At 34.8% G+C, this 165,302-nt stretch carries 115 protein-coding genes (1 of these 115 only partly in view); 45 read left to right on the forward strand and 70 right to left on the reverse strand.

The genetic code is table 11. The features are described 5' to 3' along the window. Window positions 1-412 carry the 3' portion of an acyltransferase family protein gene (locus tag ABID42_RS14895; RefSeq protein ID WP_367284335.1) on the forward strand. The gene continues 737 nt to the left of window position 1, outside the view, so the window shows 412 of its 1,149 coding nt (coding positions 738-1,149); its start codon lies beyond the left edge, outside the window; it ends in the stop codon at window positions 410-412. 69 nt (window positions 413-481) lie between these two features. Here ABID42_RS14895 and ABID42_RS14900 read toward each other — a convergent pair whose 3' ends face one another. From ABID42_RS14900 to ABID42_RS14910, 3 genes are all read right to left on the reverse strand, one after another. Then, window positions 482-814: a helix-turn-helix domain-containing protein gene (locus tag ABID42_RS14900; RefSeq protein WP_323255127.1), complete on the reverse strand. Its 333-nt coding sequence runs from the start codon at window positions 812-814 to the stop codon at window positions 482-484. Between the two features lie 684 nt (window positions 815-1,498). Next, complete coding sequence (locus ABID42_RS14905) at window positions 1,499-2,686, reverse strand: nucleoside permease (protein WP_367284336.1); 1,188 nt, start codon at window positions 2,684-2,686, stop codon at window positions 1,499-1,501. A gap of 356 nt (window positions 2,687-3,042) precedes the next feature. After that, window positions 3,043-6,429: a PAS domain S-box protein gene (locus tag ABID42_RS14910; protein ID WP_367284337.1), complete on the reverse strand. Its 3,387-nt coding sequence runs from the start codon at window positions 6,427-6,429 to the stop codon at window positions 3,043-3,045. Window positions 6,430-6,574: 145 nt separating this feature from the next. On the opposite strand from ABID42_RS14910, the gene rsmA reads away from it, so the two are divergent. The 5 genes from rsmA to ABID42_RS14935 all read left to right on the forward strand — a co-directional run bounded on the left by rsmA (window position 6,575) and on the right by ABID42_RS14935 (window position 10,010). Beyond that, window positions 6,575-7,357 carry a 16S rRNA (adenine(1518)-N(6)/adenine(1519)-N(6))-dimethyltransferase RsmA gene (gene rsmA, locus ABID42_RS14915; RefSeq protein WP_367284338.1) on the forward strand — a complete coding sequence of 261 codons (783 nt, stop codon included), beginning with the start codon at window positions 6,575-6,577 and terminating at the stop codon, window positions 7,355-7,357. A 54-nt stretch (window positions 7,358-7,411) separates the two neighbouring features. Beyond that, window positions 7,412-8,794 (forward strand): magnesium transporter, encoded by a 1,383-nt coding sequence (gene mgtE / locus ABID42_RS14920; protein WP_367284339.1) that lies wholly within the window; start codon window positions 7,412-7,414, stop codon window positions 8,792-8,794. A 109-nt stretch (window positions 8,795-8,903) separates the two neighbouring features. Beyond that, window positions 8,904-9,356, forward strand: coding sequence for a D-aminoacyl-tRNA deacylase (gene dtd / locus ABID42_RS14925; RefSeq protein WP_367284340.1), 453 nt, complete (start codon window positions 8,904-8,906; stop codon window positions 9,354-9,356). Between the two features lie 10 nt (window positions 9,357-9,366). Then, window positions 9,367-9,687 carry a hypothetical protein gene (locus ABID42_RS14930; protein ID WP_367284341.1) on the forward strand — a complete coding sequence of 107 codons (321 nt, stop codon included), beginning with the start codon at window positions 9,367-9,369 and terminating at the stop codon, window positions 9,685-9,687. Further along, window positions 9,684-10,010 carry a nucleotide pyrophosphohydrolase gene (locus ABID42_RS14935; RefSeq protein ID WP_184132504.1) on the forward strand — a complete coding sequence of 109 codons (327 nt, stop codon included), beginning with the start codon at window positions 9,684-9,686 and terminating at the stop codon, window positions 10,008-10,010. The genes ABID42_RS14930 and ABID42_RS14935 overlap by 4 nt, the downstream gene beginning before the upstream one ends. 147 nt (window positions 10,011-10,157) lie before the next feature. Here ABID42_RS14935 and ABID42_RS14940 read toward each other — a convergent pair whose 3' ends face one another. From ABID42_RS14940 to ABID42_RS14970, 7 genes are all read right to left on the reverse strand, one after another. Continuing rightward, the gene (locus ABID42_RS14940; RefSeq protein ID WP_367284342.1) at window positions 10,158-10,958 is read right to left on the reverse strand and encodes a hypothetical protein; all 801 of its coding nucleotides are present in this window, start codon (window positions 10,956-10,958) and stop codon (window positions 10,158-10,160) included. 90 nt (window positions 10,959-11,048) lie between these two features. Further along, window positions 11,049-12,449 carry a dihydrolipoyl dehydrogenase gene (gene lpdA / locus ABID42_RS14945; RefSeq protein ID WP_367284343.1) on the reverse strand — a complete coding sequence of 467 codons (1,401 nt, stop codon included), beginning with the start codon at window positions 12,447-12,449 and terminating at the stop codon, window positions 11,049-11,051. A 90-nt stretch (window positions 12,450-12,539) separates the two neighbouring features. Beyond that, a complete protein-coding gene (locus ABID42_RS14950; RefSeq protein WP_367284344.1) occupies window positions 12,540-12,752 on the reverse strand; it encodes a DUF4177 domain-containing protein in 213 nt (70 codons plus the stop codon). A 72-nt stretch (window positions 12,753-12,824) separates the two neighbouring features. Then, complete coding sequence (odhB, locus tag ABID42_RS14955; protein ID WP_367284345.1) at window positions 12,825-14,366, reverse strand: 2-oxoglutarate dehydrogenase complex dihydrolipoyllysine-residue succinyltransferase; 1,542 nt, start codon at window positions 14,364-14,366, stop codon at window positions 12,825-12,827. A 143-nt stretch (window positions 14,367-14,509) separates the two neighbouring features. Beyond that, window positions 14,510-17,257 (reverse strand): 2-oxoglutarate dehydrogenase E1 component, encoded by a 2,748-nt coding sequence (locus ABID42_RS14960; protein ID WP_367284346.1) that lies wholly within the window; start codon window positions 17,255-17,257, stop codon window positions 14,510-14,512. A 307-nt stretch (window positions 17,258-17,564) separates the two neighbouring features. After that, the gene (locus ABID42_RS14965) at window positions 17,565-18,506 is read right to left on the reverse strand and encodes a PorP/SprF family type IX secretion system membrane protein (RefSeq protein WP_367284347.1); all 942 of its coding nucleotides are present in this window, start codon (window positions 18,504-18,506) and stop codon (window positions 17,565-17,567) included. Window positions 18,507-19,443: 937 nt separating this feature from the next. Next, window positions 19,444-20,085 carry a Pr6Pr family membrane protein gene (locus tag ABID42_RS14970; protein ID WP_367284348.1) on the reverse strand — a complete coding sequence of 214 codons (642 nt, stop codon included), beginning with the start codon at window positions 20,083-20,085 and terminating at the stop codon, window positions 19,444-19,446. Between the two features lie 184 nt (window positions 20,086-20,269). Between ABID42_RS14970 and ABID42_RS14975 the strand changes: the two genes are divergently transcribed. Beyond that, window positions 20,270-20,536, forward strand: coding sequence for a hypothetical protein (locus tag ABID42_RS14975; protein ID WP_367284349.1), 267 nt, complete (start codon window positions 20,270-20,272; stop codon window positions 20,534-20,536). Here ABID42_RS14975 and ABID42_RS14980 read toward each other — a convergent pair. The 5 genes from ABID42_RS14980 to ABID42_RS15000 form a co-directional block, all read right to left on the reverse strand. Next, the gene (locus ABID42_RS14980; RefSeq protein WP_367284350.1) at window positions 20,533-21,246 is read right to left on the reverse strand and encodes an NRDE family protein; all 714 of its coding nucleotides are present in this window, start codon (window positions 21,244-21,246) and stop codon (window positions 20,533-20,535) included. The genes ABID42_RS14975 and ABID42_RS14980 overlap by 4 nt on opposite strands. Before the next feature lie 211 nt (window positions 21,247-21,457). Beyond that, on the reverse strand, window positions 21,458-21,958 hold the full coding sequence (locus ABID42_RS14985; RefSeq protein ID WP_367284351.1) for a hypothetical protein: 501 nt from the start codon (window positions 21,956-21,958) through the stop codon (window positions 21,458-21,460). A gap of 76 nt (window positions 21,959-22,034) precedes the next feature. Beyond that, on the reverse strand, window positions 22,035-22,568 hold the full coding sequence (locus ABID42_RS14990) for a YceI family protein (protein WP_367284352.1): 534 nt from the start codon (window positions 22,566-22,568) through the stop codon (window positions 22,035-22,037). 5 nt (window positions 22,569-22,573) lie between these two features. Beyond that, the gene (locus ABID42_RS14995; protein ID WP_367284353.1) at window positions 22,574-23,305 is read right to left on the reverse strand and encodes a hypothetical protein; all 732 of its coding nucleotides are present in this window, start codon (window positions 23,303-23,305) and stop codon (window positions 22,574-22,576) included. Window positions 23,306-23,338: 33 nt separating this feature from the next. After that, the gene (locus tag ABID42_RS15000; RefSeq protein WP_367284354.1) at window positions 23,339-23,767 is read right to left on the reverse strand and encodes a DM13 domain-containing protein; all 429 of its coding nucleotides are present in this window, start codon (window positions 23,765-23,767) and stop codon (window positions 23,339-23,341) included. Between the two features lie 328 nt (window positions 23,768-24,095). Between ABID42_RS15000 and ABID42_RS15005 the strand changes: the two genes are divergently transcribed. The 4 genes from ABID42_RS15005 to ABID42_RS15020 all read left to right on the forward strand — a co-directional run bounded on the left by ABID42_RS15005 (window position 24,096) and on the right by ABID42_RS15020 (window position 28,123). Then, window positions 24,096-25,259: a sigma-54-dependent transcriptional regulator gene (locus ABID42_RS15005; protein ID WP_323255081.1), complete on the forward strand. Its 1,164-nt coding sequence runs from the start codon at window positions 24,096-24,098 to the stop codon at window positions 25,257-25,259. A 257-nt stretch (window positions 25,260-25,516) separates the two neighbouring features. After that, window positions 25,517-26,278, forward strand: coding sequence for a hypothetical protein (locus tag ABID42_RS15010; protein WP_367284355.1), 762 nt, complete (start codon window positions 25,517-25,519; stop codon window positions 26,276-26,278). A gap of 66 nt (window positions 26,279-26,344) precedes the next feature. Further along, entirely contained in the window at window positions 26,345-27,550 is a 1,206-nt protein-coding gene (locus tag ABID42_RS15015; protein WP_367284356.1) for a DUF6563 family protein, read from the forward strand. 147 nt (window positions 27,551-27,697) lie between these two features. Beyond that, the gene (locus tag ABID42_RS15020; RefSeq protein WP_367284357.1) at window positions 27,698-28,123 is read left to right on the forward strand and encodes a hypothetical protein; all 426 of its coding nucleotides are present in this window, start codon (window positions 27,698-27,700) and stop codon (window positions 28,121-28,123) included. A gap of 60 nt (window positions 28,124-28,183) precedes the next feature. Here the strand turns inward: ABID42_RS15020 and ABID42_RS15025 are convergent, their stop codons facing one another. After that, window positions 28,184-28,690, reverse strand: a complete 507-nt coding sequence (locus tag ABID42_RS15025) for a hypothetical protein (protein WP_367284358.1) — start codon at window positions 28,688-28,690, stop codon at window positions 28,184-28,186. A 211-nt stretch (window positions 28,691-28,901) separates the two neighbouring features. On the opposite strand from ABID42_RS15025, the gene ABID42_RS15030 reads away from it, so the two are divergent. From ABID42_RS15030 to ABID42_RS15050, 5 genes are all read left to right on the forward strand, one after another. Continuing rightward, window positions 28,902-30,260: a M24 family metallopeptidase gene (locus tag ABID42_RS15030; RefSeq protein ID WP_367284359.1), complete on the forward strand. Its 1,359-nt coding sequence runs from the start codon at window positions 28,902-28,904 to the stop codon at window positions 30,258-30,260. Window positions 30,261-30,509: 249 nt separating this feature from the next. Beyond that, the gene (locus ABID42_RS15035) at window positions 30,510-31,535 is read left to right on the forward strand and encodes an ATP-grasp domain-containing protein (RefSeq protein ID WP_367284360.1); all 1,026 of its coding nucleotides are present in this window, start codon (window positions 30,510-30,512) and stop codon (window positions 31,533-31,535) included. Between the two features lie 380 nt (window positions 31,536-31,915). Continuing rightward, on the forward strand, window positions 31,916-33,238 hold the full coding sequence (locus ABID42_RS15040) for a DEAD/DEAH box helicase (protein WP_367284361.1): 1,323 nt from the start codon (window positions 31,916-31,918) through the stop codon (window positions 33,236-33,238). A gap of 122 nt (window positions 33,239-33,360) precedes the next feature. Beyond that, a complete protein-coding gene (locus ABID42_RS15045) occupies window positions 33,361-35,562 on the forward strand; it encodes a B12-binding domain-containing radical SAM protein (protein WP_367284362.1) in 2,202 nt (733 codons plus the stop codon). 56 nt (window positions 35,563-35,618) lie between these two features. Then, window positions 35,619-36,473 carry a UbiA family prenyltransferase gene (locus tag ABID42_RS15050; RefSeq protein WP_367284363.1) on the forward strand — a complete coding sequence of 285 codons (855 nt, stop codon included), beginning with the start codon at window positions 35,619-35,621 and terminating at the stop codon, window positions 36,471-36,473. Between the two features lie 94 nt (window positions 36,474-36,567). Here the strand turns inward: ABID42_RS15050 and ABID42_RS15055 are convergent, their stop codons facing one another. The 11 genes from ABID42_RS15055 to ABID42_RS15105 form a co-directional block, all read right to left on the reverse strand. Then, on the reverse strand, window positions 36,568-40,404 hold the full coding sequence (locus ABID42_RS15055) for an Ig-like domain-containing protein (protein ID WP_367284364.1): 3,837 nt from the start codon (window positions 40,402-40,404) through the stop codon (window positions 36,568-36,570). A gap of 122 nt (window positions 40,405-40,526) precedes the next feature. Beyond that, the gene (locus tag ABID42_RS15060; RefSeq protein WP_367284365.1) at window positions 40,527-41,927 is read right to left on the reverse strand and encodes a vanadium-dependent haloperoxidase; all 1,401 of its coding nucleotides are present in this window, start codon (window positions 41,925-41,927) and stop codon (window positions 40,527-40,529) included. Window positions 41,928-42,293: 366 nt separating this feature from the next. Next, complete coding sequence (locus tag ABID42_RS15065) at window positions 42,294-44,102, reverse strand: RagB/SusD family nutrient uptake outer membrane protein (protein WP_323255055.1); 1,809 nt, start codon at window positions 44,100-44,102, stop codon at window positions 42,294-42,296. A 78-nt stretch (window positions 44,103-44,180) separates the two neighbouring features. Continuing rightward, complete coding sequence (locus ABID42_RS15070; RefSeq protein WP_367284366.1) at window positions 44,181-47,543, reverse strand: TonB-dependent receptor; 3,363 nt, start codon at window positions 47,541-47,543, stop codon at window positions 44,181-44,183. 295 nt (window positions 47,544-47,838) lie between these two features. After that, window positions 47,839-48,954: a FecR family protein gene (locus tag ABID42_RS15075; protein WP_367284367.1), complete on the reverse strand. Its 1,116-nt coding sequence runs from the start codon at window positions 48,952-48,954 to the stop codon at window positions 47,839-47,841. Window positions 48,955-49,063: 109 nt separating this feature from the next. Next, complete coding sequence (locus ABID42_RS15080; RefSeq protein ID WP_323255049.1) at window positions 49,064-49,666, reverse strand: RNA polymerase sigma factor; 603 nt, start codon at window positions 49,664-49,666, stop codon at window positions 49,064-49,066. 379 nt (window positions 49,667-50,045) lie between these two features. Further along, a complete protein-coding gene (locus ABID42_RS15085; RefSeq protein WP_367284368.1) occupies window positions 50,046-50,774 on the reverse strand; it encodes a sulfite exporter TauE/SafE family protein in 729 nt (242 codons plus the stop codon). A 104-nt stretch (window positions 50,775-50,878) separates the two neighbouring features. Beyond that, on the reverse strand, window positions 50,879-53,140 hold the full coding sequence (locus ABID42_RS15090) for an OmpA family protein (RefSeq protein WP_367284369.1): 2,262 nt from the start codon (window positions 53,138-53,140) through the stop codon (window positions 50,879-50,881). A gap of 177 nt (window positions 53,141-53,317) precedes the next feature. After that, entirely contained in the window at window positions 53,318-53,746 is a 429-nt protein-coding gene (locus ABID42_RS15095) for a nuclear transport factor 2 family protein (protein WP_367284370.1), read from the reverse strand. A gap of 42 nt (window positions 53,747-53,788) precedes the next feature. Further along, on the reverse strand, window positions 53,789-55,738 hold the full coding sequence (locus tag ABID42_RS15100; protein ID WP_367284371.1) for a glycoside hydrolase family 88 protein: 1,950 nt from the start codon (window positions 55,736-55,738) through the stop codon (window positions 53,789-53,791). 327 nt (window positions 55,739-56,065) lie between these two features. After that, a complete protein-coding gene (locus ABID42_RS15105; RefSeq protein WP_323255028.1) occupies window positions 56,066-57,346 on the reverse strand; it encodes an MFS transporter in 1,281 nt (426 codons plus the stop codon). 486 nt (window positions 57,347-57,832) lie between these two features. Here ABID42_RS15105 and ABID42_RS15110 point away from each other — a divergent pair, with 486 nt between their 5' ends. Next, window positions 57,833-58,864: a LacI family DNA-binding transcriptional regulator gene (locus ABID42_RS15110; protein ID WP_367284372.1), complete on the forward strand. Its 1,032-nt coding sequence runs from the start codon at window positions 57,833-57,835 to the stop codon at window positions 58,862-58,864. Window positions 58,865-58,966: 102 nt separating this feature from the next. Further along, window positions 58,967-59,182 carry a hypothetical protein gene (locus ABID42_RS15115; RefSeq protein ID WP_367284373.1) on the forward strand — a complete coding sequence of 72 codons (216 nt, stop codon included), beginning with the start codon at window positions 58,967-58,969 and terminating at the stop codon, window positions 59,180-59,182. A 64-nt stretch (window positions 59,183-59,246) separates the two neighbouring features. Here the strand turns inward: ABID42_RS15115 and ABID42_RS15120 are convergent, their stop codons facing one another. From ABID42_RS15120 to ABID42_RS15140, 5 genes are all read right to left on the reverse strand, one after another. Continuing rightward, complete coding sequence (locus ABID42_RS15120; protein WP_367284374.1) at window positions 59,247-61,697, reverse strand: glycoside hydrolase family 95 protein; 2,451 nt, start codon at window positions 61,695-61,697, stop codon at window positions 59,247-59,249. An 81-nt stretch (window positions 61,698-61,778) separates the two neighbouring features. After that, window positions 61,779-63,917, reverse strand: a complete 2,139-nt coding sequence (locus tag ABID42_RS15125; RefSeq protein ID WP_367284375.1) for a hypothetical protein — start codon at window positions 63,915-63,917, stop codon at window positions 61,779-61,781. Between the two features lie 180 nt (window positions 63,918-64,097). After that, the gene (gene rhaM, locus ABID42_RS15130; RefSeq protein WP_323698177.1) at window positions 64,098-64,412 is read right to left on the reverse strand and encodes an L-rhamnose mutarotase; all 315 of its coding nucleotides are present in this window, start codon (window positions 64,410-64,412) and stop codon (window positions 64,098-64,100) included. Between the two features lie 132 nt (window positions 64,413-64,544). Then, the gene (locus ABID42_RS15135) at window positions 64,545-65,321 is read right to left on the reverse strand and encodes an NIPSNAP family protein (RefSeq protein WP_367284376.1); all 777 of its coding nucleotides are present in this window, start codon (window positions 65,319-65,321) and stop codon (window positions 64,545-64,547) included. A 77-nt stretch (window positions 65,322-65,398) separates the two neighbouring features. Then, window positions 65,399-68,236: a glycosyl hydrolase gene (locus tag ABID42_RS15140; protein WP_367284377.1), complete on the reverse strand. Its 2,838-nt coding sequence runs from the start codon at window positions 68,234-68,236 to the stop codon at window positions 65,399-65,401. An 827-nt stretch (window positions 68,237-69,063) separates the two neighbouring features. On the opposite strand from ABID42_RS15140, the gene ABID42_RS15145 reads away from it, so the two are divergent. Continuing rightward, complete coding sequence (locus ABID42_RS15145; protein WP_367284378.1) at window positions 69,064-71,952, forward strand: exo-beta-1,4-galactosidase; 2,889 nt, start codon at window positions 69,064-69,066, stop codon at window positions 71,950-71,952. A gap of 414 nt (window positions 71,953-72,366) precedes the next feature. Here the strand turns inward: ABID42_RS15145 and ABID42_RS15150 are convergent, their stop codons facing one another. Beyond that, the gene (locus ABID42_RS15150; protein ID WP_367284379.1) at window positions 72,367-73,245 is read right to left on the reverse strand and encodes a helix-turn-helix domain-containing protein; all 879 of its coding nucleotides are present in this window, start codon (window positions 73,243-73,245) and stop codon (window positions 72,367-72,369) included. 142 nt (window positions 73,246-73,387) lie between these two features. On the opposite strand from ABID42_RS15150, the gene ABID42_RS15155 reads away from it, so the two are divergent. From ABID42_RS15155 to ABID42_RS15165, 3 genes are all read left to right on the forward strand, one after another. Beyond that, the gene (locus ABID42_RS15155; protein ID WP_323255008.1) at window positions 73,388-73,798 is read left to right on the forward strand and encodes a hypothetical protein; all 411 of its coding nucleotides are present in this window, start codon (window positions 73,388-73,390) and stop codon (window positions 73,796-73,798) included. Window positions 73,799-73,830: 32 nt separating this feature from the next. Beyond that, window positions 73,831-74,445, forward strand: a complete 615-nt coding sequence (locus ABID42_RS15160; RefSeq protein WP_367284380.1) for a YceI family protein — start codon at window positions 73,831-73,833, stop codon at window positions 74,443-74,445. A gap of 236 nt (window positions 74,446-74,681) precedes the next feature. Further along, complete coding sequence (locus ABID42_RS15165) at window positions 74,682-75,332, forward strand: YceI family protein (RefSeq protein ID WP_367284381.1); 651 nt, start codon at window positions 74,682-74,684, stop codon at window positions 75,330-75,332. A 138-nt stretch (window positions 75,333-75,470) separates the two neighbouring features. Here the strand turns inward: ABID42_RS15165 and ABID42_RS15170 are convergent, their stop codons facing one another. The 3 genes from ABID42_RS15170 to ABID42_RS15180 form a co-directional block, all read right to left on the reverse strand. Then, window positions 75,471-76,133 carry an SH3 domain-containing protein gene (locus ABID42_RS15170; protein ID WP_323255002.1) on the reverse strand — a complete coding sequence of 221 codons (663 nt, stop codon included), beginning with the start codon at window positions 76,131-76,133 and terminating at the stop codon, window positions 75,471-75,473. Window positions 76,134-76,244: 111 nt separating this feature from the next. Next, on the reverse strand, window positions 76,245-76,799 hold the full coding sequence (locus tag ABID42_RS15175) for a hypothetical protein (protein WP_323254999.1): 555 nt from the start codon (window positions 76,797-76,799) through the stop codon (window positions 76,245-76,247). A 9-nt stretch (window positions 76,800-76,808) separates the two neighbouring features. Further along, window positions 76,809-78,842 (reverse strand): hypothetical protein, encoded by a 2,034-nt coding sequence (locus ABID42_RS15180; RefSeq protein ID WP_367284382.1) that lies wholly within the window; start codon window positions 78,840-78,842, stop codon window positions 76,809-76,811. A gap of 254 nt (window positions 78,843-79,096) precedes the next feature. Between ABID42_RS15180 and ABID42_RS15185 the strand changes: the two genes are divergently transcribed. Continuing rightward, a complete protein-coding gene (locus ABID42_RS15185; RefSeq protein WP_367284429.1) occupies window positions 79,097-79,312 on the forward strand; it encodes a helix-turn-helix transcriptional regulator in 216 nt (71 codons plus the stop codon). A gap of 340 nt (window positions 79,313-79,652) precedes the next feature. Here the strand turns inward: ABID42_RS15185 and ABID42_RS15190 are convergent, their stop codons facing one another. After that, window positions 79,653-80,036 carry a hypothetical protein gene (locus ABID42_RS15190; RefSeq protein ID WP_367284383.1) on the reverse strand — a complete coding sequence of 128 codons (384 nt, stop codon included), beginning with the start codon at window positions 80,034-80,036 and terminating at the stop codon, window positions 79,653-79,655. Between the two features lie 169 nt (window positions 80,037-80,205). Between ABID42_RS15190 and ABID42_RS15195 the strand changes: the two genes are divergently transcribed. Together ABID42_RS15195 and ABID42_RS15200 are read left to right on the forward strand one after the other, a co-directional pair. Continuing rightward, on the forward strand, window positions 80,206-80,682 hold the full coding sequence (locus tag ABID42_RS15195; RefSeq protein ID WP_367284384.1) for a DUF1905 domain-containing protein: 477 nt from the start codon (window positions 80,206-80,208) through the stop codon (window positions 80,680-80,682). A 77-nt stretch (window positions 80,683-80,759) separates the two neighbouring features. Beyond that, entirely contained in the window at window positions 80,760-81,314 is a 555-nt protein-coding gene (locus ABID42_RS15200; RefSeq protein WP_367284385.1) for an NADPH-dependent FMN reductase, read from the forward strand. 50 nt (window positions 81,315-81,364) lie between these two features. Here the strand turns inward: ABID42_RS15200 and ABID42_RS15205 are convergent, their stop codons facing one another. The 21 genes from ABID42_RS15205 to ABID42_RS15305 all read right to left on the reverse strand — a co-directional run bounded on the left by ABID42_RS15205 (window position 81,365) and on the right by ABID42_RS15305 (window position 112,594). Further along, window positions 81,365-81,619, reverse strand: a complete 255-nt coding sequence (locus tag ABID42_RS15205; RefSeq protein ID WP_323254989.1) for a SemiSWEET transporter — start codon at window positions 81,617-81,619, stop codon at window positions 81,365-81,367. A gap of 393 nt (window positions 81,620-82,012) precedes the next feature. Next, a complete protein-coding gene (locus ABID42_RS15210) occupies window positions 82,013-82,960 on the reverse strand; it encodes a phosphatase PAP2 family protein (RefSeq protein ID WP_367284386.1) in 948 nt (315 codons plus the stop codon). Further along, window positions 82,941-83,477 carry a DUF4833 domain-containing protein gene (locus tag ABID42_RS15215; protein ID WP_367284387.1) on the reverse strand — a complete coding sequence of 179 codons (537 nt, stop codon included), beginning with the start codon at window positions 83,475-83,477 and terminating at the stop codon, window positions 82,941-82,943. The genes ABID42_RS15210 and ABID42_RS15215 overlap by 20 nt, the downstream gene beginning before the upstream one ends. Continuing rightward, window positions 83,467-84,171, reverse strand: a complete 705-nt coding sequence (locus ABID42_RS15220; RefSeq protein WP_367284388.1) for a CDP-alcohol phosphatidyltransferase family protein — start codon at window positions 84,169-84,171, stop codon at window positions 83,467-83,469. Before ABID42_RS15220 ends, ABID42_RS15215 begins: the two co-directional genes overlap by 11 nt. Before the next feature lie 27 nt (window positions 84,172-84,198). Then, window positions 84,199-86,811, reverse strand: coding sequence for a DUF5686 and carboxypeptidase-like regulatory domain-containing protein (locus tag ABID42_RS15225; RefSeq protein WP_367284389.1), 2,613 nt, complete (start codon window positions 86,809-86,811; stop codon window positions 84,199-84,201). Beyond that, entirely contained in the window at window positions 86,792-87,205 is a 414-nt protein-coding gene (locus tag ABID42_RS15230) for a GtrA family protein (protein WP_367284390.1), read from the reverse strand. Before ABID42_RS15230 ends, ABID42_RS15225 begins: the two co-directional genes overlap by 20 nt. A gap of 3 nt (window positions 87,206-87,208) precedes the next feature. Next, entirely contained in the window at window positions 87,209-87,670 is a 462-nt protein-coding gene (locus ABID42_RS15235) for a phosphatidylglycerophosphatase A family protein (RefSeq protein WP_367284391.1), read from the reverse strand. Window positions 87,671-87,729: 59 nt separating this feature from the next. After that, window positions 87,730-89,064 (reverse strand): inositol-3-phosphate synthase, encoded by a 1,335-nt coding sequence (locus ABID42_RS15240; protein WP_367284392.1) that lies wholly within the window; start codon window positions 89,062-89,064, stop codon window positions 87,730-87,732. Window positions 89,065-89,564: 500 nt separating this feature from the next. Further along, window positions 89,565-92,708, reverse strand: coding sequence for an efflux RND transporter permease subunit (locus ABID42_RS15245; RefSeq protein WP_367284393.1), 3,144 nt, complete (start codon window positions 92,706-92,708; stop codon window positions 89,565-89,567). A gap of 15 nt (window positions 92,709-92,723) precedes the next feature. Beyond that, window positions 92,724-93,773, reverse strand: coding sequence for an efflux RND transporter periplasmic adaptor subunit (locus ABID42_RS15250; RefSeq protein ID WP_367284394.1), 1,050 nt, complete (start codon window positions 93,771-93,773; stop codon window positions 92,724-92,726). Window positions 93,774-93,805: 32 nt separating this feature from the next. Further along, on the reverse strand, window positions 93,806-95,128 hold the full coding sequence (locus ABID42_RS15255; RefSeq protein WP_367284395.1) for a TolC family protein: 1,323 nt from the start codon (window positions 95,126-95,128) through the stop codon (window positions 93,806-93,808). Between the two features lie 80 nt (window positions 95,129-95,208). Then, window positions 95,209-95,826 (reverse strand): TetR/AcrR family transcriptional regulator, encoded by a 618-nt coding sequence (locus ABID42_RS15260; protein ID WP_367284396.1) that lies wholly within the window; start codon window positions 95,824-95,826, stop codon window positions 95,209-95,211. A 138-nt stretch (window positions 95,827-95,964) separates the two neighbouring features. Further along, window positions 95,965-98,133, reverse strand: coding sequence for a fibronectin type III domain-containing protein (locus ABID42_RS15265; protein WP_367284397.1), 2,169 nt, complete (start codon window positions 98,131-98,133; stop codon window positions 95,965-95,967). Between the two features lie 110 nt (window positions 98,134-98,243). Continuing rightward, the gene (locus ABID42_RS15270; protein ID WP_367284398.1) at window positions 98,244-104,432 is read right to left on the reverse strand and encodes a hypothetical protein; all 6,189 of its coding nucleotides are present in this window, start codon (window positions 104,430-104,432) and stop codon (window positions 98,244-98,246) included. 70 nt (window positions 104,433-104,502) lie between these two features. Then, window positions 104,503-106,194: a hypothetical protein gene (locus ABID42_RS15275; RefSeq protein WP_367284399.1), complete on the reverse strand. Its 1,692-nt coding sequence runs from the start codon at window positions 106,192-106,194 to the stop codon at window positions 104,503-104,505. A gap of 126 nt (window positions 106,195-106,320) precedes the next feature. Continuing rightward, window positions 106,321-106,953 carry a response regulator transcription factor gene (locus tag ABID42_RS15280; protein ID WP_323254958.1) on the reverse strand — a complete coding sequence of 211 codons (633 nt, stop codon included), beginning with the start codon at window positions 106,951-106,953 and terminating at the stop codon, window positions 106,321-106,323. Between the two features lie 132 nt (window positions 106,954-107,085). Beyond that, window positions 107,086-110,010, reverse strand: coding sequence for a sensor histidine kinase (locus ABID42_RS15285; RefSeq protein ID WP_367284400.1), 2,925 nt, complete (start codon window positions 110,008-110,010; stop codon window positions 107,086-107,088). A 79-nt stretch (window positions 110,011-110,089) separates the two neighbouring features. Beyond that, window positions 110,090-110,992: a carbon-nitrogen hydrolase family protein gene (locus ABID42_RS15290; protein ID WP_367284401.1), complete on the reverse strand. Its 903-nt coding sequence runs from the start codon at window positions 110,990-110,992 to the stop codon at window positions 110,090-110,092. Between the two features lie 9 nt (window positions 110,993-111,001). Continuing rightward, the gene (locus ABID42_RS15295; RefSeq protein WP_367284402.1) at window positions 111,002-111,595 is read right to left on the reverse strand and encodes a GNAT family N-acetyltransferase; all 594 of its coding nucleotides are present in this window, start codon (window positions 111,593-111,595) and stop codon (window positions 111,002-111,004) included. Between the two features lie 11 nt (window positions 111,596-111,606). Further along, complete coding sequence (locus tag ABID42_RS15300) at window positions 111,607-112,008, reverse strand: nuclear transport factor 2 family protein (protein ID WP_367284403.1); 402 nt, start codon at window positions 112,006-112,008, stop codon at window positions 111,607-111,609. A 79-nt stretch (window positions 112,009-112,087) separates the two neighbouring features. Continuing rightward, window positions 112,088-112,594 carry a rhodanese-like domain-containing protein gene (locus ABID42_RS15305; RefSeq protein WP_367284404.1) on the reverse strand — a complete coding sequence of 169 codons (507 nt, stop codon included), beginning with the start codon at window positions 112,592-112,594 and terminating at the stop codon, window positions 112,088-112,090. Window positions 112,595-112,773: 179 nt separating this feature from the next. On the opposite strand from ABID42_RS15305, the gene ABID42_RS15310 reads away from it, so the two are divergent. The 4 genes from ABID42_RS15310 to ABID42_RS15325 all read left to right on the forward strand — a co-directional run bounded on the left by ABID42_RS15310 (window position 112,774) and on the right by ABID42_RS15325 (window position 118,055). Beyond that, entirely contained in the window at window positions 112,774-113,838 is a 1,065-nt protein-coding gene (locus ABID42_RS15310; RefSeq protein WP_367284405.1) for a phosphatidylinositol-specific phospholipase C1-like protein, read from the forward strand. A 399-nt stretch (window positions 113,839-114,237) separates the two neighbouring features. Further along, entirely contained in the window at window positions 114,238-116,046 is a 1,809-nt protein-coding gene (locus ABID42_RS15315; RefSeq protein WP_367284406.1) for a PAS domain-containing sensor histidine kinase, read from the forward strand. A 406-nt stretch (window positions 116,047-116,452) separates the two neighbouring features. After that, the gene (locus ABID42_RS15320) at window positions 116,453-116,869 is read left to right on the forward strand and encodes a response regulator (protein WP_367284407.1); all 417 of its coding nucleotides are present in this window, start codon (window positions 116,453-116,455) and stop codon (window positions 116,867-116,869) included. A 91-nt stretch (window positions 116,870-116,960) separates the two neighbouring features. Beyond that, window positions 116,961-118,055, forward strand: coding sequence for an ATP-binding response regulator (locus tag ABID42_RS15325; RefSeq protein WP_367284408.1), 1,095 nt, complete (start codon window positions 116,961-116,963; stop codon window positions 118,053-118,055). A 69-nt stretch (window positions 118,056-118,124) separates the two neighbouring features. Here the strand turns inward: ABID42_RS15325 and ABID42_RS15330 are convergent, their stop codons facing one another. The 3 genes from ABID42_RS15330 to ABID42_RS15340 all read right to left on the reverse strand — a co-directional run bounded on the left by ABID42_RS15330 (window position 118,125) and on the right by ABID42_RS15340 (window position 130,188). Further along, a complete protein-coding gene (locus ABID42_RS15330) occupies window positions 118,125-120,539 on the reverse strand; it encodes an OmpA family protein (RefSeq protein ID WP_367284409.1) in 2,415 nt (804 codons plus the stop codon). A gap of 84 nt (window positions 120,540-120,623) precedes the next feature. Continuing rightward, window positions 120,624-121,610 (reverse strand): PorP/SprF family type IX secretion system membrane protein, encoded by a 987-nt coding sequence (locus tag ABID42_RS15335; RefSeq protein WP_323254937.1) that lies wholly within the window; start codon window positions 121,608-121,610, stop codon window positions 120,624-120,626. A gap of 112 nt (window positions 121,611-121,722) precedes the next feature. Next, entirely contained in the window at window positions 121,723-130,188 is an 8,466-nt protein-coding gene (locus ABID42_RS15340) for an Ig-like domain-containing protein (RefSeq protein WP_367284410.1), read from the reverse strand. Between the two features lie 643 nt (window positions 130,189-130,831). Between ABID42_RS15340 and ABID42_RS15345 the strand changes: the two genes are divergently transcribed. From ABID42_RS15345 to htpG, 5 genes are all read left to right on the forward strand, one after another. Beyond that, complete coding sequence (locus tag ABID42_RS15345) at window positions 130,832-131,368, forward strand: RNA polymerase sigma factor (RefSeq protein ID WP_323254933.1); 537 nt, start codon at window positions 130,832-130,834, stop codon at window positions 131,366-131,368. A gap of 116 nt (window positions 131,369-131,484) precedes the next feature. Beyond that, a complete protein-coding gene (locus ABID42_RS15350) occupies window positions 131,485-132,690 on the forward strand; it encodes a hypothetical protein (protein ID WP_367284411.1) in 1,206 nt (401 codons plus the stop codon). Between the two features lie 115 nt (window positions 132,691-132,805). After that, on the forward strand, window positions 132,806-133,468 hold the full coding sequence (locus ABID42_RS15355; RefSeq protein ID WP_367284412.1) for an outer membrane beta-barrel protein: 663 nt from the start codon (window positions 132,806-132,808) through the stop codon (window positions 133,466-133,468). Window positions 133,469-133,634: 166 nt separating this feature from the next. Further along, a complete protein-coding gene (locus ABID42_RS15360) occupies window positions 133,635-133,880 on the forward strand; it encodes an acyl carrier protein (protein WP_323254927.1) in 246 nt (81 codons plus the stop codon). 455 nt (window positions 133,881-134,335) lie between these two features. Beyond that, window positions 134,336-136,153: a molecular chaperone HtpG gene (htpG, locus tag ABID42_RS15365; protein ID WP_367284430.1), complete on the forward strand. Its 1,818-nt coding sequence runs from the start codon at window positions 134,336-134,338 to the stop codon at window positions 136,151-136,153. 73 nt (window positions 136,154-136,226) lie between these two features. Here the strand turns inward: htpG and ABID42_RS15370 are convergent, their stop codons facing one another. Next, on the reverse strand, window positions 136,227-138,635 hold the full coding sequence (locus tag ABID42_RS15370; protein ID WP_367284413.1) for a heavy metal translocating P-type ATPase: 2,409 nt from the start codon (window positions 138,633-138,635) through the stop codon (window positions 136,227-136,229). A 189-nt stretch (window positions 138,636-138,824) separates the two neighbouring features. On the opposite strand from ABID42_RS15370, the gene ABID42_RS15375 reads away from it, so the two are divergent. The 3 genes from ABID42_RS15375 to ABID42_RS15385 all read left to right on the forward strand — a co-directional run bounded on the left by ABID42_RS15375 (window position 138,825) and on the right by ABID42_RS15385 (window position 140,962). Continuing rightward, window positions 138,825-139,520 (forward strand): Crp/Fnr family transcriptional regulator, encoded by a 696-nt coding sequence (locus ABID42_RS15375; protein ID WP_323254923.1) that lies wholly within the window; start codon window positions 138,825-138,827, stop codon window positions 139,518-139,520. Between the two features lie 140 nt (window positions 139,521-139,660). Further along, window positions 139,661-140,026, forward strand: a complete 366-nt coding sequence (locus ABID42_RS15380) for a Crp/Fnr family transcriptional regulator (RefSeq protein WP_323254921.1) — start codon at window positions 139,661-139,663, stop codon at window positions 140,024-140,026. A 99-nt stretch (window positions 140,027-140,125) separates the two neighbouring features. After that, complete coding sequence (locus ABID42_RS15385) at window positions 140,126-140,962, forward strand: universal stress protein (protein WP_367284414.1); 837 nt, start codon at window positions 140,126-140,128, stop codon at window positions 140,960-140,962. Window positions 140,963-141,021: 59 nt separating this feature from the next. On the opposite strand, the gene ABID42_RS15390 is transcribed toward ABID42_RS15385, so the two are convergent. Both ABID42_RS15390 and ABID42_RS15395 read right to left on the reverse strand, forming a co-directional pair. Beyond that, entirely contained in the window at window positions 141,022-145,152 is a 4,131-nt protein-coding gene (locus ABID42_RS15390) for a hybrid sensor histidine kinase/response regulator (RefSeq protein ID WP_367284415.1), read from the reverse strand. A gap of 420 nt (window positions 145,153-145,572) precedes the next feature. Then, complete coding sequence (locus ABID42_RS15395; protein ID WP_367284416.1) at window positions 145,573-147,459, reverse strand: beta-N-acetylhexosaminidase; 1,887 nt, start codon at window positions 147,457-147,459, stop codon at window positions 145,573-145,575. Between the two features lie 213 nt (window positions 147,460-147,672). On the opposite strand from ABID42_RS15395, the gene ABID42_RS15400 reads away from it, so the two are divergent. Beyond that, the gene (locus ABID42_RS15400; protein WP_367284417.1) at window positions 147,673-150,102 is read left to right on the forward strand and encodes an alpha-L-rhamnosidase-related protein; all 2,430 of its coding nucleotides are present in this window, start codon (window positions 147,673-147,675) and stop codon (window positions 150,100-150,102) included. 52 nt (window positions 150,103-150,154) lie between these two features. On the opposite strand, the gene ABID42_RS15405 is transcribed toward ABID42_RS15400, so the two are convergent. After that, the gene (locus tag ABID42_RS15405; protein ID WP_367284418.1) at window positions 150,155-150,793 is read right to left on the reverse strand and encodes a nitroreductase family protein; all 639 of its coding nucleotides are present in this window, start codon (window positions 150,791-150,793) and stop codon (window positions 150,155-150,157) included. A 134-nt stretch (window positions 150,794-150,927) separates the two neighbouring features. Beyond that, window positions 150,928-151,623 (reverse strand): XRE family transcriptional regulator, encoded by a 696-nt coding sequence (locus tag ABID42_RS15410; RefSeq protein ID WP_323254909.1) that lies wholly within the window; start codon window positions 151,621-151,623, stop codon window positions 150,928-150,930. A gap of 264 nt (window positions 151,624-151,887) precedes the next feature. Here ABID42_RS15410 and ABID42_RS15415 point away from each other — a divergent pair, with 264 nt between their 5' ends. Continuing rightward, window positions 151,888-152,061 carry a hypothetical protein gene (locus ABID42_RS15415; protein WP_184132796.1) on the forward strand — a complete coding sequence of 58 codons (174 nt, stop codon included), beginning with the start codon at window positions 151,888-151,890 and terminating at the stop codon, window positions 152,059-152,061. Window positions 152,062-152,173: 112 nt separating this feature from the next. Next, complete coding sequence (locus ABID42_RS15420; protein WP_367284419.1) at window positions 152,174-153,061, forward strand: glycerophosphodiester phosphodiesterase family protein; 888 nt, start codon at window positions 152,174-152,176, stop codon at window positions 153,059-153,061. A 72-nt stretch (window positions 153,062-153,133) separates the two neighbouring features. On the opposite strand, the gene ABID42_RS15425 is transcribed toward ABID42_RS15420, so the two are convergent. Further along, window positions 153,134-153,640 carry a hypothetical protein gene (locus tag ABID42_RS15425; RefSeq protein WP_367284420.1) on the reverse strand — a complete coding sequence of 169 codons (507 nt, stop codon included), beginning with the start codon at window positions 153,638-153,640 and terminating at the stop codon, window positions 153,134-153,136. Window positions 153,641-153,763: 123 nt separating this feature from the next. Between ABID42_RS15425 and ABID42_RS15430 the strand changes: the two genes are divergently transcribed. The 4 genes from ABID42_RS15430 to bioA all read left to right on the forward strand — a co-directional run bounded on the left by ABID42_RS15430 (window position 153,764) and on the right by bioA (window position 159,607). Then, window positions 153,764-156,109: a M1 family metallopeptidase gene (locus ABID42_RS15430; RefSeq protein WP_367284421.1), complete on the forward strand. Its 2,346-nt coding sequence runs from the start codon at window positions 153,764-153,766 to the stop codon at window positions 156,107-156,109. 346 nt (window positions 156,110-156,455) lie between these two features. Then, complete coding sequence (locus ABID42_RS15435) at window positions 156,456-157,637, forward strand: aminotransferase class I/II-fold pyridoxal phosphate-dependent enzyme (RefSeq protein WP_367284422.1); 1,182 nt, start codon at window positions 156,456-156,458, stop codon at window positions 157,635-157,637. A gap of 16 nt (window positions 157,638-157,653) precedes the next feature. Then, window positions 157,654-158,277, forward strand: coding sequence for a dethiobiotin synthase (gene bioD, locus ABID42_RS15440; protein ID WP_367284423.1), 624 nt, complete (start codon window positions 157,654-157,656; stop codon window positions 158,275-158,277). Beyond that, on the forward strand, window positions 158,243-159,607 hold the full coding sequence (gene bioA, locus ABID42_RS15445; RefSeq protein ID WP_367284424.1) for an adenosylmethionine--8-amino-7-oxononanoate transaminase: 1,365 nt from the start codon (window positions 158,243-158,245) through the stop codon (window positions 159,605-159,607). Before bioD ends, bioA begins: the two co-directional genes overlap by 35 nt. A gap of 27 nt (window positions 159,608-159,634) precedes the next feature. Here bioA and ABID42_RS15450 read toward each other — a convergent pair whose 3' ends face one another. After that, window positions 159,635-160,453, reverse strand: a complete 819-nt coding sequence (locus tag ABID42_RS15450; RefSeq protein ID WP_367284425.1) for an RpnC/YadD family protein — start codon at window positions 160,451-160,453, stop codon at window positions 159,635-159,637. Between the two features lie 171 nt (window positions 160,454-160,624). Between ABID42_RS15450 and ABID42_RS15455 the strand changes: the two genes are divergently transcribed. Further along, a complete protein-coding gene (locus ABID42_RS15455; protein WP_367284426.1) occupies window positions 160,625-162,379 on the forward strand; it encodes a family 43 glycosylhydrolase in 1,755 nt (584 codons plus the stop codon). 76 nt (window positions 162,380-162,455) lie between these two features. Here ABID42_RS15455 and ABID42_RS15460 read toward each other — a convergent pair whose 3' ends face one another. Both ABID42_RS15460 and ABID42_RS15465 read right to left on the reverse strand, forming a co-directional pair. Next, on the reverse strand, window positions 162,456-163,199 hold the full coding sequence (locus tag ABID42_RS15460; protein ID WP_367284427.1) for a hypothetical protein: 744 nt from the start codon (window positions 163,197-163,199) through the stop codon (window positions 162,456-162,458). Between the two features lie 507 nt (window positions 163,200-163,706). Beyond that, the gene (locus tag ABID42_RS15465) at window positions 163,707-164,879 is read right to left on the reverse strand and encodes a DUF4062 domain-containing protein (protein WP_367284428.1); all 1,173 of its coding nucleotides are present in this window, start codon (window positions 164,877-164,879) and stop codon (window positions 163,707-163,709) included. Window positions 164,880-165,302: the final 423 nt, after the last annotated feature.

A 165,302-nucleotide genomic window follows, 5' to 3' on the forward strand; every position in this document is an offset into this window, starting at 1 on the left:
AATTTTATCGTTTCTTTTTAAGAAAAGTACTCAGGCTATCGTTTACACAATTACACTTTTGATAATAGGCTCAGATGTTTACATTCCTGGCTTCAACCTTGAATTTCATGGTATTTTCTTTTGCTACTTCATTATCAATGTAGCAGCAAACCCAAATACAATTTTAAACCTTGAAAAACCGATTATTCATTATTTAGGGAAGATTTCATACGGGATTTATATATATCACTCAGCAGTGATAGTTTTTTGTATTAATGCAATACATTACTTTATTGGAGATAAACTTAGTCTTCCTGTTTTTAACGTCCTCCTATACACGTTGGTTATTGGTTTAACGGTGTTAGTTTGTGAGTTCTCATTCCGTTTTATAGAATCTCCACTCTTACGTTTGAAAGACAAGTTTAATAGATAAGTAATTAATAATCAGAATATTAATCACAATATCCTGATTATTAATTTCAGTAAGGCATTCGCTTTACAGTTAATCCTTTGGAGTATTAATTGTAAGCAATTTGCTTTGTAGTTCTATAATTTGTTTTTGCATAGCGATTACATCATCAGCTTTTAGGGCAACATAGCCAGCTTCAGATTCATGAACTACAGACATTGAAGGCAAGTCTGTTTCTCCAGTCAGATAAGCAACCTTAACATTCAAAGTTTGCGCCATTCTCATTAGTTGAGAATACTTTGCATCATTTCTATTCAAAATCGCATGTAAAGTAGCCTCTGTGATTTTTGATTGGGTTGCCAATTGTAGCAATGTCATTCCTCTTTCTACAATCAGTACTCTTACTCTGTCTTCAATTCTTTTCATTTCTCTGGGGGTAAATAATCTAATGCTCAAAAAGTATTAGTATTTATCTTTAAGTTGACTTATTTTAGGATATTTTACTTGTGTTAAATACTGAGTTATACTCTTATAGTTTTAGTTTTTCACATTTCTATTATAAAACTATATCTATCGATTCAATGATTAACAAATTATGTCTAACAAAATTTGTAGGGTACAAATATAAATGCTTTGAAAATATATGCTACTAAATGCTCTAAAAAAAACATCCGAATTACTTAAAAGCAGGATAAAAGCTTGCAAAGGGTATTTATCAAATAATTGGAAGTAAATAATTACCACTTTAGTCCCGAATTATTACTTCCAAAAAGGAAGTAAACTGATAGATAATACTCATAAACTTCCTTCTTTTGAATTATAGTTTAGCGAGCTTATCCAAAAAACATTAAAATACTCATCAAAAAAGAGCAAAAAAATCCTGAAACATGAAATCTATGTTAATTTCGACAACAGCAAAATCGGCATTTTATTTCTTATAAATATATTGTAAAACGCTTATTTAAAGAATTTGTTTATCAAATTACCTATTCTTTACTGTTCAAATATTCACAAAAGAATAGAATATTTTTTAATGAAGAATATCAATGACAAAGTTCTTAAAATAAGCGCTTTACAAATAATTATCTAACAAAAATTTGAGCTTATTTACTAGTTTGTCTGTTTTTTATCGTGGAAGAAAATAACAAATAATACCAGTACTACAGCTGCAATACCTGCTGGAACCATCCATACGGAAGTCCAATCATGTACTTCTCCATTTGTATAATTCGACAATACTTTTCCAGAAAGAATAGAGCCAATCCCCATTCCAATACCATAAGTAGCTAAAGTAATTAAACCTTGTGCTGAATTCTTAATCTTCTCCCCTGCTTTATTATCAGTATAAATTTGACCCGTAACAAAGAAAAAGTCATAACAAACACCGTGAAGGACAATCGCTAAATACAACATCCATTCTGATGAAATTCCATCGCCATAACCAAAGCACACAAATCTAATAATCCAAGCTACCAAACCAACAATCAGCATTTTCTTAATTCCAAATTTTTGCAAAGCAAAAGGAATCAAAAGCATAAATAATACTTCTGAAACTTGCCCTAATGACATCTTGTTTTCAACATTTGTCATGTGTGATTCCGTCAACGATAAATTAGCATGAGCATAATAAAAAGCCAAAGGAATACATACCAATACAGAAGAAACAAAGAAAATTGAGAAAGAACGGTCTTTAAAAAGTACAAAAGAGTCTGTCCCTAAAATCTGAGAAACAGAAGCTGTTCCAGTAGCTTTCGGTGGCGTATTTGGCAAAGTGAAAGCATAAATTCCCCAAGCAATCGAAGTGAACATTGCGATTTGGAAAATCGTTACTTTATCGCCAAATCCGTAAGCTCCAATAATATTGGTTACTACAATCCAGGCAACAGTTCCTAACACACGAATTGGAGGAAATTCAGTACCTGGGTCTTTCATTTGATTCATGGCGATTGAACTTGACAATGCCAAATTCGGAGCGAAAGTCAAAGTATAAGCCAAAATGTACCAAAAGAAAGTATCAGGGTCTTTTGTTTGAATCAGAAAATATAAAATTACCGCACCTAATAAATTCAAAACACCCATTACTTTCTGAGCTGAAAAGTAGCGGTCTGCGATTAATCCTACAAAAAAAGGAGCAAAAATAGAGGCAATTGAAAAAGTAGCATAGGCGCTTCCTATTTGGTCGCCATTTGCGTGTAAAGCAGTAAAAAGATATTTACCCATTTGACCGTACCAAGCTCCCCATGTGCTAAACATTAGGAACATCATGAACATCAGCTGAATTCTAGTAGTAATACGCATAATTTATTGTATTGAATAAAGTAAAGATTGATAGTTTTTAATATTCAGAAACGCTTAATTTAATGCTTATCTCTATAAATTCTATCATGGTTAATGGCAAAAAACACATTTATTTTATTAAATAATTAAAAGACAAGCTTTTAGAGCTCCAAAGTTTTTTTGATATTTTAAAAAATTTAAAAATATCAAAAAATAATTTATTTTTGCATACTTTTTTGAATTACCACTAAGTCGTTCATTCGATCTAATCATCAATCAAACAATTAGCAACTTTAAAATCTTAATATTTTTAAGGTTTTATTATTTTAAAAAACTAAAAAAAAGGGTACATTGCTTGAGGCATTGTACCCTTTTTTTTACAGCTTTTTATAGGCAATTTTAAACGCTTCAAATTCTTCCTGTAAAATCACAATTTCTTTTTCAAAGAAAGTAAAATCGCAATGCTTGGCTTTTTCTTCAATAATTCTTGTGATTTCGTGCAAACGGGCAGCTCCTAAAGTTCCAGAATTTCCTTTCAAGGTATGTAATTCACTTTGTACTTGTTTACAATTACTTGCATGGAAACCTTCGATAGCCAATTGAATTTGTTCGGTGGCTTCTTCTTCAAATCCTTCAAGAATTGAACTTACAAAACTCATATCACCACCAACACTACTTGCCAATTGTTTAATGGTTTCATGATCAAGCACAGGAAACGCATCTAAAGAAATAAGCGTTGGAGTATTCACTTTTTCCTTCGGTTTTTCAACAATTACAGGCGTACTTTCAGCTTTAGAGACTTCTGTTTTGGCAATTGTTTTTGCTACATTCTTTTTATGAGTACTTCCTCTTTCAATCCATTCTCGTACTTTTCTAACCAAAATTTCGGCTCTGATTGGTTTTGGAACATAATCGTTCATGCCATTTGCCATAAAACGGTCACGGTCTTCACGCATGGCATAAGCAGTCATGGCGATGATTGGCGGTAAATTATCAGAAATTGCTCTTAAATTATGAGTCGTTTCTACGCCATCCATTTCTGGCATTTGAATATCCATGAAGATTACATCAAATGGTTTTTCAAGCAAGGAAGTTTCAACCAAAGCAATTGCTTTTTTACCAGAATCGGCTGTAATTACTTCGCAACCTGCTTTTCTCATGATTTCACTCGCTACTTTTCGGTTGGTCGCATTATCATCAACCAACAAAATGTATGGCGTAATATCACTAAAATGACCAAGTACTTGGAATGCTACTTCATCCTTTTTAGCCATCATTGGGCTAATATCCGTTTGCTTGATTTCGATGATAAACCAAAAAGTAGAGCCTTTGCCCCAATCAGAATGCACACCAATTTCGCCTTTCATTAAGCGACAAAGCTCTTTTGAAATTGCTAAACCTAAACCTGTTCCTCCGAATGATTTCTTTGTTGAATTATCTACTTGCTGGAAAGCATTGAAGAGCATTTTTAAATTTTCTTCGGTAATTCCGATGCCAGAATCCTTAATTTCAACTTTAATTCTATTGAATTTCCCTCTTTTCTCTACCAAATTTACATTAATTTCTACCGTTCCATTCTCAGTAAATTTCAAAGCATTTGAAGTAAGATTTGAAAGAATTTGTAGCAAACGAGTTTCGTCAGCAATGACAAATTCAGGTAAATTCTCGCCAAATTCACAAATAATTCTATTGCCTTTGTTCGCCGCAATTTGTGAGAAAAGTGCTTGTAATCTATCAAAAACATCTTTGAAAACAAGTGGGGCTTCATGTAAAGCCATTTTTCCCGCTTCGATTTTCGCTAAATCTAAAATATCGTTCAGAATGTGCAGAAGTGTTTCCGATGATTTCTTAATGGTTTGAACATAATCTTTTTGCTCAATATCCAAAACGGTATCGTTCAATAAATCAATCATCCCGATTACTCCGTTCATCGGTGTTCTGATTTCGTGACTCATATTCGCCAAAAATCTTTCTTTTACTTTCAACGAACGTTCTGCTTCATCTTTGGCTTTTACAATATCTTGCTGATACTTCTTTAAATCTGTAATATCACGACCAATGCCAGATACTTCTTCAATCATTCCATTGTTTAGAAATATCGGGTTCAGATAAATTTCTATCCAATTCGGATTGCCATCGTCCGAATCTAATTTTACTTCAAAATGCTGTTGCTCCCCTCTGAAAGCAGATTTATACTTTTCTTCAAGTACTCTCCTATCAGCCGACGAAACCATTCTAAAACCTACTTTTTCAGTACTTAACATCAATTGTGGTTTCACTGCTAATTGTCTTTCAATTAATTGAGAATACTCTTTATTGAAAGAAGTCAATAACATTTTTCGATTTACCGACCACATTAAGTGCGAACTACCTTCGATGATGGCATTTAAACGAGCCGTTTCTCTGGCCAATACATCTTCAGCTTGCTTTCTAGCAATTGCTAAGGCTACTTGTCCAGAAATAAAGTCCAATAATTCTAAATCTCGTTGCTCATACTTATTCTGGCGTTCATACGATTTTAAACCGATGATTCCCGTTACTTTATTGCCAATACGCAAAGGCACGCAAATCATTACTTTGGGTACTACCCCATAGAGATAAATCGTTTTGTCTTCCGCCAATTTAAAAATATCTTCATCTCGCAAAATCAATGGCCTGTTGGCTGCAATGGCGTATTCTGTCAGTCCATTTCCTAATTTTCTTTTGGTAAAATGTACTCTATTATCAAAATACTCATCAACATAATATGGGAAGTACAGGAAAGATTTTGCTGAGTCGTACTGAGCAATAAAGAAGTTTTTAACATCAATTACTTCGCCCAATTCTTTATGAATGTTTACATATAAATCATCCAAATTGGTAGAACGAATCGTTGCTTGAGCAATACTTGAATATAATTTAGAAGCACGTTCAGCTCTTACTTTTGCAGTTGAGTTATGAAAAATACAACGAAAAGCTGTTGGAACATCTTTTTCAAATCGACAGTTTACAGAGCCTGCCAAGTAAAGTCGGCGACCGTCTTTTCTTCTAAAAACGACCTCAAAATCGGGCATATTCGCTCCGCTTTTTACTTTCTCAAATTTTTGAAGGGCATCATTGGCAAAATCTGGATGAAGAATATCTTTCAAACGCAAAGAAGCTAATTCGTTCGACTCATAACCCATAGTTTCTAACCATGATTTATTGACGTACAAAAACCTTCCAGAAATACTTGTGATTTGAATTAAGTCGGTTGTATTGGTAATTAAATCCTGCAATTGCGCATTTGAACGTGCCAATGCTTCTGCTACTTTTCTGCGCTCAGTTACGTCTTCACCAATGATGGTTAAATATCGAATATCTTCGCCAGCATCATTGAAAATCGTAGAATTTAATTCAACATATTTTAATTGTCCAGATTTGGCAAGCATTGTTCTTTCCTTTTGGTCGAACAAGCCTCCTTTTTCCATAGCGTCTTGAAAAGAAGTAATTCGTTGTACTTTTTCTTCACTTGGTACTAAAACGTCAAAAAAGTTTTTCCCAATCAATTCATCCAATTGGTAGCCCAACATTCTGATTGAAAAAGGATTACAATACACAATCGTCCCATTATCCTCCAACACCATTCCCACCAAATTAAGGTTTTCTACCGCTTTTTCAAGTTCAGATGCCATTGAAGGTTGCATTTCGCCTGCTCGTTCATTGACTTCTAATACTCTTAATTCTTTTTTGAGGTGACGAATTTCTATGATTAATTCTTCTTTTGTTTTATGAGACCAACGCATAGCTTTTTGTTCTTGGTTATTTTCCTTTTCGATTTTAACGAAATTTTATCTTAAAAGTACAAAAAACGGCGTAATTTTAAGGAATAAAAGCAATTCATTAGTCTTTTTAACATTATTTATCATCCAAAAACCAACGACAGAATCATTGAAAGACGTAAGAGCTAAAAAAAGTCTAGGGCAACATTTTCTAAGAGATTTAGAGGCAGCACAGAAAATTGTAGAGTTGATGTCGCTTCATGGCGGTTATGACCAAGTACTGGAAATTGGTCCGGGAATGGGCGTACTTACTCAATATTTATTACAACATACCGAATACCAAACTTCCGTTGTTGAATTAGACAGAGAATCTGTAGAATACCTCAATATACATTATCCACAATTACAAGGCAGAATCCATTCAGCCGATTTTTTGCATTTAGATTTATCTACTTTTTTCGGCGGTAAAAAATTCGGAATCGTTGGAAATTTTCCCTATAATATTTCTTCTCAGATTTTATTCAAAGTACTTGATTACAAAGACTTTGTTCCAGAAATAGCAGGAATGTTTCAAAAAGAAGTAGCGGTAAGAATTGCCTCAAAACCGGGCAATAAAGATTACGGTATTTTGAGCGTATTACTGCAAGCTTTCTATGATATTGAATATTGTTTTTCATTAGGACCAGAAGTATTTTCGCCACCACCAAAAGTAAATTCTGGTGTAATTCGTCTGAAAAGAAATAATGTATCTGATTTAGGAGTATCAGAAAGTAAATTTAAAGCCATTGTAAAAATGGGCTTTAATCAACGCCGAAAAACACTCCGAAATGCTTTGAGAGCTTTACAATTACCTGAAAATCCATTTTTGAATAAACGTGCAGAACAATTATCTGTGGCTGATTTTCTGGAATTGACTAGATTAGCAGAAGCAAACAATCCGATTATTGAATAGCAGCCTCTAAATTATATAGTCAAGTCAAATAGTATTATTTGTGACGACAAAATCATGGAACCAACTAATCAACAACCTTTTGAACTTACTCCTTTTGAACTCACAAAGGAATATTTAGAGAAAATACAAACGGCCATCAATCAGCAAGAAAATGAGTTAATCATTGCTGAAATGGGCGAATTGTATCCTGCCGATATTACCAATATTTTGTATGAATTGGAAGGCGAAGAAGCTCATTATTTGGTAAGATTATTGGATAAAAAGCTTGGTGCTGAAATCATCACAAATCTTGACGCTGATGACCGTAAAAAATTCCTCAAGAATTTTACGGCAATGGAAATTGCAGAATACGTTGATGTGTTGGATTCGGATGATGCCGTTGATATTCTGAATGAACAACCCAAAGATATTTCGGAGGACATTATTGGTTTGTTGAAAGACAGAGAACAAGCTCGTTTTGTCAACGATTTGATGCACTATGATGAAGATTCTGCGGGTGGTTTGATGCAAAAAGAGTTAATCAAAATTAACATTAAGCAATCAATTACAGAATGTATCGAAGAAATTAGAAGACAAGCCGAAGATGTTGAAAACGTATCTTCTGTTTATGTGGTGGATGATGAAAGTATTTTATTAGGAAGAGTTTCTTTAAAGAAAATTATTCTTGCCAAAAGAGGTGCAAGAGTCGCTGATATTTATGATGAAAATATTGTTTCTGTAAAAACAACTGCCAAAGGTGAAGAAGTAGCCGATGTCATGCAGAAATACGATTTAGAAGCAGTACCAGTTGTGAATATTCAAGGGCGATTATTGGGTAGAATTACGATTGATGACGTGGTCGATTTTATCACAGAATCGGCTCAAGAAGACGTACAAGCAATGACGGGTATTTCGGAAGATGTTGAGGAAGATGACAGCGTTTGGCGTTTGGTACGTTCTCGTTTGCCATGGCTCATTGTTGGTATGTTCGGTAGTTTTTTAGCGGCAAAATTAATTGCAAGTCTTGGAAACATCATTCAAATCACAGCTACCGTTTCAGCCTTTATTCCACTGATTGGTTCAACAGGTGGAAATGTTGGGATTCAATCATCTTCACTCATTGTTCAAAGTTTGGCTGATAAATCTGGTATTGATATTCCACTGAGCGAACGTCTTTGGAAAGTATTAAAAGTAGCACTTTTGAATGCAGTACTTGCAGGAGTGGTAGCATTTTTCGGTTCACTTGCCGTTGATGGTGCAGACGTCGATTTATCACTTACAGTCTCTCTTTCTCTTTTTTCTGTGGTCCTTCTAGCTTCGTTCATGGGTACGCTTACACCATTGGCTTTGAACAGATTTAATATTAATCCAGCTATCGCTTCAGGTCCATTTATTACCACTACAAACGATTTATTGGGCTATGGCGTGTATTTATTGATTGTTTATTTATTGATGTAATTAAGTTGTAAATTTTGAAAAGATTCAAATTCCCATAACAAAAAATTGAATATCAACACTTTAAGCAACAAACCACACAACTTGGCATTCACAATTCACAACTCTTAAAATGATTGCAGTAATACAAAGAGTTTCGGAAGCTTCTGTAAAAATTGAAGATAAAATAAAGGGCAGTATTCAAAAAGGTTTTTTAATCTTGTTAGGCATTACTCATGAAGATACCCTAGAAGATGTAGAATGGCTTTCAAAGAAAATTGTTGGCATGAGGATTTTTTCGGACGAAGAAGGAAAAATGAATCTTGACCTAAAATCTGTAAATGGTGATATTTTATTAATCAGTCAGTTTACTTTGCATGCAAGTACCAAGAAAGGAAATCGACCAAGTTTTATTGAAGCCGCAAGACCAGAAATTGCCATTCCTTTATACGAACAAATGATTAAGCAATTATCCAAAGACTTGGGAAAGGATATACAAACTGGCGAATTTGGTGCTGATATGAAAGTATCGCTCGTTAACGATGGACCAGTTACCATTATTATTGATTCAAAAAACAAGAATTAAGTCGTTTAAAATGATACGAAATACCATCTTTACGCTAATTGCTACCATCATCATTATTGTGGTAAATCTAAATGCTGATGTGGTACATTGGCCACTTTTTGTCATATTACTTTCTGCTTTATTATTGGGCTATTTACAACCACAAAAAGGCTGGATTTCTGCCATACAATTGACGGCTGGAATTTTTGCAGGTTTCTTTATTGCACAATTATTGGGTGTATCAGCCAAGTTTCCTAATATCAATCAATTCTCTACTTATATTTCACCATTACCTTGTTTGTTTGGTGGATTTATGGGTAGTTTTTTCAATAAAACCATTCATCAAAAATGACAATAGAAGAAGCACAAAGTACTGTTGATAATTGGATAAAAACCATTGGCGTTCGTTACTTTAATGAACTAACTAATATGGCAATGCTTACAGAAGAAGTTGGAGAAGTAGCCAGAATTATCGCTCGTAGATATGGTGAACAATCCGAAAAAGAATCTGACAAAGCCAAAGATTTAGGTGATGAAATGGCAGATGTTTTATTTGTGCTGATTTGTTTGGCTAACCAAACAGGAATTAATCTCACCGAAGCTTTACAAAAAAACCTCGACAAGAAAACAAAGCGTGATGCTACTCGGCATTTGGAGAATGAAAAACTTAAATAGCTGTCAGCTTTGAGTTTGTTTAAATAAAAGAATAAAAATCACACATAAAAACGATTCCTTCAAATTTTTCTATTAGGGTGCGACTTAAGTCACACCCTAATAGAAATTATATCTTAAAGGCTCATAGCCACTTCTCAAAGCTAAAATCTACTTTTTCACCTGCTTTGCCTCTACTTCTTTCACCATTTTTTGCCCTAAATCTTTACTGATTTCTGGCTTGATAAAAACTGAAACTTGATCGACCAAAGGGTTTAATTTTTTAATAGAAGCGTGCAAAACATCAAATTCTAACTGTCCTGAAATCGCCGTAAATTCTGCATCTGTTAATCCACCGTTATTATCAGAAAAATCATTGAAACGAAGATTAATATTTTTATTGGCTAACTTTCCTCCTTCCCAACTCACAACACTTCCGCCTAAATCCCATCCAAAACCAGTAATGGTAAATGTTTTTCCATTCAACTGAACAATCTCAGACAATGGCATACCAAGATGAATTCCATCTTTTGAAGACCAAGGCGAGCTTAAATCAGTTTTTTCATCTTTGGTAAAACGCACTCTTACTATTACATCCTGAATTTGCTGATACTCTTTGCCATCTTTCCAATAGATTTCTACTTCTTTTTCTGTATCAGGAAAAAGCTTCGTTACTTTAAACTGTCCTTCGCCAGTTTCTATCATTACTTCTTTTTTTACATTTGCTTCGCCATATTTTTTGACTAATCCATCAAAACTTACACAAGCTAGAATATCTTCCAAAAACATTCCTACACTTTTTTCAGTACTGTTTCTGGTAATAATTTCTTTCTTAGTTTTGGTAATAATAACTGAAGAATCTACTTTACTTTCTTGATTTGGCTTGGTTGAACAAGCATTAAAAAATAAGGTTACTATAAAAAGAAACGTGTATTTATAAAAGGAAATGAAATTTAAAGATGATGTTTTCATGATTGTTTTTGGTTAATTTCCCCAAAGCTAACAAAAAAGGCTTGGAGGGACAACCCTCCAAGCCTTTGATTTTTATCATTTTTTCTTGAATTACGAATGAATTGCACGGTTTTCAGTAGCTGCTAAACAAGCTTCTTTCATCGCTTCCGTATAAGTTGGGTGCGAGTGAGACATTCTTGCGACATCTTCAGCACTTGCACGATATTCCATCGCAACTACTGCTTCTGCAATCATATCGGCTGCTCTTGCACCGATAATATGTACGCCCAAGATTTCGTCTGTCGTTTTATCAGCTAATACTTTTACTAAACCATCGGTATCGCCAGAAGCCGTAGCACGACCTAAAGCTTTGAATGGAAATGAACCTACTTTATAAGCTTTTCCAGCAGTTTTCAATTCTTCTTCGGTTTTACCTACAGAAGCTACTTCTGGCCAAGTATAAACAACACCCGGAATCAAATTATAATTGATATGTGGTTTTTGTCCTGCGATAGTCTCTGCTACAAAAACGCCTTCTTCTTCAGCTTTGTGTGCCAACATTGCTCCACGAATCACATCACCAATCGCATAGATTCCCGGTACTTTTGTTTGCAAAGTATGTTCATCTACTTCAATCTTGCCACGCTCAGTTGTTAAACCTGCAGCTTCAAGATTTAAACCATCTGTATATGGACGACGACCGATACAAACCAATACATAATCACCTGTGATTTGTACTTCTTCATCTTTTGAGTTTCTTGCTGTTACTGTTACATCATCTCCATTGTTTACAACACCTGTAACTTTATGAGAGAAGTAATAATCAGCCCCTAATTTCTTAACAGCTTTTTGTAATTCTTTACCCATCGTTTTATCCATCGTAGGAATCATCGAATCAGCAAATTCTACAAAACTTACTTTAGCACCCAAACGAGCATAAACCGAACCTAACTCCGCTCCGATTACTCCTGCACCAATTACCACTAAGTGTTTTGGAACTTCTTTCAAGTTCAAAGCTTCTGTTGAAGTAATGATTCTTGTTTTATCAACTGGAATAAAAGGTAAAACTGTTGGTTTTGAACCCGTAGCAATGATGATATTTTTACCAGTAATTTGTTCAGAAGTACCATCCGCTTTAGCAACATTCACAGTACTTTTATCAACGAATGACCCAAGACCATTGTAAACAGTAATCTTGTTTTTCTTCATCAAAAAATTGATACCATCGTTCATTTTCTTCACCACACCCGACTTACGATTAATCATTTGCTCGATGTTAATTTTCGGAGCAGAGATTTCTATACCGTGGTCTGCAAAAGTGTGAGCAGCATTATGAAAATGCTCTGAAGAATCTAAAAGTGCTTTTGAAGGAATACAACCTACATTCAGGCAAGTACCTCCCAAAACTGAATATTTCTCAATGATGGCAGTTTTGTTGCCTAATTGTGCGGCACGGATTGCAGCTACATAGCCACCCGGACCAGAACCGATTACTATTACGTCGTATTGCATATTATGAGCTTTGGGTATTCAGCGATTTACTGATAACCAACAAGTTTAATTACTTAAATTGATTTTGATATAAAAAGGGAAATGAATCTACTAAAACACTGTTCTTTTATAAGTTATCACTACCTGAACAGTAGTTCCTTTTACTACAACAGGAATAATACTAACAAGTTCCCATCCACTTCTAGCTGCTTTATTGAGCGTCTCAGCAAGAAACTTTTCGTCAATTTCCTCATAGTCTTCCCATTCTTCTGGCTCATCTGCATTGATAGAAATACTGAAGGTTGAATATTCGTAGTTAGACATTGAGTAGAAAAAGATTATATATTATTAAATCAATTGAGACACTTTGGGGTGTCTCAATTGATTTATAAAATGCTATACATCTAACAATAAACGTGTTGGATCTTCAAGGAGTTGTTTTACTCTTACCAAGAATGAAACTGATTCTCTACCATCAATAATTCTATGGTCATAAGAAAGAGCAAGATACATAATCGGACGAACTACTACTTGTCCACCAATTACTACAGCACGTTCTACGATATTGTGCATCCCTAAAATTGCTGATTGTGGAGCGTTAATAATTGGCGTTGATAACATTGAACCAAATACACCACCGTTAGTAATTGTGAATGTACCTCCAGTCATTTCTGGTAAAGTCAATTTATTATCTCTTGCTTTTAAAGCTAAACGAATTACTTCTGATTCAATTCCTGCTAAAGATAATTGTTCTGCATTTCTGATTACTGGAACAACTAATCCTTTTGGAGCAGAAACGGCAATTGAAATATCACAATAATCATGGAAGATAATTGAATCGCCATCGATTGAAGCATTTACTGCTGGGAATTCTTTTAAAGCAACACAAACAGCTTTTGTAAAGAACGACATAAAGCCTAAACCAACACCATGTTTCTCTTTGAATTTATCTTTGTATTTTCCACGAAGATCCATGATTGGCTTCATATCTACTTCGTTGAAAGTAGTTAACATCGCTGTTTCGTTTTTCACTTGAACTAAACGACGAGCTACTGTTTTACGCAAAGAAGTCATTTTCTCAGCTCTATCAACTCTGTTACCTGAAGCAGAAGCTACTGGTGCTGGCTCTGCTGCTTTAGCAGGTGCAGCCACTGGAGCTGGTGCTGGTTTTTGAGCTGATTGTGCATCTTCTTTCGTAATTCTTCCACCTACGCCTGAACCTTGAACAGTTGCAGGGTCGATTCCTTTTTCAGCTAATGCCTTCGCTGCTGCTGGTGAAGCATGACCTGCCGCATAGCTTGAAGATGATTCTACAGAAGCTGATGCTACTGGAGCTGGGGCAGATGTTACTGGCGCTGCTGCTGCAACTGCCGAACCTGCACCCACTGTAATAGTTGCTACTAAGCCACCGATTGGCAATGTTGTACCAGCTTCGGCTACAATATGTAATGTTCCTGATGCTTCAGCAGGAAGTTCGAATGTTGCTTTATCAGATTCTAATTCACATAGTACTTCGTCCATGTTTACTGAATCTCCTTCTTTTTTGTTCCAAGAAGAAACTGTTACTTCTGTGATTGATTCACCAACAGCTGGAACTTTGATTTCAATCGTTTTTGCAGGTTCTGCACTTGCTACTGGTGCAGCCGCAGGAGCAGCTACTGCTTCAACAACTGGAGCTGAAGGTGCAACAGCAGTTTGTCCACCAACTGTTTCAATAATACAGATAACAGCACCGATAGGCAAAGTGTCACCTTCTTTTGCAACGATTTTCAAGACGCCTTCTGCTTCGGCAGGGAGTTCAAAGGTGGCTTTGTCTGATTCTAATTCACACAAAACTTCATCCATTTTAACAACATCTCCGTCTTTTTTATTCCAAGCGGCGATAGTTACCTCTGTTATTGACTCGCCTACTGGCGGTACTTTCATTTCAATTGCCATATTCTGATTTTATAATTTAGAATTTAGATTTTAGAATGCTGATACCTCTAAAAACCAAAACTATATGATTAAAATACTTAGATAATAATATAAAAAGAATGTAGATTACTCATCCTAGAATCAGTAATCTACATCGGTTAAATTTATGAGAATGCTCTTTCTACTAAAGCTGCTTGTTCTTCATTATGAATTTTCAAGAAACCTGTAGCAGGTGAAGCTGATTTTTTACGAGCTACTAATCCTTCAAATGGTTTCCAACCAAATTCACGAATGACGAACGACCAATATCCCATGTTTTCTGGTTCTTCTTGTACCCAGAACACTTTTGCTTTTGGATATTTGTCTAATTCAGCCTGAACTTTTTTAGCAGGGAAAGGTTGTAATTGTTCTAAACGAACGATGGCTACATCTGTACGATTATCTTTTGCTTGTTTATCTAACAAATCAAAATATACTTTACCTGAACAAAGTAATACTTTCTTCACTTTCTTAGCATCTACAAAAGTATCTCCGTAAACTTCTTCGAATTTTCCATCTGTAAAATCGCTGATTGGAGAAACTACTTTTGGATGACGGAATAAAGATTTTGGAGACATCATCACCAATGGCTTACGGAATTCCCAAGCTAATTGACGACGCAAAGCATGGAAAAGATTGACTGGTGTTGTAAGGTTAGTTACAATGATGTTTTCTTCTGCAGCTAATTGTAAATATCTTTCTGGACGAGCATTTGAATGTTCTGGGCCTTGTCCTTCATAACCATGTGGCAATTGCATTACCAAACCATTCATTGTTCCCCATTTAGATTCACAAGAAGCAATAAATTGGTCAATCATAGTTTGTGCTCCGTTTGAGAAATCACCAAACTGAGCTTCCCAAATTACCAAAGCATTCGGGTTGGCTAAAGCATAACCAAACTCAAAACCTAATACTGCATACTCTGAAAGTAATGAGTTATAGATTTGTAATTGCTCTTGTCCTTCTTCAATATAATTCAGTGAAGTATATGATTCATTCGTATTAGCATCATGTAAAACAGCATGACGGTGAGAGAAAGTACCTCTCTGTACATCTTGTCCTGATACTCTTACAGCATTTCCTTCTAAAAGAATAGAACCATAAGCCAAAGCTTCAGCAGTTGCCCAGTTCAATACGCCATTATCAAAGAAACCTTTTCTGTCAGCTAATACTTTTTCAATTTGCTTCAAGGCACTAAAACCAGCAGGCAATTTTGAAAGCGCCACCGCAATTTTATCAATTGTTTCTTTGGCAATTCCTGTATTTGGCGAATTATCAAAATCAGCTAATCCAGCATAACGTAATTCAGCCCAACGATTATCCAATTTTAATGGATGATATTCTGGACGAATCTTTTGTTTTACTAAATCCAAACGAGCTTGTAATTCACTTTTGAATTCTGAATCCATTTCAGAAGCCAACTTCGCTTCAATATCACCACGAGCAATTAATTTCTGAGTATATAATTCTCTTGGATTTAAGTGATTCGTAATGTTTGCGTAAAGTGTTGGCTGCGTAAAACGAGGTTCGTCAGATTCGTTGTGTCCATTTCTACGGTAACAAACCATATCAATAAACACATCACGGTTGAATTGCTGACGGAACTCTGCTGCCATTTTCGATACAAAAACTACAGCTTCTGGATCGTCCCCATTTACGTGGAATACTGGCGCATCAATGATTTTAGCAACGTCTGTACAATAGATTGACGAACGTGCATCTTCAAAATCAGTCGTGAAACCTACTTGGTTATTAATCACAAAGTGGATAGTTCCACCTACTTCATAACCTTTTAGTTTTGCCATTTGTGTTACTTCATAAACGATACCTTGTCCAGCAACGGCAGCATCTCCATGAATCAAAATTGGCAATATTTTATCATAATCTCCATCGTAATGAGCATCAGCTCTTGCACGACAGAAACCTTCTACTAATGGATTTACAGCCTCTAAGTGTGAAGGGTTAGGTGCTAATTTCAATGAAATTTCAACACCTGATGGAGAAATATGTTTTGATGAATATCCTAAGTGATACTTTACGTCACCATCGCCATGAATTTGGTCTGGAAGATTTCCTTCAAAACCATCAAAAATAGCATCGTAAGATTTGTGCATGATGTTAGCCAACACATTCAAACGACCACGGTGTGCCATACCAATCATGGCTTCTTTTACGCCTAATTCAGCAGAACGATTGATGATAGCATCTAAAGCAGGAATAGTACTTTCGCCACCTTCCAAACCAAAACGTTTTTGACCTAAATACTTGGTTCCCAAGAAGTTCTCAAAAACTACCGCTTCATTCAGTTTCGTTAAGATTTGTTTCTTTTCATCCAAAGAAGGATTAAACGCTAAAGCCTCTCTTTCGATTTTAGCACGTAACCATTCTTTTACTTCTGGCTCACGGATATAAGCATATTCAAAACCTACTGAACCCGCATAAATCGTGTTCAATGACTCAATGATTTTGCGCAATGAAACTGCACCAATACCCAAGAAATTTCCAGCTTGAAAATTTGTATCTAAATCCGCTTCTGAAAGAGCATAATCTTTCAAATCCAAACGTGGCTGACGGTTTTTACGATTACGGATTGGATTGGTTTTTGCGAGAAGGTGTCCACGTGAACGAAAGGCTTTAATTAAGCTAATTACAGCCATTTCTTTCTGAACCGTTGAACTATCTGGCGAAGAAGTGCCTCCACTTTTTATTCCGTTGGATGCGCCTTCTGCGTTATTCCAACTTGCGTGAAAATCAAAACCTTTGAAAAAGTTTTGCCAACTTGTATCTACCGAATTAGGGTCTTTTAAATATGACTCATAAAGGTCAGAAATCGCTGCCGTATCAGCATTGGCAATGTATGAAAATTGATCCATTATAATGTGACGTAACCAAAATTGGGACTATCGTTATTTGTTTTCTTTTTTGTACTTATTTTATTCCAAGGCAAAGTTAAGCTATGCTTTCAAATTAAAACATAAAATTTATTTGTTTTTTATTGAAAGAATGCCAAATTTATATAGCACAGCTTTTAATGATTCCAAAAGGGTATATTTCTTTACAAAGTACAATAATAACTTCAAAAGTTAATTATTTTACACTATTCGTTCAGCTTTTTTGAGATTCCTGTACTTTCCTGAAATTTCTTGCTTCATTATTACAAATGAACTCCTACTTTCTGACTTAGAAATACCTAAATACGCCCGACTTCCCATTACCTGAATCAAATTCATAACGTAACATAATTTGATGAAAGCCTTCCTTCGCTCCGACCGCTCCGTTTGGATTACCTTTAAAGTCATAAGCATATCCTAATTGAATTTTACTGAATTGAATCTGCAAAGAACCTAAAAAAGCTTTCTCCGAAAATTCCGAACCTGTGTTCTGATACCAAAGCCCTAAACCAAATCGGTTATTAAACCATGCCGTTGCGTTAAAGTCAACATCAGTTTGAGTACTATACGCATTTGAAAGTCGTCTGACTAACACACCTGTTTTTAATTGTACTTGGTCGTCGAAATGAAAAACATAACCTGCGGTTAGAAAAGTAGGCTGACTAAATTGGGTTTTATCAGCATTCAAATTCATCATGGAAAGTCCCGCATAATAATCATCATTATGATAATACACACCCAAACCAATACTTGCATTAAAATTAGTACTACCAACGCCTCCTCCAGTTGAAGAAATATAAGCAGGTACTTGGGTTACGCCTGCTTGCACGCCCAAGGCTAATTTGCCATCATTAGGTAAAACAAAACGATAGGCAAAGTCTCCATACAATCCTAAATTCCCGATAATTCCTCCTGTATTTGTACCAATCAATTGTTCGGCATTGTATGCTTGAAAACCAATTGCCATTTTATCTTGAGCAATGGGCATATCGAAATTAAAATATTGCTGATTGGTTGAAGCCGCTCCAACGGTACTAAAAAGCGGACGACGACGATATAAAGCAGCCACACTCACTACTTCACGACTACCCGCATAAGCTGGATTGACGTTCAGGGGCATCATTGGATAAGTAATATACTGTTGGTCTTGTTGAGCAAAACTTGCAAAAGATGTAATCAATGTAGCAACCACAACAAAACTAACAAATAGACGAAGGCTTAATTTTTTCATAGATGGTATAAGTAAGAGTTATTAATTGGGAATTGTGCGTTTTGGATGACAGATATTTATGTACTCAGTTATTTAACCTACATAACAACCTTGTTTATTTTATCGAGCTTAATATTTATTTGCCCGAAGTTACAAAAAAGCCTTATTGACTTATTATTTTTATGCTTTTAAAGGAGAAATATTAAGGGAAAAGTACTCTTGCTGTATTGAGGTATGAGGAAGAAATAATGCAACGACCTATCTCAATTCCCAAAGATAGGACAAGCTTTCCAGGAGATAGAACAACCTATTAAAAAGATAAGAAAAACAATCTCAGAGATAGGACGACCTATCAAAAACATAGAAAAACCCATCTCAGAAATAGGACAAGCTATCAAAAAGATGGGAAAACCTATCTCAGAGATAGGACAACTTATCAAAAAGATGGAAAATCCTATCTCGGAGATAGGTTTCGTTTGGTTTTTCATTCAACAATGAACTATAAACCAAATAATATTCTAAATTTAGCTTTGACAACTTTTTACGATGATTTCCCTAAATCCGAAGGGATGTCAGGATTATAGCAATGTTTGAAAGGTTGTTTACAGAACCCTGAAACATGAGTCATCCCGAATTTTAAAATCATAAAAAAGCGGTCAAAAAGCTAATTTTGAGCGCTTTTTTATGATTGATGAGTAACGAATTCCTACTGTTTGAGCGAAGCGAGTTTAGGAATTCTTGATTTTTTTGCGGCCGCCGCTGCGGTTACTTTTTGCATCAAGGCAAAAAGTAAGGACGAGAATAAATCCAAAAAAATGAAATCTTTTCAAATGTGCTTTTTAAAGAGAAAATTCGGGATGACTCATGTTTCAGGGTTTTAGTCTTTGAGGATTTCCTTGGCTATAATCCTTACATCCCTTCGGGATTAAAAAACACTTACAATAAACTAGCCTATTCATTATTGTCTCTTATTTGTTTTCATTTTGGCAATGCCAATATAAATTAGGGAGACAAACATAAAAGCAAGCGTAATAAAAAAAGCATTGATGAATACTTGCTGATAGCCAAGTTTAGTTACATTCATAAATGGATAAGGATAAAAGCCCGATAATTCCCCACGAAGCAAAATAAAAGTCACATATATCAAAGGAAAAATTAACCACGCCTGAAAATCTTTCCATTGCAGTTGGCTTTTATTCACATACACAAACCAAAAAATAACATAGAGTATCGGTATAATTAAATGTAGTAATTCATCTACTACTTTTTGTAAACCTTCAGGTTGCCAAATAGAGCGAAGTACTGCATTATAGATAATACATACAATCAAGATATACACTGCAATAGCCGTTAATGTTTGGGGCTTTGATAAAAAACTAGTCAATGAAATTGTAGGATTCAACAGTAAAACTGTCGCTGAAATGGTGACCAACAAATTAGAAAGGATGGTAAAATAGCTAAAATATCTAATGGTTAATTCGATGGTACTGGCATGAGAACTACCAAGTTGAATATATAATTGAGCAATAAGAGCAAACCAACCAATCAAAACTAAAGTAAGTAAAAGTGACTGCTGGGCTGTAGTTTTAGGTGTATTCATTTTTATCGGTATTTTTTTGTTTTAGTTTTAAGCGGAAAAATAATTAAATTCATTTGTTTTCAATCATTATCCAAGAAGGTTAACAAATTTCCATCCTAAATGTTTATTATTATATGGTTCAGCTTATTAGATATGATAACTTTTGGAAAGTTGACATATCTAATAAGCACAATCTTTAAGCATTATGATACAACAATCTCCCGCTTTCACATTCAACATTTTTCCACATCAGGAAAAACTTAGATTAGTTGTTTTTAATAACGACGAAGAATATGTCTGTAGAATTGAAAGCAAGAAAAAATTGAATCAATTTCTGGAAGAAAATGATGCAAGGCTATTCAAAGGAAGACTTCAATTAATTAAAAATCAGGATGATATTTCTATTCAAGTAAAGGGGCGAATATTAGGAGAATTAAGCATTGAAGCTTTTAGAGAATTATTGAAAAACTAGAGTACTCTATAGCTCAATGCTTGTTCAGAAAGTAAATCATGAAAGGAAAATGACAAATAATGATTTTGTTTAACTACCTGAAAAACGCATTGTGTCACCAATTCATTATTTCGGTTTACTCGCATATCATTATGATTGTCGCCAGTACCACCATTTAAATGGAAATTAAGTACATCTTCTGCGCTACAAGCTGGAAATTGTTCCTGAAAAGTAGTAAACCATTGTTCTCTTTGATGCCTAATTTCATCACTATACAAAGTAGCCGACGACCAAATATGTGGCAAAAGACTATCTTTTTCGGCACGATGTAATCTTTTTCCATCCCAACGAAACTCGTAAATATTTACTGTATCATCAATATTTTGAATGATAATCAGCGTAAAGTTTTCAATTCTTTCAAAATTGTATTCTCCTAAAAAAGTATCGACGGAATCGTATTGAAAGAAATCAAGGATGATTTGTCCTCTGCTTTGTCGATATGGAGGCTTAGATTGATGTTTTTCAAAAGCACCGTTTAATAGACACAATGTAAAATCATCAGAAGTAGCCAACCAAGTTCCTCCCGCCTGTGTGTCTTTCGGAAAGTACACTTGTTTTCCATTAATTATATATTTCTTGGGTGGAATGGCTTTCGGGCGAGCAAGGGTTTCATCTCGATTATTCGTCAAAAAGAAACCATTTTGCTTGGGTAAATAAGTAAGTACGCACATTTTAAGTAAGAGTGATGAATTGTGAATGATGAATTTTGAGTAAGCCGACAAGCTATTTAAAGTATTAAAATACAGTCATTCATTTAGTCAAACCTATAAGGATTCATATAATTATCTAACAATAAGAGCTTTAACATCAAATCCTTATAGGTTTTTGCAATTTACTTATTCCTAATACTTATTTGATATTCAAAGGATTTTAAAATTATTTTCAAGCATTCTGCATGTTGCGGTGCTTGATGGTGGAATGAGCCACGCCAAAATCTGGAGCAATTTGAATCTCAGGATATACTTCATTCAAACCAATTTTGATAATTGCCAAATGGTGAATGGTATGTTCTATCAAATAAGTAAGTTCACGGAAAAAACTACTAGGAATGTTTATCGCTTCCTCTAAACCAAAAGCTGTTTGTAATATTAGTTGTTTATCGTTTTGGTAAAAGTTTAAGTGATTTGTTACATTTTCCAATACTTCTAACGTAAAATCTTTATCTACTTCTATGCGTAAATCTCTTTGGCGAGCATCATAATTTACTTCGCCTGTTTCGTAACCTTTTAAAAGACAGAGATAAAATTCTGTAACATGCCTAACATGTTGCCCAACTGAATGATAGTGTAAAGGGGCTAAACTTTCTTTGTACACTACATTATCTAAATCTTCCAGCAAATCGCTTAGCTGTTCGATAATATCAATGTTTATTTTCTGAAGCATATTTTTATATTTTCTGAATTGAAAAGCAATGTGTAACCTTGACTGTATTATTATCTTACTCCTGAATTATTTCAACTTATTGAGCAATGGCATTTACTAAAATGGTAAAAGTCACCTCGTTACTCAATCCTAACGTTCCTCCTCCTACTTCCCAATCTCTTCTATTGATGGTGGTACTTCCTGAAAAAGTAGCGTTGTTACCATCTTGTTTAAAAGTAAAAGGTACTTTAATATTTTTAGTGGTTTCTTTCATCGTCAAATCAAAATAGCCAATATAAGTATCTCCTACTTTTTCTATTTTGGTTGATTTCATTTTGATGGCTGGATATTTACTTACATTGAAAAAATCTTCTTTTTCTTTCAAATGCCTATTTCTTAAATTGTTTTCGGTATCTAAAGTATTGACATCTACGGAAGCGACTAAACTTGCATTGTTTAAATCTTTGGTATCGAATTTTATGACGCCCATAAAGCCTTTGAATTTACCATCGACGGTAGAACCTAGCATTTTTATCTTAAAAGAAACCCCAGCAGTTACTGGTCGCCATTGTTGCGCAAAACTGTTCGTGATGATATTTACGAAGAGTAAACAAATTAAGATTTTTTTCATAATGTCTAGAATTTATAGCTAACTGCCAACATTGGCAAAAGGCTTTTATAACGCCATCGGTCGTTTTGTTGATTGGCTACAGCTACTTTTTTGTCGGAAGTATATTCAGCAAACAAGAAACTTAAACCTCCACGAATACCGATTTTGTCATTCAGCCAATATCGAAGAAATACTTCTGAATTTAAACTTCCAAAATCAGAATCACTTACTAATAACAAATTAAAGTTTGTTGGCTTTGCTTCCGAAACGGTACTCCCATCAACAAATGTACGTTTGGATGCTTTAGCGATTAAATTTCCGGATTGTTTGCCTCCGAAAGTGAAACCAATGGCATCAATATTAATTCCTGCTTCAAATGTTGAACTAAATGCGTATTGTAAATTAATAGACAGGTTTAAGGCATTTACTTGTACTTTTTTCAAAGAAAAAGTATCAATATTGGCTATAATATCTTCCGAAACGAGTGCCGCAAAACTAGCTTTACCTGATGTTAAACTTGCGGGAGCTGTTCTTGTTTGAATATCGTTAGCCCAAAAAGAACTTAGCCGAACGCCATATCCAATTTTGAAACGATAAGATTTGCCGACACCAAACATTTGAGTAAAGGACATTGCCGAAGAAAATCCTTTGCCAGCAGCTAAAGCTAAATCAGTTGTTTTATAAGAGGTTTCATAGCCTTGCGAAAAACCTTTGATGCTAACAAGACTCAACAATAAACATACAAATATTTTTTTCATTATGCTTAAATTTAATTATTTCATTGAAAAATTTCACTGAGAAAGTTTTGCACTGCCAAAAAGCACCCCAAATCGTTTGCACCAAACCAATACATATTGTTGTTTATCGAGCCTAGCTTCTTGGGGAATTTCCAACACGAATGTGCCTGTTTTATCTAATTTTATCACCGTCGTGAAATTACTTGAACGAGTATCTTCTGCCAGATAGATGTATAAATCTGGACCTTCGTCAGTTTTAAAATTCTCAAAAGAAAGGTATTTTTTATCAGGCATTTTGCTATCGCTGATTACCTTCACCGTTCCAGAAACCGCATGAACTCCATTTATAAACATTCCTGTAGCTTCTTCTTTGCCTTCTTGTATTACAGGACTAAGAATATTATTGACAGGAAGAAGTTCTATGTTTTTCACGCAAGAACTCAGTAAAATAATGTTTAGACAAAAGATGAATAGTTGTTTCATTGTTTAGTTCTTTAGATTACTTTACAAAGTTGAAAATCTCAGAACCATCACATTGTCGGCTAGGTGACTCAAAACAAAAAACAATGAATTTTTAAGGAAAGAAATCCTTAATCGTGTGGAATTGAATTTAACTGACGCATAAAATTGCAAGAAAAGGAAGCACCAAATTTAATTCTTGATGCAAATTCTGCAATTTTATTAATAAATTTGAAGTAAATAGCGAAGTAAAAAAGGCATTTTTAACTATTTGTAAGAATTTCCTTCTTAAATTCACAACAAAATAACCCTTACAAATTAAGACTGCTCAAAATATCCCCCATTCCAATTCATGGCGAAATTATTAATTATTGATGATGAAAAAGCAATTCGAGGTGCGCTACGAGACATTCTGGAATATGAAGGCTATAACATCGACGAAGCAAGTGACGGTGAACAAGGATTAGAGATGTTCAAACAGAACGACTACGATGTGGTACTTTGTGATATTCGTATGCCTAAAGTGGATGGACTAGAATTATTGCAAAGAGCAACCGAAATGGGTCGTTCTACGCAATTTATCATGATTTCAGCTTTTGGAAATGTAGAGACAGCCGTTGAAGCTACCAAGCGTGGTGCCTTTGATTTTATTTCGAAACCACCCGATTTGAATCGCCTTTTGGTAACAGTAAAGAATGCCATTGAACGTGGGAAAATGATTGTTGAAACGAAAGTTTTGAAGAAAAAGGTTTACCGCTTGAATGAAATTGTAGGGGAATCAATCGCTATTCAAAAAGTAAAAGATATTACAGACAAAGTTGGTCCTACAGAAGCAAGAGTATTAATTACTGGACCCAACGGAGCTGGAAAGGAAATGGTTGCGAAACGTTTGCACGAAAAAAGTAACCGTGCTACCATGCCTTTAATTGAAGTAAACTGTGCGGCAATTCCTTCTGAACTGATAGAATCTGAATTGTTTGGACATGAAAAAGGTTCGTTTACTTCTGCCGTTAAACAAAGAATTGGAAAATTTGAACAGGCTGATGGCGGAACGCTTTTCTTGGATGAAATCGGAGACATGTCGCTTTCGGCACAATCAAAAGTATTGAGAGCTTTACAAGAAAGTAAAATTACCAGAGTGGGTGGTGATAAAGAAATCAAAGTAAATGTGAGAGTTTTTGCAGCGACCAATAAAAACTTACACGTTGAAATTGCAGAAGGACGTTTCCGTGAAGATTTATACCATCGTTTAAGTGTCATTCCGATTTATGTCCCACCGCTTAAACAACGCCCAGACGATATTCCATTATTGGTTGATAAATTCCTAGACGATGTGGCTAATGAGTACGGGCAGTCGAGTAAGCAAATAGAAAAAGAAGCAATGGAGTATTTGCAAACTTTACCTTGGACGGGGAATGTTCGTGAACTTAGAAACGTAGTGGAAAGATTAGTGATTATGTGTAATGATTTAATTACACTAGAAGATGTAAGAATATTTGCCACACCAGTGATTTAGAAGGCATTTAGTCCACAGATTTCAGTCATTATAAAAAGGGAATTCATTTCGATGGATTTCCTTTTTTCGTTTTTAATACTTCATAACAAAAACTTATTAAAATCTTCATCAATACTCCTTTGTAGTATTTCTGATTCACTTATCTTTGCCAGTGCTTCATTTAAATATTCTAAGAATAAAAGCTAGTTCTTACAATTCTAATATAAAGAAAAGCAACAAACAGTTTAGACAGACATACACTTAAAAACTACGGTACCATGCTCAGATACAACTTATTCCTATCTACAGCTCTATTTTTAGCCTCTTCGTGTCAACAAAAGCAACAAGAAACTCAAAACCATTCAAAAGCAGACAGCATTAAAGTTGATTCTCTTGCTATTTTAACTGACCCTACCAATACCTTAAACATTCAAGGAATGAATGTCATGGAAATTGATAGTTCTGGGATTATGATGCTTCCACTTTCACTAGGAAGCGACGAAAGCAATTCCAATAGTTCTTCGTATTTATCAAGGGATAATAGTCGTTTCTGGAATATTATTTTTTTAAATAGTAAGACAAACGAACATCATTTATTGACTGACAAGAAAATGTTAATCAATATTGAAAAACCTAATTATAACATCAATTACAGCTCTGATGGACAAATGTTTTTTAAACAACAATCAAAGCGATACTTATTCTATACTGTCATTTCGGATGATTATAATAAGGACAAAAGTTTAAGCCAAACAGACCCACAATATCTATTTGTTTCAGATAAAGCAGGAAAGTATTTCAGGCAGATTTCTCCTGCAAATTATGACCTTCAACATTGGCAATTTATCAATGCAACCAATAAAGTTTTATTGACCCTTAAAAAAGATAGTGATAAGAATAATTTATTTGACAGCAAGGATGAGTTAGTTCTATTTGAAGTTGAAATAGAAAAAGGCACAGAGGCGAAAGAAGTACTTTCTAATGACTTTAAGAAAAAGTTGAAAATATTGTATGGAAGCAATTGGAAACAGGAAAAATAACTGATTATATATTCAAGCAATTTTAATTAAAAAAATACATCCAAATAAAACAAATCATTCATTACTATGAAAAAATTCTCTCTTCTGCTTCTTTGCTCTATTATTTTTCATTTTACCTACAGTCAAGACAAACATATCATTAAATTAAGAACTTCACAAAGAGACTTAATTAGCATTCCCAATCGCCCCTTTTTTATCTCAAATGTTATTGATAGCAGAAAAGACACTAGCAATGTAGGTATTGTTCAAAAAGGAATGGCAAATAGGAAAGTGCAAGCAGTTTTAGAAGGCGGAACGATAACGTACTTCTCTAACTTATTTGAAGCAAGCCTTTTAAACATCAATATGGATGAAAAATTAATACCTATAGTAGTTGAAATTAAAGACCTTACCGTATCAGAATGGACAACCTTTTCAAGTGAGAAGGGACGGCTTGAAATGACCATCATATTCTATAAATTAAATGCTAATAATGAGTTAGAACCTACTTTTTCTTCAGAGATTATTGAAGAAAGTGGAGGTATGGATGTAACCGCTGCCCATACTTATAGAATTAGAGATGGAGTAAAAAAATCACTCGAAAAACTAAATGATTTCTTGGTAAATCCAGAAGGCAAAATCGCTTATTATAGCGATGTGGATTTACAAAAAGAAAAATTCATGAAAGAAGATGGTTTAACAATTACTAATTATGAATTGAGTACAACCGAAGAGGATAATATATTTACTTGTTCTCATCCTAGAAAGGGAATTTTTAGAACCTTCGATGAGTTAAAAGCTAATCGCCCTTCAATTACTAATGACGTTCGTGAAGATTTTTATAAAGACTCTACTAGATTAAAATTACGTTCTTTGGTGAGTGGAAAGCTTATTAAAGGCTCATTTTTTGCTTATTCTGATGGGAAAAATATTTTCATCTTTGCCCAGAACTACCAACCTGCAAGATATTATTCTAAAGTTTTCGAGAAAGGGACATTTATTGCGTGGAAAGATAATTTTTATGATAGTGGAGAGGTAGCTACAAGAACTGCGGTGCAGGCGGCTTTTGGTCTTGCAGGTACACTGATTTATAGTGCTTCAAAAGATGTTGATTGCGTTGTTCTGGATAGTAGAACAGGGTTAATTCAACAAGTAAGCCCTAAAATGATTAATCAAATCTTAATAGATGACCCTGATCTACTAACAGAATATAATTCTGAAACAGGAAAACGAAACACAGATAGACAACTTTATATCATTAAAAAGTATAATGAAAGACATCCTGTAAAGTAATACCAAATAGAATCTATTATTTCTTAAACTTATCTTAAAAAATTATATTCTAAATATAACAATACCGTTTCCCAAATAGACCAAGAATAAACGGACTCTGTTTATTCTCCTCATTAGTTTTACGTAAACAATTAAAATAACATACACATGAAACAATTAACTTTATTACTCTTAGTAGTTCTATTTACAATATCTGGCTGTAAAAAAGATGATGAACCTACGCCAGATTACACAAGTACTTTCGTTGGCACTTGGAAAGCTACCGCTGTCGTTCAAGACGGACAAACCGTTAGTTTAATTGGCGACCCTGAATTTGCTTTATATTTAAAATTCAAAGCAACTGGTGTTAATAAAGTTAGCGCTATATTAAAAACAGTAATCGTTACTGATACACTTGATTCGGAAAGTGCTGAACTTAATATTACGAAATCGGGAGATACTTTTAATCTTATTGAAGTAGGTACAACAAGTAGCCCGCAAAATGGATATTTGAGATATACCAGTAGCAATGGAGAATTGAAATTTGGAAGTATTGAGAATGGTAAAACGTCTGAATTTACTTTTAAGAAATAAAAAATGCCATTGTTGGTGCTAAAAACATCAACAATGGCAAAAGTATTTTTTTTAGAAATCTTAGTTAAAAATCCAGCCAAATGAAATTGATCCCCATACTGGCACTACCAACTCTGTGCTCCCTTTACTACTTACCTGAATTGGCACTATCATACTGAATCTCCAAAAGTTTTGTTGATTACTCGTCAAAACTTGATAGCCTATTTGGGGCATTAACATTTCAAGTGGAATATCATTATCAGCCTTTACTCCTCCACTTTTAAAATGGTCTTCATCAAACTTAATTCGACTATAGCCTGCACCAACAAACCATCTGTTAGTATTTCCAAAAGTGGTATTTACTTCGCCATTTACGGCGCTACTATATCCTGGAAAATATGGGGTAACACCAAACTTTAACCCTAAATAATGTTTCTGTATGGGAATGTTGTGTTGATAATAAAGACTATAGAGAATATTATTCCCGGCAAGCTCTACTCCTATTTGATTTTTGTTTAATGATTGCCCATTGGCGAAAAATGTTAGGAAGAGACAAATACATAAAGTAGGTATAAAAGTCAATTTCATAGAAATGTGTTTATGTTTGATAGATATAGCTACAAAGATAAAGGGTAGCTGACATTATTTTGATAGGTATGCTTTATCTTTTGCATAATACGAGTTGGAAATTTGTGTTACAGTTTAAATACTAAATAAAGAAAAATCAGCTCATGATAAGTCTTCTCTGATGAAATTCTCTTATTTTTATAAGAATCTAATTTCATTAACATCCTTCATCATGAACAAATACGCTTTTACCTTTATTGCCTTACTTTTTGCTATTCATTCTCTTCTTGCTCAGGATATTCCTAAAATTTTAGCGTTAAAAGACAGAGCTGTTCTGCAAGACCAATTGCTAGATGAACGCTTTAAATCACTTTTGCCTTCTTTGATGCGAAAGCAAGGTATTGATATGTGGCTAATTATTGCCCGTGAATACAACGAAGATCCTATCATCAAAACAATGCTTCCTTCTACTTGGCTGAATGCTCGCCGAAGAACGATTCTATTGATTTACGATAAAGGTGAAAAAGAAGGCTTGGAATGTTTGGCGGTAGCTCGCTACAATGTAGGTACGATTTTCAAATCTGCTTGGAAACCCGAAGAAGAACCCAACCAATGGAAGCGTCTTTCTGCCTTAATTGAAGAAAGAAATCCTAAGAAAATTGCGATTGATGTTTCTGAACAATATGCGCATTCTGATGGACTTTCGCATTCTGAACATGAGGCTTTGATAGAAAACTTATCACAGAAAAGTAAAGAGAAAATTGTTTCTAGCGAAAAACTAGCTGTTGGCTGGTTGGAAAGTAGAACGCCAAGAGAAATAGCCCTTTACGAAACCCTAGACCGTATTACGCATCAAATTATTGCAGAAGCTTTTTCTGAGAAAGTAGTCGTTCCGGGTGTAACCACAACCGAAGATGTAGTTTGGTATTTGCGTGAAAGAGTAGCGGAACTGAAATTAGATACTTGGTTTCATCCAACGGTTGATGTGCAACGTCCAGATCCAGATAAAACGAACTGGCCTTATGACCGTCGCCCAGCGGAAGATGTCATTCTTCCCGGCGATTTACTTCATTGCGATTTTGGCATTACTTATCTTCGCTTAAATACAGATGTGCAAGAATTAGCCTATGTACTTCGTCCCGAAGAAAAGGAATTACCCGAATATTTACGAAAAGCCTTAGCAGCTGGCAACAAAGTTCAAGATATTATGACGGGATTCTTTAAAGTGGGCATGACGGGTAATCAAATTTTAGCACTATCGCTTCGTAAAGCAGAGCAAGATGGTTTGGTAGCACAAATCTATTCGCATCCAGTGGGTTATCACGGCCATGCTGCTGGACCAGCGATTGGTATGTGGGATATGCAAGGTGGCGTTCCGGGCAATGGCGAATATCCTTTGAATGAAAATACTGCTTATGCCATTGAACTGAATGCGAAGGTAAAAATTGCTGAATGGGGAAATAAAGAAGTACGAATTATGCTTGAAGAACAAGGACTTTTTATCAATGGGAAAGTACATTATATCGACGGGCGACAAAAACAGATTTTAACCATTCCTAGAAGAAGTAATATTCAACATTTGGGGCAGTGATTTATTGAAAGAATGAGTGATTTGTGAATTAGTGATTAGAAATCTGCTTTTAAAATGGCACTTCGTAGCAACAACTCTTGCTTTACCGTTTCAGGAAAAATCAGCGAATTAGTAGTTAGTAATTATTGATTAACAGAAGACTGAAAGCCGAAGACCTAAAATCCGAAATCCAACATCACAAATCTCAAATCAAAAAAACTGTCCGATAACCGACATCCATCATTTCCTCATTATCCGTAAGTTTGCAACATGAACAAATTACAATTACCGCTCTGGCTTATCAAACTTACGCATTTTGAATATTGGACGTGGTGGATGTTTTACATTCCGCTTCTCCCCTATTGGTTGTATCAAGCCGCTCGTACTCGCTCGCTTACTTTTTTCACCAATGCAGACCCTTGTATTGATTATGGCGGTTTCTTTGGTGAAAGTAAAATTGATATTCTAAAACAGATTCCTGACGACTTTTTACCGACTTATTTCTTTGTAAAAAAAGAAACTTCTTTAGCCATAATTCTTGAAAAGCTAAAAGAAAACAAGCTTGAATTCCCGATTATTTGTAAACCCAATGTGGGTGAAAGAGGCTCGCAAGTTGAAAAGATTATCGACCAATTTGCGCTTGAAAAATACTTACAAAATCTTCAAGAAGATTTTATTATTCAAGAGTTTATCACTTTTGAGATTGAATTGGGCATACTCTATTATCGCTATCCAAATCAACAGAAAGGACAAGTAAGTTCTATTACTAGAAAAGAGTTTTTGTCGGTAACAGGCGATGGAAAATCTAGTATTGAAGCATTAATGCAAGCCAATACTCGTGCAAGATTTCAGCTTGAAACAATGCGTTTACGTTTAGGAGAAAAGATTCATGAAGTAATTCCAGCAGGAGAAAAACGATTATTAGAACCGATAGGAAATCATTGTAGAGGCACTAAATTCTTAGATAATAATTTCTTAATCAATGAAAAACTGAATCAAGTATTTGATAAAATTGCGCTCCCAATTGAAGGTTTTCATTATGGAAGATTCGATATGAAAGTAAAGTCAATCGAAGATTTATATGAAGGAAAAAATATCCGAATCATGGAATTGAACGGAGTAAGTTCTGAACCGGGACATATCTATGACCCTAAAAACACCGTTTGGAATGCCTACAGAGATTTGGCTCGTCATTGGAAAATCATTGCAGATATTTCCATTCAGCAACAACAAAAAGGCATTATGCCGATTGAAACCAAAATCATTTGGCAAGTAGCCCGTGAACATTTTGCTTAGAGATATTTTATCTCTTGCATCAGATAAAACAACACTCTGAAGACATAAAATATCTCGTCGATGACACAAAACATCTCATCCGAGACATATTTTATCTCTCGCATCAGATAAAACAATACTCCGAAGACTTCAAATATGTCTTCGATGACACAAAATATCTCATCCGAGACATATTTTATCTATCGCATCAGATAAAACAAGACTCCGAAAACATAAAACATCTCTTCGATGACACAAAACATCTCGTCCGAGACATATTTTATCTCTCGCATCAGATAAAATATGTCTCGGAAATGTCTTTTACAGACAAGTCTTTTTACCCAGTTCTTCAAAAATCCATTAAGCCCAATTAAACAGATATTTTGTTTTACCTTTGTGCTATGGAAACCAATCAAACAACAGCACAAATCCTTCAAAACTTAGGGATTGAAACTTTAAATCCGATGCAAGAGGCGGCTTTAAAAGCCATTTCAGAAGACAGCAACGTACTTTTAATTTCTCCTACAGGTTCAGGAAAAACCATTGGTTTTTTATTGCCTATTTTACAATTATTAAAACCCGATGTACCTTTTGTACAGTGTTTAATCCTTACGCCTTCTCGTGAATTGGCTTCACAAATCGAACAGGTTTGGAAGAAAATGTCAACAGGTTATAAAGTAAATGTGTGCTATGGCGGACATGATGTTTCCACAGAAATCAAAAATTTAAGCAATCCGCCAGCAGTACTTATCGGTACGCCCGGACGAATTGCCGACCATATTACTCGTAGGTCATTTAATTTAGATGGTATCAAAACTTTGGTATTGGATGAATTTGATAAATCGCTCGACCTTGGTTTTCATGACCAAATGTCGTTTATCATTGGTGGTTTACGCAAACTCAACAAAAGAGTATTGGTTTCAGCAACCAAAGGCATTAAAATTCCAGAATTCACAGGCGTTTCTTCTCCGACTTTATTGAATTTTATTCCAGAAGATAAAGTAGCAGAAGGCTTGGTGATGAAAGTAGTGATTTCAGAACAAAAAGATAAAATTGATGCTTTGTTTAATCTACTTTGTTCATTGAATTCTGAATCTGCTATCATTTTCTTAAATCATAGAGATGCCGCAGAACGTACTTGTGAACTATTGCAAGACATGGGTATTTATGCAATTTTTTATCATGGAGGAATGGACCAAGACGACCGAGAAAGAGCTTTGATTCAATTCAGAAATGGAAGTGTTCGCTACTTAGTTACGACAGATTTGGCGGCTCGTGGTTTAGATATTCCAGAAATGAAGCACGTTATACATTATCATTTGCCATTGCAAGCCCATGAATTTATTCATAGAAATGGAAGAACGGCACGTATGAATGCAGAAGGAACATCGTACTTGATTTTCCAACGCAACGAACATCGTCCAGCTTATGTAGATGATAATTTGGAAGAATTGGAATTATCAGAAAATAATCCTTTGCCAAAAGCTCCAGATTTTTTAACGATTTACATCAGCGGAGGCAAGAAAAACAAATTGAATAAAGTAGATATTGTTGGCTTTTTCTCACAAAAAGGCAAACTCGAAAAAGGCGATTTAGGACTGATAGAAGTAAAAGATTTCACTTCATTCGCTGCCGTAAGAAAAGAGAAAGTAAAAGAATTACTACAAACCATTCGTGATGAAAAAATGAAAGGGAAAAAGTATAAAATTGAAGTGGCGAGATAGGTTTGAGTGGATTTGTGGACTTTAGGACTAAAAGACTTTAAGAAAGCTTCGTTCTTTTTCCATAATTCCTTCAGTCTTAAAGTCCAACATCTTTTAGTCATTCTCAAAAAATTAACCAACCATTGAACACTCAAAAAGTCTTTCTAATAACCCCTCCTTTTACGCAACTGAATACGCCGTATCCAGCAACGGCTTATATCAAGGGGTTTTTGAATACTAAAAATATACTTTCCTATCAGGCTGATTTGGGAATTGAAGTAATTTTGAGCCTTTTTTCTAAAGAAGGTTTGTTGAATCTGTTTGCTCAAATTGAAAATCAGGAATTAGAATTATCAGATAACGCTCAAAGAATAATAGCGCTCAAAGAACATTATATTCATACCATTGATGCAGTGATGCTTTTCTTGCAAGGCAAAAATCCTACTTTATCGCATCTGATTTGTCAAGAAGATTTTTTGCCAGAAGCCAGTCGTTTTACTCAATTAGAGGAATTGGATTGGGCTTTTGGAACGATGGGAACACAAGATAAAGCCAAGCACTTTGCTACCCTTTATCTTGAAGATATTTCTGACATTATTGTTGAGTGCGTCGATTCACATTTTGGTTTTAGTCGCTATGCCGAGCGTTTGGGTCGTTCTGCCAATAGTTTTGATGAACTCTACGAAGCTTTATCACAAGCATATACTTTTATAGATGAATTACTCATCAAGATTTTGGCGGCTAAAATGCAGGAAATAAATCCTACTTTAGTGGCGATTACCGTTCCTTTTCCCGGAAATTTATACAGTGCTTTTCGTTGTGGACAATGGATTAAAAAGCATTTCCCAAAGGTAAAAATAGCAATGGGCGGAGGTTTCCCGAATACTGAATTACGTTCGCTTTCGGATGAAAGAGTATTTGAGTTTTTTGATTTTATTACTTTGGATGATGGCGAAGCTCCTCTGGATAATTTGATTGAACATCTGGAAGGCAAGCGAAAACTGGAAGAACTAAAACGCACTTTTACTTTAGTCGATAACCAAGTAAAGTACATCAATAATAGCCAAACGCATGATTATAAGCAATCAGCAGTAGGCACGCCCGATTATTCAGATTTGCCTTTAGAACAATATATTTCTGTGATTGAAATCGTGAATCCAATGCACAGAATGTGGAGTGACGGTCGTTGGAATAAACTCACGATGGCACATGGCTGTTATTGGGGAAAATGCACTTTCTGTGATATTTCTTTAGATTATATCAAACTTTACGAGCCGATTTCTGCCAAAATTCTTTGCGATAGAATGGAAGAAATGATGGCTCAGACGGGCCAAAATGGTTTTCATTTTGTGGATGAAGCCGCTCCGCCTGCTTTGATGCGTTCGTTGGCTTTGGAGATTCTTAGAAGAAAATTGACTGTTACTTGGTGGACAAATATTCGTTTTGAAAAAAGTTTCACCGCAGATTTATGTTTGTTACTGAAAGCATCGGGCTGTATTGCAGTTTCTGGCGGTTTAGAAGTAGCTTCTGACAGACTTTTGGAATTGATTCAAAAAGGTGTAACCGTTGCTCAAGTAGCAAGAGTTACTCGCAATTTTACCGAAGCAGGCATTATGGTGCATTCGTATTTGATGTACGGATTTCCGACACAGACGGCTCAGGAAACAATTGATTCTTTGGAAATGGTAAGACAAATGTTTGAACTGGGCATTTTACAATCAGGCTTTTGGCACCAATTTGCGATGACGGCTCATAGTCCCGTTGGGATGTATCCAGAGCAATTTAAAGTACAAAAAGAAAGTGCAAAAATTGGCACTTTTGCCAATAACGATATTTTTCACCTCGACCCAACGGGAACTGACCATACTTTGTTTAGTGATGGTTTGAAGAAATCACTTTTTAATTTCATGCACGGAATTGGCTTTGAGATGAACCTGAATCAATGGTTTGAATTTAAAGTGCCGAAGACCAAAGTGCCGAAAAATTATATCGAACAAGCCATTAATCAAGAAGAAGATTATACTTTAAAACCAAGTAGTAAAATTGTTTGGCTGGGAACAAAACCAACGGTGAAGCATCTTACAAAAAACCAAAAAGGTAGAGTATTGAATCTGACCAATTTAGGTTTTCATGATAAAAAAGAAAGTTTTAATATTTCAGTAGAGCAAAAACAAGGAGAATGGTTAGTTGAGATTTTGAAAGAAATTTCAGTTTCAAACAACAAAGTTTATACTTTTCAAGAAGTAAAAACACATTATGAAAAAGCTGGATTGGAAGACTTTGAATTGTTCTGGTTCAATAAACCTTTGAATAATTTGCAGGATTTTGGCTTGTTAACATTATAAATAGCTATGAGCTTTGAGCCTTCAGCTATCAGATTTTATTTCGATACTTTCAGACATTGAGAATTTTCAATTTCTTAATCAATACCAATATTTACATTTCGTTAGCAGCAGTGGCGTTAACGGTGGAAACACAATTGCAATTGGGTATGCCTCCGCAATGGCATCCTTATTTGTTCATCATCTTTTTTGCTACTTTGTTCGACTATAATTTACATCGACTTGTTACGGTTTTAACGAATAAAGAAGCACTGAATAGTGATAAACATAAATGGTTAAAAGAATATTTGAGCCTGTTTTATGCTTTGGTAGCTTTTTCAGTAATTGGCTTTATCATTGCAGTTTTTTTAGCCAAGAAAGAAGTACTCATTACACTTTCTCCTTTTGCGTTAATTACGCTTTTTTATTCTTTACCCATCTTTAAAAATCAAAAATATTTATTCCGATTAAGAGAAATCCCTTTCTTGAAAATCTTTTTAATTTCCATTGTTTGGTCGGCAACAACGATTATTTTACCAATTGTTCAATCTGGAAAAAGCTTTGATTTCCTTCATGTAGCGTTGATGTTATTGGAAAGATTTTTATTCGTTCTTGCCATTACGATTCCATTTGATATTCGAGATATGAGAGGCGATGAACAATCTGGACTCAAGACGATTCCATTGGTAATTGGTGTTAAAAAATCTATGGTTTTAGCTAATGCTTTTACAGTATTATTTCTAATTGTTAGTCTTCTGCATTATTACAATTCTGCTTACTTCATTTTATTTGCTTTTGTACTTTCTGCAATCAGTACATTGTTCTTTTTAAACAGTAAAATCCTTCAAAAATGGTCATTTTATCATTATGGCATTTTAGATGGAACAATGCTTTTACAGGGGATTTTGGTATGGATTTGTTACTTTTTGAATTGAGATTTGAACAGCGAAACGACTTTTAGTAATGTCCAATATTGAGTATTCTCAGATATTAGGTAGAGTATTCTGAATAGATAAAACTAGCGTAAAATTATTCTACTGTTAATCCACTAAATGGACCAACATCAGTTGGAAATGTTCTAGTAACTCCGTCAATATCATCTGTTACTTGGTCTATAATTGCAGAAATCATTCCTTTTCCTACAGAATTACTACTTAATGAACCAGATATATTAAAACTTATTTCTGCTTTATTAGCTGATGGAATAAATAACGTATTTTGTCCTTTTGTAAGTTGGTAGTTAGCTAAATTTGAACTATTAACTCTAAAATTGGTACTTCCATCCACAAAACCAAAATCTATATAATTTCCACTAGTATGTTCGACAATAAGATTATTGTCTTCCATCGCAGGTGCATCCTTTGCCGCAGATAGGTAGCCAGTTAAACCATCTAAAAATACACTTCCTTTAACTTTTCTAAAATTTGAGCACAGGTAAATATCCGAAAATTTAATCTGACTATGAACAATCTCAATGCCATCAACATCGCTCATATAGCTACTTTTTTGGCTATTAGCTGGCATGTAACAATTGGTAAGACTAATATTTTTATTATGCTGAAAATACATGAATAAACCACGGACGTTTTTAAACTTAATATCTCCAGACTGTTCTATAATTCCTAAATCAAATAGTATATCATCGTTCATAGAACTAATATTCTCAACGACCCAATTATTATTATACTTTAATACAAAAGAGGGAGAGTATCCATGGCTTGTTCCAATAATACTCCCTCCTTGTCCAGTGGGGTGATCAAACTTGATGTTCTTTAAACTAATATTTCCATCACTCAAGTCGTTTTCACCATTAATGCGGAAAGACCCAGCAGTTACATTTCTGACGATAAATCCATCTATTTCTAAATTAGAAACACCAGTCGTAGCTCTCATTACACAAAAGCCAAAGTTTACTATTATGTCTAAGAACTTCATGTTAGTTCTACTATCCGCACGGATAATTGCACCGCCAAAATCATCAATGTTGGCGTTTCTTAGTTCTATATTTTTAAGTGTGGTATAATCTCGTTCACATCTCCAAACAGATGCTGATTTTTTCTGGGCATCAAAAATAGGTCTTACTCCAGTAGCCCCTTGAAAAGTAACTCTATTTGTTCCATTTGTGTATTTTGGCGCAAATGTGTCCTCTAGCAAATAAGTATCCGAGGTATTAAATTGAACAATAATATCTTCTGTTATTGAATTGGTTGTAAGCCAATCCTCTGCTTCTTTCAAATCATTCGTATTTAAAAGCACCTTATCTCCAGTTGTATTCTTTATTGTAATCTTGCTACTTGGGGAAGGAGTAGTTGTAGGTGGAGTAGTTCCTGAATTTGAGCTAGTTGTACGAATTAAGTCTTTTTTAGGAGCTGTTTTGGTTTTAATGATAGTATAAGGGACACATCTAGCCACTCCACAATCACAAACTACTTTTTGAATAGTAACAGTATGGTCAGTAAAACAATCATTGGCATTAAATACACGTACTGTATATTGTTGTATTACAGCAGTTGGGTTAGGAACATCGGTTCTAAGCACTCCACCTGTTGGTATTACCGTTGAAGTTGCATACAATTTTCCGCCAGTATAAGTAGCTCCTGCACTAATATCATATCTTAAATTTGAACCAAAACCTGCAAGTTTTATTGTTCCATCATTTTTAACCAAATCTTGGTCGCAAGTAGAATTTGTAGCAGTAGCAGTTATTCCTAATGGTCTGTCAAAAACAACAACATTAATCAATGTACTAGCAGAACATAAACCATTACTTACTTCTACAGTGTAAATTCCACCTTGAGCTGCTTGAATATTATTAAGCGGTATATTTTGTAATGACGATGTAAAGCCATTTGGTCCTGTCCAAGCATAAGTAGCAGTAGCAGGAGTAACTGAAAGCGTAACATTCGTACCAGCACAAACTGGTAAAGTAGAAGTTGTAATTACTGGATTGAGAACTGTACTAAAAGTAGCAGTCGCAGAAGTTCTGCTTCCCGCAGGCGATTCACAACCACTAAGTAAGTCTTTACACGCAACAAAATATGTTTTGGTTTCGGTTACTGGTACATTGAATGGGCTTCCAGTATGTAAAATAGTAGTTGATACTTGTGAATTATACCAAACCGGAGTAAAACCCGCAGCACATGTTGCTCTTAAGCCAAGACTACCAGCGCCACAGACTATACCGCCAGCCACCGTTGATTGAGAAGGAGCAGTTGGAGTTGTATTAACTGAAATTGATACAGCTGTACGATTTACAGAAAATACTCCACAATTATTTTCTATTGGCTTACAACCTACAAAAAACGTAATATTAGAAGTGGCATTGAATGAAAAACTATTTCCAGAGCCTATTACTGTATTATCTGTTGATGAATTATACCATTGAGGAACTCCAACCGCACAAGTAGCAGTTAAAGCAGCAATTCCTGGTCCACAAAGTACAGCACCCGTTGAACTTGACACCTTAGAACTAAAGGCAGGAGTTGTAAAAGTGAAATCATTAAAGCATACATCTGAACCACTCCAAATACGAATTGTATATTTAGTGGCAGGCTTTAAACCTGTAAATGTTAACGTTGTTGCTCCTGGAGCTAATGTTAGATTTGCTCCAGCTCCAAAAATAGGACTTGTTCCAAATGTTTCTCCTTCTTTAATACTAGCTTCAATTGCTTTGGTAGCATTGTAAACAAGATTTGAGATTGTTGCTGTGCCATTATTATTTGGTACAAAGTTAGTACAAGTACCAAGGGTAGTTGTAACATCATTAGTACTTATAGCAGGAGCATTACAGTCATTACATTTTAAATTACCACAAACAAATGCAATAGATTTACCTTGTACACCAGCGTGATAAGGAATGAAAGTACTGAAGGCACTCGTTGCTAAATCAAACTTGGTAACACAGTCGCCTTTATAACTTGTAATATATAAATCTCCATCAGGTCCAAAAGCCAAATCAAAAGCATCAACAGCACCACTGGTGATACCTGCATTTAAAGTAGGTCTTGGGAAATTAAAAGAACCAATAATAGCACCTGTTAAACTATTGTAATGAACTAAGCGATCTGCTACATTTAAGTCATCACTGGCTAAAATAGCCCATAGACTGCCATCATCTCCAAAGTTTATTCCTCTATAATTAAACCCAGCCGGTGCAGTTGCTAATAATGTAGCAGCACCTGTAAGTGAAGGATCTACGTATTCAATTGTACTTGTTTCGCCTGTTATATTCCAGTTTTTACTTACATATACTTTTCCTGTAGTCGGATGAATTGCAATTCCCCATAATCCAGCAATTTTATTATTGAAACTTGGCGAGGGATAATACTCTACAACAGTATTAGTAACAGTACTTACTTTCGATATTCCGTTATAGCTTGTAACATACAAAAAGCTTTTATCAGGAGACATGGCAAGGTCTAACAAATCTTCTCCAGGTATTGGTATTGGTGCTAAAAAAACTCCTTTTGAAAAATCATAAATTACAATCTCTGACTGATTACAACATGTTGCCATGTAAGCAATATTTTTATCAGGATCTACAACAATACCTTCTGCTCCACCACCTTGGATTGAACATGCAATTGCGCCAGCATTTGGATTACTTGTATTACCATTTCCAAATTCAAATACTTCTGAACGAGTTAAAGCTTTATCTCCTGAAATTGGGACAACCCCAACAATCATATAGGTTTTATCGCATCCAACTGGAGAATTCTGAGCTTTCAGGTGTAGTGAAGAAAAACTCAAACACAGCAACATAAAAAAACTAAAGATATTTCTAAATGCAGGTATTCTTTCTGATGAAAGTAAAGGCATTATCATCACTTGATTATTTATGTTTTGTCGGAAAAATATGCCAATCATTTTTATTGATAGGCAAAGGTCAAACAAAGTCTTGAATACTTTTATTAACCATGAGTTAAGATTTTTCATCATTTTACGATTGTATTTGTTCCCCCAATATATTTTATTAATACAGTTAAAGCCTATTTTTTGATTATATTCCAAGGTAATGAATTGATATTTTTACCTATTTTCTTACCTTCTACTAAACCCATTTCATTGTCTTGACGAGTATGAATTCCTCCATACAAACGTGACATTGCAGATTCTTCAGCAGCAGCCCAAAATGAGTTAAAGCTTCTCGCTTTGTATTCTACTGACCTTTCTACATCTTTGGGTCTGCCAACGTGTGAGTCATCTATAAATTTAAAACTTGTTCCATACAACTCTGTCAATACTGTTGCTGTAGCGGCACTTTGTACTGCATGACCCGAATAATAAGCGGGGAATGGTGGCTCTGGCCAATATAAATCCCAATTTCTATCAATATTATAATAAATAAAAGAATATGGTCTTTCTGCGTTGTAAATAAACTTTATTTTCCAGCAATTGATAAAAGCATCAGCTACTGCCATTCCTACTTTAGCATACGTTTCGGCTGCTTTGAACAAATCTGGTTTAGCCGTTTTTACTGCTAAATTAGCTAAGTTATACGAGTGCCCCGGAGGTGAAAATGTTTGAGAAGGATCGTCTCCCCACCAATTGGCAATTTCTTTTTCCTCTTGAGTCAATGTTTTGCGTTTTGTATATACTTCATACATATAAGCATAATATTTAGAATCAGGCTTGAAGTCATACTTTATCATTTCAGGAATCGGCAGTACACTATTCGTTGGTGAAAAAGTTCTGTTTTTTCCCCAATAAGGATGTAATGGCATCGCCACAGCCGACTGTCCTCTAGTTGGAGCTTTCCACAGACCTTTACCAACAGGTACTTTGTAAGTGCTATCAAAATTTCTTTTATAGCCTTCATGTCCTCCATCCGTTTTTGACCATTCAAAAATAGCCTCCGCAATTGCCTGACCAAATAATTTTGAACGTTCAGCTACTTTTCCATCTGTTGTTTTAAGCTCGTTTTGATATATCGCTTCTTCCAGAGAATCTATTCTAGTAATATTTTTTGGTGCAGATTGCTTGTACAGTTTTTTCAAAAGGAAGGCTTGCCCTGAATTTAGTGAAAGTGCCCAATTATAAACTTGTCCTTTTTCTGGCTTAGGCAATTCGGCTAAGCCTTTTAATGTACCTACTAAAGATTTTTTCTTTGCTTCTCCTGCTACTACACATTCATACATTGTTAAACCCAAATATCCCAATGAACGAGAACCATAAGTTGGCGAACCTCCGGGTGTATTTTTCATTGTTTTCAAAGACATTTCTCCCCATTTCAAAGCTACTTCAGATGATACAAACTCATTTTTGGGAATATACTTTGGGACATTAAGACTAAAATATCTTATTTCACTAAACGATGCTTCACTTCTTTTAATTGATAAAAAATACAATGACAAAATAATAATGCTCGTAAAAACGCTAGTTCTGAGCATATTTTTTTCAAAAAAGACATCCAACAAGCCTTTGTTGAATACAATATTTTTTTTTATCAAACTGAAAAATACCATAAAATTGTTTTAAATAGAGATTGTAAATACTATTAAATAGGATTCTTTATGTTTTGGATACATTCGCCATCGTAATGTATTAGTACGAAACTAATGTATTAATCTTTAAAAACTAGCTAAAACCATGCCAAATTACTTTAAAATATACTTACTGTTTCAATCTAATTCTTGTTTTAGTTTTTTTTCGTAGGAATGAGGCATTCTGTTGATAGATGATAAAATACTGTATCTTTTTTGTAAAATTTGTATCAAAAAAAATCCCCTTGCCTATCAAGCAAAGGGATTTTAAATTTAGTATAATGGATTTTGAATGAGATTCTTATTTTTATTCATTTCATCTAGCTTGATGGGCAGAAAGTAAGCTCTATCTTTCCAGTTTCTATCCTGAACATCAATGACTTTGAAAGTTGGCGTATTTGATGTTGTTTTATCTGGATTCAGTGGATAACGAATTTCAATTCCTTTAGCATTATCAAAAGTACTTGGAGCAGTCATCCAACGACGTACATCAAAGAAACGATGATCTTCAAAAGCTAATTCTACTCTTCTTTCATTTCTGTAACGTTCTACTAATGCTTGTCCACTTTCGGTAATTTCAGGCATTCCTGCTCTTTTACGAATCATGTTAATATACTGACGAGCTTCTGCATCTTGCCCAAGACCAATACAAGCTTCGGCATAATTTAGCACAACTTCTGTATATCTAATAAAACGCCAAGGCAAATCTTGTTTTACATATTGTGCATCAATCGTTTGGTCGATAAATTTACGTAGATAATATCCAGAATAAGTACCGTTCCAGTCTTCAATTGGACCTTTACGAGTATCAAGACCAGCGATTACATCTACAGAATTGGTTGAAGCATTCCACTTTTCCCAAAAACCTACTTGTATTACTCCTTTAGGGTCAGAAGCGGCTACATCCGATGGGCGTTTTCTCCACTGAACTCCTTCATAAAGTATCGTTGCATAAAAACGTGGGTCACGATTTTTGTATGGATTTTTAGCGTGTTCGGTATTCGTCCAGCTAAATTTCGAACCGTCTTTCATTTCATAAGCATCTACTAACTGTTGTAATGGCGTATTACTTCCCCAGCCATGATAGCCATTCGGGTTGTTGAACAAGCCTGGATTATAACCGTCCCAGCTATCTTCTGTTTTAGGCAAAAAGAATCTCACGAAAATATCTTCTGTGTTTTCTTTCATTAAAAACATTTCACCATAATTTTTGGCTGTTGAATCACCAGTGGCTGGAGTAGCTTTATAAATACTGTAAGCACCTAAATCCATTACTGCTTTAGCTGCATTTTTTGCCGCTAACCAACGTGCATTACGGTCACCACCTACATAACCTATTAATTCAGGATGAGCAAAACCACCTGCCCAAGTAGGAGTTTTGTTGTATAAATCACTTGCTGCGTGCAATAATACTCTTGCCTTCAATGCCAAAGCTGCTCCTTTCGTTGCTCTTCCTTTATCAGCACCAGTATTTACCAGTAATAAATTTTGTGCTGCTTTATCACAATCTTCAGCAATAAATTTGATACAGTTTTCATAAGTATCTCTAGCAGGCGTAAAATCATCCGATAATTTGTAGGCTTGCTTGATAATTGGCACACCACCATATACAGACACTAGGTTATTGTACAGATAGGCTCTCAAGAAATATACTTCGCCAATTAAACGCTTTTTAGTATCGGGATTATCAAACGGAGTACTTTCTATTTTTTCAAGGAAAAGATTACAAGCACGAATGTATTTGTAAACATTTTGCCAAATCATTCCTTTGTAACGATTTCCAGACCAGAAATCCCAAACGGAATAATCACTGGCTGTTACTAAACATTTGGTAACGTTGCTACTTCCAAAATCGGCATTATACATAGATTCATCACTTAATGATGCCATCATCATATTGCTAAAACCATGTGGAATGCCCAAGTAAATATTGTTCACAAAAGTCGTTACCAAAGCTGGGTCTTTCCATACTGCATCTTCTGCAAACTGATCTAAAGGTTGAATGTCGAGGTCATTTTTACACGAAATGGTGTTAAAAAGTACAAGGACACTTGTCAATAATATATATATTGTTTTTTTCATCTGATTAAATGTTTATGTATTGCTTTCAGTGAATAAAGTGTTCAACTGAAGAATAATTCGCTTTTCAAGAATCGAAATTTAGAATGTAAATGAAAGCCCAGTGTTAAACACTTTTTGAAGTGGATAACCTTGTCCGCTTCCGCTTCCCATCTCTGGGTCAAAGTCTTGATAATCTGGGCTAAATGTCCATAAATTCAGACCACTTACATAAATTCTTGCACCTTCTAAACCTAATTTTTGACTTAGCTTTTTAGGCAAAGAATAACCAAATTGAATATTTTTCAAACGGATATAATCAGTACTTTTCAAGAAATAAGTATTTCTGTTACTTACCCAATATTCATTGCTACGGTTGAAAGTTCTAGGACCTGAAGCATTAGGATTTTCTGAAGTCCAACGTTGGTCGTAGAAGCTTTTTAAGAAGTTACCGATTTCACCAGATTCTGTAGAAATATAATTGGTTGCCCCGAAAGCTCCTTGAAATAAGATACTTAGGTCAAATTGTTTATAACGAAGATTGGTTGAAAAACCAGCAGTAAAGCGAGGAATATTACTTTTTCTACTTCTCACACGGTCGTTTCCATCAATTTTTCCATCTTTGTTTACATCTTCAAAAATCACATCACCTGGTCTTGCATTATCCCAGTGCGGATACGAATCAACCGAAGCTTGGTCTTTGAAAATACCAATAGCATTGTAATATAAATCAGCATTAGGGTTTCTTGGGTCAGTCGGAATTGGGTAACCCGTAGTTTTTTGATAATCTGGAGAACCCGGTGCTTCATCCCAGAATACAATTTCATTTTTAGAATAACCTCCGTTCGCACCGATTTGGTAAGTTAATTCACCCGCTTTGTTATGATAATTAATATCAAATTCAAAACCAGAGTTAGCTACTTTTCCTATGTTTTCGCTTGGTAAAGTCAAACCTGTTGATGTTGGAACAGAAGCATTTCTTGGCCATAAAATTTGTGAACGAGTATTGTAAAAATAATCTGCCGAGAACGAAAGCTTATCTTTCAACAACTGCATATCAAAACCAATATTTGCTTGGTTGGCTACTTCCCAAGTCACATTCAAATTAGGAATACGTGTTTCGTAAAGGGTTTTGTTCTCTTGGTCTATTCCTAAAATAAGGGGCTGAGGAACGCCTCCGCTATTGGCAAAGAAACCATAAGATGAAAGGTATTGCCATTCTGCAATGCGGTCGTTACCAGTTTGTCCCCACGAAGCACGCAACTTCATGTTTTCGATAAATGATACTTTATCTTTCCAGAATTCTTCTTCAGAAAGTCTCCATCCCAAAGAAACCCCCGGAAAGAAACCATATCTTTTATCAGCAGGGAAGATGTACGAACCATCATAACGCCAAACAAATTCAGCTAAATACTTTTCTTTGAAATTATAATTTACACGACCAAAGTAATTTCTACGAGCATTCTGAGAAGCAGAACCATTATTATCTTTTTGTAAATCTCCCCCAGCAAAAAGTTGATCTAATGCCGTTGAAACAAAGTATCTACGATAAGCCGAGAATTTATCCATTTGTCCAGAACGAGATTCCGTACCAACCATGAATTTTAAATAATGATGTTGCCCGATTGTTTTCTCATAATTCAACAAAGCATTCATCAAAATGGTATGATTATCCTCCATTTGTTCAGTTAAACGGGCATCATCAAAACCTTTTTTCCCTTTAATTAATACTGGTTTACCGCTGGCATCAACCGTTTGTCCATCCCAAGAATATAAGTACCAAGGCGTTTCAAATTTCTTGTCAAAGCGTAAACCTTTATCAATACTGGCAGTTGTTAATAAAGACAGACCTTTCACCCAAGGAATCTGAATATTCAATTTCATATTACTGTTTAAGTAATACCATTTGTCTTTATCATAACCCGTAGCATCGGTACTCACCACAGCTGGGTTATCACCGTATTCAATATCTGGTCCTGGTGTTCCATCTGGCCAATAAGCAGGCAAATTAGGTTTTCCACGCATTACCATTCTGAAAATACTTCCAGCAGAACGAGTTGGATAATTTCTATCTTCCATTCTACCCGAAACATCAAAACCAAAGCTGATATACTTGTTAATATTGGCATCAATGTTACTTCTAAAATCATATTGATTATATTTCGTTCCGCTGTTTTTGTAATAACCGTCTTGACTTTTGGCACCAAAAGAAACAAAATATTTGAAGTTTTCGCTACCGCCAGAAATACCAATATTAGCATAATTTTGTAAAGACCAAGGCTTTAAAACTGCCCCAAACCAATCTGTATTCGGGTAACGCCAAGGGTCTGAACCATCGCTAAATTTCTGGATTTCTTGAGGAGTAAATCTTCCTGTTCTACTAGCATAAGTATCTATTTCATTCAACATCGTAGCATATTCAGCTGCACTTGCCATTGCAGGCAAACGAGTTGGCTGTCCGTAGCCTTGATTTAGATTGAAAGTAATGGTTGGTTTTCCGCTTTTTCCACGTTTTGTCGTTACTAAAATAACACCATTGGCAGCTTGCGCACCATAAATGGCAGCAGAAGCATCTTTCAAAATGGTTACGCTTTCAATTGTACTTGGGTCAATTCTTTCTAATGAACGACCAGGAACACCGTCAACAACCACTAAAGGATTATTATCGCCCAAAGTATTCACCCCTCTAATTCTCAATGTTGAGCCATCATTACCCGGCTCGCCACTTGAAGTAACAGCCACTAAACCAGGCAAACGCCCAACTAAACTATTACTTACGTTGATAGAAGGCGATTGCACAACATCTGAACCTTTTACTGATACTACAGAACCTGTAACAGTTACTTTTTTCTCAGTTCCGTAACCCACCACCACAACTTCATCAAGTGACTGTGTGTCGTTTGCCAAAGTGATGTTTAAAACTGATTTGCCACCAACAGTTACTTCTCTTTTTTGGAAACCAATTGAACTGAAAATTAATACAGTATTATTGTCTGGTACTGAAATTCTATACTGTCCTTTTGCATCAGTAATAGCACCTCTTTGTGTGCCTTTGATAAGAATATTTACACCCGGCAATGCCTGACCTGCTTCGTCTGTTACCGTACCTGTTACTGTTTGTTCAGCAATTTCGATGCTTAATACTTCATTGTTTTCTTGAAGATTACTGGCAGAATTGGCATTTCCAGCTGAACGATTGATAATAACCATTTTACCTGATACCTCATACGTAAGGTGCAAAGGTTTAAAAAGATTATCAAAAATTTTTGATAATTGAGCGTTCTGGAAATCAACTGTAATTTTGCGATTGGATTGAATAAGCTTTGAACTAAATACAAACTTAATGTCCGTTTGCTTTTCAATTTGTGTTAGTACACTTCTCATGCCTAACTCCTGAGCTTGCAACGTTACTCGTTGATTGAGAACGTTTTGGGCATTAGTATTACTCGCAAAAGTTGAGCTCATGAGCCAGATTGCAAGAAAAACTTGAGTGAGTGTAATTTTCATAGCCGTAAGTAGTAACTTATGGATTTGTAATGTTTTTTTCATACATTTGGAGATGTTTTGTTTAGGTTGAATTTGAGCAAAACAATTCCCGCACTTTACCTTGTAAAGTGTTCATTGGCTGGAACCAAAAGGGGAACTTTAAGGTCGGTAATGCTGGAACATTGCCGACTTTTTTTGTGAGGACGGGTTTTAGTTTTTCATTGAGTTAAATAGTATTGGTTTAATTTATAATTGATTTAGTTTAAGGTCTCTTTTACTTACAGCCTTTGCTGTAAATTACAATTTGCCCGTCTAATATTTCGTAACGAGCTTCTACTCCTTTGCAAATAATATCAAGCTTATCAAATAATTGTAAGTCGGTTAATGATGCTGTTAATGGGCAATTGGATAATAGTTCTTCATCAAAAACAATATTGATACTGTAAGCTTTTTCTAAGGTTTGTAGCACTTCGCTTACAGGTGTATCTTCAAATTCAAACTGCGGTTTGATATTCTTTTTGGTGGTAATCGTTGGTAATTCTACCAACAATTTATCCATTCTTACTTCTTCACGAGCATAGACTATTTTTTGATTAGGAGTCAGTACTACTCCTTTTAATTCTCTACTTGTAGCTTTTTCCTCAACTCTCGCATCCGACTGTGCAAAAACTGACACTTTCCCTGTTTTTACTTCTACTGTTACTTCTTTTTCTTTATCATAAGCACGAATGGTAAAACTTGTACCCAATACTTTGGTTACCAATCCATTAGCATATACTAAAAATGGTTTTTCTGGATTTTTCGTTACTTCAAAAAAAGCTTCTCCAGAAAGATATATTTCACGAGTATTACCAACAAAATCCTTTGAATAACTAATTCTACTTCCTTTTTTGAGCAGTACCAAACTTCCATCTATTAATTGAATCGGTAAAGTAACTTCGTTTTCATTCTTTACTTCTATCAATTGATTGGTACTGGCTGCAACGTATTTTTCGTAAACACCTTTAGGTTGAATAGACTGATGTAAAATTTGTTGATAACTAATACTCACGCCAATAATCAAAATGACTAGCGCTGCTATCTTAAGCCATTGGTTTTGTTTGGTGTAGAACAATTTAATTTTTTTAGTTGTGCTGTTTGCGTTCTCGTCTATTTTGGCAATGGTTTGGCTCACTAATTCATCTACTTCTTCATTTTCAAAAGCGACATTTTTAATCACTAAAGCTTGAATAATTGATTTAGCTTTATCTACCTGATCTGTTTTATCAGGATTTTCTTCTAACCATTTTTCCCAAAAGGCATTCACTTCTCTGTTTGGACTTAATACCCAAATGCGGAAATTAATATCCCAAACAAAGTCCTCTGTATCGAAGTCACGATAGTTTTTCATATAGCTTAATAATACCTTTCTATATAGCGTTAGACATCAATGGTATTCAGATACCATGAATTATTAAAAAAAATATCAAAAAAATTAAATTATTCTATTTTGAGCCTTTTTATTGGAACAAAAAGGGGAACAACAAGGCAATGAACTCGGTAGTCCAGTATTTTTTGAGTTGCTTAATTGCCATTTGAAGAAGATTGGAAGCAGTCTGCGGAGCGATGTCCATAATTTGAGCGATTTGTTCACGCTCTAATTCTTGGAAAAATTTAAGATAAATAACTTCTTTTTGTCGTTTAGGTAAAGTTTCTATGACTTGTTTAATGCGCTGAGTCAATACCAAACTTGTTTCATCTTGAATAAATTTTTCTTCGATAGAAAACTCAATATCAAAAATATCATTTGCCTCGGTATAAGGATCCGAATAGCGTAATTGCAAAGAAGCTCTGTGAATACGCCTTCTCAATGAAGCCATTAAATAAGGTTTAACAGCAATATCATCAGATAGATGTTCACGCCTTTCCCACAATTGTAAAAATAAATCTTGGATACAATCTTTGATAAATTCTTTATCCTTCGAAAACTTCGTTCCGTAGTGAAATAAAGACGAAAAATTAGCTTTCATCAAGGCTTCAAATGCCAATTTATCCCCTTCAAGAAACCGCAACCACATCAATTGGTCTGTATAGTTTTCTGGATTAAGATTTGATAATTTCATAGACAAGAGGACAAAGACAATTATGTTGACTGTTAACAACAAATGATAACTGTGGAAATTTACAAATAAATATTGAAATGTTCACAAAAGTATAAAAGTAAAAACTTCGTTCTGTCCTGATATAAGACTTACTTTAAAGTTCTATCCAATGCTATATCAACACAACATTTTGCCATTTGGCGAAAGTATTTTTTAGGAAAAAGTATAATTATTACCCCTTTTTTCGCCTCTTGTTTGCTTATAATAAGCTAAAGGAGATTTTGTATGATTCAATACTCAATACTTGTTTTTATCATTGAAAATGATTCAACAAACTATTGTTTTGAAGTAAAAGAAATTGGCTGATGAAGAGAAAAAGACTTTTGTTGTTTTTTGTACTTTAAGAATAAATATACTTTACTGTTTGTACAATTGAAGTAATGATAATAACAATTAAAACGATGTATCTGAAAACTGTTTGAGGAATTTTATTGATAATTTTTTTCCCAAGCCAAGTACCTACAATGCTAATCATTAACAAAAAAGGAATAGTAAATAAAAATTCTGTAGCCATATAACCATTCAAAAAATAGACCACTGCTCTACTTGAATCAACACCTAAATCTATTAATGCAGAAGTAGCGATAAATATGTTTTTCTCAAGATTAAAAGCCATTAGTGTAAGTCCACGAATTGCGCCACCAGTACCAATCAAACCTGCTAAAAAGCCAGAAATGCCTCCTCCTAAAAAAAGACTTTGGTTAGTCTGTGCTAAGGTTTTTTCTGAATAAATAAGTAGAAAAACAGATAAACCTATCAGTAGAATACTCATCAATAATTCGATTTCTCTCTGACTGATGTATTTATTTAAAATAGCTCCGATAATGACAAAAATTACTGCAGGAATACCCAATTTGAAGGCAATATTTTTATCAATCCCTTGTCTGAAAAGTACGATTTTGGAAATATTACTAAAGACATGAAACAAAGCTGTGATACCAAGTACAACTTTAAAATCAAAAAAAAGTGAAGCAATTGGTACAAACAAAATTGAAGAACCAAATCCACTAACAGTTCCGATTACTTCGCTTATTAATGCTAGTAGATAAAAAAGGTAATATTTTTCCATACTCAATTCGCTAAATGTTCACTAAGATAGCGAATCGCAGCATGAATGCCTGTAAATCTTGGATTTATATTATCAGCAGTTAATCAGGCTATTTCACAATAACATTATTTTACTGATAAAATCTTAAACTCTGTCCTTCTGTTTTCTTGATGCTGTTCTTCACTACAAGAAACGCCATCTACACATTCGTTTATTGGCTCAGTTTCGCCATAACCTCTAGCCATTAATCTACTTGTATCTATACCATTTTCAACTAAAAAATCAACTACAGCCTTAGCTCTTTTTTGGGATAATTCTAAGTTGTAACTCGCACTTGAACGTGAATCCGTGTGCGAACGGATCTCAACTTTCATGCTTGGATATTTTTGTAGAATTGGTAAAATTGTTTTTTCTAATTCAAGAGCTGCATCTGTACGAATAAAGAATTTATCTCTATCATAGTAAATATTTTTCAGCCTAATCACATCTCCTTTGGCATACATTTTCTGTACATTTTGAAGCGGAGAGGCATTGTTTTCAGTACTTTTAATTACTTCATTATTGGTAGCGTAATTGTCTTTTTCAGCGATTAATTTATTTTCAGTATCAGGTTTTACTTCAAATTCATAGCCACCATCTTCTCCAGTAATTACGGTTTGTTTGGTTTTATCTTTCTGATTTTCTAAAGTTACTTGTACGCCTGCAATCGGCTTTTGATTTACTTCAGATTTTACAATTCCTTTTAAAACAGAAGTATTCGATTTTTCAAGATAAATGGCTAAAGTTGTATTTTGAGCCGTATTACTTCTAGTAGAAAAAGTAATAGCATTCATCAAATAGCCTTCTTTAATGGCTTTGAATTCATATTCAGAAAGCGATTGTAAACAGATTGACATCAATCCAACCGAATTGGTTATTTTCAATTCCTGATTCTCTCCATTTATCACACTTCTAATGTCCACATCAGCCAAAGGCAATTTGGTCAAAGCATCATAAACAACGATATTGAGTGGATGGCATTCTTTTTTGAAACTATAAATATTATCATCATGTATTCCCTTTTTTCGGTTGGAAGAAAAGTAACCTGAGTTTCTGCCACCATCAGTAATCAGTCCGAAATCATCTTTTTCAGAGTTTAGCGGTGCGCCAACATTCACGACAGTTTCACTGAATTTCCCATCTTTGTATTCTGCGAAAAAAATATCCAAACCTCCCAAACCTTCATGACCATCTGAGGCAAAGTATAAGTTATTATTTTCATCCACGAATGGAAACATTTCATTGCCTTCAGTATTAATTTCTCTACCTGCATTTATTGGTTTTCCCCATTTGCCATCGTTATATTCAACTATATAAATGTCGGTTCCACCAAAACCTCCAGGCATATCTGAAACGAAGTACAATTTTGTATTATCTGCATTCAAAGCTGGATGTCCGCACGAAAACTCATCATTATTAAAAGGCAATTCTTTTACATTACTCCAACTTTCTTTATTCAAATTGGCTGAGTATAATTTCAAGCGATTTGTTCCATCTTTTGATTCTCTGGCTCTGCCTTTGTTATAATTATTCCGGGTAAAAATAACTTTCTTACCATCTTTAAAAAAACTTACTGGTCCTTCGTGATACTTCGTGTTTAGAATTCTACTAAAATCTTCAATCTTGGATAAAGGCGATTCCTGTACAAGTGTTTCATTATTACTCGCAGACATTCCACCCACTGCTGAAGCTGATTGCAAACCCATTTTTGAAGACAAAAGAGCAGTATCAGCTACGAAATAGAGATTCAAAAAAGGTGTTTGATTCCAACCAAAAACACGTTTGATAATTCCTGCTTCGTCACGAGCAGAGGAAAAAACCAAACCACCATTATAATACATCGGGCTAAAATCTGCTTGGCGAGAATTAATAGACAGGTATTCTACTTTGTAAGAAGATGAATCACGATAAAAGTGGCTCATATCCATGTACGAAATCGTAAATCGCTTGCCTCTTAAATCGGCTTTTTGTTTTTCACCATACAAAGAGTAATATTTCTGCGACTCACGATATTTTTGATTGGAAGCCAATGCCTGAGCATAATACAAATATTGCTCGCTTTCAACATCTGGAAAATCTTTGATTAAATTAGAAAATACTCTTTCTGCATTACGAGTATCCTGTATTTTACGATAGGAAAAAGCTAGTTTTTTTAAAATTTCTAATTTGACTTTAGGGTCTTTATTTTCTTTTAGAAAGTCCTCATATTGTCGAATTGCTTCAAGATAACTCAGCTTTTCAAACTGATAATTAGCCTCTTTAAGTTTAGTTTGAGCATACAAATTCCCAAATGTGCAGATAAAAAACACAAATAAAAGCAAACGTATTTTAAGGATTTTGTTGTTCATTAATCAATTAAAGATTTATTGAATAGATTAGGCGTTTAAGTCTGATACAATATTCATTGCAAAAATGACAAATAACGTGCCAAAACTAACATAAGATTTGGAGCTTTCCAGCTTAAAGTCAATAAAAAAGGTTTGGATTAACTCCAAACCTTTTTGTAATTACGCTTTAATGAATGATTAAATTTTCACCGCTTGACGAGCAATTAATTTCCAATCATTTTTTGTTTTTTGAAACACCAATAAAATACCCAATTTCACGGTTCCAGCTACACCACGATTGTTGGTTTCAGCATATAACTTATGACGAACAACAGCAGTTTTTCCGAATATTTTAATGGTTTGTTCGGTCAAATCCATTGTTTTGAAATCTGAATCGCCATTCATCAAAGTTTCGATTAAATGAGCTTTGCCTTCTAAACTTCCACCAGAGTGCCCATAAGTTAATCCTTCATCAAGAATTTTCTCTAAAGTAGCTTTATCAGCATCAACTACTGCTTTTCTGAAAGTTTCAACAGCCGCTCCTACTTTAGCTTCTTCGTCAGATTGTGCTTGGCTAAGCCCAACTGTTCCCAATAAAATGGTACCCAACATCAATAATGTTTTCATTAGTTCAAGGTTTTTGTGCTTTTGCACATTATGTATTGTTAATTACTTTTTAGCATTGCTTTTTAATAACCAAACGGCCAAGTTTTTTGCTGCTTTGAAGTTTTCAAACTCCATTGGCAAACGTTTTCCGTTTAAGTATTCATTGTAAATCCAAGGGTCGCCAATCGCAAAAACCGTTCCTTTGCCAACTTTAGCTACCGCCATAATATTATCATTTCCTTCAGTGACAACTGCTTTCGCAGGTGCTTTTACGGATAAAACTGATAGCTCTTTTACAAATACTTTGCTCACATCTTTAAAAATACTGTGGTTAGCAGGAATCGTTACTTTCCCTTGTTCATACACATTATTTTTTACCATGTTGATACTCTTTCCAGTAAACTGAATACCAAATCTAGCCGCTAATTTATTGAAATGAGGTAATTCTACATTAGCAGAATCGTTTGCCATTAATACTAAATTTCCACCTGCTTTTACCCAATTTTCAATCGCTGCAATGTCTTGTGCATCTACATAGTTAGGGTTTGGTGTTTCTTTTTTAGTATCTGGGTCAACGATGATATACACATCTAAATCTTTCAAAGTATTGGCTCTTGGTGCGCTTGAAACCGTTTTTAATTCAGCACCGTAGTTTTCAAAAATACTTCCTAATAAGGTAAAACCAGAGTCTTTTCCATCATACCAAGTATAGTGATAAGGTTCAGTAATGCCTTCACGAGTAGTACGCATTTCGTGGTTGAAGTAATTATCTAAACCTACTTTTTTACCTTTACCAACAGCCAAATCTTCTGCGATTTCCATTTCAACACTTGCCATGATAAATGGTGCCATTCCTTTTAAATCATCACGACGGATTGGTTCTTTCAAGTAATATTCATAGCTACCATCACGATATGGATTTCCACCTAAACCACTTACAAGTACTACTTTTTCTAAGTGATTGATGCCGTTACTTTCTGTAGAAATAAAGTTTCTTAAAATTCCATCATACCCTTTTTTAGCATTCAAAGAATATGATTTATCGAGATAACCCATTCTAACGCCTTTTGCCAAACCATAAACCATCATTGAAGAACCCGAAGCTTCTAAATAATTGCCTTTACCGTTTAATTTATCCACAACTTGGTACCAGCAGCCTTCTTTAGGGTCTTGGTATTTCACAATTGCAGCAGCCAATCTTTGGTAAATAGCAATCAATTCATTGCGTTTAGGATGTTCTTTCGGGAAAGTATCCAACACATCGGCTAAAGCCATGATGTACCAACCGATTGATCTTCCCCAGAAATTTGGCGAACGTCCAGTAGTTTTATCTGCCCATTTTTGTTCACGACTTTCGTCATAACCATGATACAATAAACCAGTTTTAGTATCACGAGCATTTTTTTCCATCCAAATAAATTGGTTGGCAATGTCATCAAAATTCTGTGGTTGATTAAACGCTTTGCTGTATTCTGCATAGAAAGGTTCTACCATGTACAAACCATCCAACCACATTTGATTTGGATAAATTTGTTTATGCCAGAAACCACCCTCTTTAGTACGTGGATGTTCAGAAAGCTGTTTTCTTAATAAATCAGCTGCCAATTTAAACTTCTCTTTGCCAGATTCACGATAAAGCATTACTAAAGAACGACCACCTGTGATATTATCAGAATTGAAATTATCGTATTTATAAGTCTTGATTTCACCTTTATCGTTCACATAAGAATCCATGTTGTTTAAAATGAAACGATAATATTTAGCATCACCAGTACGATACCATACTCTTTCAATAGCTTTTAAAAGAATGGCTTGTTCATAATCCCAACGAGCACGTTTTCCTTCTTCTTTGTAAGTAATAGAGTCTTTATGAACGTCTAGCATAATATCTGCCATTCTTTCAGACCACTTCATTTGTGCCAAAGAAGTATTCGAAAAGAAAAGACAAATCCCAGCAAGAATCACAAAGTACTTGCTAAAAGTTGGAAGGGTAAAAAAGGGTTTTCTTTGCATTTTTTGATTAAATAATTATGTTTGAGGAACGCTAATGAATTTTGAGTTAATACTGTACGAAGGATTAAATATATGTTCAAAATGTTTTTTAACTAATAATTTGCGGTAGCGGCAACCCTTGCGGTTGCCGTTTCATTCGAGGCAACTGCAAGAGTTGCCACTACATTTTATTTGAGATAAACAACAAAACATTTTGGGCTATTAAAACAGTTTTGTTCAGTAATCAGTCAAACGACAAAATTAAAATGAGTAATTCATTGATTTATAAATTATTAACCGCTAAACTACTCATTCACTAAATCACCATTCATTCAATTCCTCAATTACTTAAATTTCTACTTGTTCGTTCTTTGGAGCGAAAAAGTGCATAATAGCCCAAGCTAAAATATAAGCACTTCCACAGAGTAAAAAGATAATATTGTAACCTGAATTAATATCGCCAGCGGCTTTGTAAGAATCCAATAATGAACCTACAATAACTGGGAAAATCATCCCTCCTACTGAACCCGCCATTCCGCCAATACCAATTACAGAGCTAATTGCTTTTTTAGGAAACATATCCGAAGCCACCGTGTAAATATTGGCACTCCAAGCCTGATGCGCTGCTGCCGCAATACTGATTAATGCCACAGCTTCCCAAATATTTGTTGCAAAACGAGCCGCCATAATTGGCACCACGCAAATTGCAAAAATGAACATTGATACTTTTCTAGCTTTCGGAATTGCCCAACCTTTTTTGATAAAGTAACCTGATAAATAACCGCCACCAATACTTCCAATCGTTGTTGCTGTATAGACCAAAATCAATGGCAAACTTGGTTTTTTCAAATCCAAGTTAAAGGTTGTTGAAAAATACGAAGGCAACCAGAATAAGAAAAACCACCAAATTGGGTCAGTCAACATTTTTCCGAACACAAAAGCATACGTTTGTCTGATTCCAAAAAGTTTCAACCAAGCTACAGGCTTTTCATTGGCATTTACTTGTTCGGCATCACTATGAATATACTCATATTCAGCCTTTTCTAATTTCTTATGTCTTGATGGAATTTCGTAATAAATAATCCAGAAAATCAACCAAACAAAACCAATTCCTCCAGTAATGATAAAAGCCATTTCCCAACCATAAGCCCCCAAAATCCAAGGCACCATGATGGGTGCAACAACTGCACCGATGTTGGCTCCTGAATTAAAAATTCCAGTAGCTAAAGCTCTTTCTTTTTTAGGAAACCATTCAGCCGTTGCTTTAATTGCCGCAGGAAAATTCCCTGCTTCGCCTAAACCCAAAGCTGCTCTTGCTAAACCAAAACCAAAAGTACTTTTGGCAAAAGCGTGCGCAATGGCGGCAAAACTCCACATGATTACCGAAATAGTATAGCCTAATTTCGTGCCAATCTTATCAATAATTCCACCAAAAGCCATCAAACTAAGCGCATAAGCAGCCTGAAAGGCAATCACTATTCTGCTATAATCTGTTTCTGTCCAACTAAATTGTTTTTCTAAAGTTGGTTTCAAAAGACCTATCACTTGTCGGTCCAAATAATTTATGGTAGTAGCAAAAAAGAGTAAAGCAACTATTTGCCAACGGTACTTACCAATCGTCTTGTTCATTTTTTTGGGATTAGACTGTAAAATCATTTGATTAACATACAATGTTTCATCTGAAAAACGACATTAATCATGCTTTTCATTAAAGAGAAAAACACTTTACTTTTACTTGATTTCGAAAAAATGATTCTCAACGTATAAGTAATTTTAGTTTATTTTTCCCTTATAGTATCAAATAGATTTTTGAAAAAATTATCCTCAAAAAAACAAATTCAAGAAAACACATTACTAGATTATTTCAAGAATTAGCGTTTTGTGCTATTTCTTGCTAAGTATAAAGGCTTAGTTAAACATATCTCTTAAAGTAGAAGGATACAAACATTTTATTGAATATTTTTCCCAAATCTTTTCGGGAACGTTGCCATTAATGTAAATTTATATTTCGTTGAGAGAAGCCAAAGCTATTTAACGGCAAGATTTAAATCAAAATAGAAAAATGCCAGCAGGAAAAGGGAAGAAAAAATTTGTACAATTCAAAGAAACAGCATTTTGGAACATATAACAATTAAAGATATCGCCAAAGCTTTAAATCTCTCGACTTCAACCGTTTCGAGAGCATTGAGAGGAAGCCATGAAATTAACCCAGACACCAAACGTTCGGTGATGGAATATGCCGAAAAATTCAATTATCAACCCAACCCGATTGCATTAAGTTTAAAGGAAAATAAAAGTAGGTCTATTGGTGTAATCGTTCCAGAAATTGATAATCCATTTTTCTCTCAAGCCATTAATGGCATTGAAGATATTGCTTACAACAAAGGTTATCAAGTAGTTATCTTCCAAAGTCATGAATCTTATGAACGAGAAGTAATTAATACACAGCATATTACTTCAAGACGTGTGGATGGTTTATTGATTTCACTTTCGGGACAAACAACCAATGTTGACCACCTAAAAAACTTGCATGACAAAGGATTACCAATTGTATTATTCGACCGTATTTCTGATGAAATTGATACGCATAAAGTGATTTCGGATAATTTTGAAGGTTCTTTTAATGGTACAGAACATCTTATCAAAACAGGTAGAAAAAGGATTGCGCACATTGCAGCTTCGCCACATTTATCAATTTCCAAAGAAAGAGTAAAAGGTTATTTGGCAGCTTTGGCAAAACATAATATTCCTGTAGATGAATCTTTATTGAAGTATTGTAATTATGGTTTGCAAGATATTGAAGTAGTGATAGACCAACTTTTCTCCAACGAAACACCACCCGATGCTATTTTCACCGCAAGCGATAGATTGGCTTTAGGTTGTTTAAGTACTTTGAAAAAAAGAAATATCAAAGTACCAGAAGATATTGCTTTGATAGGTTTTACTAATTTAAAAGTAGCGGCACTTTTAGCGCCATCGCTTAGTACCATTGTACAACCCGCTTTGGATATGGGAAAACGTTCAGCAGAATTGTTATTTGATTTAATAGAAAACACTTCTAAACTGCCTAAAAGCTATCGAACTTTTAAATTATATACAGAATTAATTGTTCGAAATTCTTCTGTGATGAAGAGTAATGAGGAATAAAAAATAGGCAGTATCAAATATAAAGCTCTGTCTCATCCTAATGCTTCTCTTTCCCTTATTCCTGATAATTTGAGTCTGTTCATCAAACAAGATGCTCGTTCAATGAAACAAGATGACAATTGCATTAAACAAGATGCTCATTCAATGAAACAAGATGACCATTACATCAAACAAGATACTCATTCAATGAAACAAGATGACTATTACATCGAACAAGATGCTCATTCAATGAAACAAGATGACCATTACATCGAACAAGATGCTCATTCAATGAAACAAGATGGCAATTTCATCGAAAACTTTGAGAGAAGAATCTAGGGAAAGGCTTTAAAATAATATGGCAGGCATGATTTAGTTTCATGCCTGCCATATTAAAGATTACTTACAAACTTTTTAACACATACACTCCGCCTTTAACAGTTTGGAAGTCGTAAGCATCAAATGATTTAGCTTTTTTCAAGCTTTGGTCTCCTACTAACTTTAAGGTATTTGGTGTTTTGATAATACAATTCCCTCCTATCGACGAACGAATTACCAATTGCGTTACTTGCTTATTTTTCCAAGTAATGTCTATTTCAAAACCTCCACGGGCTTTCATTCCTTTGATTTCACCATCCTGCCAATCGTCTGGAATAGCTGGCAAAATATTAATCAAACCATCATGACTTTGAAGTATCATTTCTGAAATACCAGAAGTACCACCGAAATTACCATCTATTTGGAATGGCGGATGCGCACAGAATAAATTTGGATAAGTACCACCACCTTTTGTGTAATTTGTACCTTCCATCCCTGTAAGTTTTAACAACTCACGGACTAATTTATAAGCATGATTTCCGTCGTGTAATCTTGCCCAGAAGTTTATCTTCCAAGATTTACTCCAACCTGTTCCATCGTCTCCTCTAATTTCTAAAGTTTTCTTTGCTGCATTTGAGAACTCAGGTGTACGCAATGGCGAAATCTGGCGACTTGGATGTAAAGCAAACAAATGCGAAACGTGTCTGTGTTGAGGTTCTACATCTTCCCAATCTTTATACCATTCTTGTAAGTTTCCTTTTTTACCAATGTGCAAAGGATAGAGTTTCGCTCTTTTTGCAATCAATTCTTTTCTGAAGGCTTCGTCGACACCTAATTTTTCAGAAGCTTCGATAGTATTCGTAAACAAATCCCAAATGATAGCCATGTCCATCGTAGTTGCCACAGAAACCGAACCTTTTTCGCCTTTATCAGTAATAAAAACGTTTTCTGGAGAAGTAGAAGGTGCTGTTACTAAATAGCCATCTTTATCTTCAACGAGCCAATCTTCACAGAAAATAGCGGCTTCTTTCATCAATGGATAAGCTTTGTTTTTCAGATAATTTTTATCTCCTGTAAAAGCATAATGTTCCCAAAGATGCTGACTTAGCCATGCGCCACCCATTGCCCAGTTTGCCCACACAGGCGAACCTTTTCCTTTGTCTCCTACTGGATTTGACAATCCCCAAATGTCTGAATTATGATGAACTGTCCAGCCACGAGCATTGTAAAAATTCTTAGTGGTTTCTTTACCAGTTTTAGCCATGTAGCCAATCCATTTCAATAATGGCGTATGCAATTCTGAAAGATTACTCATTTCTACCAGCCAATAATTCATTTGCGTATTGATATTGGTGGTAAAATTACTACTCCAAGGCGGGCGAACTGAATTATTCCAAATACCTTGCAAATTGGCTGGAATACCATCTGGACGAGAACAAGAAATCAATAAATAACGACCAAATTGAAAGTAAAGACTTTCTAAAGAGGGGTCTTTTGCACCACCTGCATATTGTAATAATCGTTCGTCTGTTGGTAAATCTACGGTTGGATTTCCATTTAAAGTAAAGCTTACACGATTGAAATAACGTTGATAATCAGCTATGTGATTCTTCTTCATCACATCCACATTTTGATTTAAAGCAGCTTGTAAATACTTTTCAGCAATGGCTTTTTCATCTTTTCCTTCTGAATCAGGACATTTATCAAAACCATTAAAACTACTTCCAACAGAAATAATCAACACTGCTTCACTAGCATCAGAAATAGAAATTCCAGAAGTATCAGTACTTACTTTTCCGTCGGTAGATTTCACTTTAATTCGCCAATCAAAACGAACGCCTCCACAACCTGTAGAATCTTTGTAAATAACAGGCTGAGCATTATAACCCACATAACTTGGGTCGGCATGAACAGGTGTTTTACCACGAACTACTAATTGGTTTGTACCAAAAACTGCTTTTTGAATAGGATGTTGCGCAGCAGTTGAAGCCTTAAAGTTTAATGCTCCTTTGGTACTTGCCTTCAAACGAATAATCATTACTTGTGCGGGCGCAGATACAAAAAACTCACGGGTAAATTCTGTATCTCCTACTTTGAAACGAGTACTTGCAGTGGCATTAGCGATGTTTAAATCTCTATAATAATTACTTACTTCGCCTTTCAAATTTTGTTCTAAACGTAAATCACCAAGTGGTTGATACGCTTCTGAATAAAGTCCTTGAAGTTTGTGGGTAAGTTGTTCTGCCTTTTTATAATCTTCCTTAAAAAGTGCTTCTCTTACTTCTTTCAAATACTTTGGAGCCTCTGGATTGGGATTTGTATTGACTGGTTTTCCTGACCAAAGGGTTTGCTCATTCAACTGAATTAATTCATTGGTAGGTCGTCCAAAAATCATTGCTCCGATGCGTCCATTACCAATTGGCAAAGCTTCATTCCAGTTTCTGGCTGGTTGTTTGTACCAAAGTGTCAGGTTCTTTTGGGCAAAAGAACATAATGTTTGGCTAAGTAATAAAATAGCTAAAAAGGTTTTTTTCATATAATTGTTATTTGTGAGTTGTGAATGAGCGATTTAGTGAATGAGTGATTATAAAAAATTCACTAAATCACTCATTCACAATTAATACATTTTTTTAAACCCTTCCCAGCGCACTTTCCATTTTCCATTTTTAGGAATCCCTGGATTAATCGTTTTGCATCCATCGTAGCCTCCGCACATCATCGCTACTGCTGCTAATAATCCCCCATTTCCGGGTAAATACAAACGCAAACGAGCATCTTGAAAATTATGTCCGTTAGGTAAATACGTATTGGTTCTAATATCCATCATCAAAGCGTCAATCGCTTTTTCTGGTTGGTTTAATCGAGTGGCTGTCATGGCAACCATCGGGAAATCCCAACCCCAAGTATCGTCCCAATGCCAAACTTTCCAGATTTTATCGAAAGTATCTTGCATGATTTTTTTATCAAGCATTTTACTTTCTGGCAACATTCCAAAAGTACCAAGCACGCTTGGATGATCTGTTAAAAACACTGGATTCGTATAAGAATCTGTCGCATTTTCTGTAGCCAAATAAACGCCATCTTGTACAGGCAAAGGCGATAGTTTTTTCAAAACATCATCCCATTTTTCATTTCTTTTTAAACCTGAACGTTCACGCCAAATTTGCGCAGTTGATAAAGCCCATTGCCAATAAGCCAATTCATAAGTCGGGTTAAAAGTATCTTCAGGTTTAAAACGCTCTTGAGCAGGAATTACGCCTTTACCCAAAATATATCGACCTTTTTCTGGATCGAAGTAAGCGTAAGAAGCCATAAATTCGGCTGTTTTAAACACAAGTTCTTTATACTTTTCTAAAGTTGCTTTGTTTTGATGTTTACGATAAGCCAACTCAGCGAAAGTAATAAAATGTGGCTGTTGCCAAAGTAAATATGCACCCACCGACGAAGGTGCTTCTTTCCCATCTGGGTCGGTCATTTTTTGCCAACGAACACCTTCAAAACCTTGTCTTTCTGCAATGATTCTCGCTTCTGGTGATACTTTTTTGTACCAACTCATACTTTTTTCAAGTAAATCAGTACGATTCCACAAAGCAAAATGAACGCCATGCCACCAGTGCATTTCTAAATGTGGTTTTCCGAACCAAGAATTATAAGTTAAACCTGTTTCTTGTGGTGGCTCGTTATTCGCACATTGTATTTTGGTAAGATATTGCGATAAAATAATTCTTCGCTCCAACTCTTTTGCACGTGGATCGGTACTTCCAGCAAAGTCAACCGCAGCACCATTACTCCAAAAAGTTTTCCAAGCCGTTTTTGTACTCAATAAAGTGTTAGTAAAATTTGGAATACTTTCTTTTGAGATTTTTTCAGAGAACATAACGCTGAATTCCAAAGTGCTTTCTTTCGTATCTGGACTCAGCACAAAATAGTGCGCTTCGCTTTGTAAAACCTTTGAATCTTGATTACTCTCGATTTTTACAAAATATTCCGTATCGTTTAACTGATGCTTAAAAACAAAAGATTTTTCGCTAGCAATTACGACCGATGATTGGTGTTTATCGGCATTTTTCCAATTATTTCCTTCATCTGTAAACTGATTTGTTGGATACGGAAAACGTAAACGATACTTCAACTGACCAGTTTTCAATAATTCAGATTGTACTTTTACCGAAATCAAATCTTTCTGTTGGTGCGCCACTGTAATTACTTTTACAGGAACGCCTTCTACCAAAAATTGACTGGTAATTTCACCTGTGTAAGCATTTAAAGTTTGGTGAATATTAGTTAAATCTTGTGGGTTTACTTTGGAACCATCTTTTTTGAACAATTCAAAACCAAGATTTCCTAATTGTAAACGATGTGGATTTTGACGAAGGAAATTATTAGCGGCTTTCGCTCTTTCACTGTTTGAAGCTTGAACGGCATAAGGTACTTTTCTGCCATGCGAATTGATTTCTTTTAACGTTTCTTCAACCTTATAATTTTCAGTATTTGGATAACGATGCCAACCCCAAACCGACTGTGTACCTAAAGAAATTCCTTTGGCATAAAAATCAGGAAAAGTCTGTAAACCAGTAACGTCAGTCGTAAAAGCGAAACCGCCATTACCAACTGACAATGAAGCCAAAGTATCAATTTTATTAACCACAACCGTGTGGCGTTCTACCAAAACTTTTCGGTTGATTTTACTTTGTGCAAAAGTGTCTTGCACAAAAAAAGAGGCGAGTGAAAAGAGTAATAATCTAATGTTTTTCATACAATGAATAGTTGAGAGTGATGGATGAATTATCAATTTAAAATAATATTTTTCCGCTAGTTTTAAGGTTTTCTATCTTTTAATATCAATCGAATTTAAGCATCAAAAAAGCACAGATTAAGTCATCAATCTTGACATTGACCATCCTTAAATCTGTGCTTTTCTTGTTAAATCTAGCGATTAAGCCATTCTATACACGCAAGATAAATCTTTTACTACTGGAGAATTATCTGGATTCGTATCCATAATATCGCCCATAAATGCCCACCATTTTTTCATAATTTCAGTTTGTGGTAATTCGTCAAGCGTATGGTTATCTACTCTTTTCTGAACAGCAAACAAAATTCCAGAAGCTTCATCCAAATAAATTGCGTATTCAGTGATTCCAGATTTTACTAATAGTTCAGACAATTCTGGCCAAATTTCATCATGGCGTTTTTTGTATTCTTGCTCAAATCCTTTTTTGAGCTTCATCGTAAAAGCGATTTCCTGCATTTTTTGAGTTTAATGTTTATGAGTTTAGCGTTTATGAGTCCATGAGTTCAATGTTTATGAGATTATTCTTCTTACACTTTATCTACGATTTATACTCATAGACTTTAAACTCATAGACTTATAAACTCAACTTTAAATTTGTGAAAAATCTGTTGGTGTCAAGAAATGGATTTCGGCTTTGGTCATCGCATGATCGTATTCTGGAAGTACTTTAATACGGTTCCATTCTGAATCTGCTCCGAATGCTTTCCAATGTTCATCTCTCGACGCTTTGTTATCAAAAGTAGTCATATACACCAAATTTGGCTGTTTTCCACCAATGATAGTTTGCGCATAAAACACTGGATTAAAACCCAATCTTACAAAAATATTAATTTCGCCACCTTCGTTGAACATGTGAATTTTACTCAATCCTTTTACTTCACTATGACTTTCGTACAAACGATATTCATATACTCTTTCAGATTTTGGAGCTGAAGTTGTGGGCACTTTCAATTTTGTCCAATCTTTAAAAGCAACTGAAAGCGAGCTTTCGTAACGTTCATAAGCTGGCGTAGCGAAGTTAGCATCTAAATAGGCTTTTGCCGCTTGTTGATAAACAGCATCAGAAGCCAGTTTACTGCCAATTTTACTGAATTGCTCTAAAGATTTGTAGGGAATCAAAACATATAATTTTATTCCATCTTTTTGGTCAGCTTCGTTGAATACACCTACTGAATTGATTCCCAATCGGTTAAAAGCAGGAATAGCAGCGTCTTTAAAATAATCTTCAACTACTTTTTTCTGCTCTAGCGTTTTGAAACTGTATACTCTAGTTTCGTAGTATTCTGGCTGTGATTTGGCAAAAGTAATGTTCGCAAAAGTGGCGATAAACAAATAAATGGCGAAAATGGAAAGACGTTTTAACATGATTGTTTTGTTATTTAAGTATGAATAAAATGGTTGAAAATTCCCTATTCATTCAACGTCTCTCCATTTTCTAGCTCCTATTTCAAAACCTCTACAGGTGTTAAAGTTACTTTTTCTAATAAACCAGATTCTTTCGGAGTCCAGTTTTTAGTTGTAAAATAGCCTTCTTTGCCTACATTTTGTTTCAATCTTGCCGAGACGTTGATATTATAAAATTTCTGCCAAACAGTGCCTTCTTTTTCTAAAGCAATTACTCTGTTTGCCATTGAGTTAGAGATTTTTATCGCTAAATCATTTTCTGCTTTCAACAAAGTATTGGGTACAAAAACTTTGAACGTTGGTCCTAATAAAGTAGCCAAATATTTTCCATTCAATGTCACCGATGCACTTTCCGCAACTTTGCCTAAATCTAACCAATAGCCTTGTGCATTAGTTTTAGGTTTTGCAAAATTCAATTGATACAATGCCGTTCCAGAAAAATCTTGATAAGCATTTCCTGCATTTGTCCACGAACCTAAATCTTTGATTTCAAGTGCTTTTGGTAAAGTTGGTCCACCGTCAATAAAAGAGATTTTCCAAGTACCTTTTAATTCTTCAGCTTCTTTGCTTGCTTTCCAATAAGGATAAGCTGCACCTTTTTCTACTGTTTTAAACGTTTCAATAATGCACGATTCCCCTACAGACAATTGCAGATATACTTCATTGTTTTTCACTTTTGCCATTCCCAAAACTTCTGTCATTGGATTGTACAAAGCCGCAGATTTCGCCTCTACTTCCAATTTCACCCAGCCTTCAAATGCCTTATCAGATTTATTATTGATAAAGTAATAATTACCTTTTGCAGAGGTTTTTCTAACAAATTGTAAACCTTTATCCGTCATTGTTTCACGATAGATTTTAGCGTAAATCATCATTTCTTCCAAATCTTCTCCTAACAAGAAAGAACCTTCTCCAACTTTCGCCTGATTTACTTTAGCATTTGCTTTTACAAAATTCAATTGAGCCAAAAGTGCCTTAAATTTTGCTCTTCGTTCATCCAAATTTCCTAAGCCCGGCACATCAGCAGGTAATTTATGATGCACAATAATCGTTGCACCTGATTTTGCTAATTGTACTAATTTCTCTAAAGTCTCTAAAGGTACTTGCTCGCTTTCCGCAAGCAATACTGTTTTGTAGGCAACACCACCCGTAATAATTTGCTGATGTTGTGTTTTGAGATTCGCAATTTGTTTATCTGAAATAAAATCAAAACCATAACCACGGTCAATCATTTTTTGCGCAACTTCTTTAAAATCAGTTCCGTTAAATTCTGGCGTTACTCCATCAAAATGTTCTAATAAACCTTTGTGAGAAGGTTCTGTGAGTCGGTCAGTAATTGGGAAGTACAACAAAACATCGTTATTCGGTTTACTGTCTTGCAAAAAGGTTTGCGTACGAGCCACGTAATTATTCAAGGTAGAAAAGTTTTTCCAGAATGGATTATGTGGCGTAAAATGTACCGCCGCATAGAATAACCAACCCGGAAAAGCCTCATTTTTAGGAGAGTAATTTATTCCGTGATAAAAAATATGGTTTACGCCACCGACCAAAAATAAATCTAGCGCTTTTTTAACATCACTTAATGAAGAAAGGAAATGTTCGTTTTCCCAAGTAGCTGATTCCGAAGAAGTTAATTTTTTGCCCAAAACATTGGAAGCCGAAGAAGCAAATTTGATTCTCAATAAATCTGTTCCTTCAATTTCTGGAATATCCACCAATCCGTATAAATCTAAAGTATTCGCTGGCGAACCGTGCGCTTGGTTTCTTACAATTTTACCACGACCATGCGCCCATTTTGCCCATTCGCCTGTATATTTTTCTAGAATCAAATCACCAATCGTAGTTCTATAATCGAATAATACTCTGTGGTTTAAATCTGTATTTTCTTTACTGAAAAGATTTGGCAAGTAATTCCTTAAATCATAACCTCTTCTTTGCTGAAATTCTTTGAATAAATCATCTGTCCAGTCCGACTGCCCACGAGCATCATCTACTTCGTAAGAATCATTAAAGAAAGCACGCATGCTTGAAACATCCGTTTTTGCAAAAGCTTTATCAAATTCTTTTAAGTAATTCTGAATCGCTTTTTCTGAAAAATGGTCGATTACATCACCTTCTCCACCGGGCCCAGCACGTTCTACCATTTTGCCATGCCAACCTTGGAAGATGGCATATAATGTCCAATTACCTTTGGGAGCTTCCCAATTTAATTGTCCCATCGTACTTACTTTGCCCGTCAAATTCATTACTTCTCCTTTGTCAGAATACGCCATGAGCGTTTGTAAAGGCAAAGGTTTTTCATATTTAATTTGGTCGATTGCCAATTCTTGAAGATTCTCATTCTTCGAAACTGGATATTTCAAGGCTGAAATTTCAGCCTTTTTTGGCAAAACATATCTTAACAATGGACTTTGCTGAAATGAAATTACATCTGAAAGTTTTTCTCCTTCTTTCAACTGGTAAGTTTTGAAATTCACGTTCTTACAAGCGTCTTCTGGTGTTACCCAGCGTCCGCCAAAAGGCCAGCCCGAAGCATTGGCAAGGTCGATACCCAAGCCCAAACGAGTACCTTCATTCAAAGTATGCTTGAACATTTCTACCCATTTCGGCGAAAGAAAATCTATAAAATTCGCTTCTTGACCTTTCACACCATAGATTGGCGTAATTTCTAAACCTCCCAAACCTGCTTTTTGGTAGGTTTCCATATTGTAAGTTAAATCTTTGGGATTTACTGAGTTACCTTCCCACCACCAACGTGACCACGGTTTGGATTGCTGTGTAATAGGCTTCCATTTTGCTTGTCCGAAACTCAAAGAACAAGAAATTGATAAAAGTAAAAGCGTCTGAAAAGCTTTCGTTGATTTATGCTGTTTCATCAAATATGGTTTGTTATTTATTGCAAAGAAAAATTAAGTACTTACCTGAGGCGTCCTGTGATGTCATGCGTTTGGTAGTATTTTTTGAAATTATATAACTTTTTAAAAAGTGCTTTTCTGAATGAAAAAATTGTTTTTACCAGTTTTTCGAGAATTGACTGAAAAATTATTGAAATTATTTTTCAAGCTGTTGAAGAAAACCACTTTATGAATGATACCGGTAAAATACAGCTAGGCATTTCTCTTCTTTAAAAAGCATAGCACTTCCTCTTAAGAGAATTTTCATGGAAATACAATATTTGATTTTTTATGGCAACGTTCCCGATAACGATGACATAAAAAATCCTTGCACTTTTCTAATACAAAATTTTCGAAAAAGTAAATCAAAAAAACAATTTTCATTTCTTTGATTTATTAGAAAAATACAATTATAAAAACACCAAAAAAATCAACATAAAACACCAGCAATATAGCTTAAAGGCTATAACAGGAAGGCACAGGACAGTATAATTTCTTTGATAATCAATATTTGTTATCAAATTTATACAGTTTATATTTGCAAAAGAAAATAAATATTTTTTCAGAAAATTATTTTAGAATTATAAGAATATTCACAAATTGTCACTCTCAAAATTTTCTTTATAAGAGAAAATACTCATTCATAAACTTAAAAGTTCCGATACCTTGTTTGCATTGGAATAATTAATATCAACATTATAAAAATAGATTTTTTGGTGTAAAGACTAAGCCCTGCTGAGGATAAGTTCGGCAGGGTTTCTTAATCCGAAAAGAGTAAAGTCTTACTGCCCAAAAACGTTTAAAAGCTTATGATTAAAAATTACTTATTTATTTTATGCTTGTTGTTTGGCAATACAATCAATGCTCAAAAAATCTCTTTAGCAGGAAATTGGCAATTCAAAATTGATTCAGCAGACGTTGGCGTAAAAGATAAATGGTTTAATAGTAAACTTTCTGAAACCATCAAATTACCGGGTTCGATGCTAGAAAATGGCAAAGGAAGTCCTGTAACGATTCATACACAGTGGACTGGCAGTATTTACGATAGTTCTTGGTACTTCAATCCGCATTTAGCAAAGTATCGTACTCCTGAAAATTTAAAATTCCCTTTTTGGTTAACACCCGCAAAATATTATGTAGGCGCTGCTTGGTACCAGAAAGCAATAGATGTTCCTAAAAACTGGTCAAACAAACGCATTGTTCTTACTTTAGAAAGACCGCATACTGAAACAAGAGTATGGATTGATAATGAAGAAATTGGTTTAGAAAACTCAATGTGCGTTGCACAAACCTTTGATTTAACGGATAAATTATCCACAGGAAAGCATACCATTTCAATTCGTGTTGATAATCGCATCAAGGCTATCAATGTTGGGAAAGATTCCCATAGTTTAACCGACCACACACAAGGAAACTGGAACGGGATTGTTGGCAAAATAGAACTAGAAGCCGAAAGTAAAATCTGGTTTGATGATATTCAGATTTATCCAGATTTGGTAAATCATTTAGCGAAAGTAAAAATCGTATTAAAAAATTATTTGCAAAAGCCTGTTGAAGGACAAATTAAGCTTTCTGCAAAAAGTTTTAACAGCATTAAAGCTCACTCTCCAAAATTAATTTTATCTGATTTCCAGATAGATGGACAAGAAAAAAGTATCACCATTGATTATCCGATGGGCGATGACTTCCAAACTTGGGATGAATTTTCCCCTGCCTTGTACCATCTATCTGCCGAAATCATTGTTAAAAAACAAGTACAATCTGCTAGGAAAGTACAGTTTGGAATGCGAGATTTTGCCATAAAAGGCACTCGTTTTGAAATTAATGGTCGCCCTATATTTTTAAGAGGAACAGTTGAAAACTGCCAATTTCCATTAACTGGTTACGCTCCGATGGACGTAGCGTCTTGGGAAAAGGTTTTTAGAAAAGCGAAAGCTTATGGTTTAAACCATTTCCGTTTTCATTCGTATTGTCCGCCAGAGGCAGCTTTTATCGCAGCAGATTTAGTGGGAATATATCTACAACCAGAAGGCCCAAGTTGGGCGAATCATGGTTCATCTTTAGGCGATGGGCATCCTATCGACCAGTTTATTATGGATGAAACTAACCGTATGGCAAAAGCTTACGGTAATTATGCTTCTTTTTGCATGTTGGCTTATGGAAATGAACCAAGAGGAGGCAAACAAGTAGATTACCTAACCAAATTCATAAACTATTGGAAGACTAAAGACCCTCGTCGTAAATATACTGGCGCATCAGTAGCAATGAGTTGGCCTTTAGTCCCATCCAATGAATACATGATTAAATCTGGCCCAAGAGGTTTGCCTTGGAATAAACTTCCAAGCAGTACTGAGGACTTTGCCGATAAAGTAAAAGATTTTAAAGTACCGTATCTAACCCACGAATTAGGTCAATGGTGTGTTTTTCCAAATTTCAAGGAAATCAGTAAATATACTGGCGTTTACAAAGCCAAGAATTATGAACTTTTCCAAGAAGATTTGAAAGATAAAGACATGGGAGAATTGGGTGAAAAATTCTTTCTAGCTACTGGGAAATTACAGGCTTTGAGTTATAAAACTGAAATTGAAATGGCATTTCGCACGCCCATTTCAGCAGGAATTCAAATGCTTGGTTTGAACGATTACTCTGGTCAGGGAACAGCTTTGGTTGGCATTCTGGATTCTTTCTGGGAAGAAAAAGGATATATTTCACAAGCTGAATTTGCTCAATTCTGTAACACTACTGTTCCTCTGGCACGTATTCCAAAATTTGTATATAAAAACTCAGAGAGCTTCGAAGCAAATGTTGAAATGTATCATTTTGGCAAAGATGTGTTGAATAATGCCTTGGCTTCATGGCAAATTCTGGATGAAAACAAACAAGTATTGGCGAAAGGTAAATTTGATAAAACCAATATTCCAATCGGTAATAATTTTAATATCGGAAAAGTATCTTTTGCTTTAAATGCTATTCAAAAAGCACAGAAACTTGTTTTTGAAGTACGTATTGATAATACTACTTTTATGAATAATTGGGAGTTTTGGGTATATCCAGAAAAACTTCCGACAATTAATACTGATGAAATTTACTTCTGTAAAGAATTGGATGCCAAAGCAGAAGAAGTTTTGCAGAATGGTGGTAAAGTATTCTTAGAAGCTGCGGGTAAAATCGAAAAAGGGAAAGAAGTTGTGAATTATTTCCAACCTGTTTTCTGGAATACTTCTTGGTTCAAAATGCGTCCTCCGCATACTTTGGGTTTTCTTTGCGAGCCTACTCATCCTGCTTTCCAAAACTTCCCGACAGAATACCACAGTAATTTACAATGGTGGGAAATTACAAACCGCTCACAAGTAATGTTGTTGGATAGTTTCCCTGCGGGCTTCCGTCCTATTGTTCAGCCTATTGATACTTGGTTCTTGAATCGTAAATTGGGTTTAATCTTAGAAGCGAAAGTTGGAAAAGGCAAACTGATTATTTCTAGCGCTGACCTCAGTTCAGAACCTGACAAACGTTTTGTAGCTCGTCAGTTATTGTATAGTCTAAAAACTTATATGAATTCTCCGCAATTCAATCCTGCTAGTTCAGTTGACATCAAAGAAATCAAAGCCCTTTTTGATAAAAACTACAAATCACAATTTAAGACTTATACCAAAGATGCTCCCGATGAATTGAAGGTTAAAAAGCCTACGGCTAATTAATCAATTATTAATGAATATTATTGAGGCTTATACTGAATAACACATCAAAGACATTAATTGGAATTATCAGTAAGCATCAAACTTACGTTTTTCTAAATTCGCCTAGAGTATTTCTAACACATTATAATAAGACAACGGTGACCTTTATGGTTGCCGTTTATTGTTTGTGGCAATTGTTAAGTGTTGTTTCTACACTAGCTTCCTCAATCAGTATTTTTCTATTAGCTGGCGAATTAATTCGCCAGCTAATAGAAAAAAAGGTTTAACAAATTCTATTACATTCAAAAAACAACAAAACAAGTAGCGATAAATCCTTGCGGTTAGCGTATTTCATGATATAACCAACAAAAAACGGCAACCCTAAAGGTTGCCGATACATCATGATGTTCTTTATAAAAATTCATTTCTTTATTCTCACTCCTCCTCCTTCAAAACCTCCAATTTATAGCCTTTTCCATGCTGATTGGTAATTTTCACCAATTCATCCTTTTGGAGTTTCTTTCTTAGTTTTGAAACCAATACGTCCAGATTTCTGCTGATTACAAAAACGCCTTCATCTTCCCAAACTTCCTTCAAAAGTCTTTCTCTTTCAATTAATTGATTTAGGTTTACCGCAAAAATGCTAAGTAATTTTGCTTCTCGTTCAGACAATTCTATGTTTTCAGTTCCATACTTCAAGCTATTCTTTTCAGGATAAAAAGCATATTGACCGATTGCGATATAATCTCTTTCTGCTGGTACAACATCATTTTCTGCTACTTTTTTATCTTTTATAAAATTACTTTTCAGTATAAAACCTATTAGTCCTAAAGGAATCAGTAAGAGTAAATAATTACTGAATGCCAACGTTTCTGCTCTTAAAAACTCAATTTGAATTAAGTAACAGCCTACATCTTGTTGTCTTCCCAAACATGGTAAAATACTATCGGTCTTTTTACTTACTTCATAAGCAAAAATCAATTCTTTATTCCCACAATCAATCACATTAACGATATATTCAGTAGGCAAATTGGTCGATTTCAAACGCCTATGCACCAATGCTATCAAAGTATCTGACACAAAGGTAAATTTACTTTGAAAAGCGATTTCAAAAGTATTCTCATTAATTTGTTTGATGGGCAAAACTCTAGAACTAGAGTCTTTTGCATGAAGTAATAACTGATGTCCTATGTCTCTTAGCACCACTGTCAGATGCTTTTCTGCATAATCATCTCCTTTTTTCCGATTCGTTGCAATGAAGAACAAACAGCCTATCATCAGCAACAATGGCAATATGTATAATCTTGATTTCATAAACATGAGCAATTTAAACGATAAATAGCTATTAGTAACGGTTTTTACATAGCTTTTACACTTTTTTACATTTCATTTACTACCAATGCTTTTCAATTTGATATGTTTGTCTTAGTTAATTAAAACATAAACAATTATCAACATGAGAAAAACACTCATCCTTTCGCTTGTGCTATTTTCTTACTCTTTAATGGCACAAATTCCATCTAGCAATTATTCAGCTGTACTGTTTAACAGTAAAACAATGATTGAAAAATTTAACAAAAAGAAATGTTGTAAACCATCATCAAAAAACAAAGGAGTTGTAAAAACCACTGGTGTTAAATCAACAAAAAAAGAAACGAAAGATCCCCTTTGTTTAGTTATGCCTTACCGTATTGCTATCAAAGACCAACCTTCAGAACAAAAGTTGCTTTCGTTTAATGAAATCTTTCCTAAAATTGATATTAATAATGTACCCGTTACCTGTAAAAAGAAAGACACCTCTGTTTTATTAACGAGTTCAAATCTATATACTTTACCTCAAAATGAAAATCTGCTGAATATACAATAACCAAACAATTCCTTCTCTAAACCTTATTTATCATGAAAAAGCTTATTACTTTATCATTACTATTGAGTTATTTATCTGGATTTACGCAACAGAAATTTGATTTATCAGTTTCCGAAAGTCAGGTTTTTTGGAAAGGAACACCTGCATTTGAATACGGTGGACATGAAGGTACTTTAAAATTTGCTTCGGGCAACATCACACTTGTGAAAGATGGTAAAATACAAGGAGGTAGCTTTGTGATAGATATGAAAACAATTAAAAGTAATGAGCATGAGCGAAATCCAAAGGAGAAAGGAGACAACAATTTAGAATCGCATTTAAAAGGAGATGATTTCTTTGCTGTTCAAAAATACCCTCAGGCTACTTTTATCATTACCAAAATCAATAAAACGGCTGAACCTAATAAATATGCAGTGCAAGGTAATTTGAATATAAGGGGAATTACTAATCAAATTGCTTTTACAGCTTTTATTGATAACAATAAAGAGAGCATTACAGCTAAAGCAAGTTTATTTTTCTTACGTTCTAGCTTTGGAATCACCTATAAAGCCCCAAGTCTGTTTGCCTCTAATATTTTTTCAAGTGCGAAAGACCATCTAATCGCTGATGAAATCCCGATTAAATTAGACATGGTTTTTAAAAAATAAGTCTTTTGTATAAACCTCCCTTGCCATTGTTTGTGTCTTCTTGCCATTGTTTGTGTCTCCACAAACAATTCGACGACTTGCGTTTCTCTAATATATTTTTCATTAATTCATTGTCACTTTTTTGTTCGTGAGACACGAACAATGACAGAGTAAGTCTTTGGTATAAACCTATAAGGATTTAAGTTTAAAATCTTATAGTTGGAGGGTAAAATTATTAATCAATATTATTTCTGTTTATGAACAACAAACTATCAATCACTTACTTAATTTTAATTATTGCTCCTTTATTCATCGGCTGTGGAAATGAAAAAGAAGGAAATAAAAATAATGCCTCGGCGAGTTCCTTATCCTTACATGTTGGAAATGAAAAATATTTTATGATAGATACAAAGGAAAGTGTTGTGACATGGAAAGGTTCTTCGCTAAATGGTTTAAACAGTCAAACAGGGTACATCTATATATCAAAAGGAGAATTGATGATTGAAAACGGTCAACTTATGGGTGGTATAATTGAGGTTGACATGAATACCATTGAAGATAAAAACCATGGGACTGATAATAACCTTGTTAATCACTTAAAAGACCCTGATTTTTTTGAAGTTATAAAATTTCCCTTTTCTACAATTGCAATAACCAAAGTTGCATCAATAAATGATGAGAATAAAAATGTTACAGGGAACCTAACGATTAAAGGTATCACACACTCAGTTACTTTTCCAGCTCAAATAGAGGTTAAGGATGGGATTGTCAAAGCGAATGCCAAGTTGGTTATTGATAGAACAAAATGGGATGTCCGATACAAATCAGCAAAATTCTATGATAATTTAGCCAATCAAACGATGTCGGACTCCATTGAATACCATATAAAAATTGTAGCACAAAAATAAACAGTTAAATTCCTCTTGCCATTGTTTATGTCTTCACAAACAATTTGACGGCATTCCTTTGAGTTGTTCGTGAGACACGAACAATGGCAGAGAATAATGTTTTTTTGAAAGATGTTCCAAAAAGTTGGTTCAGCACTTTTATTTTGTAAGCTGTTCAGCTTTAACCCAACCTTCTAATAATGCTTTTCCCCAATAGCGAACTTTCACCCACTCTTTCCATCGAAATAACACCTCTAACTCCTCATTCTTTTTTATCGAATTAAATGAAGGCACATTAGGTGTAATACTCAAATTGACATTATCCTCTTTACAAAAAAGATACTCTGCTTTATCTCGTTCCAATAAAAAAATTGTTTGGTCAATTCCAACCTTCAAATATTTTTGTGTTAACAAAAGCTGAAGAGAAAGGTAAGGCAAGGGTAGTCTTGGTGAACGAAATTGATAAATCCCCATCCAAGGCTGAGGATACACTCCTGATTTTTGCAAAGCAATAGAATCTTTTTTATCCAAATTACACACAAAGCATTTATCGCCATTACTTTCCAATGTAGCTAGGTTGAGGTTAAGGTTTTCATACATTCCCATAAAGTTTCCATAAACTCTAGTTCCTTGTATATGAATTTTATGTCCTTTTTCAGGATAAGTTTTTGCTAACTCCTCTTCTGTAAAATCTGGATTAATTGCCATCTTAAAAACCCAATGTCCTTGAAATTGTCTGAGGGTATCTAGCTGAGTATTCTGCCCAAATACAGTATATGTAGTTAGTAAAATTAGAATTAGAACTTTTTTAATTCCCATCATATTGCCATTGTTTGTGTCTTCACAAACAATTCTACGATTTGTGTTTCTATTAGTTGTTCGTTAGACACGAACAACGGCAGAAACTTCCCATAAATTCTACTTAACAAGACATCAATGTTCGTATTTTATTTTTCTATCTTCAGTTAAGTATAAAAAATTACCTATGGTATATACACCCTCAATCATATCTCCTTTCTTATTGGAGTCTCTTGTATCTTTTCTTTTTAAAATATCGGATAATTGCTTTAAGCTTTTAGAGGAGAATTGGAACAAGTCTCCTCTAAAGCCTGCGATTCTTGCAGTTTTTCTTTTAAATAAAACAGGTATATCATCAATAAATGTATAGCCAATAACATCAGCTTTGTCTCTCTCAAAAGATTGAGAATGATATGCACCCGAAGGTGCTATTCCATAAGTTGCATAAGCCAATGTGATTAAACTATTTTTAGGATGAAACTCCCAAGGGCTTAAATCAATCTCTATATAATAATACTCTTTCCAATACTTATCCTCTTTTTTGAAATACTTGATTGAGCTTTTGATGAAGGCAATCATAGTAGTATCTTTTACAACCAACTGGGGTAAATCTGGCAATGAATCTGTTTGTGCTTTGCTTTTCGTAATACAAAACACGAGTAGTAAGAATATAATAAGGTATTTTTTCATAAATTATGTTTATTTAATATTCCAGCAAGTTTGAGAAGGAGTACCCCATTGTTTATTACTGATACTTCCATTAATATCTGTTTCTCCAACTACACCACATCCCATTACATAATGTTTGATCGGAGGACTAAATTGTAAAAAAGTCTGAAAAACACTAACATCATCATTAGATAGCCCAGATACACCATCTGAATGGTCATTTATGCATTCATTATGAGTATGAATAGTTGCTACAATTTGCACAAAACTATCTACCCCATTGAAATAAGTCCCTGCAGTTTCACCATTATAAGAAGCTGGTGGTACAACAGCTGATATGTTTGTACTTGTATTATATGGCAAAGTTACCAAAGTACCATCGGAGAGTAAAAATGCCAAAACTTCTTTATTATTTGAAACTGCGTTGTTCCAAATATCTTGAATACCTTCACACTTTTTTTCTGATGAATAATAATTTGCACGTGTTTCAGGATTATAATACGTCCTTGTCCCATACTGTACAGGTGGTAAGGAAGGCGGCGTTACCGGAGGAAGTGTACCAGTTGGTGGTATTGGCTCATAATCAAAAATACAACTACCCCAACCATCATCATAATAACCATAAGGGCATCCAGTTGAAGGTGTAATACAACTTTGTGTAGCTTCATCCCACACTTTCCCTTGAATTAAACAATTTTGTCCACCTACTACTATATCTTCATCAATAACACATGTATTCATTAAATCATCCCAAATTAGTCCAGAAGGGCATTGATTTACACCTACTTCGACATCAATAATACATTCTTTTACATCATCATCCCAAATTAGTCCAGAAGAGCATAGACAATTTGGTTCTTGCCAAGAACCTCCTCCATTTACACAGTCCAAAGAAGGATTGTTACAAGCATTATTTTCCCATTCTCCGCCACTATCTTCACACTCGGAAATAGGACACCCATCTCCTACCCCAGCTTGATAGGTTTCTCCACTTGGACATGATTCATTAGCATAAGGGTCGTTAAAATCACAGGCTCCAGTTGATGAATTATATGAAAAATCATCTCCAAAATTCGCTTTACAAAAAACGTCAGGATTAAAAACACATTTTGTACCATCCCATACTTGCCCCTCTAATGCTTTACAATCCGATTCTTTAGCAGTAGTAGTAGCACTACTGTAAACAGGTTTTTGCTTTGGCTTTACATTTGTTACATCAAATGTTTGTGGAGATAAAGTGCTTGTAAAATCTAAAAAACTACTTGAACCCTTTACTTCTTTATTAGTCTTCTGTAGTACTACAATTTTCTCATCAACAACACTTTCAATTAATTTGCCAGGATATCGACTAACTCTTTTTAGTTTGTAAGGTGCAATTTCCTCTATTGGAGTTTCTTCTATTACAGATTTAGTAATAATATTAGTTGCATTGCCCCAAAAATAAACTTTTCTATCGGAATAATTTTCTAAACTTATTTCAATTTTACCTAAACGAATGGAAGAATCAATACTTAAATCCAGTAGTTCAGCACCTTCTTTTGCTTTACTTGTTAATGGTTTTTCCCAAACATTAAGGATATTGCCATCACTGCTTTTATGGACAACTTTAAGATTTAGTTTTGGTATTTTTCTTGGTCTATTTTTCCATAGACTAGGTAATAGTCCCAACGAAATACTTGGTAGAAGTACGTTCTGATTATTTTGTGTAAGTAAAGGAACTGTTGGCTCTTTGTATAGGTTCGTTTTATTCAATTGTGATTGTAATACTAGCGTTCCTGAAAAAAGAGCAAGGTTTTTCCAGAACTTCTTTGAGTTAGGTTTCTGATAGTCAATATAAACCTGTGTTCTTAAACTAGATAATGGTTTATTGGTAGCTATAGAAAAAGTATCTAAAATAACTTTTTGTTTTGTCAGTAGTTTAACTGAGTTATTTGCTTGTGAAAAGGTCAGACATATACTTCCAATCCAACAAAGAGAAAACAATATAATTCTCTTTACTAATGGTGTAAATATTTCAGAACAAGGCTTAAAAAAAAATTGTTTAGTAAATGTAGTTTTTTCCATATTTAAATGATTTCTGTTTAGACGTATTAAATTTACGTGTCGAAACTACACAATATAATTATATCTTTTACGGAAATACTCTTATAAATCACTTGCAAAAAGTGCAAGTGATTTATAATAAAAAGCTTTTTTTTCTACGTAAATACTACTAATTTAACGCTCAACTTATTTAACTCTATGGTATTTTCTTCTATGAAATATACTTGCATAAAAACTGTTTGCAAAGTCTATCTATGTTACCTATGAATATTAAAATGTACAACCTCAGTGTAGAAAATGACACACTAACAACATTTCCAGCTCTAAACGGAACTCTTATCAAAGAACTAAGAATAAAAAAAGGATGGAAACAAGCTTATCTCGCATACATAGTCGGGATTTCATCTTATAAATTGTCAAGAATTGAAAATGGCAAAACCCGTATATCACACCAATTAGCAATTTTGATTTTAGAAAAGTTAAAACTTTAGTATTCGTTGATATAAATATCAAGTCATTTTACTGATTCAAATTCATAATTTATTCTTTTCTAATTCCAGCTTCAAAAGAAATTATTCTATTTAAGTTAAGCTTACAACGTGTTTAAAACTTGAACTGATATGGTTTAATTTCTTGTTACATTACTTTAGTTTTCTGGCTTAATTGAGGCATTTGGCTATATATTAACCTTATCTTTTTCCCAATTACTTTAACACCAATCAACCTATAGCTAAATCTATTTTTATTAGCTATTTTCTCAATTCTTTTAGGTCCTATTTTATAAGCATCTGAGCTTTTTACAAAAATATTTGAGTGCTTTACAAAACTCTTTCATGTCTTTGCTCTATCATTAGCGTGTTTCACAAAATATTTTCCCATGATTTCAAAAATATTTGAGTGCTTTACAAAATATTTTCCCGTCTTTGCTTCATCATTAGCAAGCCTCACAAGATTCTCTCTTGCCTTTGCTTCATCATTAGCAGGTTTCACAAGATTCTCTTTTGCCTTTGCTTCATCATTAGCGAGCTTCACATGATTCTCTTTTGCCTTTGCTTCATCATTAGCGGGCTTCACAAGATTATTTCCCACTCTTGCTTCATCATTATCGGGCTTCACAAGATTATTTCCCGCTCTTGCTTCATCATTAGCGGGCTTTGCAAGATTATTTCCCGCTCTTGCTTTATCATTAGCGGGCTTCACAAGATTATTTCTCACCCTTGCTTCATCATTAGCGGGCTTTGCAAGATTATTTCCCGCTCTTGCTTTATTAACTGTGGGCTTTGTTTTGTTCTTTTCTCTATAAATTATTTCACCTTGCTGAATTTGTTTTTTGCTACATTCATTAATAGCTTTATTTGTTCAATTTTATTAAACATCAAGCGTCTTGGAAAAACCTTTAATTGATAAAAAATATTTACTTGAGAAGTTCCCCGGAAAAGGTGGATGGACTTATGCGATTATTCCTGAGGTTTTACAGGATAAACATGCTTATTTTGGTTGGGTGAAGGTTAAAGGTTTTATTGATGATTTCGAATTGAAAAACTATCGCTTAATGCCTATGGGCAATGGGATGCTTTTCTTGCCTGTTAGGGCTGAAATCCGTAAAAAGATTGGAAAAAAAGAGGGCGATTGGGTACATGTAAAACTCTTTGCCGACAATGATGCACTAGAAATTCCTAAAGAATTAATGCTTTGTTTGGAAGATGAACCTCAAGCTTTAAAAAACTTTTTGACATATACAGAAAGTGAACAAAAAGCCTATATTGATTGGATATTAGGTGCTAAAAAAGAAGAGACAAAGATTGAACGTATGGCAGAGACCGTCAATAAAGTATTAAAAGGATTGAAATTCAGAGATTAATTGCTTTAAAATTTGTTATCAGGCTATAACGATAGTTTATTAACAATATTTACAGTGTCTAAAAAGCATTTAATCTGATGAAAATTAAACAAAACATTTTAGCCATTTCTGGTAGTACCCGAAGTAATTCCTCTAATCATCGCCTTATCAACGCTTTCGCAAGTTTATTCGCTGATTCGCTGATTGTTAACACATTTGATGGTATTGATAAGCTTCCTCATTTTAATCCAGATACTAAAACAGAAGATATTGCTAGTATTGTTACTGATTTTAGAAGTCAAATTAGCAAAGCAGATGGCGTTATTATTTGTACACCAGAATACGCACATGGAATTCCCGGCAGTTTAAAAAATGCTATTGATTGGACAGTTGGTTCAGGGGAGTTTTCAGGAAAACCTACGGCTTTAATCACTGCATCAACTGATGGAACAATTGGGCATCAGGCACTTTTAGAAGTATTGAGGGTAATTGAGGCAAAAAATATTGAACAATTGCATTTGTTGATACAATTTATCAGAACAAAGGTTAGTCAAGAAGGAGAGATAATTGATAAAGATACTTTATCCGATGTGAAAGCATTAGGACAAAGATTTATTGAGACAATCGCAGCGTCTATTGCAGAGAAAGGGTAATCAAAAAAAAACCTTTAAAAACCTTTCTTAGAAGGTTGTTTAAAGGTTTTTTACATTGCTTTTCTGTATTTGTATTTAAAAAACAGAATTAATAAAGATAGCATTAAGGTAATAGCATTGGCAGCAATCACTGGAACAGCATTTGTACTAATTCCATATACTAACCAAAAAGTAACGCCCACAGTAAACAAAAGAAACATTGCTAAAGAGATGTCTTTTGCAGATTTAGTTTTATAAATCTGTATTACTTGTGGCACAAAGGCGATGGTAGTTAATATACCAGCGAAATAACCTAAAGTTTCCATGTCTGTAATGATTTAATTTTAGTTCTACAACACAAACATAACGGAATTATTATATATTTTGTTCATAACTGGCTCATTTTATTAGAATAATACAATTATTCACTTTTAAAATTTAGCAATTTATTGTTTGTTAGCCTTATTGTTGGAAGGTGGAGGTGGATTTTCTTTGTTTTGAAACCTCACCGCAGCGGCGGCCGCCCCCCGCCCCTCTCCTGTTGAGAGGGGAGCTTTTGGCGCAAAAAAAAGCTCCTTCTCTAAAGAAGGAGCCACAAGTTATACACAAGTTTATAAGTATCTGATTATTAATAATAAATTCTCTCCAACGGCTCCCCTTCTCAACAGGAGAAGGGGTTGGGGGATGAGGTTATTCTTCTTACTTCTACCTTTATAAAACTACAAAGGTAGTATATACTTAATCATGGGTTTTCTAACAAAAAGGTTAAATAACACTATTCCAAGAACAGCGCAAGTCATCCCTGCTAATACATCAATTACATAATGATGATTGGAATATACTGCCGAACACCAAATGCCTACACAAAAAATAACGAAGAAAACGATAAAATATCCTACTCTTTTTTTGGCTGCAAAGTATAAAACAATCAAAGGATAAGCAGAATGCAATGAAGGCATGGCGGCAAAAACATTGGCATTCTTCTCATAAATTCCTTTGAAGATTGGTGCGCCCACGAGCGCATCAAAATGTTTTAGATTTCCTACATTTCCCATGATGTTAAAATGCTCTATAAAACCATATTCGGCAACATACCAAGGCGGAGCGGCAGGATAAGTATAATAAGCCACAAATCCGATTAGATTGACAAAAAGGAAACAGTAAGTGAAACTATAAATAAGGGCTTTGTCTTTCCAAAAAGCATAAATGCCAAATAAAAAAGGTACTGGTACCCAATTGATATAAAATAGCCCCGAAAGTAAATCTAAAAAGGGCGTATGATACTTTGTAAAATACTCATTCAGCGTAAGTCTTACACCATTGTCATTTACTCCAAATAAATACTTTTCAATCTCATAAGGTTGTTTAATATGCACAGGATTAACGGCATAATTTGGTATGATTCTCAGAGAATCATACAGTATCCAGAAGATGACAAAGGGTAACATCGCTTTGACGAAGCTACGAGTTACCCCATTGAGATAAAATAAAATAAGGATTAAAAAGTAAAGTGTTGAATGTTCAGGGCGATACGGCACTACCTGACTAAACCAAATAAAGTATATAACCGAAATGGATAAAGCTAGGACAATATTTTGCTTGGTAAACCTTAAAAAATTGTGATTCTCTTCTATTGCCCAAAAACGATTAAGGCTTAATTTTTTCATAAATATCATCTCCAGTACTCAAGTCTTTGCCAAATACTTCTACATAAAGTACTTTAGGACGAAGGTTACTTCCTTCAGTTTTTACAAAAACATGGCTCAGTTTTGCTTGTTTATTGTTTATTTCTAATTGTGCAAAAGGCTTTTTGTGTTTGTCAAAACCAATTTTCAATTTCTTTTTTTTGTAAGAAACTATCCAAGCTTCAAAGTCATTTTCTTTATTAGTTTCTCTAGCACTGATACCGTAGGCAAGGAAATTCTGAATCCAAGTAAGTTCTTTTTTTTGTCCTTGTTCTTGATAACGCAACCAATATACGCTCACAGGATTTTCTTTGTCAAAATCTCCATTAGGCAATAAATTCGCATCATATACAATGGTATTCGTATTGGCGCTTCTTTGAATATAAAACAACCTTACTGGCGAATCAGGTACTTTTGGATAGTTACTTGGAGAAAAGCTTGTTGATAAAGTGAATATTAAGCCAAGTATAAAATAATATAGCAATCGTTTATTTTCCATTTTCCTCCAAAGCCTTTTTGGTATGTCCTATTCTTTGTAAAGCAGTATAATTTGACAAAATTGCTACCAAAGTTAATGGAATTGTAAAGATTGAAATGGTTTCAAACCAAGGAATTCGTGGAGAAAAACCTTCTATTCTAAAGTCATTTCCAATAATTGGTGCTAAAATGCCACAAATTAATGCAGAGCCACCAATGATGACAATTCTTTCAGGACGTTGCATCCAACCAATATCACATTTCACACCCAAACCTTCGGCTCTTGAACGAGTATAACTTACCATTGAAGAACCAATCAAAGCCAAAAATGCGAAAAACGAACTGAATAAGTAATGATGTGAAATCAGGTAATAACAAATACCTAAAAACATAAACATTTCGCTGTATCTATCTAATACTGAATCATAGAAAGCCCCAAATTTACTCGACATATTACCCACACGAGCAAGCCTTCCGTCAATCATATCGAATACTCCAGCGAATAAAATCATCGCTCCGCCCCAACCGATATAACTAAAGTCGCCTCTGAAAGATGCTTCAGCAGCATATACAAAAATACCCGCCGCTGCAATATTCAATACTAAACCAACTGTTGTAACAATATTGGGAGTTACTTTTAACGCAATTAATAGTTTTATAAAGGGATTAATAATTTGATAAATTACTTGTTGTCCCGCAGATTTTAATGTGTACATAGCTTTATGAGATTATTTTAGTTAGCATTAAAAATCAAACTTAAATCTACCACGAATACCATATTCAGATACATTAGGATTATCTAAATATGAAAGACGTTTCACTAAGTCTATTCTAAAGATTTTGAATATATTAGATACGCCAACACTAGCTTCCATATAAGGCCCATTCGCCAATGAATTCGTTAAGATAGTACCATCTGCCGCTTGTGGAAAACGATACAAACTTAAATTATTCTCTGGTAAATTATTAGCACTTATTCCACCCCAAAGCCCTTTGAAAGTAATTACTTCTCTAAGCTTTAGTTTTTTGATTAAAGGTAATTTATTGAAAATAAAACCATTGAAGTAATGATCTACAAAAATCGCTGCATATTTATCAGAAGCAAATTCCAAGAAATTCATCAAGTTATAAGATTCTAACTGATAAGAATACGATTGGTTAGCACGGTGAATCATCAATAATGGATAAGGTACTGTTCCAAAAATCTTTCCTCCTTCTGCCGTAATATCTGTATAACCAATGGGCGAAACAAAGAAACGTTTGTTGGCTCTGAAAGTAACATTATGATAATTATAATCGCCTTTCAAGAAATTGGCAATGCCTAAACTATAGCGTAATTGGAAAATCGGATACTTGTTGATAATCGGAATTCTATAGTTTTTACCTTGATAGAATTGCTCGTTCGGAGCAAACTTTAAATTGACCGATACTTCAGAACTTGTTAAATCTTTCTCGTTATACAATTGCGTATCTGGCGAAGTATTCGAAGTATTGTATCTTTCAAATTTCAAAGAACCTGCGGCTTCTTGCGTTAAGTTTTTATAACCTAATTCATAACTGATACCATTTCTAGATTCATGACGATAATCTAAACGAAAAATCTTATTATAAGTCATTTTATCGTTTACACCTCTTTTGAAAGAAAGTAACACGTTATCTTCTTGAATAAACTGTAATTCCTGACCTGGAATTCTTACTTCTTCTTGATATGACGCTCTTATATAATGGTTTGGAAATTCATAAATAGAATTCTTTCCTAAATTATAGGTTGCTCCTATATAACCCTTCCAACGTTCGTCTTTAAAACCATAAGCAGCATAAGTTTCCAAGTATAATTTTGGATTCAATTTTGCCATCGTTCTACCACCGAAGCGCAAACGGAAGCCTTCAACTGGGTTGAAACTATAAAATGCGTTAGCTGGACCAATTTCAAAATCACCAAAATCTTTATAACCAAACAGCACTAAACCTGCCACAGTCATCAATCTTTTAAAAGCAGGTACTTGTTGAATACTATCAGCCATTTTGTAAATGCCTTGTTCAACATTATTCAAACCTTGATGGCGTGCATTTGCCCAGAAATCATCGCCTTGGTCTAAAGCCATATCCATCAAGATATTCTTTTGAATCGGCTTGAAAATACTATTCTCGATAGGTTTGTTTAAAACATAGTTTTGATACGAAACCGACCGTTTTCCTAAAATTCCTCTTTTATTTTCTTTCTTGCTAAAACCGAAGTCAATCGTTATTTCATCTTTTGAAAGCATCAATTTGTTATCTTCAACAGGTACAAATTCTTGCTCTACTAAAAGCTCATTCACGAAGTTTAGGTTGATACTTCTTGGCACGCCTAATTTTACTTTTCTAACCGAAAAATTAGAATCCAAAGAAATATACATATTTCCAACAAAAGCAAAGTCTGTAGGATTTCTTGGTGAAAAACCTAAATTCACACATTTCATATTTTGGAATTGAAGTGTATCCAAAATGACAAAACGATAAAAAGTAGGTGATAAATTAGAAATCGGGCTAATAAACTGGTTGGTCAATAAACTGATATTGCTATCGTAAATATTGATGTCTTCGTATAAACGGTTGATGTATGAGGCAATACCGTTGTTATCAATATATTGGTCTAAACCAATTTTCTTTTCTCCTTTAATATATACTTTCTCTTCTTGTGGATTTTTTCTGAAATACACATCTGCAACAGTTTCTTTTAAATAAAGTGGCAAAGAAACATTTCCTGTTGTTTTTGAAGTATCAAGATTATCGAAGATAAATTGAAAGTTTTTGAAGGCTTTCTTCTTCTTATAATCTTCATCAATATTGTTAAGGTTTAATTGAATCTTCTCGTATTTCTCGTATTGATAAAAAGCCATTCCTTCTTTGCGATTTTCATCACGATGGGCAATTACCTTTCTGATTAAAACTACCGCAGGATTGTCTTTATTACGATACTTATCTTTTTTAGCTTTTACAGTTACTTCAGATAAGTTTTGAGATTGAGGAATAAGTTTAATGGAAATAGTTTGGCTAATTTCTTTTTTGAAAGTTTTTACTTCTGTTTTATAGCCGATAGAAGAATATTGGATTTTAGTAGCTTGACCATCTTGAATATCCATGGTATAGTTACCATTAATATCCGTTTGGATTCCTTGCTTTGTACCCAATACAATAATATTTACAAAGGGAATGGCTTCATTGGTTTTGCTGTCAATGATTTTCCCTTTTACTTTCGTTTGTTGTCCAAATACGGGCGTCATCGCAACGACGCTGATGAATAAATAACATACCATTCGTAAAGTATTGCTACTGAACTGATTTGTTATTTTATTAAATAGATATTTTTTCATGATTTCTTGCATTAAACACGAACCATCTGTTCAATCCATAACTATATACTACGAATACGAACGTTCCTACCAATGCTCTTATGATTAGATAATCTGCTGTTATAACTTTACTAAGGCCTAAAACACCGAGAGTATTCATCAATGAATTCCCCGCTGAAACAAGTATATATTTTATTAATTGCCAACGACTTTCCTCCGTTTTTGAATCTTGAAAAACCCAAAATCTCGACAAAATAAAACCTACGATTCCACCTAAAAAATTGCCAAATACTGTAGCCCAAACATTTGAAAAACTTAAATAGTTGAACACTAAATAAGATGCGCCAAAATCTACAAAGGTTGCCAAACCTGAAACTGGAACAAAGCGAAAAAAAGGTTTAAAGAAGTCTGACATTGTTTAAAGGAAAAAGATGATAAGCTGTAAACATCCATTTGCCCAAATTCCTGCCATTACATCGTCTAGCATTACGCCCCATCCATTATTATATTTTTCAAAACTTCGAATATTGAATGGTTTATAAATATCAAAGAATCTGAATAAGATAAATGCTAAGAGTAGATTTTGCCATGAAAATGGAATTAAGCAAATACTTAAACACATTCCAGCTACTTCGTCGATTACGATTTTAGAGGAGTCTTCGCCCCAATGGCTTTCCATCACAGCAGACGACCACCTTCCTACCAAAGTAAATACGATTGTTAACAGGATTAAGATTGAATGGTAATAAAAGACATCGTTCACCAATCCAAAAATGCCTGCAATCAAAGCACAAGCCAACAATGCTCCAAAAGTTCCCGAACCTTTTGGGATAAATCCTAAACCGAGAGCGGAAGCAAAGATTTTATGAAAATTCAACATGATAGAAAAATGGCTCTTGAGATTTTAAAAGCAAGAGCCATCTTTTATTGAGTCTGAAATTAGAGTTCTACTTCTGCATCAACATCTTCGTAGTAATCCATACCAAGATTAGTGATTAACTCTTCGCCCATGATATAACGAAGTGTGTTTTCTAATTTTTCCAATTGCTTGAAAATATCGTGGATTGGTTCTAATTCTGGTAATGTTTGTGGAGCTTTCCAGTAGAAAGATAACCATTCTTGAATACCTGAGAATTGAGATCTTTTAGCAAGGTCCATAAACAAAGCTAAATCAAGTACAATCGGAGCAGCTAAGATAGAGTCACGACATAAGAAGTTGATTTTGATTTGCATTTGGTAACCCAACCATCCAAAGATGTCGATATTATCCCAACCTTCTTTGTTATCACCAAGTGGTGGATAATATTCAATTCTTACTTTGTGGTGAATATCGCCATAAAGTTCAGGATTGATTCTAGCATCTAAAATTCCGTCTAATACGTTTCCTTTTGATACTTCTTTGGTTTTGAAGTTTTCAGGAGCATCCAATACTAAACCATCTCTGTTACCTAAGATGTTTGTAGAGAACCAACCTCTAACACCTAAAGCACGAGCTCTTAGACCTGGCGCAACGATGGTTTTCATCAAAGTTTGTCCAGTTTTAAAATCTTTACCAGCGATTGGCGTTTCAGTAATTTTTGCTAATTCTTCCAAAGCAGGAATATCCAAACATAAGTTAGGAGCACCCATTGCGAAAGGAACATTTGATTTCAACGCTGCATAAGCATACATCATTGAAGGAGCAATATCTGGGTCGTTGTTTAAAAGACCAGCTTCGAAGTTTTCTAAAGATGCGTGTACTTCTTTAGCTTCATGATAAATTTCAGTTGAACCACACCAAACCATTACAAGGCGTTCGCAGTCATTTGCAATTTTGAAATTATCAATATCATCAATCAAAGCATCTACTAAATCTTGTTTGGTAGCGCCAGTTTTTACGTTAGTACCGTCAAGGTTTTTCACATAACGCTTATCGAAAACAGCTTTCATTGGTCTAATCAATTCAAGTTCATCTTTCACTTGTTCGATTAAACCTCTTTCCAATACTCCTGCATTTACAGCAGCATCGTACATACTGTCGGCATAAACATCCCATCCTCCAAATACTAAATCATCTAAATTAGCTAAAGGCACAAAATCTTTAATTTTTGGATTTCTATTTTCTGTGCGTTTGCCTAAACGGATGTTTGCTGTTTGTGTAAGAGAACCTGTTGGCTGAGCTATCCCCTTGCGACTCGCAAGAACTCCTGCAACAAAGGTAGTCGCAACAGCTCCCATCCCTGGCATTAAAATTCCTAGTTTGCCTGTGGCTGGTTGTACAATAATGTCTTTCATAAGATTGAAAATTTAAAATGCTACGAAGAAATTTTAAAAAAGCATACTGGCATAATCCTAACTCTTCGAATTATAACATTAACTATATATTATTAAAAAAAAGTATTTAGATAAATTATTACTCTATTTGAAATAAACTATGGAAACTTTCAAAAGGTTCAAAGTTTTTAAACTTTGAATTAAGATTTTTTTGACCTAAAAATTCAACTACTAAAAAATGGAATAATACAAAATTTTTAGATTACTTAAATTTCAATTCTGAACATGCAAATTTATAAAACACATATCCGAAAAAATATAACTAAAGTTAATATTTAAGTAAAAATAAATTTATATGATTTTACTTTCAAATAAATATCACAGCAGAACATCAGTAAAAAAACTAATTAAACCTTATTATAACTCATTCATGTAAAGCAAACTAATTTGTTTTAACATTAAAAAACTATGCCAGCGGACTTAGACAACTAAATAATAATAAGGTTTAATTAAAAAATAAATTATTCTACAAATTGTACAGCGGGTACTTCTTTTGAAGACTTCATTCTAAACTTTGTCCAACTCTCTTTTGTCCTATCTACTAAATAATATACCATTGGTACAAGATAGACTGTCAGAAGCATTGAACTGGTTAAACCACCTATCAATACCCATGCTAAAGAGTTCTTCCATTCTGCTCCAGCACCCGTTGCAGTAGCAATAGGAATCATACCAATTACCATGGCAATGGTCGTCATTAAGATAGGTCTAAGACGTTCTTCCCCTGCATGTAAAATAGCTTTTCTGTAAGGTACACCTTCTGCTTTTTGCTGGTTAGCAAAGTCAACGATAAGAATCGCATTTTTCACAACTAAACCCATCAACATCAACATTCCTAGCATAGCAAATATCCCAATATTCGAACTTGAAAGTGCCAAAGCAAGTAAGGCTCCGATAATGGCAACTGGAATAGAAAGTAATACAACCAATGGATAAATGAAGCTATCGTACAACAATACCATGATGAAATATACCAAAATCAAAGCAGCTAACATCGCTAAACCTAACGAACCAAAACCTTCATCCTGATTTTTTGCATCACCACCCCAAGTTACGGTTACCCCTTCTGGAAGTGGATTTTTGATTAAATCAGCTTTAATGGTTGCAATTAATGTTCCTGAACCAATTCCTAAAGTATTTGCGGTTACTGTAACAGACGAGCGTCTGTTTTTTCTTTCTAAAACTGATGGCCCTGTACTTAAAGATACATTCGCAAATTCGGCTAAACGCACTGGACGTTTTGCTTGTGGACTATAAAAATTGATATTCTTTACGTCTTCAGGGTTTTTACGATCAAAAGCATCTAACATTACTCTAATATCATAATCTTCTGAACCATCCTTGAACTGAGAGTCGTCGTTACCAGCAAAGGCATTTTGCAAAGTAGCTCCAACTGTCTGAATATCAAGACCTAATTTAGCCATTTTTTCACGATTTACGTTTACTTGTACTTCTGGATTTCCATCATCTACAGAAACGTTTACGTCGTTTGCGCCAGGAGTAATTCTTAAACGATTACTTAAATCTTTCGCAGAAACTAATAATTGTTGTAAATTCTCTCCTCCAAGAAATATTTCAATCGGTGCAGTTCCTGAATTTACCATCCCTATGATAGACGAATTAAATTCTACTCCCGCAAATTTCTGACCTAATACTTTACGTAAATCAATCATGAAATTCTCTGTGGCTAGATGATTAGCTCTTTCTTCAACAGGTAATAATTCTACTGTCAATTCACTTCTATTTGTTTCACCTTGACCAGTACTATTTAAGCCAGTACTTGCACCACCGACATTCGAGAAAATTGTTTTTACCGCTGGATTCTTGCGTAAAAAATTCTCTACTTCTCTTACTTTCAAGTTGTTTTGTTGTAGCGAAGCACTTTTATCTAACTTCATTGTCAACAAAAACTTACCTTGGTCGCCTTGCGCTACGAATTCTTGTCCGATAATTCCAAGCGACATCACCCAACCAGTTGCAACAAAAAGTGAAACTAAAATAGCAGTAAAGGCAATCTTGTGTGATATTACCCATTCTAAACTTCCGTGATACCATTTTATCAATGCTGTTAAGCCACCTTCAAACCAAAGTAAAAATGCTTGGAAAGGATTTTTAGCATCTAAATGTTCCAGTCTTGCCAAACGTGAGGTCATCCAAGGAGTAAGCGTAAAACTGACCAATAAACTGACCATTGTTGCAAAAGCAACGGTTAATGAAAACTGACGAAGTAAATCTGCAATCACTGAATTCACGAAAGTAATTGGCACAAACACCACCACAATTACAAGCGTAATAGCAACAGCAGCAAAACCAATTTCACTCATTCCATCCAAAGTAGCTTCCCAACGATTTTTGCCCATTTCTAAGTGTCTTTGAATATTTTCCAAGACTACGATTGAGTCATCCACCAAAATCCCGATTACTAAGGAAAGTGCTAATAAGGTCATCAAGTTAAGCGAGTAGCCCATCACAAACATGAACAAAAATGCTGAAATCAAAGATGCTGGCACCGAAACCATTACAATAAAGGCATTTCTAAGACTATGCAAAAACAATAGCATTACCACGCCAACCAATATAATGGCTAAAAATAAATCGTGCGTTACGGCTTCTACAGAAGCTAAAGTAAAAATACTGCTGTCGAAAGCAATGGCGAATTTTACCTTATCTTTTGCATTTGCTTTTTCAATAACGGCTAATTTTTCTTGTACTAATCTACTAATTTCTACCGCATTAGCATCCGATTGTTTTTTGATAAACAAACCAATTCCATCTGTACCATTGTATCTACTTACGCTTTCTATTTCGCCCAAACCATCTGAAATATTAGCCACATCGCCTACACGAATCGGACTTCCATTTGGTGGAGTACTGATGACTAAATTGCGAATTTCTTCTAAAGAAGTAAATTTACCCGCCAAACGCAAAGTCATGTTTTCAGCTTTACTTTTTACTTTTCCTGTTGGAAAATCTAAGTTCGCTTGACCAATTGCTTGCGTTACTTGAAGTAATGATAATCCATAATAATTCAATTTATCATCGTCCACATTCACACGAATCTCACGTTTCTCCCCTCCTACCATCGTGATTTCGGCAACACCTTCAATCTGCTGAAGTACAGGCAAATACTTGTCTTCTACTTGTTGATAAAAAACCGAATTCGGCAAGCTTGAAGTAGCCAATAATTGCATAATTGGCTGGTCGCTCGGTGAAATTTTTGAAAGCGATGGTGTTTTAGCATCGTCTGGTAAATCACTAATTACATTATTGACATCCCTTTGTGCATCTTCTAAAGCCTTATCCATATCTGTTCCAGCTTTAAACTGAACAATCACGATTGAGGCACTTTCTAAAGATTTTGAAGTAACGATATCAATATTATCAAGCCCTGAAATAGCATCTTCAATCTTTTTACTTACTTCCGACTCCACTTCTGTGGGTGCGGCTCCCGGATAAATCGTTGTAATGGTAAGTGTTCCTACTGAAAACTCTGGTAATAACACATAACTCAACTTATTATACGATACAATCCCTCCTAATACTAACACGGCAAATAGCACAATGATAACAGAAGGGCGTTTTATGATGGTTTCTACAAATTTCATAATCTTATTTTAGATTTATTGAGCCACTACTGCTGTACCATTTTGTAAGTTGATTTGTCCACTTACAACTACTTGGTCGCCTGCTTTAATGCCTTGAGTAATTTCATAATATTCATTATTTGCCACACCAATTGTTACATCTTTCAAAATAGCTTTCCCATTTTCAACAACATATACTTGTGCTTTTTTCGTAGAACCTACAATTGCTTGGCGAGGTACTGATAATGACTGTGCTTTCAACTGATTGTCATTTACAATCGAACCGTACATTCCTGCTTTAAGTGGATTTGTACTTCTGTTTTGAACAAGAATTTCAACTGGATAATTATGCGCTGCATCGCCTGATACACCAACCATATTTACCTTACCGTTGAAATATACGTTAGGATATACTTGTGTTTCAATCGGAATAGTTTGTCCAACTTTAAATTGATTGATAGATTTTTCAGGAATATTAACCACCAATTTCAAAGCAGAAATATCAGTAATGGTAGCAATTGGTGCACCTACAGAAACTACTGAACCTTTTTCAATCAATTTTGAAGTAACAATACCAGCAAACGGAGCAGTAACCGTTGTATTCTCTAATTGTTTCTTCAATTGTTTGATTTGTGCTTGCGTTCCTCTGATACTCAATTGTGTTCTTTCTAAATTCACTGCTGGAACGGCATCGCCTTTTACTAATACTTCATAACGTTTTAAATCGTTTTGATAACCTTCTAAAGTTACTTGAAGTGCTTCAATCTGAAAACGAATTTGTTCGTCATCCAATTTCGCAATCAATTGTCCAGCTCTAACGCCTTGCCCTTCATTGATTGGCAATTGAATTACTTCACCACCAGCCAAAGGCTTAATTTCGATTTCACGATTTGGCGTAAACGAACCCAAAAATTCATTTTCTTGAGATAGATTTCTCAATTCTGCCACCGAAGTAGTTACACCAACTTTTAGATTTACATCTGGTTGATAAACTTTCTTTTCAACTTTTTCTTTGTTAGTAGATAATTTCCATGCCGTTAAACCAAGTGTGGCTAAAAGGGCGAATATGATAGTAAGACGTTTCATTGTTTGATATGTTGATTTTTTATAAATGAAATTTATTGTTTAGGAATAATTGTTCCAGAGGCTTTTTTCCAATTCAAATCAGCCGAACGGAGGTTTATTAAAGTATTCAGATAGTTATTCTGAGCATCTTGCACAGCATTTTCGGCTTGAATTACTTCTGTCAAAGCAGTTGTTCCTTCTTTGAATTGTAATTGTGTTTGTGTGTAAACTTTTTCTGCCAAAGCGACTTGCTCACGACTAGCGATAAGGTTTTTCTGTTCTACATAAAATTTTGTACGAGCATTGGCAATATCCATTGAAATATTTTCTTTGGTTTGGTCCGATTGAATCGACAATTTCTGACTTTCAATTTTTTGTTGAACCAGTTTCGACTTTCTGGCAGAACCATCGTAAATATTCCAGTTTAGCTGTAAACCAACCCAATAACCAGGAACGTTTTTCAACACGCTATTTTCACCATCTTTTCCAAAAAAAGTAGAATTAGCTACACCATAAGCTGAAAGTGTTGGTAAAAACCCAGCTTTTGTATTCAATGCACTTTGTTCGTTTAATGCTTTCTGGCGTTCCAAAATCAAAATATCTGTTCTATTCACAGCATCATTAGCAATCAAAGCAGGTACAGAAGCATTTTGGTCGATGTCAATTTTTACACTTAATGGTTCTGATTGTGACGTTCCAGTAAGATATTTCAGCGCATTAATTAATTCTTGATACGACCCTTGAAGTGATTCTAATTGTGTTTGCGATTGTGTACGATTGATTCTCAAGCGGTCAACATCAATTCCTTGAGATAATTTATTCTTGTACAATAAATCTGTTACTTGAATCAGTCTGTCCAACGAAGCAATGTTACTTCTCAGAAATGCCATTTGTTGGGCAACGGTCTGTAAATTATAATAAGTATTAGAAACGCTGTAAGCTACTTCTTCTTGTGTTTTCAAGGTTTGTAAGCTTGCTAAATCAACACTCAATTTGGCAGCTTTTAAACCGATATTAATTGAAGGACTATAAAGTGCTTGTGAAACCTGAACCGAAGTAGATAAATTATAAGGCAAACCCAAAGCCAATACTTGGTAACTTCCTTCAGCGCCCCCAAAAGTTGAAGCTGGAACTACTTGACCGGGAATTTTCAAATAACGTTTGTAGTCGCCAGTTAAATTTACTTGTGGTCTTGCTCTGGCTTTTACTTCACTGATTTGAGCATCTGTTTGTTTTTCATTCAATCTTGATAATTGAACTTGTTGGTTATTTTTTAAAGCTTGGTCAACTAATTGGTCGAGAGTAAGGTCTTGAGCTTTCGTTCCTGATGCCAACAACATCATTACAAAAATGAAAGACCATTTTGCATGTATCATGATTTAATCGTTTAGTTTATCGTTTTGATTTATTATTTTGATTTAATCAATTGATTAAATCAAGGGTAAAAAAATTAGCTCTATTTCTGAGAGCTAAACAAATAGTTAAGAATCATTTCTTTCACTATTACTTTATGCTTTTGGGTAAAATCGCTGAATTCCTGTTCATTCATATTCCACATTCTCATTGTCATCACTTTACTCTGAAAAACAAATTGAATGTTTGATTTCATAATTAGCAAAAGGTGGCGAATATCGATATTTGGCACTTTCCCTTCCTCAATTGACACTTTCAGTTGTTGCGCAAACAATGAATGATCACATAATTTACTGATTGGGAAATCGGTTACAAAACGTTCTGGATTACGATGTAGCTCATTGATGATAAAATTGGACAAATCAGGATTTTCCTTGTATGTCTTAAAATCATAATCAATCATATTCGAAATTTTATCTTCTAAACTATCAGGTTTATTAAATATTTCAATAATTCCTTGGAAGAACAATTCAAACATTTCTTCAAAAACGGCTAAGAATAATTTCTCTTTACTTCTAAAATAATAGTTCATCAAAGCACTGTTCAATCCAGCTTCTTTGGCGATATCACGAGTGGTTGTGCCATCAAAGCCTTTTTCTAAAAAAACTTTTATGGCAGCTTCTTTGATTCTATCTTCTGCTGATTTTGTTAGGCACTTCATAATTCAATTGATTAATGAGACAAAGGTATAGAACAATAAACTAAAAACAAAAATTTAACCAACAATTTTAATCAATTGATTAAAATTGTTGGTTAAATTAAATTCTGTAAAAGAAAAGTTAAATAATAGGCAAAAAAACTATTTCGCTGCTTGGTTGATTTCTCCTATTCCTGAAAATTTTCCATCACGATAAGCCACTTTTATAGCATACTGATAAGAAGTATTGGCTTTAAAATCTTTGTCTGTATAATTACTTTCTTTACTTGAACCAATCATTGCTAAACCTTCTCCATCGACGGCTCTATAAATTAAATAATGACTTATTGTTTGACTAACAATTGGCGACCAAGATAGATTTACTTGTTTTTTCTGCGAATCAATTTTTGCATTGATTTTTGAAACAGTAGCATAATCTGTTTTCCTAAAATATTTCACTGGAATCGGGAAAGATTTTGGTGAAAGTAAACCGTCGTCATCTTTGGCAACTACGGCGTATTGATAAGATTTATTAGAAACCACAGATTCATCTTCATAAAGTAATGTACTCAGAATTGGATTTTTAGCAATTTCTTTAATAGTCATCCAGTCATTATTCCCTTCTTTTCGGTAAATAATATGGGCAACTACATCTTCACTTTCGCTTCCTTGGATGGATAAACTCACGCCTTTTTCTGTCACCAAAACGTCCTTAATAACTGGCGTAGTTGGTAGATTTTTATCGGGTAATTTTACGTTTAAATATTCTGAAAAAGCAGAATGATTATTACTTAAATCAATGGCAACTACTTTATAATACACATTTTCATTAAGCATTTTATTGGCTAAAGTATCGGTAAAAGTATTGCTCGAAATGCCAACAGGCGTTATTTGAATATAATACTTGTTTTCAGCAGTGTATGAGCGATATACTTTAAAAAGTGCAACATCAGGGTTTTTCGGACTTTTCCAACTAAGTTTTACTCTTCCTAAAGAATCTGCCTTTCCGACTAAATCTGTCGGAAACGAAGGAGGTAAACGGTCTTCAATACCGCCAGCAATCGGCAAAGTATAAGCTAAATTTCCAGCAGTATCCACCGAAGCGATGATGTAATAATCGCCAATGTATGCTTGTGGCTGGGTATCTGTAAAACTTAAAGTATTAGGCGGAATGATATTTTGAGTAATTGGCTGAAAAGGTCCATTCACGGTTGGTCCACGTCCAATCACATAACCTTTAAAATCAGCTTCTTTTATTGGTTTTTTCCAAGTAAGCATAATCGCAGTATTATTGATATTTTTTGCTCTGAAATCATCAGGTGATTTTGGTGGCGTTAAATCTTTACCCATTGAGATAATGGTTTCAGAAGGCTTACTTTCTTCGCCGAAACTATCAATGCCACGAATACGGTAGTAATATTTTTGATAATTTTTAGCGAGACTGTCGATATAAAATGCTTTATTTTCCCATTTGGCAAATTGTGCTTTCAATAAAGTATCTTTTGCTAATTCTTGTGGGTCGGGTTTTCCCATTACAAAAGGTGTTTGATTTACTCTTTTGAAGTTTTTGCCGTCTTCACTTTTTTCAATGTAAAAAGCTGAAAAATCACCTTCTGGCCCTAATCTATCCCAAATCAAAGTGGTTTTTCTATCGCCATTTTCAGGTTTATCAACAAAGGGTGCGAAAGTCAAAAAACTTTGTCCAGCTTCCACGACCACTTGTGCGGTATCAAGTACAATTTTAGTTTTTGATGGCATTTCACTTTCTGCCAAATAGATTTTATAGCTATAAAGTGCATCTTTTTTCTTGATGTTTTTATCCACAAAACGCAAACCTGCGGCTTCTGCTGCTTTTTTTGAAAATTCAGCAGCCGTTAAAGTTGTGGCAAATCGAACATTTTGTTCCTGACTGATTTTTTTGATATTGAAAAAATCAGGCTTAAAATTTTTATCGTTTGGATAACCGTAGAGCATTTCCCCGACTACACTTATTCCTTTTTCATCTTCTGCCAAACGACTTTTCATTTGCTCTAAAGTCCACGGCGTTAAAGGTTTTGGCGTTAAAATTTGTCGAGTACCCTGTTGATTTTCTTTGCTATACTCAGTACGTTCGATGATGTAGCCACGCACAGTGCCAGCTAACCAGTAAGCAGGCATATTTGGCGACCAACGCAAAACCACAGAATCACGATAATTACGAGCCAAAAGCATGATTTTTGGCTTTTTAATCTTGCTTAAAGTATCTTTTTGTGTAGGGTTTGCTTTTTGAGAGAAAGCATTTCCCACAGATATAAAGCTGAAAAACAGGAGGATTAATGATATTTTTTTCATGTATATTTTAGCTTTGAGTTATCAGCCTTGAGCAATGAGTTAAATGATGAATGATTTTCAAATTTCTCTTAGCGAGCGAATAAATTCGCTCGCTAAGAGAAAGCATACAGCTACCTATCACAATTAAAACAAGCAGAATTTGAAAAATAGCCAGCTACTCTTGCATTCGGAATATTGGCTGGAATTGCTTGATTATACACAGGTGCTAATGAAATTGGCGAAGCTCCCAACTGAATATCTTTCGTCACCGTTACGTGATTGGCTCCGGGATATGGCTGATAAGTTAGGTTTACTTTTACATTCGAACCATTTTTACGCTTTTTGAAAATATAATAATCTACGGAAGTATAGTCGCCAAAGCGGTCGAATGTGGCTGGATTATTCAGCAGTCCAGCGTAAGAAGCTGTAAGCCCAAGGGTTTTACTGGCAAATGATATTTCTGTATTTCCGGTTTTTGCCATTTGGCTTTTCCAGTTATTACCAAAATATTGCTGATACATGTTTCTTACTCTTTGTACTCTTTCGCCAAAACTTCGCACCGCCATAAAGTCATTGTAGGCAATAAAATCACTTTTTATGGTAAACTGATACGGTTTTGTTGGAGCGTCATTGATGGCAAAACCATAAATTCCTGATAAAAATACCATTTGCGAAGCCACCGTTTTACTGATAGAAGCATCCATCGAAATCATTTTGCTACTGGCACTTCCGATGGAAGCACCCAAACCATTTTCATCTTTTGTAAGAATATTATTGCCGTTGAGGATGTCTGAAATATTTCCATTAAAAGGGTCACGGACGCCAATATTTCCTAAAATGGGCAAGGCTCTTCCCATCACCACACTTTTGCTAGGTTGATAAGCGATATTTCGTAAATCATTATAATTTGGACTTACTTGTCCGACATGACCATATTGAATTTCAGTAAGAATACTGTAAATATTACTGTTCGCAAAGCGGTCAAATTCGGAAGTTCCTTGACTGAACGCTGGCGTATTTACCGTTAATAAAGCTGGTTGTAAAGCTCCTCGACTTGAGAATTTATGCTCTTTCATTTCCTCATCTTCAAAATTTTCAGTACCATCAGTTAGCACAGCTTTGATGAACAAATAAGCATTTGACTGTGGCGTAGTTTCGTCTTCGTACTTAGTGTTTTGGAAAGTTGTTGCAGCCATTTTCTCCTGAAAAGTATTGTATTGACTGGTTTTGAAAGCCAGCGAAAACATTACTTTATCGTTTTCTACCGCTTTTTTATCAAGCGGTTTTAAGGCATTGAGTCTAATCTGATATGCGGCTACATTGTTGCCAGTACCAGCATTTTGATAGGTTCTTTGAATAGCATTGGTGAAATTTGCAATCTCGTATTTCTTCACTTTTATTTTATGCAATTCCAAGCGATAGACTTTTGAATTTTGTAAACCTGCTGGAATATCTGCTAAAATCTTACCTTGTCCACCAGCCGATGGAGCTTGGTATTGAATGGCAGTTTTCAAAGTATCGCTTCCATTTTCGGCGATGAAGTAAGCTTTGAAATCGTACTCTTTTTGAAGAAAATTATTGGCATTGATTCCTTCTAATAATTCATCAGGAATATCGCCAGAGATGACGGCTTTGGTCGTTTGGTTTTTCAAAAAGTAATTTTGTCCGTCCATTGGCCAAGTATAAGCCACATCTTCCCAACGAACAAAATCGGGTTGTTTGCCAGAAGTAAAAATATTTTCAGCTTCTTCAAAACGCTGTTCACGCACACCCGTTTCGTCTATATAAGGATTTTCAAGTCCGCCATTGACACGTTCCCAAAGGCGTACTTGTACTTTGAAAGCATAATTAGTTTCAGATTTCAAATGTCCGTTCAAAGGCAAAATCAATTGTTCGTTATTATTCACCCATTGTTTCGCACCAATTGCTGCAAATTTTCCATGCGTTTTCTGATTCGTCAATGAATATTCTTGAACGGTAAAATAATAAGTTCTCGGCTGACCGTCAGGTAAAGCAATGCTATAATCCGTATCCATACTCATATTGAAAACAGCCTGTAAATCTCCGTTGGTATCCACCTCTTTTTCTCCTTTTTTCGGACTCAATTCTGAAATTACTTTAATATCCGCCAAAGGGTCGCCATTGAAAACTGGTTTACATTTTTGTCCGAAATCAAAATCAAAATCGGTATCTACTTTTACCAAACCTGCCAATACTTCGCCTTTTACTCTGAGTCTGCCTTCGCCCCAAGTTGGCTCTGGCAAACCTCCCCAAAGTAAAGCACCAGCCGTTAAATCCATCAATTTTACATTGAAACGTTTGCCGAAAACTTTACCTGCTACCGATACTTTTCCGTTGGCATAAGCATAAATTTGAGCATTGGCATACCAGCCATAAAGCCCGACAATTTCTTGTCCGTTACATTTTAAACCTTTAGATAAAGCGGCATCAAAACCAGCAATCAAAGTAGCATCGGCGGATAATGGTCCAACGGCTACTTTCAAGCGACCGTCAACTCTTGCTTCTGCCAGCAATCTGAATGTTAGTGGATTTCCGATGGGTTCGCCATCTTCATTAAATTGCATTTCGCCTTTGGTTTTGGCGGCATCTACTACGTCGTTTCGGTTATCATTTACATTTTCTTTTGCCAACAAAAAGGTTTGTACTTCCGAAGGTAAATTTGGAATACCACCAATATCGTTTCCAAAAGCGAAGTAAGCTTTTGCCGCCAAGTAGGCGTAAAGGGCATCATCTTCACTGCCCACTTGTAATAACTTAAACTCTACTTTTTGTTTGCCTTCGGCTGGGTCGCCAATTTTTACGTGCCAAGTATCAGCAAAGTGCATTCTGAACGGAACAACTACTTTTGGAAAACCTGGAATTGGTTCTACTTCCACATCGGCATTCATATCAAAACTACTTGGCGTGATTGTTACAGAAGTTTGTGCCATTAATAAACATTGTCCGTTGCGAGTAGGGTCTTCGTCTAAACTCAATACTTTCGCTTTGCCCGAAGCCGTGAAATTACTGAACGCACCATTGGCGATACTAGCCTCAATGCCCAAATTGGCAAGTATCATTTTTTTATCTGCCAAACTCATATACACATTGGCTTTAATGCCATAACTTCCAAGCATCGGCGTATAGTTGATACCTGTGTTATTTGTGCCTGCACGAGTCGTTTGTGTGTTAGGAGCAACATCTTTAATCGTTTGCGACAAAGGCGTATTCATTTTCATATTGAAATAAATGCCACCGCCAAAACCTGAACACATCAAAGGAGGTACAACCGCAATACTTGGCGTGAGCAATACACTGGCATCTACATATCCATAGTAAAAACCTTTATTGCCAAATTGTAAAGTCGCTTTTACGGTGGCTACTTTCGGGATTTTTACTTTGGCTGAACCGATAAAACCTGTTCCATAAAGGGCATCGTCATCAAAAAGTCGAAGTTCTCCTTCAACGGTTGCAGGACCAACAGCCCCTTTTATCATGATTTTTTCGAGGTTGACTTTAGAAAAAGCGGGCGACATTTTTCCGTTTACATAGCTGAGTTTCCCCAAGATTTCTACTTTGGTTTCTGCACCGACAATGGTATTATCATCTCCGCCGACGTTTACTTTTACCCCAAAGCCGAAACCGATGGCATCCAGACCTCGGTAAACAAATTTTGGTGGCGTTAATTCAATCGGGAAGCCTACTAAATTGGCTTTGTTTTCATCTTCGACAGGCGTGTAAGTAGGTGAAAATTCATCATTGAAAGATGGCCCGCCACTTTGTTTGCCTTTATCTTTTTCGTCTTTTTTATTATCCCACAAACCGCCCAAAAGTGTCCATTGTCCTTCGTCCAAATACAGTTCTTTTTCGCCCTGCATGGTTGGTTTTATTTTGGTATTTGATACTCTAAAATGTTCAAATTTCACCAAAGGAATGGTAATTAGGCTTTTTTGTGATAAACCAATGCTGGCAGAACCGCTTAAATCTAAATCAATTTTTTTATTGTCTCCGTTGAATTCCAGCAGGAAATTAGAGTTTTTATCCAATTTCATTTTTGCCAACATTATCGGTACATCGTAGTTTTCTTTGGCATCAATCACAAATTGCATCGTGTCTAAATTGCTGCGGAGGTTGCAGGAATACGACAAGTAATCGTTACTAATCGGGAATTGAAGTTTACCTTTCATCATCCCCAACTCAAAGCGATTTTGCACGATTTTGATTTTAAAGTCATCAATTGAAAAACCCCAATCGCCAATTTTTCCTGTTGAATAATCCACCACAGGTTTATTGGTGGGTTCAATTACTGCCGTGATTTCGTTGCTATCGTCAATGATAAAATCGCTTGTGATAAAACCCAAACGTTGTTCGTTTGTGCCTTTAAGTTTCGTAGGTAATTTTACTTCTGTTTTTTTCATGTAAAGCCCACGGAAAGTCATTCCTCGGTCGCCTTTGAACTCGTCTGGCACATGAAAATCAACAGGATTTCTTTTATCTGAATGGTCATAAAAAGCATTTACGCCATTAATAGTAAAATCTTTTAGTCCATCTACCGTAAAAGTTGGCATATTTACAGTTGCCACCCAATCGTTCCAAGTCAAGAAATCTGTGACCATTCTTGCTTTTACGTCGCCAGCGATTACTTTGCCTGTTCCGTCATCCAGTTTTAAGAATGAATCGCCAAAATTCAAATCCATCACGGCATGCACGTGTTGTAAACTATCGCCTGCAATGCGTGCATAAGTACCCGAATCATCAGGATTTGGATATTTTCCTTGAATAAAATTGAAAGGTAATGCTGGAAATTTAAAATCATCTACCAAAATCAAATTGGCATCGCCTGCAAAAGCTTTGTTGGGAACCATGCAAACGTCCACCGCTGCCATCGAAAGAAATTGGTTCGCTTCGGGCATTTTTAGGTTGAACAATGCACCCATATCCGCCCCATGCGGACTAAAACGCATATAATTTATGCCGATAAAACCTGCCTTTGTTGGCACACCAACAGGCAATTTTACCGCCAATAAAGCACTTACTTTCTGGAGAGAATTTTCTTCAATTGCATCTACATAACTACCAATATCAAAGCCTTGTCCGCCTTTCGCCAATTGTTTCCAAGTACTCATCTTGGTAATTTCTTTGGGGTCGGGGAAATTATATTTGGTATTATCGGCTTGGGCATCGCCACTGAAAATCTCGTAAGCAGCATTGAAATTGATTTTCGTGAATACGACTTTTATCGGAACTGAATTCCAAAATACTCGTCCATTGCCATCGTAGCCATCACCGTTTTTGCTGATTTCATCTACTTTTAATTCAAATTTGCCCAATTTCAACGTTTTGCCGACTAATTCTTCTTGCGGATAAATGACAGTTTTATCCGCAGGCAATTGGGTGTCTTTACAAGAACTTGCTCCTACTAAAGCCACCTGTGCTTGGCGTGGCGGTGGCGGCGGTGCAGGAATAGTTGGTGGTACTTCTACATCAAATGTACAGATTTGACTTTGCCCATCGTTTTGAAAAACTGCCTCGCCACTCTGGTCTTTTGCTATTACTCGCCACACGTACTTGCCGACGCTTAATTCTGGTTCGGCTTGTGTATAATTTAGGGAAGTACTGATAATATCTTTTTCTATGAAGGGATTTCCTACATTAAATTTAATGGCATTGTCCATCGCATCATTCGGGTTTTGTCCTTCGGGTACTTTCAGTAAATAAAAATCATATCGAATCTGAGCTCCAGAAATATTCCCTACTGGTGGCGACCAAGTAAATACTTGTTGTTGCGGAACGTTCTCACGTTTTATCATTTTATAACCGCAAGAAGGCAAAGTAAGACGTGGCGGTTCTACAAAAGTCAAAGGAATACTTTGGCATTGTCCCGAAAGATTTTGAAAACTTTCTACATTGGCATCATAAGGCACTGCATACACACAAAAATCATAATATCCTTGTGGAAAAATCCCCGAAAGTACAATTTGGTCTTTTGTTGCTTTATCAAATCCTACAACTTGCGTATTGTTAGCATCTATAAAACCACTATTTTCTTGCCCAAAATTTACTTGTAAAGGTTGTCCAACTGGATTTAATAAAAGTGGGACATTGGGTTTATAATCGGCAGCCGTAAAAATCCTTCCTCCAGTAGAACGATTGGTGATTTGCCCAACAATTTTGATGGGCGTATTCACAGGTTCACCATTGTTAGTGATTAAAACAATGGCTGCTTGTTTATTTGGATTATCCACAAAGTCAACCACTCTCGGACTAAAAGGAGGCGAAAGTATCAGTTGAACTGTTACTTTTAATTGTTGTGCTTGCATCTTTTGAAAGCATACAAACAAGAGCAATAAGTAAAAGAGTATTCGTTTCATCTTACCGTTGTTTATTATTTTAAAATGAAATACCATAACCAGCATTCATGTATAATTCTGAGAAATTCCTGCGTTCGTTTTTATTGTCGGAATTGACAATCGTTGAAAGACTTAAATTGAATTGTTGTTTTTTGGTCAGGCGATAAGTACCGTTCAAACGGGCGTTGAAAGTCCTTCCTGTATTTACTTGTTCCTGTGCATTTTGGGTATAATTCAGCGAAAGCGAAGTATTGAAATTATTCTTTTTACTTCCTCGCTGAGCAGAAAATGAAACACCCATCGACGAAGTATTATAAATCGGCAAAAGGTTGCGAATGAATAATAAACCGGGCGTAAAAGTGATTTTTCGAGTAGGCATTCCGTAACTGTAAGTAAGCGAACCGAAGATGTTATTGAAGTCTGTGCGTACTTTTGAAATGGTATTTAAATCGTTGGCATTTTGATAAGAAAGTACGCCGTTTACGGCATGAGAAACTGTTCCAGAAGTTTTAAACCAACGTGGAGCAATCATCAAACTTTGGTTCAACTGTGAAATTTTTACGGTATCAATAATCTGATTGGGAATGTTTTGTGAAGTACCATAATTTGAATAATTCACAGATAAGCCGAGCGTTCGAGAAAACTGAATATTCAAATTGGCTGAACCAATATTGCGTGTGGTGGTATATTCTTTGAGTTTACTGACATTATCTTTCTGAATACCATAAGTACCTGATAATTGTACTTTTCCTTGTAAAGTCGAAATGGAAGCTGCACCCGAATATTCTTCCATATCTGTATTGAAAAAATACGCTCCCATCGACTGGTAATCAGCAGAAATCAATTTGTATTGTCCTTGAATACTAAAAGTATTGAATTGTAAACCAACCGTAGTTTCGCCAGCCCAGCCAAGTGAAGTACCTTTTCGGATGTCCACAATTTTAGTAATGAAGGAATACTTTTCTAAATCTTGCTGATCAACCATTTCTCGACGCACATCACGAGTATATAAACTCAAGCCAATATCACTTTTCCAGAATAAATGTTTGAAGAAAAGAAATTGCTGAGAAATACCAATTACTGTATTTTCATCTGGTGTTACTTTGCCAAAATCAGCAGGAAAAGTAATAGATTTTTGGTCATCTTTAATTTTTAGGAAAGTAATATCAAAATGGTTTTGTGTAGTACCAAAACCTAATTTTGCAGCAAAACCATTACGTTGATACGCAGGCGATAATCCGTTTGGTAAATTCGGATTCGTTGGATTATTTGTATCTAAATAGCCCATTTCTGCTTTCTGGAATTGTCCATAAATCACAGCAAAGCGAAGTTTACCAGGATTCAATTCCAAACCAGCTCCATTAAAAAGCCTTCCACCTAAAGTATAAGGCGAAAACATCAGGTTTCGATAACCCAAATGGGCTTTTGCCCATTTATAGCTTGGACTTACGCCAAATTGTTGAAATGGTCCAGCAAGCGAGCGAGATTGTTTGTTCAGTAAAAAGAAAAAAGGTAATTGAACGCCATAAAGATTGAGCGTTGGCGAAGCACTGAGTGTCCAAGAGAAAGGATCAAGGCGGGTTTTTCCGCCTGATAAACTATTGTAAGTACCAATATTAACATTAATTCCCCCTGAAACCGAAATCGGTTTTTGATTTTTCAAGTTATTAAGGTCTTGTGAAAAACCTTTTTGCATGAAACACAGAAAAATAAAGAGGTATATTTTTTTCATCACCATTGATGTTTAAGCGTTGTTTTTACAACTGCAATACACATCAAAATTGAAGAATTAGCAGGAAGCTATCAATAGCACTTTTGGGGGATGACGGAGAATGAAAAAGAGAAAATTGACTCGAATTTATTCAAAAAGTCGCATTCGTAAAGCCTTGGCAACGGCTTCGTTACCATTATTTACGTGCATTTTTTCATAAATATTTTTTAAATGTGAACGAACAGTTTCAACAGAAATAGAAAAGTCATGAGCAATCATTTTATAAGTATGCCCTTTTATCAACAATTCTAGCACTTGCATCTCACGAGGAGTAAGCCCTAAATCGCTAGGAATTTTACGTTCTACTTTGAAGGTTTCTAGTACTCTTCGGGCAATTTCTGGTGTCATCGGCGCACCGCCAGAAGCCACATTTTCGATGGCATCAATGATTTGTAAGGGTGAGGTTTTCTTTAATAAATAGCCATTTGCTCCCGAACGTAAGCAAGCCATGAGTCGCTCGTCGTCGTCAAAAACGGTAAACATTAGCACAAATACTTCTGGAAAATGCCTTTTTACCTTTTCTACGCCAATAATTCCGCCTTCTCCCGGCATATCAATATCCATTAAAATAACGGTTGGCATTAAGTTTTTTACTTGTTCTATTACTTTATCACAATTTCCAAAACCACCTACAACGTTCATATTGGGCATTCCTTTCAGGAGTAATTCTAGGGAATTTCTCAGTCTTTCGTTGTCTTCATAAATCAGGATTTGATGCATTTTCTTGGCAGATTGTTTAAAATTAGGAGTCAGGATTGTTGATGTGTTTTGAGTGATGATAATTTTTCGCTCAAAGTAAATCAATTTTGTATTTTAAAATAAAAACAAATTACGCCATCAGTATCGCCAAAGTCAATCCCCTATTTGTGTGAGAGAAACCACTAATTTAACCTCCGTACCAATACCTATTTTTGAGTAAACGGTCAGTTTCCCTTTCATTTTACTGGCTCTGGCTCGCATATTTCGTAATCCGTTGCCTTCAATGTTGGTATTTTCGAATCCTTTCCCATCATCTTTAACAATTAATTCCAAGTTACCTTTTACTTTCAGAATCGAGATTTTCACTTGTTTGCATTCCGAATACTTGACTAAATTATTCACAGCTTCTTTAGCAATCAATAAAAGATTCCTTCTGAAATCCATCGAAAGTTTTAAATGACCGATTGAATCATCTACTTCAAATTCATAATTAATTCCTTTGGCTTCAAAAATTTCAGCGCCAATTCTTCGGATTCTTGCCGTTAATTGCCCGACGGTATCACGGTCTGAACGCAAACTCCAAACAATTTCTTCTAATTTATTTTGTAACGAAGAAGTATCTTCCAAAATCGTATTCAAGTATTTTTGGGCTGTTGGGGAGTCTTTTACTTGATGTTGAACCAGCGTAGAAAGAATAGAAATACTGCTTAAAGTTGCGCCAACATCATCATGCAAATCTGCTGAAATTTCAGTTCTTAGTTGTTCAATTTTCAAAATTTGATTAATTCTATAACGATAAAAAACATAAGCAATCAACGATAAACACACTAAAATCAACAACTTGAACCAAATTGTTTCTATAAAACTAGGCTCAATGGTGAAGGTAATCAGATACGGCTTTTTACTCCAAACACCGTGATTTGTTCCAATTGAAACTTCTAATTGATAAGTATTGGGTTGTAAATCAACAAAAACGAGTCGATTATTCGTGCCATTATTCACCCAATTTTGATTAATACCAAGCAAGCGATAACGAAATTGATTTTTTGCTGCTGGAGCAAAATTTAACGGTGAAAAACTCAGGCTTAAATTGTTTTGGTAACGCAACAATTTTACTAAAGCTGTTTGATTTGAAATCTTTGTACCACCAAGTGTTTCAAAAGTACTCAGGAATACGGCTGGCTCTTCGCTCTTGGCAAGTTCATTAATTTTTAAAATATTTATGCCGTTCTTCTGCCCTATCCATAATTTACTTTCATCATCTAACAAAAAACCGTTGCTGGTATTATTGCTAATTAAACCATCTTCTTCGATAAATTTTGCATATTGCTTGAAATCTGGACTAAAACGAAGTAAACCATCAAAAGTGCCGACCCAAATACTTCCTTGGCGGTCAACATCTATTTTGGCAAAATAATCATCAGGAAAATTATCTTTTGCTTTATTGACTTCTAATTCTGACAAAATTTTTCCTCCGTTATCCAGCACATTAAAACCACCATAGCCTGAAGCAAATATTTGATGATTCCGATTAGCTAATGCCAAAAAGTAATCTCCAATAAACTGATTATGCCTTTTAATATTCTGCTTTAAATCAGCTACTTGTATAAATTCCTGTTTCTTTTCATCAAAATAACAGATTCCAAAACCAGGAGAATACCAAGAAGCTAACCAGACTTTTCCATCGTCTGATAGCAATATATCATTGACAAGACTTTTTGTCCAAAACTCATTCTTCACTTTATCGCTCCATAACTTCAACGTTTGTTGTTTTGGATAAGAAAATACTTGGATAGGCTGATATTCAGCACTCAGCCAAACCTGATTTTTACTATCGATACAAATAACTTTAATATCGGAAGAAATCGCAGGGAAAATTCGGTTCAACGCTTTCCCATTTTTAGGCAATTGATATACGCCTTTTGTGGTGGCAAGCAATAAATCACCTTCATGCGTTATTGCCATTTTATTGACGGAAATATCTGAAGGTAAATCAAATTTCGTAAACCTATCATTTTGTTGATGATACTTCAAAATCCCCGAATGCGACAAACCTAAGTAGATTTCATTGGGATTTGGTTTCAAAAAAGCATTAATCGTTACTGGCAACTGTGTTACTGAAGGAGGAATAAAAATTGTTTCGCAACTTTTTTTCCCATTCTGATATTTCAGTAAGCCAGCGTCGCTAGCAATCCAGATTTTTTGTAATTGATTGTCTAAATAAAGAGCAGTAAATCGTGGTTTTATCTGATTAAATTGGTCGATATGCGAAAATTTTTGGCTAAAAATATCAAAAGTATATAAACCACCAGAAGTAGCCACCAAACACTTTTGTAAACCTAAATCTTTATAAAAAAGCACATCATTGATTTCGGTATCGCTTAATCCTTCATGATACTCCTGAATACTTTTCGTGTTGATATTCAAAGCAATAAGCTTTTTTTGCAAAGTACCTAAATAAAAAGAATTCCCATATTCAGCGATTGTCCTTAAAGTAATTGACTTAGAAAAGGTTTTAAAAAGTACAGGTTTTCTACGTTTTTCATCAAAAAAATAAAGCTTATTCAATGCCAAAATCCATACTTTTTGTTGACTATCTTGAAAGAAACGAATAGAAGTAACGTCTTCAGCAGTATTGGTGAAAAGTCTGAATAAATGCCAACGTTTGTTTTTTATGTCATAAAATTTGGCGTGATGAAAATCACCACACCAAATTCTCTTTTTAGCATCTACAAAAACATTATTGAAATGGTCATTATCAGGATTATCATCCGACCATTTGGGAGAAGCAATTTCGGTAGCAGTAAGCGTTTGTGTATTAATGTTGAAAATACCAGTTGATGAAAGCGAGACAATCAAATGCTGATCATCAAGTAAGCTGATTTTTTCGGCAAAAGCTTTTGGACCAATACTCAAAAACTCATAACCATCATAGCGAAATAATCCTTTTCTGGTAGCCAGCCACAAAAAGCCTTTTTTGTCTTTCGCCAAATGATATACTTCGTTGGTTGGTAAACCATCTTTCGTTGAGACGGTTTCAAGCTCATTGACCTTAATTTGAGCAAAGTTTTTTTGCACATTTTCCAAATAGAAAAACAAAAAAAAGATTACACAAAAAAACGGCTTGTTGTACATCGTCTAGTTTTAAATACAAACTTTACACTCTTTTCTTTACCACCCTAATCTCATTATCAATAAAACCAACGCTTAAACGCTGATGATCTTTATAATTAAATACTTGTCCGTCGTTTCTTACTTTTTCAATTACTGAAAAATCTAAGGTTTCAATCAACCAACCAATTTCCTGTGGCTGTTTAGTTGAAATAATTCCTTCTTCGGGCATTTCTTTGTCGGGCGTGGTATAAAATCCAGCAAAACCATAATTAATATCCACCGCTGGCGACCATTCTGCATTACCAACTGTTTGAGAAACAATGGTAAAAGCCTGATTTTCCAAAGCCCTTGCTCTCGCTCCAACATGCACACGAATAGCGCCACGAATGGTTTCGGTACAACTTGGCGCTAAAATTAAAGAAGCACCTGCCTGAGCAAGTAATTGTGAACCCAGAGCAAATTCAACGTCATAGCAAATTTGAATGCCAAATGAACCCCAATCAGCTTCGAAAAGTGTTAATTGTTTTGGTTCGGCGGTATCAATTCCCCATTCTTCATTTTCAAAACGAGTCATGAAAAATTTATCTTGAAAACCCACCAAACCTTTCGGCGAAAACACAAAAGCACGATTAAAAATCTTAGTATTTTCAAGCACAGGAAAACTTGGTGCTACAATTATTACTTGATACTTAATGGCTAAACTTGCAAAAAAATCACAGAATTCATCTTTCAAACTTTGTAGTTCTTGTACTTGTTGATGAATATTTGCTTGAATTGCTTTGGAAAAAACACTTACCAATTCCATAGAACCATATTCTGGGAAAAGTAATAATTGTGCTTTTTGTTGAACAGCATTCAAAACCCAATTTTCGGTATGTTTTCGCCAACTTTCTACATCGGCATGTTCACTGATTGGATATTGTGCTGAGGCAAAAGTAACTGTCATAGGTTTGTTTTATAAAGCTCGTTTCCAATAAATCATCGTTTTGGGTGTTGATACACTTTCATTAATATCTGGCCATTCAAAAGTACTTTGCAAAGAAAAATCCTTTTGATAGCCTCTTTTCAACCAAAAAGCATCATTTGGTCGATAATCTTCAGGTTGCAAAGGATGATTTTCGCCACGGTCAACCGCACAAAAACAAGTAGTTTTAAAATTACCGAAGCTTCGAGCATGAGCTTCACGTTCATCAAAAAAACGATGACCCAAACCTAAACCTCTGTACTCTTTCAACAGAATACTTTCGCCAAAATAAAAGATTGAATCTATCGTTAAACCTGCTTTTTCAAAAGGCAAACGTACTTCTGGAGCTTCGTCTGCCAATGGAATACAGGTGGTCGCTCCAACCATTTTTGAACCATCGTAAACTGCAAAAAGCAATGCTTTTTCTGCTTGGGAATATATTTTCAAATACTCCATTTCATAATCTACCGAACCTTCATAAAGGTAGGGGAAATCACGAAAAACGGTGATTCTTAAATTGGCTAAATCTTCAAAAACAGTTGTAATTTCTGCTCCTTTTTTTTGAATAAATGAAAGTGTTTGCATAAAATTTAGCCTTATTCAGAAACCAATTGAATCCACAAAGGGAGATTATAATAAGTAGTTACTCGGCTGATTTTACCATCTTTCAAACCTAAAAAAGCTGCTGCTGGTAAAATATAAGTTTGGTTATGGGCTTCTGGCAAGCCTTCTTCTCCTTTTTTATAAATTCCGTTTACAACAAACTCCACAGCTACACGTTCGCCTGTTGGTTCATCAAAAAATACCATTTCGGTCAGTGTTTCTTCATAAGATTCATCCATGTGTTGTAGGAATTCCGTGAATAATTCAATGCCAATTCTAGGTTCGCCTTGGTTTGGCTCGTGGCGTACTTCTGGATGTAAAAGTGCTAACATTCCAGCCCAATCTTTGTTGTTAAAACAAGCGTAGTATTGTTTTACAGTTTCTAATGAAGTCATTGTGAATAATAATTTAATGAATAAAATATTTACTTGTCTTTAAATACAAAATATGTGTAATTAATGTTTCAGATTGTAGTTATTTATATACTTTCTTCCCTTTTTTCAACCAGATTCCCCATGTTTTATCGTAAGCATGTACTTCATCTGTGATTCCCTTTTCATTAACAAGTGCTTGGTTTTGATTTTTCCATTCAAAAATTCCTCCGTACAAATTATGGACATTGGTAAAACCTTGTTGTAAAAGCTTTTCAGCGACTTTTTCACTTCTATAACCCACAGAACAATATACTACAATTGGCTGATTTTTAGGAGTGTTTTTTAAAGACGACAAATCTAGCTTTTCATAGCCTACTAGTTTTGCATCTTTCAAATGGCTGATTTGATATTCCTTAGGTTCACGAGCATCTAATAAAAGTACAGTATTGTTTTTCTTAGTCAATTCATTTACAGACATTTCAGGAACGCTGTGTGAAAGTAAGGTTTTTAATAAAAGCTGATAAGCTGTATTTTCAACCTGAATATGCTGAGCTATTGCACCAAAATTAATCGCAATAAAAATCAGCAAAGTAATTAGTTTTTTCATGCTATCAATCAAAGTTGAATAAGTCATAATTATCAAAATATTACAAAATAAATATCATTGGATTAATTAAGACAAGACCTTATAAAGAATGTAGTTTAATTAGCTAATTTTAAAGAATCGCTAAAGGTCATGTATCTCAACACACAAGCATTACGTCAATTTTTAATTAATCAGCCCTCATGAAACTTATACTTAGTACGTTTTTTATCATATTTTGTTTTTCAGTTCCGACTAAAAATTTAGACCAACTTACCATTAATAAAATTCAAGTAATTGGTTCGCATAATAGTTATAAAGTAGCGATAGACGCTTCGCTCTTTCAACTTATCAAGAGTAAAGACCAATCCGATTTATCTGGTTTGGAGTACAGCCACCCTCCTATTTCTACTCAACTCGACTTAGGTTTAAGAAATTTAGAACTTGATGTTTATTCAGATTCACTCGGTGGAAAATACGCCAATCCACTGGGTTTAAAATTGGTAAAAAACCAAGCTCCTTTCGATACCGAAAAACAAATGTTATTGCGGGGTTTCAAAGTTTTTCATGTACAAGATATAGATTTCAGAAGTCATCATCCACTTTTCAAAGATTATTTAATTGAACTAAAAAACTGGTCTGATAAAAACCCAAATCACGAACCAATTTATATCACCATCAATGCCAAAGATGATGAAATTAAAAAAGCAGGTTTTGTAGTGCCAGAAAAGTTCACCGCAAAAACATTTGATGCCCTTGAAGAAATACTAAAAAAGTATTTGGGCACATCAAAAATCATCAAACCTTCTGATATTCAAGGACATTACTCAACATTAGAAAATGCCGTGCAAAAGTTTAATTGGCCAAAACTAAAAGATGCGCGTGGAAAATTTGTTTTTATCTTAGATGAACAAGATGAAAAAAGAGAAATGTTTATCAAAGGGCATCCATCCCTAAAAGGTAGAATAATGTTTGCTAATGCCATTCCTAATACTCCTGAAGCAGCTATATTAATTTTAAATGATCCCAAAAAGAATCAAACATTAATCAAAGAATATGTATCAAAGGGTTACATCGTCAGAACTCGTGCTGATGCAGAAACCGTTCAAGCTCGCCAAAATGATTATTCTCAATTTGAAGCCGCTAAAATTTCGGGTGCTCAAATCATTTCTACAGATTATTATCTAAAAAGTACTCACTTTTTATCTGAATATAGAGTATCTTTCGAGCAGGATGTATTTATCAGGAAAAATCCATTATTTAATTAGTAAATAACAATTGGGTAAATTAAGCTCAATTTGTAATTTTGAATTCGCAATCCTTCATGCAAAGTCTCTACGATTAATTAATTTCCTTTTATCAAATTAACTATATCTACATTTTTTAAACACGAAATCTTTTGGGTTTCGGAATTTTATCATGAGTAACGAAAAGCTATTTTGATACCGCACAACATTAAATTAGCCTTTTCAAAATATAAATTAAAACTGCCAAAAATTAAATTATACAATTAGCAAATGATATTGCTAATCAGGTGTTTGATGAAACCTTGCGTATTTGTTTTCGCTAAAAATGAATACTTTTTTGTTTTATCTCTTATATAAATAGCCGTCCGATTGAGTAGTGAGTTATCATCATTTTGAAAAATTAAAACCGCCATTTACCAGATGAAATCTTCCTCAATTAATTATCTATCAGAAGTAATATTGAATTCATTAGAAGGCAATGTTTACATTTTAGATAAAGAATACCGTTTCATGTATTTTAATGAAACTTATATTAGAAATTATGTTTATAGTTTTAATGAAAGACCACAAATCAATAAAGTAAGCAAAGTAATAACATCTCAAAAACAGTTTTTTATTTCTTTAGCCCAAAGTTATCAAAACGCATTTGAAGGACGTGAAATAAGTATTGAACCTCAAAAACTAAACCATAAGTTTACGCCAATTAATGACGAAAATGGCGAAATTTCGATGATTTTAGTTCAATTTTACTTACCTGATGATGCGAAACCTTTCATCACTGAAAACAGCCTTTATTCTGAAAGCCAATATCATGAAGTAATCAACCTCATAAGTGATATTATATTTAAAACAGATGAACATTGGCGTTGGACTTTCCTGAATGATTCATGGACTAAAATTCTTGGTTATAGCAATGAGGAATCGTTAGGAAAACCTTTCTACGATTTCATGCACCCTGAAGATGCTGACAAAAAAGAGCAGCTTTTTGATGCCCTCATTCGAGAAAAAAAAACTACCAGTAAACATCTCGCTAGGTTTATCACCCAAACAGGTGAAATAAAATGGATTAAAGCTTCTGTAACTTTTATTTCAGACGCAAAAGGATTTGTAATTGGTGCTACCGGTACACTCAGAGACATTACCCGACAAAAGGAAAATGCTCATATCTACGAATTACTCTCCAACAATGTTAAGGATTTAGTCTGTATTCACGATTTAGAAGGCACATTGTTGTACATTTCGCCCTCTATTAAACAAATTACAGGCTATGAACCACAAGATTTACTTGGGAAGAAACTCTCGGATTATTATCATCCCGACGATTTAAAACTGGTTGATAAAGAACAACTACCTTTTGCAGGAACTACTTCATCCTATATTAGTTATCGTTTCAGAAATGCCGATGGCGAATATGTTTGGCTAGAAACAAACTCTAAAGTATTTTTTGACGATTACGACCTCACACATCGCATCATTACTTCTTCAAGGGAAATCAACGATAGAAAACGTACTGAAGAAATTTTAATGGCTTCTTTACAAAAAGAAAAAGAATTGAATGATTTAAAAACGCTTTTTGTCAATGTAGCATCGCATGAATTCAGAACGCCACTTTCTACGATTCGTTCAAGTACTGAGATTATTCAGTTGATAGACAAAGACCAAAATCCGCATATCAAAAAGCATGTTAATATTATTGGTAGTCAAATTGATAGAATCACGAGTTTGATGAACGAAATATTGATTGTTGGCAAAATTGAATCTAACAATTTGAGTTGCAACAAAGAACGTGTAAATGTTATCGAACTAGTAAAATCTTGCTTTGAAGGACAAAATGCCTTGCAAAAAGATGGTCGTACAATTGAATTTAAAGTAACAGGCATACCAACTATTGCTGAAATAGACCCACTCCATCTCAATCTCGTACTTGATAATCTGGTTTCAAATGCCTTTAAATATTCCAGAAATCGCCCAAATCCAATACTGAGTTTGTCATTTTATGAAAATTCCTTTGAAATTATTATTCAAGATTTCGGCATTGGTATTCCAACAGAAGTAAAAAATAAAATCTTTAATTCATTTTACAGAGCCAGCAATGTTGGGAGAATCGAAGGAACGGGTTTAGGTTTAGTCATTGCAAAGAACCTTGTCAAACTAAATGGAGGCAAACTCAACTTTGAGAGCGAAGAAAACAAAGGTTCAACATTCATCCTTCATTTCAGTTATTTATAAAGAAAATAACGGTAACAATAGTTGGAGTAAAAAAGAGACGAACAATCAAAAAAGAGCATTTATAATTTTTGTTATTAATGAATAAATAAGTAATTTAGCCAAAAGCGTATTTCTTGATAATTATCAAAAAATAAGTAAAATTTGCCTTAGTATAAATTTATAAATTACTTAATAAACTATAAATATTACTTCAATTGCCTGAAGAGTATTTACAGCAATTGAAAGTACTCCATTATTAAACTTATTTTAAATCTACCGATTGTGTAATACAATTTCAATCGGTCAATAAAACAAATTGAGTTATTGAGTTTTATAAACTTAGGTACTCGGTACGATATTAATAACTCAGTCTCTTTAAAATTATTAAAAGAGAATTTGATCTCTATTAATAAAATTTTGAAACGAAATGAATAATATTCCCCAGACTTTAATTGTAGATGACGAACATCTCAACAGAATTTTACTTTCTCGTTCACTGCAATCATTTAATATATCTTACAGCGAAACCACCGATGGTCAAGAGGCTATAGCATGGATAAAACAATCTACTGAAAAAAAACTCATTGTTTTATTAGACTTGAATATGCCAGTAATGGATGGTTACGAATTTCTATTTTACTTAGAAAGCAATCCCGAAGAATTTTCTGATAAACATATTGAAATCATCATCGTATCAGCAGCCAGCCAAAATAGTTTCGATGAGTTGTGTAATCTAGCTGGAATTACGTTAAAAACTGCAGCGTATCTCGAAAAACCTGTAAGTAAAAACAGGTTACAAGAAGCCCTCCTTCTTGCTACTAACAACTTCAACTCGGTTCTCTAATCAATATAGATGTTCTTCTACATCAAAAAAGCTTTTTAGTCAAAAAGTGTAATTTTTGATTTATGATTAACAATATTTTACAAAAACAATTATGACTAAAATCGTATTGATAGAGGATGATTTTTTGCTTGCAGATAATACAAAAACAATTTTAGAAATAAGCGGATTTAGCTGCTTTGTTGCAGAAGAAGGAGAAATCGGGATTCAATTAATTGAGGAAATTCAACCCGACATCGTAATTTGTGATATTATGCTTGGTGAAATGGATGGCTATGAGATTCTCAGAATTATCCGTTATGAAAAAGGTTTGGTCAATCTTCCATTTATTTTTCTTTCAGCAAGAGCCGATTTATCTGACAAAAGAAAAGGAATGAATTTGGGTGCAGATGATTTCCTGACGAAACCATTTACCACCAAAGATTTAGTAGAGACGATTAATTCTAGGTTAGAAATTAGCTCTCTTAAAAAAGCCTCTGCTGATGTCGAAATCAGAAAAAATGCTACCGATATTTTTCTGAGTATCTCGAATCATGAATACCTTACTCCACTAAATGGTATTGTCAATTTTACTGATTTGATGTCAGAACATATTGACAATTCTGATTTATTAGACATCAACGAGCTTCAAGTACTGATTGATGGCATTAGGCTTTCGGGCAATAGGATGCTCAGAATTACAAGAAAATTACTTTGGTACAATCAGCTAATCAATGGCATAAATCCTTGGAAACATGCTGCCAAAGAACAAGTAGATATTGTAAAGCTTGAAAATAAGTTATTCAATCAACTCAAGAAAAGCAAACCCACTGATTTCCACTTAATTGCGAACCACAAAGCCTTGCCACTTGAAGGATACGACAGCATTTTTCTTGAGAACATACTTTCAGAACTGTATCAAAATATCATTCAATTTGCGAATATAGATTATAGAATTTATTCCGAAATACTCACTACCGATTCAGAACTGATACTAAATTTAAAAAATCACTTTCTGGGTATTTATGAAATGGATACTCAGGCGATAAAACCTTTTTACCAAGCACATGTTACCAAAGATAAGAATGGTACAGGTTTAGGTTTATACATCGTAAATGAATGGGTGAAAAGTATTGGTGGGCAATTAGAAGTAACCTGTACAAATAGTATTTTTGAAGTAAATATTACATTGCCAAGAGTACTGAAATAGTATTCAGAAGCTTATATCAAAAAAGGCTAACCAGAATATCTGATTAGCCTTTTTTGATTATTAATCCACTTATTTTAACTGAATAATCTTAAACTCCGAACGTCTGTTGGTTTGATGTTGCTCTTCTGTACATTCTATTCCGTCGGCACATTCGTTTAATAATTGTGTTTCGCCATAGCCAGAAGTCTCAAATCTGTTAGCGGCAATACCTCTTTTTACCAAATATTGGACTACCGAAGCTGAACGATTTTCAGAAAGTGTTTGGTTGAATTCTGTTGTTGCTCTACTATCAGTATGAGAACGAACTTCAATTCTCATATTCGGATAACGGCGCATTAATAACAACAATTTATTCAATTCTTTAGCTGCATCAGGACGAATATTGTACTTGGTATAATTATAGTAAATATTGTCGATAGCAATGACATCACCTTCTTCAAACATACTTAAATTAGAATTGATTTCTTGTGGGTCGTCTTTTCCTAATTTATCTATTTTGTTTCCTTTTGAGGCAAAATTATCTTTAGAAGCATCTATCGTATATTCACATCCTTCACAAATTTCAAACTGATAACGCCCGTTTGGACCAGTCACAACAGTTTGTATTGTGCCATCACATTCATTGGTAAGTGTAACTTTTACACCACCTAACGACGATTTATCTTTATTCACTGTTACTCTTCCTTTTACAATTTTAGTTGCAGGGCAAGGAGAGGTATTCTTAGAAACCGCAACATCGGTACTGTCACTCATAAGTACTCGCATCAAAGGAATCTCAAGCGCTCTCAGCATATTACTTTCAGTACTTGTAAACGAAACACTATTAGGCAAATAACTATCTCTACTTGCATTGAAACCAAATTGCTTGTTCAAATCAATACAAATTCTGAACGAACCATTTGAATCTGTCTTTTTCATCACTGTTTTGCCATTTTCAACTACTGCAACATCCGTATTATCTAAAGGCATTTTTGAATCTGCATCATATACAATTACTTGCAGTTCTTGACATTCTGGTTTTTCATCACACTCACGAGTAAAACGGTAAATATCATCATCAGTTCCTCCACGTTTGCGATTTGAAGAAAAATAGCCCGATTTGCGTTCTCCATCAGTAATCAATCCAAAATCATCTTTACTTGAATTAATAGGCATTCCCATGTTTGAGACATTACTCAATACTTTTGTACCAGAAAGTTTCACATAAAAAATATCTAAATCGCCTAATCCGGGATGACCATCTGATGAAAAGTATAAATTAGCTCTTTCATCCACAAATGGGAACATTTCATTCCCTAAAGTATTAATGGTTGGTCCCATATTAATAGGTTTACCAAATTTCCCATCGTTATATTCGCAAACATAAATATCAGTTCCACCATAACCTCCTGGCATATCCGAAACAAAATACATCAGTTTATTGTCTTTCGTAAGCGAAGGATGTCCAGTTGAATAATCGTTATTATCAAATGGAATTTCTTTGATATTTACCCATTCTCCACCCTTTTCTTCAGCAGTATAGATTTTCAGTTTATTAACCTTATCAGCAGAAGTTTTGTATTTACCGTTATTGTAATTATTTCTAGTAAAAATTACTCTTTTGCCATCGCTGGTAAAAGTCATTGGTCCTTCGTGGTATTTGGTATTTAAGCTTTTGCTAAAACTTTCCGTTTTTACGCCCGGAGTTTCTACAAAATTTCGGTAGATATTTGAACCACTGAATGTTCCAATCGTTCTGGTATCATTGGCAGTTGGGGCAGTATATTCATCTTCGCCGATGGCTTTTCCTTTTTTTCCAATTTTCAATTTATCATCCGCAGAACTTCCCAAACCAGCAGGTGTTGTCACCGTCAATTGGTTTATATCACTCAAATAATACATATCTAGGAAATGTGAATTATCCCAAGAAAACATTCTTTTCAAACCGATTTCATTTACTCTACTTGAATTAAAAACCAAACCATTTTTATAATACATCGGACTAAAATCGGCATGGTCAGTATTAATTGACAAGTAATCTACTTTATAACAAGTAGCATTTCTGTTTAAAACATCAACGTTTTTATATAATTTCTGGAAACCTCCGCTTCTTTTATCTGCGATTTCTACTTTTGAATATTGTTCATAAACATCTTGCGCTTCCTTATATTTTCCATTAGAAGCCAATGCTTGGGCATAGTATAAATATACCTTTGTATCAGCACCAGAAAATGTTGCTCCTTTTGATACCAGTTCATGATAAACTCTTTCTGCGTTTTGTGAATCACGCATTTGTCTGTATGAATAAGCTAATTTTATCATCGCAGCCTGTCGGTCTGCATCTGATAGTTTACCTTTTAGCACCTGTTCAAACAATTCAGAAGCATTTAGGTAACTCATCTGCTTGAAATGATACTCCGCATCTTTTAATGTCTGAGCAATCGTACAGGCTGTTGCAAGCAACACCATACAGAAAGTGAGTATAATTTTATTCAAATTAATCATCGTTTTAAATGTTTTACTAGCTATGGTTTTTACTAGAAGGTTTCTCTTTGGTTTTGAGTATTTAACTCTTTCAGTATTGATTTTTTAAAAATAACGTGGTGTAAGAATTTTCGTTTTACGATAACCAAATTCATAACGAAGCATAAATTCATGCGAACCTTTTTGTAAACTTTTTAAACCATTAATTGCATAATCATAAGCATAGCCAAAACGGATTTGATCGGTAGCTTGTACTTCCAACATTCCAATAACTGCATCGCCATTTTGGTTGGTAAATGGTGAAGAGAATTTCAAGTTATTGGTTCTCCAAGAGCAACCTAAAGCAATTCTATCGTTATACCAAAGGTTCATGTTTAAATCAAAAGAAGCTGCATCACGAGTAACTTTTGATAAAAAAGACGGCTTTAAAGTAAACGAGCTTCCTAATGGAAATACATAACCCAACATGATAAAATAATGACGTTCCTGACGAGATGCTGAATCGGTAGCGGTACCAGTTTGCGTACTTGTCAGCTTATTTCTCATTAAACTAGGACATGAAAAACCGATATAACCACGGTCGTCACTCAAAAATACGCCAGCTCCAAAATTCGGCAACCATTTATTAAATGAATAAGTAAAGGCTTGATCACCTGTTTGAGTCACTAAGGTTTGTGTTAAATTTCCAGAAATACTAGTTGCACCAGCCTGAATCCCCATTGCTAAAGTAGCTCTTTGCGTAACTTTTACTCTGTAGGCATAAGAACCATACATTCCTACATTTCTATAATCCCCGATTCTATCATTATACGCTTGGAAACCAACACCTACTTTTTCTCCATTGATTGGGCTATCTATTGAAAAAGATTGCGTTGTAGGTGCACCAGTAATGTTTACCCATTGCTGTCTGTGTACAACAGTGGCACTCAATACATCACGACTACCAGCATAAGCAGGGTTCAAGGGTAGCATATTGAACATATACTGAGAATATTGAACCTCTTGCTGGGCCCGAACCGAATGTACAGCGATGATTAACAACAATGGGGCTGTCACATATTTAATTCCTGAAAGCAAACCTTTGAACTTCATGTGATTCAAATTTAAATTTTTTATGTTTTAACAGAATTTTCAATTCTGTTCTAAGATTAATTGGATTTCATTTGTTGCCATTCCGTATTTGAAATGGCAACAACTTGATGTTCTATCGAGAAATTGTCATGTAACGTACTGGCTCAACATTTACAGGTAATGCTACTTTATCACCTGATACTCGTTTGTAAACCGTTACCACGTAGAAATAAGTACCAGAAGGTAAGCCATCTCCAACTTCTATTATTCTTAGACCAGTATTTGGCATTCCGTTCCAGTCATTTTTATAATCTGTAGAAGCATACACCAAACTTCCCCAACGGTTATATACTTCTAGGTTGGCTCTTTCATCAGCATTTACTCCATCAATTACAAATGTATCGTTCACCCCATCACCATTTGGCGAGAATCCATGAGGAATTGATATTACTGTAACCTTCTTAGGGAATACCATTGGTGTTGGCGACGATTCCAAAGGTTTACCGTCTTTATTTGGATCAGGATTAGCGCCATTCACTGATGAATCTGTTACATCAACTGGAGTACTTTCTACACTCACAGCTTTTGCATGAGCGAAAGTGAACAATGTATCAATCAAAGGTTTGGTAACATTTACCACATAAGTTATCACAATGCTGTCTCCTACTGCCAAAGCAGTATTTTCTGCCACTGTAAGGACTGTGTCTCTTCTTCCATTGAAAGTTGTATTCAAAACAGCATTCACTCCTCTCACCATTGTTGGTCTTCCTAAAATAGTCCATGAACCAACTTGCTTACCAATCGTCGTTTCTAAATCATTGCTCAAAGCAACTTTATTCAATAATACTGGACCGTAGTTTTTAGCAACTAGCGTTAAAGTAACATTGTATGAACCATCTGACTGAGCAACAGTATCTGTTACAGCTGCTAAAGCAAGACCTATCGAAGCCTGAGAATTCAAACCATTTTCTTTTTTAAGTATTACTGGCGTGGCAACATTATCATTATTTGGATTAGCATCTTTGTTTACATCAGGACTTACTCCATTCGTTGATACGTCGGTATAAGATTTATTATCTACACCAAGTCCTATTCCTACTGCAACGTTATTGAAAACAGAATCTGTAGCAGCAGCAACATTCACCCTTACTGTTAAATTAATAATGGCAGAATCTCCTCTAAGCAATGTACTCAATGAATCAACTAATAAATTGGTATTAGTGCCTTTACCAGTATAATTTGGATTAATTGTAATGCTAGCTTTTGTACTTGTTACTACTGGTTTTCCTAACAATACTGCACCTTTAAAAGTAAATACGCCATCTAAACTATCTTTTACACTCAGCTTTTTAATATCAAAAGCACCCATATTTACAACTCTGATACGGTAAGGAACCGTCCAAACATTGGCAGAATCACGTTTTAGTCCAGTTGCTACAAGTTCTTTCGCTAAACCAATTATTGTATTTGGTGGACCTAATGGTACTTTCGTAATACTTGGAGTGGCGTTTACATTTGTTCCATCACTAGATTTTGCTGTAAGTACTTCAGCATTTGGTCGAGTTCCAGTAATTAAAGCTTGGCTATTGTATGGACCAGTATTGCCGCCAGTTACCACTTGAACAACATAAGTAATTGTATCAACAGCATTTGGTAACATTAAACTGGTAGCTTTATTAACCAAATTAGAATCTAGCAAACTAAAACCATTATTTACAACCAATCTAGAACCTCTTCCTAAAGTTGGATTTTGAATCACTGTCACCGTAACAGGGCTTTTGAAAGTACTTGCCAAGCTACTGGTTAAGCTGATATTTTTAAGCGTATCGCTACAGAAGTTTTTAGCGATTAAACGATATCTAACATTGTAAACTCCAGGTCTTACAATTGAAGTATCAGCAACCGACATCGCTAAACCAATTTTACAATCTACACCAGTGTTTTCTCCATTAATTGTAACTGAAGAATTATTATTCGTAAGATTACTATCTCTAAATGAAGTAACCGAAGCTGGGTTTACAACTGTAGTGGTTACTTTCATTTTGGCAACATAAGCAAATGTTTTTACTTGTCCTCTTTCAAGTGAATCAAGATTAATTAAGATTTGTCCACCTGAAATTGTCAATCCTGTTGAGCTAGAAACAAAGGTTAAACCAGCTGGAAGTGGATTGGTAATCACTAAATTTCTTGCTGTGTTCGGTCCATTGTTAGTAACAGAAATCAAGAAATTAATATTTTCATCCAACTTTGCGCTAGTTCTATCCGCTTCAATTTTAATTGCAACATCTGCTTCAAGGCTAGTATTTCCATTATCAACAATAATTCTTGTTCCAGCAGAATAACAACCATCAATCGATTGATAGAAAGCGAAATAAGTACCTACACTCACAGCAGCTGGTGTTAATACTACATTTGATATTGGTGAATTTGTAGTTCTAAATACTAAAATTGTACCTGTTGGTGTGCTACTTGTAACCAGTCTGGTTAAGTCGGCAGTAGTACCAGTCGCAATACTTGTATTAATAGCCACTGGCGCAGCAATTGTTGAAGTAGTATTTACCACAAATGATAATCCATTTGAAGTTGGAGAAATACATACTCCACTCTCACAAGTAGCCGTAAATGTCACATTAGCACTTGGCAAAATAGTTTTAGGGCTTCCAGTTGAACCATCCGACCATCTTATTGTTCCAACACAACCTGTTGCTGTTAAAGTAATGGCTTGTCCTAAACACACCGTTGTTTTATCAGAAGTAATCACTGGCGCAACAAGATTACATAATTCTGTAGCTACAATTGTTACTGAACTTCTATCATCTTCTGTATTATTCGTACCATTGGCAGGAGTTGAATCTGGATCTGGCTGGTCTGATTTCGTTACTTCGGCTGCACTTGTAATTGTTCCTGCTGAAACAACTTTTGCTCGATAAGTAAATACTTGTGAAGAACCAACTGGAATACTAGCAATCGTTCCAGTGATAACACCAGAAGTATGAGTCGTGTTTGTACTTGAGATAAAGATTAATCCTGTTGGAATAATATCTTTAATTTCAACATTGGTTGCAACATTTGGTCCAGCATTGCTGACCGTTAATGTATAAGTAAGCGTATCTCCTACAGTTGGAGTAAGTTTCGAAACCGTTTTTACCAAACTTAAATCTGCATTTTCTCCGATAATTGTTACTGAACCATTATTGTTTGTTAGGTTACTATCTTTAAATGAAGTAACCGAAGCTGGATTCACAACACTTGTTCTTACGTTCATTTTAGCAACATAAGCGAATGTTCTTACTTGTCCTCTTTCAAGCGAATCAAAATTTATTACGATTTGTCCTCCTGAAACCGTTAATCCACTTGAACTAGAAACAAATGTTAAACCCGCTGGAAGCGGATTGGTAATCATTATATTTCTTGCAACATCTGGTCCATTGTTAGTTACAGAAATTAAGAAATTGATATTCTCGTCCAATTTAGCTGTCGTTCTATCTGCTGAAATTTGAAGCGCAACATCAGCATTCTGTGCGTTGCTTCCATCATAAACAATGATTCTTACACCTGCTGAGTAACAACCTTCAGTTGATTGATAAAAGGCAAAATAAGTACCAGCACCAACAGTAGTTGGGGTTAAAACAGCAGTCGATAATGGTGAATTCGTAGTTCTAAATACTAAATTAGTACCTGCTGGTGTGCTACTTGTAACCAATTGGGTCAAATTAGCTCTTGCACCTGCGGCAATTATTGTATTAATAGCTACTGGCGCACTAATCGTCGGAGTAGTATTCACTACCAATGATAATTCATTTGAATTTGGAGAAATACACGCTGAACTTTCACAAGTAGCAGTAAATCTAACATTAGCACTTGGCAAAATAGTTTTAGGATTTCCTGTTGTACCATCCGACCATCTTACTGTTCCGCTACAACCTGTAGCAGTTAAAGTAATGCTTTGTCCTAAACAAATAATTGTTTTGTCTGAAGTAATAACTGGTGCTGTAGTTCTTGTAACAGTAATCGTTCTGCTCAATGATGCCGCACTTGTACATTGTCCGATACTACAAGTTGCAGTATAAGATGTTGTAGTTGTTGGCGCTACTGATACAATTGTACCTCTTTGACCATCCGACCAGTTAACTGTACCCGCACAACCAGTAGCTGTAAGTTGTACAGCACTTCCCAAACAAATACTTGAAGTAGCAGAAGTAATTACTGGAATAGCAGGGTTTTCAACGGCAACCACTACTTGTTGTGATTTTACAGATGTACAAAAAGCTGTACTACAAGTTACTGCATAAGAAGTTGAACGGGTTGGTGTAACCGTAAGGTTTGCTCCAGTAGCCGTTTTATCATCAAAATACCAAGTTACAATACCTGTACAACCACTTGCCGATAAAGTAGTAGAAGCACCTGGACAAATCGTTAAACCAGTTGTATTAATCGTTGGTGCTGGAATCGGTACTACTTTAATAATCTTAGCAGTTGAAGCATTACTGATACAACCATTTACTGTACAAGTAGCGGTATAACTTGTTTCTACTAATGGAGTTACTAAAATAGAAGTTGTTGTTTGACCAGTATTCCATCTTACTGAACCATTACAATTTAAAGCTGTTAAGGTTACAGATTCTGATGGACAAATTTCTGTTTTCTCTGCTAAAATTTCTGGAGCATTTGGTTTCTGAGTAACAATGATACTGATTGAAGCCAAAGCACTTTCGCAACCAGAAGCTTTACATTTTGCTGTAAATGTTTGCGAAGTAGAAGGTGTTACTGTTAAAGTATTTCCTGTTGGTAAACCTGCTACTTGCCATTCAACGACTCCGCTACAACCTGTTGCTGTCAATACTGAAGATTCACCAACACAAATTGAACCTTGTGATGAAGCTAAACTTGGCGAAGCAATATTTGTAACTGTAATACTGATAACATTTGAAACTGGACTTTGACAAGCATTTCTTTGACAAGACGCTGTATAAGTTCTTGTACTTGTTGGACTTACTGTAATTGATGCCACATTTGTCTGACCAGAACTCCATACTATCGTAGAACCTGTACAACCCGTTGCCGTTAAAGTAGTTTGTCCATTCAAACAAATTGTACTATTTGTTGCAGTAATTACTGGCGCAACAAGATTACATAATTCTGTTGCTACAATCGTTACTGAACTTCTATCATCTTCAGTATTACTCGTACCATTCGCAGGAGTTGAATCTGGATCTGGCTGATCTGATTTAGTCACTTCAGCTGCACTTGTAATTGTTCCTGCCGAAACAACTTTTGCACGATAAGTAAATACTTGTGAAGAACCAACAGGAATACTAGCAATCGTTCCAGTGATAACTCCAGAAGTATGCGTTGTGTTTGTACTTGAGATAAATGTTAAACCTGCAGGAATAATGTCTTTGATTTCAACATTGGTCGCAACATTCGGTCCGGCATTGCTGACCGTTAAAGTATAAGTAAGTGTATCTCCTACATTTGGAGTAAGGTTGGAAACCGTTTTTACCAAACTTAAATCTGCACGTTGAGTAACCGTTACGGTTGCTGTTGAAGTATTGTTAGCTAATGAATTGGGATCATCTTCAGTACCAGTAATTGTTGCAGTATTGGCAATTGAACCTGTTCTGGTTAATCTTACATTAATTAAAAGTATTTTATTTGAACCTTCCGATAAGCTACCAACATTCCAAACACCTGTTGTGCTATTATATTGACCTGTAGGAATAGCACTTACAAAAGTTGCTCCTTGTGGTAATAAATCTGTAACTGTTACATTGTTAGAATTTAACGTACCAATATTTCTAGCATCAATTGTATAGGCAATTTCCTGACCTAATAAATAAGATGGAGATGTTGAAGCATCTGGAGAAGTAATAACCGTTTTTACAACAGCTAAATCAGTAAAACATTTTTTTACTTTGAATGAAATTGAAGTACGGTCACTCACACAACCTTCTGGACTTGTCGCTTCAGCAAAATATGTAAAAGTACCTTCGCTAGTTGGGCTTACGGCAAAACCTAAGTCAGAGCCAATACCAATCGCAGTTGTACTTGTGGCAGAGGTGTACCATTTAATAGTATTACCTGCACTCACCGCAAATAATTTAGTTGAACTTCCTAAGCAAATAAGCGTGTCACTTTTCAAATTTAAAGGTGCTACTGGTTTTGCTTTAATCGTTAATATCGTATTAGCAACAGCAGCATTACAAACTGAAACTGCTCCGTCTGGGTCATTCGATGTAAATGTTAAAACAATTGAACCATCTGTCATATCAGCCGCAGATGGCGTATATTTTGCTGTCAAGCTACTTGCATTGTCAAAAGTTCCTGTTCCATCTGTCGTCCATACACCGCTTGTTGCACCACCACTCAAAATAGCATTTAATTGTACAGGACTTGCAACACCTCCACAAATTGGCAAAAGTGCTGTTAAACTAACTACTGGAGGATTAGTACATTGACAAGAATTAATATTTACAACAACCATTGCGCCATCGCTATAACAACCATTGCTTGATTTTTCGAAAAGGAAATAAGTTCCTGCACCAATAGCAGTAGGATTTGAAATAACTGCCGAAGAAGTTGAATTAGCAGTATGCCATTCAAAAGTTCCACCTGCCGAAACAGTACTTGTAATAGCATTAGCCAAATTCACTGTAGTAGCATTAATAGCACAATTATTAGCAATACTTGCAATTACTGATGGCGTTGTAGGTTTCGGAGTAACTGCTATTTCAACAGATGCTTTTTCACTTGGACAAGCACTACCTGTTGTACTAACAATACTTAAAAAATAAGTAGTCGTTTGTGTTGGCGATACTGTGATTGAAGAAGTAGTAGCAAATGGAGTGGTAGCAGTAGCCGAAGTAAACCATTGGAAAATTGGATTTGTAACGCCTGGAGTTCCTATCGTTACTGTTCCGCCTGCACACACTGTTGTTCCTAGTATAAATGGAGCGGCCAAAGTAGTTTTTACAGTAAATCCTACACCTACAGCATCTAATTGCGCACATTTTCCACTTGTATTAATGGTCGTTTCTAAATCACTTGCTTTAGTAACCCCAAAAATGACAGATGATAAATTCAAGAAATTGCTATTAGCTGAATTAGCATCATATACTAAAGTAAATATTTTATAATCATCAGGAAGCCCTACTGTAAATGAAGGTGTACTGCTAATTTGTTGAATTGTATTAGTAGTCCCTTTTGTTAAAATATAACTTACAGAATAATTAGTAGGTACTGTTGGCGATACACCCGTTGTTGCAGTAAGAACAACCGTTCCACCTGCCGCTGGCAAACATAAACTTGTATTGGTTGCGGTTAAAGTTCCAGTTCCAATAATACAATCTGAAACCAAACCAGCACCAATTGTTAGATTATCTCTACCAACATCACCAGAAGGTTTCGTTACATCAATTGCAATATTGTTTGTAAAACCACCTGTTCCTGCATCAGAGTCATTATTAACATTACTTCCAGGAGCATTAGGTGTTACAAATGTTCTTCCAGATGGTAAAATAAATTTTACTTTGTAAGAACCAGACATTAAATTACTGAATAAGTATCTTCCTCCATCAGCAGTAACATCTGTTGCTAAAAGCGTATTATCAGTAGCATCATACAATTCAACCGTAATACCATTTAAACCAGCTTCACCTGTATTTCTAATTCCATTGCCATCAACATCACTCCAAACAACACTTCCAATCGAACCAAATGCACCTGGTATAAATTTAATTGCACAACATCCATTTACTGGACAACGTCCGTTATTGGCTGTAAAAGCAAATTCTGTATAATCAGTGATTGCTGTTATTCTGATGTTTCCATCTGGTAAAAGCGTAACACCAGAAGTAGTACTAGTAACAACTGTTGGAGTACCTGAAACTCCTACTTTTTTAGTCCAAACGATATTTGTGAAACCTGTTGGTAAACTCGTTGTATATTCATCTCCATTATAAAAATACTCTTCAATTGAAAAACAAGTAGCATCTTGGTCATCTTCTAAAATCAAATGATTATTTGGTGTAGAATCTGTATCTTGTTCTGTCTCTTTCGTAATTTCTGCAGTATTATACCAAAAACCTCTTTGTGTAACAGTAGCAACGATGGTCATCGTAAGTTCTGCTGTACTTCCAGCTACTTCGCCAACATTCCAAATTACACTCGTAATGCCAGATGTTGTACTAGTTGTAGCAGAACCAACACCATTTACATTCAATGATTTGAACGTAACACCTTGAGGCAAGACATCAGTTAATTCTACTCCAGTGGCTTTATCAGGATTGATATTGGTAATTTTTACTGTATAAGTAATGTCTGTACCAACTGCTGGGCTTTGATTGCTGACACTTGTACTTACCGACAAATCTGGCAAGGCAGCAACAGTTTTGAATGATGAAACCAGTGTCAGAAACATTACTCCAACAAAAGCACGACAAACTACCATTGCATAACGGTTTTGTGTCTTAGTATTGCTAAATAATGATAACACAGCCCAAAACGACGCTAAAAAATTAGCAGCTATTTTTGGTGCACGATTTTTGGCAACTACTTCAAACGAGCAGTCACTAAACCAATTCAACAGTGTTGTTTTCATTAGTTTTTTGCTTTTATCAATCGAGTTGCTTTGGTAAAAAAATTGATTCATTATCCGTACAGTTAGTAGATTGTCCATTTTTATATCCTGAAATACTCCTCTGAATGTGTTAGATGAACAATTGAGTGTCTAATCAAATTGATTAAAATATATTTAAACTCGCTTCAATTTTTAGTTTTCTGATAAAAATCACTAAAAGAGCTATTTGAGTTATTAAAAATTACACATTAAATACAAAACAATTAAAGTGCTGTATTTCAGCACTTTGAACGACAATAAAATATATTTCCAGAGATTTTGGAGCTATTTTTATCGTCAAATGGTTGATTCACATGCAAAAAGCATCCAAAATTGTGCCAAAGAACGAAAAAGTATAAACTATTTTTAACACTCAAAATATCGACTTTAAATCCATAAATGGGCATTTATCAATTCGTTGAATATTTTTTCAACAAATAAGAATAAGGGCGTTTCACAAAAGCAAAACAGGAAGCAAATCGTCGTTTTTATTTCCATAAAATTTCAAGTATTTTCAGAAAGTATTAAAGGCTTTTTCCTTTTATAGCGAACGATGAAGAAAAAAATAAAAATATTTTTCAGATAGAAGCAATACGAAGAAAACAATCGGTGTATTCTGATACAGATGAGGACAGAACAACTACTACATACATTAAAACAGTGCCGAAAGAATGACCGTAACGCACAGCGTGAGCTCTATGAAAGCTTTTATAGATATGGTTTGTCGGTTTGTGTACGTTATGTGGCAGATATTGATACATCGAGAGAATTGTTAAATGATGGTTTCATGAAAGTGTTTAGTAATATAGATCAATACAAGCCTGATTATCCCTTTGTCAACTGGTTCAAAAGGATTTTAGTGAATACTTGTATTAATCACCTTCGGAAATCACATCAAGAAATTCCTACTGCTGAATTAGTGGAAGCATCGGAAATGGGAATGGAAATGGATTTGTTTGGAAAGTTTTCGGTTGAAGAAATTGCTATCCTCATTCAGCAATTACCACCTGCTTACAGAACAGTTTTCAATCTACACGTTATAGAAGGTTATGAACATAAAGAAATTGCTGAAATGTTGAATATTTCGATTGGCACTTCACTTTCTAACCTTCATAAAGCCCGAAAAAAATTACAAGAATTGATTTTAACTAATAATTTTTAAATAACCTCAACGATTATCTTTTAAATAGCGATGGCAATTAACACTTCAGAACATTAATTACTAGTCATTTACGATAAAAAAAGATACTCATTTTTAGTTAATAAAGCACTGAAATCATGGATGAACAAGATTTTGACCGACTGTTTGGTTCGCAGCTCCCAAATTTTGCGGGAAGTGACTGGCGGGAAATGGAAGGGCGTTTGGAAAGACGAGATTTAAAGCGGAAAATAACCAGATTAATGTGGGCTATCCCCTCAATAGCAACTATTATGTTTGGCGTTTCTGCGGTATTGTACCATTATTTAAATCAGACTCAGCAAAAACTAGCAGCATTAGAGAACCGTTTGGTAGAAGTTCATGCTAAATATTCAAGCAAACCTGATACCGTTTTTCAAAAAACAGTGGTGTACGATACCATTTATCAAAAAGTATTCGTCACCAAAACAATAGTACAAACACCCAATTCCACAGAAAACTTTACCAATAACCAAAACAACGCTTACTTCGAAAAATATGATAATAAAACTACTGGAGAACAATCTTTAATTGAAAGAGAAAAGTATATGGGACTCAATAAATTGAATTTCAAAAGTCCAATTTTATATACTTCATCACTAGATAAAAAAAATATGATTGAATCTTTTAAATCAGTGGAAATTGAAGAAGATTCATTTATTACAGAAAATCATTTTTCGTTGATACCAAAATCTGTTTCAATTGGGACTTTGGCTGGTGTTCAAGTACCTTTTGGTGATTTTTTAGAACGTGGCGGTGGCTCACAACTTGGTTTTAGAACTGTATTGGGCTACCACAACAGTAAAGGTTTAGAACGTTGGGGTATCGTAATTGATGCTCAAAAAACAAATCTTTTCTTTGAAAATCATAAAGAAGAAGGTTTTGGTCCTTTTGATGGTGGTTCTGGAGGCATGATAAATCCAGGAGGTGGGAAAAAACCTTTAAAAAAAGTAGATGTACCTGAGTTTTGTGCTTATCAAGTTAGCTTGGGCTTGCGTTATAATTTATTATTTAATCAAAACTTCAAACCATATTTTGGAGTAAACTGGAGTGTGCAAATACCTAATCAATATAATATCAATTACTATTATGAAGACCCAACAAATAACCAAAGTACCTCTAACAAACAAGCTGCAATTGCTAATTTGTTAGGGGGAAATGTTGGGGCGACATATCAATTTTCAAAACATTTATTAGCAAGTGCCGAAATGTATTATCAGACTCAAGCTTTAAAAAACCCAAATCCATTAGATGCTCCAGCTACTTTAGGTGCTAGGCTTGGGCTTTTTTATCGATTCGGGAATTGAAGTAAACGTTAATTTTTAAATATAATCCTTATTTGATTTCAGGTTTTCCGAAAAAATCCTGATGGTAAATTTTTGTCCAAAAAATATCTAACCACTATTGTTTATAGTACAAAAAATGAAAAACAATCAGCTTAAAGTAGTAATTCTAATGTGTGTTTTTAGCTTAGCTTTCAAAGTAAATGCACAAAATACCAATCAAAGTGAACCCGTTTTTGGAACGGTTGTCGTGAAAAAAACAACAAGCGATTCTACCAAAAAACCATTTAATTTATTCAAACCTGCTTTTTTAAGGCTTGGAATAATTGGTGGAAGTATGATTTCATTTGATGGAGGTAGAAATTCAAATGGAGGAATGTTGGGTTTACGAGTTGAGTATGGTATTTCTAATCGTTTTTCAGTTGTTGGGCAATTGCAAAATAATAGAAGTAGAAACGATGAGTTCCCAGATGCTCAGGCATCATTAGGTTTAAATTGGATGCCATTTAAGAGTAAACGTTTACAACCTTACGTTGGGCTTGGCGTAGGAATTGGAGGAAACGGATTGGGAAGAAATGATTTTCGCTATTCAGGAAGAAGATTTGATTATGATAATCTGAACGAAAGAAGACATGCTGAAGGTTTCGGTTTAGTGAAAACTGGCTTGAACTATGTATTAGCTAAACGACTTATCGGAACAATAGAAGCTAATTATCAGATGCCATTTCAAAGAGAAGGCTCGAATGGAAATGCCAATATCGCTTTAGGTTTGTCGTATCAATTCGGAAGAAAAAAGATATAAAAATAGCAACACAAATTTGGTTTTATATAAACAGTTGGAGTATTTACTCCAACTGTTTCTTGAAAATTTGTGACAATTTCAATCAAAAAAGATTACTGACTGTTCAATTCAGTTAGTAAAATTAATTCTTGCAATAGAAAGCTCAACCCATAAAAAATCATATTTTATGAACACATCGGTCTTGGAAACAATCCAGTTTTTTTTAACAAAAACATTCTATGTAAAACCACAGCATGTGAAACCTTATACTAGAATTCACGAAGATTTAAGACTCAATCAAATGGAGTTTTTAGAAATGGTTGTGACTGTTGAAAATACGTATCAGATACAACTGGCCGATAACGAATTAGGACGTTGCAAGAAAATTAACGACCTCGCTCTGATAACTGAGCGAGCTTTAGGAAGAATATGAGAGGTTTTTTTCATAGATGTAGAGTTTAAGTGAATTGGAAACGCCATAAAAAGAATTTATGGCGTTTTTTGTTGCCCACAAGCTAAATACTCCTAAAACAAAAAACCCCATAACTAGCGATAGTCATGAGGTTAATTGAGTATGTTAGTGTACATAGGATTGTTTTACAAAGATGGTTACTTTCTACGAGAATTAAAATACGTATTTATACCTATTTTGAAGAAAAATAAACTTTAACGTAGCAAAAAAGCGTTTATAGAATATTGGGAAAATATTTATTCTACCCTTCTTCAAGTACTCAATATGCTGAAATATGCAAGGAATTGCTAGCAAAACCACTTCATTAAGCCCTTCTTCTGCCAATTTGACATTTCTACTCATCTTGGAACTGTATTTGTAAATCTAGCTTCCATAAAAGTTTGAAATGTTTTAAGCTAAAAAATGACAAAATGACTATGCAAGAAAAAGGTAATATCTCGATTCATACCGAGAACATTTTCCCGATTATTAAAAAATTCCTTTATTCAGACCACGAAATTTTCCTTCGTGAATTAGTGTCAAATGCCGTTGATGCTTCGCAGAAAATTAAAAGATTAGCTTCAATTGGTGAGTATTCAGGTGAATTAGGCACATTGAAAGTGACGGTTTCTTTCGATAAAGAAGCAAAAACTATCACTATTTCAGATGCTGGTTTGGGGATGACCGCCGAAGAAATCAAAAAATACATTAATCAAATCGCTTTTTCGGGTGCTACCGAATTCGTAGAAAAATACAAAGATAAAGGTGATGAAAAAGCTATTATCGGACATTTCGGTTTAGGTTTTTACTCTGCCTTTATGGTCGCTGAAAGAGTTGATATTATTTCAAAATCATATCAAGAAGGTTCAGAAGCTGTAAAATGGACTTGCGATGGCTCAACAGAATTTGAAATTTCTGAGGCTACTCGTGATGCTCGTGGTACAGATATTATTTTACACGTTGCTGAAGATTCTTTAGAGTTCTTAGAGGAATTCAAATTGAAACAAATTCTTGATAAATACTGTAAATTCTTACCGATTGAGATTGAATTTCAAGAAAAAATCATCAATAATCCAACGCCAATTTGGGCAAAATCTCCTTCTGAATTAACAGACGAAGATTACCTTAAATTCTACGAAGAGCTTTATCCATTCTCAGAAAAACCTTTGTTCTGGATTCATTTGAATGTTGATTATCCTTTCAACTTAACGGGTATTTTGTACTTCCCTAAAGTGAAAAATGAATTACAGTTACAACGTGAAAAAATTCAATTATACAGTCGCCAAGTATTTATTACCGACGAAGTAAAAGACGTTGTTCCTGAATTCTTGATGTTGTTACACGGTGTAATTGACTCGCCAGATATTCCTCTGAACGTGTCTCGTAGCTTCTTGCAAGCGGATAGTAATGTTAAGAAAATCAATTCTTACATCACTAAAAAAGTAGCGGATAAATTAGCAGAATTATTCAAAGCTGACCGTGCTGGTTTTGAACAGAAATTTGATAACATCGGTCTTTTCGTAAAATACGGAATGATTTCTGATGAAAAATTCTATGACCGTGCCAAAGATTACTGCTTAGTTCAAAACGTTGATGGCAAGCACTTTACCTTGAACGAATACGCTGAATTTGCACAAGAAAATCAGAAAGATAAAAATGACGATGTAATTTACTTGTACACTAGCGATGTAAATGCACAAGATACTTTTATCCAATCTGCCAAAAAACGTGGATATGATGTATTGAAATTGGATTCAGTGTTAGATAGTCACTTTATCAATCAGTTAGAAACCAAATTGGTAAAAACTAGCTTGAAGCGAGTGGATGCTGATACCATCGAAAAATTAATTGATAAAGGTATTTCTGTTGATGTTGTACTTTCTGAAACCGAAAAAGAAACAGTGAAAAAGGTTTTTGAAGAAGTAATCAACGACACAACAAAAGTAGTTGCTTTGGAAGCAATGCCAATTGATGAATTGCCTGCTGTGATTACTCAAAACGAATTCATGCGTAGAATGAGCGATATGTCTCGTGCTGGCGGTGGCGGAATGGGTATGTTCGGTGCGATGCCAAACAATTATATCGTTTCGGTGAATGCGAACCATGCTTCGGTAGCTAAAATTCTTCAAACTACTGATGCTGAAGAGCAGAAAAAATTAGCGAAGCAAGTTTATGATTTGGCTTTATTGTCACAAAATATGCTTACTGGTGCAGATTTAACAGCCTTTATTCAAAGAACTGCTTTAGCATTGTAAGAATACAACTCCATAAAAAAGCGCTGTTAGGTTTTACTTAACAGCGCTTTTTTGATGAATTTTTATTTAAAATCTACTCCCTATTTTTAAACATTTTATTGCCTTTTACAACCATTCCGATGGATGCAATTCCAACTAAAGTAATTGAATTTACAGGCATTAAAATTGCCGCAACAATTGGTGAAAGTGTTCCTTGTACTGCGAAAGTTAAACCAATACAATTGTACATCAACGAAAATACATAACTAAACCGAATCAGTTTTAAGGCAAATTTACTGTATTTTAAATATGTAGGAAGTTCTTTTAAATGTTCTGCCGCAATAATCCCATCGCTCATCGGCGTAAAATTCAAAGTGTCATCAGTAACGGCAATGCCAATTTCTGCTTGCTTTAAAGCACCAGCATCGTTCAAACCATCGCCAATCATGATTACTTTCTTGCCTTCCGCTTGAAGCTTTTTAATAAATGCTAATTTCTCTTGTGGCGTACAGTCAAAATGCAAATATTCTTTGTTTTTAAACCAACTTTCAAGATGCGCTCTTTCACTTTGGTTATCGCCCGAAAGTAAGTAAGTATCATAATTTTTACCCAGATTTTTAATCGTACTTTCTATCTCTTTTCGGTAGTGATTTGGCAAAGTAAAATAGCCTAAATACTCATCATCAATTGATAAATGGGCGACTGAAGCTGAAAAGGATTTAGATTCAGCTTTCAATGAAGGATTCACAAAAGTACTTGAGCCTAGTTTCACAAAATGTCCATGATATTTTCCTTCAATGCCTTTTCCAGTTGTTTCATAAAAATCTTCTATGGCTAAAAAGTGCTTTTTTCCTGAAATTTCTTTGATTTTCTGAGAAATCGGATGCGAAGAATTGTGTGCCAACGAAACGACTAACATTTCCGCAAAAACCGAAAGCGGGCGTTTTCCTTGAAACTGTGGCTTCGCTCCTTCTGATGTTGTAATTGTTCCTGTTTTATCAAAAACAATGGTATCGCAATTTGCCATTGTTTCAATCACATCACCATTCTTTAAATAGAAATGTTGTTTGCCAAGTATTCTCAAGCCATTTCCTAAAGCAAATGGATAACTCAATGATAAAGTACAAGGACAAGCAATAATCAAAATAGCCGAAAAAGCATTTAGCATTTTGCTGACATCGGTAAAATACCAATAAATCGCCACAGAAAATGCTAAAGTCAACACGCCAAAAGTAAAGTACTTTCCAACTAAATTAGAGAACGATTTAATCCTACTCTCCTGCTCTTTCTGAAAAGTATCGTTGTTCCAAAGTTGTGTTAAATAACTTTGTGAAACATCTTTTAATACTTCCATTTCAATGCTTGCACCAACTTGTCGCCCGCCAGCGAATAGGAAATCACCCAATTGTTTTCTTTCCAAAGCGGCTTCGCCAGTCACAAAACTGTAGTCGATATTGGCTTCTCCTTTGTATAAAAGCGAATCCGCAGGAATCAATTCTCCGTTTCTAATCAGAATTTTATCACCTTTTTTCAAAGCACTTACCGAAACAGATTCATGTTCGCCCAAAACTAATCGAGTAACAGCTAAAGGAAAATATGATTTATAATCCCGTTCAAAAGAAAGAAAATGATACGTTTTTTGCTGAAACCATTTCCCGATTAATAAAAAGAAAATCAGTCCAGTCACTGAATCGAAATAACCCGCACCGTGATTAAAAATTACTTCATAAATTCCTCTGAAAAATGCTACAAGAATACTTAGCAGAATCGGAAAATCAATATTGACTATTCCTTTTCTAAGACTTTTATAGACAGATTCAAAGTATCCAGAAGCTGAATAAAATACCACTGGCGTAGCCAAAACAATATTCAAATAGCCAAAGAGTAATTTATAAGTATCGTCTTGCAAACCCAAGTATTCTGGAAAACTAAAAAGCATGATATTACCCGCACAAAAACCTGCTAAACCCAATTGTGTCAATAATTTTCTGTCATTGGGTTGCTTTTTTTCTTTCACAACATCGTTTAACGACATCAAAGGTTCATAACCAACAGCACTCAACAATTCAGCTAATTGGCGGAATGTAATGCCTTTATCAGAAACATTGTGTCTGAAAGTAACTGCCACTTGTTTCTTCAAAAAATCTACTTGCGAACGTTCAATTCCTTCGTGTAAACGGTATAAATTTTCGAGTAAATACAGACATGAACTACAGTGAATAGTTGGAATATAGAAAGTGACTTTCGAGATACTTTCGTTCTGAAAATCTAAAAGTGTTTTAGCAATTTCTGGATTATCTAAAAACTCAAAACGTGAAATCTGTGGCGTATTCCCAGATTTCTCTTCTATTTGGTAATAATTACAAAGATTATTTTGGTCTAGAATTTCATAAACAGTTTTGCATCCGTCACAACAAAAATACTTTTCTTCAATATGAATATGGTCGTCGGGGCATTCGTTTCCGCAGTGAAAACAGAGTTGCGCAGTATCAGTAGCAATCATGAGAATGGCGTTTATTTTCTGAGCGAAAAGACTGATGCTCAATATCAAAAGCTCAATTTATTTTTTGATTCATCAAAGTTCTGCTTTAGCGATTAACCAAAGTATGAGTAAAGCAATTGTTAAAACTGATAAAAGTCATTTACAAAGGATGGATTAAGACGCAATTTCGGGGATATTAATCCCGAAAAAATGATGAATCCAAGTTGTAATACATGCGAATTCAAGAATTCGTCTCTCTTTAAAAATTGTTCTTCTGATGAATTAAATCATTTAAACGATAGCAAGTGTTTTAATGTCTATAAAAAAGGACAAGTGATTTTTCATGAAGGAAACCGCCCTTTAGGGCTTTTTTGCGTATTCAATGGCAAAGTAAAAGTAAGCCGTTTGGGTTCAGACGGAAAGGAACAAGTAATTAGATTAGTAAAAAAAGGTGATACTTTGGGCTATCGTTCTTTGATTGAAAATTCAAAATATAGTGCGTCGGCAATTGCTTTGGATGATACCGAAGCTTGTTTTATTTCAGCTTCAGAATTTAATCACCTCATTGATAGCAATGTAAAAGTAGCCAGCGACTTGATGCGAATGCTTGCCAAAGTATTGGGCGATACGCAAGATAAATTGGTGCACTTAGCAATGAAGCCTGTACGAGAACGTTTGGCAGAAGCTTTACTGCTATTAAAAAGCACTTACGACGACAAAAAATCAGAACATTTTTCCATTTCAATTTCCAGAGAAGACCTATCCTCTATCGTTGGTACAGCCAAAGAGACCGTCATCCGCTTTCTTTCTGAATTCAAAGAAGAAGGCATTGTAAGTACTCGTGGTAGTGAAATCACCATCCTTCGAGCCGACAAATTATTGCAAATAAGTAGCTTATACGATTAGCCTTAAAAGCCTTGCATTAAATAAGTCTCACCATTTTTGTTAGTTTAAGCCGACTTATTTTATCAGTACTTCTATTGATAAAAATCATTTCAGTGGAGTAGGCAAAGCACTAACTTGTCGCCAGATTAATAAAAATCAACATGAACGAAGCAGAAAAAGTCATATTGTCTAGCGGTATTCAACTGAGTTTTAAACAAGGTGATTATCTATACCGAAAAGGGCAACACCCCGATTACGTTTTTTACATTAAAGATGGTAGCGTAGAATTAAAAGATGGTTTACAGAAAACAGTCGTCTTGAAAAACAAAAAGTACTTTTTAGGTTTAGAAGAAATGCTTTTAGAGAAAGACCATCCTTATACCGTAAAAGTTTTAGAGCATTCTATTTTTCTTATTTTCGAAAAATCATTGATAGATGCCTTGATTTATGAACACACCGATATCAGAAGGTATTTTATGATGAGCATCTGTAATCAATTAGAAGAAAGTAATACTGTTTTTGAATAAAAAGGATAGCTGATTAATATCATTTTTTATTGAGAGTACAGTCATAATTTTCTAGTCATAAATCAAGGAACTTTCGGACATAATTTAAATTTCAATTTTATGAAAACGATCCTTTTTCCTACTGATTTTAGTGATAATGCAAAACATGCTGCACAATATGCAGGAATGTTGGCAAGGTTATTTAATGCAAAAATAGTTTTATTAAATGTATATAGCATTCCTACCATTTCTGAATATCAACTACCGTCTGAAATTGAAGATTTTATCGTTAGAAACAGAAAAGAGGCTGAACAAAATCTTCAGCATTTTACAGTACATTTTATTGAAAAAACAGGTTTAGCTTCAGAAAGAATCACACAGAGAGTTGAGTATGGATTAGCTACAGATAAAATTGTAAGTATTGCCAATCAGATTAAGGCTGATTTGATTGTGATGGGAACCCAAGGCGCAAGCAATATTTTTGAACGTTGGCTGGGTACTCATACGCAAGAAGTAATGAAAAAAGCTAATTGTCCAGTATGGGTTGTACCAGCAGGCTCACCGATAAATTATCCGCTAAATTTACTATACGCTGCTGACTTTCAAGGTGACGAAATAGCTGCTATTGACAAGCTTTTGGCAATTACCAAACCACTGGGAATAAAATGTAAAGTAGTACATGTACATGATTATTTTGAACCCAATATTGGACACGCTATTCAAGAAATGACAAGTTTATTGGAAGATAAATTTGAAAAAGAAGATTTAGCAGTAAAGTGTATCAATCGTGCTGAAATCATAGAAGGTTTAGAAACTTACATCAAAAATCATCAGCCTGACGTAATCGTTTTAGCAACGCACGATAAGTCTTTATTAGATAAGTTTTTCAATGATAGTGTAACCAAGCATTTTGTTCAAGAAGGGAAATTGCCACTTTTAATTTTCAAAAAGCAATAAATATCAAAAGCGCTATTCTATGATACATTCATAAAATAGCGCTTATTTTTTGTTAATCTTTATACTACTTGTGTATTATTTTCTTTAATTCTTCCAGCCCATTTCTCTAATAATTTCACAAAAGCTTCTAGTTGGAATGGCTTTCCTAAGTAATCATCCATACCAGCTTCATCACATTCTTCCTGACAATCGTTCATCATATTGGCAGTCATTGCTACGATAATTGGTTGCTTGATTTCAGTATTTTGTCTGATTTTCGTTGAAGCTTCCAAACCGTCCATTACAGGCATTTGCAAATCCATCAAAACAATATCATAATGTTTTTTATTGAATGCTTCTAACGCCACAAGTCCGTTTTCTGCTAAATCGGCTTCATAACCCAATTTGCTCAGTACTTTTAGCGTAAATTTTTGGTTCATCGGATTATCCTCTGCTACCAAAATAGATACGGGGAATCGTTCTGCAAAATCATTCGCTAATTTTTGAACGACAGGCGGGATATTTGTTTTATCTGTCAAAGCTTTATCTTCATTTATCATTAAACTTGTAAGTACATTTTTATACAAAATATGTTGCTTAACAGGCTTCGTTAGAACTGAACAAAATAAATCTGGATACCCTTTATGTTGATCATCTGCAATAGAACTCAGCAACATAATTGGCAGTTTCTGCTGAATAGATTTAATTCTCAAAGCTAGTTGAATACCATCCATTTCAGGCATTTGCATATCAGTAATAACCATACTTAATTCTTTCTCGTTAGCTAGAATCTCTAATGCTTCTTGTCCAGACGAAGCTATCAACGGAATCATTTTCCATTGTTCTAATTGCGCTTTCAAAATACTTCTATTAGTTGAATTATCATCAACAACAAGTACTTTTTTCGTTTGTAAAAATTCAGCTTTTGGCAAAATAGGATTTACAATTTCTGGAGCTGAACTTCTTGCTACTTGCATCGAGAAGGTAAAAGTAGTACCCTGCCCAAACTCGCTTTCCACGCTTAGTTCTCCACCCATTAAATTAACAAGTTTTTCGCTAATAACTAAACCTAATCCAGTACCACCATATCGGCGAGTAGTAGATGAATCCACTTGCGAGAAAGCTTTAAACAATCGATCAAGTTTATCAGCTGGAATACCAATACCAGTATCAATTACCTGAAAACCAATTTGTAATGGACTACCCACTTCGTTTTTCACCATGAATACTCTGATGAAAATTTCTCCTTTTTCAGTAAATTTAATGGCATTGCCTACTAAATTCAACAATACTTGTCTTAATCTTAAACTATCACCAACTACTTGAGCAGGAACATCAGCTTCAATCTGACACAACAAATCTAATTTTAAAGAAGCTGCTTTTACTGCAAATACGTCTAAAATTTCTTCAATACATACTCTCAAGTTAAAATCCTTAGCTTCCAACTCCATTTTGCCTGATTCAATTTTAGAAAAGTCAAGAATATCGTTAATAACCGTCAATAAATCGTCACCACAGGCATGAATTGTTTTTGAATAATTACGTTGTTCTTCATCAAGTTGGGTTTCTTCCAATAATGATGCTACTCCAATAATTCCATTCAAAGGAGTACGAATTTCGTGGCTCATGGTTGCCAAGAAAATACTTTTTGCTTTATTAGCTTGTTCAGCTTCTTTTCTAGCTTTTCTTTCATCTGCAGTTGACTGCATCAATTGAGCTGTTCTTAATTTTACTTCTTTTTCAAGCTGGACTTTCTTAACATTTATTAAACCGATTCTGTAACGATAAAAGGCAAATGCACCACCAACAACAAGTAAAACAGCTAAAAATCTGAACCAGAGTGTCATCCAAAAAGGTGGCGTGATTATTAAATTGATAGCGATTCCGTCTTCATTCCAAAGCCCATCATTATTAGATGCTTTTACTCTGAAAACATAATTACCTGGATCTAAATTGGTATAGGTTGCTCCACGTTTATTGCCAATATAGCTCCAGTCTTTATCAAATCCTTCTAATTTGTAGGCATATTGGTTTTTTTCTGATAAAGTATAATTTAAGGCTGCAAATTCAAATGAAAATACTGATTGTTTCATATCAAGAACAATCGTTTTCGTTTCGTTGATATGTACCGAAAGCGGAGATTTATTCCCAATTTCTACAGCTTTATTAAAAATATAGAAATTAGTAATGTAAATCGGCGGAACGAATGGATTATCAATTACTTTCCGAGGGTCAAAAACATTAAAACCATTTGGGCCACCAAAGTAAATTTTACCATCAGAAGTTTTTAAATATGAATGCGTTTTAAATTCATTCCCTTGTAAACCATCTGAAATATCATAATTTTTAAAAGTCTTATTTTGGAAATTAAATCTCGAAATTCCTTTGTTTGTACTAATCCAGAAAAAACCATCATTGTCTTTCACAATTCCATTAATGGCATCATTCGGAAGACCATCTTTCTCAGAAATTTTTGTAAAAGTATTTGTATGAGGGTCAAAAATATTTAATCCACTCCCAGTGCCAATCCATAATTTACCATTCTCAAATTCAGTAATGACATTCACTAAATTATTACACAAACTGTTTGGTTTTCTAGGGTTGTGTTTATAATGAATAAATTGTTTCGTTTGGATGTCAAATTTATCTAAACCATTATCAGTACCAATCCAAATATTGCCTTGTGGGTCTTCCCAAAGTGTACTAACTACATTATCGCAAAGCGTTGAATTATCTTTAGGATTGTTAATATAACGAGTAAACTTTTTGGTTTGTCTATCAAAATAATTTAAGCCTCCACGCCAAGTACCAATCCACAAATTCCCTTTTTTGTCTTTAATAATAATGTTTACACTCTTTGATGACAAAGTACTTGGGTCGTCATCAACAGGAACATGATGTGTAAATACACCCGTTTTTGTATTAAATAAATCAACGCCACCTCTGTGATAGCCCAACGCAAGTAGATTTTTTTCTACTTCTAATACTGTAATTATATAATCTGTACTTGGTGAATTTGGATTATTATTCTGATGTTTAAAAGCAGTAAATTGATTGGTCTGTGGATTGAATTTATTAAGCCCGCCCCCATCAGTACCAATCCAAACGTTACCTTCGTAATCTTTTTCTAAAGCCAGAACAATGTTATTATTCAAACTATTCTGACCAATTGTATGCTTGAAGAGTGGAAATTTACTTCCTGATTTCGGCAAATAGTTAACTCCTCCAGAGTATGTCCCTATCCAAATATTGCCAATGTTATCTAGGTATAAACTATAGACAGAATTATTGCTAAGGCTTGTATTGTCATTAGCATCATTTTCGATGGTTGTAAATGAATTATCTTTTCGGTTATAAACACTAATTCCTCCATTTTCAGTACCTATCCAAAGATTTTTTTCTTCATCTTCCATGAAGGATAAAATATCATCAAGCGCTAAACTGTTAGGATTCTTCGGGCTATGTTTATAAGAAGTAAATGTATTATTTGTTGCATCAAATTTAGCAATACCTCCGCCTAAGGTACCAACCCAAATGTTGTTTTCAAAATCATTATAAACGGCTTTTATAAAACTTGAAGGAACACTTTTAGGGTTTTTAGGGTCATTAAAATATTTTGTAAAACGCTTTGTTTCAGGATTAAACTTATTCAATCCATCTTGCGTGGCAATCCAAATTTCATGATTTTTATCTTCACAGATATTAAAGATAAAATCATTACTCAAGCTATTTTGATTATTGTCTTCGTGTTTGAAAGTGATATACTTTCCAGTGGTCACATTAAAAAGTATAAGCCCAAAATTTGTACCTAGCCACAATCTCTTTTTACTATCTTGAAAAATATCTCTAACAATTAATCTTTTATCAATTTTAATTGAATGCGTAAAAATTTCTTTTTCACGGTCAAATTTATCTAAACCAATACCCGTAGCTACCCAAATGTTTTTATCAGTATCTTCCAATACATCATATACAAGGTTGTCGCTTATTGTTTTGTTGTTATCGGCAGAATGTTTGTAAATCGTAAAATTATAAGCATCAAATTTATTGAGTCCTTCTCCAGTAGCAAACCACATAAAACCTTTACTATCTTTCATAATAGCTCTTACATGGCTCTGCGAAAGCCCTTCAGTATTTGAAAGTCTTTTAAAATGCGGAGATTTATATGTTTGCGCAGAGATACTTAGCCCAAACAGTAAGATAAAAAGCATTGATATGAAAGCCCTTGATAACATCATATTTTAAATTCTTAAGTAGTTAGTCAAACTTTTCTTTTCTGCAGTAAGAATGTTTTTGAATCATTTCAAAAGGCCATTCTATGCGAGTAAGAATCAGTATTATAACACCTATCACAATAATCGGGCTAAAAACACTGAGCTTGAAAAAAAATATGCCATTTTATCCTAAAGCCGATAATCATCGACTAAGAAACAAATCTTTTTTTTCACTTGACATTATCGGTGTTACACTGTTTAAAATAAGGTATAATTTGTACAAACGAATAAAATCCCACTATTCTGCAAAAAATAATGTTCCATTATTCAAGTTATATTATTTTTTTGGAAAAATAACCATTCTTGACTAATGAAACATTAATTTAATTTTAACCTTAAAAAAAAATGAAAAAATTATTACTTAGTAGCTCTTTTTTCTAATTCTGCTCTTTTCAAAGTAATTAAATGACCAATTGGTTTGCCTTTACGATAAGTAATTACTCTTAAAGTAATAGGACCTTCTGGAAGCTCAACAGTTTTGCTATATTTTGGTGAAAAGCTATCTGGCATCGTATCGTCGATGGTGAAATAAATATCCAAATCTGATAGTTCTGAACCTAATTCCAAGTTCAATTTATTGTTCTTCAATGTCGTTTTTACAATTGCATCATACACTGCACGAGAGTAATTTACTTGGGCAAGCTCTGCTCTATCAAAATGTGCTTCCATCCTTTTTGAGAAGTTTTCCCAATTTTTGGATACTTTAGGCGACCAATAAACATCTGCTAAAGCCCAAGCTCTTGGATAAGTCATATATTCTGCATAACGTAAATTAGGGATTTGTTCCGTCCATAAATTTCCTTGTCCTCCTAGAATGTACTTTGCATCTACTCCATCTGGTACTGGTTCAAAACTATAACTTTTACTTACTCTTAAACCAGCATAAATTGGCGGGTCGATGGTGTTTTCTCCTTGATTATAATCTAAATAGGCAAAAGTGGTTGGCGTCATCACAACGTCATGACCTAATTTTGCTGCTTCAATACCACCTTTAATACCTCTCCAACTCATTACGGTTGCTTCTGGCGAAATTCCACCTTCTAAGATTTCATCCCAACCTAACAGTTTTTTGCCTTTAGTTTGTAAGATTTTTTCTAAACGATTCATAAAATAACCTTGCAAATCCTCTACATGGCGAATATTTAGTTTCTTCATCAAAGCCTGACAACCTTCATCTGCTGCCCAAAAGCCTTTGTAGCATTCATCGCCGCCCACGTGAATATATTTGTTAGGGAAAAGTTCGGCTACTTCTGTAAATACTTTATCCAAAAATTCATATACTTTTTCATCTGAAGGATTCAGGGTATTTTCATACAAAACCTTGAAAGTACCGTTGCCATACCAATCAGCAATGGAAGCACCTGGATTTACAAAAGTTTTGGGATTTTCATTACAACTCAACTCTGGATAAGCCGCAATCGCCGCCATGCTATGTCCTGGCACATCAATTTCTGGAACTATCGTTACATTACGTTCTTGGGCATAACGTACTACTTCTTTAATATCTTCATGCGTATAAAAACCGCCTTCGGTGGCTACTTCACCTTCTTTCGGAATGGCACGGTCACCGAAATGTCCGTATCTTGCTACTCTGTAAGCCCCAACTTTAGTCAACTTTGGTAACGATTTGATTTCGATTCTCCAACCTTCATCATCTGTTAAATGCCAGTGAAAAGTATTGAATTTCATACGAGCCAATTGGTCGATGTACTTTTTAACATCTTCTTTTGAAAAGAAATTACGGCTCACATCAAACATTACGCCACGCCAAGCGAATCTTGGATAATCCGTTACTTTCACCGAAGGAATCGTCCAAGTCGTTTTTGCTAATTCTTTACCTTCAATTTCTTTTGGTAAAAGTTGAATCAACGTTTGAATTCCATAAAATAAACCCGCCGAAGTATTCGCAGAAATCACAGCTCCTTTTGTATTTGATTCAAAAGTATAACCTTCTTTTCCGATTTTTTCGTTAGGAACATCATTGATATTTAATTGAATTCCTCCGTTTTTTCCTTCTTGTACTTTTAAAGAAAAACCCGTTGGAGTACTGATTTTTTGTATCAACATTTCAGCGACTGAACGTCCTTCTGCTTTATTGTAAGAAATAATTGTAGCTTTATTGAGCGTAAACAAACCAGCAAATTGCTCTATTTCAACGGGTTGAGGAATAATATTCAAAGTACTTTTTTGAGATTTGCCTGAAAAACTCGCCAAGAGTAGTACAAGATACAATGTTTTTTTCATTTGATATTTTAGTTTTTTGATTGGACAAAGGTTTTGATAAACACAATAATACCATTTTAAAATGAATCATTACAAGTGATGGTATTTTCCTTGTATTTTTTTCCTTATTTTGTCCACAAATTTTCTATTATTTACACTAAAAAATACCCTGAATTATCTGTCATTCAAGGATAAATAATAGTTTTTAAAATCCATTTTTATAAAAAACAATCTATGAAATCTTTCAAAAAACCATTGCAGACGCTTGGTTATGCCTTTTTAGGAATTCTTTTGAGTAACTGTACTCAAAAAACTGTTTCCAATCTAAGTTTAGAAAAATCTCTTTCAAACGTTGAAAGTATCAAAGGAAGAGAAGAGTATTTGAATTCTCCTTACGTGACGGCGGGTGACAGACTTTATGTTATTGGACATCAAAACGGACAATTCCCAGATTTAGGTTGGCACGTTACGGGCGAAATGGGTGGCATTTGGAATCATCCGATAAAATTAATGGATGGTTTTACTGGCACAATTTCCGAGAATGGAAATACTGTTTGTTTGTCGCAAGCCGATGAGTTTGTGAATTTCCCTTTTGCGAACAAACTTACTTATCAATCACCAATGAAAGGTTTGTCGGTCGAACGTTTTCAGTTTGTGCCAGACGGACAAGAAGCTGCCGTTATTGAATATACTTTTCATAATACCGAAGCAATCAGTAAAACTTTCACTTTTACTTTTGAAGGCTACACAGATTTACGTCCGACTTGGTTAGGAGAAAGAACCAACATGATTGACGGAAAGGACGAAGCTACTTGGGACGAAAGTACTAAAACTTGGGTCGCCAAAGATGCCCTTAACGATTGGTTTGTAATGTTTGGTGGAGCGAATGCTGAAAAAGTAAATTCAAACGAAAAAGCTAATTGTAATTATACTCCACAAGGAAAAGGTTGTCGGACAGCACTAAAATTTACTTTTACCATTCCGGCAAACAGTTCCCAAACATTACCTATCACGATTGCAGGTTCGTATCAATCATCGCAAAAAATGAAAGATACTTATCGTTTTGTGCAAGCCAATGCCAGTAAATTATTGGCAGAAAAACAGGCTCGTTATGAAAGTATTGAGCAAAAAACTCGTCTGACGATTCCCGATAAAAAACTTGAACAAGCTTTTCGTTGGGTGAAGTACGATACAGATTGGTTAATTCGTGATGTACCCGAAATTGGTCGTGGAATTTCGGCAGGTTTGCCCGATTATCCGTGGTGGTTTGGTGTGGATAGCGAGTACGCTTTGCAAGGTTTAATCGCCACAGGTAGAAAAGACATTGTGTATAGTTCGATAGATTTGATTCATCAGCTTTCTACAAAAACCAGTGGAAATGGAAAAATTCTTCACGAAGTTTCGACCAACGGAGCTGTTTTTAATGATGGGAACGTCAATGAAACGCCACAATTTGCTTCGCTGATTTATAAAGTATATCAATGGACAGGCGAAAAAGAATTTTTAGCCAAATACTTCCCAACGATAAAAAAAGGTTTGAATTGGTTGATGACCCAAAATGATGCGAATGGAAATTTATTTCCTGACGGTTTTGGCATGATGGAAATTCACGGCATGAATTCTGAAATGATTGATGTGGCAGTTTATACTCAAAAAGCTTTTGCCGATGCCGCTGAAATGGCAAAAGTAATGGGCGAAAATACTTTGGCGAAAGAGTACGCTGAAAAAGCCTTGTTGATTCGTCAGAAAATTAATAAAGATTTTTGGGTCGCAGATGCCAATTCTTTTGCCGACTTTATCGGAACAAGAGAACAAGCCTTGCATTTGGTGGACGATGCCATCATCAGAGCCGATACTTTGAAGAAACCTTGGGCAGTAGAAGAATTGAAGGCAACCAAAAATAAAATTGAAGCCTTACCTGCTGGTACTTCACAAGGCTTTGTTTTGCACCACAATTGGGTAGTGAATACGCCTATGGAAATGGGTATTGCTGATGCCGACAAAGCGATTACCGCTTTAAATACAGCCAGTAAATTTGTAAGTCCATTCGGTATTTTTGTGACAGGAATCGACCGTGATGAAACTGCTGGGAAAGACGAAATGCCTACTTCGCTCAATCGTAAAATCTTTACTTATACAGGTGCAGTAATGACCTTGCCGACTGGAGTTTTGGCGATTTCAGAAAATAATTATGGTCGCCCAGATGCAGCTTTGGGCTATTTAAATCGTATGACTAAATCTTTCAGTTTTGCTTTGCCCGGTTCTATCTATGAAGTATCGCCCGATTATGGTATGGTAGCTCAGGCTTGGAATTTATACAGTTATGGCGTACCGATTGTACAGCAATTCTTTGGCATTCAACCCAATGCGGCAGAGAAAACGTTTGTTGTTCAGCCACAAATGCCCATTACTTGGGATAAAGCAAGCTTAGAAAACGTGAGCGTTGGCGATAATGAGATTTCAATTCATTACGAAAAGCCGAGAAAATCTTTAAACTTAAAAATCGAACAGAAAAATACTGATTGGAAAATTGTGATTGCACTCCCGAAAGGAAAATTTCAGCAATTCTTAGTGAATGGAGAAAAAGTAAAAACTACCAGTGATAGTAAGTTTGATTATGTTGAAAGTACCAACAAAAGTATTACGCTAAAGGCGACTGAATAATTAAAAATCGCATTGTCTTTGAGCAATCAAGGACAATGCGATTTCAACAAAATTATAAATTAATATAAAAGTCTTCGGCACTTCTTCTTACTTTTTTAGCTGATGCTAAATGGTCTTTCTCCGCATCACGGTAGCCCAATGTTAGGAAAGAAACACTTCTCAAGCCTTTTTCTTTTAAGCCTAATAATTCATCTACTCCCGCTGGATTGAAACCTTCCATCGGTGTAGCATCAACACCTTCGTTTGCTGCGGCAATCAAACCTGTTCCTAAGGCGATATAAGCCTGACGAGCCGCCCAGTTATAATTATCTTCTTGGCTCCGTTTTAATAAACCTTCAAGGCTTCCTCTAAAACCTGCTAAAGATTCAAGACTCACTCCTCTTTCTTCCGCAATTTGATTCAAATAAGCATCAATTTTTTCTTGGGTAACATTTTCCCAAGCCGCAAAAATCAATAAATGTGAAGATTCTACAATCTGAGGTTGATTGTAAGCTACTGGTTGAATTTTACTTTTCAATGCTAGATTATCAATCACAATCACATTGAAAGGTTGTAATCCTAATGATGAAGCCGACAAACGAATGGCTTCTAGGATATTGTTGATTTTATCTTGTGGAACAACTTCGCCAGTCATTCTTTTGGTAGCATAACGCCAGTTTAAAGTCTCAATTAGGTTCATAATATTTTTCATTTTTAAATATTAATGTATATACATTTAATGTCAATACATTTCAAGAGAAAGATAAGTTCACCGACTAAGTACTTTTTTAATAAAAAAAGCAGACTCCTTGAAGTCTGCTTAGATTAATCGCTATTTTATTTACTTTATAAAGGATATTTTGAAGAATAATATCCCACAAATTTCCAGAGTTCTTGAATATCATCTCCTAAAACTGGATAAGGTGCATAATGTTCATTGGTTGATTTCAGCACCAACACATTCATCTCAGCTAAATAATTAAAAACTTTTTTAAGGACAATTCCTTCACTTCTAGTAACTACCACGCAAACCGTTCCATCTTTCACGGCTTTCCAATTTTCTACATATTCTGCAAAAACCAACGAACCTTCTCTTAAAGGCAACATAGAATCTCCTTGAATCGGAAAAACCCTATACTTTTTATCTTTCGCTAAAAAAGGCACATTAAAAACTGGCAAATTACTGATGTACTCCAAATCGCCATAACCATTTACATAACCAGCCACGGCTTTGATAGGCACATATTCTATATTGTCTTCATTATCAACGCTAACCGTAGTAGTTAAAATTCTTAGGCGTTCTTCTTGTTTGGGTTCAGGTCTTTTTACTGAAAGGTCTGTCTTTAGTAGTTCATCAGTACTTACATTAAAATATTCCGACAATTTTACTAAATCGGTGTAGCGAGGTTCAGCTCTTCCGCTTTCATAAGAACCCAAAGTTGACTTTTTAATCATTAATTCATCAGCCATTTTCTCCTGTGAAACCTTACCTTCAAGGCTTTTGCGTAAAAATTGTAGATTTTGACTAAAAAAAGTATCCATAAATTTGGTTTTTAATTTTTATTTTGAGTAAATTTATTCATCAAATCAAAACGAATATGTTTTGTAAAAATATAAAATTTAGTCAAATATTCAAAACGAATACTTTTTTTAATCGTAAAATGTTTATTTGATAAGTTTTCAGAAGAAATCTTAGCGGAAAAGGAATTGAAGGGATATTTAGATTTCGTAGAATAATAAAAGATTTTAACAGTAATTATTTTAATCAATCCATAAACTTCTTGCAAAAGAACAGATTCCAAGGTCATGAAAACGAAAACAAAACTTTTTACTTCTTACGATTTAATCAAAGCAATAGAAAGAGCAGCCAACTTTATTGATGCAGGCAATCATCAAGTTGTTTTAGATAAATCAGAAGTATTGCCCGACAAAAAAGGTTATAGAGTAACGATTAAATATCATTCCTTTGCTCGTAACTAATTTCTTCGATTGTGTTTTAATACAATCATAACTTGCATTTGAATAATCAGGATATAAAGTAAATTACTTTTGTTTTCTTAAAACATCAATAATTTACCTTTTCAACAGACTGATGAAAAAATACATTTTAACGATATGTTGTGTACTTGCTTACACACAAATGTTTGCTCAAAGTTTCGACCTTGAAGGACATCGTGGTGCAAGAGGTTTAATGCCCGAAAATACCATTCCAGCTTTCAAAAAAGCTTTGGATTTGGGTGTTACTACTTTAGAAATGGACGTTTGTATTTCTAAAGATAAAAAGGTTGTGGTTTCGCACGAACCTTATATGAATGCTTTGTACGCTACCAAACCTAACGGCACGGAAGTAACAAAAGCCGAAGAAGCAAGCTTGAATTTGTATCAAATGACTTACCGCCAAATCAAGCAGTTTGATACGGGGAAACGTGGGAATGTCTTATTTCCTGAACAAGAAAAAGTAGCAACGCACAAACCTTTATTATCGGAAACGATTAAAGCCTGCGAAGCTTATATCAAAGAAAAAGGCTTAAAAGCCGTTCAATATAATATTGAAATTAAATCAGAAGAAAAAGAGTATGGAATTTCTCAACCTGAAACAGTTGAAGAATTTTCTGATTTGGTTTATCGAGAAATCATTAAATACTTACCCGCCAACAGCGTTATTTTACAAAGTTTTGATTTTAATGTGTTAAAATTTTGGCACAAACAGATTGAAACCAAACAATATAAAAACATTGCCCTTTCTGCTTTGGACGAAAAGACAAATCCAGAAAAAGCTTTTGAAGAATTAGGCTTTTTACCAAGTTTTTACAGTCCATATTACAAAACACTCACCAAAGAACAAGTACAATTTTGCCATGATAAAAATGTAAAAGTGGTACCTTGGACGGTCAACACTTTAGAAGACATGAAAAAAATAAAAGCTACTGGAGTTGACGGTTTAATTACCGATTATCCTAATCGTGCAAAAGATTTATAATTTAACTTCTGAACATACTTATAACAATAATAGCTCGGCATTCACCGAGCTATTATGTTTGTAAATTTGATATTAAGCTAATTGAAATGTTTCTTCTTGATTGAGCAAAACCTCCTCAGATTCTTCATTCATAAAAGATAAATCTATTTTTACATGTGGCAATAGTTCTTCTTCTAGCAATCTAGCCCATTCGTTCATATAAAGAATAACATCATTGCGAACGTTGTGTTGTAATTCATAACGCTTTTCAACAGGAATTCTAGCCAAAACTTTTTTATCAGAGAGACGTTCTAGGTTTTGTAAATCCGTCGTAGTTAAACCATAATTCAATAAATCGGCGATAAGTAAATCCATAGGCAAACCACTTGTTGGGCAAAACTCCTCCACTTGTTCACGCCAATCGCCACGCCCTTGCATAGCAAATTGATGGATTTCGGCTTTAGTCAATTGTGTAAGTTCTTGGGCTAAATTACCACAATTACAACTGCCCATGTGTCCCCATTGATAAGCTGCACCCTTCGCCAACTTCTCAGCCGTTCTACGAAGAGCATTGATTAATGCTGCATTTGCGTGTGCCATAAACAAAATTTTTAAAGTGATTGAAGCTAATTTTGATTGATAACTTAACGTCAAAGAGATTTGTTTCATTAAATTTAATTAAATTCGTACAGTAAATCTATTCACTTCAATCTAAAAATCAACATGAGAGGTAGCTTAAAGCTCATTACTGGTTTGTTGGTTGCTACTTGTTCCCAAATAGCAACGGCTCAGCAAGCACCCACCACCAATCCTTACAATGGCAACAAACGTTTTGAACAGTTAGAAACAATTTTGCCGACTCCAAACACTTATCGTACTGCTTCGGGTAGCCCCGGAAAAGAATATTGGCAACAACGTGCTGATTATGACATCAAAGCAGAATTGGATGATGTTGAACGCAAAATCACAGGTACTGAAACCATTACGTATTTCAACCAATCGCCTGATGAATTACCTTATTTATGGTTACAATTAGACCAAAATTTATTTCAGAAAGATGCCATTGGTGCTACTTCTAAAACTGGTGGCATTTCAGGTCAAGCTTCTTTTCAGCAATTCAAAGATTTAACTGATACCAAACAGTACGGTTACAATATTTTATCGGTGAAAGATGCCAAAGGAAACCCTTTGAAGCATACAATTAACCATACAATGATGAGAATTGATTTACCTGCCCCTTTAAAATCAGGTGCTTCGGTTTCGTTCTCTATCGACTGGAATTATTTAATCACAGAATACTACGGTCGTTCAGGCTATGAGTTCTTTGCTAAAGATGGTAATGTAAATTACTTCATCGCTCACTGGTTTCCACGCATGGCGGTTTACAACGACGTTTACGGCTGGCAACACAAACAGTTTTTAGGTCAAGGTGAATTTACCCTTACTTTCGGAAACTATAAAGTGGCTTTAACTGTACCAAACGACCACGTAGTTGGTGCATCGGGTGAATTACAAAACCCATCACAAGTACTTTCTGCTGAACAATTAAAACGTTTAGAAAAAGCAAAAACTGCTACTCGTCCAGTGTTAATTGTTTCTCAAGAAGAAGCTGAAAAGGCTGAAAAAGGCAAACCAACAGGCAAGAAAACTTGGATTTTCAAAGCTGACAATGTGCGTGACTTTGCTTTTGCAAGTTCTCGTAAATTTATTTGGGATGCCATGCAAGTAGATGTTGAAGGCAAAAAAGTTTGGGCGATGTCTTTATATCCAAAAGAAGGAAATCCACTTTGGGGACAATACTCTACGATGGTGGTTGCTCATACACTTCGTTCGTATTCAAAACATACAGTAGCGTATCCTTATCCTGTAGCTTATTCTTGTCATTCTACTTCGGGTGGCGGTATGGAGTATCCAATGATTTCATTCAACGGTGGTCGTCCAGAAGCTGATGGTACTTATTCTGAACAAGTAAAAGCGGGTATGATTGGTGTAATTATTCACGAAGTGGGTCATAACTTCTTCCCGATGATTATTAACTCAGACGAACGTCAATGGTCGTGGATGGACGAAGGTTTGAATACTTTCTGTCAATATTTAGCCGAACAAGAATGGGACAGAAATTTCCCTTCTCGTCGTGGCGAAGCGCAGTACATTGTTCCTTACATGAAAACTGACCCAACGCAACAAGTACCAATCATGACAAATTCAGAAAATATCATGGCTTTTGGACCGAATGCTTATGCAAAACCAGCAACAGCGTTGAATATTCTTCGTGAAACCGTTATGGGTCGTGACTTATTTGACCATGCTTTCAAAGAGTACGCTCGTCGTTGGGCTTTCAAACAACCTTATCCTGCTGATTTCTTCCGTACGATGGAAGATGCTTCAGGTGTTGATTTAGATTGGTTCTGGAAAGGTTGGTTCTACGGTGTTGAACCAGTAAACCAAACACTTGAAACAGTGGAATGGTTTGGAATTGATAATGTTGATCCTTTGGCTAAAAATGAAGCAGCGAAAAAAGATGCAGAAGCAAAACGCCAAACGATGAGTAACATTCGTAACAAAACGGATATTCCTAAAACGGTTGTTGAAGAAAATCCTGACATGAGAGATTTCTATAATTCTTATGACCGTTATGCTACTTCTGAAGCTGACAAAAAGAAATTTGAACAAACAATGGCATCGCTTTCAGATGATGAAAAGAAATTGGTAAATTCAAACAAAAACTTCTATGTATTGAATGTTAAAAACAAAGGAGGTTTGCCAATGCCAGTAATTGTAAAAGCAAATTATGAAGACGGAACTGAAGAAGTATTTAGATACCCTGCTGAAATCTGGCGTTTGAATGACAAGGAAATTAAGAAAGTAATTCCTACAGATAAAAAAGTAGCGAAATGGACATTAGACCCATTCTTGGAAATTGCTGACATCGAAACAGAAGACAATGTTTTCCCAAGAGAGCCAGAACAACCAAGTCGTTTCCAAGTATTCAAAGCCCAACGCCAAGTTGCACCAAACCCAATGCAGCAACAACAAAAAGCTGGAGCAGTACAAGGTGCGAAGAATTAATTTCAAGATTTTTTTTCTGATTTTTTTCTAAAAACGTTAAAAATACTTAAAAGTTTGACTTGATATACTTCAACACTCAAACGAGTAAAAAATCAAAAAGCCATGATAAATTCAATTATCATGGCTTTTTTTGTTGTTATCCTTTATTTTTTCAAAACCTTAGACAAAAAAGTTGCCCAGACGGAAACCATCTGGGCAATCTTAGTAAATAGTTCTACACCTATTAACTGCGAAGTTAGATAAAAAAGTGGTATGATGTCAAGTGTTTTCTTAAAAATTCTTAAAAAAATTTCAAAATTATATCAAACCTCAAAAGAATGAAGGCTTAAAGCTTTTGTAACTATCTTTGCAGAAACAAACAAATCGCTTAGTGAATACTTTAGCAACACGTATCGAAAGCATTCTTGAAGAAAGAAAAGCCCAATCTCTTTTTCGCTCACTTCGTACTACAGAAAATTTAATCGATTTTTGTTCGAATGATTACTTGGGTTTTGCCCAATCTGAAAAACTCAAAACTGCCATTCATCAGCAAACTATGGATGGAAATTTTCCAACAGGTGCTACTGGTTCAAGGTTATTGGCGGGAAATACTGCATTTGTGGAACATTTAGAAAATCAAATTGCCCATTTCCACAAAGCAACAGCAGGATTAATTTTCAATTCAGGTTATGATGCTAACGTTGGCTTACTCTCGTCGATTCCACAAAAAAATGATGTATTGATTACCGACGAGCTGATTCACGCCAGCATGATTGATGGCGCAAGATTAAGCTACGCTACTCGTTATAAATTCAAACATAATGATGTTGAAGATTTAGCTAAAAAGTTGACAAAAATTGAAGAAGATAAATCAAGTAATCCTGCTTTAAAAAACATTCAAGTATTTGTAGCGATTGAATCGGTTTATTCGATGGATGGCGACCTCGCTCCTCTTGTAGAAATCAGTAATCTTTGTTCACAATTTGGTGCCAATTTGATTGTCGATGAAGCACATGCTACAGGCGTTTTCGGGAAACATGGCGAAGGCTTAGTCAATGAATTGAATTTGGAAAATAAAGTTTTTGCCAGAGTAATTACTTTTGGTAAAGCCTTGGGCTGTCACGGAGCAATTGTTTTAGGAAGTAATTCTTTGAGAAATTATCTAATCAATTTTGCTAGGGCTTTTATTTATACCACTGCCGCACCAATTCATAGTCATATCAGTGTAAAATGTGCTTATGATTTGATGCAATCCAATAATTTTTCTAATCAAAACTTACATCATCTAATTCAATTTTTTCAAAAACAAGCAAGCCTAAATCCAGCAATTGATTTAATCGAAAGTACTTCTGCTATTCAATGTATTCTAATTCCTGGAAACGAAAACTGTAGAGCCGTGGCGAGTACTTTACAAGCAAAAGGTTTAGACATCCGTCCAATCGTTTCGCCAACTGTGCCAAAAGGCAAAGAACGTTTAAGAATTTGTCTGCATGATTTTAATACAGAAGCAGAAATTTTACAGATTTTCGAAGTATTGAACAAATTATAAATTGAAGTATTTATTCATGAAACAACAATATATCATAGCAGGAATCGGGACCGAAATCGGTAAAACTTTTATTTCAAGTATTTTAACCGAAAGTCTCGAAGCCGATTATTGGAAACCCATTCAATCTGGTGCTTTAGATTTCACCGATACCAATACAGTCCAACATTTAATTACTAATTCAAAAACGGTTTTTCATCCAGAAGCATATCGTTTAAACGAACCACTTTCTCCACATGCAGCAGCGGCGATAGATGGCGTTGAAATTGAATTATCTAAATTTGAATTACCAGTTACAAACAACAACTTAATTGTAGAATTAGCAGGTGGTTTGATGGTTCCTTTAAATGAAAAATCAACCAATCTTGATTTGATTAAGCAATTAGCACTTCCCGTTATTTTAGTTTCAAAAAATTATCTAGGAAGCATCAATCACACTTTGCTTTCAATAGCAATACTAAAAAGTAACAATATCGACATCAAAGGAATTATTTTTAATGGTGAAAGTAATCCATCTTCTGAGGAGTATATCTTGAATTATACGCAAGTAAAATTGCTAGGAAAAGTAGCTCAAGAATCAAACATTGCTCAAGAAACCGTAAAAAAATATGCAGAACACTTCAGAAAAACACTTCGTAATTGATGCACATCTGGAATATCCAGTTGAAAACATACAAAATCCCGTTATCAGTAATTTGAGTGAAAGAGATGCTAAAGTACTTTGGCATCCTTTTACCCAACATCAAACTGCTCCTTTTTCCATTCCAATTGTGCGTGCTGAAGGCGTTTATCTCTTTGATGAAAATGGCAAAAAGTACATTGATGCCATTGCTTCTTGGTGGGTGAATTTACACGGACATTCGCATCCTTACATTGCCCAAAAAGTCGCTGAACAATTTCTGAAATTAGAACAAGTAATTTTTGCAGGATTTACGCATGAACCCGCTGTGCGTTTAGCTGAACGACTGTTAGAACTTTTACCAGATAATCAACAAAGAATTTTTTATTCTGATAATGGTTCTACTTCGGTAGAAGTGGCGATGAAAATGGCTTTTCAGTATTTTCATAATCAAGGAATTACTAAGAAAACAAAAATCATTGCGCTTGAAAATGGTTATCATGGCGATACTTTCGGAACGATGGCAGTTGGAGCAAAAAGTGCTTTTACTGCTCCTTTCGACCCTTTTCTATTTGAAGTAATTTATTTACCAATTCCTCTGAAAGGTCAAGAAACAGAAGTATTGGAAACGATGAAAGCACTGATGAATCAGGCTGATGAAATTGCTGCTTTTATCTTCGAACCATTGATTCAAGGTGCGGGTGGAATGGTCATGTACGAACCTGAAATTCTGGAAAAATTATTAACGATAGCGAAAGAAAATGGAATTTTGACAATTGCCGACGAAATTATGACAGGTTTTTATCGCACAGGTAAAATGTTTGCGACCGATTACTTAACGGTAAAACCAGATATTTTTTGTCTTTCAAAAGGATTAACTGGCGGCGCAATGGCTTTGGGCGTTACTTCTTGTACGCAAGCGATTTATGATGCGTTTCTTTCGGATGATAGACGAAAAACACTTTTTCATAGTCATTCATTTACTGCCAATCCATTGGCTTGTACGGCTGGTTTGGCAAGTTTAGATTTGTTATTGAGCGATGAAACACAAGCACAAATTCAACAAATCAATACTTTGCATAGCGGTTTTAGTCAGAAACTATCCACATCCTACCAACATAAAATTGAAGATATTAGACTGAAAGGTACGATTTTGGCGATTGAAATTAAAGTAGCAGAAGGCACTTCATACTTTAGCAATATGCGAGACATTGCCTACAATTTCTTTCTGGAAAAGGGAATTTTGATGCGACCGCTCGGAAATGTAATTTACTTACTAACGCCTTACTGCATCAGCGAAGAAGATTTAAGCTATGTATATGCTTGTATAGAAGAGTTTTTAGAAGCTATTTAAAAGATAAGTCATAAGTACTTTCGTAACTTATGACTTATTTTTTTGTTTTTCTTGAATATTCTTCACAAAATCAATTGAGACATTGGCGATGTTAGCAATTTTCTCAACATCAAAATCGGTTTGTGTTAATAAGTTTCCTACAACAATCACTTGCTCTTCTTGTTTGCCTCTGATGTAAAGATAATCATTCTCTGCATCAATGTATTTTGCCATGTTATGTATCATATCGTCAAATTTTAGAGTTAATTTACGAAGTTTCGATAAAACTCGCAACTGTCTTAGATATTTCTGGAACGTTAATTGATTGGAAGTCGTTTCTTCAAGGCGTGAAATAATTTGACTGAGTGCATTTTCTATCTTCTCTTCTCCAAAATCACTAAGAATTGATAAAATTATCTCTTCCGGATTATCTGACATCAAGAATCTCAAGTAGTTAAATTGCCCAATATTAATTAGCTGAAACTGGAAATAATTGGCATCTTCTGACAACACATTCTTCATTTTCGGCTCTTTATTTCCCATGAATATTACAAACTGGCGTACTGGTAGATGATATTTTGATTTGAGTAAAATCCAATAATCAGCCATTCTGTAAATCATTTTAGGGTAATCATCCACTTGAAACTCTAAATGTAAAATAAATTTCTCACCATTCGGAGCCGTAATTATTCTTAGTGCATCTGCTTCTTTCTCTTTTGTTTGCTGAATTTTTTCTTTGATAACAGTTGCATCTTTTACTTTAAAACCTAATATGTTGTTCATTAAAGCTGGAATAATACTGTCAATATTTTCTTTTACTATTTTATCGTATTGATTCCCTTCTTGTTTGGCGTTTTTCTTTTCCATGTTTTCTAGGTCGAATGAATATAGGTAAGTTAATCTATTATTGTTTTGTGAAATTTACAAAAATACTCAGAACAAACAAGGATAATCCCCCGCTTTCTATTCCTTAATTTATTGAAAAATAAAGAAGTTTTTTCTTCTTTATTTTGCTTCCAAATTCAATCAAAAACATATATGAAAAAGATTTTACTTGTACTGGTTTCTTGTACGTTTTACTTTTCAATTCTTGCCCAAAACCCTAATCAAAAAACATATTGCAATCCCGTCGATATTGGTTATCGTTACAATTTTGAGCAATTAAATGAAAAGATTTCCTATCGTTCGGGTGCAGATCCTGTTATTATCAATCACAAAAATGAATATTACCTTTTTGTCACTATTTCGGGCGGTTATTGGCATTCAAAGGATTTGATTAATTGGGATTATATCAAGCCAAGTATGTGGCCGATGGAAGATATGTGTGCCCCAGCCGCTCTGTCGGTTCGAGATACTTTGTACTTGTTTCAATCTACTTTTGAACAACGTCCGATTTTATTCAGCACCGAACCCGAAAAAGGTAAATTACAATTCTATAACCGTTGGTTGCCTCGTTTGCCTCAGTACATTGGTCCTTGGGATCCTGCTTTGTTTTATGATGAAGAATTAGATAAATGGTATATGTATTGGGGTTCATCGAATGTGTATCCCATTTTTGGAGCGGAATTAGATAAAAAACGAAACCTTACTTATGCTTCTACTTACAAAGGTTTAATTTACCTCGACCCTAAAAATCATGGTTGGGAACGTTTCGGTCGTGACCACCGAGATACCATCAAACCTTTTACCGAAGGTGCTTGGATGACCAAACACAAGGGTAAGTATTTCCTTCAATATGGTGCTCCCGGCACAGAGTATAATGTTTATGCCAACGGTACTTATATTGGCGATAATCCCCTCGGACCTTTTACTTATGCTCCTTATAATCCGATTTCTTATAAACCTGGGGGATTCCTGACGGGGGCTGGTCATGGTAATACTTTTCAAGATAATTATGGGAATTACTGGAATACTGGTACGCCTTGGATTGCTGTCAACTGGAATTTTGAAAGAAGAGTAGCTATGTTTCCTACTGGTTTCGATACCGACAATCAGATGTTTGCCAATACTCGTTTTGGTGATTTTCCACATTTCTTGCCTACTAAAAAATGGACTCAAAAAGACGAATTATTTACGGGTTGGATGTTACTTTCTTATAAAAAACCTTGCACGGCTTCCTCTGTACGAGATACTTTAGTGGCGAATAAAGTCACCGACGAAAATCCTCGCTCTTTCTGGGTCGCCAATACCAACAAAGCAGGCGAATGGCTAACGGTTGATTTACAAAGTGTACAGGACGTAAAAGCTTTACAAGTAAATTTTACCGATTACAAATCTGATATTTTTGATAGTAACGAAGAACGTGTATTTGCTCAATTCAAGTTTTATGCTTCAAATGACAATAAAAATTGGCAATTGATTTACGATAATAGCAATGAACCTAAACGTGACCGCCCCAATGCTTATGTAGAATTGCCTCAAGCGATAAAAGCTCGCTATATCAAGTATGAAAATATTCATGTACCAATGCCAAATTTGGCAGTAAGTGATATTCGTATTTTTGGAAATGGAACAGGCAAAGCTCCACAAACGCCGAAGCAATTAAGTGTAAAACGTCAAGTGGATACTCGCAATGCTGATATTACTTGGGAAAAATCTTCTAATGCTATTGGCTATAATATTTTGTGGGGAATTGCTCCAGATAAATTATACCAAACGTATCAGATTTGGGCTGATGCTCCCAGTAGTTTAGAGTTAAGAGCGTTGACGGTCGGACAAAAGTATTTCTGTGCTATCGAAGCATTCAATGAAAATGGCGTTTCTGTACTGAGTGAAGTAAAAGAAATAAAATAGTAGCACGGCTTTCCAAGCCGTGTATTAAATAAATTCCCACGCTTGTTGCTCGTGCGACACGAGCAACGGCAAAGATTTACTTTTTCACTTTTGCATAATACTTTTCTGCTATTTCAAGAAGCTCTGATTCGCTTTTTGCTCCTGTTACTACCTGTTCCATCTCTACTGAGAAAGCTACAAGTTCAGCCATAGCTGTACCACTATCTGGCGACCAAATTTGTCCTGCCCTTGTTCCAAACCCATTTTGGAAAGTTGAAAAAATATATGTTTCTCCATCAAAACCATGTCTTCCTACAAGCATTGCTTCCTCGCCATTTATTATTCGATATTCGACTTTAGGATATTTAGTCTCGTTGATTACTCTAAAGAAGATTTCTCCTAAAAGTATCGCTAACTTCTTATCAATCTCTTTTTTAGATTCAATTCTTTCTACTTTAGCATTTTTGTTTTGCTTAATAGTTTCTAATTGTCTGGTAAAGGTTCTTGTCGAAAGCACGTAAGTATCTTTTACCTTATCAACACTTATTACTTTTTCTGGGGAAAATGAAGCTAAAACAAATACCCTTGCTAAAGGATGATCATCATATCCATCCAATAAATGTACTCGTTTCAGAGAATAAGACTCGTTTTGAAAATTATAAGAAGTTAAATAACCATTTACAGGCTCTAAATGTTCTTGTGCTTTTGCTACTTGACTAATTATCATAAATAGGCTTAAAAAGTAGCGTAAATTTCTGTTGCAGGACATAGTTATAAAGTTTTTTTTAGTGTATTTTAAGTAATCCCTACCTAATTCAAGCCTATGGCTTAAATTAGGCATCTCCGACTTTTTAAAATTCAGTTTCAAAAGAATTTATTGTATCTAAGTACAAGTGACGCTTTGCTTAACACTTGAACTAACGAGGAATCTAATAAAGTTAATCCCGAAGGGATGTTAGGATGATAGCCAAGGAAATTGTAAAAGACCAAAACCCCGAAGGGGTGATACAATAGCTCTTTATAACCTTTATTCACATCAAATATATCACCCTTTCAGGGTTCTGTAAACAACATTTCAATCATTGCTATAATCCTGACATCCCTTCGGGATTTAGAGAGCTTACAAAATTTGTAAAAGCTATTCAAATCATCAACAAATAGTCAGTAATAAAATCATTCAGTTGTTCGGTATCTTCATCAAATTTCAAGACAATTCTTGATGTTAATCTATCAACCCAATCCTCAATGTCAACAAAGCTTTCTGATTGATGTATTTGACTATTTGCTAAAGTTGAATCTTGCTTGTTGCTCTTGTGACACGAGCAACGGCATTAGAACTAGCGGGGATTTACTGATTTATATTTTTATGCAATTCAATTGCTATTGACTGACTAAATTCTAGTTTATTAATCAATTCCTTTAGTTTATTAGCAGCATTTTTTTTTGCATTATTCAATTCTTTAGACATTCTCGGTAAATTTTCAATACTTCCCAGAAAAGCAGTCATACTTTTAATGCCATAATCAATTTGAGGCATTAAAATCTCAAGTGCATTACTTGCTTCTTTTATTTCCTCATCATTTTTATTTCCAAAATCTGATTTATAAATATTTACTAATTTAGAATATGAATCAATACCTTGCTCAAAATTACTTTTATATATAGAAATATCTGGTTCTATTCTAATTGCAAAATCATCCATAATATTTGCAATCCGCTTATACAAATTTCTTTGTATTTTGAAACCTATAGGCTTGTTACTATTATCAATAACAAGTCTTTCTATTTCATTAGTCTTTTGGTGTATTTCAGTACCAATCCAAGTCGTTGCCTCTGAAATTCTAATAATTGCCTGCATTGAAGAATGGAAAGATACTTCAATAATCTCTTGATAATCTAGAATTCCTAACTCATCATCTTCAGTGATTTCATAATTTTTCGACTCTATATTACTTTCAACCTTTAAGGCAGCAGGTAGTTTTGAGTTACTTACCAAGATACTAATCCTTGAAGGAATATGTGTACGCAAATATTTTTCTAGCTCTTCTTTCAAATTGAAATTCCACGTAAATACATTTTTACTTTTTAAACTCTCTTTAAAAACTCGAACTTTTGAAAGTTGTTCTATATTTATATTATCTAGTGACTGTGGAGGTGATTTTTTGAAATAAAAAAGTATTTGTATGGGCTCTTCATTACTGATATATCTCTTATATGCTATCTCAAACTCCTCTTCTGTCCCAGAACCAAAAGACTCTGTCGGAGTCCCAAATCTCATCCATAATAATCCAATAAATAAATCATATTTGGGTATATCAGTATTGATAATACTTTGAATTCCATCTAAACTAATACCTGGAGCAGAGTTTTTCTCCCATTTTAACAATTCTAATACAATGTTATTAGAAAGTCCATAGGTATTGTTCAGTTCTGACACAACCTCATCAATTGCCTCTCTTTCTTCCATTAAGTCTGATGGAGAAGCAAGAAAAATCCTGTATTTACTTACTAATTCTGGCATTTTTCAAAATTTTATTACGGTCTAAACAATTTATTTCATACATAATTCACTGAATACTGCCAATTTAAGGGGATAGTAGCAGTAGATAATCTAGTTATTAAACATTTCCAATTAAAATAAAGTCATGAATGATCTATATTGCTATTTACTATTGCTAAGCAACCTACCAAAATCCCTTCAAATTCCCTATTCATTTTTAAAAACTTATTAAACGGTACTATAATTTTATCTTATGATAAATCTATAATAGTCATTGATGCTTTTCGAGTTTAATTTGAGTGCTTTACAAGATTCCTTTCCTCACTTTCAACATTATTTGAGTACTTCACTGTCTCATCCTAAAAAAGCTTGACAGTATTAGCTAACCTTTAGCACAATGTCTTTATCGAGCGAATCTTCTTTTAATACAACTTTAGTTTCTTC

Source organism: Arcicella rosea (genome assembly GCF_040543805.1).
GTDB classification, from domain to species: domain Bacteria; phylum Bacteroidota; class Bacteroidia; order Cytophagales; family Spirosomataceae; genus Arcicella; species Arcicella rosea.

What these genes read in the sequence shown, in the direction of transcription:
- ABID42_RS14900 (WP_323255127.1), bottom strand. Translation starts at nt 814, where the DNA reads ATGAAAAGAATTGAAGACAGAGTAAGAGTACTGATTGTAGAAAGAGGA.
- ABID42_RS14905 (WP_367284336.1), bottom strand. Translation starts at nt 2,686, where the DNA reads ATGCGTATTACTACTAGAATTCAGCTGATGTTCATGATGTTCCTAATG.
- ABID42_RS14910 (WP_367284337.1), bottom strand. Translation starts at nt 6,429, where the DNA reads ATGCGTTGGTCTCATAAAACAAAAGAAGAATTAATCATAGAAATTCGT.
- mgtE (WP_367284339.1), top strand. Translation starts at nt 7,412, where the DNA reads ATGGAACCAACTAATCAACAACCTTTTGAACTTACTCCTTTTGAACTC.
- dtd (WP_367284340.1), top strand. Translation starts at nt 8,904, where the DNA reads ATGATTGCAGTAATACAAAGAGTTTCGGAAGCTTCTGTAAAAATTGAA.
- ABID42_RS14930 (WP_367284341.1), top strand. Translation starts at nt 9,367, where the DNA reads ATGATACGAAATACCATCTTTACGCTAATTGCTACCATCATCATTATT.
- ABID42_RS14935 (WP_184132504.1), top strand. Translation starts at nt 9,684, where the DNA reads ATGACAATAGAAGAAGCACAAAGTACTGTTGATAATTGGATAAAAACC.
- ABID42_RS14940 (WP_367284342.1), bottom strand. Translation starts at nt 10,958, where the DNA reads ATGAAAACATCATCTTTAAATTTCATTTCCTTTTATAAATACACGTTT.
- lpdA (WP_367284343.1), bottom strand. Translation starts at nt 12,449, where the DNA reads ATGCAATACGACGTAATAGTAATCGGTTCTGGTCCGGGTGGCTATGTA.
- ABID42_RS14950 (WP_367284344.1), bottom strand. Translation starts at nt 12,752, where the DNA reads ATGTCTAACTACGAATATTCAACCTTCAGTATTTCTATCAATGCAGAT.
- odhB (WP_367284345.1), bottom strand. Translation starts at nt 14,366, where the DNA reads ATGGCAATTGAAATGAAAGTACCGCCAGTAGGCGAGTCAATAACAGAG.
- ABID42_RS14960 (WP_367284346.1), bottom strand. Translation starts at nt 17,257, where the DNA reads ATGGATCAATTTTCATACATTGCCAATGCTGATACGGCAGCGATTTCT.
- ABID42_RS14965 (WP_367284347.1), bottom strand. Translation starts at nt 18,506, where the DNA reads ATGAAAAAATTAAGCCTTCGTCTATTTGTTAGTTTTGTTGTGGTTGCT.
- ABID42_RS14970 (WP_367284348.1), bottom strand. Translation starts at nt 20,085, where the DNA reads ATGAATACACCTAAAACTACAGCCCAGCAGTCACTTTTACTTACTTTA.
- ABID42_RS14975 (WP_367284349.1), top strand. Translation starts at nt 20,270, where the DNA reads ATGATACAACAATCTCCCGCTTTCACATTCAACATTTTTCCACATCAG.
- ABID42_RS14980 (WP_367284350.1), bottom strand. Translation starts at nt 21,246, where the DNA reads ATGTGCGTACTTACTTATTTACCCAAGCAAAATGGTTTCTTTTTGACG.
- ABID42_RS14985 (WP_367284351.1), bottom strand. Translation starts at nt 21,958, where the DNA reads ATGCTTCAGAAAATAAACATTGATATTATCGAACAGCTAAGCGATTTG.
- ABID42_RS14990 (WP_367284352.1), bottom strand. Translation starts at nt 22,568, where the DNA reads ATGAAAAAAATCTTAATTTGTTTACTCTTCGTAAATATCATCACGAAC.
- ABID42_RS14995 (WP_367284353.1), bottom strand. Translation starts at nt 23,305, where the DNA reads ATGAAAAAAATATTTGTATGTTTATTGTTGAGTCTTGTTAGCATCAAA.
- ABID42_RS15000 (WP_367284354.1), bottom strand. Translation starts at nt 23,767, where the DNA reads ATGAAACAACTATTCATCTTTTGTCTAAACATTATTTTACTGAGTTCT.
- ABID42_RS15005 (WP_323255081.1), top strand. Translation starts at nt 24,096, where the DNA reads ATGGCGAAATTATTAATTATTGATGATGAAAAAGCAATTCGAGGTGCG.
- ABID42_RS15010 (WP_367284355.1), top strand. Translation starts at nt 25,517, where the DNA reads ATGCTCAGATACAACTTATTCCTATCTACAGCTCTATTTTTAGCCTCT.
- ABID42_RS15015 (WP_367284356.1), top strand. Translation starts at nt 26,345, where the DNA reads ATGAAAAAATTCTCTCTTCTGCTTCTTTGCTCTATTATTTTTCATTTT.
- ABID42_RS15020 (WP_367284357.1), top strand. Translation starts at nt 27,698, where the DNA reads ATGAAACAATTAACTTTATTACTCTTAGTAGTTCTATTTACAATATCT.
- ABID42_RS15025 (WP_367284358.1), bottom strand. Translation starts at nt 28,690, where the DNA reads ATGAAATTGACTTTTATACCTACTTTATGTATTTGTCTCTTCCTAACA.
- ABID42_RS15030 (WP_367284359.1), top strand. Translation starts at nt 28,902, where the DNA reads ATGAACAAATACGCTTTTACCTTTATTGCCTTACTTTTTGCTATTCAT.
- ABID42_RS15035 (WP_367284360.1), top strand. Translation starts at nt 30,510, where the DNA reads ATGAACAAATTACAATTACCGCTCTGGCTTATCAAACTTACGCATTTT.
- ABID42_RS15040 (WP_367284361.1), top strand. Translation starts at nt 31,916, where the DNA reads ATGGAAACCAATCAAACAACAGCACAAATCCTTCAAAACTTAGGGATT.
- ABID42_RS15055 (WP_367284364.1), bottom strand. Translation starts at nt 40,404, where the DNA reads ATGATTGGCATATTTTTCCGACAAAACATAAATAATCAAGTGATGATA.
- ABID42_RS15060 (WP_367284365.1), bottom strand. Translation starts at nt 41,927, where the DNA reads ATGCTCAGAACTAGCGTTTTTACGAGCATTATTATTTTGTCATTGTAT.
- ABID42_RS15065 (WP_323255055.1), bottom strand. Translation starts at nt 44,102, where the DNA reads ATGAAAAAAACAATATATATATTATTGACAAGTGTCCTTGTACTTTTT.
- ABID42_RS15070 (WP_367284366.1), bottom strand. Translation starts at nt 47,543, where the DNA reads ATGAGCTCAACTTTTGCGAGTAATACTAATGCCCAAAACGTTCTCAAT.
- ABID42_RS15075 (WP_367284367.1), bottom strand. Translation starts at nt 48,954, where the DNA reads ATGAAAAACTATCGTGACTTCGATACAGAGGACTTTGTTTGGGATATT.
- ABID42_RS15080 (WP_323255049.1), bottom strand. Translation starts at nt 49,666, where the DNA reads ATGAAATTATCAAATCTTAATCCAGAAAACTATACAGACCAATTGATG.
- ABID42_RS15085 (WP_367284368.1), bottom strand. Translation starts at nt 50,774, where the DNA reads ATGGAAAAATATTACCTTTTTTATCTACTAGCATTAATAAGCGAAGTA.
- ABID42_RS15090 (WP_367284369.1), bottom strand. Translation starts at nt 53,140, where the DNA reads ATGAACAACAAAATCCTTAAAATACGTTTGCTTTTATTTGTGTTTTTT.
- ABID42_RS15095 (WP_367284370.1), bottom strand. Translation starts at nt 53,746, where the DNA reads ATGAAAACATTATTGATGTTGGGTACCATTTTATTGGGAACAGTTGGG.
- ABID42_RS15100 (WP_367284371.1), bottom strand. Translation starts at nt 55,738, where the DNA reads ATGCAAAGAAAACCCTTTTTTACCCTTCCAACTTTTAGCAAGTACTTT.
- ABID42_RS15105 (WP_323255028.1), bottom strand. Translation starts at nt 57,346, where the DNA reads ATGAACAAGACGATTGGTAAGTACCGTTGGCAAATAGTTGCTTTACTC.
- ABID42_RS15115 (WP_367284373.1), top strand. Translation starts at nt 58,967, where the DNA reads ATGAAACAAGATGACAATTGCATTAAACAAGATGCTCATTCAATGAAA.
- ABID42_RS15120 (WP_367284374.1), bottom strand. Translation starts at nt 61,697, where the DNA reads ATGAAAAAAACCTTTTTAGCTATTTTATTACTTAGCCAAACATTATGT.
- ABID42_RS15125 (WP_367284375.1), bottom strand. Translation starts at nt 63,917, where the DNA reads ATGAAAAACATTAGATTATTACTCTTTTCACTCGCCTCTTTTTTTGTG.
- rhaM (WP_323698177.1), bottom strand. Translation starts at nt 64,412, where the DNA reads ATGCAGGAAATCGCTTTTACGATGAAGCTCAAAAAAGGATTTGAGCAA.
- ABID42_RS15135 (WP_367284376.1), bottom strand. Translation starts at nt 65,321, where the DNA reads ATGTTAAAACGTCTTTCCATTTTCGCCATTTATTTGTTTATCGCCACT.
- ABID42_RS15140 (WP_367284377.1), bottom strand. Translation starts at nt 68,236, where the DNA reads ATGAAACAGCATAAATCAACGAAAGCTTTTCAGACGCTTTTACTTTTA.
- ABID42_RS15145 (WP_367284378.1), top strand. Translation starts at nt 69,064, where the DNA reads ATGATTAAAAATTACTTATTTATTTTATGCTTGTTGTTTGGCAATACA.
- ABID42_RS15150 (WP_367284379.1), bottom strand. Translation starts at nt 73,245, where the DNA reads ATGAAATCAAGATTATACATATTGCCATTGTTGCTGATGATAGGCTGT.
- ABID42_RS15155 (WP_323255008.1), top strand. Translation starts at nt 73,388, where the DNA reads ATGAGAAAAACACTCATCCTTTCGCTTGTGCTATTTTCTTACTCTTTA.
- ABID42_RS15160 (WP_367284380.1), top strand. Translation starts at nt 73,831, where the DNA reads ATGAAAAAGCTTATTACTTTATCATTACTATTGAGTTATTTATCTGGA.
- ABID42_RS15165 (WP_367284381.1), top strand. Translation starts at nt 74,682, where the DNA reads ATGAACAACAAACTATCAATCACTTACTTAATTTTAATTATTGCTCCT.
- ABID42_RS15170 (WP_323255002.1), bottom strand. Translation starts at nt 76,133, where the DNA reads ATGATGGGAATTAAAAAAGTTCTAATTCTAATTTTACTAACTACATAT.
- ABID42_RS15175 (WP_323254999.1), bottom strand. Translation starts at nt 76,799, where the DNA reads ATGAAAAAATACCTTATTATATTCTTACTACTCGTGTTTTGTATTACG.
- ABID42_RS15180 (WP_367284382.1), bottom strand. Translation starts at nt 78,842, where the DNA reads ATGGAAAAAACTACATTTACTAAACAATTTTTTTTTAAGCCTTGTTCT.
- ABID42_RS15185 (WP_367284429.1), top strand. Translation starts at nt 79,097, where the DNA reads ATGTACAACCTCAGTGTAGAAAATGACACACTAACAACATTTCCAGCT.
- ABID42_RS15200 (WP_367284385.1), top strand. Translation starts at nt 80,760, where the DNA reads ATGAAAATTAAACAAAACATTTTAGCCATTTCTGGTAGTACCCGAAGT.
- ABID42_RS15205 (WP_323254989.1), bottom strand. Translation starts at nt 81,619, where the DNA reads ATGGAAACTTTAGGTTATTTCGCTGGTATATTAACTACCATCGCCTTT.
- ABID42_RS15210 (WP_367284386.1), bottom strand. Translation starts at nt 82,960, where the DNA reads ATGAAAAAATTAAGCCTTAATCGTTTTTGGGCAATAGAAGAGAATCAC.
- ABID42_RS15215 (WP_367284387.1), bottom strand. Translation starts at nt 83,477, where the DNA reads ATGGAAAATAAACGATTGCTATATTATTTTATACTTGGCTTAATATTC.
- ABID42_RS15220 (WP_367284388.1), bottom strand. Translation starts at nt 84,171, where the DNA reads ATGTACACATTAAAATCTGCGGGACAACAAGTAATTTATCAAATTATT.
- ABID42_RS15225 (WP_367284389.1), bottom strand. Translation starts at nt 86,811, where the DNA reads ATGAAAAAATATCTATTTAATAAAATAACAAATCAGTTCAGTAGCAAT.
- ABID42_RS15230 (WP_367284390.1), bottom strand. Translation starts at nt 87,205, where the DNA reads ATGTCAGACTTCTTTAAACCTTTTTTTCGCTTTGTTCCAGTTTCAGGT.
- ABID42_RS15235 (WP_367284391.1), bottom strand. Translation starts at nt 87,670, where the DNA reads ATGTTGAATTTTCATAAAATCTTTGCTTCCGCTCTCGGTTTAGGATTT.
- ABID42_RS15240 (WP_367284392.1), bottom strand. Translation starts at nt 89,064, where the DNA reads ATGAAAGACATTATTGTACAACCAGCCACAGGCAAACTAGGAATTTTA.
- ABID42_RS15245 (WP_367284393.1), bottom strand. Translation starts at nt 92,708, where the DNA reads ATGAAATTTGTAGAAACCATCATAAAACGCCCTTCTGTTATCATTGTG.
- ABID42_RS15250 (WP_367284394.1), bottom strand. Translation starts at nt 93,773, where the DNA reads ATGAAACGTCTTACTATCATATTCGCCCTTTTAGCCACACTTGGTTTA.
- ABID42_RS15255 (WP_367284395.1), bottom strand. Translation starts at nt 95,128, where the DNA reads ATGATACATGCAAAATGGTCTTTCATTTTTGTAATGATGTTGTTGGCA.
- ABID42_RS15260 (WP_367284396.1), bottom strand. Translation starts at nt 95,826, where the DNA reads ATGAAGTGCCTAACAAAATCAGCAGAAGATAGAATCAAAGAAGCTGCC.
- ABID42_RS15265 (WP_367284397.1), bottom strand. Translation starts at nt 98,133, where the DNA reads ATGAAAAAAATATCATTAATCCTCCTGTTTTTCAGCTTTATATCTGTG.
- ABID42_RS15270 (WP_367284398.1), bottom strand. Translation starts at nt 104,432, where the DNA reads ATGCAAGCACAACAATTAAAAGTAACAGTTCAACTGATACTTTCGCCT.
- ABID42_RS15275 (WP_367284399.1), bottom strand. Translation starts at nt 106,194, where the DNA reads ATGAAAAAAATATACCTCTTTATTTTTCTGTGTTTCATGCAAAAAGGT.
- ABID42_RS15280 (WP_323254958.1), bottom strand. Translation starts at nt 106,953, where the DNA reads ATGCATCAAATCCTGATTTATGAAGACAACGAAAGACTGAGAAATTCC.
- ABID42_RS15290 (WP_367284401.1), bottom strand. Translation starts at nt 110,992, where the DNA reads ATGACAGTTACTTTTGCCTCAGCACAATATCCAATCAGTGAACATGCC.
- ABID42_RS15295 (WP_367284402.1), bottom strand. Translation starts at nt 111,595, where the DNA reads ATGCAAACACTTTCATTTATTCAAAAAAAAGGAGCAGAAATTACAACT.
- ABID42_RS15300 (WP_367284403.1), bottom strand. Translation starts at nt 112,008, where the DNA reads ATGACTTCATTAGAAACTGTAAAACAATACTACGCTTGTTTTAACAAC.
- ABID42_RS15305 (WP_367284404.1), bottom strand. Translation starts at nt 112,594, where the DNA reads ATGAAAAAACTAATTACTTTGCTGATTTTTATTGCGATTAATTTTGGT.
- ABID42_RS15310 (WP_367284405.1), top strand. Translation starts at nt 112,774, where the DNA reads ATGAAACTTATACTTAGTACGTTTTTTATCATATTTTGTTTTTCAGTT.
- ABID42_RS15315 (WP_367284406.1), top strand. Translation starts at nt 114,238, where the DNA reads ATGAAATCTTCCTCAATTAATTATCTATCAGAAGTAATATTGAATTCA.
- ABID42_RS15320 (WP_367284407.1), top strand. Translation starts at nt 116,453, where the DNA reads ATGAATAATATTCCCCAGACTTTAATTGTAGATGACGAACATCTCAAC.
- ABID42_RS15325 (WP_367284408.1), top strand. Translation starts at nt 116,961, where the DNA reads ATGACTAAAATCGTATTGATAGAGGATGATTTTTTGCTTGCAGATAAT.
- ABID42_RS15330 (WP_367284409.1), bottom strand. Translation starts at nt 120,539, where the DNA reads ATGATTAATTTGAATAAAATTATACTCACTTTCTGTATGGTGTTGCTT.
- ABID42_RS15335 (WP_323254937.1), bottom strand. Translation starts at nt 121,610, where the DNA reads ATGAAGTTCAAAGGTTTGCTTTCAGGAATTAAATATGTGACAGCCCCA.
- ABID42_RS15340 (WP_367284410.1), bottom strand. Translation starts at nt 130,188, where the DNA reads ATGAAAACAACACTGTTGAATTGGTTTAGTGACTGCTCGTTTGAAGTA.
- ABID42_RS15345 (WP_323254933.1), top strand. Translation starts at nt 130,832, where the DNA reads ATGAGGACAGAACAACTACTACATACATTAAAACAGTGCCGAAAGAAT.
- ABID42_RS15350 (WP_367284411.1), top strand. Translation starts at nt 131,485, where the DNA reads ATGGATGAACAAGATTTTGACCGACTGTTTGGTTCGCAGCTCCCAAAT.
- ABID42_RS15355 (WP_367284412.1), top strand. Translation starts at nt 132,806, where the DNA reads ATGAAAAACAATCAGCTTAAAGTAGTAATTCTAATGTGTGTTTTTAGC.
- ABID42_RS15360 (WP_323254927.1), top strand. Translation starts at nt 133,635, where the DNA reads ATGAACACATCGGTCTTGGAAACAATCCAGTTTTTTTTAACAAAAACA.
- htpG (WP_367284430.1), top strand. Translation starts at nt 134,336, where the DNA reads ATGCAAGAAAAAGGTAATATCTCGATTCATACCGAGAACATTTTCCCG.
- ABID42_RS15370 (WP_367284413.1), bottom strand. Translation starts at nt 138,635, where the DNA reads ATGATTGCTACTGATACTGCGCAACTCTGTTTTCACTGCGGAAACGAA.
- ABID42_RS15375 (WP_323254923.1), top strand. Translation starts at nt 138,825, where the DNA reads ATGATGAATCCAAGTTGTAATACATGCGAATTCAAGAATTCGTCTCTC.
- ABID42_RS15380 (WP_323254921.1), top strand. Translation starts at nt 139,661, where the DNA reads ATGAACGAAGCAGAAAAAGTCATATTGTCTAGCGGTATTCAACTGAGT.
- ABID42_RS15385 (WP_367284414.1), top strand. Translation starts at nt 140,126, where the DNA reads ATGAAAACGATCCTTTTTCCTACTGATTTTAGTGATAATGCAAAACAT.
- ABID42_RS15390 (WP_367284415.1), bottom strand. Translation starts at nt 145,152, where the DNA reads ATGCTTTTTATCTTACTGTTTGGGCTAAGTATCTCTGCGCAAACATAT.
- ABID42_RS15395 (WP_367284416.1), bottom strand. Translation starts at nt 147,459, where the DNA reads ATGAAAAAAACATTGTATCTTGTACTACTCTTGGCGAGTTTTTCAGGC.
- ABID42_RS15400 (WP_367284417.1), top strand. Translation starts at nt 147,673, where the DNA reads ATGAAATCTTTCAAAAAACCATTGCAGACGCTTGGTTATGCCTTTTTA.
- ABID42_RS15405 (WP_367284418.1), bottom strand. Translation starts at nt 150,793, where the DNA reads ATGAAAAATATTATGAACCTAATTGAGACTTTAAACTGGCGTTATGCT.
- ABID42_RS15410 (WP_323254909.1), bottom strand. Translation starts at nt 151,623, where the DNA reads ATGGATACTTTTTTTAGTCAAAATCTACAATTTTTACGCAAAAGCCTT.
- ABID42_RS15415 (WP_184132796.1), top strand. Translation starts at nt 151,888, where the DNA reads ATGAAAACGAAAACAAAACTTTTTACTTCTTACGATTTAATCAAAGCA.
- ABID42_RS15420 (WP_367284419.1), top strand. Translation starts at nt 152,174, where the DNA reads ATGAAAAAATACATTTTAACGATATGTTGTGTACTTGCTTACACACAA.
- ABID42_RS15425 (WP_367284420.1), bottom strand. Translation starts at nt 153,640, where the DNA reads ATGGCACACGCAAATGCAGCATTAATCAATGCTCTTCGTAGAACGGCT.
- ABID42_RS15430 (WP_367284421.1), top strand. Translation starts at nt 153,764, where the DNA reads ATGAGAGGTAGCTTAAAGCTCATTACTGGTTTGTTGGTTGCTACTTGT.
- bioD (WP_367284423.1), top strand. Translation starts at nt 157,654, where the DNA reads ATGAAACAACAATATATCATAGCAGGAATCGGGACCGAAATCGGTAAA.
- bioA (WP_367284424.1), top strand. Translation starts at nt 158,243, where the DNA reads ATGCAGAACACTTCAGAAAAACACTTCGTAATTGATGCACATCTGGAA.
- ABID42_RS15450 (WP_367284425.1), bottom strand. Translation starts at nt 160,453, where the DNA reads ATGGAAAAGAAAAACGCCAAACAAGAAGGGAATCAATACGATAAAATA.
- ABID42_RS15455 (WP_367284426.1), top strand. Translation starts at nt 160,625, where the DNA reads ATGAAAAAGATTTTACTTGTACTGGTTTCTTGTACGTTTTACTTTTCA.
- ABID42_RS15460 (WP_367284427.1), bottom strand. Translation starts at nt 163,199, where the DNA reads ATGCCTAATTTAAGCCATAGGCTTGAATTAGGTAGGGATTACTTAAAA.
- ABID42_RS15465 (WP_367284428.1), bottom strand. Translation starts at nt 164,879, where the DNA reads ATGCCAGAATTAGTAAGTAAATACAGGATTTTTCTTGCTTCTCCATCA.